Below are 219,622 nucleotides of genomic sequence, written 5' to 3'. Positions count from 1 at the left end.
CATGCCTGATCCGGGCGGTGGTCGCCTGTGGCTGGTTCGGCATCCAGACCATGTTCGGTGGCCTGGCCATCCACCTGTTCCTTGGCTCGGTGTTCGACGGCTGGAAGGCCCTGGGCGGCACCGGCGAGGTGATCGGCTTCATGATCTTCTGGTGCCTGAACCTGTGGGTGGTGCTGCGTGGCGCCGAGTCGATCAAGTGGCTCGAAACGCTGTCGGCACCGCTGCTGGTGGCCGTGGGTGTCGGCCTGCTGTTCTGGGCCTTGCCGCACATGTCGATGACCGAATTGCTGGCCCAGCCGCCCAAGCGCCCGGAAGGGGCGAACATGCTCGGCTACTTCTGCGCCGGGCTTACCGCCATGGTCGGTTTCTGGGCCACGCTATCGCTGAACATCCCCGACTTCAGCCGCTATGCCCGCAGCCAGAAGGACCAGATTCTCGGGCAGATCTTCGGCTTGCCGCTGACCATGTTCCTGTTTGCTGCGCTGGGCGTGGTGCTGACCGCAGCCTCGGCATCGCTGGTTGGCGAGACCGTGTCCGACCCGGTCAGCCTGATCGGCAAGATCCACAGCCCGTTCTGGGTGGCCCTGGCCATGGCGCTGATCGTGATCGCCACGCTGTCGACCAACACCGCGGCGAACATCGTGTCGCCGACCAACGACTTCCAGAACATCGCCCCACGCCTGATCGGGCGCAGCCGCGCGGTGTGGCTGACCGGCTTCATCGGCCTGGCGCTGATGGGCCATGAGCTGCTGAAGAAGCTGGGCTGGATCGTTTCCGACCTGAGCCTGGAGAGCGTGTATTCCAACTGGCTGCTGGGCTATTCGAGCCTGCTGGGGCCGATCGCCGGGATCATGGTGGTGGACTACTTCCTGATCCGCCGGCAGGAGCTGGACCTGGCCGGGCTGTACCGTGACGACGTGTACCCGGCATGGAACTGGGCCGGTTTTGCCGCCTTTGCGTTGCCGGTGGCGCTGACCGTCATGGCGATTGGCAACAGCAGTTTCAGCTGGTTCTACGACTACGGTTGGTTCACCGGTTCGCTGCTGGGTGGGGCGCTGTATTACCTCTTGGCCCGTGTGGTCGCGCGCAGCCCGGCGCGGGTGGCCAAGCCCTTGCCGTGAGACCGCGCTGGCTTCTTCGCGGGCTCGCCCGCTCCCACAGGTACTGCACGGTTTTCCAGACCTGTGGTGATCCTGTGGGAGCGGGCATGCCCGCGAAGAGGCGGCACAGACAACAAAAAGCCTGAAGGAGAAACCCGTGACCCCAGTCAAAGAGATCCTGAAGACCACCGCCCACCACATCGACAGCACCCGCCTGTGGCAGTCCCTGATGGACCTGGCCCGCCTCGGTGCCACCGCCAAGGGCGGCGTGTGCCGCCTGGCCCTGACCGACCTCGACCGTCAGGCCCGCGACCTGTTCGTGCAGTGGTGCGAGGCCGCCGGTTGCACGGTCACCATCGACGCCGTCGGCAACATCTTCGCCCGTCGCCCTGGGCGTAACCCCAAGCTGCCCCCGGTGATGACCGGCAGCCATATCGACACCCAGCCCACCGGTGGCAAGTTCGACGGTTGCTTCGGGGTGATGGCCGGGCTGGAGGTAATTCGTACCCTCAACGATCTCGGCGTGGAAACCGAAGCACCGCTGGAAGTGGTGGTGTGGACCAACGAGGAAGGCTCGCGCTTTGCGCCGTGCATGATGGGCTCCGGGGTGTTCGCCGGCAAGTTCACGCTGGAGGAAACCCTGGCCAAGCGCGACGCCCAGGGTGTCAGTGTTGGTGAGGCGTTGAACGCCATCGGCTACGCCGGCCCGCGCGCCGTATCAGGCCACCCGGTGGGTGCCTACTTCGAAGCGCATATCGAGCAGGGCCCGATCCTCGAAGATCAGGCCAAGACCATCGGCGTGGTGCTGGGTGCGCTGGGCCAGAAGTGGTTCGACCTGACCTTGCGCGGTGTCGAGGCCCACGCCGGCCCTACGCCCATGCACCTGCGCAAGGACGCCCTGGTCGGCGCGGCGGCAGTGGTGGAGGCAGTCAACCGCACCGCCCTCGGCCACCAGCCCCATGCCTGTGGGACGGTGGGGTGCCTGCAGGCCTACCCGGGCTCGCGCAACGTGATCCCGGGCGAAGTGCGCATGACCCTGGATTTCCGCCACCTGGAGGGTGAGCAGCTGAATGCGATGATTGCCGATGTGCGTGCGGTGATCGAGGCGACCTGTGCCAGGCATGGCCTGAGCCACGAATTGGTGCCTACGGCTGATTTCCCGGCGTTGTACTTCGACAATGCCTGTGTCGATGCCGTGCGCAAATCGGCGCAGGCGCTGGGCCTGCCGCACATGGACATCGTCAGCGGCGCGGGGCACGACGCGATCTTCCTGGCCGAACTGGGGCCGGCGGGGATGATATTCGTGCCGTGCGAGAACGGTATCAGCCATAACGAGATCGAGAACGCCACGCCCGAGGACCTGGCTGCGGGCTGCGCAGTGTTGCTGCGCGCGATGCTGGCGGCGTCGGAGGCGATTGCCAGTGGGCGGTTGGCGGCCTAGCGCCGTCAGTATCAGGAGTACGCGCTTTTTGTAGGAGCGGCCTTGTGTCGCGATCGGGCTGCGCAGCAGCCCCAGGATCTTGAAGTAGACGCGGGCATCGCCGGGGCCGCTTTGCGGCCCTTTCGCGACACAAGGCCGCTCCTACAGGGGCCGCGCTGCCGGGGCGGGTTGGGTAAGATCTGCCAGACACGCCGCAATCTGCCGTTCACCTCGCAAATGCACCACCGGCACCTGCGGCCCTGTGGCCTGGCGGCTCGCCTCGATCCCCGGCCGATACCCCCGATCGAACGTCCATACGAACTTCAAAAAGGTCAGAAACGCCCGGTCCAGCCGCTCGGTACATCCCGCCGGCAGGTCCGGTCGGGGCTTGTTCAGCACACTGCGCAGGATCACCCGCTTGAGGCAGGTCAGTCTCGGCGTATCCAGCCAGATGACAAGGTCGGCCCGCGGCAGACGCAGGTCGAACGTGCGGCGGGCATAATTGCCCTCGCATACCCAAGCCTCCCCAGCCACCGCATTGCGCACGCGGGTACGGAAGGTCTCGGCATCCGGCTCGACCCAGCCGGTCTCCCAGAACAACGTATCGAGGTGCACCACCGGCACGCCCAAGCGTGCGCCTATCTGCCGGGCCAGGGTCGATTTGCCACTGCCGGCGTTGCCCAGAATCACGATGCGTTGCATGGCCAAGTCCTTTTGGAAAACCGGCCATGCTAAATCATCCGGCCGGTTCGAGACAGCCATCGCGCCCGATGTGATAGCGCTGCAGGTCCTGCGCCAGGGTAAGCTGCCCGCTGTAGTGGGCGAGGGCTTCGTCGCGCACGTTGTCGATGCTCGGGCTGCGCCGTGGGTCGTTCTGGTAGCGGGCGCTGAAGTGCGTCAGCACCAGGTTGCGCACGCCCGCCGCTTCGGCAAAGCGCGCCACCGCAGCCGCGGTGCTGTGGCCGAAGGTGACTCCCGTGCGCTCAACCACCGCCTGGGTGAACGTGGCTTCGTGCACCAGCACGTCCGCGCCCCTGGCGGCATCGGCCAGTAGCTCGGGGTTGTCGTTGTCGCCGCACACGATCACCCGCCGCGGCGGGCGCGAAGGGCGCAGGTAATCCTTGCCGTGCAGCCGCCGACCGCCATGCTGCACCGTCAAACCCTTGGCCAGCTCGCCCCACAGCGGGCCGCGGGGGATACCTTCGGCTTCCAGGCGCGGGATGTTCAGTCGCGGTTCGGGGTTGAGCTCGGTGAACACGAAGCCGACGCTCGGCACCCGGTGCGACAGCTGCACGCTAGTCACTTCCAGGGCGTCACTGCGCCACTCCACCAGATCTTCCACGGCCAGCAGGCGCAGTTCGAACGGCAGGAAGGTATCGCTGGCCACCAGCCCCTGGCGCACCCAGTCGTGCAGGGCGGCGGGCAGGACAAGGTCCAGCGGCTGGGTGCGCCCGCTCATGCCGGCGCTGGCCAGCAGGCCCGGCAGGCCGAAGCAATGGTCGCCGTGCACGTGGGTAATGAAGATGGCGCGCAGGTCGCGGATCGACAGCGGTGTGTGCAGCAGCCGGTGCTGGGTGCCTTCGCCACAGTCGACCAGGTACCAGTGGCTGCCACTGGCCTCGATTACTGCGGTACCGCTCACATTGCGTGTCTTGGTCGGCACGCCGGCGGAGGTGCCCAGGAACAGCAGGTCCATGGTCTGGCTCCTTGTTTCAGCCCAGCAGCGACAGGTCGCGCAGCAACGTCTGCAGCCCTTGCGGTACCAGCGCGCCGATGCGCGCCAGGTCGGCGCTGTCGCACCAGCGGGCACGGAATGGGCTGCTGTCGGACTCCTGGCCGTCCAGCCAGGCTTGCTGGTACAGGCTGGCGTCGTCGAAGCGTGCATCGTACACCTGCACAATCTCATGCCCTGGCTTGCCGGCATAGGTGAACAGGCTCTCCAGGGTGCCGAGCAGGCGCACGTCGCTGATCGGCTGGCGCAGTTCTTCGTCGATTTCCCGGGCGATGGCATCGCGGCCCAGTTCACCGAACTCTATGCCGCCACCCAGCGGCCGGCACAGGGTCTGGCCGGTGGCCGGGTCGTTGAACACGTTCACCAGGATCTTGCCTTGGTGATGGAACACGCAGAGGGCGAGAAAACGGATACGGTGTGCTGGCAGCGGCTTGGTACTCAACGGGCTCGTTCCTTCGAGGTGACATGGGGCGCACACCTTAGCCGGATTGCCGCATGTCGTCGATGGCCCCCAGGTCTTGCCTACTCGGCCTGCCGCCAGATGAGCTTGCTGGTGTCATAGCCTTGCTCCCGGGCAATTGTCAGCAGTTGCTCGCGTAGCTGGTCGGTGACCGCGGGCGTGCGCGAAAGCAGCCACAGGTATTCGCGATTCGGGTGGCCGACCAAGGCTACGCGGTAGTCCTGGTCGTGGTACAGCACCCAGTACTCGCCTTTGGTCAGGCCGGGCGCGAGGCGGCTGAACCAGTTGTCGAAGCGCACCCAGAGCTTGTCGGTGCTGCCCGGTTGCTGGGCTTCGGCGATGCCCTTGGCCTGGTTCCACTGGCCGTCCTTTTCCTGGCAGCGGTTGGTCACGTCGAGGCGACCATCCTCTCGCAGGCCATACTGCGCCTCGGACTGCACGCAGTTGCGCTGGAAGAACATCGGCAGCCGGGCGAGTTCGTACCAGGTGCCCTGGTAACGTTGCAGGTCGACCTGCTGGGTACGCGGCGGTGCCGGGTGATCGTTGCCGGCGCAGCCGAGCAGGGCCAAGGTCATGCAGGAAAGCAGCAACGTGGTGCGTAGCGCCATGGTGAACCTCCTTGATACGGACGGGGCTTACTTGGGTTTCGATGCGAGCGAGAGGCAAAAGTTGTACAGGATTATGCCTTTCAGAACGAACCGGTCTGCACTTCACCTGCACGCGCGTAACGGGCGATGAGCACGCCCGTGGGCGAAACCTGCGAATGCTGCAGTGTGAAGGCCGCCGCTGCTGCATCATCGCCGAACAGGCGCTTGCCGTGGCCGAGCAGCAGCGGGTGAATCAGCAGTTGCAGTTCATCGACCAGGCCCGTCGCCAGCAGTTGCTGCACCAGCTCGCTGCTGCCCTGGGTCAGCAGGTTGGCGCCGTCCTGTTGTTTCAGCGCGTGGACCGCTGCGGTGATGTCTGCGCCCAGTGCATGGCTGTTGTGCCAGTCGAGGGTTGCGGGGGTGTGGGTGACCACGTGCTTGGGCACGTTGTTGAACAGGTTGGCGATGGAGAAGTCTTCCGAGCTGCCTTTTACCTTTGGCCAGTAGTCGGCGAAGATGTCGTAGGTGCGCCGGCCCAACAGCAGTTCGAAAGGCTGGCTGAACAGGGCTTGCATGGCTTGGCCGAAGACTTCCTCGGCGTAAGGTACGATCCAGCCGCCGTAAGTGAAGCCGCCGCTGGTGTCTTCCTGCGGACCACCTGGGGCCTGCATGACACCGTCGAGGCTGATGAAGGCGGCTACGATGAGTTTGCGCATGGGGACTCTCCTGTTGGCAGCCGGGGTGGCTGGGGGCATGGGATAGTCGAATGGCGGCGGACAGAATCGACAACGCAAACCTGTGCCGGCCCTTTCGCGGGCATGCCCGCTCCCACAGGATCACCACAGCTCCAGAAAGCGGTGCAGTGCCTGTAGGAGCAGCCTTGTGCTGCGAAGAGGCCGGTGCAGGCTACCTCAAAGCCAGTAGGTCACCGCCCACCACCCCAGCCCACCCATCACTACGGTATAGGGCAAGGCCATCCACACCATTCGCCCATACGACAGCCGGATCAGCGGCGCAATCGCCGAAGTCAGCAGGAACAGGAACGCCGCCTGCCCATTCGGCGTCGCCACGCTCGGCAGGTTGGTGCCGGTGTTGATCGCCACCGCCAGCGTCTCGAAATGCTCACGGCTCATGCTGCCATTGAGGAACGCCTGCTTCACCTCGGTGATGTAGATGGTGGCAACGAACACGTTGTCGCTGATCGCCGACAGCAGGCCGTTGGCCAGGTACAGCATGCCCGGTTGCTGCTCGGCCGGCAGCGCCAGCACCCAGGCAATCAACGGGCTGAACAGTTGCTGTTGATGAATCACCGCCACCACCGCGAAGAACACCACCAGCAAAGCGGTGAACGGCATGGCGTCCTGGAAGGCGCGGCCCAGGCGGTGTTCGTCGGTAATGCCGGTGAATGCCGTGATCAGCACGATCACCATCAGGCCGATCAGGCCGACCTCGGCAACGTGCAGCCCCAGGCAGAAGATCAGGATCAGTGCAGCGAACCCTTGCACCCACAGCGCGATGCGCTGGGCAGTCGTGCGTGCAGCATCGTCCTCGGCGGCATAGGCGGCCAACACCTGGCGCACTGGCTCGGGCATCAGCTTGCCATAGCCGAACAGGCGCAGCTTCTCCAGCAGCACGCAGGTCAGCAGGCCGGCGCCCAGCACCGGCAGCGACACCGGTGCCACCTTCAGGAAGAAATCGGCAAAGTGCCAGCCCATTTCGTGGCCGATCAGCAGGTTCTGTGGTTCGCCCACCAGCGTGCACACGCCGCCCAGGGCGGTGCCCACCGCACCATGCATCAGCAGGCTGCGCAGGAATGCGCGGAACTGGTCGAGGTCTTCACGATGCAACTGTGCGACCTGCTGGTCGCTGTCCAGAGCACTGTCTTCGCGCGGATTGGCCCCGGAGGCGACGCGGTGGTACACCGCATAGAAACCGACCGCGGCGCTGATGATCACGGCGGTCACGGTCAGTGCATCGAGAAACGCCGAGAGGAATGCCGACAGCACGCAGAACAGCAACGCCAGGATCGCCTTCGAACGCACCCCCAGCAGGATGCGCGAGAACAGGAACAGCAGCAGTTCCTTCATGAAGTGGATGCCCGCGACCATGAACATCAGCAGCAGGATCACCGGGAAGTTGTGCTGCAGCTCTTCGTACAGGGCTTGCGGGGTGGTCATCTGCAACAGCAGGGCTTCGACCAGCAGCAGGCCGCCAGGCATGAGCGGGTAGCACTTCAGGGCCATGCCCAGGGTGAAGATGAATTCGAGCACCAGTGCCCAGCCGGCAGCGACCGGGCCGACGGCCATCAGCAGCAGTGGGTTGAGCACCAGGAACAGGCAGATGACTGCCTTGTACCAAAGCGGCGATTGGCCCAGAAAGCTGTGGGCGAGGGCGCCGGTCAGGGAGCGCGACATGAATTTGTATCCTTATGATTCGGCGATGGCGCACGGTGCCGGATCAGCGCCTCTTAGGCAAGGCGTATAGTCCCGTTTTTGGCACAAGTGCGGTCATCGGGCTGGGTTAACATCCGTGCCATGAACCCTTTATCCGCAGGAGTGCCGCCCGTGACCGAGTACAGCGCATTCAAGGTCGAACTGACCAACAGCATCGCCCACGTTCAGATCAACCGCCCGGACAAGCGCAATGCGATGAACGCTGCCTTCTGGGAGGAGATCATCGACATCTTCCAGTGGGTCGACGACACCGATGCAGTGCGAGCGGTAGTGATCAGCGGTGCCGGCAAGCATTTTTCCGCCGGTATCGACCTGATGATGCTGGCTTCGCTGGCCGGGCAGATGGGCAAGGACGTGGGTCGTAACGCGCGCTTCCTGCGCAGTACCATCCTGCGCCTGCAGGCGTCGTTCAATGCCGTGGACAAATGCCGCAAGCCGGTACTGGCCGCGGTGCAGGGTTACTGCATTGGCGGCGCCATCGACCTCATCTCGGCTTGCGACATGCGCTACTGCAGCAGCGACGCGCAGTTCTCGATCAAGGAAATCGACATGGGCATGGCCGCCGATGTCGGCACACTGCAACGTTTGCCTCGTATCATCGGTGACGGCATGATGCGTGAGCTGGCTTACACGGGGCGCAATGTCGAGGCAGAAGAGGCGCTGCGCATCGGCTTGGTCAACCGGGTTTATGATGATCAGGCTGCGCTGATGGACGGGGTCTTTGCCATCGCTGGCGAGATTGCCGCAAAATCGCCGATCGCCGTGGCCGGCACCAAGGAAATGCTCAGCTACATGCGTGACCATCGCATCGATGATGGCCTGGAGTACATCGCCACCTGGAACGCCGCGATGCTGCAGTCCGAAGACCTGCGCGTGGCGGTGGCGGCGCACATGAGCAAACAGAAACCGACGTTCGCCGACTGATCAGGCCGGGGGACGCGAAGTAAGGGAACCCCCGACATGTCAGCACGCTGGACTACCGCAGTACTCGACCCGCAGATCACCGGGGGGCTGGCCGTGGCCCGCAGCCCGGAAGGGTTCCTGGTGGACGACAACGGCGCGCTGTTCCCTCGCGACTGGCTCAAGCGCCAGGACCTCGACGTACTGTGCGAGCACGGCATCGGCCACTTCGACGGCCAGCCGGTCTTCCTGCTGGAGCTGCGCAGCGCTACCGAGGTGCCCGGCTGCGCCTGGCGCGGCCTGCGTGCATTCATGCTCGAGGGTGATTTCGACACCTACAAAGTGCTGGGCTATGCCGCGCAGATCGGCACCTGGGCCCGCGAGCACCGCTTCTGCGGCAGCTGCGGCCAGGCAATGACGCAGATTCGCTGGGAGCGGGCGATGTACTGCCAGCCTTGCGACCTGCGCAGCTACCCGCGCATTTCACCGAGCATGATCGTACTGGTGACACGTGGCGACGAAATCCTGCTGGCGCGTTCGCCACGCTTCGTCACCGGGGTGTACAGCACCCTGGCAGGCTTCGCCGAGCCGGGCGAGTCGGCCGAGGACTGCCTGGTGCGCGAAGTGCGTGAGGAGGTAGCGGTGGAAGTAAGGAACATCCAGTACGTCGGCAGCCAGTGCTGGCCGTTCCCGCACTCGATGATGCTGGGCTTCCATGCCGAGTATGCCAGCGGCGATATCGTCATGCAGCCGGACGAGATCGAGGATGCCAAGTGGTTCAGCGTCCACGACCTGCCGCCGCTGCCGGCCGGGCGGTCGATTGCCCGGTATCTGATCGACCTGTATGTTGCGCGCCGTTTAGGCTTGGCCGAACCAGTGCTGCCACGCTAGACGCACGGTCAGTGCCAGCACCACGGTGATGAACACTGGGCGGATGAACTTGCTGCCGCCACTGATCGCCGTGCGTGCGCCGAAGAAGGCGCCAACCATCACCGACATGCCCATGCACAGGCCGACGATGTAGTCCACCTGCCCGGAAATGATGAACACCGTCAGCGCTGCGATGTTGCTGACGAAATTCATGCTGCGCGCCACGCCGCTGGCACGGACCAGGTCGATGGGGTACAGCAGCAGGGTGCTGACCGTCCAGAACGCCCCGGTGCCCGGGCCGGCCACGCCGTCATAGAAACCCAAGGTAAAGCCTTGCGGCATTTGCCATTTCTTCTTGATGGGTGCATCGGCATCGAGCGGCGCCTTGGGCGTGCCACCGAACAGCAGATAGACGCCACAGGCGAAGACAATCACCGGCAGCATCTTGTTCAGCCATTCGGCCGGCATGTAGTGGGCGATCACTGCACCGAGCAAAGCGCCGACCAAGGTGGCGAACAATGCCGGGCGCCACTGCGCCGGGTGGAACAGTTTGCGCCTGTAGTAGGTGAAGCTGGCGGTGGCCGAGCCGAAGGTAGAGCTGAGCTTGTTGGTGCCCAGTACCAGGTGCGGCGGCATGCCCGCGGTGAGTAACGCCGGGGTGGTGAGCAGGCCGCCACCGCCGGCGATGGCATCGATGAAACCGGCGACGAAGGCGACCAGGGCCAGGATCAGCAGGGTGAGGGGTTCTACGGTGAGTTCGAAGTGCATGGGAGGCTTCAGGCTGGAGGGTCGGTTTGCGGCTAATGGAGAAATAAACGGGCATGATAATCCCACGTCCCCAAGGCTGACAGTGTTTCCGGCCGCTTACTTGTTTCAAACCGACCCTGCAGGGGTATCTAGGTACCACGTATCGCTGATCTGGCAGTTGTAGGGCGTGATGCCTCAGGTGACGCAGGTGACAACTGACTGCTCGAATTCATTGTAGTGGTTTCATGTGACGCCAAGTTGCTCAGTAGGGTTCTGTACTCAAGGATTTTTGCCTCTAGGGCTATGTAATTAAGCTGCTCGTCCATGTATAGGTATTTTTCGTAGTTAAAGTCATGAGTGATGGGGCCTTCAATGTTGCCATGCTTTAAGCGCCAGTTGCGGACTGCTGTATCCTTGAGATCGCTGAGCATGGCATCACCCTTCGGAAGCTTGTAAATCGCCTTGAGGGTTTTTATGGTTACGTTCTCGTCATCAATGACAGCGGAATACTTTTCGAGATTCGGATTCTCGGTAATTGCTTCCCTTGCTTTATTGATGTAATGGATTCTGGGTTTTACAAACTTATCCTTTACGTTATTCCACATTGTCCTGGCGCGACGCAACATATGCCCTGAAGGGTCGTGATGGTTCACGGGGTCTCCCAAGCAATAGGCGTAGGCGTTATGTGTGTGTTTCTTAAACGGGCTGAGGCTGTCCGCTGAGTAAAATCGCGCCAGTCTAGTACTAAAGGCACGATAGCCGTTTCCAAGGAGGTAGCAGTTTGTGACGCTATCGTAGCGTTGTCCGGTGAAGCCCATCATATGAGCTGTGGAGCTGTATCCGTAAGCGGTGTAGGCCAGGTTGTGAATGCCTTCGCGATGAGAACGGTTGATTATGGAACTCTGAGAGTCTGCCGCCAGTAGTAGTGTCTCGGTCGAGCGTTGCGCTAGAGAAAGGTTTGAGATTGAAAAGACTGTGACGGAACGATCGCTGCCGATCTCCAAGGACAGTTGGCCATTCTTGTAGAATAAACGCTGCTTCCAGTTCTGTGCCATGGTCAGCCTGCTGGTGCGAGAAGTACTGAATTTAAATTACCTTCATGCAAAATAGACAGGCGCGCAACTGGCAGTTTTGCCAGTTGCATACACTCATGAAATAGGTATGTTGACAGTGCCGGCCCTTTCGCGGGCTCGCCCGCTCCCACAGGTTATATGTATATCTCAAGATGCAGTACCTGTGGGAGCGGGCGTGCCCGCGAAGAGGCCGGTGCAGGCGACTACATCAGCTACGTATGAACGCCAGCAAATCCGCATTGATCACATCGGCATGGGTGGTCGGCATGCCATGCGGGTAGCCTTTGTAAGTCTTCAACGCGCCATTGGGCAGCAGCTTCGCCGACAGCACTCCGGAGTTCTCATACGGCACGATCTGGTCATCATCGCCGTGCATCACCAGCACAGGTTGCTGGATGCCCTTCAGGTCCTCGGTAAAATCGGTCTGGGAAAATGCCACGATGCCATCGTAATGGGCCTTGGCGCTGCCGATCATGCCCTGGCGCCACCAGTTGCCGATGATGCCTTCGCTGGCTTCTGCACCGGGGCGGTTGTAGCCGTAGAACGGCCCGGCCGGCACATCGCGGTAGAACTGCGCACGGTTGCTGGCGACCTGGGCCTGGAAACCGTCGAACACCGATTTGGGCAGGCCACCGGGGTTACCGGGAGTCTGCACCATCAATGGCGGTACGGCGGCAATCAACACGGCCTTGAGCACCTTGTCTTCAGGGTGCCGGGCCATGTAGCGCACCACCTCACCGCCACCGGTCGAGTGGCCGACATGCACGGCGCCCTGGATGCCCAGGTGAGCGACGACCGCCGCCACATCGTCGGCGTAATGGTCCATGTCGTGGCCGTCCCATACCTGGCTGGAGCGGCCATGGCCGCGGCGGTCGTGGGCGACCACGCGATAACCCTGGGCGAGGAAGAACAACATCTGCGCATCCCAGTCGTCGGCGCTGAGAGGCCAGCCGTGATGGAAGTGGATAACCGGTGCATCGCGCGGGCCCCAGTCCTTGTAGAAGATCTGTACGCCGTCCTTTGTAGTTACATAGCTCATGGTCGGGTCTCCTGTGTGCAGGAAGTGAAGGGAGCTATTGAGAATAGGAGAGATTTCTGCGCAGTAAGCGCCGGCCGTCTTCAGATACGATCGCGCATCCTGTACCAGGCCTTGGCGGCGGCTTCCAGCGGTGCGGCCAGCAGGTCGCCGCCGGGGAAGCGGCCGTTGTCGATGCCTTGGTACAGCGTCAGCAGGTCGTCGTCACCGAGGATGGCGTCGCTCACGGCCCGGGCTGCGGCCAGGGTCGGCAGCACGCCATGGCCGGAGAAGCCCTGCAGCCAGTAGCGCTGGCCCTCGCGGCCGACATCCGGGGTGCGCTGGATGCTGCAGTCGATATGGCCGCCCCAGGCATAGTCGATGACCACCCCGGCCAGCTGCGGGAACACCCGCTCCAGGTAGGGGCGGGTGGCGCTGGCGACATCTTTGGGAATACCGCCCAGGTAGGTGCAGCCGCCGCCGAACAGCAGGCGATGGTCCGGGGTAATGCGGAAATAGTCGGGCACGAACTGGTTGTCGATCACGCAGCTATTGCGCGGCAGCAATGATCGGGCGAAATCGGCGTCGAGCGGCGCGGTGGCGACCTGGTAGGAACCGACCGGCAACAGGCGACGCGACAGGTTACGGTCGAGGCGGTCGATGTAGGCGTTGCAGGCTAGCACTAACACCTGGCAGCGTACTTCGCCGCGGTCGGTACGGGCGACATAGCCGTCGCCAGCTCGCTGGTAGCTGAGCACCTGGCTCTGTTCGTAGATACGCCCACCGGCCGCCTCGATGGTATTGGCCAGGCCCTGGGCCAGCTTCAGCGGGTTGAGGTGGGCGCCTTTGGCGTCGTATAGCGCGGCCTGGTAGCGCGGGCTGTCGATCCATTGAGGCAGCTCGTCGCGGCCGATCAGGCGCAGGGCGTCGTAGCCCCATTTGTGTTCGGCCTCATGCAGGGCTTCTTCCAGCATCTTCACCCGGCGCGGCAGCACGGCGGTCCACAGGCTGCCCAGCCGGTAGTCGATGTCGAAGCCATGGCGCTCGGGCAGTTTGCGCATTTCATCGGCGGCCCAGCACATGCTGGCCCACAGGCGTTGGGTGCGTTCGGTGCCCAAGGCCTTTTCCAGCGGCGGCATGTCGCACGACCAGCCGAGCAGTGCCTGGCCGCCGTTGCGGCCGGACGCGGCCCAGGCCACGCGGCTGGCTTCCAGCAGCGTTACACGCTTGCCGGCCTGGGTCAGGCGCAAGGCGGTGTGCAGGCCGCTGAAGCCGGCGCCAATGATCAGGACTTCGGTGTCGTGGCTGCCTTGCAGGGTAGGGTGCAGGGGAATGCTGGCGGGGTAGGTCTGGGCGTAGTAGCTGGCGACGTGCTGGGCGGATTGTTTGAACATGCAGGGGTCTCATGAAATTTGCTTTAATTATTTTCATGAAAATTTAGCATTAAAAATTCATGGCGCCAGTATGTTGGTCAGGTTTTGTGGTTTGTCTGAATTCTCTGTATTCCTGGCCTGGCCCTATCGCCGGCAAGCCAGCTCCCACAAGTCCTACGCAGGTTTTGAAAGCTGTGTGGTACCTGTGGGAGCTGGCTTGCCAGCGATAGGGCTGTAATGACAGTGCAAAAGCCTCAGGTTGAAGCTTTTCTCTTGGGCTGCCGCGGCTTGCTGGCAGCCTTGCTTCCAGCCGCTTTACTCTTCCCACTCCCTCTACGCTTTTTCTTCCACGGCGGCGCAGCCCCGGCTGCCGGCCCGCTGATGGTCATGCGCATGCCGCTGCACCGTTCGACCAGCTTGCCCATCCATGCCGACTGCCGGGCGACGAACTCTTCCAGCGTCATCTCGCCACTCTGCACCATGTCCAGCGCCTGCTCCCAGATAGCTGTGGTACCAGGGTCGGCAATGGCGCGAGGTACGGCGTCGATCAGGCTGAAGGCCGCAGGGGTGGCGGACAGCGCCTTGCCGTTCTTCACCAGGTAGCCGCGGTCAAGCAGGCCCTGGATGATGCTGGCGCGGGTGGCTTCGGTGCCGATACCGGTGGTTTCCTTCAGCTTCTGCTTCAACCGCGGGTCGTCCACCAGCTTGGCCACGTTCTTCATTGCCTTGATCAGGTCGCCTTCGGTAAACGGCTTGGGCGGCTGGGTCCACAGGTCTTTCAGTTGCAGGCCCTGCACCGTGCAGTCCTGGCCTTCGCGCAGCGCCGGCAGCACCTGGGCCGGTGGTGCCTCGCGGCCCTTGGCCGGGGTCAGCGCCTCGGGCAGCGCACGGCGCCAGCCTGGTTCGACTATCTGCTTGCCTACGGCACGCAGGGCATGGCCAGCGCAGTCGAAGTCGGCCTGGGTACGGTCGTACTCGTGATTGGGCAGGAACTGCGCAAGGTAGCGGGCGCGGATCAGGGTGTACACCGCCTTGTGCTTGGCTGGCAGGCGCGACGGGTCGCTGGCAGCGGCAGTGGGGATGATGCCGTGGTGGGCGCTGACCTTGGCGTCGTTCCACGCCCGTGAGCGGCGTTGCGGCTCCAGGTAGGGCTGCAGCGGCGCCAGGCTGGCATCGGAACGTTGCAGGGCGGCGAGGATGGCTGGCGCTTCGGCGTGCTGGCTTTGCGGCAGGTAGCCGCAGTCGCTGCGCGGGTAGGTGATCAGCTTGTGGGTCTCGTACAGGGCCTGGGCGATGTCGAGGGTTTCCTGGGCGCCGAGGCCGAACTTTTTCGAGCACAGCTCCTGCAGGGTGCCAAGGTCGAAGGGCAGGGGTGCCGCTTCACGCACGCGTTCGGTGGTCACCTTCACGGCCCGGGCAGTACCCGCATTGCCGATGTCGGCGGCAGCCTGCTGCGCCAGGGCCTGGTTCAGGCAGCGGCCCTGGTCGTCGCAGGCGTCATCGGGGGCGCGCCACTGGGCGTTGAAGCCAAAGCCTGCGTGTTCGAGCTGCACGTCGATGGCCCAGAACGGTACCGGCACAAAGTCGGCGATGCTGCGGTCGCGGTCGACCACCAGGCGCAGGGTGGGCGTTTGCACCCGGCCCACCGGCAGCACGCCCTGATAGCCCGACTGGCGGCCCAGCAGGGTGAACAGCCGGCTCATGTTCATGCCGATCAGCCAGTCTGCGCGCGAACGGCCCAACGCCGAGTGGTACAGGTTGAAGGTTTCGTGGCCCGGCAGCAGCCGCGCCAGGGCCTTGCGAATGGAGGCGTCGTCCAGTGCCGACAGCCACAGGCGCTGCACCGGGCCGCGGTAGCGGCAATGCTCGACCAGTTCGCGGGCGATCATTTCGCCTTCGCGGTCGGCGTCGGTGGCGATCACCAGTTCGCGTGCTTCGCCGAGCAGGCGCTTGACTGCCTTGAACTGGCTGGCGGTCTTGGGCTTGACCAGCATTTTCCACTTTTCCGGGATGATCGGCAGGTCGGCCAGGTTCCAGCGCTTGTAGCGTTCGTCGTAGCTGTCGGGCGGGGCGGTTTCCAGCAGGTGGCCGATGCACCAAGTCACGCAGACGTCGGTGCCTTGCCAGCAGCCATCGCCCTTGCGGTTGGCGCCGAGCACTTTGGCGATGTCTTTTGCCTGGGAGGGTTTTTCGCAGAGGAACAGGCGCATGGCCGGAGACGCTTCATCGGGGGTGATGGGCGATAGGATGCGCAAGCGAGGGCGCGGAGGCAAGTTTTATCTGGATGGATGTACAGCTTTTTGTCAGGGGAGATGTATTTTGCTGTGCCGGCCTCTTCGCGGGCAAAACCGCGAAGAGGCCGGTACAGGGATCAGGCGCGCGAGTCGCGCACCATGTCCACGTGCGGGATGCCGGCTTCGAGGAACTCTTCGCTGACTACGCGAAAGCCCAGCCGCTCGTAGAACGGCGTGGCGTGCACCTGGGCGCTGAGCATCTGCTGTTTAAGGTCGCGGTTCTGTGCTTCGACAATCACCGCGTTCATCAGCGCGTCACCCACTTTCAGCCCGCGCCAGTCCTTCAGCACCGAGACCCGGCCGATGGTGCCGTCAGGCAGCAGGCGCGCTGTGCCGATCGGGTAGTCGCCTTCCAGGGCCAGGAAGTGCGCGGCGGTCGGGTCATCCGAATCCCACTCCAGTTCTGGTGGAACGTGCTGTTCGGCAATGAACACCGCTTCGCGGATGCGGCGGATGTCGGCGTTGTCCTTGTGCCAGTCGGCGAGGCGCACACGAATCTTATTCATTGGCGAATCCCAGGCTTCCTTGTTTGACCAGCTGCTGTACCAGCATAAGGCCATCTTCATCCTGCAGCCATTCGCCCAGGTTGTCGATGTGCAGGGCGTCGGCCGCGCAAACCAGCTTCAGCAGCTCGCGCAGTTTGCCCGGTAGCGGGCAGCTGCGGCCGCTGGCGAACAGAAGCAGGTCTTCTTCGAATTCCGACCAGGCCAGACGCGCGCTCGGGTTGCGGATCAGGATGGCGCCTTGTTCCAGGGCATCGATCAGTTCTTCCTCGGACAGCTCTTCACCGACGATCTGCTCGGGGTAGCGCGGCTCGGTCATGAACTGGCCGAACCAGGTCAGTAGCAGGTCCTTGTCGCCCATGTGCTTGTCGAGCAGCGCCTTGAGGCGGTCGAGGGCATCGTGCTGGATCTGGTGCGGGTCACTGACCGGCTGGGCGTCGGCGTCGCTGTAGCGTTCTTCATCGGGCAGGAACTGGCCGAGGAAATCGGTGAAGTGGGTCAGCACTTCGGCGGCGCTTGGCGCGCGGAAGCCTACCGAGTAGGTCAGGCAGTCGTCCACGGCCACGCCGTAGTGGGCCAGGCGTGGTGGCAGGTAGAGCATGTCGCCCGGCTCCAGGGTCCACTCATCGCTCTGCTCGAAATCGGCGAGGATGCGCAGGTCGGCGTGCTCCAGCAGCGAGCTGTCGCTGCTGCACATCTGGCCGATTTTCCAGTTGCGCTGGCCGTGGCCCTGCAGCAGGAAAACGTCGTAGTTGTCAAAGTGCGGGCCGACGCTGCCACCAGGGGCGGCGAAGCTGATCATCACGTCATCGATGCGCCAGCTGGGCAGGAAGCGGAAGTTTTCCAGCAGTTCGGCTACTTCCGGGACGAACTGGTCCACGGCCTGCACCAGCAGGGTCCAGTCCTTTTCCGGCAGCTCGGCGAAGGTGTCTTCGGTGAACGGGCCGCGGCGCAGCTCCCACGGGTGCGCGCCGTGCTCGAGCACGATACGCGACTCTACTTCCTCTTCCAGGGCCAGGCCGGCCAGCTCGTCGGGGTCGATCGGGCTGATGAAGTCCGGGAATGCCTGGCGCACCAGCAGCGGCTTCTTCTGCCAGTAGTCGCGCATGAATTCGCGGGCCGAGATGCCGCCGAGCAGCTGCAGTGGAGTATCAGGATTCATGTTCAACCTATTGAAAAAATGTAATTTTCGTCCGGGAATAAAAACGCCCGGCCAGGCCGGGCGTTGAACGCGACGGTCAGCTTAGATGCGTTTGGCCTGTGCTGCCGCGTTGCCGATGTAGGTAGCAGGGGTCAGCTGCTTGAGCTCGGCCTTGGCTTCGGCTGGCATGTCCAGGCTGTCGATGAAGGTCAGCAGCGCTTCCGGGGTGATGCCCTTGCCACGGGTCAGCTCCTTGAGCTTCTCGTAGGGGTTTTCGATGTTGAAGCGGCGCATCACGGTCTGGATCGGCTCGGCCAGCACTTCCCAGCAGGCGTCCAGATCGGCGGCAATGCGGGCTTCGTTGACTTCCAGCTTGCCGATGCCTTTCAGGCTGGCTTCGTAGGCGATGACGCTGTGGGCAAAGCCCACGCCCAGGTTGCGCAGCACGGTAGAGTCGGTCAGGTCACGCTGCCAGCGCGAGATCGGCAGCTTGCTGGCCAGGTGCTGGAACAGCGCGTTGGCGATACCCAGGTTGCCTTCGGAGTTTTCGAAGTCGATCGGGTTGACCTTGTGCGGCATGGTCGACGAGCCGATTTCGCCGGCAACGGTCTTCTGCTTGAAGTAGCCCAGCGAGATGTAGCCCCACACATCGCGATCGAAGTCGATCAGGATGGTGTTGAAGCGGGCGATGGCGTCGAACAGCTCGGCGATGTAGTCGTGCGGCTCGATCTGGGTGGTGTACGGGTTGAACTGCAGGCCCAGCTCGTCTTCGATGAAGGCGCGGGCGTTCTGCTCCCAGTCGATCTGCGAGTAGGCCGACAGGTGGGCGTTGTAGTTGCCCACGGCGCCGTTGATCTTGCCCAGCAACGGCACGGCGGCAACCTGGGCGATCTGGCGCTCCAGGCGGTACACGACGTTGGCCAGTTCTTTACCCAGGGTGGTCGGCGAAGCCGGCTGGCCGTGGGTGCGCGACAGCATGGGCACGTCGGCGTGGGCGTGAGCCAGGGCGCGGATGGCGTCGGCGATCTGGCGCATCAGCGGCAGCAGCACTTCGTCACGGCCGGCGCGCAGCATCAGGGCGTGGGACAGGTTGTTGATGTCCTCGCTGGTGCAGGCGAAGTGGATGAACTCGCTGACCTTGGCCAGCTCAGGCAGCTTGGCGGCCTGCTCCTTGAGGAGGTATTCGATCGCCTTGACGTCGTGGTTGGTGGTGCGCTCGATTTCCTTGACGCGTTCGGCGTGCTCGAGCTTGAAGTCGGTGGCCAGGCTGTCCAGCAGGGCGTTGGCTTCGGCGGAGAACGCCGGCACTTCGCCGATCTGCGGGTGGGCGGCCAGGCGCTGCAGCCAGCGCACTTCGACCAGGGCGCGGAAACGGATCAGGCCGAATTCGCTGAAAATGGGGCGCAAGGCCTGGGTTTTGCCGGCATAACGGCCGTCTACAGGGGAAACCGCAGTGAGCGAAGAAAGCTGCATGGGGTGTTCTCGGACAGTCAGGCTTTTGGAAGGGCGCATATCATACATGAATTTCGCGCCCGAGTCGGGTGGCTGACCAAAGGTCGGGCCATAAATCAGCTGTGGCATTGTGCATTGCCTGTTCTGGCCCTATCGCCGGCAAGCCAGCTCCCACAGGTACTGCACCGGTCTTGAGCACAGTGCATATCCTGTGGGAGCTGGCTGGCCGGCGATGAGGCCGGAACTGTCAAACCCCTGTCAGGAGGGGCTGCGCATCATGTCGTACAGTTCGTTCAACAGCTTGCGCCGGCTGAATACCAGCTGCCAGCGGTGCCCGCCCAGCTGGCGCCACAGGCGTGCGGCGCGGATGCCGGCCAGCAACAGGGCGCGGATTTTCGAGGCATTGCTGGCCTGCTGCAGGAAGCGCATGTCGCCATGCACCTGGATGCGCTGGCGCAAGGTGCTCAGGGTGTCCTGGTACAAGGCTCCGCTGGAAGCGATGACGTTTTCATGAACCAGGCCAAAATGCTCGGCCTGGGACTGGATTTGCGGCAGGCGGTTGCCGATGGTGTCGAGCAGGTCGCCGCGCTTGTTCAACTGGCGTTCAAGGCCCAGCATCGACAGGGCGTAGCGCAGTGGCTCGCGCTGCAGGCTGCTGGGGTCGCGCTCCAGCGCACCGACCAGCGCGCGATAGCCGTCGCGCAGGTTCAGGTCGTCCCCGCCGAACACCTCCAGGGTGTCCTTGGGGTCACGGACCAGCAGGCTGCCCAGCATGCAGCCGATGTTGGCCTCGCTGGCCTGGCCGGTGCGGGCGATGCGGTCGACCAGTACAGCGGCCTGGAACACACCGCCCAACGCAATCAGCTGCTCCTGCAGGTTGCTCATGCGCGCGGGCTCCACGGCTCGGCGGCTTCGATCACGCCGCCGCCCAGGCACACTTCGCCGTCGTAGAACACCACCGACTGGCCCGGGGTAACGGCGCGTTGCGGTTCGTCGAACACTGCGCGGTAGCCGCTTTCGGTCAGCTCCAGGGTGCACTGCTGGTCGCTCTGGCGGTATCGCACCTTGGCGGTGAGCTGGCGCGGGCTGCTGAGGTCGACCGGGTTGACCCAGAAAATTTCCGAAGCGAGCAGGGCGCGGGAGAACAACCACGGGTGTTCATTGCCCTGGCCGACCACCAGCACGTTGCGGGTCAGGTCCTTGTGCAGCACGTACCACGGCTCGTCACCGGCGTCCTTCAGGCCGCCAATGCCCAGGCCCTGGCGCTGGCCGATTGTGTGGTACATCAGGCCGTGGTGGAGGCCGATCACTTCACCGTCGGTTGTCTCGATGTTGCCCGGCTGGGCCGGCAGGTATTGCTTGAGGAAGTCGCTGAAGCGGCGCTCGCCGATGAAGCAGATGCCGGTGGAATCCTTTTTCTTGGCGGTGGCCAGGCCGTGCTTTTCGGCAATGGCGCGTACTTCGGGCTTTTCCAGCTCGCCAACCGGGAACAGGGTGCGGGCGATTTCCTTGCCGCCGACGGCGTGCAGGAAGTAGCTCTGGTCCTTGTTCGGGTCCAGGCCCTTGAGCAGCTCGGTGAGTTCACCGGTGTCGCGGCGGCGCACGTAGTGGCCGGTGGCGATCAGGTCGGCACCCAGCGACAGGGCGTAGTCGAGGAACGCCTTGAACTTGATTTCGCGGTTGCAGAGGATGTCCGGGTTGGGCGTGCGGCCGGCCTTGTACTCTTCGAGGAAGTGCTCGAACACGTTGTCCCAGTATTCGGCGGCGAAGTTGGCGGTGTGCAGCTTGATGCCGATGCGGTCGCACACGGCCTGGGCGTCGGCCAGGTCTTCACGGGCGGTGCAGTATTCGGTGCCGTCGTCTTCTTCCCAGTTCTTCATGAACAGCCCTTCCACCTGGTAGCCCTGCTCCATGAGCAGAAGGGCGGAGACGGAAGAGTCCACGCCGCCGGACATGCCGACGATGACGCGGGTCTTGGCGGGGTCTTTGAGTGCTGGGCTGGTCATGGGTACCGGTGTGTATCAAAGGGGGAAAAACGCCAATTCTATCAAACCTGCGGCGGCGCGTCAGTCGCGCAGCAGGTCGAGGCTGTGCAAGGGGCCTTTGAGGTAATCGTCGAGGCAGCGTGGCACCAGTTCGCTGCGCCAGCGGGCGGGGTTGGCCAGCAGTTCGTCGCGGGTCAGCCACACGGCGCGGACGATGTCGCTGTCCAGCGCCAGGTCGGCGTGATGGCGCACGGGGCGGGCGGCGAAGCAGATGCGCTGGTAGGTCACGCCGTTGCTTGGGGCGGTGTACAGGTAGATGCCGACCAAGCCGGTGAGCTCGACTTCCCAGGCGGTTTCTTCGAGGGTTTCGCGCAGGGCAGCCTGGGGCAGGGTCTCGTTGGGTTCGAGGTGGCCGGCGGGCTGGTTGAAGACGTGCTGGTTGGCTTTGAACTCTTCGACGAAAAGGAACTTGCCTTCGTGTTCGACGATGGTGGCGACGGTGATGTGGGGTTGCCAGGTCATTTGTATGTCCCTTCAGATTGGTGGGGCCGCTTTGCGGCCCATCGCCGGCAAGCCAGCTCCCACAGGTGCAGTGCAAGCTTGAGGCATTCACAATACCTGTGGGAGCTGGCTTGCCGGCGATGGGTTGCAGAGCAACCCCATTTCCCAGAAAGCACAAACCCCGGTGCGTGGCCGGGGTTTGTGCTGTTACTTCAAGCGAACCTTACAGGGCGGCAATGGCGCTGTTCAGGGTCTGGCTTGGGCGCATCACCTTGGCGGTCAGCTCGGCATCCGGAGCGTAGTAGCCACCGATGTCGGCCGGCTTGCCCTGGACGGCGTTGAGCTCGGCGACGATGGTCTCCTCGTTCTCGGTCAGGGTCTTGGCCAGTGGTGCGAAGCGTGCCTGCAGGGCAGCGTCGTCGTTCTGCGCAGCCAGGGCCTGGGCCCAGTACAGGGTCAGGTAGAAGTGGCTGCCGCGGTTGTCGATACCGCCAACTTTGCGCGAAGGCGACTTGTTGGTGTCGAGGAACTTGCCGGTGGCCTGGTCCAGGGTATTGGCCAGCACTTTGGCGCGCGGGTTGTCGTAGGTGTTGCCCAGGTGCTCCAGGGAAGCGGCCAGGGCCAGGAATTCACCCAGCGAGTCCCAACGCAGGAAGTTCTCTTCCACCAGCTGCTGCACGTGCTTCGGTGCCGAACCGCCGGCGCCGGTTTCGAACAGGCCACCGCCGTTCATCAGTGGCACGATCGACAGCATCTTGGCGCTGGTGCCCAGTTCCATGATCGGGAACAGGTCGGTCAGGTAGTCGCGCAGCACGTTGCCGGTCACCGAGATGGTGTCCTTGCCTTCGCGGATGCGGGCCAGGGAGAACTTGATGGCGTCGACCGGTGCCAGGATGCGGATGTCCAGGCCGGTGGTGTCGTGATCCTTCAGGTACTTCTGCACCTTCTCGATCATCACGCCGTCGTGGGCGCGGGCCGGGTCCAGCCAGAACACTGCAGGGGTGTTGCTCAGGCGGGCACGGTTGACGGCCAGCTTGACCCAGTCCTGGATCGGCGCGTCCTTGACCTGGCACATGCGGAAGATGTCACCGACTTCGACGTTCTGCTCGAGAACGACCTGGCCTTTGCTGTCGACCACGCGCACGACGCCGTCAGCCTTGATCTGGAAGGTCTTGTCGTGGGAACCGTATTCTTCGGCCTTCTGCGCCATCAGGCCGACGTTCGGTACGCTGCCCATGGTGGTCGGGTCGAAGGCGCCGTTGGCCTTGCAGTCTTCGATGGTGGCCTGGTAGATGCCGGCGTAGCAGCGGTCCGGGATGATCGCCTTGGCATCCTGCAGTTCGCCGGCGGCGTTCCACATCTTGCCCGAGTCACGGATCATGGCCGGCATCGAGGCGTCGACGATGACGTCGCTCGGCACGTGCAGGTTGGTGATGCCTTTGTCGGAGTTGACCATGGCCAGAGCCGGACGCTGGGCGTACAGGGCCTGGATGTCGGCTTCGATCTCGGCCTGCTTCTCGGCTGGCAGGTCCTTGATGCGGGCATACAGGTCGCCGATGCCGTTGTTGGCGTTGAAGCCAACTTCAGCCAGGGCGGCGGCATGCTTGGCCAGCACGTCGTTGTAGAACTCTTCGACGATGACGCCGAACATGATCGGGTCGGAGACCTTCATCATGGTGGCTTTCAGGTGTACCGACAGCAGCACGCCGGAGGCCTTGGCATCGGCGATCTGCTCGGCAATGAAGGCTTTCAGGGCCTTGCGGCTCATGGTGGCGCAGTCGATGACTTCGGCAGCTTTTACCGCAGTCTTTTCTTTCAGTACGGTGGTGTTGCCGTCTTTGCCGACCAGCTCGATGCGCAGGCTGTCGTCAGCTTCGATCAATGCGGCTTTCTCGCTGCCGTAGAAGTCGCCCTGGGTCATGTGGGCAACGTGCGACTTGGAGTCGGCAGCCCAGGCGCCCATCTTGTGTGGGTGCTTGCGGGCGTAGTTCTTGACCGACAGCGGCGCGCGGCGGTCGGAGTTGCCTTCGCGCAGGACCGGGTTCACGGCGGAACCTTTGATGCGGTCGTAGCGGGCGCGGGATTCTTTCTCTTCCGCGGTGGCCGGCTCGTCGGCGTAGTCAGGGATGTTGAAGCCCTTGCCTTGCAGTTCCTTGATCGCGGCTTTCAGCTGCGGTACCGAGGCGCTGATGTTCGGCAGCTTGATGATGTTGGCTTCAGGGGTGGTAGCCAGCTGGCCCAGTTCCGCCAGGTGATCGCCTACTTGCTTCTCTGCGCCCAGTTGCTCCGGGAAGGCGGCGAGGATGCGGCCAGCCAGGGAGATGTCGCGGGTTTCGACGGCGATGTCAGCCGAAGCGGTGAAGGCTTCGATGATTGGCAGCAGCGAGTAAGTGGCGAGGGCGGGGGCTTCGTCGGTGAAGGTATAGATGATCTTGGAACGGGTGGGCATGCGGGTTAACTCTCTGTGTGCTGAGCGTGCTCGAGTCTCGTGGTGCGCAGGGTAGGCGCATCGCCCTGGCAGCGCCATGAGCGGAAAGTCGAGAGGCTGCGAGCGGTGATGGTGGATGCATCAGTCGAGCGTCAAGTGCTGAGCTGCGGTAACAACCCAGGCTTTATGGCCAGGCTTTGTGTCCATTCATGGCCAAGGGCGGTCCGCATTTTTCCAAGGGATCGCCCCGATGACCCTTCGGTCGCGGCGGAGTATACCAAACCATTCGGGCTAATCAGCAAGGCCAAGTGATATCGGCCCATTTATAAGACCAAAGACTAAGCGGCAATGTGGCGGGTTGTCGCATGCCTTGCAGGTCGGCAGATGTGGTTTAGGCTCAGTGGATCGCATGATGTCCAATCACACCCGACAGCGGAGTAGTGCAAGCATGGGATACCAGAAAATCAAGGTTCCGACCGACGGCGCGAAGATCACCGTCAATGCAGACCATTCGCTCAACGTTCCCGACAACCCGATCATTCCTTATATCGAGGGCGACGGGATTGGCGTCGATGTCTCGCCGGTAATGATCAAGGTGGTCGACGCCGCCGTGCAGAAGGCCTACGGCGGCAAACGCAAGATCGCCTGGATGGAAGTGTACGCCGGCGAGAAAGCCACCCAGGTGTACGACCAGGACACCTGGCTCCCCCAGGAAACCCTCGATGCCGTACGTGATTACGTGGTGTCGATCAAAGGGCCGCTGACCACCCCGGTGGGCGGTGGCATCCGGTCGCTCAACGTGGCCTTGCGCCAGCAGCTGGACTTGTACGTGTGCCTGCGCCCGGTGCTGTGGTTCCAGGGCGTGCCCAGCCCGGTGAAGAAGCCAGGCGATGTGGACATGGTGATCTTCCGTGAGAACTCCGAGGACATCTATGCCGGCATCGAGTGGAAGGCCGGCTCGCCAGAGGCGAACAAGGTGATCAAGTTCCTCAAGGAGGAAATGGGCGTTACCAAGATCCGCTTCGACCAGGACTGCGGCATTGGCGTCAAGCCGGTGTCTCGCGAGGGCACCAAGCGCTTGGTGCGCAAGGCCCTGCAGTACGTGGTGGATAACGACCGCGAGTCGCTGACCCTGGTGCACAAGGGCAACATCATGAAGTTCACCGAGGGTGCCTTCAAGGACTGGGGTTATGAAGTGGCGCGCGACGAGTTCGGGGCCGAGTTGCTCGATGGTGGCCCGTGGATGAAGTTCAAGAACCCCAAGAGTGGGCGCGAGGTCATCGTCAAGGACGCCATCGCCGACGCCATGCTGCAGCAGATCCTGCTGCGCCCGGCCGAGTACGACGTGATCGCCACCCTCAACCTCAACGGTGACTACCTGTCCGATGCCCTGGCGGCGGAAGTGGGTGGTATCGGCATTGCGCCGGGTGCCAACCTGTCCGACACCGTGGCCATGTTCGAGGCCACCCACGGCACCGCGCCCAAGTATGCCGGGCAGGACAAGGTCAACCCGGGTTCGGTGATCCTGTCGGCGGAGATGATGCTGCGGCACATGGGCTGGACCGAGGCGGCAGACCTGATCATCAAGGGTACCAACGGCGCGATTGCCGCCAAGACCGTGACCTATGACTTCGAGCGCCTGATGGACGGCGCCACACTGGTGAGCAGTTCAGGCTTTGGCGATGAAATGATCAAGCATATGTAGGGCAATGGAAAACCGGCCGCTTCCATTAAAGAAGCGGCCGGCTTTGTTCGTATACCGGCAGGCGGCTCAGCAGATCAGGCGTCGGCAGTGCTGCCGGCTGGCCGTGCGCTGGTCGGCGCAGGCGCGGCAGTGGAAGCGCTGCAGATCTTGACTGCGTGCAGGCCTTTGGGGCCTTGGATAATCTCGAAACTCACGGCCTGGCCGGCCTTGAGCGTCTTGTATCCGTCCATCTGGATGGCTGAGTAATGAGCGAACAAGTCTTCATCCTTGCCCTCTTCATTGATGAATCCGTAGCCCTTGGCATTGTTGAACCACTTGACTTTACCGCTTGCCATCCCTATGTCCCTCTGCAAAGGACTCCATCACTGGAGTATCATCCACTCATCCGCATACGAACCATGCGAAAAATCTGGTTGACTGCGCGGATCTTTATCGACCACGGTGGGTTCTTATTGGTTGTAACACCGTTTTGCCGATAGTCAAGGTCGCCCGGCGCCTGCGCTGGCCGTGCCCTTCGCAGTCAACCCACAACCTTAACCTGTCGCTCATGATGAAATTCTTTCCATGCATGCACCTAGTGAGATTCGACTAACATTCAATCAGGATCGCCCGCAATCGAATGAGGACGACGGCTCAGGTCTTGCAGTTCAGGAAGCCAAGCCGATCCTGCAGGCGCCACCTATGTACAAGGTGGTTTTGTTCAACGATGACTACACGCCGATGGATTTCGTCGTCGAAGTGCTCGAGACGTTCTTCAATCTGAACCGCGAGCTGGCGACCAAGATCATGCTGACCGTCCATACCGAAGGGCGGGCAGTGTGCGGATTGTTTACCCGTGACATCGCCGAAACAAAGGCTATGCAGGTCAACCAATACGCCAGGGAAAGCCAGCATCCGCTACTCTGTGAAATCGAGAAGGACGGTTAATCGCCGACCACTTGGGTATGAGGTGAAGCTATGTTAAACCGCGAGCTCGAAGTCACCCTCAATCTTGCCTTCAAGGAGGCTCGTTCGAAGCGTCATGAGTTCATGACCGTCGAACATCTGCTGCTGGCACTCCTTGACAATGAGGCTGCCGCGACCGTTCTGCGCGCCTGTGGCGCCAATCTCGACAAACTCAAGCACGACCTGCAAGAGTTCATCGATTCCACCACACCCCTGATTCCGGTCAACGACGAAGATCGTGAAACCCAGCCGACCCTGGGCTTCCAGCGTGTACTGCAGCGTGCCGTGTTCCACGTGCAAAGCTCCGGCAAGCGTGAAGTCACTGGCGCCAACGTGCTGGTTGCGATCTTCAGCGAACAGGAAAGCCAGGCCGTGTTCCTGCTCAAGCAGCAGAGCGTGGCCCGCATCGACGTGGTCAACTACATCGCCCATGGCATCTCCAAGGTGCCGGGCCATGGTTCGCATTCCGAAAGCGACCAGGAAATGCAGGACGAAGAGGGCGGCGATACCGCCTCTTCGAGCAACCCGCTGGATGCCTATGCCAGCAACCTGAACGAGCTGGCCCGTGCCGGCCGTATCGACCCGCTGGTAGGCCGCGAGCAGGAAGTGGAGCGCGTGGCGCAAATCCTTGCCCGTCGGCGCAAGAACAACCCGCTGCTGGTGGGTGAGGCAGGCGTGGGCAAGACCGCCATCGCCGAAGGCCTGGCCAAGCGCATCGTCGATGGCCAGGTGCCCGACCTGCTGGCGCAGAGCGTGGTGTATTCCCTCGATCTCGGCGCACTGCTGGCTGGTACCAAATACCGTGGCGATTTCGAGAAGCGTTTCAAGGCGCTGCTCGGCGAACTGCGCAAACGCCCGCAGGCGATCCTGTTCATCGATGAAATCCACACCATCATTGGTGCTGGCGCGGCGTCGGGCGGGGTGATGGATGCGTCCAACTTGCTCAAGCCACTGCTGTCGTCGGGTGAAATTCGTTGCATCGGTTCGACCACCTTCCAGGAGTTCCGTGGCATCTTCGAGAAGGACCGTGCCCTGGCACGGCGCTTCCAGAAGGTTGATGTCAGCGAGCCGTCGGTCGAAGACACCGTGGGCATCCTGCGTGGCTTGAAAGGGCGCTTCGAAAGCCACCACAACATCGAGTACAGCGACGAAGCCTTGCGCGCCGCCGCTGAACTGGCCTCGCGCTACATCAATGACCGGCACATGCCGGACAAGGCCATCGACGTGATCGACGAAGCCGGTGCCTACCAGCGCCTGCAGCCGGAGGCCAACCGCGTCAAGCGCATCGACGTGCCGCAGGTCGAAGACATCGTCGCCAAGATTGCGCGCATTCCGCCGAAGCACGTCACCAGTTCCGACAAGGAACTGCTGCGCAACCTCGAGCGTGACCTGAAGTTGACCGTATTTGGTCAGGACCAGGCGATCGATTCGCTGGCCACCGCTATCAAGCTGTCCCGCGCCGGCCTCAAGTCGCCGGACAAGCCTGTCGGTTCGTTCCTGTTCGCCGGCCCGACCGGCGTCGGCAAGACCGAAGCAGCACGGCAGCTGGCCAAGGCGCTGGGGGTTGAGCTGGTGCGCTTCGACATGTCCGAGTACATGGAGCGCCACACCGTGTCGCGCCTGATCGGTGCGCCTCCTGGCTATGTTGGCTTCGATCAGGGTGGTTTGCTGACCGAGGCGATCACCAAGCAACCGCACTGCGTATTGCTGCTCGACGAAATCGAGAAGGCCCACCCGGAAGTCTTCAACCTGCTGCTGCAGGTGATGGACCACGGCACCCTGACCGACAACAACGGGCGCAAGGCCGACTTCCGCAACGTGATCCTGATCATGACCACCAACGCTGGCGCTGAAACCGCCGCGCGGGCCTCGATCGGCTTTACCCATCAGGACCATGCGTCCGATGCCATGGAAGTCATCCGCAAGAGCTTCACGCCGGAGTTCCGCAACCGCCTGGACACCATCATCCAGTTCGGCCGCCTGAGCCACGAGACGATCAAGAGCATCGTCGACAAGTTCCTTATCGAACTGCAGGCGCAGCTGGAAGACAAGCGTGTGTTGCTGGAGGTCAGCGATGATGCGCGCGGTTGGCTGGCGGCCTCGGGTTACGACGTGCAGATGGGTGCGCGGCCGATGGCGCGGTTGATCCAGGACAAGATCAAGCGGCCGCTGGCCGAGGAGATCCTGTTTGGCGAACTGGCCGAGCATGGTGGCGTGGTGCACGTCGACCTGCGCGATGGCGAGCTGGTGTTCGACTTCGAGACCACGGCTGAGGTTGCGTGACAGCGGGGGCCGCCTTGCGGCCCATTCGCAGCACAAGGCTGCTCCTACAGGGAATGCATGCTCCCCTTGTAGGAGCGGCCTTGTGCTGCGAGCGGGCTGCAAAGCAGCCCCCTGCAATCTGACAGGCACAAAAAAGCCCGGCACATGGCCGGGCTTTTTCATGGCTAGAGCTTAGCGCGCACGGTAGGTGATGCGGCCCTTGCTCAGGTCGTAGGGCGTCAGTTCGACGCGGACCTTGTCGCCAGTGAGAATACGGATGTAGTTCTTGCGCATCTTTCCGGAGATGTGCGCGGTTACGACGTGCCCGTTTTCCAACTCCACGCGGAACATGGTGTTGGGCAGGGTGTCGACGACAGTACCTTCCATTTCGAAGCTGTCTTCTTTCGACATGCAGTAGAGCCCTCGGATCCAGTGTTGGCCCGACGCATAACCGCACCGGGCAAAAAAGTGGCGTGGATTATGCCCGAAAACTGTGTGTCAAGCCAATGCCTTTCAGTTGAGGGTGACCCAGCGCTGGTTTATCAGCAATTCGATAGGTCGATACTGTGTCTTGTAGTTCATTTTCTTGCAGTTCTTGATCCAGTAACCCAGGTAAACCGCTTCCAGGTCCTGGCGCAGGGCTTCGGTAATCTGCCAGAGAATGGCAAAGCGGCCCAGGCTCCGGCGCTCTTCGTCCGGCTCGTAGAAGGTGTACACAGCCGACAGGCCGTTGGGCAGCAGGTCGCACACCGCCACCGCCATCAAGCGGCCTTCCAGGCGGAACTCATAGAACCAGCAGAACGGCAGGTCGCGCACCAGGAAGGTGGAGAACTGATCGCGGCTGGGCGGGTACATGTCACCGTCGGCATGGCGCGTTTCGATATAGCGCCGGTACAGCTCGAAGTACTCTTCCTTGAACGCCGGGCGTGCGGCGGTCACGGTCAGGTCGGCGTTGCGCTTGAGGATGCGCCGTTGCTGGCGGTTTGGGATGAAGCGCGCCGCCGGGATGCGTGCCGGCACGCAGGCATTGCAGTTCTGGCAGTGCGGGCGGTACAGGTGGTCGCCACTGCGGCGGAAGCCCATTTCCGACAAATCGGCGTACACGTGCACGTCCATCGGCTGGCTGGGGTCGAGGAACAGCGTGGTTGCCTGTTCGTCGGGCAGGTAGCTGCAGGAGTGGGGTTGAGTGGCATAGAACTTCAACCGCGCCAACTCTGTCATGATCAACCCCCTCGGTGAGACTTTGTTTAAGTGTAAGCCAGCTACGGGAACTCGCCTAGGGAAGCCATGTGGCGCTGTTGGGCTGGTCGAGGTGGCGTGCCAGGTAGTCGGCAAACTCGGCGCGGCTGATGGCGTGGGCTCCCAGGCTGTGCAAATGGTTGGTTGGCATCTGGCAGTCGATGAGGACGAAACCGGCCTGGCGCAGGTGGTTGACCAAAGTCACGAAGCCGACCTTGGAAGCGTTGTCGGCGCGGCTGAACATCGATTCACCGAAGAACAGCTGGCCCATGGCCAAGCCATACAGACCACCGACCAGCTCGCCGTCCTGGCGCACCTCCACCGAATGGGCGATGCCGCGTCGGTGCAGCTCGCAGTAGGCGGCACGCATGGTGTCGGTGATCCAGGTGCCGTCGGCGTAGTCACGTGGCGCGGCGCAGGCGGCGATCACCGCGGGGAAGTCTGTGTCGAAGCTGACCTGGTAACGGCCCTGGCGCATCAGCTTGGCCAGCGAGCGCGACACGTGCAGCTGGTCCGGGAGCAGCACCGTGCGCGGGTCGGGTGACCACCAGAGGATCGGCTGGCCGTCCTGATACCACGGGAAGCAGCCATGGCGGTAGGCCTGCACCAGACGCTCGGGGCTCAGGTCGCCGCCGGCAGCGAGCAGGCCGTTGGGATCATGCAGGGCCTTTTCCAGAGGCGGGAAGGTCAGCGAGTCGCGGGTCAGCCAGGTGAGCATGGTCTATCGTGCGGTGGGGGAGGGGAGAGGGCAGCATGGCGCGGGTGAAAAGCAGGGTCAATCTCTTTGGCTTCTTCGCGGGCGCGCCCGCTCCCACAGGCCATGTGCAGGCTCTGAAGCCTGCGGGGTACCTGTGGGGGCGGGCAAGCCCGCGAAGAGGCCGGCACAGGTGATGAAAATAGGCAATTTCCTACACATTCATGAAACCGCAGGCACCATCCGCTACATTTGCTGTCACACCTGTGCAAAAACACAGCATAAGCCTTTGTCACAAAAGAAAATGCATGCTCAAATTGCAGCTATATGAAAGTCGCCCCCGGCCAAACTCCCATCTGGCGTGCCGCCATGGCGGCTGGCGGGCAGTAATGTTAAAAGTAGTGGTTCATTGGCCGCACCGTCGGCCGATCACTATTGGACGCGCAGCACGCGCAGGAATAGACGCGTTTTGAAGAAATCCACCGCAACTCCAGCTCCCTTGCCCGTCCCTCTGTGGCGGCAGCAGCTGCATTATCGCCTCAAGGAAGGTGCGTTGATCGCTGTCGGCGCCCTGTGCCTGTACCTGTGGATGGCGCTGCTGACCTACGATACGTCGGACCCGGGCTTCAGCCACACCAGCAACGTCGACCAGGTGCAGAACGCCGCCGGGCGTGCCGGTGCCTACTTCGCCGACATCCTGTTCATGGTACTGGGGTACTTCGCCTACATCTTCCCGCTGCTGCTGGCGATAAAGACTTGGCAGATCTTCCGCGAACGCCACCAGCCCTGGGACTGGAGCGGCTGGCTGTTCTCCTGGCGGCTGATCGGCCTGGTGTTTCTGGTGCTGTCTGGTGCGGCGCTGGCCCATATCCATTTCCACCCGCCTGCGAGCATGCCGTTCTCCGCCGGTGGTGCATTGGGCGAGAGCCTCGGCGACCTGGCGCGCAACCTGCTGAACGTGCAGGGCAGCACGCTGATGTTCATTGCCCTGTTCCTGTTCGGCCTGACCGTGTTCACCGACCTGTCGTGGTTCAAGGTGATGGACCTGACCGGCAAGATCACCCTCGACCTGTTCGAGCTGGTGCAGGGCGCCGCCAACCGTTGGTGGGAAGCGCGCAACGAGCGCAAGCGCCTGGAGGCGCAGCTGCGTGAGGATGAACCGGTGGTCAAGGCCGCGCCAATGGCCGCCGACAAGCGCGAACCGGCCAAGCCGGCGCTGCGCGAGCGCATTTTCAAGCGTGAAGAAGCACCTGCCCAGCCGGTCGAACCACGTGAGCCAACCCTGTCGCGCGAGCCTGTGGTGCCACGCGAGTCGCCGGCACCTCGTGAGCCGGTAATCTCTCGCGAACCACCTGCCGCGGCCCCGATGATCGTGCCGCCGACACCCGCCAGGGCGCCGGAGCCGAGCAAGCGGGTGATGAAGGAGAAGCAGGCGCCGCTGTTCGTCGACAGCGCGGTGGAAGGCACCTTGCCGTCGATCTCCATCCTCGACCCGGCCGAACAGAAGAAGATCGAGTACTCGCCGGAATCCCTGGCCGGTGTCGGCCAGCTGCTGGAAATCAAACTCAAGGAATTCGGCGTGGAAGTGGCGGTGGACTCGATCCACCCGGGCCCGGTGATTACCCGTTACGAAATCCAGCCGGCCGCCGGTGTGAAGGTCAGCCGTATCGCCAACCTGGCCAAGGACCTGGCGCGTTCGCTGGCAGTGACCAGTGTGCGTGTGGTCGAGGTCATCCCCGGCAAGACCACCGTGGGTATCGAGATCCCCAACGAGAACCGGCAGATGGTGCGTTTCTCCGAAGTGCTGGCCACGCCGCAGTACGACGAGCAGAAATCGCCGGTCACCCTGGCCCTGGGCCACGACATCGGCGGCAAGCCGGTGATCACCGACCTGGCCAAGATGCCGCACCTGCTGGTGGCCGGTACTACCGGTTCCGGTAAGTCGGTGGGTGTGAACGCGATGATCCTGTCGATCCTGTTCAAGTCCAGCCCGGAAGACGCGCGGCTGATCATGATCGACCCGAAAATGCTCGAACTGTCGATCTACGAGGGCATCCCGCACCTGCTGTGCCCGGTGGTCACCGACATGAAGGACGCCGCCAACGCCTTGCGCTGGAGCGTGGCCGAGATGGAGCGGCGCTACAAGCTGATGGCGGCCATGGGCGTGCGTAACCTGGCCGGCTTCAACCGCAAGATCAAGGACGCCCAGGAAGCCGGCGAGATCATCCATGACCCGCTGTACCGCCGCGAGAGCATGGACGACGAGCCGCCTGCGCTGAAAACCCTGCCGACCATCGTGGTGGTGGTCGACGAATTCGCCGACATGATGATGATCGTCGGCAAGAAGGTCGAAGAGCTGATCGCCCGTATCGCCCAGAAGGCGCGGGCCGCCGGTATCCACCTGATCCTCGCCACCCAGCGCCCGTCGGTGGACGTGATTACCGGCCTGATCAAGGCCAACATCCCGACCCGCATGGCGTTCCAGGTGTCGAGCAAGATCGACTCGCGGACCATCATCGACCAGGGTGGTGCCGAGCAGCTGCTGGGCCACGGTGACATGCTGTACATGCCGCCGGGCACCAGCCTGCCGATTCGCGTGCACGGCGCGTTCGTCTCCGACGACGAGGTGCACCGCGTGGTCGAAGCGTGGAAGCTGCGCGGCGCCCCGGACTACAACGACGACATCCTCAACGGCGTCGAGGAGGCCGGCAGCGGCTTCGAAGGCGGCGGTGGTGGTGGCGATGGCGAAGATTCGGAAAGCGACGCCCTGTATGATGAGGCCGTGCAGTTCGTGCTGGAAAGCCGCCGCGCGTCCATCTCGGCCGTGCAGCGCAAACTGAAGATCGGCTACAACCGCGCCGCCCGCATGATCGAAGCCATGGAAATGGCCGGCGTGGTCACCCCCATGAACAGCAACGGCTCGCGGGAAGTGATAGCCCCGGGCGGCCCGCGCGACTGACGAACACCTTGCCGTGCGCCAACGGTGGCGCCCGGCCTTTTCAATGCTCGATGAGGACTCCCATGCGCGCGATTCGCATGCTGTTGGTTTCTGCCCTGGCCGCGGCTTCTGTGTCGGCCACCGTATCGGCTTATGCCGGTGAGCAAGACGTACAACGCCTGACCCAATTGCTGGAAAAGTCGCAGACCATCGAGGCCAACTTTTCCCAGCTGACCCTGGACGCCGGCGGCACCAGCCTGCAGGAAACCTCCGGCAAGATGACCGTCAAGCGCCCTGGCCTGTTCTACTGGCACACCGATGCGCCGCAGGAGCAGGTGGTGGTATCCGACGGCAAGAACGTCACCCTGTGGGACCCGGACCTGGAGCAGGCAACCATCAAGAAACTCGACCAGCGCCTGAACCAGACCCCGGCGCTGCTGCTGTCCGGTGACGTGTCGAAGATCAGCCAGAGCTTCGACATCAGCTCGAAGGAGCAGGGCGAAGTGATGGACTTCACCCTCAAGCCGAAGACCAAGGACACCCTGTTCGACTCGCTGCGCGTGTCGTTCCGCAAGGGCCTGATCAACGACATGCAACTGATCGACAGTGTCGGCCAGCGCACCAACATCCTGTTCAATGGCGTGAAAGCCAACCAGGCGGTGCCGGACAGCAAGTTCAAGTTCGACATCCCCAAAGGCGCGGACGTCATCAAGGAGTAACCAGAGCTCGCCATGGACCTGTTTCGAAGCGAACCCGTCGCCCAGCCCCTGGCTGCTCGTCTGCGCCCGTCCAACCTGGACGAGTACGTCGGCCAGGAGCACCTGCTGGCGCGCGGCAAACCGCTGCGCGAAGCGCTGGAGCAGGGTGCGCTGCACTCGATGATCTTCTGGGGGCCGCCGGGCGTGGGCAAGACCACCCTCGCGCGGCTGCTGGCGCAGTTCTGCGATGCGCACTTCGAAACGGTGTCGGCGGTATTGGCCGGGGTGAAGGAGATTCGCCAGGCGGTCGAGGTGGCCAAGCAGCAGGCTGGCCAGTACGGCCGCCGAACCATCCTGTTCGTCGACGAAGTGCACCGCTTCAACAAGTCGCAGCAGGATGCCTTCCTGCCCTATGTGGAAGACGGCACCCTGCTGTTCATTGGCGCCACCACCGAAAACCCGTCGTTCGAGCTGAACAACGCATTGTTGTCGCGGGCGCGGGTGTATGTGCTCAAGAGCCTGGACGAGGCGGCGCTGCGCAAGCTGGTCAACCGCGCGTTGACTGAAGAGCGCGGCCTGGGCAAGCGCAACCTGCGGGTTGGCGACGACGCCTTCAAGATGCTGATGGCCGCCGCCGACGGCGATGGCCGGCGCATGCTCAACTTCCTGGAAAACGCCTCGGACCTGGCTGAAGACGGCAGCGAGATCGATGTCGAGATGTTGCAGAGCCTGCTCGGCGACAGCCGCCGCCGCTTCGACAAGGGTGGCGAGGCGTTCTACGACCAGATTTCCGCGCTGCACAAGTCAGTGCGTGGCTCCAACCCCGATGGCGCCCTGTACTGGTTCGCGCGCATGCTCGATGGCGGCTGCGATCCGCTGTACATTGCCCGCCGCGTGGTGCGCATGGCCAGCGAAGACATCGGCAACGCCGACCCGCGCGCGCTCAGCCTGTGCCTGGCGGCTTGGGATGTGCAAGAGCGTCTGGGCAGCCCCGAGGGCGAACTGGCGGTAGCCCAGGCCATCACCTACCTTGCCTGTGCGCCGAAGAGCAACGCGGTGTACATGGGCTTCAAGACCGCCCTGCGCGAGGCCGCCGAGCATGGCTCGCTGGAAGTGCCGTTGCACCTGCGCAACGCCCCGACCAAGCTGATGAAGCAACTGGGCTACGGCGACGAGTACCGCTATGCCCACGATGAACCCGACGCCTATGCCGCCGGCGAAGACTACTTCCCCGAGGAACTCGAGCCGCGCCAGTACTACCAGCCGGTGCCCCGTGGCCTGGAACTGAAGATTGGCGAGAAGCTGCGCCACCTGGCCGACCTTGACCGCAACAGCCCCCGCCAGCGGAGAAAGCCGTGATTGCACTGATTGCCGCCGTCAGCGCTGGCGGTATTGCCGGTACCTTGTTGCGCTTTGCCACCACCAACTGGGTGTCTGCCCACTGGCCACGGCACTTCTATCTCGGTACGCTGGCGGTCAACCTGGTTGGCTGCCTGCTGATCGGCCTGCTTTATGGTCTGTTCTTGCACAAGCCGATCGTGCCGGTCGAGTTGCGCGCCGGGCTGATCGTCGGCTTCCTCGGTGGCCTGACGACTTTTTCCTCCTTTTCGCTGGATACCGTACGCCTGCTGGAAAGCGGGCAAGTGCCCCTGGCTTTGGGCTATACCGGTATCAGCGTGGTGGGCGGGCTGCTCGCGACCTGGGCCGGCCTGTCCCTGACCCGATTCTGAACCAACACCTACACATAACGAGAGAACGATATGCTCGATTCCAAACTGTTACGCGGCCAACTTCAGGAAGTGGCGGATCGCCTGGCCTCCCGTGGCTTCAGCCTGGATGTCGCGCGCATCGAATCACTGGAAGAGCGCCGCAAGGCGGTGCAGACCCGCACCGAGCAGCTGCAGGCCGAGCGTAACGCCCGTTCCAAGTCCATCGGCCAGGCCAAGGCCAAGGGCGAAGATATTGCGCCGCTGATGGCTGACGTCGAGCGCATGGCCAACGAACTGGCTGCCGGCAAGACTGAACTGGACGGCATCCAGGCCGAACTGGATGGCATCCTGCTGACCATCCCCAACCTGCCGGACGCCAGCGTACCGGTTGGTGCCAGCGAAGACGACAACGTCGAGGTGCGCCGTTGGGGTACGCCGAAGGCTTTCGACTTCGAAATCAAGGACCATGTCGCGCTCGGCGAAGTCAGCGGTGGCCTGGACTTCGAAGCTGCCGCCAAGCTGTCTGGCGCGCGTTTTGCCGTGCTGCGTGGTCCAGTTGCCCGCCTGCACCGCGCCCTGGCGCAGTTCATGATCAACCTGCACACCGGCGAGCACGGTTACGAGGAGCACTACACCCCGTACCTGGTCCAGGCCCCGGCCCTGCAGGGTACCGGTCAGCTGCCGAAGTTCGAGGAAGACCTGTTCAAGATCAGCCGCGAAGGCGAGGCCGACTTCTACCTGATCCCGACTGCCGAAGTGTCGCTGACCAACCTGGTGGCCGGTGAAATCCTCGATGCCAAGCAGCTGCCACTGAAGCTGGTTGCCCACACCCCGTGCTTCCGCAGCGAAGCCGGTGCTTCCGGCCGTGACACCCGCGGCATGATCCGCCAGCACCAGTTCGACAAGGTCGAGATGGTGCAGGTGGTCGAGCCGTCCAAGTCGATGGAAGCCCTGGAAGGCCTGACTGCCAACGCCGAGCGCGTGCTGCAGCTGCTGGAGCTGCCGTACCGCGTGCTGGCCCTGTGCACCGGCGACATGGGCTTTGGCGCGGTGAAGACCTACGACCTGGAAGTGTGGGTACCAAGCCAGGACAAGTACCGCGAAATCAGCTCGTGTTCCAACTGCGGCGATTTCCAGGCGCGCCGCATGCAGGCCCGCTGGCGCAACCCGGAAACCGGCAAGCCAGAGCTGGTGCATACCCTCAACGGGTCCGGCCTGGCCGTAGGCCGTACCTTGGTTGCCGTACTGGAAAACTACCAGCAGGCCGACGGTTCCATCCGTGTGCCGGAAGTGCTGAAGCCTTACATGGGCGGCGTCGAGGTCATCCGCTAAATGGATTACCTGCCGCTGTTCCACAAGCTGCAGGGCGGCCGCGTGCTGGTCGTTGGCGGCGGTGAGATCGCTTTGCGCAAAGCGCGCCTGCTGGCCGACGCCGGCGCCGCGCTGCGCGTGGTTGCACCGGATGTCGACGGCCAGTTGGCCGCGCTGGCCCGGGAAGGTGGCGGCGAGGTGCTGGTGCGCGGCTATCAGGCAGCCGACCTGGTCGGTTGCCGGCTGGTGATTGCGGCCACCGACGACCCGGGGCTCAATGCCCAGGTGTCGGCGGATGCGCAGGCACTCAGCCTGCCGGTCAACGTGGTGGATGCGCCGGCCCTGTGCACGGTGATCTTCCCGGCGATCGTCGACCGTTCGCCGTTGGTGGTTGCGGTGTCCAGTGGCGGTGATGCTCCGGTGCTGGCGCGTTTGATTCGCGCCAAGCTGGAGGCCTGGATCCCGTCCGCCTACGGCGAACTGGCCGGCCTGGCCGCACGCTTCCGCGACAAGGTCAAGGCCTTGTACCCGGACGTCAACCAGCGCCGAGGCTTCTGGGAAACCGTGTTCCAAGGGCCTATTGCCGAGCGTCAGCTGGCCGGGCAGGGCGCCGAGGCCGAGCGCCTGTTGCAGGCGATGGTCGACGGTGCACCGGTGCAGCAGGGCGGTGAGGTGTACCTGGTGGGGGCTGGCCCGGGCGATCCGGACTTGCTGACCTTCCGCGCCTTGCGCCTGATGCAGCAGGCCGACGTGGTGCTGTACGACCGCCTGGTGGCACCGGCGATTATCGAGATGTGCCGACGTGATGCCGAGCGTATCTACGTGGGCAAGCGTCGCGCCGACCATGCCGTGCCACAGGACCAGATCAACCGCCTTCTGGTCGACCTGGCCCGGCAGGGCAAGCGTGTGTTGCGCCTGAAGGGCGGCGACCCGTTCATCTTCGGGCGGGGCGGCGAAGAGATCGAAGAGCTGGCCGAGCACGGCATCCCGTTCCAGGTGGTGCCGGGCATTACCGCAGCCAGCGGTTGTTCCGCCTATGGCGGGATTCCGCTGACTCACCGCGACTATGCCCAATCGGTGCGTTTCGTGACCGGGCACCTGAAGGATGGCACCAGCAATCTGCCGTGGCATGACCTGGTAGCGCCGGCGCAGACCCTGGTGTTCTACATGGGCTTGGTGGGGTTGCCGACCATCTGTGCCGAGCTGATTCGCCATGGCCGCGCGGCCAGTACCCCTGCGGCGCTGGTGCAGCAGGGGACTACGCGTAATCAGCGGGTGTTCACCGGCACCCTGGCGGACTTGCCGGACCTGGTGGCGCAGCATGAAGTGCATGCGCCGACCCTGGTGATTGTCGGGGAAGTGGTGCAGTTGCGTGACAAGCTGGCCTGGTTCGAAGGTTCGCAGAATAGCTGAAATCGTTGGGGCCGCTTTGCGGCCCGTTCGCAGCACAAGGCTGCTCCTACAGGGGGCCGCGTTTCCTGTAGGAGCAGCCTTGTGCTGCGAACGGGCTGCAAAGCAGCCCCGACAGCCTCAAACCTGCCAAATCCCCTTGCCTGCCAACTGCTCCCGATCATGCGGCAGGTTGAAGTCCTGCAGCGGCCCCTTGGGCACGATCCCGTTCGGGTTGATGGTCTTGTGGCTCATGTAGTAGTGCTTCTGGATATGCTCCATGTCCACTGTGCCCGCCACCCCCGGCCACTGGTACAGTTCACGCAGCCAGTTCGACAGGTTGTGATAGTCGCTCAGGCGGCGCAGGTTGCACTTGAAGTGCCCGTGGTACACGGCATCGAAGCGCACCAGGGTGGTGAACAGGCGCACATCGGCCTCGGTCAGGTATTCCCCGGCCAGGTAGCGGTTGCGGCTCAGCAAGTCTTCCAGGTAGTCCAGTTCGTTGAACACTTCGTCAAACGCAGCCTCGTAGGCTTCCTGCGTAGTGGCAAAGCCTGCGCGATATACGCCATTGTTCACCGCCGGGTAGATGCGCTCGTTCAGCGCCTCGATGGTCGGGCGCAGCGGCTCTGGGTACAGGTCCAGTGTATTGCCGGTCAGTTCGTTGAACGCGCTGTTGAAGATGCGGATGATCTCCGACGACTCATTGTTGACGATGCGTTTCTCTTTCTTGTCCCACAGCACCGGTACAGTCACGCGGCCAGTGTAGTGCGGGTCATCCTGGGTGTAGCGCTGGTGCAGGTACTGCAGCGCGTCGAGGTGGTCGCCGCTGGAACCTTGCTGCTGGTCGAAAGTCCAGCCATGGTCCTGCATCAGCCAGCTGACCACCGACACGTCGATCAGTGGCTCCAGGCCCTTGAGGGCACGGAAGATCAGGGTGCGGTGTGCCCATGGGCAGGCCAGCGAGACGTACAGGTGGTAACGGCCAGCTTCGGGAGCGGGCAGCTGATTGCGGCGTTGGGCGTTTTCGCGTTTGAACGTGCCGTCCTTGCCGTTTTCATACCACTGGTCATGCCAGCGGCCGTCGATCAAAAGGCCCATGGTGAGCTCCTCGGAACAAAGTTGTTTGTCGTTGGAGCCCAGTCTAGGGAAAAACGTTCGAATAACTAGCGCAAAGACTGCACTCTTACTATCTAGTTATTAGATTGGTTGCGTGCGCCCCAGTAACCGCGTGCCGTGGCGAAAGCCTGCTCACGGTCTTGGCCCAGGCCGCGCAGGGCAAGGGCGATGGTTGCGACCACGGCCATCTCACCGTAGCTGTCCTCGGTCTCGCCGCGCCAGACCGCCAGCAATTGCTCCGGCTGCAGGCTTGGCGGCTTCACGTGGCGGCGTTCGCTCAGCGCTGGCCATTCCTCGTCCCAGGCTTCGCCGGCGGTGGTGCCGTATAGATGGCTGATGACATCGGGGTTGACCTCAATCTCGCCGCCATCACCCTTGATTACCACGGCATGGTCGCCCAGCAGGCGGCTGGCCTCGCGGTGTACTGCCTGGTAGCCGGGGTGGAAGATGCTCTGCAGGCCACAACGCGCAGCCAGCGGGTTGAGCACCCGGGCCAGCGAATGGATGGGCGAACGCAGGCCCAGGGTGTTGCGCAGGTCGATCATGCGCTGCAACTGCGGCGCCCAGTCCTGCAGCGGGAAGAAGGCCAGGCGTTGCTGGTCCAGGGTCCGGCTGACCGCAGCCCAGTCACGGCACAACGGAATTTCCAGCAAGGACAGCAACTGCTCGGTGTACATGCGCCCGGCGGTATGCGCACCGCCACCGTGCATCAGGATGCGCACGCCATTGTTGGCCAGGCATTTGGCAGCCAGCAGGTACCAGGGTAGGTGGCGCTTCTTGCCGGCGTAGGTGGGCCAGTCCAAGTCCACGGCGATGCGCGGCGACTGCAAGTGGGCGCGCAGGGCCTCGGTGAAGCCGGCCAGTTCTTCGGCGCTTTCTTCCTTGTGCCGCAGCAGCATGAGGAAGGCACCGAGCTGGGCATCTTCGACCTTGCCTTCCAGCAGCAGAGTCATGGCCGTGCGGGCTTCTTCACGGGTCAGGCCACGCGCGCCGCGCTTGCCTTTGCCAAGAATGCGCACGAACTCGGCGAACGGGTGTTCGGCAGGGGTTTCCAGGGTAAGCGGGCGAGGTTCTGTCATATGCAGTTGGTCGGCTTGGGCAGGCCCGCCAGCTTGGCGGCCAGTTTGGCGGGAGTGCCGTTGAACAGGCGGTTGAGGTGCGGGCTGTTGCCCTTGTCCGGGCCCAGTTTGAGGGCCGTGTACTTGATCAGCGGGCGCGTGGCCGGGGACAGCTGGTATTCCTGGTAGAACTGGCGCAGCAGTTCTAGGATTTCCCAGTGGTCCTCCGTCAAAGGGATGCCCTCGCGCGCGGCCAAAGCCTCGGCGGCGGCATGCGACCAGTCTTGCAGGTCGACCAGGAAGCCGTCCTTGTCCAGGGCGATCGCCTGATCGCCAACGTTGAGGGTATTCATAGCCAGCTATTGACCTTGTCGTAATGCAGCGATAGTTCGACGAACCCGGCGTAGTCCACGGCCTTGGCCAGTTCGTTGGCGACCGCGCGGGCCTGCACGTCTTCTTCCAGGGCGAACAGGCGCTGGGCCAGGCCGGCGGCTTGCAGCCGGCGGTGCGGTTCGCTGCCGCTGTGCAGGGCATATACAGCATCGCCGCACAGCAGCAGGGCGTCGTCGGCGCCGAGCAGGCGAAGGCAACTGGCCAGGCGTTCGTCGCCAAACGGGGAGTGGGCAATTACATGCAGGGTCGTCATCAGAGCGTTACCACCTGGTCGAAACGGGCGATCAGTGCGGTCAGGGCCGCGTCGTCCAGCACTTGCACCGGCAGCGTCAGGGTGTCGGCTGCCAGGCCGCGGCGAGTGAGGCTGTGGCTACAGGCGAACAGGTCCTCGACGCCGAACATTGGCAGCGCCTGCAAGTTGGCGGCCAGGTTCCTCTGTTGCACGGCGGTGGGCTGCTGCTCCGCAGCGAGCTGGAACACGCCGTCATCGAGGAACAGCATGCCCAGCGGCAGATCGAACGCGCCGCCAGCCAGGGCGATGTCCAGTGCTTCACGGGCCGATGGGCCGTTCCAGGGCGCCTGGCGGCTGATGATCAACAAGGATTTGGCCATTTCAGTCGCCTCCGAAGCAGACAAGGCGATCGGCAACTTGCGCCGCCTCATGCAGCTGGCCAAGCCCCGACAGCTCCCAAGGCTTGGGCAGGTTCACGGCCGGGCGCTGGTAGCGGTTGGCCTCGGCCTCGTCGAGCACGCCACGGCGCAGGGCGGCGGCGATGCACACCACTGCGTCCAGCTGGTTGGCTGCAATGAAGGCGCGCCATTGGCCGGCAACATCCAGCTCGTCCTGGGGGGCGACCACGTTGGCCGAGGCACTGTGTACCCCGTCCTGGTAGAAGAACAGCCGGGCAATCTCATGCCCGCCGGCCAGCACCGCCTCGGCGTAGCGCAGGGCGCGCCGCGAGGAGGGCGCATGGGCCGGGGAGAACACCGCGATAGCGAATTTCATGGATAACTCATGCAAAAGGAATGGTGCCATGATAAAGCAAAAAAGCCCGCGCCCGCTTGTGCATGGCGGGGCGGGCTTTCTGTCTTGCACCAATCTGAAGGCCGGCGCTATCCCGGTAGGGGCAACTGCCTTGTGTTGTCTGTACTGGCCTCATCGCTGGCAAGCCAGGCTCCTACAGGGACTGCGCATGGCTTCAGATCAATGCGGTCGAGGTGGGAGCTGGCTTGCCTGCGATGGGCTGCGCAGCAGCCCCATGGCCCTGACAGTCGAACACCAGGCTCAAGCCTGTTCCTTGCTCTCCGGCAAGAACCAGTTCAACACCAGGGCACAGATACCCCCGGTAGCCACGCCCGACTCCAGCACATTGCGAATCGCCGCCGGCATGTGCGCCAGGAACTCCGGCACCTGCGCCACACCCAGGCCCAGGGCCAGGGATACAGCGATGATCAGCAGGGCACGACGGTCCAGGCGAGTGCTGGCGAGGATATTGATCCCCGAAGCCGCAACCGCCCCGAACATGACCATGGCCGCACCGCCCAGCACCGGCTCCGGCACCGCCTGGATCACCCCGGCAACGCTCGGGAACAGCCCCAGCAGCACCAGCATCACGGCAATCCACATGCCGATATGGCGGCTGGCGATCCCTGTCAGCTGAATCACGCCATTGTTCTGGGCAAAGATCGAGCTCGGGAAGGTGTTGAACAAACCGGCCAGCAGCGAGTTGGCCCCGTTGACCAGCACACCGCCCTTGATCCGCTGCATCCACACCGGCCCTTCGACCGGCTGGCGCGACACCTTGCTGGTGGCGGTGACGTCACCGATGGCTTCCAGCGAAGTTACCAAGTAGATCACCAGCATCGGGATGAACAGTGCCCAGGAGAAGCCCAGGCCGAAGTGCAGCGGCGTCGGCACCTGGAACAGCGCGGCTTCGTGCATGCCGTTGAAATTCAGGCGGCCCAGGTAGCCGGCTAGCGCATAACCGACCGCCAGGGCGATAATGATGGCGCAGCTGCGCATCCACACCACCGGGATGCGGTTGAGGATGACGATGATCGCCAGCACCACGCCTGACAGCAGCAGGTTCTCGCCATTGGCGAAGGTGCCATTGGCCATGGCGCCGAAGCCGCCACCCATGCTGATCAGGCCGACCTTGATCAGGGTCAGGCCGATCATCAACACCACGATGCCGGTTACCAGCGGGGTGATCAGGCGTTTGACGAAGGGCAGGATGCGCGACACGCCCATCTCGACGAACGAGCCGGCGATTACTACGCCAAAGATGGCTGCCATGACGCCTTCCACCGGGGTGCCTTGCTTGACCATGAGCGCTCCGCCGGCGATCAGCGGGCCGACGAAGTTGAAGCTGGTGCCCTGGACGATCAGCAGCCCGGCACCGAATGGCCCGAAGCGCTTGCACTGGACGAAAGTGGCGATACCTGAGATTACCAGTGACATGGAGACGATCAGGTTGGTATCACGTGCCGAAACACCCAGTGCCTGGCAAATCAGCAGGCCAGGGGTGACGATCGGCACGATGATCGCCAATAGGTGCTGCAGTGCTGCCAGCAGGCCGATCAACAGCCGTGGCTTGTCCTCCAGACCAAGCACCAATTCATTGGCAGGCGCCGCCGCGCCTGGGCTGTGTTCGTGTGAGCTCATTGCGAAAAGCTGCCCCGGAAGAAAAAAGGAGCGCATTCTACGAGGTGATGGCGAATTGGGGTAGAGAAAAGCACGATGGCGGCATGATCGACGACCATTCGCCCGGTTATCTGACTTTATGGTCAATTATTGGGCGCTTTTTCCCAGGAGTCGAACCTGTGGGAGCGGGCGTGCCCGCGAAGAATGCGACTCGGTATATGGCACCGGCTTCGCCGGTGTTCGCGGGCTCGCCCGCTCCCACAAGGCTCCAGCTAAATCGATGAGTTGAGCGCCCATAAAAAGCCCGCCGAAGCGGGCTTTCTCTTGCCGATATCCATCAGTCATCACGACCCATGATGCCAAACAGCTGCAGCAGGCTGACAAACAGGTTGTAGATCGACACATACAGGCTGATGGTCGCCATGATGTAGTTACGCTCGCCACCGTGAATGATCGCGCTGGTCTGGAACAGGATGCAGACCGACGAGAACAGCACGAAGCCAGCGCTGATCGCCAGCTGCAGGCCGCTGATCTGGAAGAAGAAGCTGGCCACGACAGCACCCAGCAGGACAAAGAAGCCCGCAGTGATGAAGCCGCTGAGGAAGCTCATGTCCTTGCGGGTAATCAGCACATAAGCCGACAGCCCCCCGAACACCAGCGCAGTCATGGCGAATGCCGAGCTGACCACTTCGGCGCCACCGGCCATGCCCAGGTAGCGGTTGAGGATAGGGCCGAGGATAAAGCCCATGAAGCCGGTGAGCGCGAAGGTGGATACCAGACCCCAGGCCGAATCACGCAGTTTGTTGGTAAGGAAGAACAGCCCGTAGAAGCCGATCAGCACCACGAACACGTTCGGGTAGCCGACGCGCATCTGCTGGGCCACGAAGGCCATGACACCGCTGAAGGCGAGCGTGAGCGCCAGCAGGCTGTACGTGTTGCGCAGGACCTTGCTGATCTCCTGCTGCTCGACCTGCTGGCCGTGGTGTACGGCGTAATCCTGTTCGCGCATGGCGACACTCCTTGGTAAACCTGTGGTTTTCAAACGTTCAGATGCTAGGAGTCTATCAGAGCTCCCGCAACCCGCGACACAGAGAGTTTGACAGCTTGTTTCATTACGGTATTATGGCGGCCGCAAAACGAGCTGGAAGCGTGGCCGAGTGGTTTAAGGCAACGGTCTTGAAAACCGTCGATGGGCAACTATCCTAGAGTTCGAATCTCTACGCTTCCGCCATATTCGAAGCCCTGATTATTCAGGGCTTTTTGCGTTTCTGGGGCATAGGAAACCATCCACGGGACCATCCGTGGGTATCGTTTGTTTCGGCGCTTCCGATACTTCTTGCTTGGTCGGTTTCGCCAAGGCTCCAACTTAACTGGCTTCATCCCATTCTTACAGGCACGAAAAAGCCCGCCGAGGCGGGCTCCTCGCTTGCTACTGAGCGCTAGCCGCAGCCTCTCAAGCCAAATTGCATTACTGACAACTGCGCGGAAATCGGATCCGTAGGCTGGACCCAACCTTGCTCCACATCAGTAGCCTGCAGGCGTTTCATGCAGGCGTGGTCATGCCCGCACCCGCAGGTTTTATTGCAGGGTCACTGGCTTCATGTCATCCGGTAATTGACGAATAGCTGCCTCTATCCGCTCGATCGGTGCCGCAAGTTCGTCCGCCTCCTTGTCCTTGCCCTCCCTTCTCAGGCGGTCACGCTCAAGGCGCAGGTTAAGCAAATTCTTCTGTAGTTTCAGGGCCGAGGTATTGAACGGATCCATGCTTTTCTCATGCTGTAGGCTTCCGTGCCGCTGTAGGAAAACTGGACCGTAGCAGTTCGAATTTGCTGGAGAAACTGATGTTTCATACAGGCAAATCCCACTACATAGATTCTTCCTACATTGCGCGGTAAAAGATCCTACAGTCAGCGTTTCAAATCATGTCTTTCAAACCCTCCTGAGCCCGCATGGTAGGTGGCGATGATAGGTGTTTGGCAATGCAGGCCCTCAAGGCGGATTGATCCAGAGGCTGCAGTGCTTTTCGAAACCTTATGTAGCAATTGCCGCCCCGCGCGCTACAGGTGGTCCGCATCCATCACCGCCTAGGTGAATGTCTGAGGCGCTTCCTGCGGCAAGTTGTTAAGCGGGTCGAAGTCATCCGCCGCTGTAGCGGCTGGCTGGGGCTGCTGTGCTGCAGCCGTGGTGATGTCCGCCGTCAGCAGGCCAGGTGGCAGCAGGGTACAGGCGAGCAGTGTACGGCTGAAACAGTGTGGCAGGGTGGTGGTCGAGTGGCGGGTAGACATCGGGCATCTGCGCCCATCCGCTTCGCCAAGAGCAGGTGTAGATGGTGCGCCCGCTCAATGGCTGGGTCTGGTGTCGCCGCCATGGCAATGACGAGTTGGCTGGTTGCCTGCGCAGAAGCTTCAGCGGTTGACCTGAAGCGAGTCAGCAATCAGAACCTGCTCCGTGCGCAGGATGCGCGCGTAATCCAGAGCCAGGTTGCTCAACGACAGCGCATGTACATCCTCCGCCGGCCAAAGCCGGCCTTGCAGGTCGTGCTGGTCAAAGGTGAAGCAGGCATCTTCCACCACCACCACATCGAAACCGAGATTGCCCGCCGAGCGTGCGCTGGCTTCCACGGAGTTGTTGGTAATCACCCCGGCGATGACCAGTGCGTTGATGCTGCGCGCGTGCAGCCATCGCTCCAGGCCGGAGTTGGCGAAGGCATCGGGCACATGTTTGTCGAACACGGTTTCGCTGGCCAGTGGGGTAAATGCAGGCTGGAATTCGCAACCGGACTGGCCCGGCCAGAACACCGAGTCTACCGAGCGGGACAGGTGGCGCACATGGATCACCGGGCGTCCTGACCGACGCCACGCAGCCAGCAGATCGCCTATACGCAGTTCGGCCTCAGGGTTGTTGCGCCGGCCCAGGCGCGGGTGGTGGATACCAATCTGAAGGTCGATCAACAACAAGGCAGCGTTGGTCGCGAAAGCGGTCATGAAGGGATGGCACTCCTGGCAGGTTCGAGCGCTTGACCCTAGCACAGCGTGGATGACTGCAAAAATTGCTGTCACGCGTAAGGGCCAGATGCGCCGCTCTTGTGGGAGATGGCCCAGCTCTTTGGGCTGCGCTGTCGCGTAGATAACTGAAATTGCAAGCAATCCGCGTACCCGGTGGGAGCGGCTTTAGCCGCGAAGAATCCAACGCGGTGCATGGCACCGGCTGCGCCAGTGTTCGCGGCTGAAGCTGCTCCCACAGGGCCCCTGCTAATTCAATGAGTTATGTGCAGTTCTATGGGAGCGGCGCCTTGTGTCGCGAAAGGGGTGCGCAACGGCCTCAGGTTTTCGATGCATCCCTCAAGATTGCCGGGGCCGCCCTGCGGCCCTTTCGCGACGCAAAGCCGCTCCCACAAAAAAACCGGCGCCTCACATCTGATCCGCTTTTTTTCCATAAAGCTGAATCTGTAACGGTATCAGCCCAAGCCCGACAATATGCCCATTCCCGCATCACACTTGTAGAGGTTCCAATGGGCAAGCTCGCGCTATTCCTGGGTGGTTTTCTGCTGCTGACCATTCTGATCGGTATCCTTGGCACCATTCCGCCAAGCTGACGTTCACCACACCTATCCCTCGCGGCCTGCCTGTCCTTCGGGCGGGCCCATTCCTCTTCATTGTTGGCCGATTCACCCTACCGATTTGTACGATAAGTCATTCTTTGCACTGGGAAAACTGTCCACAAAAAACGTGGGTAGGTCTGTGGATAAAGTTCTGCAAGCCAAGCCCGTGGCGGGCTCTGTCAAATTGAGCAGAAATTGAACAGCCGTTTCAGGGCGTTGTTTCAGTAGGCCAGGCCGGCGCGGCGCAGGGCTGCCAGCAGGTCGCGTACCCGCGTCGGCAGCTCGCCGGCGGGGTACACGGCATGCATCTGCGGGTCCCGGCCGTTGCTGGAGGTCAGGCGGTACTGCGGGCATACCCGCACCAGCCGCCCGGCCTTGACCTGCGCTTCGCCGACCCAGGCGGCCAGGCGGGCGATACCGGCGCCGGCCAAGGTGCTGTGGTACACCGCGTCACCTGAGTCCAGGCGCAGCCTGGGCCTGGGGCGCAGGCTGGTGATCTGGCCGTCGCGGCAGAAGTGCCAGGCCTTGAGGATGCGCGGGGCGGTGTGCAGGATCAGCGCGTGGCCCTCGAGGTCCTCGGGTTGTTGTGGCGTGCTGGCCAGTGCCAGGTATTCAGGGCTTGCATACAGGTGACGCTGGTAATCCCAAAGCGGGTAGCCGATCAGCTCGCTCGACTGTGGGAAGGCACCGCGCACCACGAAGTCGAACTTGCCTTGCAGCGGGTCCAAGGCCCCGTCGCTGTACTGCACGTCCAGGGTTACCTGGGGGTGGCAGCGGGAAAACTCGGCAAGCACCTGGGGCAGGACATGTTCGCCCAGTACCTGCGGCACGGCGAAGCGGATCCAGCCTTGTGCACTGCCGCTGAGCGCGGCCAGTTCGTCGGCGGCATCACGTTGCACATCCAGCAAGCGTTCGGCGTGTGGCAACAGGCGCTCGCCGGCTTCGGTCAGGGTCACGGCATTGGCGTTGCGGTTGAGCAGTTTGCTCCCGGCGTTGTCTTCCAGGGTTTGTACCGCGCGGGTTACCGCGCTGGGGGAGCGCCCCAGGGCGCGGGCGGCGGCGACGAAGCTGCGCTTGTGCGCCACGCTGACGAACGCCTGGATTTCCCGCAGCATGTCCAATGCCATTGCCTGTTCCTCGTTGCAGTTTTCGCAATATGGCATTTCAACACAAGCGCGGCACTTTGATTAGCCTTGCAGGCGTCTTCACTGCCTGAAACCGCGTCATGATGGATATCGCTGTGCTTTCCGTGTTCGCCTTCGCCGCTGGGCTGATCGACGCCGCCGTGGGTGGCGGTGGGCTGATCCAGATTCCGGCCTTGTTCAACGTGCTGCCCACCGCGCAACCGGCGGCATTGCTCGGAAGCAACAAGCTGGCGTCGGTGTGTGGCACGGCCTTCGCTGCGCGTTCGTTCATCCGCAGGGTGACGCTGGACTGGGGGTTGATCGTGCCGGCAGCGCTCAGTGCGTTCGTAATGTCGTTCGCCGGTGCCGCCACGGTGTCGCTGGTGCCGCCCAGCGTGATGCGCCCTGCGGTGCTGGTGCTGATCGTGCTGATGGCCATCTACACCTTCTGCAAGAAGGACTTCGGCACGCTGCACAAACCCACAAGGATCGGCCGCAAGGAGCAGTGCCTGGCGGTGCTGATCGGTGGCGCGATCGGTTTTTACGACGGCCTGTTCGGTCCGGGTACTGGCAGCTTCCTGATCTTCCTGTTCATCCGCTTCTTCGCTTTGGACTTTCTGCACGCCTCGGCGTCGGCCAAGGTGGTGAACATCGCCACCAACCTGGCGGCGCTGGTGTTCTTCGTGCCATCAGGCAATGTGCTGTACGCCATCGCCTTGCCCATGGCGGCTTGCAACATCCTCGGCGCGCTGACCGGTACCTGGCTGGCGGTGCGCAAGGGCGCGGGCTTTGTGCGTGGGTTGTTCCTGGTGCTCTTGTGCGTGCTGATCGCCAAGTTGACGTGGGACCTGCTGGGTGGCTAGTTCACATCGCCTGGCGTTGTGGCTCGGCCTGTTCGACGCGATTGCGGCCATGGGCCTTGGCGCGGTACAGCGCCTGATCGGCGCGTGCCAGCAGTTCATCGAGGGTGGGGGCCGGCATGTCGGCGGCACAACCGGCCAGGCCGATACTGACGGTAATCTGCAGGGACTGGCCGGCCTGCATCACATGCAGGTCCTGCACCGCACGGCGCAGGCGCTCGGCAGTGAACTTGGCCCGATCTGGCGCCAGGCCCGGTAGGACCACGACAAATTCCTCGCCGCCCAGGCGAGCGAACAGTTCACCATCGTGCAACTGGTCCTGCAGGGTGCTGGCGAACTGGCGCAGCACCTGGTCACCGACCGCATGGCCATGGACATCATTGATCGACTTGAAGTGGTCGATGTCCAGCATCATCAGGGTCAGCGGCAGCGCCTGGGCGTGTTGCTGGCGGCTTTCCAGCAGCGCGTTGGCGCGGCGGGTGAAGGCGCTGCGGGTGAGCACACCGGTGAGGTGGTCGATGCTGGCCTGATGCGCCAGGCGGGCCATCAGGCTGCGGTTTGCCTGGCTGACGCAGGCCACCACCAGCGGCCCGAGCACCAGCATGGCGATGCCCAGGCGCGCCGACATCAGTGTGGTCACTCCGGGCTCGCTTTGCGGCACGCTGAAATGCATGAGGTTTTGCGCCACCGCCACGATCAGCGTGCTGCCAGCGGTGAGTGTCAGCAGAGAAACCAGGAACGGTGAGTAAGTCCAGGCGCACCACAGCAGCGCGGCAATCGGGAAGGCAATGGCCCCGGGGCCGCCGAAGGCAATGCTGAACGCCAGCGAGGCCAGCAGCACCAGCAACGGCGCCAGGCGGATGGCCTGGGCGCCACCGCGCACCAGCGCTCGTGCCGTAGGGGCTGTCAGCAGCACTGGCAGCACCAGCACGCTGGTCGAGAACTGTTCACTGAACCAGGCCAGCCAGGTGGCGCGCAACGACTGTTCGAACCACGGCGCGGCCACTGCCGCCGCCATGCTGGCAGCCACTATTGCCCCGGCGGCACTGGCGCCGAACACGCTGAGGACGCCGTGGGGAGTACGCATCCGTCGGTGCAGGCGTGGCAAGCGCGAGAGCATCAGCCAGAGGGTGACCACCACGCCCAGGTTGCACAGGTTGAACCACAGGGCAGGCACCCAGGCGCTGCCGCACAGCAGGTCGGCGCCGACCATGGCCAGCCAGACCAGGGTAAAGCCCGTCAGCGTGGCTTGGCGGGGGTAGCGCAGTAGCACCCCAGCCAGGACCGCATTGACCGGCCAGAACAGCGACAGGGATTCGATCGGGCGGGCCAGGATGCCGCCCAGGGTCAGGGCGAAGGTCAGGCCGAGTAGAACGACGTAGTGCAACAAGCGCGATTGGGCTGGAAAAACCATGGGCTCGACCGGCAAGGCGGGAACGAAATCCAGGACAACGGCTTGAAGCACCTGGGGCAATTGCGCATAAGTGTGTTTCGTCAGGGGACTTGATGTCAATCTGCCGCGATCGGTCGAGATAATGCCAAATTGCCTTCATTCGTAGCCAAACCCTACAGCCCAAAGAACCACGGCACCATCAACACGGTCACCAGCATCACCAGTATGGTGAACGGCACGCCAACTTTGACAAAGTCAGCGAAGCGGTATTGCCCCGGGCCAAGTACCAGGGTGTTCACCGGCGATGACACCGGCGTCATGAAGGCCGCCGAGGCAGCCAGCGCCACGGTCATGGCAAACGGGTAGGGCGACATGCCCAGCTGCGTGGCGGTGCTGACGGCCACGGGTGCCATCAGTACCGCAGTGGCCGTGTTGGAGATGAACAGGCCGATCACCGCCGTGACCGCGAACAGGCAGGCGAGGATGGCGCTGGGGCCGGCACCGCCCAGCACGCTGACCAGGCCGCCCACTGCCAGGTCGATGCCGCCGGTTTTCTGCAGTGCCTGGGCAAAGGGCAGCATACCGACGATCAGCACCAGGCTTTGCCAGTGGATGGCCCGGTAGGCGCTGTTCATGTCGATGCAGCGGCCTGCGCCCATCAGCAGGCAGCCGATCAGCGCGGCAATGACATTGGGGACCGCGCCGCTGACCATCAACCCGACCATCACCGCCAGGCTCAGCAACGCCTGTGGTGCGCGGGTGCGGGCGGGCGCGACCAGGTCGATTTCTGCGGGCAGGCTCAGTACCAGGAAGTCCTTGGGCTTGCTTTGCAACTGGCGCACGGCTTTCCACGGGCCGACTACCAGCAGGGTGTCGCCCAGGCGCAGCTTTTCTTCCACCAGCTGTTCTTCGATCGCCACCTGCTCGCGGCGCAAGCCGACAACGTTGAGGTCGAAGCGAGTGCGAAAGGCCAGTTCGAGGATGCTCTTGCCGAGCAGTTTCGAACCTGGTGGCAGCAATACCTCGGCCATACCCAGCTCCTGGGACTGGTCGATGAAGTAGGCGGCCTTGAAGTGCAGCGGCTCCAGCTGCATGGTCTGGCACAGGCTGCGCAGGTCGTCGCGGTTGGCGAACAGGTCGAGCAGCAGCACATCGCCCTGGTGCAGCACGGTGCTGGAGTCGGCGGCGATCACCCGCGTGGTGAACTTGTGCTGGCGCTCGATACCGATCACGTTGGCGCCATGCCGGGTGCGCAGCTCCAGCTCGCCCAGGGTATGACCGATCAGCGGTGAATGGGGGCGGATGCGCAGGCGCCGTTCACGGCCATTGAGCTTGTAGTCCAGCACCAGGTCCAGCAGGGTGCGGCGGCTTTCCACGCGGCCGTCCTTGCGCACTTCGCCATTCAGCCAGTGCCGGGTCAGCAGCATGTAGCCGATGCCCAGCACCAGCACCACCAGGCCGAACGGGGTGAAGCTGAAGAAGCTGAAGCCCGCTTCGCCATGGCGTACCAGCTCGCTGTGTACCACCACGTTGGGCGGTGTGGCCACCAGGCTGAGCATGCCGCTGATCAGGCCGGCGAAAGCCAGCGGCATCATCAGGCGGGCGGGCGAAAGCTGCAGGCGTGCAGCGATGCTCAGCACCACCGGAATGAAAATGGCCACCACGCCGGTGGAGCTCATCATCGAACCCAGCCCCGCCACGGCTACCATCAGCAACACCAGCAGGCGTGCCTCGCTGTTGCCGGCCCGCTCGCTCATCCATTCGCCGATACGGTAGGCAATGCCGGTGCGCACCAGGCCTTCACCGATCACGAACAAGGCGGCGATCAACACCACGTTGGGGTCACTGAAACCGGCCAGCGCCTGCTCCACGGTGAGGATGCCCGACAGCGGCAGGGCGAGGATCACCAGTAGCGCGACCACGTCCATGCGTGGGCGGTTGATGACGAACAGGGTGATGACGAAGGCCAGCAGGCCGAGGACCCATAGCAGCTCTTGGTTCATGGGGAGGGGGTGTTCCTTCACACGGGGGCACGATAGACAGTAGCAGCCAGTGTGCCGGATTGTGCTGAAGGGGGTGTTGATGTACTGCAGGGTTTGCAAAACAAAAGGGGCCGCATTGCGGCCCCTTTGTCACTGGAATCAGTGACGGTGACGGTGGTGCTTGCCGTTGTTGTCGCCCAGGTGGTTGCCGATGGCACCACCGGCCGCACCACCCAGGCCGGCACCCACGGTGGAGCCGGTCTTGCCGCCCACCGCGCCGCCCAGCAGCGAACCGCCCGCCGAGCCCAGGCCACCGCCAATGGCGGCTTCGGTACGGTTGCCCTTGCGTGCACCTACCGCACTGCCGGCTGCGCCGCCGAGGCCGGCGCCGATGGCCGCCCCCGTTTTGCCGCCGATCTGTTGACCGACAACGTTACCCAGAACACCACCCAGGCCACCGCCAATGGCGGCGGTACCGTCACCGGCGAAAGCGCCCTGGCACAGCAGCAGGCCGAGGGCAAGGGAAGGCAGAGTCAGACGCATGATACGAACCTCAAAGGAATCATCAGGTTAAGGTGCCGCGCAATGGGCGGCGGGCCAGGGTTGAAAAAGACGTTTCAGCGGTAGTAGCGGTCACCACGATATCGACGATAGTCGTCATCATCGTCGTCGCGGTCATGCCGATGGTGGTGGCGATGGTCACGGTCACGGTCACGCCAGCCATCGTCGTCGTCGTCATGGTAGCGATGGCTATGGCACCCGGCAGTCAGCAGGACAACAGCAATCAGCGAAAGGCTTGCAAGACGGGTCATCACGATATAGGTCCTTGATCCGCAATGGTTTACGGCACACCTCCTGAGACTGGAAAGGATCCATTTGGTTTCGCTGGCAGGCAAAAAATTGTCGTGCCAGCGAGAGCGGCGGGAGTGAAGAGTGTTGAATCAGCGGGCTGGCTGGATCGCCAGCACCACACCGTTGGTGATCTGCACCAGCACGTAGCGCCCACCCATGTTTACCCAGTGGCTTTCCTTTTCCGGTGCTGGCAGGCCCTTGGCTTTCCAGTCCTTGATAGCCTGGTCATCGCGTTTGTACTGGTCGGGTGCCTTGTCGCCGACCTTGAGCTCTCGGTTGTGGGTTTCTGGTGTGGTGACGCTTTCTTCGCTGGAGGGGGCTGCGGTGGCAGCCAGGGGCAGGCTGGCAAGGACGGCGAACAGCAGGTGGTGCAGTTTCATGGTTATCTCCTTGTGACGGAATGCCTTATCTGCGACAGCCACCTGAGCGCGACAATTCACTCGCGATGCTTGCCAGTGCTAGAGTCGCCTTCTTTTTTATCCTGAGGATGGAACATGCGTGCGATTCTGCCGATGGCCGCGGCGTTGATGCTGGTCGGTTGTGCTTCTGCGACCATGGAAACGGCCCGAGGCGGCAAGCCGACCGCGCAGCTCGACTCGCACAAGGCGCCAGAGCTGGTGGCCCAGTGCATCCAGTTCAGCTGGCAGGAAGAGAAGGTATTCGGCGACGACGCCAGTGGTTATCTGGAACCACGCAAGCAAGGTGGCTTCACCGTGTATACCCGTGAGGCCGAGGCGTTCGTGGACGTGTACCCGCAGGTGGGTGGGGCGCGGGTGGATTACTACGCGCAGAAGAACGACGGTGTGGCCCTGCAGCGCCGGGCGGCGGCGGCGACCTGCCTGTAACGGCTGGCGACTTCACATGGCTGGTTGACTTGGCAGGGGCTCTGTGGGGTCGGGTGGGAGCGCGCCAGCTTTACAATTTTTAGCAAGGCAGTCCTGTCGCAGGGAGATTGGTGGGGGCTAGCATGAGCCCCCACGAATCAAGGAAGACACCATGGACCGCTCACTGCAACTCAACCGCGCCAGCTGGGATGAACGTGCCCCGCTGCACGCTGCTTCCAACGACTACGAAGTCGAACGGCTCATCCAGCATCCCGAACACCTTTCCGAGACCGTACGCTTCGACCTGCCATTGCTTGGCAATATCGACGGGCTCAACGCCGTCCACCTGCAGTGCCACATCGGTACCGATACCCTCTCGCTGGCGCGCCTTGGTGCCAAGGTCTGTGGCCTGGACTATTCCGCGGCTTCGCTGGCCGAGGCGCGTGCGTTGGCCCAGCGCTGTGCGGCACCCATCGCGTATGTCGAGTCCGACGTCTACGCCGCCGACAAGGTGTTGCCGGCCGGCACGTTCGACCTGGTCTACACCGGCATCGGCGCGCTCTGCTGGCTGCCTCGCATCGAGCCGTGGGCGCGTACTGTCGCGGCCCTGCTGAAGCCGGGTGGTCGGTTGTTCCTGCGCGACGGGCACCCGATGCTGATGGCAGTCAACGAAGACCACCAGGACCGCCTGCAACTCGAATACCCGTATTTCGAACACGAAGAGCCGACGGTGTGGCACAACGACCAAACCTACGTCGAAACCGAGCAGCGCCTTTCCCACACCGAAACCCACGAGTGGAACCACGGCCTGGGCGAGGTGATCAGCGCCTTGCTGGCCCACGGCCTGCAACTGACCGCTCTGGTCGAGCACCAGAGTATCCCCTGGGAGGCGCTGCCGGGGCAGATGGTCAAGGGCGACGACGGTGAATATCGCCTGCGCGAGCAGCCCGCACGCCTGCCCCTGAGCTACACCCTGGTTGCAGTAAAAGCCTGATCAGGACAGGTAGCCACCGTCGACATTGAGTGCGGTACCGGTGGTGTAGCTGGAAGCATCGCTGGCCAAGTATAACACGGCGCCGGCCATTTCCTTGGGGTCGGCCACGCGCTTGAGCGGGATCTGCTGCAGCGCGGCGTTGAGGATGGCGTCGTTCTTCACCAGTGCCGAGGCGAACTTGGTGTCGGTCAGGCCTGGCAGCAGGGCGTTGCAGCGGATCCCGAACTGCGCGCACTCCTTGGCGAAGACCTTGGTCATGTTGATGACTGCCGCCTTGGTCACCGAGTAGATGCCCTGGAACAGGCCGGGTGAAACCCCGTTGATAGACGCCACGTTGATGATGCTGCCGCCACCATGCTCGCGCATCAGCTTGCCGGCCTCGACCGACATGAAGAAGTAGCCCCGGATGTTCACGTCCACGGTCTTCTGGAAAGCACCCGGGTCGGTATCCAGCACGTTGCAGAACTGCGGGTTGGTAGCGGCATTGTTGACCAGGATGTCCAGCCGCCCGAATTGTTCGCGGATGCCGGCAAACACCTGCTGGATCTGCTCCAGTTCACCGATGTGGCAGGCTACCGCCGTTGCCTTGCCACCGGCGGCGATGATGGCGTCAGCCACCTGCTGGCAACCGTCGAGCTTGCGGCTGGACACGATCACATGGGCACCTTGCTGGGCCAACAGGTGGGCGATGGCCTCGCCGATGCCACGGCTGGCGCCGGAAACGAAGGCAATCTTGCCGTCGAGGTCGAACAGGTGGGTCTTGGACATGCTGTTTTCCTTGTTATCCGTCGTCTAGGTCGGGGCTCAGAGGCTGGACTTGGCGATGACCTGCATGGTCATCTGCTCCAGCAAGCGGTTCATGTGGATGAACTGGGCGAAGCGCTTGTCCTGGGTCTGGCCGTGGTAATAGCGGTAGTAGATCTGCTGGACGATGCCGGCCAGGCGGAACAGGCCATAGCAATAGTAGTAATCGAAGTTGTCCAGGCGGATGCCGGCGCGCTCGGCGTAGTAATCGACGAACTGGCGGCGGGTGAGCATGCCCGGCGCGTTGCTCGGCTGGCGGCGCATCAGCTGCACTGGCGCCGGGTCGTCGGCCTCTATCCAGTAGGCCAGGCTGTTGCCCAGGTCCATCAGCGGGTCGCCCAGGGTGGCCATTTCCCAGTCCAGCACACCGATGATGCGCATGGGGTTGTCGGCATCGAGGATCACGTTGTCGAAACGGTAGTCGTTGTGCACGATGCCGGGCCGCGGGTGGTCGGCGGGCATTTTCTCGTGCAGCCAGGCGGTCACCTGTTCCCAGCGCGGGGCGTCAGGGGTCAGGGCCTTTTCATAGCGGCTGGTCCAGCCCTCGATCTGGCGCTGCACATAGCCTTCCGGTTTGCCCAGGTCGGCCAGGCCGCAGGCGTTGTAGTCCACCTGGTGCAGTTCCACCAGGCGGTCGATGAAGCTCTTGCACAGGGCTTCGGTGCGGTTGGCGTCAAGGTCCAGCTCGGCCGGGATGTCCGAGCGCAGGATGATGCCCTTGACCCGTTCCATCACGTAGAACTCGCCGCCGATCAGGCTGCTGTCGGTGCAGTGCACATAGGCCTTGGGGCAGTAGGGGAAGCCGCTGTTGAGCTGGTTGAGGATGCGAAACTCGCGGCCCATGTCGTGGGCCGACTTGGCCTTCTGCCCGAACGGTGGACGGCGCAGCACGAAGTCGCGGCCCGGGTAGCTGACCAGGTAGGTAAGGTTGGAGGCGCCGCCAGGGAACTGGCTGATGCTCGGCAGGCCATCCAGGCCGGGGATGTTGGCTTTGAGGTAAGGGTCGATGACAGCCGCGTCGAGTTCTTCGCCGGGGCGTACCTGGGTGGACTGGTCGGTGAGCGTCATGCGTTTTCCTTATTCTCGATCGCAAGGACTATTGGCTAATCTAATGGTCCGCCGGGGATGGGACAAGCGTGCCAGATGCCATATAGGTGAGGGTGTTGCTGTTTGATCAACTGCCTTGATAGCGCTCACTTGTTTTTGTGGAAGTGCCCACAAGCCAGGCGGCCTTGTGCGGGCTGTTGGGCACGGGCAAAAAAAAACCGAAGCCGGTCAGGCTTCGGTTTTTCGATCATCCGCTATTTCCAGCCCTCAGGACGGGAACAGCTCGCTGAGCTTCATCGACAGCATCATGTCGCCTTCAACGCGCAGCTTGCCGCCCATGAATGCCTGCATGCCGTCGGTTTCGCCGCTGACGATACCCTTCAGGGTTTCGCTATCCATCACCAGGGTGCAGTTGGCATCCGGGTTTTCGCCTTCCTGCAGGTCGCAGGTGCCGTCCTTGACGATCAGCGCGTAGTGCTTGTCTTCGTCGGTGATGTTGAAGCCGAACACCAGGTCCAGGCCGGCGGCAGCGGATGGGTTGAACTTCTCTTGCATCTTTTTGACGGCATCAGCTACGGAGGTCATGGCGCATTCCTTATAGAGTGATTTACACGTCCCCGCAGGGACACAACAAGCCGGGCTCATCGATAGGTGACAAGCTCCGGCGCCCTCAACAGCTGCACATGGGCCTGGCTGTTGAAGGAAGCCAGTGCCACGTCGCGGCCGCGGAACTTCAGCTGGCTGAGCGACGTGTTGATGATCTGCCAGTTCAGCGCGAACGCCTGTCCGGGGGTAATACGGGTAACCAGGTGGAGCAGGGCGGCAATGGTACCGCCCGAGGTGAAGATGGCGATATTGTCGCCGCTACCGGCAGCATCCAGTACGCGCTGCAGGCCGCCTTGCACGCGGGCGGTGAACGCCTGCCAGGTCTCCAGGTCATCGTCGGCATGTTCGCCATCGTGCCAGCGCTGCACCATCAGTGCGAACAGGCGCTGGAACTCGCTGCGGTGCTGCGCGCCATTGCGCAGGATGTGCAGGGCGTCGGGCTCCTGAGGCAGCAGCCCGGGCAACAAGGCGCGGATCACACCATCGGCATCGAACTCATTGAATGCTGTATCGGTCTCAACAGCCGGCACCGGGCAGCCATTGGCGTGCAATGCATCCAGGGCTAGGCGCGCGGTATCCTGCTGGCGGCGCAGGTCGCCTGCCACGCAGCGGTCCAGCCTTACACCGAGCTGGGCCAGGTGCTCACCCAGGGCCTGGCTCTGGCGCACGCCCACGGGCGAGAGGACATCGTAGTCATCGGCGCCGAAGGAGGCTTGGCCATGTCGGATCAGGTAGAGGTTGCCCACGAAAGGTTCCGGCCTGTTGGAGGTTGCTGCGAGGTTAGGATGCGGCACACGGGCTGTCAACGAAAAAACATACAAGCGTTTGAAAAGGTTGTTTGAAAGGTGTTGCCAGCGTTTGCCACGGCTGGCAGCACCTCAGGCGCAACGGTATGCTTGCTACAGTTACGCGCCGTAGTGGCGCAAGTCTTTAAGGAGTCAACGTGGAGTTTCTTGCTGAATACGCAAGCTTTCTCGCCAAAACCGCCACCCTGGTCATCGCCATCCTGATAGTGCTGTCGGCCATCGCCGGGCTGCGCGGCAAGGGGCGGCGCAAATCGGGTGGGCAATTGCAGGTCACCCGCCTGAACGAGTTCTACAAGGACCTGCGCGAGCGCCTGGAATCCGGCTTGCTCGACAAGGCCCAGCTCAAGGCCCTACGCAAGCAGCAGGCCAAGGCGGAAAAGCGGCAGAAGAAGGGCAAGGCCGAGGAAAAGGGCCGGGTCTTCGTGCTGGATTTCGATGGCGACATCAAAGCTTCTGCCACCGAAAGCCTGCGCAACGAAATCACCGCGCTGCTCACCCTCGCCACCCCGCGCGACGAGGTGGTGCTACGCCTTGAAAGCGGTGGTGGCCTGGTGCACAGCTATGGCCTGGCCGCATCGCAGCTGGCGCGCATTCGCCAGGCCGGCATCCCGTTGACCGTGTGCATCGACAAGGTAGCCGCCAGTGGCGGGTACATGATGGCCTGCATTGGCGAGAAGATCGTCAGCGCACCGTTCGCCGTACTGGGTTCCATTGGCGTGGTGGCGCAGCTGCCCAACGTCAACCGCCTGCTGAAGAAGCACGACATCGATTTCGAAGTGCTTACCGCCGGTGAATACAAGCGCACCCTGACCGTGTTCGGCGAGAACACCGAGAAAGGCCGGGAGAAGTTCCAGGAAGACCTGGACATCACCCACCAGCTGTTCAAGGACTTCGTTTCCCGCTATCGCCCGCAGCTGCACATCGACGAAGTGGCCACCGGCGAAGTCTGGCTGGGCGTCGCGGCACTCAACCGCAAGCTGGTGGACGAGTTGCAGACCAGCGACGAGTACCTCAGCGAACGCGCGCGCAACGCCAACCTGTTCCACCTGCACTACGCCGAACGCAAGAGCCTGCAGGAGCGAATCGGCATGGCTGCCAGTGGCACCGTGGAGAACACAGTGGTGGGCTTGTGGAGTAAACTCGGCCGCCTGCGCTAACACCTTGAACCCGTTGAAATTTTTTTTCGTTCAGGGGGTTGCAAGGTTAAAGGAATGAAGACATAATGGCGCCCATCGAAACGCAGCAAACTTTGAAAAAGGTTCAGTGTTTCAAGGAGATAGCGAAGCGCAAGCTGCTAGATCCGACCTTTGAGGCCGAGTAGCAAAGTGGTTATGCTCCGGATTGCAAATCCGTCTACGCCGGTTCGATTCCGACCTCGGCCTCCACCATTCGAAAGCCCCGCAACCATTGAGGTTGCGGGGCTTTTTTAATGCCTGCGGATTTTGTTGACCCCGGCCATTTGGGACAATCCTGGGGCTCACGGCTGATACCTCTCATCAATCCAGCGCCCAGGCGCCAGAGCGGGTGTAGGTTCGGGTTGGGTTTCGTGCGGGGAAAGCTGGAACTGGTTGCCGGCCTGCAGCTGGCTGTCGGGGATGCAACTTATGCCGTCGCGCCAGTCGAAACCGAAGGTCCAGCAGGTTGCGCCGCGCTCGTCGTCGTGGAAGACGTCAACACCTTTGGGCAATTCGCCTGCGCTGGCGCCGGTGGCCAGCAGCAGGAGGCAGAGGGCGAGGCGGGTCATTAATAGTCATCCCAGTTCAGTTCTTTGATGAAGTCGCCACCCGAGCACAGTCGCTCGTCTGCAATCGCGTCCACGCCATTGAGATCTTCCAGATCAGTCTTGGCACGCTCCATGGCGAGCTGGGCATGTCCGAACTGGTGCCGCTTCCTCACTTTGTAGGAATGAAGGGCCTTCGCTTTATCCGGGTACGCAAACCGGCGCTTATCCCGTCAGGGCTAATCTCGTCGATATAGCGGAAGTGGTCCGGCCAAGCCGGTTGCTGTCTTCAGGCATGACTTCGTCCTTGGCCGCCATATCGCGGCAGTTGGCGAAAAAAGTTTAAGTTCTGGTGACTTTAATCTGTGGCGGGGTGTCCACCGGTCACGAGGAGTGCTTCGCTCCTCATCAGCGGTGGATCACATGAGCTCTATTAGCAAGGATCAACAGTTTCATGCGTACGAACTGCTTCGAAAGCTCGATACCTACACGGCTCAAACGATGAGTCAGGTTGTGTATGGTGTGACGTCCTCCTCCAGCTGGCGATCGGATTGCGACCAGCACCGACGCATTTTTGAAGAATGGATGGCTTTTGCTGCAACGATGCACCTGCCTGAGCCGCCGGACGAAGGCTGATCGCCGCTTGTCCGATTCAGTTTTCAGTATCTCCCGCTGCGGTTGATAACCGCTTCGTGTTCGCTATTGTGAACGTTCACCTATCGCATACAACTAAAGTCGTAGGAGATCGACATGAGGATACGCGGTGAAGTTTTCTGGCAATGGGCTGATCCTTCGCTTCACCACCGCACTCATGACGAGACCCTTGGCGATGGAACGCACATAGATGTCCAGGTGCGACTGTCGCGCGCAGGTAACACGCAAATGTTCATTGGAGTCTATGCCTCGACGGGCATGGCCCTTCACGAGGAGGCGTTCGATTCCCGTCCCGGTGAATCAATGACCAGGGCTTTAGCCTGGGGCGTCGGACGGGCTCGCCGCATTGCCACAGAAACTCTCCCAAAATCCGACCAGGTAGCCTGCTCGTGATAGGGGAGAGGGGTTGCTGGTGCGTTTCGCGGTAGCCAGCCAGGAACAGCAGGTAGTCGCTGTGGGTGCGCTGGTCTTCGAAGCCATTACTGTCCTTGCGCAGTTCTTGCTCGCTCAGGCCTAGCGGGTTGAGCCTGATGAGCACATCGCGTGGGTCGGTGTTGCTGGATCGGTTTTCTGTGGGCTGGGAAAGCCTCAATTATAAGATGCGCGCCTGTCGCACGGAGGACGCGCAATGTCGGGAACTGATAGCTTTAAGAATCTGTACAAGAAGATGGATGCCACGTCGAAAACTAGGTTTCATGCCTCTCGGCGCCTGCGCCTGCATGCGAAGCTTTCGACCTATACGGTCGTCATCCTGTCTCTGGTTCTGATCCTGGTATCTCTAATGCAGGCCTACGATCTAGGCGCAAATATCAAAAGGAAGGAGGTAGTCCTTCTTCAGGTTTTTGCATCGATCGCGGTGCTTGTGTATTCGCTGCTGATCGAGAAGAACGACTTTTCCAACAGGTCAGAGAAGATGTATTCCTACGCCTCTAAGCTAGGCGAGCTGAAGCAGGAGGCTCACCCACATAAAACTGCAGGTACCTTCGACCAGAAGAAATATGACGAGAGCTGGAAGGGGTACCACGACGTCCTGAAGCTTTACGAGACCCACTCGAACAACGATTTTCGAGGCGATTACCTCCGGGCAAAGCTTGAAATGCCTGAGGACTACCCTATGGATGGGTGGCAGAAATTTACGATGTCGGCAAAGGTTTGGGGCTCTTACGTCTTGAATTTCGCAACCTACCCCATGGTTGCTGCTGTTTTGGTTCTTGCTCTTTATTGGGTCTGGGTTGGATTTGGGCCTGCAACTGGTGAGTCTGTAGCGACACTTCAGTCCCCACAGAAGCAGTCGATGTCTTCGGCTAAGTAGTCGAAATCAAAATCCGTCTGCCTGGCGCGTTGGTCCGCTGACCAGGCAAGCGACCGGTAATTAGGGCGGTCCTGTCTGAACACCTGGCCGAACCGTTCTTCGGTGCCGGACCACCAGATCACCCGGGAAGGATCTTCCTGGATGGTCCTAATCAGCTTGGCCTCGTTCTTCTTCCAGCAAAGGTCGCAGTTGCCGTAGTCCGAGTCCATGCCAAGGTCAAAAGGTTGCTCGGCCCAGAAAGCTGCCACGTCCACCTTGATGACGCCGGCGACGTAGGATGGGCATACGCATCGGCGCTGAAGCCCAGCATGGACAGGGCTTTCTTGATGGCGTCGGTCAACGACTTCTTCGGCGCCTCACCATCAGAGGTCATGCCGTACTTGGTCTTGTACTGGTGCCGGGTGCACCCGTACTGCTCGACCTCGCCGCGCTGGCCGTCCTGCATGAACCAGAGCTGGATTTTGACGGTGTGGCCGATCTCCCGGCCCAAGCAGATTCGCTTGTCGCCTTCGCCGGAAAACACCTCGTGACCGTCGTCGAATCGCTCCTCAAGCACCTTCCAGCCCCAACCGATACCGACCGGGCCGAACATTTCGGTCGCCTTCATGACCATCGCGGTGCCGTTCAGGTTGGTGATCTTCTGGCCGCCGACCTCGGCGTTCTTGGTGCAGCGGGTATCGGTGGTCTGCACCTGCTCCCAGATGCGCATGTTGGTTGTGGGCATTGGAAAACCTCGCGCCAGGCCGGCGCCGTCAGTTGAAATAGGGGAAATGCCAGGTCAAGCCCTGATGTAGGCCAAGCGGCCTGTGCGTCGGCTATGGTTGTGCGCTATGGCGGGCATTTGCGCCTCACCGGGACGCGAAGAAAAGCGGCGATAAATGCTTGCAGATGCTGCGCTATAGCGGCGGCGGATGGTTTGGTTTACGGATTTCTAAACAAAACTTGCAGGATTTTGCGTTTATTATGTCGGCATTTTTCAGTATCTTGCTCTAATTCCCACGGGTGCTTCAAATTCCCTGTATAGTGACTGCGTAGCCGTTTTCTGCGGCTTCTCACTTAAGAGGTAGCTTTTATGCACCAGGCCATATCCCCAGAGACGCAGCGTGCCCATGAGCGCTTGAATGAACAGACTGACTTGTTCATCAAGCAGGGAGGCCAAATTGAAAGCGTTCCTTCTGGAGTCAGCGGCGTGCTAGCGAGCAAGCCGAAGGTCGTTTGGACGAACCCTCACACGGCCAAGCCGATTCACAAACGATAGCGCGCCCAGATGCACTGCTTGCTCGCTCCATGGTGAACGTGAGGGCACAACCTTGTTTGATGCGCCAAGTGATTCAGATATTGCCGTGCGGATTGGAGTGAGCGAGGCGGATGTAGCTCTTTACCGGGGTGATACATTTCGATTGAAAGATGGTTCGTGGCTCATCCATTTTTCCTTCGCAATGCCCCAAGAGCTACGGCAAAGCCTTACCGGCAGTTTCACCCTCCTTTTCAAAATGAAAGAAACAGGCGACAGGCGTATGAGTGAGCTGGATTGAGCATACGATCTGGATGCCAACTCAGCCCAAGCCCTGTCCCAGTGGTCCGCTTTATCTCTTCTGGAAGAGTGGGAAGCGCATACTCAAATAGCTCAGGACTTCTGAGCATTGAGAGGTGTGTATGTCCAGAGATAGGTATGGCGTAGATAGTGACAGACAGGTCAGTCAGCCAGCCGATAATGAGGGGCGGCTACAGAGATCAGTCGATCAGAGTGAGAGCGCTTTCCAAGAGAACTGTGACGACAATTTCGACAGCCCTCCCTTTCGAAGAGGGCAGAAGCAGGGCCCGCCGGACCCATCGAGGGTATCCCATGCAGAGCGTTATAGTTATCACAAGCGCCCATTGGAATAACGTTCAGCTGTAGATGGGCCTAAATGTAAAAGCCTGGCCCGGTGCCGGGCTCTTTGGGTGTTGATTTCGCGCCAAATGACCAAGTGGCGGGCCCGCTGGTAGGAGTTCACACCCGAACCTCGTAGCCCAAGGTCGACTCTCCGCAGATGCAGGCCCGGCAGTTCCAGGCCTGCGGATTTTCGATACTGGCCAGTTCGGCCTGGTGCATCGCGGCCGCGAAGGTTGGACCCTTGAACAACATCAGCACCCGGTCGCCGGGCATTGCCTGACTCTCGGGCAGTTCAGCGACCTGCTCATCAATGAGCGTGGTGATCAGTGGCGTTGTCATGCAGCCTCCTTGCGCCGAACGGCAATACGCCGAATGCGCTCGCAGTAATGTTTGAACTCGTTGGAGTCGATGACGAGGATCGAGGATGGAGAAGTAGGCGACGACCATCGTCTCCGCCTTCGCATCCTCCACCGGGCCAGACCCGGTAGAAGCATCGTCTCGATTGCTGCCTCGATGGCGCTCACCGCCACGCTGTGGGGATTCATTCCGCGTCCTCGGCCTGGGCCAGCACCGCTTCCTTGGCAAAAGGAGTGCGTAGCTGCCGAGCTATCTCTTCAAGCTGGCCCATCGCGAACTCATCCACCGCTTGGGCGAAGCGCTCGTAGGTCACGCCACGCTGGTGGAAGTTGCGCTGGAAGACTACGTTACGGCGCGCCAACAGCATCCGCGATGCCATCGTCGAACCAGCGCGCCTCAGCTTCCTCAGCCGCGCTCTCGCTCACCGGAGGCGGCAACTGGTTGTCGTACTGCCATTGTGCTGCTCGAAGTGCGCCCATGGCGGTCCTCCTACACAGATGGGGTGGATGGTAGGTTTGTTTGTGGGCGGGGTAAGTCGTGAATAGCGCTCGGATAAAGTCGCGTAGTGCGCTGATGTATGCAATTGCCTTAGAATGCTCGCCTTTCACCCCTCAAAGGAATGAATACGTGGTGAGCAATAACGCAATCTGCTGCCCGCAATGCCAAGGTCAAAACGTCCAGCTTCTGTCTATCATCCATGCTGCTGGCACTTCTCACATACAAGCAACCCACCAAGCGCAGTCCCAATCCGGATTCGGACCAAGCGTGACCGTTGAAACTTCAGGTCGGCATCAGACCAATTTGGCGGCAAGCGTCGGTCCACCTCCAGGTAAGCGCTTGCTTGGCCCGGTCATCCTTACGGGGGTTGGTGCAATCATCTTGTACGATGGCCTCAAGCTTATGAACACCTTCTGGGGCGTTGATTGGTCAAGGTTCTTCATAGGCGCGATATTTATCACCGTCGGTGTAATTGGATTCGTTCGCCACTGGAAATTCAACGTCGCACAGTACGACAAATTGGAAGAGTGGCGCCGCACTTGGATGTGCCACGCTTGTGGCACTCGATTCATTCCGTAAACGGTATTGAGAGGGCACCTGCGGGTGCCTTTTCTTTTGGCAGAGCTGTTCAGTATTGCGCTGGAGGAGAGGAACAATGCCGGACGCTATCGTCCCATGGCATCCGTATCAGCGAACCCTTGATCAGCCTAAATCCCCCTCAACGATAAGCAACTCACGACGATAGGCGCGTAATGCCATCGCCTTTGCTTGCGAATAGGCGGGATCGGCATAGCACGCCTGGGCCTGGGCATAACTGTCGAACTCGACCGCCAGCGCCCGTGTGCTGGTATGCGACTCGACCAGCGCTGTCGAATCGAGAGCCTTGAGCCTGGCGCCATAATGCTCGGCGATTGGCGCCCACAACCGGCCATATTCCTGCTGCGCCTGCGTGTCGGTAACAGCAGTCCCCAGAATGATCCAGTAACCTTTCATCAATTACTCCTGTTTGCATGTTCTGTACGAGAAGCCTGCCTCAGGGAGCCAGCCAGCAGGATTGCCACAATCCTTCATGGCGCAGGAAGCGCGCCCGTTGCTGAACGGGTCGTGTGAGATCCAGCCACTCCAGCGCTCGCGGCTCGATGCATAGGATTGCGAAGTGCTCGAAACCGCCCTGGATGCGTTCGTAGGCGACTTCAGGGCTTTCAATCACCTGCCCCGGCACAGCGCCATGACGGAACAATGCCTGTGTCTTGTCACGCGCCGTCGACCAGCAGCGTCGTCGATACTCGATGTCCTCGACCAGGGTGGCAAGCCCCTCCATGCGCACCTGGGTCAGGCCGCAAGGGCTCAGTGCCGTTAGTGCAACGCGTGGATCAACGGCAATCTGCGTGCATTTTGCCGAGCGCCTGTCCGCGTAAAAGTACAGCGCGCCTGCACGGGCGTCGGCATCTCGCAGTACAACTGTCCTGGAGGCGGGCCATCCTTGCTCGTCCAGGGTGGACAGTTGCATGAGCCGATAAGGGTTGCGCACCGGGCCGACCGGGATCGCCAGTTGCGCCCATATGCTTTGAAACAGATCGTCCAGCATGAAAAAACCAGGCTCCATGAAACGAGGGCCGCAGCAGTGCTGCGGCCACGGACGATCAAATGCTGCGTGTTACGCCGCCATCGACCCTGATGTTCTGCCCAGTGATGTAGGCCGCGCCTTCGCTAGCAAGGAACGCAATGGTCGCAGCGATTTCTTCGCTGGTGCCGTAGCGCTTGAGCGGCACGCTGTCGCGGCGTTGCTCGGTGCTCGGCAAGCTGTCGATCCAGCCGGGGAGGACATTGTTGATGCGCACGTTATCGCCGGCGAAATTGTCGGCGAAGATCTTGGTGAATGCGGCAAGGCCCGAGCGGAATACCGCAGAAGTCGGGAACAGCTCGCTGGGTTCGAACGCCCAGGCAGTGGAGATGTTGATGATCACTCCGCTCTTCTGACGCTGCATGTAAGGCGTCACCAGGCGAGTCGGGCGAATGACATTGAGCAGGTAAGTATCCATGCCCTTGTGCCAATCCTCGTCGCTGATTTCCAGGATTGGCGCGCGTGGACCATGGCCGGCGCTATTGACCAGCACATCGATACGGCCCCACTTCTCCACGACAGCGTCGACCAGGCGTTGCAGGTCTTCAACCGACTGGTTGCTACCGGTTACACCAATACCGCCGAGCTCGGCAGCCAACGCCTCGCCCTTGCCCGAAGAGGAAAGAACCCCAACCTTGAAGCCTTCGGCGGCCAGGCGTCGTGCTGCCGCAGCGCCCATGCCGCTGCCACCTGCCGTGATAATTGCAACTTTTTCTACTGACATGCTGCCTCCAATCTCTCAATGCTGATTTTTCAGGTGCATTCACCTTAGCAGCAGCCCCATTGGTGAGGGAGACAGCTAAACTTCACTATTACGATAGATTAACTATCGGCAGCTTGTTGCTTGAGCCAGCATTGGACCACGCTCAACGAGTCTGGCTGTTTCATCTTGCGTGGCCAGACCAGATAAAACGACTTGTCGATCCTGAGTTGCTGGGTAAAAACCTGCATCAGCCGGCCTGCGGCAATGTCATCACCGACGAACGCAGGGCTGGCCAGGGCAATGCCCTGACCGCTGATTGCCGCTTCAATGGCCAATGAGGTCTGATTGAAACGCAGGTTTCTGGCTGTGGGCTGCATGTGTTGTGGGAACAGCTCTGCAAGGAACTGAGGCCAGAAATTATGGGCATCGTGCAACATGACGAAATCCTGCAATTGCGCAAAGCTTGCAGGTATTTCGCTGCCTTCGAACAGCTTTGGGCTGGCCACCGCAACGATTAGCTGCTCCATCAGCAGTTCGCTATTCAAGCCCGCTCCGAACTCGGGCTTGCCATAACGGACAGCGATATCCACACCATCGGTGCTGAAGTGCGACAGCCGATCGGTTGCCAGCACACGCAAATCGATGTCTGGATGACTCTGCGCAAAATTGCCGAGCCTGGGAATCAGCCATTTTGAGGCGAAGGTAGGTGTAACGCTGACTGTCAGGTGAGAAGTCTGTGGCCGAAGCAGGCGTGTTGCCTCGTCGATCATGGCCAGTGCACTTCGAATGCTCCCGCTATAGCCCAGGCCTGCATCAGTCAACGCCAAACCGCGGGGTAGGCGTTCAAACAAACGCAGATCCAGGCTCGCTTCCAGCCCGCGTATCTGCTGGGCAACTGCCGCCTGGGTCACACCCAGTTCCTCGGCAGCCACACGGAAGTTCAAGCGGCGAGCCACCACTTCAAAAACACGCAACGCGTTCAGTGAGGGCAAATCAGGGAAACCGTCTGGCATGGCAATGAAAATTCTATCGAGTTGTGCAGTTTTTCTGTTTCTCTGATGCCTTCACAAGGTTGATAACCTGATCGGGCTCGAAAGATTCACTGTGCCGAGGCTACTCCCCGAAAATAGCTAAAGAAACCCGTGCCAATCGAAAGCATCGCTTGGCTAGCTTGCTGAAACGTTTCTTCGAGTCTATAAAAGGGAACAACTCCAAGAAAGGCAACCTGCCATGCCCCTCCTCAAACTCTTCGTTGCGCTTGGCGCCCTGACTGCGGCTTCCAACACCCTGGCCTGGGATTACGTTCTGCTCGACACCGACAAAGCCGCCCAGAACTGGCAGATCACCAGCCAGCAACTTGGCGTAAAAACCGACAAGCCCTTCAGCGTTACCTTGCGCACCTTGCACGGCGGTCGGCAAGAGGGTGTCAGCATCGTCGACATCGATAACGGTACGATGAAACTGTCGGTCGTGCCGACTCGTGGAATGAACGTCTTGCAGGCGTCGGTCGGCAATGTGCGCATGGGCTGGGATTCGCCGGTCAAGGAAGTGGTCAACCCGTCCTTCATCGACCTCAACGGGCGCAATGGCCTGGGCTGGCTGGAAGGTTTCAATGAACTGGTCACCCGCTGCGGTTACGAATGGGTCGGCCACCCCGGCGTCGACAACGGCGAACTGCTGACCCTGCACGGTCGGGCTGCCAACACTCCTGCGAACCAAGTCACCCTGCACATTGATGAGAAGCCCCCTTACGCCATTACCTTGCGTGGTGTAGTGAAAGAGCAGGCATTCAAGAAAGTCGACTTCTCCGTCGTGACCGAACTGGTCACCGAACCCGGCAGCGTGAAGTTCGCCCTCAACGACACCTTGACCAACAGCGGTGACTATCCGAAGGAATACCAGGCGCTTTATCACAGTAACTTCAGCACCCCGTTTCTGGAGCAGGGCGCTCGTTTTGCCGCGCCAGTGAAACAGGTGTCGCCATTCAACGACAAGGCAAGGGCAGATCTGCCCGACTGGCAAACCTACCGAGCGCCGACCAAGGACTATGACGAAACGGTTTACAACGTGGTGCCGTATGCCGATGACCAGGGCAATACGTTGACCGTGTTGCATGACAAGGCTGGCAATCTGGGCGTTTCGGTCGGCTTCAATACTCGGACATTGCCTGTATTTTCCCTGTGGAAGAATACCGATACACAAGGCCAGGGTTATGTAACGGGGCTGGAACCAGGGACGAGCTTTTCCTACAATCGCCGTTATCAGCGGCCTCTGAACCTTGTGCCGACAATCGGACCGAAGGAAAACAGGCAGTTCCACATCAGCTACAGCTTGCTGGTGGACAAGGTTGCAGTGGACAAGGCCTTGAAGCAGGTTGGCGAGATACAAGGAGGGCGCGAAACCGAGGTACTGCAGGCGCCATTGGTTGATCTGACCAAGGGTTGACGCCGGTCAGGGCCAAGCAGATAGCTGTGGCTTCAGGTAGTGCTGCCGGGTAGGTGGGTGCCCAGAACACTCTGGCGTGATGCTGGTCATTAAGATCTGAGGAATTGCACATGCCCTACATCATGCAAACGGTCGCCATACTGATTCTAGGCGCGATCGTCGTTCAGTTTCTAAAACCATACCTACTACGCAAGTGGCTGGGTTTGGTTTTACTGGCAGCGGGATTGGTTGGAATCCTCAACGTCGGCCAGCAGCAGGTCCTGGGTTTTGACTTAGAGCTGCTGGCGTTGCTGGCCGTACCGTTGGGCGTGGTACTGTTTCTGACGCGGCGGCGTTTAGACCAATAATGAACCCACTCACAGGCTAGCCTTCAGGCGGGGATATCCCACAAACGAATTCATCCGATCCCAGGCGGTGCGAGCCGAACTCCACAACATAGCCAACCCCGCGGCGCACCGCCTCGGCCCTGGCGGCCCTCTGGTCGGCAAACACATCGACGAAATGCCAGGGATGCCGGTCTCTCAGTACGCCCCATCCAAGTACCCAGCCGTCATTGTCCGGGTCGGGTGGCAGGTTTTTCGCCAAGCTGCGGATGCCCATACGTTCACTCCGATGTGCTAGCCAGTCTTCTGCTTGCGAACCGACTACAAACCACGACTTGGATAAAATCGTGTATCAAGCATAGCGCTTACCTGAAACCAGGACCTAAGGCGCGCCCATTTCAGGGTAGTGTGCGCTGCACCAACAGCCAGCGCACATGGGTCATCACCCCTCGAACTGAATCACCATCCGCCCTTTGATCTTGCCCTCCAGCATCTCATCGAAGATCTGGTTGATATCCTCGATCGGTCGCAGAGTCACCTTCGGCACCACTTTCCCTTCCGCCGCAAACTGGAAAGCTTCCTGCAGGTCCTGGCGGGTACCGACCAGCGAGCCGATCACTTCGATACCGTCCAGCACCAGGCGAGGGATGTTCAGGTTCATGGCTTCCGACGGCAGGCCGACCGCAACCAGGCGGCCACCCGCACGCAGGGCGTCAACGGCCGAGTTGAAGGCAGCCTTGGCAACGGCGGTAACCACGGCGGCATGGGCGCCACCGGTCTTGGCCTGGATGACCTTGGCGGCATCTTCGGCGCGTGAGTTGATGACCAGGTCAGCGCCCATCTCGCTGGCGAAGCGCAGTTGCTCTTCGTTGACGTCGATGGCGATCACTTTGGCGTTGAAGACGTTCTTGGCATATTGCAGGGCAAGGTTGCCCAGGCCGCCGAGGCCGTAGATGGCGATCCATTGGCCGGGGCGGATGTTGGAGATCTTCACCGCCTTGTAGGTGGTGACGCCGGCGCAGGTAATACTGCTGGCGGCAGCGGAGTCGAGCCCGTCGGGCACTTTGACCGAGTAGTCGGCCTTGACGATGCAGGCTTCGGCCATGCCGCCGTCCACGGTGTAGCCGGAGTTCTTCACTTCGCGGCACAGGGTTTCGTTGCCGCTGTTGCAATACTCGCAATGCCCGCAGCCCTGGTAGAACCAGGCCACGCTGGCGCGGTCGCCCGGTTTGAGCGAGGTGACGCCTGGCCCTACTGCCTGGACCACGCCGATGCCTTCGTGACCTAGCACCACACCGGTCTTGTCACCGAAGTCGCCATTTTTCACATGCAGGTCGGTGTGGCACACACCGCAGCATTGCATCTTCAGCAGCGCTTCACCGTGCTCGAGGGGGCGCAGGGTTTTCTCCACCACTTCCACGCGACGGCCTGGTGCAACAACAGCAGCTTTCATACGAGCCTCCGTATCCTGTTCCGAATGGGCTTGCTTATCGCCGGCTAAGCATAGCCCTGGGCCGATACGGTAAAACTGCCTCAGGTCATGGTCAGAGGCACTGTGCATGCCACAAAAAGAAAAGCCCGCGGCAACGATGCGGCGGGCTGTAAGAACATAGGGAGCAGGGTTAGTGTGCCCAGCGGGATGTCAGCATTTTGTGAAGCTCAGGTGATGGACTTGTCATGCATGGCTCAGCTCGAGTGTGGTCAGCATGGGCCGGGTTCCATGTGATTTCACTGCACTGGACGCAGGGGGAGTGGCAGCAATAAAAAAGCCCGCCGGGTATGGCGGGCAAGCAACGTTTGAAGGGAGAGCCTGCAGCTTGGGTCCGGCCGGTTAACCCAGCATTAAGCGGTAATGCATTGACCTGTGCAGGCGATCCGCCTATACAGGCCTGCCACCAGCCCAGGAGTCAGCATGCGCGACGAAGATGACCTGCACGAACCCGAACATGATCACCTGCTTGATCACGAATTCCTCTACGACGACACTGAGGCAGAAGCCGATGCCCGAGGCGTCGAGGATGACATCGAGGAAGACGAAGAAACGCTGGATGACCTTGATGAAGAAGAGCGTGGTCACCCAGCCTGGTTCGACGACTGCGAAGACGACTGACTCAGCGCCCGTCCACCGAAAAACGCCCGGGGCCGCTTACCGCCAGTAACAACATGCCGCCCATGATGCTGAGGTTTTTCAGGAACTGGGTCATGTTGGCGCTGCGCTCAGGGTCGACCATGTTCCAGAACGGGTGGCCCAGCAGCGCCGTGCCCAGCACGAACAACGCAAACAGGAAGGCCAGCGGCCGGGTGTAGAATCCGAGGATCAGCAGGATGCCAACGGCGAATTCCATGAGCACGGCTACTGCCGCTGCCAGCATGGGGGCAGGAGCGCCCAGTGAAGTCATGTAGCCGACCGTGCCTTCGAACCCGGTCAGCTTGCCCCAGCCAGACAAGACGAACAGGATCATCAGCAGCACACGGGCAATCAGGATAATGATGTCGCGTTGACCATCGAACAGGGAGTAGCGCATGGCGGCGTTCCAGTGGACGGGTTCAAGCTCCACTCTAGCAGCTGCGCAACACCTTGCAGGCGGGCAGCAAAAAGGCGCCGCGAGGGCGCCTTTTGCGAAGAAATTTGGTGCGAGTGGCGGGACTCGAACCCGCAAGGCTCACGCCGACAGATTTTAAGTCTGCTGTGTATACCAATTCCACCACACTCGCACGCTTGAAGGGGCCGTAACGACCAGCTCGCTTCTAAGCAGAAGGGCTTCGCAATCAAGCGCGCTTTATAACCCATTGTTATAGTTGAGTCAACCACAGCGCCTATGATCAACAGAATGAAGGTCGATCGAATGGGCAATTGACACCTTGCTATCATTACGCCACTGTTGCCCTTTTATTGGATCCAAAGAGTGTGCGGTGATGACTCTGTCCGATACTCCCGAGCGTATAGTGCACCCACGGCTATTGTGGCGACTTTTGTTCGTGCTGGTCGTCGTGCTGGCGGCATTTCTCTACCTGAGCCTGATCAGCCTGGGCGGTTATCTGCTGATGCTTGGGTTCGATGCCGAACACTCTCAACCGCAGCGGCTGATGGCCCTGGCCGGTGGAGGGCTTATCCTGCTGGTCGGCTTGTGGCTGCTGAAAGTGGCGATGCCTCGGCGCATCAGCCTTGTGCTGGTTGAGCCTGGGCGTTGAACCTCGCAATATTTTCCCTCCTGCTGTGCCGGTGGAGTTCGCATGGTTTCAGCTGACTGTCTCGATCACCCTGTCATGACTGCCCAACGCTATGAACAGCTGGTTCAGTCGGTGGTGGATTACGCCATTTACATGCTTGATCCTTCCGGCCATGTGGTGTCGTGGAACGCAGGCGCGCAACGTATCAAGGGGTACCGTGCCGATGAAGTGATCGGCCAGCATTTCTCGTTGTTCTTCACTCCGCAGGATTGCACCGAGGGCCGCCCGGAGCGCTTGCTGCGCCAGGCGCTGGAGCAGGGCGAGGCGCAGGATGAGGGCTGGCGCGTACGCAAGGATGGCACGCAGTTCTGGGCGCTGGCCGCCCTGGATGTGATTCGCGATGACCAGGGCCAGATTGTCGGCCTGGCCAAGGTGACCCGGGACATCACCGACCGCCGCGAGTCGGCGCTGCAACTGGACGCGGTGCGCGCCCAGCTGTTCCAGGCACAGAAGCTGGAGGCCCTCGGCCAGTTGACCGGTGGCCTGGCGCATGACTTCAACAACATGCTGACCATCATCATCAGCTCGGCGCGCTTGGCGCTGGCCACCCAGGACCCGGCACGCGCCCAGCGCATGTTGCAGCACATTCTCGATGCCGGGCAGCGGGGCACCGAGCTGACCCAGCAGTTGCTCAGCTTTGCCCGCCACCGCAAGCTTGATGTGGCTTGCGTCGCCCCGGCGAACCTTGTTGCCGCCACCCGTGGTCTACTGGAGCATGCGCTGCCTGGATCGATTGACCTGGAGGTGGTGCTGCAACCGGACCTGCCCCTGATCGAGGTGGATGCCGGGCAATTGCAGATGGTACTGCTCAACCTGTTGTTCAATGCCCGCGATGCCATCACGGGGCAGGGCCGGATCGGCTTGACAGTCGAGGTGGTCGAGCTGACCGGTGAGGTGGAGGGCCTGCACGGCGGGTTTGTGCGTTTCGAGGTCGAAGACAGCGGCGAGGGCATCGCGCCAGCGGTACTGCCGCGGATCTTCGAACCGTTTTTCACTACCAAGCCCTTTGGCAAGGGGACTGGCCTGGGCCTCAGCCAGGTGTATGGTTTTGCCAGGCAGAGCGGTGGTGCCATTTGCGTCGACAGCGAGCCCGGCCGGGGAACTTGCATGCAGCTTTACTTGCCAATCTATCAGCACACGGACAGCCAACTCGACAGGTAGAACACCATGGCACAGGCACTCAGGCGGCTGGTGACGGGGATCGATGGGCTCGATGCGTTGCTCCAGGGTGGCCTGGTGGCTGGCGCGTCCTACATCATTCAGGGCCCGCCGGGGGCGGGCAAGACCATCCTCGCCAATCAGCTGGCCTGCGGGCATGTGCGCGGTGGTGGCCGGGTGCTGGTGGCCACCTTGCTCAGCGAGTCGCACGAGCGGCTGTTCCAGTACCTGGCGACCCTGGAGTTCTTCGACCCGGCGCTGGTAGGTGATCCGATCCAGTTCGTCAGTGCCTTCGATACCCTGGAGCAGGAAGGCCTGGACGCCGTGGTACGGCTGCTGCGCCAGGAAATCGCCCGCCAGCAGGCCAGCCTGCTGATCGTCGATGGCGTGCTAAATGCCCGGGTGCGTGCGGAAACCGCGCTGGATACCAAGAAATTCGTCTCTGAACTACAGGGCCATGCGGCCTTTGCGGGCTGCACCGTGCTGCTGCTGACCAGCGCCCGGCTGGACGAGGGCAGCCCGGAGCACACGATGGTCGACGGGGTGATCGAACTGGGCGAGCAACTGTTTGGCAGCCGCGCCGTGCGTCATATCCAGCTGCGCAAGACGCGGGGCAGTGCGGCGTTGTCGGGGCGCCATGAATGCCTCATCGATGAAACCGGCATGCATGTATACCCGCGCCTGGAGTCACTGTTCAGCCACCCCAGCCAGGCGGGCAGCGCCACCTTGGAGCGCATCCGCAGCGGGGTGGCGACCCTGGATGAAATGCTCGGTGGCGGCCTGGCCACGGGCTCGGTCAGCCTGCTGATCGGGCCCTCGGGTATTGGCAAGACGTCATTGGGCCTGGCATTTCTCGGTGCCAGCAGCCCGCAGGCGCCGGGGCTGCATTTCGGCTTTTACGAAACGCCGGAGCGCCTGCGTATCAAGGCCGCGTCGCTGGGTTACGATTTTGCAGCCATGGAGCAGGCAGGCATCCTGCAGCTTTGCTGGCAGCCGACTACCGAGGGCCTGCTGGACCAGGTCGGGGCGCGCCTGCTCGAGCGGGTCGAAGCGCAAGGCAGCAAGCGCGTGCTGATCGACAGCCTGGGGGCGTTCAGCCGCCTGGCCATCGACCCGGCGCGGCTCAATGCGTTTTTCCGCGCCTTGGTCGGCGAACTGCGCGCGCGCGATGTCAGCGTGATGCTGACCTGGGAAATGCGCGACATTTTCGGCGCGGAAATCAGCGCCCCGGCCCCGGACCTGTCAAGCATCGTCGACAACTTGATGCTGATGCGCTTCGTCGAGCTGGATTCGCAGCTGCGGCGCATGCTGTCGATCCTCAAGGTGCGTGACAGCCACCATGACCCTGCCTTGCACGAGCTGCTGATCGGGCCGCAGGGCATTACCCTGCGCAAGGCGTTCGAAGGCGCTTGCGGTGTGCTTTCGGGAACGCCGGTGCCGCAGGGGAGCGGGTGACGAGGCGGGCGATGAACACCATCCTGATCGTCGATGACGAGTACCTGATTGCCGACATCCTCGGTTTTGCCCTGGAGGACGAGGGTTTTCTGGTGGAAAAGGCGAGCAACGGCTACAAGGCGCTGGAGGCACTGAAGGAAAAGCGCGTTCAGCTGGTCATCACCGACTACATGATGCCACTGCTCAACGGTGAGGAGCTTGTGCGCTCGATGCGTGAAGACCCGGCCTTGAGCGAGTTGCCGGTCATCCTCATGAGTGGCGCGCAGGCCAACCAGGGATGCCCGGAACTGTTCGCCGCGGTGTTCGACAAACCGTTCGACATGGACTGTATGATCGCCAAGGTGCGCGAACTGCTGGGCACCTGAGGCGCGGCGCGATCAAGCGCGTCCGTGCGGCTTGAGGCAGGTCGCTCAGTGCGAGTCGTCGTGCTTTTCCGGGGCCGGGCTGCCGGCCTGAATACGCTTGAAGATCTCTTCTCGATGGACCTGGACGTCTTTCGGTGCATCGATACCGATCCTCACCTGCATCCCTTTGACGCCCAGAATGGTGACTTTGATGTCATCGTTGATGACGATGCTTTCGCCAACCTTGCGGGTGAGTATCAGCATGTAGTTCTCCTTGGTGATGTAAAAGTCCGTCGGGCTAGTTGCCACGGCGGCGGGAGCTTGTCCCTCTTCCTTCTCATTAAAGACGCTTTCGGCGGATAGTAATTCCCCGACAGACAAATTCTGTTGCGTGTCTTCAGTCGCAGGTGCCGAAGCAAACCGCCAGCGGTTTGTCGGCCAAGGTGCTCGGTGGCAAGAATAGGGGGCTTGGCGGCCAATGGGAAATTTCTTCGCATCATGGTGTGAATAGACCGGGTTAATGGTCATCCTGTTCCTCGAGTGCCTGAAGAAATAACAGCAAGGCTACTTCTTCACGGTCCAGGCCTTTGCGCACACGGTTCTTCGGCAAGTTGGCCAGGCGCCCCAGGGCATAGTGTTCAAGTACAGCCGGGTGAATGTAACAGCGCCTGCACACTGCCGGTGTATTGCCCAGGCGTGATGCTACCTGACGGACGATGGCGGCGACCTGGCGCTTGGCTTCGCTCTCGGGCTCCCAGGCCAAGGGCCTCAGCAGGTCCAGGGCGAGGCTGCTACCGGCCCAGGTGCGGTAGTCCTTGGCGGTGAAGTCGGCACCGGTCAGCTGCTGCAGAAACTGGTTGACCTCGCTGGAGCCGACGCTATGGCGCTGGCCGTCGTCGTCCAGGTACTGGAACAACGCTTGGCCGGGCAGTTCCATGCAGCGCTTGAGCAGGTTGGCCAGGCGCCGATCGTTGAGGCTGACGTTGTGCTCGACGCCGCGCTTGCCGCGGAACTGGAAGCGGATGCTGCTGCCCTTCACCTCGACATGGCGGTTGCGCAGGGTGGTCAGTCCATAGGACTGGTTGTCACGCAGGTAGCGCTGGTTGCCGATGCGGATCAGGGTGTGGTCCAGCAGGCTGATCACCAGCGCCATCACCTTTTCCCGGTCCAGGCCTGGCCGGGCAAGGTGGTCGTGCAGCTGTGCGCGCAATTTCGGCAGGGCCTGGGCAAACGCCAGCATGCGCCCGTACTTGTGCTGGTCGCGTATTTCGCGCCACTGCGCGTGGTAGCGGTATTGCTTGCGGCCACGGGCATCGCGACCTGTGGCTTGCAGGTGGCCTTGCGGGTCGGCGCAGATCCACACCTCGGTATAGGCCGGTGGGATTGCCAGTGCAGCGATGCGGGCAAGGGTATCGCTGTCGCGCACTCGTTGGCCGTCGGCATCCAGGTAGATGAAGCGCTCTCTCCAGCGCCGCCGGGTCAGGCCCGGCTGGCTGTCGTCGACGTAGTGCAGGGTGCGCGGCAGGGGGCAGTCAAGCATGGTTGGCAGGCCTCGATCAGGTCACTGATCAATGGACACCAGCGACGGGGCCGATGCTCAGCCCAGCAGCGCCACCGACTTGATCTGGGCAAACAGCACCTGGCCCGGGTGCAGGCCGAGCTGGTCTGCCGAGAAGCGGGTGATGCGCGCGAGCAAGGCGTTGCCGCCAGCATCCAGGCTGACCAATACATGGGCCGGGTTGGCGGCCGGGCGGCTTTCGCGCACGCGCACCGGCAAGCGGTTGAGAATGCTCGAAGTGCTGTCAGCTGCCAGGGCCAGGCTGACGTCACGCGCCTGCACCTTGACCCGCAAGGTGCTGCCCATCACCTGGGCAGGGTGGGTGATACGCAACAGCGGCCCGTCGTTGCCGGGCAGGCGCAGGTCGAGCAGGTCGTAGTGCGCGTCATGTGCCACCACCAGGCCTTCAAACACCACGCCGGCATCCTCGCCCTCGGCCAGCGACAGGTCGAGGCGGGCCAGGGTTTCGCCGATCGGGCCGCTGGCCACTGTCTGGCCTTGCTCCAGCAACACCAGGTGGTCGGCCAGCTGCGCCACTTCTTCCTGGGCATGGCTGACATACACCAGCGGGATGTCCAGTTCGTCGTGCAGGCGTTCCAGGTAGGGCAGGATTTCGCGTTTGCGCGGCCCGTCGAGGGCAGCCAGTGGCTCGTCCATCAACAGCAGGCGCGGGCTGCTGAGCAGGGCGCGGGCAATGCCCACCCGCTGCGCCTCGCCACCGGACAAGGTCGCCGGCCGGCGTGCCAGCAAGTGGCCGATACCCAGCAGCTGGCAGGCCAGGTCTAGGCTGACCTTGCGCTCGGCAGCGGCCACCCGGCGCCAGCCGAACTCCAGGTTGCCGCGTACCGACAGGTGCGGGAACAGGCTGGCCTCCTGGAACACGTAGCCTACCGGGCGCAGGTGTGGTGCCAGAAAGAATCCGCGGGCGCTGTCTTCCCAGACTTCGCCGTTGACCTCGATGTAGGCGCTGGCGGCCCGTTCCAGCCCCGCCAGGCAACGCAGGCAGCTGGTCTTGCCAGAACCGGAGTGGCCGAACAACGCACTGATGCCGCGGCCGGGCAGGTGCAGGTCTACGTCCAGGGTGAAGTCGTCGCGTGCCAGTTGCAGGCGCGCCACAATCGATGCGCTCATTTCAGCTCCAGCCAGCCTTGCCGCGGCGTCCTGCGTAAAGCAGGAGCAGCACCAGGAACGAGAACACCAGCATGGCACCGGCCAGCCAGTGCGCTTGCGAATAGGCCATGGCCTCGACATGGTCGAAGATCTGCACCGAGACCACGCGTGTCTTGTCGGGGATGTTGCCGCCAATCATCAACACCACGCCGAACTCGCCCACCGTGTGGGCGAAACCGAGGATGCTGGCGGTGATGAAGCCCGGACGGGCCAACGGCAGCACCACGTGGACGAAGGTGTCCCAGGGGCTGGCGCGCAGCGTCGCGGCCACTTCCAGCGGGCGCTGGCCAATGGCGCCGAAGGCATTCTGCAGCGGCTGGACCACGAACGGCATGGAGTAGATCACCGAGCCTATTACCAGGCCGGTAAAACTGAACACCACGCTGCCCAGGCCCAGCGCCTGGGTCGCCTGGCCCAGCCAGCCATGTGGGCCGAGGGCGATCAGCAGGTAGAAACCGATCACTGTGGGTGGCAGTACCAGCGGCAAGGCCACCACCGCGCCCACCGGCCCGCGCAACCACGAGCGCGTGCGCGCCAGCCACCAGGCGATGGGCGTGCCGACGATCAGCAGGATGAGGGTGGTCATGCTGGCCAGTTTCACGGTCAGCCAGATGGCACCCAGGTCACTGGCATCCAGTGGCATCAGATTTCATAACCGTAGGATTTGATCACTGCCGCGGCTTTCGGGCCTTTCAGGTAGTCGACCAGGGCCTTGGCGGCGGGGTTGTCCTTGCCTTTTTCGAGGATTACCGCGTCCTGGCGGATGGGTTCGTGCAGGGACGAGGGAACGATCCAGGCCGAACCGCTTTCGACCTTGCCGTCCTTGTAGATTTGTGAAAGGGCGACAAAGCCCAGCTCGGCGTTGCCGGTGGATACGAACTGGAACGCCTGGGTAATGTTCTGCCCTTCGACCAGCTTGGGCCGGGTGGCTTCGGTCAGCTTCAGCTTGTCCAGCACCTGTGTGGCGGCCAGGCCGTAGGGCGCGGTTTTCGGGTTGGCAATGGACAGTTGCTTGAACTGGTTGTTCTTCAGCACTTCGCCGTTGGCGTCGACATAGCCGGGCTTGGCCGACCACAGCGCCAGGGTGCCGATGGCGTAGGTGAAGCGTGAGCCCGGGGCAATCGCGTTTTCCTGCTCGAGCTTGGCTGGGGTGCTGTCGTCGGCAGCGAGAAATACCTCGAACGGCGCGCCATTCTTGATTTGTGCGTAGAACTGGCCGGTGGCGCCATAGGCAGCGACCAGCTTGTGGCCAGTGTCTTTCTCGAAGTCCTTGGCAATGGCCTGGATAGGGGCTGTGAAGTTCGCTGCGACCGCGACCTGGACTTCATCGGCCCAGGCAGTGTTGAAGGCAAGCAGGCTGGTCAGGGCGGTGGCAGCCAAGTGGGGTGGGCGGATACGCATGAAGACAGCTCCTTGGGGCTTATCGTTATATCCTTAACTATATAGCGGTAGGCCATGGGCCGGGAAGGGGCCAGACCTGCTTATGCAGACGCCTGGCGGCCGATCATGGCCAGCGCCTTTTCGGCAATCTCCCGGGTCAACTCACCCGCCGGCATATGCCTGCCCAGCCGCAACGCCTGCCCCGACCAGAGGTTGCTGAAATCGCTATTGCCCTGCGGATCCGTAATCGCCCGCAAAGGCATCAAGGCGCCGCCGGCCAGCGGGAAGTGCGGGGCCAAATCGCTCATCGGCCCCAGCTCGCGCATGATGCGGTTGTTGATGCCACGCGCCGGTCGGCCAGTGAACAGGTTGGTCAGCGCCGTGTCGCTGGCCGGGGCGCTGTCCAGGGCCTGGCGATGCGCCGGCGACACCTTGGCCTCGGGGCAGAACAGGTACGCCGTTCCGATCTGCACTGCCGAAGCACCCAAGGCCAATGCCGCCAACAGGCCGCGGTGGTCAGCAATGCCGCCAGCGGCAATCACCGGGACGCTGACCGCATCGGCCACCTGCGGCACCAGCGCGAAGGTGCCGATCTGGCTGGTGATATCGTCGCTGAGGAACATGCCGCGATGGCCGCCCGCCTCATAGCCCATGGCAATGATCGCATCACAGCCGTGATGCTCCAGCCACACGGCTTCCTCTACTGTAGTGGCGCTGGACAGCACCTTGGCACCACTGGCCTTTACCCGTTGCAGCAGGTCGGCATGTGGCAGGCCGAAGTGGAAGCTCACCACCTCCGGGCGCAGTTGCTCGACCAGCTGGCAGCTATGTTCGTCGAAAGGCGCCCGGTTGGACACCGGCGTGGGCGCCGTGAAGTCGGCTCCCACTTCGCTGTAATAGGGCTGTAGCGCCTGCTTCCAGCGTGCATCGCGCTCGGCATCGGGCGCTGGCGGCTGGTGGCAGAAGAAGTTCAGGTTCAACGGGCGGCCCGGGCAGCCGGCGCGGAAGGCAGCGATCTCGGTGCGCACCTGGTCGCCCGTGAGCATGGCGCAGGGCAGGGCGCCCAAACCGCCCGCCAGGCCCACGGCAATGGCCATGCCCGAGCCCGTCGCACCGGCCATGGGGGCCTGCAGAATGGGCAACTCGATGCCCAGCAGGTCGAGGATGCGGCGGTCGGGCCAGTGGCTCATGCGATTCTCCTTGCGCGGGCGGGCGGTACGGTGGGGCGGGTATTTACAAGGCTTTGCTGACCTGGATGTCGCTGATCTTCTCGGCGTCTTCGCCGTGAATCTTGCGCAGGGCTTCCAGGGCTTGTTCGAGGGAGGCGTCGGGCATCAGCGCGAAGTCCCAGCGGCGCTGGCCGTCGAGCTTGTACTTGATGACGTACTTGGTGGTCTGGGTCATGGTGGCCTTATCTGAGTTTCGACGATGAACGACGGACGATCTTGATCTTGTGGGTCAAGGTTGGCTTGCGGGTAACCGAGATCGGGCGGGTGGTCACGGTATCGATGGTGATGTTCCAGAAACCGGTGCTTGGCACGGTGATCTTCGCCGGGAACTTGTCGAAATGGCCACCGTGGTAGGTATGACGGCCGCCGTTCTTGAAGCTGCGGAAGTTGGCGTCGTTCATCAGGCGGATATTGCAGCGCTGGGAGCACTCGATGACGACGATATCGTCCTCGTTCAGGTGCTCGCGCTGGTGTACGAATTTCATGTGATGCTCCGCAAGGATTGGTTCTGCAAAGGCGAAAGATACCACGATGTCGGGTTACACTGCCGCGCTGTTCCGCCAGGCATAGATAAATCTGCCAAAGCAGGGAGCAAAACAGCCTGGCTGTGGTCAAAGCGGATTCTTGAAGGCAGAGGTGCTGCAAATGAAGTGGATGGTGGCGGCGTTGGCGATGACGCTGGGTGGCTGTGTGAGTGTTACGGAACTGGAACAGTCGCATGAAACGCTGGATGTAATCTCGGGCAAGTCCCCACGCGCGTATGCCGATTGCGTCAAGCAGAAGCTGGCCGATACCCGGGACCCGCTTGTGGAAGAGCAGCGTGGCGATGGCCTGCGGCTGATCGTGCCGCAAAAAATCAGCTCGGGCGTGGGCCCGGCGGCGCTGGTGGATATCGACAAGCGTGGCAGCGGCAGCAGCATCAAGCTGCACGAGCGGCTGAACAATTTCCCGCTGCGCCTGGGCGACGTGCGCACCGCAGCCACCCAATGCATTTCCGGTAGTTGATCCAGGGCAACTGATCACGCTCCTTTTACTTATATGTTTTAAGCCTAAGCTTATAACAATAGAAAAGGAGATTCGTGATGACACCGTTGAGTCGCGCCTTGGTCGGCAGCCTGCTGATCCTGGCCTGGCCCACGGCGCATGCCGCCGATGGCCAGAAAGTCTTCACCCAGGGTGGGGCCAACCCCGCCGCCATGGCTTGCCTGGGTTGCCATGGCCCGGACGGCAAAGGCATTGCCGCTGCCGGCTTCCCACGCCTGGCCGGGCTGCCGGCCGCTTACCTCAGCAAGCAATTGCATGATTGGCGCAACGGCAGCCGCAAGCAGCCGGTGATGGAGCCGCTTGCCAATGCCCTGAGCGAGGATGAGATCGAGGCGGTCAGCACCTATCTGGCCAGCCTGCCGGCAGACCCTGCCGGCGACCTGCGTCGCCAGCAGATCGCCGATGACCCCACCACCCGCATGGCCCTGTACGGTGACTGGAGCCGGCAGATTCCTGGTTGCGTGCAATGCCATGGCCCGGGCGGTGGCGGGGTTGGCGAACACTTCCCGCCCTTGGCCGGCCAGCCCGCCAGTTACCTGGTGGCGCAGCTCAATGCCTGGCGTGACGGCACGCGCAGCAATGACCCCAACCAGCTGATGGTCGGCGTGGCCAAGGCCATGACCGATGACGAGATCAAGGCCGTTGCCGAGTTCTTCGCCCGCCCCGCCAGCCAGGAGGTCAAGCCATGAAACCGATGATTCCAGCCCTGCTGCTGCTGGCCATGGGCAGCGCACACGCCGCCCAGATTGCCATGGAAGACCAGTCGCAGTTGAAAGTGCCTGGCGTGCAGGCCGCGCCGCAGTTCGTGCCACCAGCGGAAAGCGAGTTGCCTGACAATGCCTTTGGCAAGATGGTACGCGAGGGGCATGCCTTGTTCGTCGACACCCGCAGGTTGATGCCCCAGGCTGTGGGCAACGGCATGAACTGCAGCAACTGCCACCTTGACCAGGGGCGGCTGGCGCATTCCGCGCCGATGTGGGGGGCGTACCCGATGTACCCCGCCTACCGCAAGAAAAATGACAAGGTCAACACCTATGCCGAGCGCATCCAGGGCTGCTTCCAGTTCAGCATGAACGGCAAGCCGCCTGCGGCCGATAGCCCGCAGATGACGGCGCTGGCGGTGTATTCCTACTGGCTGTCGACCAAGGCGCCGACCGGCGTCGAGATTGCCGGGCGCGGGTACCCGGAGGTGCCGCAGCCAAAGGGCGGATACGACTTCAAGCGCGGTCAGCAGGTTTATCGTGAGCAGTGTGCGATTTGTCACGGCGACAATGGCGAAGGGCAGAAGGTGGCGGGCGAGTACGTGATGCCGCCGTTGTGGGGCAAGGACTCCTACAACTGGGGCGCCGGCATGCACCGGATCAATACCGCGGCGTCGTTCATCAAGTACAACATGCCGCTGGGCAAGCCGGGCAGCCTTAGCGATCAGCAGGCCTGGGATGTGGCGGCCTGGGTCAATCGCCATGAACGGCCGCAGGACCCGCGGCTGGTGGAGGGTTCCATCGAGAAAACGCGGGTGAAGTTCCATGCCAATGACGGGGTGAACCTGTATGGGCAGAAGGTCGATGGTGTGCTCATAGGGCAGGGCACCGGTAGCTGATGTATTGCCTGTACTGGCCTCCTCGCGGGCTTGTCCGCGAAGAGGCCAGTACAGGAAACCCCGATTTCCTGTCATCCATCTGTCATGGATGACAGCAATATTTACGATCCCCCGGAACTATCTACACTGGGTTATCTCTATCTTCCCATCGATCGGCCACAGGTAGGGCATTGTAAGGTGACTGCCGCCTGATTAGACTGCGCCGAATTCCACTGGCCTAGCCTTTTGTAAGGACGTATATGATCAAAAAATGCTTGTTCCCGGCAGCCGGTTACGGCACCCGCTTCCTGCCCGCTACCAAAGCCATGCCCAAGGAAATGCTGCCGGTGGTCAACAAGCCACTGATCCAGTATGGCGTTGAAGAGGCACTGGATGCCGGTCTGAACGAGATCTCCATCGTCACCGGGCGCGGCAAGCGTGCTTTGGAAGACCACTTCGACATCAGCTACGAGCTGGAAAACCAGATCAAGGGCACCGACAAGGAAAAATACCTGGTTGGTATCCGTCGCCTGCTCGACGAGTGCTCGTTCTCCTACACCCGCCAGACCGAAATGAAAGGCCTGGGCCACGCCATCCTGACTGGCCGCCCGCTGATCGGCGACGAGCCGTTCGCCGTGGTGCTGGCGGACGACCTGTGCGTGAACCCGGAAGGTGACGGCGTACTGACCCAGATGGTCAAGCTGTACAACCAGTTCCGTTGCTCGATCGTCGCCATCCAGGAAGTCGATCCGCAGGAAACCAACAAGTACGGCGTGATCGCCGGCGACATGATCCGTGACGACATTTTCCGTGTCACCAACATGGTCGAGAAGCCAAAGCCGGAAGACGCCCCGTCGAACCTGGCGATCATTGGTCGCTACATCCTGACCCCGGACATCTTCGACATCATCGCCAACACCGAGCCGGGCAAAGGTGGCGAGATCCAGATCACCGACGCCCTGATGCAACAGGCGCAGAACGGCTGCGTGATCGCCTACAAGTTCAAAGGCAAGCGTTTCGACTGCGGTGGCGCCGAGGGTTACATCGACGCGACCAACTTCTGCTTCGAGAACTACTACAAGACTGGCAAGGCTTACTGATAAGCCGCTACTTGTATCAAAGCTGATAACTGGGGCTGCTTTGCAGCCCTTCGCGGGCACGCCCGCTCCTACAGGTATTGTGCAGGCCTTCAAGGTTGCGCCGGTACTGTGGGAGCTGGCGGGCCCGCGAAGGGTCGCAAAGCGGCCCCAGTGCGTTATGCTGGGCGCCTGCCTAGGAGAGTGAATACATGGCCTACGATTTTGATCTGTTCGTGATTGGTGCCGGGTCCGGCGGTGTGCGCGCGGCGCGGTTTGCCGCCGGCTTCGGGGCAAAGGTGGCAGTGGCCGAGAGCCGCTACCTGGGCGGCACCTGCGTCAACGTCGGCTGTGTGCCGAAAAAGCTGCTGGTGTACGGCGCACACGTCGCCGACGAACTGGAGCAGGCCGCAGGCTTCGGCTGGACCCTGGAAGAAGGGCACTTCGACTGGGGCACCCTGATTGCCAACAAGAACCGGGAAATCGAGCGCCTCAACGGCATCTACCGCAACCTGCTGGTCAACAGCGGGGTTACCTTGCTGCAGGGGCATGCGCGTCTGACCGGTGCCAATGAAGTGGAAGTGGAAGGCCAGCGCTACACCGCCGAGCACATCCTCATCGCCACCGGTGGCTGGCCACAGGTGCCGGACATTCCGGGCAAGGAACTGGCCATCACCTCCAACGAAGCCTTCTACCTCAAGGACCTGCCACGCCGGGTGCTGGTGGTGGGCGGTGGCTACATTGCCGTCGAGTTCGCCGGCATCTTCCAGGGCCTGGGGTCGGCTACCACGCTGCTGTACCGTGGCGACCTGTTCCTGCGTGGCTTCGACGGTTCGGTGCGCACGCACCTGAAGGAAGAACTGGAAAAGCGCGGCCTCGACCTGCAGTTCAATGCCGACATCCAGCGCATCGACAAGCTAGAGGACGGCAGCCTCAAGGCCACCCTCAAGGATGGCCGCGAGCTGGTCACCGATTGCGTGTTCTATGCCACCGGCCGGCGCCCGATGCTGGACAACCTGGGCCTGGAAAACACCGGCGTCGAGCTGGATGCACGCGGTTACATTCGGGTTGACCAGCAGTACCAGACGACCGCGCCGTCGATCCTGGCCATTGGCGACGTGATTGGCCGCGTGCAACTGACCCCGGTGGCTCTGGCCGAGGGCATGGCCGTGGCCCGGCGCCTGTTCAAGCCTGAGCAATACCGCCCGGTGGACTACCAGAACATCCCCACCGCAGTATTCAGCCAGCCGCCCATCGGCACCGTGGGCCTGACCGAGGAGCAGGCGCTGGAGGCAGGGCACAAGGTGCAGGTATTCGAGAGCCGCTTCCGTGCGATGAAACTGACCCTGACCGACATCCAGGAAAAGACCCTGATGAAGCTGGTGGTCGATGCCGAAACCGACAAGGTGCTGGGCTGCCACATGGTTGGCCCCGACGCCGGCGAGATCATCCAGGGCCTGGGCATTGCCCTGAAGGCTGGTGCGACCAAGCAACAGTTCGATGAAACCATCGGCGTGCACCCGACGGCGGCCGAAGAGTTCGTGACCATGCGCACCGCGACGCGCTGACTCAACGGAACGCATACCGTTGTAGGAGCGGCCTTGTGTCGCGATGGGCTGCGAAGCAGCCCCCAGTATTTCTGCAATCGTGAGATACACAGGGGCTGCTTCGCAGCCCATCGCGACACAAGGCCGCTCCTACAGGAGTGACACGACCATGGAGTCAGGGGCATGACCCCGCAATCCTTTGCTCAGCCCATTCCCTTCTATCAATTATCCTCGGTTATAGCCAAAACCAATCAAAAGCATGAGCTTTGCCAATGAGCCTTTATCGGGACCAGCGGTTAGGATTCTCTCCATCAACTGATTCCAACCCCATGAAGGAGCGTCTCTCATGCCAATCATCAACAGCCAGGTCAAACCGTTCAACGCCACCGCCTACCACAAAGGCGAGTTCGTCCAGGTCAGCGAAGCCGACCTGAAAGGCAAGTGGTCTGTCGTGTTCTTCTACCCGGCCGACTTCACCTTCGTCTGCCCGACCGAGCTGGGTGACCTTGCTGACAACTACGCCGAGTTCCAGAAGCTGGGCGTGGAAATCTACGGTGTGTCCACCGACACCCACTTCACCCACAAAGCCTGGCACGACACTTCGGACACCATCGGCAAGATCCAGTACCCACTGATCGGTGACCCGACCCACGTCATCTCGCGCAACTTCGACGTGCTGATCGAAGAAGCCGGCCTGGCCGATCGCGGTACCTTCGTGATCAACCCGGAAGGTCAGATCAAGATCGTCGAACTGAACGACGGTGGTGTAGGTCGCGATGCTGCCGAACTGCTGCGCAAGGTGAAGGCTGCCCAGTACGTTGCCGCTCACCCAGGCGAAGTTTGCCCGGCCAAGTGGAAAGAAGGCGAAGCCACCCTGGCCCCGTCGCTGGACCTCGTCGGCAAGATCTAAGCCGATGTGTATGTCGCGGGCGGTAGCCAGCCGCCAAAGCTGAACTACCTACCGCCCCGTAAAGCGCCCGGGCGAGTTCGCCTGGGCGTTTTTGTATCCGAGTTTTGAAAAAGGAATCGCCCGTATGTTGGACGCCACGCTTAAATCGCAACTGAAAACCTACCTGGAGCGGGTCACCCAGCCGATCGAGATCGTTGCCTCCCTCGACGACGGCGCGAAATCCCGCGAATTGCACGACCTGCTGGTGGAAATTGCCAGCCTGTCGAACCTTATTACCTTCAGCGCGGACGGCAGCGATGCCCGTCGTCCATCGTTCTCGCTGAACCGCCCGGGAGCCGACATAAACCTGCGCTTCGCCGGCATCCCCATGGGCCACGAATTTACCTCGCTGGTGCTGGCACTGCTGCAGGTCGGGGGCCACCCGTCCAAGGCCAGTGCCGAAGTGATCGAACAGATCCAGGCGCTGGAAGGCGAGTTCACCTTCGAGACCTACTTCTCGCTGTCGTGCCAGAACTGCCCGGACGTGGTCCAGGCGCTGAACCTGATGGCGGTCCTCAACCCCAACGTGCGCCACGTGGCCATCGATGGAGCGCTGTTCCAGGCGGAAGTGGAATCGCGCAAGATCATGGCGGTGCCGAGCATTTACCTGAACGGCGAAGTGTTTGGCCAGGGCCGCATGGGCCTGGAAGAAATCCTCGGCAAGATCGACACCAACGCAGGCAGCCGTCAGGCCGAAAAGATCAACGCCAAGGACGCCTTCGATGTGCTGGTGGTCGGTGGTGGCCCGGCCGGCGCCTCGGCAGCCATCTATGCCGCGCGTAAAGGCATCCGCACCGGTATTGCGGCCGAGCGTTTCGGCGGCCAGGTGCTCGATACCCTGGCCATCGAGAACTTCATCTCGGTACAGGAAACCGAAGGGCCGAAGCTGGCCACGGCGCTGGAAGAGCACGTCAAGCAGTACGACGTGGACATCATGAACCTGCAGCGCGGTGAAGCGCTGATCCCGGCCACCGATGGCGGCCTGCACGAAGTACGTCTGGCCGGCGGTGCCTCGCTCAAGGCCAAGACCGTGATCCTGGCTACCGGTGCCCGCTGGCGTGAGATGAACGTGCCGGGCGAACAGGAATACCGCGCCCGTGGCGTGGCTTACTGCCCGCACTGTGACGGCCCACTGTTCAAGGGCAAGCGCGTGGCGGTGATCGGTGGAGGCAACTCGGGTGTGGAAGCGGCCATCGACCTGGCGGGTATCGTCACCCAGGTAACGCTGATCGAGTTCGACAGCCAGCTGCGTGCCGATGCGGTACTGCAGCGCAAGTTGCACAGCCTGCCGAACGTGAAGGTGATCACCAGTGCGCTGACCACCGAAGTGCTTGGCAATGGCGAAAAGGTGACTGGCCTGCGCTACAAGGACCGCACCACCGACCAGCAGCATGAAGTGGCGCTGGAGGGCATCTTCGTGCAGATCGGCCTGCTGCCGAACACCGACTGGCTGAAAGGCACCGTCGAGCTGTCGCCACGTGGCGAGATCATCGTCGATGCCAAGGGCCAGACCAGCATCCCTGGTGTGTTTGCGGCGGGTGACGTGACGACTGTGCCGTACAAGCAGATCGTGATTGCGGTGGGTGAGGGGGCCAAGGCATCGCTGGCGGCCTTTGACCACCTGATCCGCACTTCGGCACCGGCATAAGCCTGTACCGGCCCTTTCGCGGGCATGCCCGCTCCCACAGGTACTGCACAGGTCTTGAGATTTGTGAGGAACCCTGTAGGAGCGGGCATGCCCGCGAATGCGTCAGAACTGACAAAGCTGAATCTGAGGATGTCTATGATTAATGCAGACACCCTCAGGAATCACATCCATGACCCTGATCAGCCGCGAACCCTGGTGGCTAGTCCCCCCAAAGCCCGGGCAGCAAGAGCAGGACCTGCACTGGGGCTACCTGGAAATCTATGCCGACGGCCGCACCGTGTTCGTCGACCAGCGCCCCAGTGACCGGGAGCTGGCCGAGCGCAAGAGCTGCCGCAACTTCCCCGACCCCGAGCCGTGACGGCTCAGCCTTCCAGTTCGGCCAGGCGTGCTTCCAGCGCCGCGATGCGGGCTTCGAGGGCTTCGATGCGTTCTTCCGACACATTGCCGCCGCTGCTGCGTGCCCCACCTTCTTGTTGCCGGGAAGCCAGGATTGCCTCGATTTCGGCCGGGTCGCCCAAAGCATGGGTGTAACGGTCTTCGCGCTGGCCGGCCTGACGCGGCAGGTGCAAGGCCAGGCCGCGCGAGATCAGGCGCTCCAGCTGGTGCTGGATCTGCTCGGTGTCGTCGAAGTCGTGCAGGCGGTTGCTGCGGGTCAGCAGTTCGTTGAGGGTTTGCGGCCCGCGCAGGAACATCAGGCCCATCAGCACCAGTTGCGCCGGCACCAGCTCAAGCGCCTTGTCCACCCGTTGTTCCCAACGGTCGGCGCGGCTGCCCATCTGCAGGCGGGTCATGTCCTGCCCTTCGAGGGCGCGCAGGGCTTGGCCGACCTGGCCTTGGGTGAGGTTCATGACCGGCTCGCGACTGGTCTTCTGGTTGCAGGCCAGGACCAGGGCGTTGAGGGTCAGCGGGTAGCTTTCCGGGCTGGTGGCCTGCTTCTCGATCAGCGAGCCGAGAATACGGATCTCGATGCTGTTGAAGCGGCCTTCGCCGGCGGTTTCGTGTTCTGACATGGCCCTGTCTCATTGCTGGGGAAAGGCCACTAGCCTAGGTAAAGCGCCAGGCTTAAGCAATCACTGGGATCATCGCCGGCAAGCCAGCTCCCACAGGTACAGCACAAGCCGTAAGGCCGGCACTATCCCTGTGGGGGCTGGCTTGCCTGCGAAAGGGCCGCAAAGCGGCCCCGGCAAACTCAAGCGTTGCGCCGCTCTTCAGCCTGGCACGCCGCCGCGGTAAACAGCACATCGGTCGAAGAATTCAGCGCCGTCTCGGCCGAATCCTGCAGCACGCCGATGATGAAGCCAACCGCCACCACTTGCATGGCAATTTCGCTAGGGATACCAAACAGGCTGCACGCCAGTGGAATCAGCAGGAGCGAGCCACCGGCCACGCCCGAGGCGCCGCAGGCACAGACCGCCGCCACCACGCTGAGCAGCACGGCGGTCGGCAGGTCCACCATAATACCCAGAGTATGCACCGCCGCCAGGGTCAGCACGGTAATGGTGATGGCGGCGCCGGCCATGTTGATGGTCGCACCCAGCGGGATCGACACCGAATAGGTGTCCTCATGCAGGCCAAGGCGCTCCGACAGGGCCAGGTTGACCGGGATGTTGGCTGCCGAGCTGCGAGTGAAGAACGCGGTGATACCGCTTTCGCGCAGGCAGAGCAGGGTCAGCGGGTAGGGGTTGCGGCGGATTTTCCAATATACGATCAGCGGGTTCATCACCAGCGCCACGAACAGCATGCAGCCGATCAGCACCGCCAGCAGGTGCAGGTAGCCGAGCAGGGCGCCCAGGCCCGATTGGGCCAGCGTGGCGCTGACCAGGCCAAAGATGCCCACCGGGGCGAAGCGGATGACCACGCGTACGATCAGGGTCACGCCATTGGACAGGTCCTCTACCACGGTGCGGGTGGTTTCGCCGGCATGGCGCAGGGCTACGCCCAGGCCGATGGCCCAGGTCAGTACGCCGATGAAGTTGGCGTTGAGCAGGGCGTTGATCGGGTTGTCGACCGCACTCAGCAGCAGGTTCTGCAGCACCTCGGTAATGCCCCCCGGCGCGCTCAGCGCAGCGTCGCTGGTAGTCAGCACCAGGTTGGACGGGAACAGCATGCTGGCGACCACGGCGACTACCGCTGCGCTGAAGGTGCCCAGCAGGTACAGCCAGAGGATCGGGCGAATATGGGTTTCCTGGCCGTGACGGTGGTTGGCGATCGATGCCATGACCAGAATGAACACCAGCACGGGCGCCACCGCCTTGAGGGCGCTGACGAAGACTTTCCCGAGGAAGGCCATGTCGCGGGCGATGGCGGGCGCAAGCAGGGCCAGGGCGATGCCGGCGATCAGGCCGATGACGATCTGCGTCACCAGGCTGGTGCGGTTGAGGAAGCGGAGGACGGGGGTCATGTGCAACGATATCCCAGCATGTTCAAAAAGGGCGCGACTTTACCATAGACCTTCGTCGAGCAGGGCGGCCTGAAGAAGTCAGCGCCCGCGCCGCCGCGACACCCGCGCCTCGATGTTCTTGCGTCCGATCAGCAGTGGCGGCTTCTCCACTACCGGCTCGTCCGCCAGCCACTTGTACATCACCAGGCAGTCCACCAGCCCCAGGCGGGCATGGCGATAGGCCTTGGGCAAGCGGCCAACGGTTTCGAAGCCCAGCTTGTGCCACAGCGCCACCGCTACCTCGTTGGTGGCCACCACCGAGTTGAACTGCAGGGCCAGAAAGCCCTCCTGGCGTGCCTGTTTCTGTGAGTGCTCGCACATCAAGCGCGCGACGCCGCGGCCGCGTGCCGTTTCACAGACCATGTAGCCGCAATTGCCCACGTGCCCACCGGGCCCGGCGGCATTGGCCTTGAGGTAATACGACCCCAGCATCGCGCCGTCTTCCTCGGCCACGAATGTGCGCATGGGCAGTTCCAGCCACAGCTGGCGGGCCTGTTCAAAGCTGAGGGCCGGGTCGAATGCGTAGGTTTCACGGGCTTGTACGACGGCCTGGAAGGTGGGCCAGAAGCGCTCGAAGTCTTCCGGCGTCATGGGGCGGATGTGGATCATGCGGGTTCCTGCAAGGGCTGGGCCGCCCAGTCTGGGTGGCGCGGCGCCGTCGCGCAAGGGCGGCGACGCCATTTGCGCTCAGCTGTTGGCCTTGCCCACTGCATCCATGGCACGTGCCGAGTAGACCAGCGCGGCGCCGGCATTCATCGCCACGGCCACGCCCAGGGCCTCGGCGATTTCCTCGCGGCTGGCGCCGTGTTTGACGGCCTGCTGTGAATGCACGGCGATGCAGCCATCGCAGCGGGTGGTCACGGCCACGGCAAGGGAGATCAGCTCGCGGGTCTTGGCGTCCAGGTGGTTGGTCTTGGCCCCTGCGCCGCTGGCGGTCATGTAGCCAGCCACGGTGTCAGGGGATAGCTGCTTGAGATCGCCGATGCCGGCCATCAACTGCTTACGGTAGGCGTCCCAGTCCATCATGCTCATCGTCTTCACCTTGGGGAGGTTGCGAGTGGAGCTTTCAGGCTAGTCGAAGAGTGGAAAGTGTGAGGCTTGTACTTTGGTTGGTTGCGCGCAGGCCTTTGGACTGCGCGCAACCATATCGATCAGATATAGATGAACACCAGCACCAACGCCGCGACGAACGCCCACTTCTCCAGATAGTAGCGCGTGCGGTTGCGCTTCTTCAGCGCCTTGCCACGTTCGCGGATCTTGTAGATGCGGGTGAACAGCCGGTTGATGCCACCGGTCTTGTCGCCGGCATCGTTGGGGGCGGCGGCAGCGGCCATGACGTTGCGGCTGAACCAGCGGTTGAACGCGGTTGCCCAGCGGTACTTGAGCGGGCGTTCCACGTCGCAGAACAGGATGATGCGGTTGTGCTCGGTGGTATTGGCCGCGTAGTGGATGTAGGTCTCGTCGAAGACCACGCCCTCGCCATCGCGCCAGGAATATTTCTCACCGTCCACATCGATGTAGCAGCCATCGTCGTTCGGCGTGTCCAGGCCCAGGTGGTAGCGGTACGAGCCGGCATACGGGTCGCGGTGGCGCACCAGCTTGGCGCCCGGTGGCAGGGTGGCGAACATGGCGGCCTTGACCGTGCCGATGCCTTTGAGCAACTCGGTGGTGCGTGGGCACAGGGTCATCGCCGACGGGTGGCTTTCGCCGTACCACTTCAGGTAGAAGCGCTTCCAGCCGGTCTTGAAGAATGAGTTGAAACCGACATCATCGTAATTGTCGGACTTCTTGATTTCACCCACATGCAGCAGTTGCTGGGCTTCCTGGCGGATTTCCTGCCAATGGTCCTGCAGCGTCTGCAGTTCGGGGAAGGCCTCCACCGGCAGGTACGGCTTTGCAGGGTGCCGGGAAAACAGGTACAGGAAGCTGTTGATCGGCGCCAGGAAGCTGGAGTGGTCGCCCAGCTGACGGGTCAGCTTGTGGCGGACGCGACCGCGCAGGTGAACATAGGCGATCGAGAGGATGAAGATGAGGACTAAGGCGATTTTCATGGGCGGATACGTCAAGTAATGGCCATGCGTGATGGCTAAGCCCGCCAGCATAAACAATCGAGCCGATGCTTTGTAGGAGAATGTTACGCAGCGATGGCAGACCTTGGTACAAGCGTCACCGCTGTACCAAGGTCTGCATGGCGATGCATCAGGCCAGAGTGACCTCGATGCGGCCATCCGTGATGCGATGGTCCCTGCCTTGGTAACTGACTACATAATCAGTAAAGTCGGCGGTCAGGGTCTTTTTATCCACGTTCCACTCATGCTGCAGGCGGCCCCCGCTCAAGAGATAGTGCATACCGCCAATCGAGAAGAACAGGCGTGCATGTTGTTCACTGAACAGCATCATGATGCCTTGGATTGCGTTGTCCACTTGCTGTCTGGCGATGAGTTGGATGCGGCCGTCCTGAAGTATCTTGGATTCGATGGTTTGAGCGTCAAGGTTACCCAGCGAGGGGAAAATGGCGGGGTCGAGGTTGGCGGTGACCTGGCCGGTGCCGTTGGTCCTTGCATCGTCGGCCAGTGACAAGGACAACGAGCCATCCACGATCTCGACCATGCCCATGGTGTGTTCAATGGTGTAGTGGAACGTTGCGGCAAATGCCTTGGAAGCCTCATCCATCTCGGTAATATCGATTGAGCCCCCGGTCGCCCAACCTGAGCGACCAATCGAAGTCGAACCGAAATAGGCGTTGATCTCGGCTTTCTCGCCTGCACCGATCTTGAGGGATGCGCCCGCCACCAGGTAACGTTCCGGGATATTCAGGAATATATAGCTATAAGCGGTATCTGATCCCTCCGTGTACTGAATGGCGAAAAATGAGCGGTTGCCATTACTGACATCTGTATCTATGACATCAGTCGTGAACTCGCGCTCACGCTGGTTGCCCCACTTCAGTTTCGCTTGCATGGCAGGCTGGGTATTCCGTGTTTGCTGTTGCTGTTTCATGGCCGTATCTATGTGATTGAATTGAGGCCTCAGCGTATGGTTTGGGTGCCTGCCCGCGAAACTGACAGACCTGCGGGTTTCCCAACGCATCAGTACGTGCTTTGCCATCTTGAGGAGCGGCACGATGACACCGGTCAGCGGACGTATCGAAAAACCATTCAAGCGCCTGTTCTTCGCCTTGCCGGTCAGCGATGCCCAGCGCCGCGCCCTGGCCCAGTGGCGACGTGGCCTGAACCTGCGCAGCGGCAAGCCGGTGCCGGCCGCCAACTTCCATGTGACACTGCTGTTTCTCGGCGATGTGGATACCGCCCATGTGCCTGCTATTTGCGCGGTGGTCGACCAGCTGGCGCTACCGGCCACGGCACCACGGTTGTTGCTGGACCGCCTGCAGGTGTGGCAGCGGGCCAGTGCACTGGTGCTGGAGGCGCAGCAGACCCCACCGGCCCTGTTGCAACTGGTGTACAGCTTGCAGCAGGCGCTGCTGCCGTTGGGGGTGGAAGCGGCCGACCGCGAGTATCGCCCGCACCTGACGCTGGCCAGGGATTACCGCGGCCAGCCGCCAGAGGCCAGCAGCGCGCCGGATTTCTACCTCGCCGCCCGCCATTTCACACTGTACGAGTCGCGCAAGGGCGCTTACTGGCCATTGGCGCAATGGCCGCTTTCAGGCTGATTCAGGCCATGGCCTCGCAGTCTGCGAACATCTGCTCGCCCAGCGTGCGTGCAGTGTGCAGGTGCAGTGCCGGGGCTGCGCCTTCGCTGTCGTCCAGCAGGGTGGAGCTGAGCACCTCGGCGCCGCAGTAGTCGAAGATGCCGTGCTCGATCTGCACGCGCATCGCCTCGCCATAGCCGTGACGTTCGAAAGTGCCGCTGTCGGCACCGGCGACACCGACCAGGTGCACCTTCATGCCGCGCAACTTCTTGACGGTGATGCCCCCTTCATAATCGAAGGCCCAGCCATTGCTGAACACCCGCTCGACCCAGCCTTTGAGCAAGGCCGGCAGCGACCACCAATAGATGGGGTAGACCAGCACCAGCGCATCGGCGCGTTCAATACGCGCCTGCTCCCTGAGTACATCCGCTGGCGGGGCTGCCAGCCTGCGGTGCACCGCATGGTCGGCCAGGCCGAAACGCGTGTCGCAACCTTCACTGGCCAGGTCGGCGATTTCGCTGCCGTGGCCGGCGTTGGCCAGGCCGGCGGCGATCTGTCGGGCCAGGGCATGGGTGAGGGATTGCGGGTCGTGATGACCGACGACGATCAGGGCATGCATGGTGGGCTCTCCAAGATTGGGATGCAGGGTTACCCAGAGCGCTATATACTCAAGGTAAGTTACGTTTAGTAAGTTACTTTTGGTAGGTAAACGATGTCAAGCGATGATCAAGGCCGCTCGCGCAAGCGACTGAGCCGCGAAGAGCGCCGTCTGCAGTTGCTCGATGTGGCCTGGCAGCTGGTACGGGAGGAGGGCACCGATGCCTTGAGCCTGGGGCGTTTGGCCGAGCAGGCGGGGGTGACCAAGCCGGTGGTCTATGACCATTTCGAGACCCGGACCGGGTTGTTGGTGGCGCTGTACCAGCAATACGATGCACGGCAGTCGCGGATGCTGGAGCAGGCGCTGGCGCGTTGTGACGCTAGCCTGGCCAGCCGCGCCGGGGTGATTGCCGAGGCGTATGTGGACTGTGTGATGAGCCAGGGGCTGGAGATACCCGGAGTGTCGGCGGCATTGGCCGGCTCGCCGGAAATGGAAGCGCTGAAGCGGGCCTATGAACAGCCGTTTCTGGACAAATGCCGTGAGGCGTTGGCCAGGTTTTCGCCCAGTGGCAACATCGGGGTGGCGGGCATGCGCTTGCTGGTGGGGGCGGCGGATGCCTTGTCGCAGGCGGCTGCTGCGGGGGAACTGGAGGTGGGGCAGGCCAAGGCCGAATTGCGGGCAGCAATAGTGGCGATGGTCGAGCGGCAATGAAGCCTTGAGAGTGCCGGGGCTGCTCTGCAGCCCATCGCCGGCAAGCCGGCTCCCACATCAACCGCATCGGTTTCAAGCCATGTGTAGTCCCTGTGGGAGCCGGCTTGCCGGCGATGGGGCCAGGGCAGGCGATTACACCGGCAGGCTCTGGTACGGCAATTCATCCCCCGGGCTGCGGGCGAACTGGCGCTTGTACTCGCGGCTGAACTGCGAGGTGCTCTGGTACCCCACCCGGTGCGCGGTCTGCGCCACCCCCAGGCCTTCGCCGATCAGCATCTGCTGCGCCTTCAGCAGCCGCAGGCGCTTGAGGTACTGCATCGGCGCCATGTCGGTGCAGCGCTTGAAGTGCTCGTGGAAGGTCGAAACGCTCATGTTGGCGCGTGCGGCCAGCGCTTCAACGCTCAGCGGCTCGGTGTAGTGTTCGCGCAGGTGGGTAAGGGCGGCGCCGATGCGGGCGAAGTGCCCTTGTTGCTCCACCAGCGCCCGCAACACGCCCGCTTGTGGGCCGCGCAAGGCGGTGTACAGCACCTCGCGTACCCGCGCCGGGCCCAGCACCTTGGCGTCCACCGGGTCCTGCAGGCAGCGCAGCAGCCGTTCCACGCATTCGCGCATCGGCGCATCGAGTGCAGCCGAGGTCATTGAATGCGGGGTTTGCGCCTGCACCGCGGCATCCGGCGCCAGGGCCATGCTTTGCACCAGTTCACCCAGCACGCCGCGGTCGATGTCCACCGCCACGCCCAGCAACGGTGCTTCGGGGGTGGCAAAGGTTTCGCACATGAACGGCACCGACAATGCCTGCACCAGATAATGCCCGGCGCCATATTCCAGGGTACGCGGCCCCAGGCGCGCCAGCTTGCTGCCCTGGGCCAGGATCATCAGGCTGGGTTCGTAGATCTGTGGGCTGCTGGCCACATAGTGGTCCCAGCTCAGCACCTGCACCTGGGGCAGGTGCGTGGGCACGAAGCCCGGGCGCGTGGCAAGGCTGCGGATCAGTGTGCAAAGCGGCGCATTGGCGTCGACGTGGCGGGTCAGTTGCATGATGGACCTGGGCAGAGAATCAGACAGTTTGATCATCGCAGAATGAACGCTCGGCGCCAGATGCTGCATGGCATCTTCGGAGAATCAGGCATCGATACCGGAGAATCAGTCGTGGGCGAAGCGACGCATGGCGCGCAGAATGCGCAGCCTGAATCGTTTCACTTCATAGCGAGGCCCTGCATGTATACCGCCATCGGTTACGCCGCCCAGACCCCCACCAGCCCTCTGGCTCCCATGACCTTCGAGCGTCGCAGCCCGCGCCCTGACGACGTCGCCATCGACATCCTTTACTGCGGCGTATGCCACTCCGACATCCACCAGGCGCGCAACGAATGGGGCATTGCCGTGTACCCGCTGATGCCTGGCCACGAGATCATCGGCCGCGTCACCGCCGTGGGCGACAAAGTGACCACGCACAAGGTCGGCGACCTGGTCGGCGTTGGCTGCATGGTCGACTCGTGCCGACACTGCGAAGCTTGTGCCAAGGACCTGGAGCAATATTGCCTGGAAGGCCCGACCATGACCTATGCCACCCCGGACCGAGTCGACGGTAGCAACACCATGGGCGGTTACTCCAGCAGCATCGTGGTCAGCGAGCACTTCGTGGTGCGCATCCCGGCCGGCATGGACCTGCCCAGCGCCGCGCCAATCCTCTGCGCCGGCATCACAACCTATTCGCCACTCAAGCACCACGGCGTCGGCCCTGGTCACAAGATCGGCATCCTCGGCATGGGCGGCCTGGGCCACATGGCCATCAAGCTGGCCAAGGCGCTGGGCGCCGAAGTGACCCTGTTCACCCGTTCCCAGGCCAAGGCCGACGAAGCCCGCCGCCAGGGTGCCGACCATGTGATCGTGTCCACTGATGCCGAGCAGATGCGCGCAGCAGCAGGCCGTTTCGACTTCCTGCTCGACACCATCCCGGTGCAGCACGACCTCAACCCGTACCTGGAAACCCTGAAATTCGATGGCGTGCACATCCTGGTCGGCCTGATCGAGCCAATCGACCCGGCGGTTCATGCGGCCAATCTGGTGATGAAGCGCCGGGTGCTGGCGGGGTCGTTGATCGGTGGTATTGCCGAGACACAGGAAGTGCTGGATTTCTGCGCCGAGCACGCGATTCGTTGTGATATCGAGTTGCTGGATATCCGCAACATCAACCAGGCGTATGAGCGGATGATTGCCGGGGATGTGAAGTACCGGTTCGTGATCGATATGGCGACTTTGCAGAGCTGATTGGTTGCCTGTACCGGCCTGTTCGCGGGCGAGCCCGCGAACAGGCCGGTACAGGCAATGAAGATGCTGGATGTGTTACCAGGCCAATGCCCTGTCCCAGCCTTTCCAGAACAACCACCGCCGTACCTCGCCATGCGCCCCGGTACCGATCTGCCAGGCCGGGCGCCCGTTGTCCAGGGCAATCACCGAAACGAACCCGGCATGGCTCGCCGCTACCAGAGTACGCCCGTCGGCACTGATATCCAGCGCACTGATGGTCGACCCCAGGTAATGCTGCCAATGCTCCGTGCCATCTTCGCCAAATGCCCGCAGGTAACCATAGGCATCCCCCACGATATATTCGCCCTCGCGCGCCACGCCGGCATACACCCGTGCGCCATCCTGTACCAGCGGGGTACGCGGGTCCTGGCTGTAGTAGTCGGTATCCAGCCCCGGCAAGTCGGCCACCCTGACGGCCAGCGTGGCACCGCTATAGAAATGGCAGGCATTGACTATCAACTGGTCACCTGCACGATTGAACAGCGCAAAGTGCGGATACTCGCTGGCCGGGCCGATGGCCGCCACGGGCCGGAGCTGGTCATCCAGCACCAGGTGGCGGCTGCCTTGCTCGCCAACCACGATCAACCGACCATCCGCCGATACCGCACCGTGCTCCATGCTCAGCCCCAGGCTGATGTCGTCCGGGTCGGTGCCTTCGTCCAGTTCGTCGAGCACCCGCGCCTGGTGCGGCAGCAGGCGGGTCGCGCCTTGGCGGGTCAGCAGGAAGATACCCTCGGCGCTCACCAGCAGCACCCGCTGGCCATCCGGGAAGGGGATCAGCGTGGTCGGCGTGGGCGGCAGGTCGAAGGGCTCGAACGGGTAACCCGGCGGCAACCCCTCCAACCCCGTGGGCCAGGCCAGGCGCAGCACCTGCGGGCCGCCCCAGCCGTCTGTCACGCGTATGCCCTCGGCATTGGCCAGGGCGAAATAGCGGCGGGCCGGGCAGCGGCCGAAGTGATCGACGCCGATCACCGGGGTCACCCCGAGAGGGTCAATGCGCACCACCTGGCCTTTGTCATGCGGCATGCCGATACGTGCCAGCAGGCTGCCATCCTCCAGCAGCAGGACGTTGCCGATACCTTGCCCGTGCTCCTTGATCAGCGGCAGCAAGGGGTGGTGGGCGGGCGGCCAGGCTTCGCGGAAGGCTTGCTGCTCAAAGGCTTCGACGCCGGGCCGGTTGGCTGCTTGCAGGGCCTGCAGCCAGGTATCGAGCAAATGCTCGGTGGCCTGCGGCAGGGGCTCTTCGAGGTCATCCCAGCCTTGCGCGCGGCCCTGCGCGACATAGTCGTTGACGGCCTGGGCATAGGCGGTGACCGCCTGCTGCCACTGTTGCTGCTGGGAGTGCTGCTGGTCCATGAGCGGATCGGGCTCCTTGTTGCATACGCGTTCGCACAAAGCGCGCATGTTACTCCTTCTGCCCGCCTCGCGGTTGTGAGCCCCCGGCTTGACGCGTACCATGCCGGGCATTCCTTCCAATAACAAAGCGTGCGTCGACACCCCGGCAAGTGGGTGGCTGACGTGCGTCCTGTTGCCTTGCCTGCGGAGAAGCGGTTTGTACCCATGAATGGACCCATACCCACCAACATGCCACCCACGGCGGGTAGCGGCAGCTGGCTGAGCGTCATTGCCCTGGCCCTGGCGGCCTTCATCTTCAACACCACCGAGTTCGTCCCGGTGGCGCTGCTCAGCGACATTGGCCGCAGCTTCGACATGAGCACCGCGCAAGTCGGCCTGATGCTGACCATCTACGCCTGGGTAGTGGCGCTGGCCTCGCTGCCGATGATGCTGCTGACGCGCAACATCGAGCGGCGGCGGCTGTTGCTGTTCGTGTTCCTGGTGTTCATCGTCAGCCACTTGCTGTCGTGGATGTCACAGAGCTTTGCCATGTTGCTGGTCAGCCGTATCAGTATAGCCCTGGCGCATGCGGTGTTCTGGGCCATCACGGCTTCCCTGGCGGTGCGCGTGGCGCCGCCCGGGCAGCAGGCCAAGGCGCTGGGCCTTTTGGCCACTGGCACCACCCTGGCCATGGTCCTGGGTATCCCGCTGGGCCGCGTAGTGGGTGAAGCGCTGGGCTGGCGCATCACCTTCCTGAGCATTGCCGGGGTGGCGCTGGCGACCATGCTGTGCCTGATGAAGTCGTTGCCGCTGCTGCCCAGCCAGAACTCGGGCTCGCTGCGCAGCCTGCCGATACTGTTCAAGCGCCCGGCGCTGGTGATCACCTATGTGCTGGTGACGCTGGTGATTACCGCGCAGTTCACTGCCTACAGCTACATCGAACCGTTTGCCCTGCACGTGGCGCAGATAGGCGGAGAGCGCACCACGCTATTGCTGGTGCTGTTCGGCGGCGCCGGGGTGTTCGGCTCGGTGCTGTTCAGCCGTTACAGCGACCGCTTCCCGCATGGCTTCCTGGTAGGTTCGATCGGCCTGCTGGCGGCGTGCCTGTTGCTGCTGTTGCCGCTGTCGGGCAACTTCTATGTTTTCGCCGCGTTGAGCATGTTCTGGGGTGTGGCGATCCTCAGCTTCAGCCTGTCGCTGCAATCCAAGACCCTGAAACTGGCGTCCGATGCCACCGATGTGGCCATGGCGCTGTTCTCGGGTATCTACAACATCGGTATTGGCGGTGGCGCGTTGCTGGGCAGTATCGTCAGCAGCCAGCTGGATGTGGCGGATATCGGCCTGGTGGGCGGTAGCGTGGCAGTGGCCGGGTTGCTGCTGGCTGTGGCCAGCACCCGGCAGTTCCGCGAGGCGCTGACGCACTGACCTGGCGCTGGCGCGTTCTTTGTAGGAGCGGCCTTGTGTCGCGATGGGGCGCGCAGCGGCCCCGGATTTCAGCGTCACAGCGAATATCGCCGGGGGCTGCTGCGCAGCCCTATCGCGACACAAGGCCGCTCCTACAGGCTCAAGCCATTACGGCAGCCCATGCAGAAATCAACAGCAGCCCCGCCAACACCTGGTTGAACACCCGCAACCGCCGCGGTGCCTGCAACCATCGCGCGCTGCCCACCCCCAGCAGCGCCCACGCCGCCATGCATGGCAGGGCAATCAGCCAGAACACCAGCGCCAGCTGCCATACCGGCAACGACGGCGAGGCAAACACCCCGACCACCGCCACGGCCATCAACCACACCTTGGGGTTGACCACCTGCAACGAGGCTGCGCTGAGTGCGCTGAAGCCTTGCGCCGTGGTCGCCTGCAGCGGGGCGGCGGCACTGCGCAGCATCTTCCACGCCAGCCAGCTCAACCACAAAACCCCGGTCCAGCTCATCAACTGCTGGGCCAGCGGGTGGCGCAGCAGCAGTTCACCCAGCCCCAGGCCCACCATCAGCACGATCGCCGCTGCGGCACCGCAGGCCGCAACGACCTGCGCCAGGCTCGCGCACAGGCCAAAGCGTGCCCCATGGGCAAGAATCAACAGGTTGGTCGGCCCGGGGCTGATGCTGGATACCAACGCAAACAGGATGAAGGGCAACAACGACTGCGACATGATCAAGGGCTCCGGATAAACGAAGCACCATGCTCGCTGCCCGCCGCCTTTCAGTCTGGAAGGTTTGAGCAGCGCCTGCGGTAGTCGGCCGGGGTCAGCTGGTAGGCACGGCGGAACCAGCGCCCCAGGTGGCTCTGGTCGGCAAAGCCCAGGGCCATGGCCACTTCGGTGGGAGTCTGGCCCTGGGCGAGCAGGCGCCGCGCCCGGGCCAGGCGCAGCTGGATCAGATAGGCATGCGGCGCCAGGCCGAATGCGGCCTTGAATGCGCGGGTGAGGCGGAAGCGGTCGATGCCACAGGCTTGGGCCAGGTCTTCCAGGCCGATGTCGCGCTCCAGGTTGGCGTGCAGGTAATCCCGCGCGCGCTGCGCGGTCAGCGGCAGGCGCGGGTCCGGGTTCAGGCGCCGGCGCCAGTGCAGGTGGCGGGTCAGGCAGGCCAGCAGGTCGTCCATGGCCGTCTGCCGGACAATGCGCAAGTCCTGGGTATGCACGGCCTGGAAGGCGAGGGCAGTGGCACGCGCCAGGCGCTCATCGTGGCACAAGGTATCGGCGAAGCTGGGCAGGCTGTCGCCCGGCGCGTGTTCGAAAAGTGCCCGCAGTTGGCTGTCCACCCAGGTGGGTTCCAGGTACAGGGTCGAATAGGTGAAGCCGTCCTCGGTGGGCGCATGGCCGTTATGGATTTCACCGGGCTCCAGCAGGAATACGTTCCCCGGCGTGCTGCGATGGCGCACTCGCCGGCAATCGAATTGCTGCACGCCCTGCTCGGTAACGCCAACCAGGAAGCTGTCGTGCCAGTGCGGGTCGTAGGCATGCCCGACGAAATGCGCGCGGACCGACTCGATGCCGGTGTCGGCGTCTTGCTTGAGGTCGATCCAGTTGCTCATGGGGGCGTGCCGTGGCAGAAATCGCTACCTTAGCGCAACGGCCAGGCTCAGTCTGGAACGATTGTGCAGCCGTTGGCCAGCGCCCGGTTGCGCAAGGCCTCGAAGCGTTCGCGCAGCCACAGATGCAGTTGCGCCACTGCGGGCGTGAGCTGCTTTCGGTGCGGGCACACCAGGGTGACCGGGGCGGGTTCACCAAAGTGCTCGGGCAGGATGATTTCCAGTTCGCCGGCCGCGATGTTGGCGCTTACGTCCAGCCACGACTTGTAGACGATGCCTTCGCCCTGCAAGGCCAGGCGGCGGATCACGTCGGCATCGTCGCTGACCAGCGGCCCACGCACCTGCACGGTGCGGTTGCCCACCCGCCACTTGTCGTAGACCCGGTTGTGCTGCATGTACAGCAGGCAGGCATGCTGCTGCAGGGCGTCGGGCGTGAGGGGGCGGCCGTGACGGGCCAGGTAGTCGGGCGCCGCCACCAGCACCCGGCGGTTCCAGTCTGCCAGCGGCAGGGCAATGTAGTTGGCGTCCTGGTTGAGGCCGTAGCGGATCGCCACATCTACCGGGTCGCGGTTGAGGTCGGCAATCTGGTCAGACAGGAAGAAGCGAAGGTGCAGGGCCGGGTGCTCGCGGCGGAAGGCGCTCAGCCACGGCAGCAACATGTTGCGGCCCAGGTCTGACGGTGCCGAAACCTGCAGGGTACCGCGCAGGGTGTTGGCGTTGCCATGCAGGTCTTCACGCCCCTGGCGCAGGCTCTCCAGCACATTCAGGGCAGTCGGCAGGTACAACTCGCCTTCGGCGGTCAGGCGCAGGCTGCGGGTAGTGCGGGCGAACAGGCGCACATCCAGGTCGCGCTCCAGGCGCTTGATCGCGGCGGCCACCTGCCCCGGCAGCAGTTCGGCCTCATGGGCGGCGGCGGTAAAGCTGCCCAGCACGCTGCTGCGGACGAACAGTTCGAGGTCGGCGATGCGCAGCATTTTCACTCCAGGGATGAAAGTGTTGCTGCATTGTGCCGGTTTTTCTTTTCTGCAGGAAAGATAAGATGCCCGGCAAATCCTCTGTTCATTCCCGGAGTTGTTGCATGGATACCGTCTCGCTGGCCAAGCGCCGCTACACCACCAAAGCCTACGATGCCTCGCGCCGCATTCCCCAGGTGACTGTCGATGCCTTGCTCGAACAACTGCGCCACAGCCCGTCTTCGGTCAACTCGCAGCCGTGGCATTTCATCGTTGCCGATAGCGCCGAAGGCAAGGCTCGCCTGGCCAAGAGCACCACAGAGCGCTATGCCTACAATTCGCCGAAGATCCTCGATGCCTCGCATGTGATCGTGTTCTGCACCCGAACCGAGATGACCGAAGCGCACCTGGATGCCGTGCTCCACCAGGAAGGCGCCGATGGCCGCTTCCGCGATGAGCAGGCGCGTGCCGGGCAGAACCAGAGCCGCCGGCATTACGTCGACCTGCACCGCTTCGATCAGAAGGACCTGCAGCACTGGATGGAAAAGCAGACCTACCTGGCGTTGGGTACTGCCTTGCTGGGGGCTGCGGCACATGGGCTGGATGCCACCCCGATCGAAGGCTTCGACAGCAAGATTCTCGATGCCGAGCTGGGCTTGCGTGAGCGTGGGTTCACCAGTGTGGTCATTCTCAGCCTGGGCTATCGCAGCGAGGCGGACTTCAATGCCGGGCTGAACAAGTCGCGGTTGCCGGCTTCGCAGGTGTTCACCTTCCTGTGAGGTTGCCGGGGCCGCTCTGCGGCCCCGTCTTTCCGGTCGGCTTGCAAAATCCGGCATATGCCGCATACTTGTCGGCAAACGCCGGAAAGGAGAGCGCCATGCTTGCCGAAGTGCTTCGCGACAATGGTTACCACGAGTACCGGGCGCGCCTGCATGCACTGCTGGAAATCCCCGAACTCGCCAGTGACTTCGAAATCCACACCCGTATCACCCATGGCTTCGCTGCCACCTGGCTGGTGAAACTGACCGAACTCGGCGTGTTCACCCCTGTGGAGCGTGACCAGATCATTCCCCTGCGCACGCTGAAAACCCGCATCGAACGTGACCAGCCGCTGACCGTGGAAGAAAGTGACCGGCTGTTCCGCTCGGCCCATATCACCGCCATGGCCGAAGCCGTGTTCGGTGAAGCGGGCAAGGCAAAACGCTGGCTGTCCAAGCCCAAGGAGCGCTTCTCGGGGCTGACGCCGATGCAGATGCTCACCACCCAGCAGGGCACCACCCAGGTCGAGGAGATGTTGCTGCAGATCGCCGAGGGCTTCGGCCTGTGATTCTGTGGCGTATCAGCGCCTATGCAGACTTGAGCGGAACGGGCGGCTTGCGTGTCAGCGGCCGCTGGCACCAGGCGGGCCGGCCAGTGGTATATGCCGCCACCAGCCCGGCCGGGGCAATGCTGGAGGTGCTGGTGCACCTGGAGATCGACCCTGAGGATTTCCCCACCACCATGCGGCTGCTGCGTATCGAGTTGCCCGACACCGTTTCGCAAGCGCAGTTGCCCGCCTTGCAGCCTGGCTGGTCGAGCCAGACCGAACTGACCCGGGGCCTGGGCAACCGTTTTCTGGATGAGTGTTCGGCGTTGCTGCTGCCGGTGCCGAGCGCGATCATGCCCAGCACCACCAATTACCTGTTCAACCCGCGCCATCCGCAGGCAAACAGCGCCAGGCTCGAGGTCGAGGACTTCACCCCGGACAGCCGGCTGTTTTAGGGAAGTTTCACCAAAGTGCCGCTGACGCCGCTGTCAGCACCCGGGCAAACACTTCGAGGGCCTTGTCCACTTCGGCCTCGTTGCTGAAACGCCCGATGCTCAGGCGCACGCTGTTACGTGCCTGGCGTTCATCCAGCCCCAACGCGAGCAGCACATGCGAGGCTGCATTGCTCGCCGAATTGCAGGCCGAGGTGGTCGACAACGCCAGCTCGCTGGCCAGCGCCGCGCTGTTGAAGCCCTTGCTGTCGATACACAGGTTCAGCGTATGGGGAATGCGTTGTTTGGCGCAGCCGTTGAGGGTGACGCCGGGCAGGGCCAGCAGGCCTTCACGCAGGCGCCTGGCCAGTTGTTCGAGGCGCAGGTGTTCGCTGTCGCCGGGCTGGCCGGCCAGGGCAAAGGCACTGCCCATGCCGGCAATCTGGTGGGTCGCCAGGGTGCCGGAACGCAGGCCTTGCTCATGGCCGCCACCGTGCATCTGCGCACGCATCAGCGTGCGGGCGCGTGGCCCCACGTAGAGCGCACCGATGCCCTTGGGCCCATACACCTTGTGCGCCGAGAACGACATCAGGTCCACGGCCATGGCGTTCAGGTCGATGGCCAGTTTGCCCACCGCCTGCGCCGCATCCACGTGCAGCAGGGCACCGTGGGCACGTACCTGTTCGCCAATCGCGGCAAAGTCGGTGATCGTGCCCAGTTCATTGTTCACCGCCATCAGCGATACCAGGCGGGTGTCGGCGCGCAACGCTGCCTGCACCGCCGCAGGCTGAATCAGGCCGGCGGCATCCGGTGCCAGGCGGGTAACGGCCCAACCCTGGCGCTCCAGTTCGGCCACCGTATCGAGCACGGCCTTGTGTTCCAGTTGGCTGGTGATCAGGTGCCCGGGCTGGCCGAGGCCCTGGGCAATGCCCTTGAGCGCCAGGTTGTTGGACTCGGTCGCACCTGAGGTCCAGACCAGTGCATCGGCCTGCGCGCCGACGCGTTCGGCCACTTGCTGACGGGCCTGCTCCACGGCGTGGCGGGCTGCCTGGCCGAAGGCATGGCCACTGGACGCCGGGTTGCCGAAGTTGCCCTGGCTGCCAAGGCAGGCGAGCATGGTTTCGATGACCCGGTCGTCGACCGGAGTGGTGGCGGCGTAATCGAAATAGAGCGGGGCGCTGGGCATGAGGGCGGGTCCGTGTCTGTCGCCGTGAAATCGGCAATCGTTGGAGCAAGCGTACCCGCTACTTCGGAGATATTTTTCACTTCCAGCGGCTCTATTCTGGAAATGATCAAGAAAAATTTCTACCTATCAAGTTTTTCTTGGAATTTTTTTCTCCGCATCCCGCCATTCTGTTCAGGCTGGTTCCGAGGCCCTCTCTTCCTCGGCCACCACACGTTCGCACAACTCGGTGATCTGCTCGCGCATCCAGCGGTTGGCCGGGTCCTGATCGGTGCTTTCATGCCAGTACAGGTGCGTTTCCAGCGCAGGCACCTCGACCGGCAGTGGCTGGTAACGCAACTGATGGCGGCGGGCGAAGCGCTCGGGGACGGTCATCGCCATGTCGGTCTGCTGCAACACCTGCGAGGCCATAAGGTAATGCTGCGAGCGCAAGGCAACCTTGCGCTGCACGCCCATCTTGCCCAGGGCCAGGTCGACATAGCCCAGGCCGTTGCGGCGGCTGGAAATATGGATGTGGGTCATGCCCAGGTAGTTGTCGAGGGTCAGCTTGCTGTCGGCCAGCGGGTGGCCCTGGCGCAGGGCGCAGACATAGCGGTCTTGCATCAGTTTGACGTGGCGTACCTGCGGGTCGGTGTTCAACGGTGCGTCGATGGCGAAGTCCAGGCGGCCGGCGGCAAGTTCCTTGGTGGTCTCGCGGCGCTTGCACAAAAAGCTTTCGATCAGCACCGCCGGCGCCAGGCGGCGCAAGCGCTGGAACAGCGGCGGCAGGATGACCGCTTCGGTCAGGTCGGTCATGCTGATGCGGAAAGTCTTGTTGGCCTGTTGCGGGTTGAAAATGCGGCTTTCCTGCACCGAGGTGCGCAACAGTGCCAAGGCATTGCGCACCGGGCCGATGATGTTCTGCGCCATGGGCGTTGGCACCATGCCTTGCGCGGTGCGCACGAACAGCGGGTCATTGAAGGTTTCGCGCAGCCGCGAAAGGGCGTTGGACACTGCCGGCTGGGTGATGCCCACGATCTGCCCGGCGCGGGTCAGGTTGGCTTCGGTGTAGATCGCATCGAACACGATGAACAGGTTGAGGTCGACCTTGCTGAGGTTCATGGGCGCCGCTCTTTGTTGGAATTATTGGCCGATCATATATCGGTTATGAATGTTTATACACGCGGAAAATAGGCTAGGTGGATGAGGCCATGCTGCTCTAGGCTCTGGCCCATGTACTCCGAACCGTGAAGGTAGCCCCGATGGATTTCGCCTATTCGCCCAAGGTCCAGGCACTGCGTGAGCGCGTCAGCGCGTTCATGGAGGCCTATGTCTACCCCGCCGAGGCGGTGTTCGAGCGCCAGGTCGCCGAGGGTGACCGCTGGCAGCCCACCGCGATCATGGAAGAACTCAAGGCCAAGGCCCGCGCTGAAGGGCTGTGGAACCTGTTCCTGCCCGAATCGGAATACGGTGCCGGCCTGAGCAACCTGGAATACGCCCCGCTGGCGGAAATCATGGGTCGTTCGTTGCTCGGCCCGGAGCCGTTCAACTGCTCGGCGCCGGACACCGGCAACATGGAAGTGCTGGTGCGCTATGGCAGTGAAGCGCAGAAGCGCCAGTGGCTGGAGCCGCTGCTGCGTGGCGAGATCCGTTCGGCGTTCGCCATGACCGAACCGGACGTGGCCTCCTCGGATGCCACCAACATGGCCGCCACCGCCGTGCGTGACGGTGACCAATGGGTAATCAACGGCCGCAAGTGGTGGACCTCCGGCGCTTGCGACCCGCGCTGCAAGGTAATGATCTTCATGGGCCTGTCCGACCCTGAAGGGCCACGCCACCAGCAGCACTCGATGGTGCTGGTGCCCACCGATGCGCCTGGGGTGAAGATCGTCCGCCCGCTGCCGGTGTTCGGCTATGACGATGCTCCCCATGGCCACGCCGAGGTGCTCTTCGAGAATGTGCGGGTACCGTATGAGAACGTGATCCTGGGTGAAGGCCGTGGCTTCGAAATTGCCCAGGGGCGCCTTGGCCCCGGCCGTATCCACCACTGCATGCGCTCGATCGGCATGGCCGAGCGCGCGCTGGAACTGATGTGCAAGCGCTCGGTGGAGCGTACCGCCTTCGGCCGGCCACTGGCGCGTCTGGGCGGCAACGTCGACAAGATTGCCGACTCGCGCATGGAGATCGACATGGCCCGGCTGCTGACGTTGAAAGCGGCCTACATGATGGACACGGTCGGCAACAAGGTGGCCCGCAGCGAGATTGCGCAAATCAAGGTAGTGGCGCCGAACGTGGCATTGAAGGTGATCGACCGGGCGATCCAGATTCATGGGGGGGCAGGGGTGAGTGGCGATTTCCCGCTGGCTTACATGTACGCCATGCAGCGCACCTTGCGCCTGGCCGACGGGCCAGATGAAGTGCACCGGGCGGCGATTGGCAAGTATGAGATCGGCAAGTACGTGCCGGCGGAGATGATGCGTAGCGGGCGGTGATTTACCGGCTTGTTCCGGGCTCTTCGCGGGCTTGCCCGCGAAGACGCCCTTGAAGGCTCACTGGTTCCTCTGGATGGTCAGACCCGCATCTGCGGGTCTTCCTCCTTCTCGCTGACTGTACGATCGGCATTTGAAGGCTGCTTGGATTGACCATTCTTGATTTCCGGCTTTTCCCCCCGCGTCTTGACCAACGAAACCACCACCCCACCCAGCAACAACCCGAACGTCACCCCCAGCGACAGCAATGCCGGCACCTTGCCCACCATGCCGTGGTAGAAGATCTTGCAGCCAATGAAGATCAGCACCAGCGCGAGCGCGTACTTGAGGTAAACGAACCGGTGCATCAGCGCCGCCAGCGCAAAATACAACGAGCGCAAGCCGAGGATGGCGAAGATGTTGGAGGTGTAGACGATGAACGGGTCCTGGGTGATGGCGAAGATTGCCGGGACGCTGTCGACGGCGAACACCAGGTCGGCCAGTTCGATCAGCACCAGCGCCATGAACAGCGGGGTGGCATGGCGTAGCGCCTTGTGCTGCCCGGGCGGGGTCTGCTGCACGAAGAAGTGCGAGCCGTGGATCTGCTCGGTGACCCGCATGTGCCGACGCACGAACTTGAGGATCGGGTTGTTGGCCAGGTCGGGGCGGCTATCTTCCTTCGACAGCGCCATCTTCACCCCGGTAAACAGCAGGAAGGCACCGAAGATATACAGTACCCAGGCGAAGTTCTGCACCAGCGCCGCGCCCACGCCGATCATGATCGCCCGCAGGAACACCACCCCGAGGATGCCCCAGAACAGCACGCGGTGCTGGTAGCGGCGGGGGATGGCGAAATAGCTGAAGATCATCGCCATGACGAACACGTTGTCCATCGACAGCGACTGCTCGACCAGGAACCCGGTGTAGAACTCCAGCGCCGACTGCGCGCCCAACTGGTACCAGACACCGACGCCGAACAGCACGCCGACGCTGAAATAGCCCGAATACAGCAGCAGGCTCTCGCGCATTTCGATTTCCCGGTCGTGGCGGTGCAGCACGCCGAGATCGAGTACCAGCAAACCGATGACGATGGCCATGAACACCAGCCACAACCAGGTGCTGGTGCCGAGGAACGGGGTGGTGAGGAATGTGTGTAGAGCTGTCATGAGCCCCTCCTTGAATGTCGACGTTGCATGGCAACAGTGATCCGACATGGCGGCCTGGCAGCCGTCAGAGGGGCCCGGTATCACATGGGCTTGAGCCTAGACCCGTTTGCCGGTGATGCCGAATGGGGAGCTGTTACATTTCTTTGCCAAGCACGGCACACACTTAAGCACGCTTCTTGTAGGAGCAGCCTTGTGCTGCGAAGAGGCCGGTCAACCTTGCACAAATGTGTTGGCCATACTGGCCTCTTCGCAGCACAAGGCTGCTCCTACAGGGATGTGTGCTGCTTTCAGATCAATGCACCCACACTTCCACCCGGCGATTGCGCAGTCGCCCTTGCTCCAGTTCGTTCCCTGCCACTGGCAATTCATCTCCCATCCCGGTCACCTCCAGCACCTCCACGCCATCGCGCGCCAGCTCGCGGCGCACCGCCTGGGCCCTTAGGCGGGACAGTAGGGCGGCGCGACCGGGTGTTTCCTTGGGGTCGCCAAAGCCCACCAGCACCGCCTTGCGCTGCAACTTGCCCGCTTGGCGCAGGTAGTCGGCAACGCGCTGGACATCGCGCAGGGCCTTGTTGTCGAGGCTGGCGCTGCCTTCCTGAAAGCGGAAGTTAACGCTCAACCGCTGTGCCTGCTGGGCCAGGGTGCGATAGCGCGGCGGCATGTCGGCCTGGGGTGCTACAGATTGGGCCTTGATCTGCTGCGAAACGAAACCCTGCTGGGCGACGATCGCCTGGCCCGCCGGGCTCTGAGCGAAATCGGCCAGGGCCTTGGCCTGGGGCTTGGGGTTGGCCGGCAGATAGAAATACAGGCGCCGCGATAGCGGGTAGTCCTCGCTGGCCACCAGTGCACGCTCCGGTAGCATGGCCGGCGCGTCACCTTCGGCCACCGCCAGCACCTTGGCCCCATGCACCGCCGCCAGGCTGCTGAAACCGATGGCCTGGCGGTCGGTGCTCACTCGCGCGGCCAGCTCGTCGCTGGACTCGAAACGTTGGGCCTGGGCTGAAAGTTCGCTTTGCTGGGGTTCCAGCACGAGGGCCTTGAAGGTCTCAAAGGTGCCGGAGCGGTCGTCACGGGCGTACAGGTGGATGGCCCCGCCGGCAACACCCAATTGCTCCCAGCGCTGGATCTGCCCGGCAAAGATCTGTGCCAGTTGCCCCGTGGTGAGCTGTGGCAGCGGGTTGTCGGGGTGAACGATGACCGCGACGCCATCCAGGCCGATGACTTGTTCGGCGGCAGCGGCGCGCAGGTCGCCCAAAGCCTGCAGTTGGCTTGCTTCGTTGTCGTTGACAGGTCGCGACGCGGCGGCCAGGTCGGCCTCGCCATGGCCCAGGGCGACGAAGCCGGTGCTGGAACCGTGTGCGGCGATGTCGATGCGCAAAGGCTGGCCACGCGTATCGCGAGCGGTGATGACAGTCTCGTTGGCCAGCTTGCCCGGGTATTGTTCGATGGCGGTAGCTTGCTGCGCGCGCAATTGCCCTTGCACCAGCGCCGGCAGCAAGGCCGCGCCGATGGTGTTGGAGCCTTGGACGCGCAGGTGAGCGGGCTCGGCCAGGGTCGCCAGCGGTAGCAGGGTGAGCAGCAAGACAAGCAGGCGGGGCATGCCGGAAGGCCTATGGCATAGAGATGGCCGGCAGATTACGACAGTGGCGTGATGATAATGTGACAGTCCATGGGGCAGTGGGCTTTGCCTGATGCTTGTAAGTTCGCGTTAATGGGGCTGCTGTGCAGCCCATCGCCGGCAAGCCAGCTCCCACAGGGGCCGTGCCAATCCTGAAATCTGCGCTGTACCTGTGGGAGCTGGCTTGCCGGCGAAAGGGCCGCAAAGCGGCCCCAGCGGTATCAATGCGCCCCGGCAGACTTGCTCAGGTCACTTTCTGCCCACTCGGTATAGATGCACGCATCCGCCACCGCCCAGCGCACCTTCACGGTATCCCCCGGCTGCATCGGCATGCCCGCCGCCGACAACGCCTTTACCGTCAGCTCGGTACCGCCCGCTGTCACCACATGGCAGGTCTGGCTCTCGCCCAGGAACAGCACTTCACCAACCTTGGCACTGACCTCGTTCCAGCCCGCCGGCAGCGGCTCGCGCGCGGCTTGTTCGGCGGTCAGGGCCAGGGCCTTTTCCGGGCGCACCATGATCAGTGCATCCTGCGAGGCGGCCAGGCCCGGGGTCAGGCGGATGGCCACCGGCTGGCCCTCGAAGCTGCCCGCGCCATTGCTGCTGGCCTTGATCCGCAGGAAGTTGGAGTTGCCCAGGAACGAGGCGACGAAGGCATTCGGCGGGTTCTGGTACAGGTCGTAACCGGTGCCCAGGCCGACGATCTTGCCATGGCTGAAGATGGCGATGCGCTGGGACAGGCGCATGGCTTCTTCCTGGTCGTGGGTGACGTAGACGATGGTGATGCCCAGGCGCCGGTGCAACTGGCGCAGTTCGTCCTGCAGGTCTTCGCGCAGCTTCTTGTCCAGCGCGCCGAGCGGTTCGTCCATCAGCAGGATGCGCGGTTCGTACACCAGCGCCCGGGCGATAGCCACGCGCTGCTGCTGGCCACCGGACATCTGCGACGGCTTGCGGTGGGCGAACTTCTCCAGCTGCACCAGCTTGAGCATGGCATCGACGCGCTTGCTGGTTTCGCTGGCACTAAGCTTGCGAATGGCCAGCGGAAAGCCGATGTTGTCGCGCACGTTCAGGTGCGGGAACAGCGAATAGCGCTGGAACACCATGCCGATGTCACGCTTGTGCGGCGGCACGTTGACCAGTGACTGGCCATCGACCAGGATCTCGCCGCTGCTCGGCGTTTCGAAGCCTGCCAGCATCGACAGGGTGGTGGACTTGCCCGAGCCGCTGGAACCGAGGAAGGTCAGGAACTCGCCGTCCTGGATTTCCAGGTCGAGGTTGTCCACGGCGGTGAAGTCGCCGTAGTGCTTGTTCAGGCCGCGCAGGCTGACCAGGGTCTTGCCGTGCGCGTTGTCTTTGATCACTGCACTCATTGTTGTTTTCTCCGCGCGCTCAGGCGTTGGCTTCGGTGCGCCGGCGCAAGGCGGCGGCAATGAACATGACAAGCAGCGACAGGCCGATCAGCAGGGTCGAGGCCACGGCGATGACCGGGCTGAGGTCCTGGCGCAGGGTGGTCCACATCTTCACCGGCAAGGTCTGCAGGTCGGGGCTGGCCATCATCACGCTCAGCACCACTTCATCCCACGACACCAGGAAGGCGAACAGGCCGCCGGCGATCATCCCCGGGCGAATCGCCGGGAAGGTCACCTTGAAGATCGCCTGCAGGCGCGAGGCGCCGCAGATCACCGCGGCATCCTCGATGGATTGGTCGAACAGCTTCAGCGAATTGATGATCGAGATAATGGTGAAGGGCAGGGCGACGATCACGTGGCTGACCACGAAGGCGAACAGCGTGCCGGTGTAGCCGAGCTTGAGGAACAGCGCGTACACCGCCACGGCAATGATCACCAGTGGCACGATCATCGGCATGGTGAACAGCCCGTACAGCAGCTCGCGGCCCGGGAAGCGGCCACGCACCAGGGCAAACGCGGTGGGCAGGCCGAGCAGCACGGCGGCGATGGTGGTCAGCACGGCCACCTTCAGGCTGGCCAGCGCGGCGTCCATCCACTCCGGGTTGGAGAAGAACTGGCCGTACCACTTGAAGGTCCAGCCCGGCGGCGGGAACACCAGCCACTGCGACGAGCCGAACGACAGCAACACGATGAACACCACCGGCAGCAGCAGGAAGGCCGCGATGACCCCGGTGGTCAGGTACAGGCCCGTACGCAGCGGGCGGCCCATGGCATTGGGAGACAGGAGCATGGCGGTTTACCTCGCGTTGCCAACCGGGGATTCCGGCTGCAGCTTCAGGTACAGGTAGAAGAGCACCAGGGTGATCACCACCAGCAGTGCGGCGGCGGCGCTGGCCAGGCCCCAGTTGAGGAACGACTGCACCTGCTGGATGATGAACTCGGGCAGCATCATGTTCTGTGCACCGCCCAGCAGGGCCGGGGTGACGTAGTAACCGAGCGACATCACGAACACCATCAGTGCCCCGGAGAACAGCCCCGAGCGGCACAGCGGCAGGAACACTTTCCAGAAATTGGTCCACGGGCTGGCGCCACAGATCGAGCCGGCCTGCAGCACCATCGGGTCGATGGCGTGCATGGTCGCCTGCAGCGGCAGCACGATGAACGGGATCATGATGTAGCTCATGCCGATCACCACGCCGGTCAGGTTGTGCACCATTTCCAGCGGGGCATCGATGATACCCATGGCCATCAACGCCTTGTTGATCACCCCCGAGCTCTGCAGCAGCACCAGCCACGAGTAGGTGCGCGCCAGCAGGCTGGTCCACATCGACAGCAGCACGATGTTCAGCAACCAGCGGCCCCAGCCCTTGGGCACCAGGGTAATTGCCCAGGCCAGCGGGAAGCCCAGCAGCACGCTGATCAGGGTGACCACGCCGGCCACCGAGAAGGTGTTGAAAAGCACCCGCGCATAGGCCGAGTTGGCGAACAGCTGCTCGTAGTTGCCCAGGCCCGGCGTCGGCTCCAGCACACCGCGCAGCAACAGGCCGGCGAGCGGGGCGAAGAAGAACAGGCCAAGGAACAGTAGCGCCGGCAGCAGATTGCGGCTGCCTTTCCAGCGCTGGCTCAGGCTGACGCGGCGGGGGGCCGTTCCCGGGGCGCCGGTGCCCGTGGGGGCACCTTGCGCGTTATGCAGGGCGTTGATGGCGACTTTCATTTGACCAACCACTCATTCCAGCGGGCTGCGATGGCCTGGCCGTTCTTGGCCCAGTAGGCGAAGTCGAGGGTGACCTGGTCCTGGGCGTAGGCGGTCGGCAGGTTCTGCGCAAGGTCTTTGTCCAGCTTGGCCACGCTGTCGACGTTCACCGGCGCGTAGGCGGTCTTGTTGGCGAACTCGGCCTGGCCTTCGGCGCTGCTGGCGTTGGCCAGGAACTTCATGGCCGCGTCCTTGTTCTTGGCACCTTTGGGGATGACCAGGAAGTCGGCCATGACCAGGTTCTGCTTCCAGCTCACGCCCACCGGTGCACCGTCTTGCTGCAGGGCATAGACGCGGCCGTTCCAGAACTGGCCGAGCGAGGCTTCACCCGAGGCCAGCAGTTGCTGCGACTGGGCGCCACCGCCCCACCAGACGATGTCTTTCTTGATGGTGTCGAGCTTCTTGAAGGCGCGGTCCAGGTCCAGCGGGTACAGCTTGTCGGGGGCTACGCCGTCAGCCAGCAGGGCCAGTTCCAGTACGCCTGGGCTGGGCCATTTGTACAGGGCGCGCTTGCCGGGGTAGGTCTTGGTATCGAACAGGGCGGTCCAGTCCACCGGTTTGTTGGCACCTAGCTTGCCTTCGTTGTAGCCGAGCACGAAGGAGAAGAAGAACGAGCCGACGCCATGGTCGGAGACGAAGCGCGGGTCGATCTTGTCGCGCTTGATCTGGGTGAAATCGAGGGGTTCGAGCAGGCCTTCGCTGGCGGCACGCAGGGCGAAGTCGGCTTCGACGTCGACCACGTCCCACTGCACGTTGCCGCTTTCGACCATGGCCTTGAGCTTGCCATAGTCGGTGGGGCCGTCCTGGACGACTTTGATGTCGGTGGCTTTGGTGAAAGGTACGGCCCACGCTTCTTTCTGGGCGTCCTGGGTGGTACCGCCCCAGCTGACGAAGTTCAGGCTGTCGGCGGCCTGGGCAGCCTGACATGCCAGGGTCAGCAGGCTGGCGGACAGCACTGCGGTTACACGTTTGCTCAACAGCATGGTTACGCCCTCGTTGCTTTTGTTATTCGAGGCGGGGCTTGTGGTGCGCCCGCCAATAGTGTTCGGGGAGCAGCTAAAACAAAGTGTTTTTTGGCCGTTTTTGATTGTAGGTGCCGGCCTGCAGATTCAAGGTCTACGGGATATCATATTATGGTATTCCAAACTTTTGGCAAGAGGTATGAGGCTACCGGCCATCACTCCGTCCTCTGCAAGTTGCCGCGAACCTTTGTAGGAGCGGCCTTGTGTCGCGAAAGGGCCGCAAAGCGGCCCCCGGATTTCAGCGTCGACACATGAATTGTCGGGGCCGCTTCGCGGCCCTTTCGCGACACAAGGCCGCTCCTACACGGGCCTGTATCAGCTCACCAGTCCGGGCTCGAAGGGGATGCTTTGCACGACCTCCAGCTCATACCCCGCCAGCCCCGCGTATTTCAGCGGCGGGCCCAGGTGGCGCAGCTTGCCCACGCCCAGATCCTGCAGAATCTGCGCGCCTGTACCCACCTCCGAGTACACCTTCGATTGCCCACGCTGGTAAGGCCGCACCGGCTGGGTCAGCTGCGGCACGCGCTCCAGCAGCGCCTGCGAGGACTCATGGTTGGCCAGGATCACCACCACGCCGGCGCCTTCCTCGGCCACCTTCTGCAGCGCCGCCCAAAGCGTCCAGTTGGCGGGGCCGGCGTATTCGGCGCCGACCAGGTCGCGCAGCGGGTCGATCACATGCACTCGCACCAGGGTCGGCTGCTCGCGGCGGATATCGCCCATGACCATGGCCATGTGTACGCCACCTTCGATGCGGTCTTCGTAGGTGACCAGGCGGAAGGTGCCATGCACGGTCGGCAGTTCGCGTTCGCCGATGCGCTTGATGGTCTGCTCGGTGCTCAGGCGGTAGTGGATGAGGTCGGCGATGGTGCCTATCTTGATGCCGTGCCGGGCAGCGAACACCTCCAGGTCCGGGCGGCGGGCCATGGTGCCGTCATCGTTGAGTACTTCGACGATAACCGACGCCGGGGTGAACCCGGCCAGGCGCGCCAGGTCGCAGCCGGCTTCGGTGTGGCCGGCGCGCGTCAGTACACCGCCTTCACGGGCGCGCAGGGGGAAGATGTGGCCGGGTTGCACCAGGTCTTCCGGGCGGGCATTGGGGGCCATCGCCGCTGCCACCGTACGTGCCCGATCAGCAGCGGAAATACCGGTGGTAACGCCCGTGGCAGCCTCGATCGACACGGTGAAGGCGGTGCTGAAAACGCTGCCGTTGGCCGGCACCATCTGCTCCAGGCCCAGACGTTGACAGTGATCGTCGGTCAGCGTCAGGCAGATCAGCCCGCGCGCTTCACGGGCCATGAAGTTGATGGCCTGGGCGTCGCAACGCTCGGCGGCGATCAGCAGATCGCCTTCGTTTTCCCGGTCCTCGTCATCCACCAGCAGGACCATCTTGCCTTGCCGGTAGTCCTCGAGAAGTTCTTCGATGGTGTTGAAAGCCATGTTGCACGCTCACTGTGGTGGGATGATTATTATGGTATACCATCATACACAAATATCGCCGTAACAGGAGAGCAGCGCATGAAGGCCTATTGGATCGCCCATGTGGACGTGAACGACCCCGAGCAATACCAGCAGTACACCCAGCGCGCCCCGGCTGCCTTCAAGGCATTCGGCGGCCGTTTCCTGGCCCGTGGCGGGCGTAGCGAGGCAATGGAAGGGCGGCCTACCCCTCAGCGTAGCGTGGTGATCGAGTTCGATTCGTACGAGCAGGCGCTGGCGTGTTACCGGTCCGAGCTGTACCAGGAGGCTTGCAGCCATCGCCAGGGGGTGGCGAAGGCTGAGGTGATCATCGTCGAAGGGTTCGAGCCCTGAGTGATGGCTGTTGGCCCTATCGCCGGCAAGCCAGCTCCCACAGGTTAAACACTGCCTTGAAGACCTGTGCAGTACCTGTGGGAGCTGGCTTGCCGGCGATAGGGCCATTACTGTCGAAGCAGAAACTCAAGGCATGCCCGGCAATTCATGCGGCCGCAGGTCGAACACCAGCACCTCGGCATCCACCCCGTTGCCCAGCTCCAGCACCTGTTCCTGCCTCATTCGCACCCCATCCCCTTCATTCAGCACTTGCCCATTGAGCTCGATGCTGCCCCGGGCCACATGCACATAGGCATGGCGGTTTTCCGGCAAGTTCAGGGTGGCACGCTCGTCACCGTCGAACAGGCCGGCATACACCCGCGCATTCTGCCGTACCTGCAATGACCCCTCGGCGCCATCCGGCGAGATGATCAGGCGCAGCTTGCCGCGCTTTTCCTCGGCACTGAAATGCTGTTGCTGGTAACGCGGCGTTGCCCCCTGCACGTTCGGTACGATCCAGATCTGCAGGAAGTGCACCGGCTGCACCTGGCTGTGGTTGAACTCGCTGTGGGCCACGCCGTGGCCAGCGCTCATCAGCTGCACATCGCCCGAGCGGATCACCGAGCCGGTGCCCAGCGTGTCCTTGTGCTCCAGCGCGCCTTCCAGCACGTAGGAGAAAATCTCCATGTCGCGGTGCGGGTGCTGGCCAAAGCCCTTGCCGGGGATGACGCGGTCGTCGTTGATCACCAGCAGGTCCGAGAACCCTTGCTCGTCCGGGTTGCGGTAGTGGCCGAAGGAGAAGGTGTGGAACGATTTCAGCCAGCCATGAAAGGCCAGGCCGCGGTCTTTGGCGTTGCGAACGGTGAGCATGACGGACCTCCTGAACCGGCAGGGCACCAGGCCCTGCCGCATGCGTGGATAAGGTTACTGCAGGTGCACTTTCAGCTCGCCGGCGGCCTGGCGCATGGCCGCTTGCACGGCCGGCACCTGATGCAGCGGGTTGAGCAGCCCGTAGTCATGGATCATGCCGTTGTAGCGCACCGAGGTCACAGTCACGCCAGCGGCATTCAGCTTGCGGGCATACGCCTCACCTTCATCGCGCAGCACGTCGAACTCGGCCGTCTGCACCAGTGCCGGCGGCAGGCCCTTGAGCTGTTCACTGCTGGCCCGCAGCGGCGAGGCGTAGATCTGTTCCCGGGCCTTGGCGTCGGTGGTGTAGTTGTCCCAGAACCATTTCATCATCCCGGTGGTAAGGAAGTGCCCCTCGGCAAACTGCTTGTACGACGCAGTCTCGAAGCTGGCATCGGTCACCGGCCACAGCAGCAGTTGGAAGCGCAGGGCCGGGGTACCGGCCTCTTTGGCTTTCAAGGCCACTACTGCCGCCATGTTGCCGCCGACGCTGTTGCCGGCCACGGCCAGGCGCTTGCCGTCCACGCCAATTTCCTTGCCGTGCTCGGCCACCCAGCGGGTGGCGGCGTAAGCCTGGTTGATCGCCGTCGGATAGTGCGCTTCCGGCGACGGGGTGTAGTCGACGTAGACCGCCACTGCGCCAGAGCCAACCACCAGGTCGCGGATCAGCCGCTGGTGGGTCGGGAAATCGCCGAGCACCCAGCCGCCACCGTGGAAGAACATGAACACCGGCAGGTCACCCTTCACGTTGGCCGGGCGCACCACTTGCAGTTTGATCGACTCGCCGTTGGCCTGGATGGCGCGTTCCTTCACCTCGATACCCGAGAGATCGACCTTGACCGAGGCCTGGGCACCGGTCAGCACCGCGCGGGCGTCTTTCGGGCTGAGCTGCTCCAGTGGCTTGCCGCCGCCTTGTTCCAGGGCTTCGAGGAAGGCCTGGGTGTGCTGTTCGATACCCGGGCTGCCAGCGGCGAAGGCGCTGGAAACGGACAGGGCCAGAAGGGAAGCGGTAAGGGTTTTGTGGACAATGTTCATGAGCGAATCCTTTTCTGTTGAATGTTGGTAGTGGGCGTCTTGCCTGGCCTTCAGGGCCATCGCTGCGACTTGTGCGTAGATTAGGGAGATGCGTTGATGGGAAAAAGCCGCTATAAAGCGTTTGACTGTCACCAAGAGCGAGACAATGAACCCTTACGAAGACATGCGGATCTTTGCCCAGGTCATGGAAGCTGGCAGTTTCACTGCGGCTGCCGACCGCCTGGGAATGTCCAAACAATCGGTCAGCCGGCGCCTGATGCAGCTTGAGGAGCGCCTGGGCGTGCGCCTGCTCAACCGCTCCACGCGGCGCCTGGATGCCACGCCGCTGGGCCAGCACTACTACCAGTCGGCGCTGCGCCTGCTCGGCGAAGTGCAACAGGTGGAGCACGACATCAGCGGCCAGGCCCAGGCCTTGCGTGGCACCTTGCGTCTGAGTGCGCCGCTGTCGTTCGCCATGGCGCACCTGGGGTGCCTGCTGACCGAGTTCCTGCAGTTGCACCCGCAGGTGGATGTGGAGGTGGATTTGAGCGACCGCGCAGTGGACCTGATCGGCGAGGGCTATGACCTGGCGCTACGGATTGGTGCGCTGGAGGATTCCAGCCTGATTGCGCGGCGCATTGCCAGTGTCGAGCGGGTGTATTGCGCTAGCCCGGCGTACCTGGAAGCGCGGGGCGTGCCGGCCAGGCCGGAGCAGTTGGCTGGGCATGATTGCCTGCCATATGGGCATTCGCGGCAGGTGCAGTGGCAGTTCGGCCAAGGAGGCAAGACCCAGGCGATCCAGGTGGCCGGGCGGATGCGGGCGAACAATGGCGAGCTGCTCAGGGATGCCGCGATAGCCGGGATGGGCGTAACTTATCTGCCAACCTTCATCGTGGGCCAGGCACTGGCGGATGGGCGGCTGGTGACGGTGCTGGATGAGTGGCGGCCTCCGGCGCTGCAGCTGTCGGCGGTGTACCCGCAGCACCGACAGGTGGCGCGGCCGGTGCAGGGTTTTGTGAACTTCCTGCGTGAGCGGTTGGTGCAGCTCTGACCTTCGGGAGATTGCCCAGCCCTTTGGGCTGCGCTGTCGCGCAGAGAACCAATATCGCTCGTCTGACGCGTCCTTTGTAGGAGCAGCCTTGTGCTGCGAAGAGGCCGGTACAGCCAATAGACAGGCTTTGTCAGCCCCGGCCTCTTCGCAGCACAAGGCTGCTCCTACAGGACCTCGCCGAACCAATGAGTCATGTGTTGTTCTATGAGAGCGGGTTTACCCGCGAAGAGGCCGGTGCAGGTCAACGCATCAGTTCATCTACCCCGACCCACCCACCATCGAACTCATCCATGGCATCCAGCACCGCTTCACGGAAATACGCCAGCGACGCCCGATCAAACAGCAACTGCAGCGCCGGCCTCTCATCGCTCCCCACATTCAGCACGATCACGTTGATCCGCGCCGCCGAGGTCTGCGCCACCGCCCCAACGGGAAACGCCCGGGCGCGCAAGTCCACCCCGCACAACTTGGCCATCACCGCGCTGCAATGCACTCCCGAGAGCTGCAGCCAGGCATGGCTATCCTGGCGCGGCAGCAGGTAGTTGCGCCGAGCATCCTGCACCCACCCAGCCTCTTCGGCAGCCACCCGTGCACCGCCGTCGGCCAGGCTGCCCAGCAGCAGGTACTCGGTCTGCGACAAGCGTGCTACCCAGCCACTGTCTTCCTGGCGCACGGCCTGGTTGGGTAGCGACGGCAAGCGGTAGCCACGCGCCTGCAGGCAAGCGGCACTGTCGCCCCCTCGAAACCCGACCCGTGCCAGATCGGTCAGGTCAGTCAACGCGCAGGTATGCAGCAGTTCGGCCCGCGGGCCGGGTGAAATAAAAGCTTTGGCTTGCAAACTGGTCATGGCTCAGAGCTCCTGGCGCAGGTTGTCGGGATCGTGAAACGGCAGTGGCACCACCTTGGCATTGACCATCACACCGCCCTCCACGCGGATCGGGATGTGCATGCCAGGCGTGGCCTGATGGGCACCGGCGTAAGCCAGGCCGATGATCTGCCCCAGGGTTTGCGAGTATTCGCAGGATGTGACGTTGCCGCTGATGTCCGCCCCGTCCAGCACCAGATGCCCCTCCAGCGGCTGCGGGCTGCCCTTGGGCAGGGTGAAGCCGACCAGTTTGCGCTTGAGCGGCTGCGCTTCGAGGATCTCGATCGAGCGTTTGCCGACGAAGAATGGCTTCTTGCGGCCGATGGCCCACTGCATGTCGATCTCCGCCGGGTGGGTCATGCCGTCGGTGTCCTGGCTGATGATCACGTGGCCCTTTTCCAGGCGCAGCAGGCGTTGGGTCTCGACGCCGAACGGGCGAATGCCCAACCCCGCGCCGGCCTGCATCAAGGTATCCCACAGGCGCTCGGCGTGGCGCGCCGGCACGTGCACTTCGTAGCCCAGTTCACCCACAAAGCCCACCCGCAGGATGCGCGCGGCAATGCCGGCCACTGTGCCCTGGCGTACGCCGAGATAAGGGAAGGCCTCGGCCGACAGGTCCACATCGTCACACACCTTGGCCAGCACCTGGCGTGACAGCGGCCCGGCCAGGTTGACCGCGGCCAGGGCGGCGGTGACGTTGGTGACGTCCACATCCAGGCGCCATTGCGCATTCCACTTCAGCATCTGCTGGTAGATGCGGTCGACACCGCTGGTGGTGGCGGTGACGTAGAAGTGCTGCTCGCCCAGCCGGGCGCACACGCCGTCATCGATCACCACGCCATGCTCGTTGGTCATCAGCGCGTAGCGGGTGCGGCCGATGGCCAGCTTGGCGAAGCCGAAGGTGTAAAGGCGCTCCAGCAGTTCGGCGGCGTCGGGGCCGCGCACATCCAGGCCACCGAGGGTGGAAACGTCGATCAGGCCGACCTTCTCGCGCACATGGCGGGCTTCCTCCTGCATGCAGCGTTCGCGGTCCTCGGGCTTGCCATAATAGGCAGGGCGCTGCCAGATGCCGGCCGGCATCATCTTCGCCCCGGCTTCCAGGTGGCGGCGGTGCATTGGCGTTTGCCGGTACGGGTCGAAGGCGCGGCCGGCGACGTGGGCCAGTTTTTCCGCCTGGAACGGTGGACGGGCGGTGGTCACCCCGGTTTCGCTGATGCTGCGCCCGGTGGCGTGGGCCACCAGGCGGGCGGTTGGCAGCGCCGAGTGGCGGCCCTGGGACGGGCCCATGCCGACCGTGGAGAAGCGCTTGACCAGTTGCACATCGCGGTAGCCGCTGCGCGTGGCGTTGACGATGTCGCGCACTTGCAGGTCTTCGTCGAAGTCGACGAAATCCTTGCCCTTGGGGTGGGGGAAGATCGGCCAGGGGAAGTTGACCTTGGCTTCGGCACTGAACACGGGCTGCACCGGCGCTTCCAGGCCCAGCGCTGCCAGCGCATCGGCAGCCCCGCGAGTGGCGTCGGCCAGCACATTGCCCAGTGCGTGACGGCCGTTCACCGAGCCGGCGATGTCCAGCCCGGCCGGCAGGTTGCTGATGGCGAACTCGTCGCGGTTGACGTCGTAGGCCAGCTTGCCGCCAGCCTGGCACGGCAACTGGTACACCGGCATGTAGCCTGCCGACATGCACAGCAGGTCGCAGGCCAGGCGCAGGCCATGCGGGCCGACCTTGCCCTGGCCGGTGATCGGGCGAATATCCACGCCACTCACGTGGCGCATGCCCGCTTCGTGCAGGGCTTCGTACACGGTGCTGCCCAGGTGCACGGGTATATCGCGGCGCTTCAGTTCTGCGGCCAGTGCGGCATCGGCTGGCGCAGCGCGCATGTCGACCACCGCGGCCACGGCCACGCCTTGGTCCTGCAGGTCGAGGGCGGCCAGGTAGCCGTCATCGTGGCCGGTGAGGATTACCGCGCGCTGGCCGGGTTTTACCGCGTACAGCTTCATCAGCCGCTGCACGGCGCTGGTCAGCATGACCCCCGGCAGGTCGTTGTTGCGGAACACAACTGGCTGGTCGAACGAACCGGCCGCCACCAGGCAGCGGCTGGCGCGCACCTTGTACAGGCGCTTGTGCTGGATCACCGGCAGGTAGTTGTCGGTGAACCAGCCGTTGCAGGTGGCGTCCAGCAGCACCTGGATGTTCGGGTGGCCCTCGACGGCAGCCAGCAGTTCCTGGCGCAGGCTGGTAGCGCGGGTGCCTGCAATGTCGAAGCGGGCGTAGGTGAGCGAGCCGCCAAGTACCGGCTGTTGCTCGATCAGCAACACCTTGGCCCCGGCATTGGCCGCGTCCAGTGCCGCACGCAGGCCAGCCGGGCCAGCGCCGATGACGGCCAGATCGACGAACAGATAGGCCTTGTCGTAGTACTGCGGCCTGAAGCCTAGGTCGAGCACGCCCAGGCCGGCCTTCTTGCGGATCAGCGGCTCCCACACCTTCCACATGCCCTTGGGCTTGTAAAAGGAGCGGTAATAGAAGCCCACCGGCATGAAGCGCGAAAACTTGCCCAGGTAGGCGTCGCGATCATGCGTCAGGCTACCGTTGAAGTTCTGCCCTTCGACTACCTGGCCATCGCGGGCGGCTTCCAGGTCGGCCAGCACATTGGGCTCGTCCGGCAGCTGCACCAGGGTGTTGGCATCCTGCCCGGCCATGCTCAGCGGGCCGCGCGGGCGGTGGTACTTGAACGAGCGCGACAGCAGCCAGCGGCCACTGCCGAGCAGGGCGCTGGCGATGCTGTCACCGGCAAAGCCCTGGCAGGCCTGGCCGTCGAACTGGAAGTGCAGGGGCTGCTCGCGGTCGATCAGCAGGCCCATGGGCGCGGGGAGGCGAGTGTGGCTGTTCATCCGACAATCTCCGGGGTGGCGGCGGGGGTGAAGTCGACGCGGCGGTCGAACAGTTCTTTCGGGTCGAAGGTGCGCAGCACCTGGTCGCTCACCGTGTGGCGTTCGGCCAGGAACCAGTAGCTGGAGGCGTTGTGCAGCCACCATTCGATCACCACGCCGGCAAGGTTGTCGCTGTTGAACACATAGTCGGCCCATTCCGCATCGCTGCAGCTGGCCGGGTCGGGCATATGCCTGAATTCGCCGCCGTAGGTGAACTCGCTGATATTGCGCGGGCCGTTCAAGGGGCAGGTCAGGATCTTCATCGTCGTCGCTCCTTAGTGGCTGGCCGCGGTGGCGCCCATTTCGTTGACTTGCTGGAAGCGGCTGAAGCGCTCCAGGGCAAAGGGTGCGATCAGTTCCGGCACCTTGCCGCCACTGGCGACCAGCTCGGCCATGGTCTTGCCGCAGATCGGCGTGGCCTTGAAACCCCAGGTGCCCCAGCCGGCGTCCAGGTAATAGTTGTGCACCGGCGACAGGCCCATGATCGGGCTGTAGTCCGGGGTCATGTCGGTGATCCCGGCCCACTGGCGCATCAGCTTGGCGTTGGCCATGAACGGGAACATCTCGATGGCGTGTGCCAGCAGGCTCTCCTTGAGGTCGAGGGTGGAGCGGGTGTTGTACAGCGGGTATGGGTCGGAGCCGCCGCCAAAGACGATCTCGCCGCGGCTGGTCTGCTGCACGTAGCAGTGCAGCGCCGAGGAGCTCACCAGTGGGTCGAGAAACGGCTTGAACGGCTGGGTGACCATGGCCTGCAGCGGGTAGGTGTGGATCGGCGCACGAATGCCGGCCTTGGCCATCAGCAGCGAACTGACCCCGGCCACGGCCTGCACCACGCAACCGCACTGCACGGTGCCACGGTTGGTCTTCACCGCCTCGATGCGCCCGTTGCGGATCAGCAAGTCCTGCACTTCGGTCAGCTGGTGGATCTCGACGCCGCGCTTGGCCGCCTGCCTGGCGTAGCCCCAGGCCACTGCGTCGTGGCGCGCGGTGGCGCCGTCGATGTGCCACAGGCCGGCCAGCACCGGCAGGTGGCCTGGGTTCAGGTTCAGGCTTGGCACCAGTTCGTGGATCTGCTGGCGGTCGATCATCTCCGTGCGGCCACCGAAATGCTTGTTGACCTCGGCGCGCTGGCGGAAGGCGCGCACGGTGGCGTCGGTGTGCGCGAGGGTGAGCTGACCGCGCTCGGAATACATGATGTTGAAGTCGAACTCGTTCGACAGGTTCTGGAACATGCGCACCGATTCTGCGTAAAAGCGCACACCCTCACTGGTGAGGTAGTTGGAGCGGATCACCGCTGTGTTGCGCGCAGTATTGCCGCCGCCCAGGTAGGCCTTTTCCAGCACGGCGACATTGGTGATGCCGTGGTACTTGGCCAGGTAGTAGGCGATGGCCACGCCGTGGCCGCCGCCGCCGATGATCACCACGTCATAGCGTGGCTTGAGTTCGCACGGTGGTGGCAGGTCGACCTCCACCGGGTAATCGGCGCTCAGGCCGTATTTCAGCAGGGCGAAAGGCATGCGGTGCGCTCCTGGTGGGCGGCCTGTTGTTGCAGGTCGAGGGCGAGCAGGGTGTTTTTCATCAGGTAGGCGATGGTCATCGGGCCGACGCCGCCGGGCACCGGGGTGATGCCGGCCACCTGGGGCAGGGCGGCGGCGAAGTCGACATCGCCGACCAGGCGGCTGTGGCCGCCTTCGTCGATGCGGTTGATACCGACATCGATCACCACCGCGCCGGGCTTTAGCCAGTCGGCACCGATCAGCCGCGGCTTGCCCACTGCGGCCACCAGGATGTCGGCCTGGCGGCACAAGGCCGGCAGGTCGCGGCTGCGCGAGTGCACCACGGTCACCGTGCAGTCGGCCTGCAGCAGCAGGGCGGCCATGGGCTTGCCGACGATGTTCGAGCGGCCGACCACCACCGCATGCTTGCCACGCAGTTCGCCACAGGCATCGCGCAGCAGGCGCATGCAGCCGCTGGGCGTGCACGGGGTGAGCACATCGCGGCCCTGGGCCAGGCCGCCGACGTTCTCGCTGTGGAAGCCGTCCACATCCTTCAGTGGGCTGATCGCCTGGAGAATGCGGTGTTCGTCGATATGGGCCGGCAACGGCAATTGCACGAGAATGCCGTTGACCTCGGTGTCGCGGTTGAGGCGGTCGATCAGGGTCAGCAGCTCGGCCTGGCTGGTGTCTGCGGGCAGGCGATGCTCCAGCGAGCGGATGCCCACCTCTTCGGCACGCAGCACCTTGTTGCGCACGTACACCTGGCTGGCAGCGTCGGCACCGACCAGCACCACCGCCAGGCCCGGTTGCACGCCGCCCTGGCGCAGCTCCTGCACCTGCTCGCGTACCTCGGCCAGCACCCGCGTCGCGGTAGCCTTGCCGTCGATCAGCTTGATACTGGGAATGGCGTTCATTTGAAGATCACCGTGCGGTCGTGGTTCAGGAACACCCGATGCTCCAGGTGGTATTTCACGGCGCGGGACAGGGCGATGGTCTCGGTGTCGCGGCCGATGGCCACCAGGTCATCCGGTGTGTAGGCATGGTCCACGCGCTGCACTTCCTGCTCGATGATCGGGCCTTCGTCCAGGTCGCTGGTGACGTAGTGGGCGGTGGCACCGATCAGCTTCACCCCGCGCTGGTAGGCCTGGTGATAAGGCTTGGCGCCTTTGAAACCGGGCAGGAACGAATGGTGGATGTTGATCGCCCGGCCTGACAGCTGGCGGCACAGGTCGTCGGAGAGGATCTGCATGTAGCGCGCCAGCACCACCAGTTCGGTGCCGGTGTCCTCGACGATGCGCAGCAGCGCGGCTTCCTGTTCGGATTTGGTGTCCTTGCTGACCGGCAGGTAGACGAAACGGATGCCCTGGCGCTCGGCCATCGGGCGCAGGTCCAGGTGGTTGGAGACCACGGCGGTGATCTGCATGTCCAGCTCGCCCTTGGCATGGCGGTACAGCAGGTCGGACAGGCAGTGGTCGAACTTGCTCACCATCAGCAGCACGCGCATCGGCCGGGCACTGCTGTGCAGGCTCCACTGCATGTCGAAGCGCTGGGCGACATCGGCGAAGCCGGCTTCCAGCTGCGGTGTGTCACCCGTGACACCGGTGTTGTAGCGGAACACCGCGCGCATGAAAAAGCGCCCGTTGTCCTCGTCGTCGAACTGCGCCATCTCGCTGATGTAGCAACCGTGCTCGGCCAGGTAGGTGGTCACCGCGGCGACGATGCCGGACACGGCCGGGCAACTGACGCGCAGGATGAAGTGATCGGGAGCGGGATGCATGTCGGATAGGCCTCGTGATGGAGTGGGGCAGGTCGGGCACAAGGGCAAAGAGACTTCGCGTGGAGGCGAAGAAATATTTCTTGGTAGGAATATAAATTCCTTTAGGCGATTTATAGGCGAAGAGGCGGGTGACGGTCTAGAGTTTTGTGAATTTTTTTTGCCTGACAGGAAAGTTTTAGCCGGAACCTGTAGGAGCGGGTTCACCCGCGAATAGGCCGGTACAGGCTATGATTGCTCCATGAGCACTACACCGCCTCTGCGCCAACCTTGCCCCCCTGGCGCCTGCGACTGCGGCCGCGAACACCTGGTCGATCACCCGCAGGCCGCTCAGCGCATCCTCCTGCTGACCCGCCAGGAAGAGAAACGCCTGCTCGACCGCCTGGAAAACCTCAAGGACCTGGAAGACCTGCAACGCCTGCAGCAGCGGATGTATGAAAACCTCGGCATTCGCGTGCACATTGCCCCCGGTTTCAACGAAGTGCGAACCATGCGCGGCATCGTCATCGAACTGGACGACCAGCCCGGCCTATGCCGCAAGACCCGGCAGTCGATCCCGGCGGCGATCCGCCGTGGGCTGGAGCGCAACCCGCAGGTGGCCTTCCGCTTGCTCGATACCCACGACCTGTTGCGGGATACCTGAAGACCGCGTCAGCCCCACTAATTTTTTCGCCGCACGCCACGTCTACTTGAAAGCCCCCCTGCGCCAGGCGCGCAGCGGCACCCATCACTCAAGGAGACAGGCAATGACTTCCGTTTTCGACCGCGACGATATCCAGTTCCAGGTAGTGGTCAACCACGAAGAGCAATACTCGATCTGGCCCGACTACAAAGCCATCCCCAACGGCTGGCGTGCCGTAGGCAAGAGCGGCCTGAAAAAGGACTGCCTGGCCTACATCGATGAAGTCTGGACCGACATGCGCCCGCTGAGCCTGCGCCAGAAAATGGCCGAAGCCGCCGCCCAGTGACTGCATTGAACCTGCTGTGCCTGCCGTATTCCGGGGCCAGCGCCATGGTCTACAGCCGCTGGCGGCGCAAGCTGCCGACGTGGCTGCAGGTGCGCCCGGTGGAACTGCCCGGGCGTGGTGCGCGCATTGCCGAGCCACTGCACACCGACATGCAGGCCCTGGCCCGGCAACTGGCTGCCGAACAGCGCCTGGCGGCCAGCACCCCCTACGCGCTGCTCGGCCATAGCCTTGGCGCCTTGCTGGCCTTCGAGCTGGCCCATGAGCTGCAAGCGCTGGGCTGCCCGGCGCCACTGGCCCTGTTTGCCTGCGGTACCGCAGCGCCGACCCGCCGCGAGGACTACGATGGCAAGAACTGGCGCGAGCCCAAGAGCGACGCCGAGTTGATCGGCGAGTTGCGCGAGCTTCAGGGCACGCCCGAGGAAGTGCTGGCCAACGCCGAGCTGATGAGCCTGACCTTGCCCACCCTGCGCGCCGACTTCCTGCTGTGTGGTACCTACGCCTACCGCCAGCGGCCGGCTTTGCAGTGCCCACTGTACGTGTTGGGCGGCATGCAGGACCGCGCCAGTGACGAGCAATTGCAGGCCTGGCGCAAGGAAACCCTCGGGGCGTTCTCGCTGCAGATGTTCCCAGGCGGCCACTTCTTCATCCATGAGCATGAAGACCGGGTGCTCGCTGCACTCACCGCGTCGCTGCAGCCGCTTCGGCTGTCCGCCTGATTGACGTCACCGCTTGCCTGGGGGAGGCTAGGCCTTTTCCCAGGCAAGAGGCAGACAATGCTGATCGATCCCCACAAGGCCACGCTGCTGGTCGTCGACATCCAGGAAAAACTCATCGGCGCCATGAGCGACCCTGAAGGCACCCGCGCGCGGGCCCGATGGCTGCTGGCAGCGACGAACGAGCTGGAACTGCCGACGGTGATTTCCGAGCAGTACCCCAAGGGCCTGGGCCATACCTTGGCCGAACTGCTGGCCGCAGCGCCGGCCGCCGAGGTGGTGGAGAAAAGCCATTTTTCCTGCGTGGCCGCCGAGTGCCTGCCAGCAAGTCTGATGGCGCGCGAGCAAGTGATTGTCTGTGGCATGGAAACCCACGTCTGTGTGTTGCAGACCGTGCTTGGCCTGCTGGCACTGGGCAAGCAGGTGTTCGTGGTCGAGGATGCCTGTGATAGCCGTACGCCGGCGAGCAAGGCCGCAGGGCTGGCGCGCATGCGGGCCGCGGGGGCGCAGGTGGTGACCCGCGAAATGGTTCTGTTCGAGCTCATGGGCAGTGCCAGCCACCCGCTGTTCCGGCACATCAGCAAGACCTACCTGGTCGGTGAACAGCCCTGAACGGCCGGTTACTGGCTGCCGGGTTGATGGCCCTGGCGCTGCTGCAAGGCTGCGCCGGGCGTCGTGAGGAAGCGCCCGAGACGGACCCGGCCAAGGTCCGCGCCCAACTGCTGCGGCTGTTACCCGCCCAGGCCAAGGACCGCGATGGCTGGGCCCGGGACATTCAGGTGGCGTTCGAGGCCCAGCGAATTGCCCCCAGCAAGAGCAACCTGTGCGCGGTGCTGGCGGTGACCGAGCAGGAATCGACCTTCAATGCCGACCCGCAAGTGCCCAACCTGGGGCGTATCGCCCGAGAGGAAATCGACCGCCGCGCTGCGCGCCTGCACATCCCCAAGCTGCTGGTCGACGGTGCACTGAAGGCGCCGTCGGGTAATGGCAAGAGCTACCAGCAACGTTTGCAGGCGGTGCGCAGCGAGAAGCAGCTGAGCGAACTGTACGACGAAGTCATCGCTCGCGTACCGCTGGGCAAGACCTTGCTGGGCGGGCTGAACCCGGTGCATACCGGAGGGCCGATGCAGGTCAGCATCGACTTTGCCGAAAAGCATGCGCGGGATTACCCCTACAGCCACGACGGCAGCATTCGCCAGGAAGTGTTCACCCGGCGCGGCGGCATGTATTTCGGTATCGCCCACTTGCTGGGCTATTCGGCCAACTACGATCGCCAGCTGTACCGCTTTGCCGATTTCAACGCGGGCTGGTACGCAAGCCGCAATGCGGCATTTCAGGCGGCACTGAGCAAGGTGACGGGGGTAACGCTGGCGCTGGATGGCGACCTGGTGGCGCCGGGCTCGATCATGCCCGGGACCACTGAAAAGGCGGCACGCAAACTGGGAGGAAAGCTGGGCCTGCGCAACCCGCAGATTCGCAGCCAGCTGGAGCAGGGCGATAGTCTGGCCTTCGAGGACAGCAAGCTGTACAGCGGGGTGTTCGCCCTTGCTGATGCTGCGGCCGGCAAGCCGGTGCCACGGGCGGTGCTGCCGGGGATCCAGCTGAAAAGCCCGAAGATCACCCGCAAGCTGACCACGGCGTGGTTTGCCGGGCGGGTGGATGAGCGTTATCAGCGGTGCATGAAGCGTTAATGGTGGCCTGGCTGGCGAGCGCGGTCCTGTAGGAGCGGCCTTGTGTCGCGATGGGCTGCGCAGCAGCCCCAAGATTGTGCAGCACCGCTGAACCCTTGGGGCTGCTGCGCAGCCCATCGCGACACAAGGCCGCTCCTACACAGGGACCGTGCAGGCCTGTGGGACTGCGAGGAGAACATCAGCTTTCGCCCAATGCCCCAACCACACGGTCGACGCTGGCTTTCAGCCCCGCAAACGCATCCTCAGGGTCACTTTCCACCACCACCAGCTTCGCCCCGGACGCCTTGATCACCTCGGCCACAGCCGCTTCCGGCTGCCGATGGTCCAGCACCAGCGCCACATCCTGCGCTTTCAGGTTGTCCCCTAGCGCCTTCAGCGCAGTCGCATCCCACTCGGCTGGCAGCGGCTGCTCGACCACGTCCAGGTTCAACCCGCTGGCCAGATAACCCAGCCGTTCCGACAGGCTCACCACCGTCAGGTTGTCGACCTTGGCCAAGCGTGTCTGGCTGCTGGCCGAAAGCTCCAGCAACTGGCGTTTGAGCCCGGCCAGGTTGCCCTGGATCTGCGCCTTGTCGCCCGGCGCCAACCGCTCCAGGTCATTGGCTACCACGTCGGCCATGCGCCCGAAGTTGGTCGGGTTGAGCCAGGGGTAGGCGCCATAGGCCTCGTCGCCGCTCACCGCTATGCCCGGCAGCGCGCCATCCACTGGCCGTGCGGCGTCGATTTCGACGATCCGGATATTGCTACGCCGGGCCATCGGGTACAGCGGGTCGTCACGCCAGATCGAGCGCACGCCGATCACCGCGTCGGCCTGCTGCGCGGCCTTGTGCAGGCTGGCGCCACCGCGACCGCTGAAATAGGAAGGCTGGCGGCTGGCAGGCAGGTTGGCGGGTGCTGCACGCTTGAGCTGCACCTTGGTGCCCTCGAGCAAGGCGCTGGCCAGGCTGTGGGTGACGGGCAGGGTGGTCAGCACTTGGGTGGCGAAAGACAGCGACGGCAGGCCGGCCAGTGCCAGGGCCAAGGTCAGGCGTTTCAGGTTCATGCCGGGTTTCCTTGCAGGCGGGGGACGAGGGCGCGGGCCAGCGCCGCCAGGGCGAAGCAGATGCCGGCGACCAGGATGATCGCGGCGCCGGACGGCACCGGCAGGTCGAAAACGATCGGCAGCAGGATGCCCAGCAGCGTGCTCAGCGTGGCGATCAGCACCGACAGGAAGAAAAAGCCCTTCAGCGACTGGCTGACCAGGCGTGCGGCGGCAGCGGGGATCACCAGCAACGCCCCGACCAGGATCGCCCCGATCACCTTCACCGAGGCCACGGTGACCAGGGTCACCAGCACCACGAACAGGTAGTCCAGGGTTTTCACCGCCACCCCGCGCACGGCTGCCAGCTGTGGGTTGAAACTGGCCAGCATGATGCGGTTGTACAGCGGCACTGCCAATGCCAGCACCAGCACCGCGACGATGCCCAGCACCACCAGGTCCTGGCTGCTGACGGTCAGCACCGAGCCGAACAGCACGTTCTCGAGGATGTGCACGTTGATCTTGCCTGCCAGCATCAGCAGCAGGCTGGCACCCAGCGCCAGCGACACCGACAGGAACACGCCGATCAGCGTGTCCGGCGACAGCCCGGTGCGGTTGCGCAGGAAGTTGAGCAAGATGCCGAACAGCAGGCAGTAGCCGAACAGGCTGCCGAAGGGGCCGGTGTAGGGCTCGCCCAGCAGGATGCCGATGGCCACGCCGGTCAGCGCGGCATGGCCGACCGCCTCGGAGAAGAAGGCAAAGCGCTTGACCACCACCAGGGTGCCCAGGCCGCCCAGCACCGGGCCGATCATCAAACCGGCCAGCAAAGCGTTGACCACGAAGCCGTAGGCCAGCGCCTCGGGCAGGTAGCCGGCAGTGGCCCAGTCCTGGACCGTTTGCCGAAAGATTTCAAAACTCATCAGGCAAGGCTCTCGCTACGCGGGTGAACGGAGAACAGGCCGAGCAGGCGCTCTGGGGTAAGGGCCTGGGCGGGCGGGGCGTCGAACAGTACCTGGCGGCTCAGGCCGGTAACCCGGTCGGCCAGGCGCAGCACGGCTTCCAGGTCGTGTTCGATCCACAGCACGGTGGTGCCGGCCTGGCGCCAGCCCTGCAGCAGTTGTTCGAACACCTGGATGCCGGCTTCATCCAGGGCCGACATCGGCTCGTCCAGCACCAGCAGTTGCGGCTCGGGAATCAGGCCCTGGGCCAGTAGCACGCGTTGGCGTTCGCCACCGGAAAGCGCGCCCATGCGCCGTTTGCGCTTGTCGAGCATGCCGACCCGCGCCAAGGCTGCGTCGATGGCCGGCTGCACACGGCGCGACAGGCCGAGGAAGGCGGGGCGGCGCTGGCACATGGCAGCCATGAAATCGTCCACGGTCATCGGCAGGCCACGGTCGAACTCCAGCGCCTGCGGCACATAGCCGATCACTTCGCGTTCGCCGGGCCAGTGCAGGGTCAGCTGGCCCTGGTGCGGCATCTGCCCGAGCAGGGTCTTGATCAGCGAACTCTTGCCGCCGCCGTTGGGGCCGACGATGGCATGCACGCTGCCGGCGGCGACGTTGAAGCTGACCTGTTCGAGGATGCGGGTGCGGCCCAGGGTGAGGTCGATGCCGGCAAACTCGATGCGCGGCCCGCAGGCTGTCACCAGGTTGGCGGCGGCGGTCATGCGCGGTTCTCCTGGATGGCGCGGACCACGGTGTCGAGGTTGCGCTTCATCTCCACTTCGTACTTGTCCTTGGTGTATTCGCCGTAGGAAATGTGCGTCAGCGGGTACAGGCGCACGCCGGATTCACGCTGGATGGTTTCGACATAGGCCGACGGGAAGTCCATTTCCGAGAAGATCACCCGCACGTCCAGCGCCTTGAGCTGGTCGATGGTCTTCTTCAGCTGGGCCGGGCTGGGTTCGATGCCATGGGCTGGCTCGACCACCGCAGTCACCTCCAGGCCGAAGTCACGTACCAGGTAGTCGTAGGCGGCATGGATAGTGGCGACCCGGAAGGTGGCGCTGGGCGCCTCGGTGACCTTGGCCAGTGCTTCGGCGCGCAGTGCGCGCAGGCGCTTGGCATAGGCGCGGGCGTTTTGCGTGTACAGCTTGGCGTTGTCCGGGTCGAGCTTGCCCAGTTCGCGGGCGATGTTGTTGACCTGGGCGATGGTGGTGCTGATCGACAGGAAGGTGTGCGGGTTGACCACCTTGCCGGCGCCGCGGGCGGCAATGCCGGTGGCCGCCAGCAAGGGTACGTTCTGGTTGGCCTCGATGGTGTTTATGTCGGGCTTCTCGCTGGCGGCGATCATGCGGTCGGCGAAATCGTCATGGCCGACGCCGTTCAGTACCACCACGTCCAGGGTACCGATGCGCTTGATGTCCTCGGCCCGTGGCTCGTAGGCATGGGGGTTGAACCCTGCCGGAATCAGCGGCACCACTTCGGCCTTGTCGCCGACGATGTTGCTCACATAGCTGTAGTAGGGGTGCAGGGTAATGCCGATACGCAGGGGCTTGCCGTTATCGGCCAGGGCCTGTGCCGGCAGGGCAATGGCCAGGAGCAGGGCGAGGGCGGAGCGGAGCATGGGGAAGTCCTTGGGTTCAATGACGGTGTTCGCGGGTGACCCCGGCGTCGTAATGGCTGACCACCTGCTGCCAGCCGGCGGCGATCAGGGCGGCCTGGCCAAGGTCGTCCGGGGTCACGGCGGCGCTGTCGCGGCGCAGCCAGACATCGGCCTGGCCGGTGCTGTCGGCCGGCAGGATCAGCAGCAGGCTGCCGGCCACTTCCGGGGCCTGGCTGCGGCCAAGGTAGGCCCCGGTCTCCAGCCACGACCATTGGTGGCTGCCGCGGCTCTGGCTGCCGGCATCGACCACGAACGGTGGCAGGCCTTCCTCGGCAAGTGCCTGTACGCTGGGCGCAGCGGTGTTCTCTTCACGCAGCAGCTGGATTTCGTCGAAGGCCACCCGCAAGTCGGTGTACAGGCCTTGCTCGGCGGCGGTCAGGTCGCGACGGGCGTCTATCTGGTGGCTGGCGATGGCCTGTTCATCCTCGCGTTCGCCGCGCAGCAGCACCACACCGATGGCGAGTACCACGATCAGCAGGCTGACCAGCAGCACGTACAGGGTTTCGTGCCCGGCGCCGGCCGGGCGAATCACTTGGGCGCGGCTCATGGCTGGGCTATATCGGCGTAGTCGACTTCCACCACGTGCCCGGGGCCGGCATCGAACAGCACGTAGAACTCGCCGTCCGGGCGCTTGAAGGTCAGGGTCGAGTCATCACCGAGCTTGCCGCCGACCAGCACCTGTTCGTCGTAGCCGATCACATCCAGGGTAACTCCGGGGGCGCCGCTGCCGTCCGAGAAGCCGCCGGTGCACTTGACCTGGCCGCCGGCCAGCTCTTCACACTCGCACATCGGGTTGTGCGCCAGGGCCGGGCAGGCGGCCAGCACCAGCAAGGGCAGGGCGAGGGTGCGTATCAGGTGTTTCATTTCTTGCCTCCTTGTTTCTCGAGCCAGGCCACGGTGGCTGGCGATGCCTTGGCCAGAGGGACCGACGCCTGGTGCATGCTGCCGTCCCAGCCTTCCAGGGTGATCCAGATCTGCGCGTCGGGCTTGGTGCGTGGCGGGATTGGCAACGAGGTGCCCATGTTGTACGGCGCACCGAAGAAAATCGTGCCGGCGGCGCGCAGGCTGCGTGGTTTGCCGATGCGCAGGTAGGCCGCCTTGACGCCGTTGACGCAGGCCTTGCACAGCGATGCATTGAAGACCTTGAAGTGGCCGGCCGGGCCATCGGCGCGGGGAGCCTCGTCACGCATCTCGGCCAGGTCCAGGGTATAGGGGCCGACCTGGATGTCGTGGATCACATTGGCGCCAAGCCCCGCTTCGCCGCGAAACAGCTTGGCCTCGGCGAAGTACTTGGGCATGAAGCCCAGCGGGATGAGGATCAGCAGGATGTTCAGGTGAAAACGCCACTTCAGCCACAGTTGCTTCAGCGGGCTGGCTGGCACGGCTTGGGCCTGGCTCATGGGCGGATCTCCACGGTGGGTTCATGGCGCGCCATGCGCGGTGCGCGCTCGCTGCGCTTGAGGGCGGCGGCGGTGGCCTGGGCGGTGCGTTTGGTCCAGATCAGCAAACCGCTGAACACCATCAGGGTGAGGACCAGGCCGAAGAAGAACCACACCAGCTTGATCGGCAGGCCGCCGAAATCGCCGGTGTGCAGCGGGCGCATCGACTCGGTGACGAACTCCAGGGCGGAGCGGTCGCTGATCAGGAACTGACTGTCGACATTACGCGTGTACGGGTTCACCGAGGCGCTCTGGAACATCAGCGGGTACCAGCCTGGTCCGGCCAGGGTGATGTGGCTGTAGGCGGTAGCCGGCAGCGAGATGAAGCTGATCTCCAGCCCCGGGACCGCCAGGCCGGCGATGCGTGCCGCTTCATCCAGGTCGATGCGCGCTGCCGGGCTGCCATTCGGGGTTTGCGGCACGTCCTCACGGGCGATCACCGGCACGATGGGCCGGCTGGAAATGGTGATGTGGTTGTCGGCCAGGATTGCCTGGATCAGGAACCAGGTGCCGGTGATGGAAATGACCGCAATGAACCAGATCGACCAGACCCCGGCCAGGCGGTGCAGGTCGCCCCAGAAAATTCGCGAACCATGGCCGGTGCGCACTGGCTTGAAGAAGCCCCTCCAGAACTTCTTGTACACCACCAGGCCGGTTACCAGCGAAGCCAGCATGGGCAGCCCGAGCAACGACACCAGGTACCAGCCCCAGCTGAAACCGCTGGTGAACGGCACCAGCCACCAGCCGTGCAAGGCGCGGGTGAAGGCTTCGAAGTTGAAGTCCGGGGTCTTGCCCTGGATGGCCCCGGTGTAGGGGTTTACATACAGCGTCGGGCTGGTGCCGTCAGGCAGGGTGACATTGGCCTTGACCGCGAAGTGCGAACCGTCGGGCTGGATCAGCCGCTCCACCACCATGTCCGGCTCGGCCTTGTGCAGGGCGTCCAGTACCTGCTGGAAGCTCAGGCGCTCGGCGTCGGCGTCGGGCTTGTTGGCGCGCACGGCGGGGTCGGCCAGCCAGACGATTTCCTGGCTGACCACCGCGAGCATGCCGGTGAAGCAGACGATCAGGACAAAGAACCAGATCGGCAAGGCGAGCCAGCTGTGGACCAGGAACCACAGCCTGGATTTGGATTTTTTCGGTGATTTGGCCATCTGACGGTTTTCTGCAATGGGGAGTCGAGCGTGTGCCCAGCCAAAGAGGGGCTGTATTGATAAGGACGAATGAGAATCGAAAACCTGCCGTTTTAAATGCAAGCAAATGTTTCGGGCAAAGAAACCTGAAAGCTGGCGCGACCCTGTAGGAGCAGCCTTGTGCTGCGAAGAGGCCGGTACTGACAACAGAGATGCACTGTCAGTACCGGCCTCTTCGCAGCACAAGGCTGCTCCTACAGATGCTGTTAAATGCCTAGAGGATCAGGCGCGGGTCAGAGCCACTGCCGGTTGCGGCTTGCCGTGCAGCTGCGCCAGGTCCTGGTACAGCGCGCGGCCAATTTCCGCAGCGCGCGCCGGCAGCACCGAGAGCAGGGTGTCACTCAGGCCGTGGCTGTTTTCGCAGAAGCCCTGCAGGTACACCGAGGCCTGCAGGTCGGGGCTGGTCAGCACGCGGTAGTTGCGGTCGACGTTGAAATCGTCCAGGTAGCCGGCCAGGGGCGCCAGCAGGTCACGGTGCGAGCGGCGCTCGTAACCGGTGGCGAGTATCACCGCATCGTAGCGGTGGGTCTGCTGCTGGCCGGTGGCGAGGTCGCGCAGTGTCAGCTCCAGGCCTTCGCGGGTGGCCACCACGGCTTCGACCTGGCGCCGGCACAGCACATTGTGGCGGTACTGGTGGGCGACCTTCTGCCGGTAGAGGATGCCGTAGATGCGTTCGATCAGGTTGAGGTCGACCACCGAATAGTTGGTGTTGTGGTATTCGCCCAGCAGCTTGCTGCGCTGGTCGGCCGGTTCGTTGTAGACCAGGTCGGTGTAGTCCGGCGAGAAGATCTCGTTGACGAACGGGCTGTCATCGGCGGGCTTGAGCGCCGAACCGCGCAGGATCATGTCGACCTTGACCGACGGATAGCTGTCGTTGAGGTCGATGAACGCCTCGGCGGCGCTCTGGCCCGAGCCGATCACGGCAATGCGCATCGGCTTGCCGGCGGTGCATGGCAGCTTGTTCAGGCTGCTCAGGTACTGGGAGTGGTGGAATACCCGCGGGTCGTCCTTGAAGGCACCGAACTTTTCCGGGATTTTTGGCGTACCGCCGCTGCCGACCACTACCGAACGGGTGCGGCGGCTATATTCGCGGCCTTGGGCGTCGCGCGAGACCAGGCGCAGGTGCTCGACTCGGCCCGCCTGCACGTCCGGCTCGATGCGCAGCACTTCCTCGCCATATACCGCCTGGGTGGCGAAGTGCTCGGCGGCCCAGCGCAGGTAGTCGTTGTACTCGAGGCGGCAGGGGTAGAAGGTGCCGAGGTTGATGAAGTCGGCCAGGCGCTGCTTCTGGTGCAGGTAGTTGACGAAGCTGTAGGGGCTGGTGGGGTTGCGCAGCGACACCAGGTCCTTGAGGAACGAGATCTGCAGCTCGCTCTGGGTGGCCAGGGTTTCGCCATGCCAGCGATAGTCCTGCTGCTTGTCGATGAACAGCGCGTCGAGGGCATGGCCGTGGGACTCGGCGAGTTCTTCCAGGGCGATGGCCAGGGCCAGGTTGGAAGGGCCGAAGCCCACGCCGATCAGGTCCTTGATGGTTTCCGGTTTTGCAGACTGGCTCATGGCTGCGGTTCCATAATGGTCGAATGTTGACGCTCGCCGGGAGAGACCGGCGCCTGCGTTTGTACATTGGGTGGAACGAGCCAAACGATGGGGAGTTTACTGGCGGCCGATCGGCCACTTGCAGCAGGGGGCTAAAGGCCTGCGCCTGTCGGCCGATAGGCAGAACAACCCAAGGACCCATTTGCAACGCAGGGAGAAAGACATGACAGGTATTGCAGCAGTCAGCATCAGCACCACGAGCCAGGCGCTGAGCACAACCCAGGCCGCCGACAGCCAGGATGCGCAAAAGACTGAAGAGAATGGGGCCGGCACTCAGGCCGACACGTCGAAGGTGAACGGTGGTGGCCAGACTCAAGGTGCCCAGAGCAGCAGTGAAAGTTCGGAGCCTGCGCACATCAGGCAATTGCGCGAGATGATCAAGAAGCTGCAGAAGCAGTTGGCCGAGGAGCAGAAGCAACTGGCCCAGTTGATGGCGCAGAAGATGGACGAAACCACCAAGCTGGCAGCTGTGTCCGCCAAGCAAGCGAGCATCGCCACCATCAATGGTGAAATCCTGCAGGCCACCGCGCAGTTGCTCGAAGCATTACAGAAAACGGGTGGCAGCAGCGCGGGCGGGATGGTCAGCACCACGGCCTGACGAACTTGGGGCTGCTGTGCAGCCCATCGCCGGCAAGCCGGCTCCCACATGGACTGCGCATGGCAGTTGCTCTCGCAGGCCTGGTGCTGTCACTGTGGGCGCTGGCTTGCCGGCGATAGGGCCGGTGCAGGCCCCATCATTCCGGCTTCGGTCATTCGGCCGCCAGGCGCCCCTTGTTCTGCCGCTCTGCCTTGTACTGCATGGCCACCGCCGGCGCCGGCTTGGCAGCACCGGTTTCCAGCCACTGACGCATGCGGCTGGCATCGGCGAAGTGGGTGTACTTGCCAAAGGCGTCGAGGATCACCATGGCCACCGGGCGGTTGTCCATGCGGGTCAGCAGCACCAGGCAGTGCCCGGCTTCATTGGTGAAGCCGGTCTTGGTCAGCTTGATGTCCCAGTTGCTCTTGTTCACCAGGTGGTCGGTGTTGCGGAAGCCCAGGGTGTAGTTGGGCTTGCGGAAGGCCACGGTCTTCTCGCGGGTGGTCGACAGCTCGCTCAGCATCGGGTACTTGCGCGACGCCATCAGCAGCTTGGCCAGGTCACGGGCCGTGGACACGTTCTGCGTCGACAGGCCCGTTGGCTCGACGTAGCGGGTGTGCGCCATGCCCAGGCTGCGGGCCTTGGCGTTCATCGCCTTGATGAACGCCGGGTAGCCGCCAGGGTAATGGTTGGCCAGGGTGTTGGCCGCACGGTTTTCCGATGACATCAGGGTAATCAGCAAGGTTTCGCGGCGGTCGAGCTGGCTGCCTAGGCGCACACGCGAATACACGCCTTTCATTTCCGGGTTGTTGGCAATGGTCATGGTGAGCATTTCATCCATGGGCTGCTTGGCATCCAGCACTACCATCGCCGTCATCAGTTTGGTCACCGAGGCAATCGGCACCACGCGGTCGGCGTGGCTCGAATACAGCTCCTGGTTGGTGTTCAGGTCTATCAGCAGGGCGCTGCCCGAGGCGAGGTGCAGCTTGGATGGGTCACGTTGAACCTGGGCCGGGGGTTGTGCAGCAGCGGTCGACGGAAGGGTCGCAGTACCTGTGAGCAACAGCAGCAGGCTGAGGATGGACAGGGATGTTTTCACGTTGAGGCTCACTAAAAGTTGGTATGTCGTTGGCTGTGCAAGGGTTTTCCCCCAAAAAACCGCTGCATTCTGGAGTATGGCTGATTTGCTGTCGAATGCCTTATGACTAAAGGGCGCAACGTGAACGAAATTTAATCCTGTACCAATTACGTTTGTCTCCAGTTTCGCCAGTTCGCCATGTCGCAGCAGTGAATTGAGGGGGGAATTCTGGGAGCAAACAGCCAATTGTCGGGTTGGCTTTCAAACCTGTTGGACAGCCTTGATCACCGCTTCGTCTTGGCTATTTTTTGGATTAATGACCATCCACCAAACGGTTGCAGGAGGGCTGTATGCGCGTGCGCGGCGATGTGTACTGGGCCTGGGCTGACCCTACGCTCCACCACCGATCTCACGAGGAAACCCTTGTTGACGGCACTTTTATCGATGTGCGGGTGAGGCTTTCGCGCACCGGCAGCACGCAGGTGTTCATCGGTATCTATGCGCGGTCCGGCATGGCACTCCACGAAGAGGCCTTCGACTCCCGGCCAAATGAGTCTATGGCCCGAGCGCTTGCTTGGGGAGTTGGCCGCGCGCGTCGAGTCGCCGATGAGGTCGCTCCCGCTGCAGACCCTGTCACCGCCTCGAGATAGGGGGCAAAACCTATAAGGAAATGCCCGGCTATATGCTGGGCACTACCAGGAAATGCTGAGAGCTAACCTGGGTTCACAAGAAAATCAAATCAACCCGTCAAGTGTAATAGTGAGGGTAGAGTTGCTTGTCTTGTTCCAGTTTTTCAGCATCAGTCACCCGTTTGCGAACCTCTGCATAAAATTGCTGGCTGTGATTCTGAAACCTTTTATAGTCTTGCGCACTAGCTTTCAGGGCAGCCTTGAGTTCGGATCCGCTTAGGCCTTCAGTATTTTTTTGGGAAATTACATACTTTTGCCAGCTGCTTTCTACTTGCGAGAGACCTTGCGCAAGAGCTTGAGTCTCGATTGTCGCCATGGGTGCATCCTCTTCAAGGCCAAATCTGGCCAGGTGGTATGGATCGCGAGAGCGACGATGTAGATGCATGGTGCCGGGGCCATCGAAAAAGCGCCCGAAGGTGGAGCTTAGCTTGTATGTAGCGCTTGGGGGCGGCTCAACGCCAATCGGCATCCCGATGCAACCTGCGCTGGGATGCAGGGCATCGGGATGTCTTGCCAGTTGCCTGGGCTCAGGCATGGATCAACGATAGGTCGCTGATGATGCAGATCGAGCCGTCATCGGCGGGCGTGGTATCGGTGTAGTCCACCTGGTTGTAGACCCCGCCGTGGAACTCTAATAGCTGTGTAGCCCAGGTGCTGTCGAACTGCAGATCGCCGGACGATCCGGTCATCCCGTTGCACTTGGCTGTAACGGTAACCACGCCTGCCGACGTGGCATGGATGCTCACCTCGAACTTTGCCCCCAGCGGTACCCCCTTGAGCACCGTCGAGTTGATCGGGTCAGTCTGGTTGTAGGTCCGCCGAAAACCCAGGGTGATGTCGCCCTTTTTCCAGAACACCTTCACGGGCGGGCTGTCGTCCCCGTAGACGTGCATCTGCGCGATGACCACCTTCTGCGCCCAGTTGACCTTGGTCAGTGTCATTTCCTGGCGATTCCAGTGATCCAAGGCGCCGCCCAGGGTCCAGTATTCCGGCTCCGACCACTCGCAGCGGGTCCTGCGGGTGCTTTTGCTCGAAGCGCCTTTGGTGGGGGCAGACAACTGGACCGAACCATCGCTGAGCACTTTCACGTAGTTCGGGTACAGGGCAATCGCTTCGCTGCCGGTGAGTTCGACCGCTACGGTGCTGATCGACGATTCGGCCACCGGAACGGCGATGGTGAGGTTGCTGATATCTACGCTCATGGGGGGAACTCCTGAATGGAAATGTCGGTTGGTGCCGCAGCAGCACGGTGGCGGCTGCTGGAGTGAAAATTAGCCTTGCGCTAAATCATCGTCAATAGCTTATGGCTAAAATTATTTCGCCGAGCGACAAATTACCTGTTGGCGAAAATTTTCCGCAGCGGGGCTTTACGCTTGATTTGGCGGTGAGATAAGCTTCCCTTGAATACTGTACGAATATACAGCTATCAGGATAAGAATATGTCTAAGCACTTGAAGTCGACGCCCCATCAGCGCCAGGAAATGACCGGAATGGAGCGGCTGAGCTTGCGCGTGTCAGCAATGATCAACCACCCGCTCGCGCAGACGCAGCGCTGGGTGACGGTGCATCGCCTGGATACCGACGGTGATGCCGAGTGGGAGGAGGTGATGGGCCTGCTGGCCGAGACGCCCGAGTTGGAACTGACCTTCAACGACGACGAGAGCGTGACGGTACGTTGGGAGCGCGGCAGCGTGGAGGAGCGCGACGACTTTATCGTCGAGCAGGACAGCGAGCAGCAGGCCGAGGAGGCGGCACCTTTCTGAACATCGGAAAATGCCCACTTTGCAGGAGCAGCCTTGTGCTGCGAAGAGGCCGGAACAGGCAACAGATATGCATTGTCAGTACTGGCCTCTTCGCAGCACCAGGCTGCTCCTACAGTGCCCTGCCAGATCAATGAGGCTTACACAAGGTGCGCATTCCACACCAGTAGTACCCTGGCCTGGATGTAGGTCTCTTCCCGGCGAATCATGCGGTCCTTGTGTCGCGAGTTGTCGGAAATCATCTCGAAATGCTCTTCGTCGGCAATTTGCAGCCGCTTGATGTAGATGTGGTCGCCCCAGGAGAAGAAGTAGATTCCATCGCCGACGAACTCGCGGATGCTGACGTCCACGATCAGCGGGTCGCGGTGCTTGATGGTCGGCTCCATCGACTGGCCCCAACCGGTCACCATCTTCAGGTGGTGGTGCTCGCTGAACTCCACGCCCAGCTCGCGCAGGTGGCTTGGGCTGACGCGAACATCCTTGAACATCTCGGGGTAGTCGTGGGGGATCTGCCCGCCACCCATGGCTGCGCGGACGTCGTAGTGGGCAATCCACACTTCGTCGCCCACCAGGCCTGGCCGAGCAGGTTCAGCGGCCACCAGTGTCGAATCTGCCGGCTCCTCGGCGGCGGCCAGCAGCCTTTGCCGGGTTTCTTCGGGGATGCCTCTGCCGCTTCTGGCAAGCATCTGCTTGACCAGGTCAGCTGCGGAAAGCTTGCTGTCACCCGCCTCGGCCGGCGCCTGCGTCTGGTCGCCCACTGCCATCGCGTCGAACCACCCCCGCGGCAAGCCTTCGATGCCCTCGATTCGGCGGGCCACGTCATCGCCCAGGTTCTTCGCTGTCTTGTCCGAAAGGATCTGGCTCAGGTGTGCAGGCGCCATCCCCCAGCGCTCCGCGCAGGATCCCTTTCTCTGGTTGCCGATCAGCTTGACCAGGTTGTGCTTGCGAATTTCGTAGATGTCCATGGGGCGAAGCATGCCAGTGTTTAGCTTGCTGCTAAATATGCTCAAGGCTAAATTTCCCTTGTCATGATATTAGCCGTAGGCTAAATTAAATATGCAAGCAAGGAAAGCCACCGAGAAGCTGTTCTCCAGGCTTACGACATCACCATTGGTAATGAGGTTTTCATGGATCCGACTGACCTCGGCCCAGGCACCATCACCTGGCTGGGCGGAACAGGCACCGTGTTGCTGGGTGCATTCCTCTGGCTGCGCAAGTGGCTGTCCAGGGATGCGGCTGACCGTGCCATGGACAACGCTGATATTGGCGTGGTCCGGCGCCTGAACGAGTTGCTCGATATCGAGCGTGATGCCCGAAGGGAAGCGCAGGCCAGGGCCGATCAGTTTGCAAAGGAACGCAATGAACTGGTGATCACTGTAGGGCGCCTGGAAGGCAAGATCGAAGCGCTGACCATTCGGGGCGGCCATCCTCCCCGGCAGGTCACCGTCCAGGGCGAGGGCGTCGCCCGCCTGCGCGGGAAGCAGGGTGAGTGAGGCGGCCCGCAAGACAAATTCTGTTCACGCCCATGCGTATGGGCTTCTTCTGTATGGAGACAACATGGCTCGATTGGATTCTGCCGCTGTCGGCGGTGCGAACGTGCTCGCGTTCCTGGACATGCTGGCCTGGTCCGAAGGTACCTCGACCATCGCTGCCAGCGACGATGGCTACAACGTCCTGGTAGGCGGCCAACTGTTCAATGACTACAGCGGGCACCCGAAGCAGAAGGTGTGGTTGCCCAGCTACGGCATCCACAGTTCTGCGGCTGGGCGGTACCAGATTCTGGCCGGTACCTGGGATGCCATCGTGAGCACCTATGGCTTCAATGGCCGCTTTACCCCTGAGGCCCAGGACCTGGCGGCAATCAAGTTGCTGAGCGAGTGCGGCGCACTGGCACTGATCAAGGCTGGCCGCATTGCCCAGGCGATCGCCAAGGCCGCGCCTATCTGGGCCAGCTTGCCTGGCGCGGGCTACGGTCAGCGTGAGCACCAGTTGGCCGCGTTGTTGGCAATGTTCATAGCCTGCAGTGGGGAGGTGCAGGCGTAACGCCCAGGCAAAAAAAGACCCGCCAGGTAGGCGGGCCAGAAGGGCGTAGGGAGCAACGCACAACAAATACGGGTCAGGCGACCAAAGTGCCTGGTTGCAACTGTTCGACCAGGGCCTGGGCCGAGGCGCGGGTCGGCATCGGGCCGCTTACGGCTTCGCCGTTGCGCACCAGGTACCAGCATGCGAGCAGGCCCTGCTCACGCAGCGAAGCGGGGACGGCACTGCCAACAACGGACATGATCTGGATAGTGGCCATGTGGACCTCCTGTAAACATGGCCCTACCTTACGCAGCAGCCGGTGCGGTTTGAAATTAACTTCCTCGATAGTGGTCATTGGTTCCATCAACATTTACCAGCGCGGCGGGCCGTAATACACCGGTGGCGGGCCGTAGTAGGTGCGGTAGCCCGGGGGCGGTGGTGCTGGCACGTAGTACGGCTGGTAGTACACCGGCGGTGGCGGTGGTTGCATGTACACCGGCGGAGGCCCGTAGTAGACCGGCTGGCGCTCGACGTACACGGTACGGTCACGCCCGCCATAAACCGTCGCCCCGACCACGGCGCCAACCACAGCCGCACCCAGCAGCGGGCCGGGGCCATACCAACCGCCATGGCCATGGCCGCCGTGGGCGACAGCGGGCGCGCTGATGGCCAGGGCACCGACCAGCAGGGCGATTCCGGGAATGTGACGGTTCATGAAGAAACCCTCGCAAGGACACCCCAAGTGTGGGGTCCTATTACTATGACTCCACTCTTCGTCAGCTGAGCACGGGGGAACGGTAAAGGTTGTGTAAGGGACGACCAGCGGTTACCTCTGTTACGCTGAACAAACGTTTCAGTTATGACAAAGGAGCAGGTTATGTCGGCAACTCCAAGCAGAGACACCGTGCTGTGCATCTCCCTGGCCGGCCGCCCCGGCACCTTCGGTGTACGGTTCCACAACCACCTTTACCAGCAGCTGGGCCTGGACTTCTACTACAAGGCCATGCGCACCGATGACCTGCCGGCGGCGGTGGCGGGCATTCGCGCTTTGGGCATCCGCGGTTGCGGGGTATCGATGCCGTACAAGGAGGCCTGCATGGCCCTGGTCGACGAGATCGACCCATCGGCTGCGGCCATCGAGTCGGTCAATACCCTGGTCAATACCAATGGCCACCTGAAGGCCTACAACACCGATTACCTGGCCGTTCGCCAATTGCTGGCGCAGCACAAGGTCGACCCGTCCACGGCGTTTGCCCTGCGCGGCAGTGGCGGCATGGCCAAGGCGGTAGCCAGTGCCTTGCGCGATGCCGGGTTCGCCGAAGGCATCATCGTTGCGCGCAACGAGCAGGCGGGGCGGCAGCTGGCGGATGTGTGTGGTTATCGCTGGGTGGCGGAGCTGGGCGATCTGTGCCCACCCATGCTGGTGAACGTGACGCCGATCGGCATGGCGGGCGGGCCCGAGGCCGAGGAGCTGGCGTTTTCCGAGAACGCCATCGCCGCGGCGGCGCGGGTGTTCGATGTTGTGGCGATGCCGGAGAGCACTCCGTTGATCCGACGGGCGCGGGCGTTGGATAAGCCGGTGATCACCGGGCTGGAGGTGATTGCGCTGCAGGCGCTGGAGCAGTTCGTGCTTTACACCGGGGTGCGACCCACCCTGGCGCAGGTGGAGGCGGCGGTGGCGTACGCCCGGGATATCTGATTACTCCTGTGCCGGCCCTTTCGCGGGCTTGCCCGCTCCCACTGGGACCTCACAGGATCTGAAATCTGTGCAGTACCTGTGGGAGCGGGCAAGCCCGCGAAGAGGCCGGAACAGGCATAAACAAGGTCAAAATACCTTGTGCCCCTCATCCAGCTGCTGGTCGACCAGTGCCCGGCCATGGGCCAGCGATACATGCTGTGCATTCTCGAGGTCGGAGAAGAACTTCATCGGCATCGACATGCGCCTGCTGGTGTGCCCGTCGGGGTCGGTAATCAGGCACCCGGCGGCATAGGGCAGGGGGGAATCGGGGTGGGGCATCACGCTGGCGGTGATGGTGTGCTTGCGATATTCACAGTGAAGAGATTGCATCGTCCTTACCTCGCTGTGGCATGTGAAGCAGTTACCTTCATATACCACAGCAAAGGGCCGGGAGTTCCCGGCCCGACGAGCGAACAGCGATGAATGCTCAGCCTTTGAGTTCGGTCGGCTGGATGACTTCGACCCAGTAACCGTCCGGGTCCTTGACGAAGGCCAGGTGGTTCATGCGCCCGTCCTGCAGGCGTTTCTGGAACGGTACACCCAGTGCCTCGAAGCGTGCGCAGGCGGCGCGTACGTCCGGTACCGAGACGCAGATGTGGCCAAAGCCGCGCGGGTCGGTGTTGCCGTTGTGGTAGGCGAAATTGGCATCGTTTTCGGTGCCGTGGTTGTGGGTCAGTTCCAGCACGCCCGGAATAGACTTCATCCACTGGTGGCGTTCGTTGTCATCGGCCGGGATCTGCGCCGGGTCGACCAGGGCCAGGAAGTACAGGCTGAAGGCAGCTTCGGGGAAGTCGCGCTTGTCCACCAGGCGGAAGCCCAGCACGCGGGTGTAGAAGTCCAGGGACTTCTCGATGTCCTTGACCCGCAGCATGGTGTGGTTGAAGACGAACTGGGCGGTGGCGGCATCCGGTTGGGCGGTGACGCCAGGCAGGGTTTGCAGATCGTGCAGGCTCATGGGAACTCCTGAGACGGGGCCGGGCGCAGGGCACCGGCAAAACAGACAGGCTGGCCATGATACGGCAGTGTGCCGATTGCGCAAATGAAAGCGCCCTGCACAAGGCAGGGCGCTGGAATTAGAGGCCCGCATGTGCGGGCGCGTGATGGGGTCGCTAGTCCTTTAGCTGTCTCGATACTGAGCCAGCCCTTGTGAAAAAAGTGTGAAGTGCGTGTGGACGTTTCATCAGCGTACCCAGCTTTCTACCGTGGCGGCGCCGTATTGTTCTTTCCAGGCCTTGAGCCCACGGTGGTTGCCGCCTTTGGTCTCGATTCGCTCGCCGGTATGCGGATTGGTGTAAACCTTCACCACGCGCGCGCGGCGCTGTTGCTTGGGTGCTGCACTGGAAACCCGGGCCACTGCCTTCGGGTCGAGGATGGCGATGATATCGCGCAGGCTCTTGTCGTAGCTTTTCATCAGGCCGACTAGTTTCTGCTCGAATTCGATTTCGCGTTTGAGGCCGGCATCCTTTTTCAACGCTTCCAGTTGCGCCATCTGTTCCTGGAGCGCTTTTTCGGCAGCACGAAACTCTGCAAGTCTGGACACTGTAATCACTCCTGTACGTCGGTCGTGGCAGGGCGTGACGAACATTGAAGAAGAATAAAAACGCCGGCCACGCGGGTGGGTTCCGCTGTTCGCTGATATCGAGTGTAGTCATTCATGGGCACTGGGTAAACTGCAAACTTTTTGTAAGTAAGCAAGGAACTTTCCTAGTTTTGCGTGCGGTATTGTCCGGATTTTCCGCGGTTGTCTTGTGGCGCGCTTAGACCATGGTCCAATGGCCCGTGCCAGAGCCTTCGCGCGATAATTTCAGATGATGGCCGGCTATTGTTCGGCCCCCTCGCAGTACCGTGGCCAGCACGTGCCACAGGTTGTTTACTCGCCTTGATTCTGGATGTTTTCTCCCATGTTTGCCCCTTTCCCCCTCGCCCCCGGGCGTCGTGTTGCCGGCTTGTTCCTGTTGTGTGCCGGCGTCAATGCCCAGGCCGCCGGTTTTCTTGAAGACAGCAGTGCAAAGGTCGAAGCACGCAATGTCTATTTCAACCGGGATTTTCGTGACGGCCACAGCAGTTCCAGCCAGGGTGCGTCCAAACGCGAAGAATGGGCACAAGGTTTCATCCTCAATGTGCAGTCGGGTTATACCCAGGGCCCGGTAGGTTTTGGCGTGGATGCGCTGGGCATGTTCGGCTTCAAACTTGACTCCAGCCCGGCGGACAGTAACAGCGGCCTGTTGCCGTCTTCCGGTCACGACCCGCGCCACTCGGCCGACCAGTACGCGAAGATGGGCCTGGCGGCCAAGGTCAAGGTTTCCAGTACCGTGCTTAAATACGGTTCGATGATGCCGGATGTACCGCTGCTCAAGTACAACGATGGCCGCCTGCTGCCGACCATGTTCCATGGCGCCATGCTCACTTCCGAAGAAGTGCGCGACCTGAAGTTCACCCTGGCCCGCCTGGACAAGTACACCGCACGGGATTCCACCGACCGCCAGGACATTCGCGTGCATTGCAAGAACAAGCGCTATGCCTGCGATATCGAGGCTGATCACTTTGACCTGGCTGGTGTCGATTACCGTTTCAACGAACGCTTCAGCGCCCAGTACCAGGTGGCCAAGCTGGAGAACATCTACCGCCAGCACTTCCTCGGCCTGGTGGCCAGCCAGCCATTGGCGGTGGGCAGCCTGTCGGCAGACCTGCGCTTGATCAAGAGTGATGACATCGGCAATGCCCGCGCCGGCGAAATCGACCATCGCGCGTTCAGCGGCATGCTCGGCTACAGCCTGGGTGGCCACAAGCTCAGTGCCGGTTGGCAGCGCATGTATGGCGACAGTGCCATGCCATACCTGGATGGCACCAACCCGTACCTGGTCAACTATGCCCAGGTCAACGACTTCGCCGCCGCCCAGGAGCGTTCCTGGCAGGTGCGTTATGATTATGACTTCAAGGCCCTGGGCGTGCCTGGCCTGACCTTCTTCACCCGTTACATCAACGGTGACAATATCAAGGTGCCGGGCAGTACGGCCGAAGGCAAAGAATGGGAACGCGACACCGAGTTCAAGTACCAGGTGCAAAGTGGCACGTTCAAGGACGTAAGCGTGCGCCTGCGTAATTCCACTTACCGCAGCAATTATGAAAAATGGGCGCGTGACATGGACGAGACACGAGTCATCGTCAGCTACAACTTCTCCATCTTCTGACGGGGCGCTTTGCCAAATACCGGCAGCCACCTGACAATGGCTGCTGGTTCCCGCAAAGGGCAGGGCAATGAAAGACCTGTTGTTGATCGGCATCGGCCCGGGTGACCCGCGCCAGGTCACCTACGAGGCGGTCGATGCACTGCGCCAGACCAGTGTGTTCTTCGTGCTCGACAAAGGCGGCGACAAGGACGAACTGCTGCGCCTGCGCAAGGCCATCCTGCAACGCTACCGGCCCGAGGGCGGCTATCGCCTGGTGCAGGTGGCTGACCCTGAACGCGACGGCCACGCGGAAGACTACCTGGGCGCGGTGCAGGACTGGCACCGGCAGCGTGCGGCGCTGTATGCCCAACTGATCGAACAGGAGATAGGCGACGGTGAAACCGGCGCCTTTCTGCTGTGGGGCGAGCCGACGCTGTACGACAGCACCCTGCGCATCCTTGGCCTGGTCCGCGAGCGTGGTGTGGCGCTGCGCCTGCAGGTCATTCCGGGCATCAGCAGCGTGCAGGCGTTGGCAGCGCGCCATCAGGTGCCGCTCAACCGCATCGGTGAGCCGTTGACCGTATTGCCAGGGCGGCGCCTGGCCGGGCAGGGGCAGATCGACAATGTGCTGGTGATGCTCGACGGGCAGTGCGCGTTTGCCCGGCTCGATGCCCCGGCGTTGATGATCTACTGGGGCGCGTACCTTGGGACTGCTGATGAGGTGCTGATTGCCGGGCCGTTGCAAACGGTGAAGGCACAGATACTGGAGGTGCGTGAGCGGGAGCGGGCGCGCAAGGGGTGGATCATGGATAGCTACCTGTTGCGCAGGGAGCTGTAGTCAGCATTCCGCGAACCAGGCGACACCGATTTCAAGGGTTACCCAGAATGGCCTGTACCTTGTCGCGCAACTGGTCGATGCTGAACGGCTTGCCGATCAGATGCATGCCCTCCGGTACATTGACGTTCTCGGCATAGCCACTGGCGAACAGCACCGGCAACAGCGGCCGCAGCTCGCGCGCCTTGCCGGCCAGCTCTTCGCCACCCATGTCCGGCAACCCCACGTCGGTCAGCATCAGCGCCAACTCCTGGCCCGGGTCCTCGATAATGCGCAGCGCCGCGCCGGCACTGTCCGCCTCGATGACCGTGTAGCCCAGTTCGTCGAGCACTTCGACCATCAGCATGCGTACGATGTCGTCGTCTTCGACTACCAGAAGGTGCATGGTTCGGATCCTGTGCTAATGAATGTCTTTAATCTGTGCTCCAGATGGCACCAGAAGTTCCCGAGGATACCGGGCACTGCAATCAGATGGAACGTTTGGCGCACGCTGCCTTCAAATACTGGCTAAATGCCCTGCCAGACCCGGCAAAGCTGGTTAGACTCGCTTAACAGGACGGCGCAGTGGCAGATAATGACAACGACAGATCCGCCACACCTTTCAATGGATTTTTAGCTCGGGCGTTTTCACATGATTCAAGCAGCCTCGATGGACCAGCGAAGCTTCCGCAAGCTGTTGAGCCGCAACGTCGGCCTACCCCTGGGGGTTGGCCTGCTGGGGGCCGTGGCCTTCGTTGCGGTGATCAACTACCTGCTTTCGGCCTTGCAGTGGGTCGAGCACACCGACCGCGTAATCGGCAATGCCAACGAAGCGGTCAAACTGTCGATCGACATGGAAACCGGCATGCGTGGCTTCCTGATCACCGGCGATGAGCGTTTCCTCGACCCCTACGAGGTGGCCAAGCCGCGCATTTTCGGCAGCCTGCAGAGCCTGCGCGGCATGGTCGAGGACAACCCGCAACAGGTCGAACGCATCGACCGGCTGATCGCCCTGCAGCAAGCGTGGAACACCTTCGGCAGCGAGATGATCAACTTGCGCCGCAGCCAGGGTGATTACCGCGCCTTGATCGGCAACGGCCGCGGCAAGCGCCTGACCGACGAGATCCGCAAGGAGTTCGACAACCTCATCGGCAGCGAACAACAATTGCGCATGGCGCGCAACGAGCGGGTCAACAGTGTGACCGTCACGGTCATGTCGTCCTTCGTGCTGTTCATCGTCGGCCTCAGCGCCTTGCTGGCCTACCTCGGGCGGCGCGATCTGCTGGCGCTGTCCGCTACCTATGACGAAAACTTCCAGGCCCAGCAGCGCGCCGCCGAACGCCTGGAGCATCAGGCCTGGCTGCGCAACGGGCAGACGCAACTGTCCGAACAGGTGCTTGGCCAGCTGACCCTGCCCATGCTCGGTGACAACATCCTGCGTTTCTTCGCCAGCTACCTGGGCAGCGTGGTAGGCGCGTTGTACGTGCGTGACGAACATGGCCGCCTGGTGCGTGTTGCCAGCTATGGCCTGGATGCCGAGGAGCAGGCGCGCGAGCAGGTACTGGGTGACCACGAGGGGCTGCTGGCCCAGGCCGTGCGCGAAGCGAGGCTGCTGCGTCTGGACGACTTGCCTGAAGACTATTTCCACCTCAGTTCCGGCCTTGGCAGGGGCCTGCCGCGCAGTGCCATGCTGATGCCCTCCAGCGACGACGGGCAGATCAACGGCGTGCTGGAGCTGGGCTTCCTGCGGCCGTTGCAGGAGCGTGACGAAGAGATGCTGCAGCGGGTCCGTGGCAACGTCGGTATTTCCATCGAAAGCGCCCGTTACCGGCAGCGCCTGCAGGAGGTGCTGGCCGAAACCCAGCAACTGAACGAAGAGCTGCAAGTGCAGCAGGAAGAACTTAAAACCGCCAACGAAGAGCTCGAAGAGCAATCCCGCGTGCTCAAGGAGTCCCAGGCCCACCTGGAAACCCAGCAGGCGGAGCTTGAGCAGACCAACGAGCAGCTGTCGGAGCGCACCGAGGCGCTGGACCGCAAGAACGACGAACTGCTCCAGGCCCAGGACGAGCTGCAGGCGCGCGCCGAGGAACTGCAGCGTTCGAGCAAGTACAAGTCCGAATTCCTCGCCAACATGTCCCACGAGTTGCGCACGCCGCTGAACAGCTCGCTGATCCTGGCCAAGCTGCTGGCGGAAAACGGCGAGGGCAACCTCAGCGACGAGCAGGTCAAGTTCGCCGAATCCATCTATTCGGCCGGCAACGACCTGCTCAACCTGATCAACGACATTCTCGACATCGCCAAGGTGGAAGCAGGCAAGCTCGAAGTGCGCCCCGAAAGCACCCAGTTGGAACGCCTGGTCGAAGGCCTGCGTGGCATGTTCGAGCCGTTGGCCGGGCACAAGGGCCTGGCCTTCGAGGTGACCACCGAGGCGCAGGTGCCGGCCACGCTGTTCACCGACCGCCAGCGCCTGGAGCAGATTCTCAAGAACCTGCTGTCCAACGCCATCAAGTTCACCGAGCGCGGCCAGGTCAGCCTGAACATCGGTTACCAGCCTGGCACCGGCATCGTCTTTGCCGTGCGCGATACCGGCATCGGCATCGCCGCCGACCAGCAGCAGGCGATCTTCGGCGCATTCCACCAGGTGGATGGCACCAGCAACCGCCGTTATGGCGGCACCGGCCTGGGCCTGTCGATTTCCCGCGACCTGGCGCACCTGCTGGGTGGGCAGATCAGCGTCGACAGCAGCCCCGGCCAGGGCAGTGTATTCAGCCTGATCCTGCCGGAGCGCTATGAGCGCTTGGAGCAGGATATCGAGCCGCTCAGCCTGCGCCCTGCGGTCGATAGCCTGCCACCCGCGCCGCAGGCACTAGTGGTGGCGGCACCGAAACGCCCGACACCAGTGTTTGCCGATGACCGTGAGCGCGCGCCGTTCGGCAACCGCTGCATCCTGGTGATCGAAGACGAACCGAACTTCGCCCGCATCCTCTTCGACCTGGCCCACGAGCTGGGTTACAGCTGCCTGGTGGCGCAGGGCGCCGACGAGGGCTTCGAACTGGCCGTGCAGTACATCCCCGATGCCATCCTGCTGGACATGCGCCTGCCCGACCATTCCGGCCTGACCGTGCTGCAACGCCTGAAGGAGCAAGCGAGCACCCGGCACATCCCGGTGCATATCATTTCCGTTGAGGACCGCGTCGAGGCCGCCATGCACATGGGTGCCGTCGGCTACGCGGTCAAGCCCACCAGCCGTGAACAACTCAAGGAAGTTTTCGCCCGGCTGGAGGCCAAGCTGACCCAGAAGCTCAAGCACATCCTGCTGGTGGAAGACGACGACCTGCAGCGCGAGAGCATTGCCCGCCTGATCGGCGACGACGATGTCGAGATCACCGCTGTGGCCATGGCCCAGGATGCCCTGGCGTTGCTGCGCGAGAATATCTACGACTGCATGATCATCGACCTCAAGCTGCCGGACATGCTTGGCAACGAGTTGCTCAAGCGCATGACCGCCGAAGACATCCGTGCCTTCCCTCCGGTGATCGTGTATACCGGGCGCAACCTTACCCGCGAAGAAGAAGCCGACCTGCTCAAGTATTCGCGCTCGATCATCATCAAGGGCGCCCGCTCGCCGGAGCGCCTGCTCGACGAAGTGACGCTGTTCCTGCACAAGGTCGAGTCGCAGCTGTCCAACGAACGCCAGCGCATGCTCAAGACCGCGCGCAGCCGCGACAAGGTTTTCGAAGGCCGCAAGGTGCTGCTGGTGGACGACGACGTGCGCAACATCTTTGCCCTGACCAGCGCGCTGGAGCACAAGGGCGCGATCGTCGAAATCGGCCGCAACGGCCGCGAGGCCATCGAGCGCCTGGAGCAGCATGACGACATCGACCTGGTGTTGATGGATGTGATGATGCCGGAGATGGACGGCTTCGAGGCCACCCGGCTGATCCGCCAGCAACAACGCTGGCGCAAGCTGCCGATCATTGCCGTGACCGCCAAGGCGATGAAGGATGACCAGCAGCGTTGCCTGCAGGCCGGCGCCAACGACTACCTGGCCAAACCGATCGACCTGGACCGCTTGTTCTCGCTGATCCGTGTGTGGCTGCCGCAACTGGAGCGAATTTGACTAGCGAACGTAACACCGATATCGAAATCCGCTTGCTGATCGAGGCCATCTACCTCAAGTACAGCTACGATTTCCGCAACTATTCCGGCGCGTCGATCAAGCGCCGGATCCTGCATGCGCTGCGCCAGTTCGACTGCCTGACGGTGTCGGCGCTGCAGGAGCGCGTGCTGCACGACCCAGGCATGTTCATGCAGTTGCTGCAGTACCTGACGATCCCGGTCAGCGAGATGTTCCGCGACCCGGGGCACTACCTGGCGCTGCGCAACGAAGTGGTGCCGCTGCTGCGCACCTGGCCGTCGATCAAGGTGTGGATTGCCGGCTGCAGCACGGGTGAGGAGGTGTATTCGATGGCCATCCTGCTACGCGAGGAGGGCCTGCTGGAGCGCACCATCATCTACGCCACCGACATCAACCCGCATTCGCTGGACAAGGCCAAGCAGGGTATCTACTCGATGCAGAGCATGCGCGAGTACGCCGAAAACTATCGCATCGCCGGTGGCCGACGGGACTTTGCCGAGTACTACACGGCAGCCTACGGCAACGCCATCATGGACAGCACCCTGCGGGACAACGTGACTTTCGCCGACCACAGCCTGGCCACCGACAGCGTGTTTTCCGAAACCCAGCTGGTGTCGTGCCGCAACGTGCTCATCTACTTCAACAAGGAACTGCAGGACCGCGCCCTGGGCCTGTTCCACGAGTCCCTGTGCCACCGCGGCTTCCTGGTGCTGGGCAGCAAGGAATCGGTGGATTTTTCCGCCTACAGCGAGCGCTTCGAGCCGCTGGTCAAGCCCGAACGGATCTACCGCAAGTCATGAAAGGCGTACGCGCGATGGTGATCGGCGCCTCGGCCGGCGGCGTTACAGCGCTATTCAGTGTGCTGGGCGCGTTGCCGGCCGGCTTCGCCATTCCGGTGATATGCGTGCTGCACCTGCCGGATGACCGCCACAGCCAGCTGGCCGAGGTGCTGCAACGTCGCCTGCGGCGGCCAGTGTGCGAGGCCTGTGACAAACAGCCGCTGCGCCCCGGGCAGATCTACGTGGCCGGGCCGGGTTATCACCTGTCGGTGGAGCGTGACCTGACCCTGTCGCTGAGCCAGGAGCCGCCGGTGCATTTTTCCCGGCCGGCGATCGACTACCTGTTCATGTCGGCGGCCGATGCCTATGGTGCCGGCCTGCTAGGCATGTTGCTCACCGGGGCCAACGAGGATGGCGCAGAAGGCCTTGCCTATATCAAGCGCAAGGGGGGCCGGACCGTGGTCCAGGACCCTTGCGACGCACAAGTGGCGTTGATGCCGGAGGCCGCACTGGCCCTGCACCAGCCCGACCATATTCTTTCTCTGAGTGGCATCGAGCGATTGCTCGCCGCCCTGGAACCCAGCGCATGCTAAGCCACACCATCGCCAAACTGCTGATCGTCGACGACCTGCCAGAAAACCTGCTGGCCCTCGACGCCCTGCTCCAGGGCCAAGACCGCGAGGTGCACCAGGCCCAGTCGGCCGAGGCAGCGTTGTCACTGTTGCTCGAGCACGAGTTCGCCCTGGCCATTCTCGACGTGCAGATGCCGGGCATGAACGGTTTCGAGCTGGCCGAGCTGATGCGCGGCACGGAAAAGACCCGCAACATCCCCATCGTGTTCGTCACTGCCGCCGGGCGCGAGATGAACTACGCGTTCAAAGGCTATGAAAGCGGCGCGGTGGACTTTCTGCACAAGCCGCTCGACACCTTGGCGGTGAAGAGCAAGGTGTCGGTGTTCGTCGACCTGTACCGCCAGCGCAAGGTGCTCGACCGCCAATTGCAGGCCCTGGAACGCAGCCGCCAGGAGCAGGAGCTGCTGCTGGCCCAGCTGCAGACGGCGCGGGGTGAACTGGAGCATGCCGTGCGCATGCGCGATGACTTCATGTCGATCGTGTCCCACGAGGTGCGCACCCCGCTCAATGGCCTGATCCTGGAAACCCAGCTGCGCAAGCTGCACCTGGCACGCGGCAACCTTGCCGCCTTCAGCGTCGACAAGCTGCAGGCCATGGTCGAGCGCGACGAGCGGCAGATCAACAGCCTTATCCGCCTGGTCGAAGACATGCTCGATGTATCGCGCATCCGCACCGGCAAACTGTCGCTGCGGCCCAAGGCGTTCGACCTGGGCCTGCTGGTGCGCGGCCTGGTGGAGAACTTTGCCGCCCAGGCCAGCGCACTGGACACCCATATCGAGTTGCAACGCTGCGAGCCGCTGCTGGGCGAGTGGGACGAGTTTCGCATCGAGCAGGTGCTGGCCAACCTGTTGTCCAATGCCTTGCGTTATGGTGAGCGCAAACCGGTACAGGTGCGGGTGTTCGAGCAGGACGGCCAGGCCTGCGTGCAGGTGCAGGACCATGGCATAGGCATCTGCGTGGCCAACCAGCAGCGCATATTCCAGCAGTTCGAGCGGGTCGCCACCCAGCAGGCCAGTGGTGGGTTGGGCCTGGGGCTGTACATATCGGAGCAGATCGTCCAGGCCCATGGCGGGCGCATATTGGTGGAGAGTGAAGAGGGCAAAGGCGCCACCTTCACCTTGCAATTGCCACTGGCAACCTGCGAACAACAAAACGACCAGGCAAGGGCAACCTCTGCGTGAGCCTGGGGTCTGATGGCCAGTTGTAAGTATTTCAAGGCGTTGACATGAGTGAAGATGCACAAGATGTAGTACTGGTGGTCGAGGACGAACCGGCGATTCGCATGATCCTGCGTGATTACCTGGCAGGCGAGGGCTACCACGTGCTGGTGGCCGAGGATGGCGAGCAGGCGTTCGCGATCCTGGCGAGCAAGCCGCACCTCGACCTGATGGTGACGGACTTCCGCTTGCCGGGCGGGATTTCCGGGGTGGACATTGCCGAGCCGGCGGTGAAGTTGCGGCCGGACCTGAAGGTGATCTTCATCAGCGGCTACCCGGCGGAGATTCTCGAGTCCGGCAGCCCGATCACCCGCAAGGCACCGATCCTGGCCAAGCCGTTCGACCTGGATACCTTGCACGAGCAGATCCAGTCGCTCCTGCGCTGACTGTGTTTGCCTCTTCGCGGGCGCGCCCGCTCCCACAGGTTCTGTGCAAACCTTGAAGCCTGCGGGTTTCCTGTGGGAGCGGGCAAGCCCGCGAAGAGGCCGCAACAGGCTAGCGCAGTGTCCGCTCCAGCCCACCCACCAGCATGCTTTCCATCAACCCCAGCCCCTGTTCTTCGGGCAAGGCCTTCAACAGCCCCGGCAACTGGTTCAGCAGTGTCGCCACCACATGCGCCGTGGCCATCAAGGCCTCCCCCTGCAACTTCGCCTGCGGTGCGATCAACCTCAGCAACCCCGCCTCATAGCGCTTGCGCAACAAGGCCAGGCGCGCCTGCTGGTCGTCGCTCAGGCAACAGAAGTCGCGCTCCGCCAGGCGAAACTGCATGGGCCGCTCGGCATGCAGCTGCCAGTGCGCGGCAATCAGGCAGCTCAGCGCCGACGCCCCGCGCGCCATTGCCCGGCGCCCCTGGTCCAGGGTGGCCTGCAATTCCTCGTACAACTCCTCGATCAGGTCGTACAGCAGGTCCTGCTTGCTGGGGAAGTGGTGATACAGCGAGCCTGCGGTAAGCCCCACATGGGCCGCCAGCTCGCGCATGCTGACCTGGCCGAAGCCCTTTTCGGCAAACAGCGCCATGGCCCGGTCACGTCGCTCTTCAAAGTTGGCACAGCGCATCGCGGCATTGACCGGGGGCATGGCGTTCGCTCCTCAGTAGGTGAAGAAACCGCGGCCGCTCTTGCGCCCCAGCCAACCGGCCGCGACCATTTCCTTGAGCAGCGGGGCAGGGCGGTACTTGCTGTCGTTGAAGCCTTCATGGAAGGCCTCCATGATCGCCAGCAGGGTGTCCAGGCCGATCAGGTCGGCCAGGGCCAGCGGGCCGATCGGCTGGTTGCAGCCCAGGCGCATGCCGGTGTCGATGTCCTCGGCACTGGCCAGGCCTTCCTGGCGCACGAAGATCGCTTCGTTGATCATCGGCACCAGGATGCGGTTGACCACGAACCCTGGGCGGTTGCCGGCGGTGATCGGGGTCTTGCCGACCTTTTCGGTCACCACCAGCGCCTGGGCGTAGGTGCTGTCGCTGGTCTGCAGGCCGCGAATGATCTCGACCAGCGCCATCATCGGCACCGGGTTGAAGAAATGCACGCCGATGAAGCGTTCTGGGTGCTCGATGCCGGCCGCCAGCTGGGTGACCGACAGCGACGAGGTGTTGGTGGCGATCAGGCAGTCGGCGGCGACGTTGGCGGCCACCTGCTGCAGGATGCGCTGCTTGAGCTGCAGGTTCTCGGTGGCGGCTTCGATCACCATTTGCGCGCTGCTGAGCTGGGTGTAGTCGGTGCTGGTGCGAATGCGGGGGCGGGCAGCGGCCGCCTTGTCGGCGTCGAGGGTACCCTTGGCGACCTGGCGCTCGAGGTTCTTGCTCAAGGTGGCCACGCCGCGCTCCAGCGCAGCGTCGGAAACGTCCACCAGCAGCACCTGGTAGCCGGCCACCGCGCACACCTGGGCAATGCCGTTGCCCATGGTGCCTGCGCCGATCACGGCAATCTGTTCAATGCTCATGTGTCAGGCTCCCTCAGACGCGCTCGAAGACCAAGGCGATGCCTTGGCCACCACCGATGCACATGGTGGCCAGGGCATAGCGGCCCTGGATGCGCTGTAGCTCATGGATGGCCTTGGTGGCGATGATCGCGCCGGTGGCGCCCACCGGGTGACCCAGGGAAATGCCCGAACCGTTGGGGTTGACCTTTTCCGGGTCGAAGCCCAGTTCGCGAGCGACGGCGCAAGCCTGGGCAGCGAAGGCTTCGTTGGACTCGATCACGTCCAGGTCCTGCACACTCAGGCCGGTCTTCTCCAGCACCTTGCGGGTGGCCGGGATCGGGCCAAGGCCCATCAGTTCAGGCTCGACGCCGGCATGGGCATAGCCCACCAGGCGGGCCAGGGGCTTCAAGCCCAGGCGGCGCACCGCATCACCAGTGGCCAGTACCAGGCCGCCAGCGCCGTCGTTGATGCCACTGGCGTTGCCGGCGGTAACGGTACCGTCTTTCTTGAACACCGCCTTCATCCCTGCCAGTTGCTCGGCGGTCACCTCGCCACGCACATGCTCGTCAGTACTGAACTGCACGCTGCCCTTGCGGGTTTTCAGTTCCAGCGGAACGATCTGGCTGGCGAAGCGGCCTTCGGCAATGGCGCGAGCGGCGCGGTGCTGGCTGGTCAGGGCCAGTTCATCCTGCATTTCGCGGGTAATGCCGTGCTTGGCCGCAACGTTCTCGGCGGTGATGCCCATATGGAAGTGTTCGAACGGGTCCTGCAGCACGCCGACGGTGTAGTCGATGCCTTGCAGGTCACCCATGCGAGCACCCCAGCGTGCCTGCGGCAGCAGGTACGGGCCACGGCTCATGGATTCGGCGCCCGCCGCCACGGCCACGTCGGTGTCGCCGAGCAGCAGGCATTGGGCTGCCGAGACGATGGCCTGCAGGCCCGAGCCGCACAGGCGGTTGACGTTGAATGCCGGGGTTTCCTTGGGGATGCCGGCGTTCATTGCTGCTACGCGGGCCAGGTAGGCGTCACGCGGTTCGGTGGGGATCACCGTGCCCATCACCAGGTGGCCGACTTGCTCGGCGGCCACGCCCGAGCGCTCGATGGCGGCGCGGGTGATGGCGCTGGCCAGGTCGGCCAGCGGCAGGTCCTTGAGGGAACCGCCAAAGCCACCAATGGCTGAACGGACGGCACTGACGACGTAGATTTCTGCGCTGCTCATAGGGGCTCCGATTGCGAAGGCATGGCGGGACCGGGCCAGGCTCTGCGAGAATGGCCGACGATCCCGGAGTGGGACCGAGTCTAGGCAAAGGCTCTGTTGCAGCCTATGCCGGAACTGTTCAGACAACCTGGCACTTTTTGCCACTCAGCATAGACAGCGAAAACCGCCATGCGCGATAGCGATTCGGTCGCCGTGTACTTCCTCAATGCCATGCTCCATGCCCTGCGCGACTGCCCCGCCGAACGCGATGCGCAGCTGCGTGCGGTGGGCATCGACCCACAACTGCTCGAGCAGCCCCAGGCGCGCGTACCGGCCAAGGCCTTCGCCCAGCTGTGGCTGGCGCTGATCCAGCGCCTGGACGATGAGTTCTTCCGCCTCGACAGCCACGGCATGCCGCCGGGCAGTTTCGCCCTGATCTGCCGGGGCCTGATCCTGGAGCCGAACCTGGAGAAGGCCTTGCGCCAGTGCATGGGCGGTTTTGGCCTGTTCCTGCGCGATCTGCGCGGCAGCCTGACGGTGCGTGGCGGGCGGGCGCTGATCAGCGTGCAGTCGAGCATCGCCGACCCGCTGACCCGGGTATATGCCGAGGAAACCTACCTGGTGCTGATGATCGGCATGCTGTGCTGGCTGGCCGGGCGGCGGATCGCCATCGACCGCACCGAGCTGGCGGTGTCGCGCCCGGCCCAGGAAGACGACCTGCTGCTGTGGGGGCCGGACCTGCGCCTGGGCAGCGGGCGCACCGAGGTGGAGTTCGACAGCGCCTACCTGCGCCTGCCGGTGGTGCAGGACCTGGCGGCCCTGAAAACCTTCCTGCGCAGTGCGCCGCAGGGGCTGGTGATTCGCTTTCGCAACCAGAACGGGCTGGTGGCCGAAGTGTACCGGCACCTGCGGGCGCGGCGTTATGGGCAGTGGCCGACGCTGGCGGCGCTGGCGCAGCAGCAGGGGGTCAGTGCCAGTACTTTCCGTCGGCAGCTGGAGCGGGAAGGGCGTTCGTACCAGCAGATCAAGGATGAGGTGCGTCGGGCAATGGCCTTCGAGCGGTTGCGCGAAGGGGAGTTGAGCATTGCCGAGATTGCCGAGCAGACCGGGTTCCAGGAGCCCAGTGCGTTTCACCGGGCGTTCAAGAAGTGGACCGGGCAGAGCCCCGGCAGCTACCGGGCGCGGTTGGCCGGGCGGTAGTGTTCACCTGCACCGGCCCTTTCGCGGGCTTGCCCGCTCCCACAGGTGCAGCACAGCTTTCAGGCCCTGTGCGATCCCTGTGGGAGCGGGCAAGCCCGCGAAGAGGCCGGTACAGGCTACCGCTCAATGATCAGGCCGGCACCATGGCAAACCCGACCCCGAAGCGGTTCCAGGCATTGATGGCGGCAATTGCCAGGGTCAGGTTGGCCACCTCGGCCGGCTCGAAGTGTTCCTGCAAGGCTTCATATTCCGCCTGCGGCGCGCCATGCTCGGGCAGCCTGGTCAGGCTCTCCACCCAGGCCAGCGCAGCACGTTCGCGCGGGGTGAAGTAGGCGGTTTCCTGCCAGACGCACAAGGTCTGCAGGCGTGCCTCGGTCTCACCGGCCTTGCGCGCATCGTTGGCGTGCAGGTTGACGCAGTAGGCGCAGCCGTTGATCTGCGAAGCCCGCAGGCGCACCAGTTCCAGCAGGGAATTCTCCAGGCCGCTCTTGGCCAGGGCCTGCTCCAGGCCGACCATGGCTTTGTAGGCCTCGGGGGCGTGCTTGGCCCATTCGATACGGTTGTGCATGGCTGTCTCCAAAGGGTGTGGGGGGGATGGCGCTACTGTAGCGCCGCACGTTGGCCTCCCCGATAGCCAATCACGCGCATAAGCGGGAGGCCAATCGGCCATTTGGGAGGCCACTGACAGGCATCCAATCTCTTCATTTCTGCCAGGCCGCCGAAGCCCGGATAATGATCAGGTCTTGCAACAGGGGAACCGATTCATGTCCGAAGAACACATGCGCGAAGCGCTCGACCTGGCCCGCGCCAACATTCAGGCCGGTGGCCGGCCCTTCGGCGCCGTGCTGGTGTACCAGGGGCAGGTGCTGGCGCGTGCGGTCAACGAGATCCACAGCACCCAGGACCCGACCGCCCACGCCGAGATGCAGGCCATCCGCAAGGCCAGCCATGCCCTGGGTCAGGCACGCCTGGACGGCGCCGAAGTCTACGCCAGCGGCCACCCATGCCCGATGTGCCTGGCGGCCATGCACCTGTGCGGCATCGAGCGGGCCTGGTTTGCCTACGACAACGCCGAGGGCGAACCCTACGGCTTGTCCACCGCGGCGGTATACGCGCAGATGGCTCGCCCGCCCCAGCAACAGAGCCTGCCGCTGCGCGCCCTGAAGCCCAGCGGCGAAGCCGGTCTTTACCTTGAGTGGAAACAGGCCAACGCACAATGAGAGCGGCATTGAACCTGCTGCTGGTCATCCTGCTGGCACTGAACCTGCGGCCGATCCTGACCAGCATCGGCCCGTTGCTCGAACCCATGCGCGCAAGTACTGGCCTGGGTTACCAGCAGGCGGCCTTGCTGACGGCGTTGCCGGTGCTGTGCATGGGCCTGGTGCCCTTGCTGCAACCCTGGTTGCGGCGCTGGATCAGCGAACATGGCGGCATGCTCGCTGGCCTGTCTGCCATCGCCCTGGCCTGCCTGTGGCGCCTGCAACTGGGCAGCGCCTGGGCGCTGATTGCCAGTGCGGTGGTCGCCGGCCTGGGGGTGGCGGTAGTGCAGGGCATGATGCCGGGGCTGGTCAACCGCTGGTTTCCCGGCCGCCTGGCGGGGGCGATGGGCCTGTATTCGGCAGCGCTGATGAGCGGCGGCGGCCTGGCCGCCGTGCTTGGGCCGCACATCAGTGGCTACTTCGGCCATTGGCAGGTCGGCCTGGGCGTGTGGGCGATCCCGGCTGTGCTGGCGGTGCTGGCCTGGGCCGTGCTGCGGCCGCGCCAGGAGGCGCCGAAACTGGCCGGTGCCGCCGGCGGTCATTGGTTCGGTACGCGTCGGGCCTGGTTGCTGGCGCTGTACTTTGGCTTGATCAACGGTGGCTACACCAGCATGGTGGCCTGGTTGCCGGCCTATCACATCGAGCATGGTGGCAGCGCCCAGGGCGGTGCCGACCTGGTTGGCCTGATGACCATCTTTCAGGTGGCCGGTGCATTGGGCTTGCCGCTGTTGCTGCGGCGCTGGGCAGACCGACGCCCGGGCCTGTGGCTGGCCTTGGCGATCCAGCTGGTGGGTTTTCTCGGCCTGCTGCTGGCACCCACGCTGGCCTCGGGGCTGTGGGTGGCGATGATCGGTTTCGGTCTGGGCGCCTGCTTCAGCCAGAGCCTGACGCTGACCCTGGAGCACCTGAAGACACCTGCCGAGGCTGGCAGCCTGGCGGCGTTCGTGCAGGGCATCGGCTTCATCATCACCGGCATCGTGCCTTACGTCACCGGCTGGTTGCGCGACATGAGCGGTGATTTCCAGGCCTCGTGGACGCTGCTGACCGTGACCGTGGTGGCGATGCTGCTGGTTACCACGTGGTTCAACCCTCGCGGTTATGCCGCGGCGATTGCCCGCCCGGTAGTGGCGGGCAAGGCCGCGCCGGTCAACTGAGGCGCTGCAGGGTGTCGCGCACCCGGTCCAGCGCCGGGTCGATGTCCAGCAGCTCGATGGCGCCGAAGCCCAGCAACAGCCCCGGGCGCACTGGCGCTTCGCTGAAGAACGGCGCGAGCGAATACAGGCCGACCTCCACCTTGCGTGCGAGGTTGGCCAGCAGCTCGACATCGACCCCAGGTTTAGCCAGGGCGCTGAGGTGGAACCCGGCGCTGGCGGGGATGGCGCTGAACCACGGTGCCAAGTCGCCGCCCAGCCGCGCGAGGATGCGTTCGCGACGGGCGCTGTAGACCTCGTGGCAACGGCGGATGTGCTTGTTCAGGTGGCCTTCGCCGAGAAAGCGCGCCAGTGCCCACTGCAACAGGGTCGGGCTGTGCCAGTCGCTGAGGTGCTTGGCCACGCAGGCCGCCTTCAGCACGTCGGGCGGCAGTACGGCGTAGCCCAGGCGCAACTCGGGCAGCAAGGTCTTGGAAAAGGTCCCCACATAGGCCACCAGGCCATGGCGGTCGAGGCGCTGTAGAGCGTCTGCGGCTGGGCCGTGGTAGCGGAACTCGCAGTCGTAGTCGTCTTCGATGATCAACGCACCCAGCTCGGCGGCCCGTGCCAGCAGGGCGTGCCGGCGTGGCTCGCTCATCGGCATGCCCAGCGGGAACTGGTGCGAGGGCGTCACATAGATCAGCCGGGTGCCGTCGGCGATCTGCTCCACGCACAGCCCTTCATCGTCCACCGGTACCGATTGCAGGCGCGCACCCAGGGCCAGGAACAGTTGCCGCGCTGGCGGGTAGCCCGGGTCTTCCATGGCTACCTGGCAACCCGGCTCGACCAGTACCCGTGCGATCAGGTCCAGTGCCTGCTGGGCGCCGTTGCACACCAGCAGGTCAGCGGCGCTGCAGTGCACGCCGCGGGCATAGGCGACATGATGGGCAATGGCCTCGCGCAGCTCCGGCAGGCCCTGGGCAGGGAACTGCCGCTCGGGATGGCGCTGGCTGCGGCGCAGGGCATAGTTCAGGCAACTGCGCCACTGGTCGAACGGGAACTGCGCCTTGCTCGAGGCCCCGCCGATGAAGTCGTAACGCGACGGAGCCTCCAGCTGGCGTCGGCTCAGCACGGTGGCGCGCTGCTGCCAGCGCTCGAGCGACGCGGCACCAGCCAGGGGAATGGCGGGCGATTCGCTGCTGCGCAGCGGCTGGCGCGGGGTGACGAAGGTGCCCCGGCCGACCACGCCGCTCAGCAGGTTGTCGTAGGTCAGCCGGGAATAGGCCTCGGCCACGGTCTTGCGCGACACGCCCAGCTGCTCTGCCAGCAGGCGGCTTGGCGGCAGTTGGGTGCCGGCGGCCAGGTGGCCGCTGTCGATGCCGGCGCGCAATTGCTGGTAAAGCTGGTCGGCCAGGCCTTTGCGGCCTTCCAGGCGAATGTGCAGTTCCATGGAGCGGTCCGGAGCGGGGAAGTGCTCAGGATAGCGGATTGGTCGGGGAAGGGCATGGGGCCGCTTTGCGGCCCATCGCCGGCAAGCCAGCTCTCATAGAACAACACATGACTCATTGGTTCGGCGAGGTTCTGTAGGAGCAGCCTTGTGCTGCGAAGAGGCCGGGGCTGACAAAGCCTGTCTATTGGCTGTACCGGCCTCTTCGCAGCACAAGGCTGCTCCTACACAGGCCGCGTCAAACGAGCGATATTTGTTCTCTGCGCGAAAGCGCAGCCCAAAGGGCTGGGCAATCTCCCACAGGAACTGCACAATGCTTGAGGTCGGTGCAGTCGAGGTGGGAGCTGGCTTGCCGGCGATGGGCCGCAATGCGGCCCCCAGGCAAGCGGTAGGTAATCAGAAGCGTGCCGTACTCACCGTGATGTAGCCCTTGTCTGCCAGCGCGATACGTATCACCGTCTCGTCCGCCGGCGCCTTGCGGTTGCGCTTGATGCGAACGCCTTCCACCGCCGCCGCTTTCATATGCTCGGAGATGGCCCGCCCGTTCGGGTCGAAGAACAACTCGCTGGCCAGCAACTCGATACGCTCGATCAGTTGGCGGGAGCGTTCATCGGTAGCGCAGAAGAACATCACCCCCGACAGGTGCGGGTCGTCATCGGGGTTGTTCATGTCATGGGCCAGCAGTTCGCGCAGGGTGCTGCGCAATTCGGCAGTGGGGCGGGCGTACAGGTGCATGCGGAACCTCCTCTGGATCGCTACCTTGCGTCATCCAGTGCCGATCATGTTTTCAGAGGGCAGAGGCAACAAGTAGGACGCTTCCGAGCGCCGAATAGGAAACTTCTGAAAGTGCCGGAATACCACTTGTTTTCATGCAGTGGGGCCGCATAGCGGCCCCTGTCAGCATCAGCGCCCAACCTCCTGCTTGAAAAGCAAGCGCCAGCCATGCAGTAACGGTTCGGTATAGCCACTGGGCTGCTGCCGCCCCTTGAACACCAGCTCCCTCGCAGCGCGGAAGGCATGCGATGCCTCGAAACCGGCGGCCATCGGCCGGTACGCCGGGTCCCCGGCATTCTGCTGGTCGACCACGCCGGCCATGCGTTGCAAGGTCGCCTCGACCTGCTCGGCATCGACCACCCCGTGGTGCAGCCAGTTGGCAATGTGCTGCGCGGAAATCCGCAGGGTCGCGCGGTCTTCCATCAAGCCCACATCATGGATATCCGGCACCTTGGAACAGCCTACCCCTTGCTCGACCCAGCGCACCACGTAACCGAGGATACCCTGGCAGTTGTTGTCCAGCTCGGCCTGGATTTCGGCTGCGCTCCAGGGCCGCTCGGGGCTGACCGGGACACTGAGCAAGTCATGCAGCAACTCGGCGCGCTGGGCATTCAGGTCAACCTGTTCCAGCGTTTGCTGCACGGCCGCCACATCCACCTGGTGGTAGTGCAGCGCATGCAGTGTCGCGGCTGTGGGCGAGGGCACCCAGGCCGTGTTGGCGCCGGCCCTGGGCTGGGCGACTTTCTGTTCCAGCATGGCCGCCATCAGGTCGGGCATGGCCCACATGCCCTTGCCGATTTGCGCCTTGCCGCGCAGGCCACAGGCCAGCCCCACCAGTACGTTGCTGCGCTCGTAGGCCTGGATCCAGGCACTGCCTTTCATGTCGCCCTTGCGCAGCATGGCGCCGGCTTCCATGGCCGTGTGCATCTCGTCACCGGTGCGGTCGAGGAAGCCGGTATTGATGAACACCACCCGTGACGCGGCGCTGGCGATGCAGGCTTTGAGGTTGACGCTGGTACGCCGCTCCTCGTCCATGATGCCCATCTTCAGCGTGTGTGCGGGCAGGCCCAACAGGGCTTCGACACGGCCGAACAGCTGGTCGGCAAAGGCCACCTCGGCCGGCCCGTGCATCTTCGGCTTGACGATGTACAGGCTGCCCTCGCGGGAATTGCCACGGCGCTTGAGGTCATGCAGGCCGATCAGGCTGGTGACCACAGCATCGAGGATGCCTTCCGGGATTTCCCGGCCATCGCGGTCGTGGATGGCCGGGTTGGTCATCAGGTGGCCGACGTTGCGGATGAACAGCAGCGAGCGGCCTGGCAGGGTCAGTGGCTGGTCGTCTGCGCCGTGGTAGTGGCGGTCTTTGGCCAGGGTGCGTTCGAAGGTCTTGCCGCCCTTGCTGACCTGTTCGCTGAGGTCGCCCTTCATCAGGCCGAGCCAGTTGCGGTAGACGTTGACCTTGTCGTCGGCATCCACGGCGGCTACCGAGTCTTCGCAGTCGATGATGGTGGTGAGCGCGGCCTCCAGCAGGATGTCCTTGACCCCGGCCGGGTCCTGCCGGCCGATGGCGTTGGCCGGGTCGACCTGGATTTCGAAATGCAGCTGGTGATGCTGCAACAGGATCGCTGTTGGCGTGTTCGGCTCACCTTGGTAACCACGCAGTTGCGCGGGGTGCCTGAGGCCGACCTGGCGGCCATCGGCCAGGGTTACCTGCAGCGTGCCCTGGCTGATCGCGTAGGCCTTGGCGTCGTTGTGCGACGCACCGTCGAGGGGGGCCGCGGTGTCGAGGAACTGCCGGCCATAGGCGATCACCTTGGCGCCGCGTTGCGGGTTGTAGCCCTGGCCACGTTCGGTGCCCTCGGTTTCGGCGATGGCATCGGTGCCGTACAGGGCATCGTACAGCGAGCCCCAGCGGGCGTTGGCGGCGTTGAGGGCGTAGCGGGCGTTGCTCAGTGGCACTACCAGTTGCGGGCCGGCCTGCACGGCGATCTCGCGGTCGACGTTGCGGGTGCTGACCTGCACGCTTGCCGGGGGCTCTACAAGGTAGCCGATGCCTTGCAGGAAATGCTGGTAGGCGGCCATGTCACGGATCGGGCCGGGGTGCTGGCGGTGCCAGTTGTCGAGTTCTGTCTGCAGGTGCTCGCGTTCGGCGAGCAGGGCGCGGTTTTGTGGTGCGAGGTCGTGGATCAGGGTGCTGAAGCCTTGCCAGAAGGTGCGGGCTTCGATGCCGGTGCCGGGGAGGACCTCATCTTCGATGAAGCGCTGCAGGGTGGGGGCGATCTGGAGTGGATGGTTTGGCATTGTCTGTTCGCTCGAAGTTCAGGCTTCTGGATAAATGTTGCTTTTGCCGGCCTCTTCGCGGGTAAACCCGCTCCTACAGGTGCTGCACCCGTCTCAGGCCTTGTGAAAGCCCTGTGGGAGCGGGCAAGCCCGCGAAGAGGCCGGCACAGGATTCAGAGGGCAGCCGCCCCGGCCTTGGCCACCTGGGCATCCTGCTCGGCCTTGACCCCGGACACGCCAATCGCCCCCACCACCTGGCCATCCACCCGCAGCGGTACGCCACCTTCCAGGCTGGTCAGCAGCGGCGCGGTAACGAAAGCAGTACGGCCACCATTGACCATTTCCTCGTAATCTCGCGTCTCCTTGCGCCCCAGTGCGGCAGTGCGGGCCTTTTCCATCGCGATGTAGGCGCTGGCCGGCGCGCAGCCGTCCAGGCGCTCCAGGGCCAGCGGGTGGCCGCCGTCGTCGACCACGGCAATGGTCACGTTCCATTGTTGTGCCTGGGCTTCCTGGCGGGCGGCGGTCAGCACTTTGGCGACTTCGGCCTGGCCGATAACGGACTTGCTATGCATGGTGGTTCTCCGGGTTCAAGGCTGCTTCGACGATTTCGATCCAGTGCCGCACCGGTGTGCGCCCGGCCCCGTCGAGGTGGGCCTGGCAGCCGATGTTGGCGGTGGCGATGACTTGCGGTTTGCCGCTTTCCAGGGCGTTGAGGCGGTTGTCGCGCAGTTGTAGCGACAGCTCGGGTTGGGTCAGCGAATAGGTGCCGGCCGAGCCGCAGCACAGGTGGCCGTCCGGTACCGGGGTCAAGGTGAAGCCAAGGCGTGTCAGCAATGCCTCCACCGCACCCCCCAGCTTCAGCGCGTGCTGCAGGGTGCATGGGCAATGGAAGGCCAGGCGCTGTTCGACGCACACGCCCAGTTGCTCGACCGGCTCGTCGCGCAGCACCTCCACCAGGTCGCGGGACAGAGCGCTGACCCGTGCGGCCTTGGCGGCGTAGCGCGGGTCCTTTTCCAGCAGGTGGCCGTAATCGCGCACGAACGCGCCGCAGCCGCTGGCGGTTTGCACGATGGCCTCGGCGCCGGCTTCGATGGCAGGCCACCAGGCATCGATATTGCGCCGCGCCCGTTGCAGGCCTTGTTCCTGGGCATTGAGGTGGTAGTCCACCGCGCCACAGCAGCCCGCCTGCTGGATTGGCACCACGCTGATGCCCAGGCGGTCCAGCAGGCGTGCGGCGGCTGCGTTGGTGTTGGGCGACAGGGCCGGTTGCACACAGCCTTCCAGCATCAGCACCCGCCGCGCATGGCGCGGTGCGGGGCGTTGGCCGGGGGCGGTGACCCGCGCCGGCAGCTTGCGCTTGAGCGTGGCCGGCAGCAGCGGGCGCAGGGCCTGGCCACTGCGGGTCAGGGCCTTGAACAGCGCCGGGCGTGGCACCACTGCACGCAGGCCCTGGCGCAGCAGGCGCTGGCCGAGCGGGCGTGGCACCTGCTGTTCGACCACGGCGCGGCCAATGTCCAGCAGGTCGTGGTACTTCACCCCGGAAGGGCAGGTGGTTTCACAGTTGCGGCAGGTCAGGCAGCGATCCAGGTGCAACTGGGTGCTGGCGGTGATCGGCGCGCCTTCGAGCATCTGCTTGATCAGGTAGATGCGCCCGCGTGGGCCGTCCAGTTCATCGCCCAGCAGCTGGTAGGTGGGGCACGTGGCGGTACAGAAGCCACAGTGCACGCAGGAGCGCAGGATGCTTTCGGCCTCGTCGGCGCGGGCCAGGTGCCGGGCGGTTTCGCTCAGGTTGGTTTGCATGGTCTGGCCTCACAGGTCCGGGTACAGGCGGCCAGGGTTGAACACACCCTGGGGGTCGAGTTGCTGCTTGAGCGCTCGGTGGTAGCGCATCAGCGCGGCAGGCAGCGGTGGGCTGCTGGCAGCGCCAGGGGCATGGCAGGTGGCGTGGCCACCAACCTTGGCGACCTGCTCGCGGATGTGTTGCGCCGGTGCCGTGGACTTGAGCCAGCGCTGCGCGCCACCCCAGTCGATCAGCTGCTGGCCGGGCAAATCCAGCTCGCCGGTGGTGTTGGGCACGGACAAGCGCCACAGCGGCGCGGGGCCGGCAAAGAACGCCAGGCGCTGCTCGCGCAGGTCGCTCCAGAAGCTGCTGTCCAGTGCCTCGCCGCCCAGACGCTGGCGTGCCGACTGCACCGAGCCTTCGCCGCCTTCAAGGCGCAGGTACAGCGCGTCACTGTCATGGCAGGCCGCACTGATCGGCAGCGGCTGCTGGCCCCATTCGGCCAGCTCCGCCAGCGCCTGGTGGCGGCCCATCGGCAGGCGCAGGCTGAGGCACTGGCGCGGGCGGGGCAGCACTTTCAGCGACACCTCGGTCAGCAGCCCGAGGCAGCCGAAGCTGCCCGCCATCAGCCGCGACACGTCGTAGCCGGCAACGTTCTTCATCACTTCGCCACCAAAGCGCAACAGCTTGCCGTGGCCGGTGATCACCCGCGTGCCCAGCACATAGTCGCGCACCGACCCGGCCCACGGCCGCCTTGGGCCGGACAGCCCGGCCGCGACCATGCCACCCAGGGTGGCGTCGGGGCCCAGGTGCGGTGGTTCGCAGGGCAGCATCTGGCCAGCCTCGTGCAGCGCTGCCTCGATCTCGCGCAGCGGCGTGCCGGCGCGGGCAGTCAGCACCAGCTCGGTCGGGTCGTAGCTGACGATGCCGCGGTGGCTGCGGGTGTCGAGTACCTCGCCGGCCACCGGGCAGCCGAGCATGGCCTTGCTGTTGCCACCCTGGATACGCAGCGGCGTGGCCTGGTTCAGCGCCTGGTTGACCTGCTCCAGCAGGGCCTGGCTGATGTCGCGGTCCATGCTCATCAGAAACGCTCCAGTTCGGGAAAGGGCAGTTGCCCATGGTGCACGTGCATGGCGCCAAATTCGGCGCAGCGGTGCAGGGTGGGGATGTTCTTGCCGGGGTTGAGCAGGCCTTGCGGGTCGAAGGCGGCCTTGATCGCATGGAACAGGGTGATTTCGTCGCTGTTGAACTGTGCGCACATCTGGTTGATCTTCTCGCGCCCCACGCCGTGTTCGCCGGTGATGCTGCCGCCTACGGCCACGCACAGCTCGAGGATCTTGCCGCCGATGGCTTCGGCACGTTCCAGCTCGCCTGGCAGGTTGGCATCGAACAGGATCAGCGGGTGCATGTTGCCGTCGCCGGCATGGAACACGTTGGCCACGCGCAGGCCGTATTCGGCGGACAGGTCGCTGATGCCCTTGAGCACCCGTGGCAGTTCGCGGCGCGGGATGGTGCCGTCCATGCAGTAGTAGTCCGGGGAGATGCGCCCCACCGCCGGGAAGGCGTTCTTGCGCCCGGCCCAGAAGCGCACGCGCTCGGCCTCGTCGCAGGCCAGCCGCACATCACGCGCACCGGCCTGGGCCAGCACGGCGGCGACCCGTTCGCAGTCATCGTGCACATCGGCTTCGACGCCATCCAGTTCGCACAGCAGGATGGCCGCAGCGTCAACCGGGTAGCCGGCGTGGATGAAGTCCTCGGCAGCGCGGATCGCCAGGTTGTCCATCATCTCCAGGCCGCCGGGGATGATCCCGGCAGCGATGATCTCGGCCACTGCCCGGCCGGCGTCCTCGACGCTGTCGAAGCTGGCCAGCAGCACCCGTGCCACCTGGGGCTTGGGCAGCAGCTTGACGGTGACTTCGGTGACGATGCCGAGCATGCCTTCGGAGCCGGTGAACAGTGCCAGCAGGTCGAAACCGGGGCTGTCCAGGGCATCGCTGCCAAGGGTCAGGCGTTCGCCCTCGACCGTGAGGATTTCCACCTTGAGCAGGTTGTGCACGGTCAGGCCGTACTTCAGGCAGTGCACGCCACCGGCATTCTCCGCGACATTGCCGCCGATGGAGCAGGCTATCTGCGAGGACGGGTCCGGCGCATAGTACAGGCCGTAGGGCGCGGCCGCCTGGGAGATGGCCAGGTTGCGCACGCCGGGCTGCACACGGGCGAAGCGGCCCTGCGGGTTGACTTCGAGAATGCGGTTGAACCGCGCCATCACCAGCAGGATGCCTTTGGCCAGTGGCAGGGCGCCGCCCGACAGGCCGGTACCGGCGCCGCGTGCCACCACCGGCATGCCACGCTGGTGGCAAAGCCTGAGCAGCGCCTGCACCTGCTCCAGGCGCTCGGGCAGCACCACCAGCAGCGGCACCGTGCGGTAGGCTGAGAGGCCGTCGCATTCATAGGGCTTGAGGTCTTCCTCGCGGTGCAGGATCTCGAGGTCCGGCAGGGCAGCGCGCAGCGCTTGCAGCAGCGCCCCCTGGTCCACGTCGGGCAGCGCGCCATCGACGCGTTCGTCATACAGGATATTCATCGGCTCACTCGGCAACGGTTTTTGTTGTTGTTGGCAAAGCGCTCACCCTTGCAGCCTGCGCGTGGCAGCCGCCGCGGTCGAGCACGGGGTGAACTGGTCCTACCAGTTTTTGCGACGGGTACTGGTTATTGACGGCTTTGCCCGGCTAGATTGAAGCAGGTGGTCGAAGTGGTCCTACCAGCAGGAGGGTACGCAGTGGGTACTGAAGGCAAGGCCAAGGTCGCCGACCAGGTGGCCGAACGGGTCGAGCGGCTGATCGTCGAAGGCGTGCTCAAGGTGGGCCAGGCCCTGCCGTCGGAGCGGCGCCTGGTGGACAAGCTGGGCTGCTCGCGCTCGGCGCTGCGTGAGGGCCTGCGCATCCTGCGCGGGCGCGGCATCATCGACACCGAGCAGGGGCGCGGCTCGTTCGTCGCCGACCTGACGGGCCATGCGGGTGCCACGCCGTTGATGCACCTGTTCGGCTCGCAGCCGCGCACGCTGTTCGACCTGCTGGAAGTGCGGGCGTTGCTGGAAGCCGAGTCGGCGCGCCTGGCGGCACTGCGGGCCACCGAGGTCGACCGTTTGTTGATCCGCCGGCGTTATGAAGAAATGCTGGCTGCGCACGAAGCCCCAGAAGCGATGGATGCCCGTGAACATGCCCGCCGCGACCATGCCTTTCACAGGGCGATCAGCGAGGCTTCGCACAACCCGGTGCTGGTGCATACCTTGCAATCGCTCAGTGACCTGACCTTGAGCACGGTGTTCGCCTCGGTCAACAACTTGTATTGCCGGCCGGCGCAGAAGCGCCAGATCGACCGCCAGCATGCGCGGTTGTATCACGCGGTGATGGAGCAGTTGCCCGAGCAGGCGCAGCGCGCGGCGCGCGAGCATATCAACGGGATCCGCGACAGTTTGCGGGAGATCGAGCAGGAAGAGCAGCGGCTGGTAAGGGCTACCATGCGCATGGATGGCTGGGGGTGAATGTATGCCTGCACAGGCCTCTTCGCGGGCTTGCCCGCTCCTACAGGGACGGCACCGGGTCTGATGCCTGTGCAGTACTTGTGGGAGCGGGCAAGCCCGCGAAGAGGCCTGTGCAGGATTAGCTCAATCAATCAATGATCGGCTATGCGGTCATCCTGCGAGAGGAGGGCCCGGGCCAGCTCTTCATCATTGGCCTGCAGGCCTGGGTTGTCCTTGCGGGCCTGTTCCAGCGCCGACTCCACATAGGCGCCACGGATTGCACCACCGCTGGCGACGAAGGCCGAAAGCTCGTCACGCGCCGGGATGATCCGTTTGTCGTCCTTGAAGGTCGAGTAAAGCGAAGCGGAAACACCGGCCGAGGTTGCGACGTCGCCTGCGTCGACGTCAGCCAGGGCAGCACCGGCAGGCAGCAGGAGCAGCAGCGCAGGGGCGAGGAGTAGGTGGCGCATGGTGTGTTCTCCAGTAGCGTGAAGCCCAAGTAATTGAACCACTCAGTGATTAAGAAAGCGCAGGTGGGGTGGTAGTTCCCTTCGTATCGGAAACAGGCATTGACCCTGTCCAGCCAGGCGTGATCTGCTCGGGCTGCTGGCCCAATCATTTCAATGGATGAAGGTTCTCCCCATGCCCGACTACAAGCTGCATTGCTTCGCCGAATCCGGTAACGCCTACAAGGCCGCCCTGATGCTTGAACTCACAGGCCAGGACTGGCAGCCGGTGTTCGTCGATTTCTTCAATGGCCAGACTCGCGAACAAGCCTGGCGCGACGACGTGAACGAACAGGGCGAGGTGCCGGTGCTGGAACACGCCGGCAAATCCTTTACCCAGTCTGCGCTGATCCTCGACTACCTCGCGGAGAAAACCGGGCAGTTCGGCCCCCGCGACGAAGACGAAAAGCGCGAGATCTGGCGCTGGATGCTGTTCGATAACCATAAGTTCACCAGCTACTACGCGGCGCTGCGTTTTCTTTTCTGCCTGAAGAAAACCGGTGAAACGGATGTGACCCGGTTCCTGCGTGAACGTGCCATGGCGGCTTACCGTATCGTCGACGCGCACCTGGCGAAGACACCGTTCATGGTCGGTGGCCGGCTGACGATCGCTGACCTGTCGCTGGCCGGGTATGTGTTCATGCCGGAGGACACTGGCATTGCGTTGGCGCAGTTCACCCACATCGAGGCATGGAAAGCGCGAATCCAGGCGTTGCCAGGGTGGAAGCACCCGTATGAACTGATGCCTCGCGCGGCATCCTGAGCAATCCGGCTCGCCGGGCCATGGTGCAGTGGGCCTTTGGCGAGCCAGCCATTCTGATGGCCGGTCGGTGACAAGCGCAGCGGCGTGGCTACGCTCAAAAATCAAGAAACATCCCGAAATATTTGGCCGGCAGGCCCTGAAGGATCTCGTTCAACCGCTGCAGATGGAAGGCCGCGCTGGTTAGCAAGTCGCCCCATGGGGGGCCGGAAATCACAGGGTTCATCGTGCAACCCGGTGCTACTCCAAGCGGAGACATCATGATGCTCAGGAAATGCTTGTTGGCTTTGGCTATCGGTGCAGTGTTGTCGGCTTCGGCCGTGTTGGTGCCGGACTCCATTGGCGGTACCTCCAGCGCGTATGCGAAGGATGGTGGCGGCGGCGGTAGTGGTGGTGGCGGTGGCCATGGCGGCGGAGGTGGTGGTAGTGGTGGTGGCCATGGTGGCGGCGGTGGTAGTGGCGGCGGCGGTGGCCATGGCGGTGGAGGTGGCGGTAGCGGCGGTGGTGGCTCGGGTGGTGGCCACGGCGGCAGTGGCAGCGGGCACAGTGGCGATGGTGGTGGGCATGATGGCAGCGGGCGCAATGGTGCAGATGATGGTGCCGACCACGAGGCCAACCACGAAGCCAATCATGAGGCGAATCACGATGTGGGCGAGCCCCACGGTGTAGGGCATGGCGCCGACGATGGGGCTGAGCATGACGTTGGGGACGATCGCGGAGGCGACCGGAACTAGCAATTTGGGTGTCTGTGTCGGCCTCTTCGCGGGCACGCCCGCTCCCACAGGTATCGCGCCGCTTTCAAGGTTGGCGCAGCACCTGTGGGAGCGGGCGTGCCCGCGAAGAGGCCCGAACAGGCCATAGAGCGGCTTCCAGCGGTCTCAAGCATGCGGCACGCTCCGAGGCACTACCCCACCCGCATACTCCGGCTTCAGATGCCCCTGCTCATCCAGCAGATAGGCATCCATCACCTCCCGCACCACCGGCCCTGCCACCCGGCCGCCGGCTTCACCGTTCTCGATCATCACCGCCACCACCACACTCGGGTGATCAGCCGGGGCAAAGCCGACGAACAGGGCATTGTCGCGGTGCCGCTCCAGGGTCTTGTCGCGGTTGTAGCGTTCGCCCTGCTTAATCGCCACCACCTGCGCGGTGCCGCTCTTGCCGGCAATCCGGTATTGCGCACCGGCCGCGGCAGCGCGGGCGATGCCGCGCGGGTCGTGCATGACCATCTGCATGCCCTGGCTGACCTGGTCCCAGGCGTGCCTGTCGTGCAGCACGATATTGGGCATCGGGTTGGGGTCCACCGGCGCATCGCCACCCACGGTCATGGCCAGGTGCGGGCGGTGCCACACGCCCTTGCTCGCCAGCAGGCTGGTGGCCTGGGCCAGCTGCAGCGGGGTGACCTGCATGTAGCCCTGGCCGATGCCCAGGATCAGCGTCTCGCCCGGGAACCAGGCCTGGCGCCGGGTGGCGCGCTTCCACTCGGCCGACGGCATCAGCCCGGACGCTTCCTCGAACATGTCCAGCGACACCTTCTGGCCCAGGCCGAACTCGGCCATGTAGTCGTGCAGGCGGTCGATGCCCAGCTTGTGCGCCAGGTCATAGAAGTAGGTGTCGTTGGAACGCATGATGGCGGTGTACATATCCACCCAGCCATCGCCGCTGCGGTTCCAGTTGCGGTACTTGTGGTCGTAGTTGGGCAGCTCGTAGTAGCCCGGGTCGAACACCCGGCTGCCCGGGGTGATCACGCCGCTGTCGAGGCCGGCGATGGCCACCTCCGGCTTCACCGTCGAACCGGGGGCATACAGGCCGCGCAGCACGCGGTTGAACAGCGGGCGGTCGATGGAATCGCGCAGGGCGGCGTATTGTTTGAAGCTGATGCCCTTGACGAACAGGTTGGGGTCGAAGCTGGGGTTGCTGACCATCGCCAGCACGTCGCCATTGGCCGGGTCGAGCACCACCACCGAGCCGCGGCGGTCGCCCAGGGCCTTTTCCGCGGCCAGTTGCAGGTGGGCGTCCAGGGTCAGGACGATGTCCTGGCCCGGGGTCGGGGCCTTGTGGTTGAGCACACGCATCACCCGGCCCTGGGCGTTGGTCTCGACCTCCTCGTAGCCCACGTGGCCATGCAGCTGGCTTTCGTAGAAGTGCTCGATGCCGGTCTTGCCGATCGACTGGGTGCCCCGGTATTCGGTGCTGTCGAGGGTCTTGGCCTCTTTCTCGTTGATGCGCCCCACATAGCCCACCGAGTGGGCGAAATGCTCGGCCAGCGGGTACTCGCGGATGAACTGTGGTTCCACCTCCAGGCCTGGCAGGCGGAACTGGTTCACCGCCACCAGGGCGATCTGCTCTTCGCTCAGGCCGACCATCAGGGTCACCGGCTCGAACGGCTTGCGGCCACGGCGCAGGTCCTTGTCGAACTGCTTGCGGTCGTCGTCGGTCAGGCTCAGCACCTGGGCCAGGGTATCGAGCACCTTGGCCGTGTCTCCGCCGGCCCGCTCGCGGGTCATGGTCAGGTCGAAGCTGGGCTTGTTGTCGGCCAGCACCACGCCGTTGCGGTCGTAGATCAGCCCGCGCTCGGGGGCGATGGGCAGCACGTGCACGCGGTTGTTTTCCGATACGGCGGTCTGCTGGTCGTGTTGCAGCACCTGCAGCACATAGAGCCGGCCCACCAGGACGGCGACCAGGCTGAAGACCAGGGCGGCGCAGGCCAGAAGCCGGCGGTTGACCAGGTGCTTTTCCTTTTCGTGGTCCTTGAGGGGTATGGGTTGCGGCATCGGGGTTCTGTCTGCTGATGGTGTGGCTGGGTGAGGTGTGAGCGCTTTGGGCTCGCGCCTGTGGGAGCGGGCGTGCCCGCGAATGGGCCGCGCAGCGGCCCCGGGGGGCGGTGATGCTACGCAAGGTAGTGAGCCCCCTCAAGGTGAAGGCCTGCGGCTGCAGAGGCGAAGAGGGCTGCCACGCCCGCAATCAGGGCGCTCGCCAGCAAAATGAAGATTTGTTCATGGCGGCAGTGCGTTGGTGGGGTTGGCTGAAAGCCGGACGTGATGGAGCGGAGGTATTGGTCAAGCGCTAGGCTCTGTACGAAATCCCGAGAAACCCGATCGCTGCCCCTTGAACGCTGAGATTTTGTAGAGTCATCCGCCATCTACGGAAAGGAATTCTGTGATGGCTAAGCGTTACGAACTCTCGGATGAGGCTTGGGCTTTGGTTGCCGATCTCTTCACTGAAACCCATGGTCGGGGGCGGCCCCGCCTGAGTGATCGGCTGATGCTCGATGGCGTGCTCTGGGTGCTCTGCTCGGGTGCTGCGTGGCGAGATATGCCGGAGCGATTTGGCCCGTGGTCAACGGTGTATCAACGGTTCCGGGACTGGCGAAACCAGGGGACGTTCGATCAGATGCTCAAACGCTTGCACCTGAAATTGAATGAGCAAGGCTTGATCGATTTGCAAACCTGGATGATCGACTCAACTGCTGTACGCGCAACCCGAGCCTCTTCTGGCGCCGGGAAAAAAGGGGGCCTGACGAGCCTGCCGATCACGCTCTAGGCCGCAGTCGCGGCGGCCTGACAACCAAGATCCACATGCTCTGCGACGCCAACGGAACACCGTTGCGCTTCCTTCTCTCTGGCGGTCAAGCCAGTGACATCAGCTACGCCCAGCCACTGCTGGACGAAGTCAGCATTCCATCAAGCCAACGAGGTCGTCCGCGCAAGCGCTGCAAATGGCTGCTTGCTGACAAAGGCTACGATGCCGAAGCGCTGCGCCGCTACTGCGACCAGTACCGCATGCAACCCGTCATCCCGATGCGCTCAATGAAGCGCAAACCCAAGCCTGGCTTACCCAGATTGTTTGATCGGCCCAAATATCGACAGCGCAACATCATCGAGCGCATGTTTGGCTGGCTGAAAGAGAACCGCCGCATCGTGACGCGCTTCGACAAGCTCGCGAAAAGCTATGCCGCCATGGTCTCACTGGCTTGTTCCATGCGGTGTCTGCGACATCTCTTTTCGTACAGAGCCTAGAAAGCTTGTGCGTGCCTCTGCGGGAGAAACTGTCGGGCGCAATGAGGGAGATTGCCCAGCCCATTTGGGCTGCGCTGTCGCGCAGAGCACAAGGCTGCTCCTACAGGCCGGTGGTCTTAGGTCATCGAACTAAGAAAAATTCAGCGTATTGAATGGCTTCGGCGTCCTCTGTATAGGTAATGGTGAATACTATTTGATTTTCCATTATTTGCAGGTTTTCAATGCTGATTTTTCTGTTGCTCAAGGTTGCTGCGTAGAATGCGAGTGCTTGTATTTGCCGCTCTAATTGATCTGCGTGTGTAAGCAATAGTTTATTTGCAGTCTGTTCTAGGTCGGAAAAATATTTTTCATATTTTTTATAGTGCTGAGTTGGGAGAAATGTCCCGGAAATGACTTTCTCGGCTATAGCAGGGTTCTCAGCGCTACCAATGCACATGTTCTGAGTGTCCATGATTTTAATAGCATTCGGCTTCGTTATGGGCATTTCGTAGTTTCTCCTAATGCGCTCGCTAGTTTTTCTAGGTTTCTATCGCTGAAAATATTTACTCCGTCAGGATGAATTTGGCACCTGCTGAAGAGTGTTTCAGGTTATTTTTTAATGAGCAAAAAAATATCGGTGTAGTTGTCGTTGGTTAGGTTTTTAGTTTTTTGAGGTTGTCATTCTTTTTGTTCGGCGATCCATGAGGAAATGTCCTGCTGCGCTAGGCTGATATCTGAAATCTTCATGACCAAACAAAGCTCTTCGAAATCGTCAATTGAGTTGTGGTTTATAGCGTATTCGCTGACATCTTCAGTGATGACAACTATCAAGATGTTTCCTGTTCTTGTGTTCTTTGCTGAAAATATCGGATTTGCATCCATGAATGGAGTGCCGTCGGCAAAATGAGCGCTGTAATGAGGGCTCGTAAAGTCTTTGGCTATAGAGCGCCGCTTCTGAAGTTCGTTGTTGAAAATTTCAAAAAAATACTCTTCTAGTTGCTTGTAGCTTTCTGGGTTTGTTAGATAGTCTGTGTACATTTCATTGCTCCGTGTAAGCCTTGTCTGATCTAATCTCGATGTCGACACGGTCGTAAGATTTTTGAGCGGTTGATTTGGATGTACAACTCTCTTGCAATTTCGGAGATAAAGATGTAGAGGCAGTTACTTCTGGCAGAGTAGAGTGTTGCCGTAGCAATCCTTTGTATTACTTAGTCAGTGCTGGCAAAGAAATTGCGTTTTGTTCCAATATCTGCATTGCCTTATCTAGAAGTATCAATGGTAGACCTGTCTGGGCACCGTACAGGTCAACGAGGATGATTTGTTTTCTAGCGTGGCAAGAATTTCAGCTCTATTCATGATGGTTGCACCATCAGGTCGGATTATTTCTTGATCTAATTTCCTTCAAGTGTTTTTGCAGTGCTCTTAAGTCTGGCGGGTTTTTTCTTGCGCTCTGTGAACTCACCCAAGAAGAAACTTTTGACTTTATGAGTTCTATCCCTTCTTGCGTGAAGTCACTCATTCGAAGTTCGGTGTCGATAAATTTGTTTTCCTGGTCGAGTATGGTTTTAGTTAGTAGGCCTTCCTCTAGAAAGAAGAGCCGCAGGGTCGTTAAAAGTCGTATGGCTATTTCTTGGCTTGGCAGGTCCGGGACAAGCTCATTGTGTTCATTGAAGGTCTGATACCGTTGAACTTCAGATTTGATGGTGCCCCAAATTAGTGGATCTTTCGTCATTTTATGGTTCTCTGATAATTTTTAGAGGGCCCTGTTTAGGTACTAGGTTTTCGAATGCCGGCGTGTCGCCTTCCCACACATATCAGGTGAGCCACCGTTGGCATCGATGATAGCGATGGGCAGGTTATCGCTGTTGTAGGTGTAATGTGCCTTGTTTTTCAAACTTTATTAGCCAATGTGTGAGTTTTTAAAGATCAGTACTATCTCGTATTCTCTAAGTACTATCCGGCGATCGCGAGAAGCAAAGCCGTTTGATGCTTGTCAAAGTACATGTATATTGTCGAGCTCTACGGTCAACTCTCCGGATGGAGTAGCGATCATTGTGAGCTCTAACGTAAGGTCCGATTTGCCTTCGGCTTTAGACCATAGAGGGCAGGTGACGGACCATGCCTTAGGTATTGAGTTTATAATTTCTATAATAATTGCAGATGTTAATTCGCTCCAGGGTACTGGTATCAGTGTTTCTCCGTATTCTTCAATGGCATGTTCTATTTCTTCAGCATTGAGTCTGACTCCATTGCACATGTTTGATAATGACTCATAGTCCGCCGATGCAAGCAGGTCGGTGATATCGTGTAATTTTTTAATGATTAGTTTGTGTTCTACGTGCATTTTGAATATTCATCTGTGCGTGTAAATTCGAATGCAATCATGGTTGCTCGCTTCTGAAGTTTCCGCCTCAGGTAATTTCTTCAAAGTCGTGTGTGACCTCTATCGGTGTCGTCAACTGATCTACCTTAGCGCCGTTTAATTAAATACTCATAGTGGGGGGTAGTGGTTATGTATGTAGTCTATTGAGGCAAAGATGGAGAGATCAGCAGAGATAAATCTAATTTCATCACTGTGGTTCTCGTCAAAGCTGTATTTTATATTTAATTCACAATTGTTTTTTGTAAGTATTGCTCCGCAATATCTCCAGTCGTCATCAATTAGTATGTAGCATTCTTGTTGGAGTAATTCATTTTTGATGTGGTTAAAGAAATCGGCGGTGGAGGAGAAGTCTTCATTGGTAGATGAAGGCCAGTGTGTTGCCCCGATTGCTCGGATCAACTTGTCAGTTTCTTGTAGATCTAGTTGCGTGGTGCAATTTTTTGCGTTTGAGATCAGGTTCTCCATTTTTGACCTGAACTTATCTAGGTGCTTACTTTTCTGTGCTTTTCTGTAAAGCAATTCTTTTTTATAGTTATCGACTTTCATTGGTGGCACTCCTTTGCATAAAGTGCTTTGCCTTTTCATGCTGAATACGTGGGTGCTCGTGCTTACCCGTTCCTGCCTACCAGTGAGCTTTATCTAGGTGGCAACTCGATTGTTCGCGAATTTAACTGAATATTTTATTTATGAGTTCCGGGTTGCCCAAGGCGATTGCACCTCCTTCAGGGTCATCAAACTCTCCGACAGGAAGTATAAGAATATTTGTGCTATTCTCGCTTGTAGGCAATAATTCAAGTGGGTTCCTATGGCTATTGTATTTCCATCCACGTTCAAGAAGATTTTTTATGGTTTCTCTGTTGTCTGATATTAATAGGTGGAACTTTGGTCTAAGTTGTAATATGTGTGCGATTTTAGAAAAGTCAGGATTGAAGATTTGTACAGATCCAAAAAATTGGACGTTATCATCTTCGCGTAATTGAAACTCCTCGGAGCGTATTCCCGATGGGATACTGACTCCGTTTTTTTGCAACCCTTTCCAAAGTCCATAGTATTCAATTATTTTGTTGGACTTCACCATTCCTCCGTTACTTGCTAACAACCAAGCTTCGTGTGCGGGGCATGTCTCAATTATCCGCTTGTAAAGTTTTTTCATTGCTGTGGCGTGAGCCAGCGTTAGAGGTGTTAGATGATGGAGTGAGAGTGCCCCGGACAATACAATGTTGGAGCGTGTTTGGTCTGCTTTTAAATTGAAAATTTCATTTTCAAGAAAAACATTTGTAGCGATGTCAAATTCTTTTTTAGTTGTCATGGTGGTGTTTCCATCGTCGAAGTGAGGTGAGGCCTGTTTAAGGTGTTAATTTAGAATCGCATAAACTCTGACAATGTCCTCATTGCAGGTAGGATCAAAAAAACGGCTTTCATAAAATGTGAATAACGGGCTAAGTCCACATGACTCGAACTGCCCTTGAACCAATTTTGTTTCCAATGATGCGTCTGATTTTTGTTTTGACTTAAATTTATTTGAAAAGTCATCCATTGTGGAGTTTGAGTTAACAAAAAAATTAGGTATTGGAGGTTCGGTTCTGCTTGAAAAGTCAAAGTTCGTGTAGGAGATAGCCAGAAAGCGCTCCCTGAGGTCGTAGCCTTTGTTTCGCATATGTAGTAATGCAGAGTTGAGTACAAAGAATGCTGTGCTTATAAGGATGTTTGAGGCTTCGATTTCCTTTAAGTCAGCCCCTAGCTTTACTAGTTTTATGTATCTTGAGATCAGTGGGAATTCTTCGAATGTTTCGTAAGTATCCAGAAATACATCGAGATCAATGTAAGGCTCATTCTCTACTAAAGTATCAAACGTTTTTCGTATGTTCATTTTTAATGCTCCATCCGTGATCGTTTAACTGGTCGCCATGGCTTTTCACCAGGCAACCCATGGCGTCGAATTCGAAGCGGGTGATGCGGTCGCCATCGATACGAAGGGTGGGCTGGTTGCTGCTTTGATCGTAGAGGATCGGTGACCTGCTTGTCGAAGCCGGTTCCCATAATCAATCGCCCGGCTTTGAAAGGAAACGCTCTACGTATTCATCAGATGTTTCTTACGCGAAAGGCCTGTTTCAACGAGACTTCATCGTCTTCGTCTCCATCCTCAAGGCACCTAAATTTCGCATCGGACAAAAATGTTGAAAATAAGCCATATAAATAGGGGGTGGGGAACAAAATCTCTAACCATGCACGTGTGTCGTCGCATTTTTGGAGTCTCGCATCATAGCTGCCAATCGAGTTGAATTTAGGGTCTTTTATATGAATCTCGTAATCGCTTCTTTTGGTGCATGCTCCGCTCTCTAACAGTTTGTCAAATAAATTCTGCAATGTTTTAGGTTCTTCAAAAACAAGTTTGTATTCGTAGCTCATGATCCGTGTGGCCTTCCTCGTACAATTGGTAGGTCTGCTGGGTTGCATATGCCGAAATAGGGCTGATTCGGGTCTGGGGAGGTGAACCCATGGTCATTAAGTTGGTTGCCCCCAAGATCTTCTTTGTGAATGTGTGCGTTATTTCCAGATTCATAAGCGCATGGACATTTGTTTTCATATTTATGGATTCTAACTTCCGAGCCGTCAAGGTGTCTCCAGGTCTCATTAATGCCATTATCTTTCGTCCTCAAGAAGCTAGCTTGAGTTAGTTTTGAACCGGCTTTGACTACACTGTGCCCTTTCATTTTTGGTAGGTCGGATACAGCGGAAAGGCCTAGAGGGTCTACCCATAGTGCAGCGCGGTCCCAATATCAAAATACTGCCCTTGAAAGCGTAGCGGATTACGAATCTCCGCCCACTTCGCCCCGTCACTCCGCTGCTCCACCGCCAAACCAGTCCACCCGCCGCATCGATGGCGACCGCAATTTCAAACTGCTAGTGATTGTTTATATGAACGAGTGATAGGCCTCTATTCGTTCGTATTCAAGCCTTGAGGTGGTATTTGTTGCGAGATCGTTATGCTTCTACCTTTTTGGAATGATGGTGTGCGCTGGAAAAGCGCAAAAAATAGCTCGTTTATGTATTCCTCCTTGTTGTCTACTTCATCTAAAGGTATTTCGTGCGGTATTAGATCTCGCCAGTAATCTTCGTAGCTCCGCATAGAGATTACGTGCTCGAGGCAATCTGAAATATTTTTAGCGGCATTTGGTCCAAATGTTTTCAATAGTGTACTCATTAGTTGAAAGAGTCTAGTCCTGTCTTTCTTGTTATTTATTTCGAAGTTGCTAATTTCCTCGTCTGTCATCGAGATTAGTGGATAATACAAATAGTGAATGTAGTTTATGTTTGCGATTTTCATTAGAGTTTTGGGTACGCTGTTAGTAGTTGGTTGTTTTTGCGAACTATGACGGCTCTTGAGGTCTCTTCACGATTACCGCCACCCGCACGGTAACCCTCGCCAATAATGCGATTCATATTTAGCATGGTGCTGTTGCTTCCAGTAGAATTCATCTTGGCGTTGCCGCGTTGTATTGCATCCAGTTGATCAATGTTGCTCAAGAAACGTGTCGAGTCTGTCGGTTTTGGGTTTTTGATACAGGGGCAATCAGGTGGTATGCCTGTGAGCGCTCGATGCTCTTGTTGAGCCAATGTAGTTCCTGCGCCGTGTCGAGAATTAGCGTGTCCTCCTCCTTTACTATCAATCTCTTGAAGTATAGCTCCAGCGCGTCTGTTTGCTCTGTTGCCTGCCAAGCCAAACGGATCTATCCATTCGATAGGGTTTGAGGCATATGCGTAAGTGTTTAGTCCGCCAATAAAACTAATGGGATCTCTAACAATAAAACGACCAATTTCAGGTGCGTAATACCGATACCGGTTATAATGCAGCCCCGTCTCAACATCCCAATACTGCCCCTGAAAGCGTAGCGGATTACGAATCTCCGCCCACTTCGCCCCGTCACTCCGCTGCTCCTCCGCCAAACCCCAGGCCTTGTACCTCCCGCTCCAGGCAATCTCCCCATCTTCACCGGTCAACTCCATCGGCGTCCCTAGCTGATCGCACTGGTACCAAGCCATTGCATCAAACGCTTTCGGCATCGGCTTATGCAGCCACACCGGATCCTTGTCGATGTCATACGGGAACACATACACCGGCTGGCGCAACAACTCGACGACATGGTTGGACACCGCCTGTGCCACCGGCACAAAGGTCCCGGGCTCGAAAACATAGTGAGTGGTGTGGCCTTTGCCTTCCCGGTCCCGGCACTCGAATGCCAGCGTGTCGCCTTCCCACACATACCAGGTGTACCCACAACCCAACTCTTCATCCCGCTGCGAAGTGGAAGACCCGTGCCTGGTGTACCTGCAGGCCCAGCAGCGCTCCCTCGACAGCAGCCTGGCCCGCTTGCGCGACAGCCAAGGTGGCCGCGGGCACCGTTACGATGTGCCGTGGTACCTCATCCTTGGCGAACAGAATGCGGGCAAGTCGAGTTTCGTCAGCCGTTCGGATCAGCGTTTTGCACTCGCCCGCACCGATGGCGCCACCCAGCGGGCCAGTACGGATCCGGACCTGGCTTTTGGCATCGACTGGTGGGTAGGTGACGACGCGGTGCTGATCGATCCGCCGGGCGAGTTCATCAGCCAGCCTGAGCGCCCGGCGTATGTGGTCAAGCCCATCAAGGAGGAGGGGGGCGAAAACAACACCCTGCCAGTTGTGCAGGAGGCGGCACTGAAAGGGAGAGAGCTGGCCGAGCCCACAGGCCTGCCGGCGGGCGTCGAGCGACGCCTGTGGCGGCACATGATTGGCTGGCTTGCCCAGAACCGCAGCCGACGGCCACTCAATGGCGTGGTCTTGCTGGTGGATATGGTCAACCTGTTCGGGCGATCGGCGAAGGCGCGACGTGACCTGGCATTGATGCTGCGCGCGCGCTTGACGGAGCTGGGCGGTGAGTTGGGTACGCGCTTGCCGCTGTACGTGGTGATGAGCAAGTTCGACTTGCTGGACGGTTTCGAGGAACTGTTCGCCGCGCTCCCGGCCCGTGAGCGGGAAGAGGTGCAGGGCTTTACCTTCACGCTGGGTTCGGTAAAGGACTTCGATGCCTGGCTGCAGGAGCTGGAGGGAGCCTATCAGGGCTTCCTGGGGCGCCTCGCCAGGCAACTGATGAGCGCTACCGTGGGCGCGCCTGGCACCACGGGCAAGAGCGCCTGCTCGCTGCTTCGGGAGCTGAGCGGGGCGCAGGAGATGTTGCTGAATTTCCTTGGTGATGTACTGGTCAGTGACCGCTACAGCACCCCACCCCTGGTGCGTGGCCTGTACTTTTCCTCGGTCTACCAGCGAGGCGAAGTGCGCAACCTGCTTGCGGATGCTTCTGCCCGCGCCTTTGCCTTCGCTACCCCGGCTTTGTCGACCAAGCCGCAAGGCACCTCCGTGGTGTATTTCGCGCAGCGGCTGTTGCAACGCGTGGTCTACCCCGAGGCCGGCCTGGCGGGCGACAACCGCAAGGTCGCCCGGCGCAAGGGCCGCCTGTTGAAGGGCGGCGCCGTGGCGGCGAGTGTGTGCGGGTTGGCCATGGCCGGTGGTTGGGCGTACTTCTACAGCGTCAACCGCGACAAGGCGGAGCAGGTGCTGGAGAAAAGCCTTGCGTTCAGCGACACCAGCACGGACGCCAAGGATGATTTGACCGGGCGCAGCCTGCTGCTGCCCTTGAATGAGATCCGTGATGCCGTGAGCCTGTACGGCGATTATCGCTCTGGTTGGAGCGTGTTCACGGATATGGGGCTGTACCAGGGCAAAGCCATTGGCCCGCAAGTGGACCAGGCGTACCTGAATGCCCTGGCCCAGCGCTTTCTACCGGTGATTGCGGGCGGCGTGGCAGCGTCTGTCAAGCAAGCCGCCCCCGGTAGCGACGAGCAGTTGGCGGCATTGCGCGTGTATCGCATGATCGAGGATCGCGGTAATCGTCGGGCGGAGATGGTCGAGCAATGGATGGCTCGCGAGTGGCAAAGAGCGTATCCGGGCCAGGGCCAGCTGCAGGCCGCGCTGATGCGCCACCTCAGGTACGCTTTGGCCTACGCAGATGTCGAGCTGCCGGAGTATCGGAAGGTCGTTGCCCAAGCGCAGCAGCAGTTGCGCAAGTTGCCGCTGGCCGAGCGTGTCTACATCGGCTTGAGGCAGCAGGCTCGGGAGCAATTGCACGGTGAGCTGGATTTGCGCAACGAGATCGGCCCAGCGTTCGATATCGTCTACAGGCCACTGGCCGAGCGCGATCACCAGGCGGCCGTCGACGGCAATTTGTCCCTGCCACCTTTACTGACGGCGACGGGCTTTCGCGACTATTTCGACCAGCATAGCCAGAACGTGGCCGACCTCGCCCTGGTCGATCAGTGGGTGCTAGGGGAGCGGCGTAGCCTCGACTACTCCGACATGGACCGCCAGGCCCTGGCGGAGCGTCTGCGAGCCCTGTACAGCGCCGACTACATCGACAGTTGGCGGCGTGTGCTGAACCAGTTTTCGGTTGCCGAATTCAGCGATCTTGCGCATGCCTTGGGTGTTCTGGAACAAGTCAGCGGCCCGGCAGCGCCGATACGCCGGCTGCTGGAAACCGTGCGCAGCAATACGCTGATCTATCCGCAGGCCGCGGACAGCGAGAAGGATTCGAAAGCCGATCCGCAGGTTCGCATGCAGGCCATGGGCATCTATCGGTCTTTCGCGGGGCTTTCGGGGATGCTCGACGTGCGGGGTGACAAACCGTCCTACCATGACGAAACACTCCAGGCGATCAGCGCTGTACACGACTACCTGAAGGCGGTGCAGGACAGCCCTGACCGGGGCAAGGCCGCCCTGGCGCTAGTGTTGAGCCGTTTTTCGGAAACGGCGCCCGACCCCATTCGCAACCTTCAGCGCATTGCCACGGGCCTGCCGGAACCCCTCAATCGGCATGTTCGCCAGCTGGCGGAGCAGACTTCGCAGGTGCTGATGGTCATGGCGTTGCGGGAGCTGGAGCAGCGTTGGGATGCCGAGGTTTACAGCGTCTACCAGGAACGACTGGCCTCACGCTATCCCATCGACCCGGCCGGGCCGGATGTGTCGCTCAAGGATTTTGAAGCCTTCTTTGGCCCGCAAGGCCAGCTCAAGCGCTTCCAGGACCAGTACCTTGCGGTGTTTCTCGAAGACAACCTCGATGCGCTGTACTCCCGTGCGGATGAAGGTTACCTGGTCCGCCCCGAAGTCATGGTGCAGCTCAAGCAGGCTGAAGCCATACGCAACGCGTTTTTCGACAATCGCGGGGAGCTGAACGTGAGCTTTGGCCTGGAGCCTCTGGCGATCAGCGGTGGCTTGCGCGGCAGCGTCTTCGACCTGGATGGGCAGCTGCATGCGTTTGCGGACCGGGGCAAGGAGCCGATCGGCATGACCTGGCCGGGCCCTGCCGGGGAGAGTGGGCATAGCCGTGTCACCCTGGTGCAGGTTGCGGGTACCACTGTCAGCCTGGGCTATCACGGCCCCTGGTCGCTCTACCGCCTGCTCAGCCGCGGTGGGCTGAATGCCCGTACATCCACCAGTATCGATCTCGGTTTCATGATTGCCGGCGATACGGCGCGCTACAAGGTTCACACCACGGGCGCAAACAACCCCTTCAGGTGTATGGCAATCTGATAGTCACCCATCTGCAGTCTGTCGTTGTGCCTGAGGCGGACAGGCGTACCCGAAAGCAACTGGGTGTCACTGCCATTCATGAAACTCTTGCCGCTGTGGTCAATGATGCAGAAATGGCCTTCATGCCAGCCGATTTCGCAGTGCACCGGCAGGATGCGAACGCCCCGATCATGCAGGCGCCAAGCACCTTGACTGCCGATGGAGCCGCCAGCCCGATCGAAGCGATGCCGCGGTTCGCTGCCGTGCAAGAGTTTTTCCGGGTTGAGGACGGTGAGCGTGACGCTGGGGGAGAGAACATTTGTACTCATGTGCGTACCGTGATGCGAACAGGGGGAGGCGTGGGGTCATTGCGGTTGGCGATGAAGCTTGTCCAACCGAGGTGGGTGCCATGCTCGGCCCGTAGGCTGAAGGGTGGGGCTTGCTTGGCACACATGCGTAACTCCAGGTCATAGGCCCCGACATCACGGAGCAGGAATTCCACCAGCCGCGCCAGCCTCTGGTAGTTGTCACCGCTGGGCAGGAATTCGCGGAACTGCTGCTGATTCAGGCCTGCGATCACAATGGTGAACTTGCTGCTGCGTGACTCGATGCTGTCGCCAACCAGGAAGTTGTTGCCGAGTTGGTAGTTTCTGGCCCCCAGGCAGTTGCGTTGGGAAGTGGGAATCGAGACGGTGCGCTTTTCGAATTCGCGGATGGCAACCTGCTGGAGGTCGAAGCAATGCGCGATCATGCCGGCTACCATGCCGGGGGAGCGGCTGCGGCTGGCGATCATTCCCACGAAACTGAGCAAGCGGCTCCAGGGTAGCGGCGTAGCGCCGCGTAGTGCTGAGTCGTCCAGGCCGATCAGGGCGAAGACATAGCGGGAGAAACCGTCCTTCGCGTCCGCTTGGAAGCGTACGTAGTAGCGGTACTTGCGCCATCCTTGATGGAGCAGGGTATGAAGGCGATGGTTGAAGAAATTGAGGAAAGCCGGGCGTAAACCGATGCCGTGTGCGTTTTCGTAGGCGATCTCGTCAAGGTAGTAAGTGGGCAGTGGCGAGTCTGTGCCATGCAGGCCCAGAAAACTTGCCTGGATGCGGTAGCGGTCGTCCTTCAAGCGATCGGCGCGCAACACGTCGGCAACAGGGAAAGACAGGCTGGGGGACACTTCCAGCCGTAATCGGCGTCTCGTCTCTCGAGCAAGTGGGCGTTGTTCCAGATCGTCGTCGTGTACGTGATACAGCAATTCCAGTAGCTGGAAATAGGCGTACTGGTGGGCGCTTTCCAAAGCGATATCGACCTGGCCAGCGGCGTGCAGAACTACTGGTTTTTCCATGGTTGAGTCTCTTGCCGTAACTAACGGGTGCGAAGTGAATGCTGATCGTAGTCGATGGTTTCTGATTCAGGTCATTGTTTTCTCTTCAGAAAGTGAATATCGGCCAATAAAAAGAACTTTCTGTAGGAAGTGTCTTTTTTTATTGGTGCAAGGCTGTTTATGTTGACTTTTCGGTAAGGCATTCAGGGGCGTGGAATTAATAAGTTCATCGAGGGTTGAAGTTGGAAACCGCTTTTCGAATTGAGCCGGAAATTGCTTTATCGGGGAAAACGACGAGTGTTCGTTCACGCCGCGATGAACCTGCTATTCCTAAGAAGACCCCTGAACTCACCAAGGCCCGTCGATGCTGGTCATCGAGCAACTGCACAAATCATTCCCCACCCCCCTGGGCCCGCTCCCCGTGCTGCTGGGCGTCGACCTGCGCCTGGCGCGCGGCAGCAGCCTGGCGCTGATGGGCGAGTCGGGCAGCGGCAAGAGCACCTTGCTGCACCTGGTGGCCGGCCTGGACCGTGCCGACAGTGGCCGCATCCTGATCGACGATACCCCGCTCGACAGCCGTTCCGAGGCGTCGCTGGCGTTGTGGCGGCGGGAGGGCATAGGCCTGGTGTTCCAGCAGTACAACCTGATCAGCAGCCTGGACGTGGGGGCCAATCTCGCGTTCCAGGCGCGGCTGGCCGGTCGGCATGATCCCGATTGGCTGGCCTATCTGGCGCAGCGCCTGGGTTTGGCGGATTTGCTGGCGCGTTACCCGGAGCAATTGTCTGGTGGCCAGCAACAGCGGGTTGCCATCGGCCGCGCCCTGGCCGGGCGCCCGGCCTGGTTGCTGGCCGACGAACCCACCGGCAGCCTCGATGAAACCAGCAGCGATGAGGTGTTGAGCCTGCTGTTGCAGCTGGTCGCCGAGGCTGGCAGTGGGGTGCTGATGGTGACCCACAGCCCGCGGTTGGCGGCGCGCTTGCAACAGCGTTGTTACCTGCAGGCCGGCCGTGTGCGGCCCGAGCAGGGCGGATGAGGCTTCTATCGCTGGCCCTGCTGGCGCTGCTCAGCCACTGGCGGCGCCATCGCGTGCAGTTTTTCAGCATCTTCACCGGCCTGTGGCTGGCAACGGCGCTGTGGACCGGCGTGCAGGCGCTGAACAGCCAGGCACGCAGCGACTATGCCCGCGCCAGCGCGGTGCTGGCCGGGCCGTTGCAGGCGCAACTGGTGCCGCGCCGTGGCGAGCGCTTCGACCAGGCACTGTACGTGCAGTTGCGCAGACTGGGCTGGGCGGTGACGCCGGTACTGGAAGGGCGCTTGCGTTTTGCTGGTGAGCCGGCGCGCAGCGTGCGGTTGATCGGCATCGAGCCGTTGAGCCTGCCGCCGGCCAGCAGCATCGCCGGTGTGCAGCCCGGGGCGTTCGATCTGCAAGCCTTTATCGGCATGCCCGGGCAAGCCTGGGTCGGGCCGGACACCTTGCGCCAGCTGCATGCCGGCCCCGGGGCCTCAGCACGCGACAGCGAAGGGCAGCTGCTGCCGCCGTTGGTTCTACAGCCAGCGCTGGCCCCAGGGGTGATCGTGGTCGATATCGGCCACGCCCAGGCGTTGCTGCATGCACCCGGGCAGTTGTCGCGCTTGCTGGTGGCTGCCATGCCGGGGCCGCTGCCGGCGGATATCGCGCCTTACCTTGAGCTGCAACCCCGGCAGGACGATGGCGGCTTGCAGCGGCTGACCGACAGTTTCCACCTCAACCTGACCGCCCTTGGCCTGCTGGCGTTCGTCGTCGGCCTGTTCATTGCCCATGCCGCAATCGGTTTGGCACTGGAACAGCGGCGCGGCCTGATTCGCAACCTGCGCGCCTGTGGCATCGGCCTGCAAACCTTGCTGTGCGCCTTGGTGCTGGAGCTGGGGCTGTTCGCGGTGCTGGGCGGTCTTGCCGGCGTGGCCAGTGGTTACGGGCTGGCCGCGTGGTTGCTGCCCGATGTGGCCGCCAGCTTGCGCGGCCTGTATGGCGCCCAGGTCGCCGGGGCGCTGAGCCTGCCCGCAGGGTGGTGGCTGATGGGCGTGCTGGTGAGTGTGCTGGGGGCGCTGCTGGCGGGTTTGGGCAGTGTACTGCGTGCGGCGCGGTTGCCGTTGCTGGCGCTGGCGCAACCTCAGGCATGGCGGTTGGCCCAGGGGCCTTGGTTGCGGCGCCAGGCCCGGGTGGCCGGCCTGTTGCTTTTGCTGGCCCTGGGCTGTGGCGTGCTGGGCGACAGCCTGCCCAGCGCGTTCGGCCTGCTGGCAGGCTTGCTGCTGGCGGCGGCGCTGCTGCTGCCGGCCTTGCTCGACCGGGTGCTGGCCTGGCTGGCGCGGCATTGCCGGCGGCCTTTGGCGCAATGGTTCGTCGCCGACAGCCGCCAGCAATTGCCTGCCCTGAGCCTGGCGTTGATGGCACTGTTGCTGGCGCTGGCGGCCAGTGTCGGGGTGGGCAGCATGACCGAGGGCTTTCGCAAGACCTTTGTCAGCTGGCTTGACCTGCGCCTGTCCGCCGACCTGTATGTCACGCCAAGGGACACCGCCCAGGGCTTGCAGATAGCCGAGTGGCTCGGGCAGCAACCTTCGGTGGAGGTGGTATTGCCCGGCTGGCGTGTGGAAACACAGCTGCAGGGCTGGCCGGTGCAGGTCCAGGGCATCGTCGATCATCCCGTCTATCGCAGACGCTGGCCATTGCTGGCGCAGCAAAAGCAGGCCTGGCAGCAACTGGCCGCCGGGCAGGCCGTGATGCTCAGTGAACAGCTGGCCAGGCGACTGAAGCTGCAGCTGGGCGATCGCCTGAGGCTGCCCGCAGACACTTCGCCAGCCCTGAGCGTTGTGGGCATCTATGCCGATTACGGCAACCCCAAGGGGCACATGCTGGTCAATGCCGGCTGGCTGCGCGGGCATTGGCCACAGGCAACCCTGACCGGGTTGAGTGTCGATCTGGTGGGCGACCAGGTGTCGGCGCTCGAGGCTGCATTGCAGCAGCGCTTCGCCCTGGACGACAGCCGCTTGGTCGAGCAGGCGCGTCTCAAACGTTGGTCGACCGACGTGTTCAACCGCACCTTCGCCGCCACCGCCGCGCTCAACAGCCTCACTCTTGGCGTGGCAGGCGTGGCGCTGTTCATCAACCTGCTGACCCTGGGCCAGACCCGCCTGGGCCAGCTGGCGCCGCTGTGGGCACTGGGTGTGCGGCGCACGCACCTGGTGTGGCTGAGCCTCGGGCAGACACTGTTGCTGAGCAGCCTTACCGTGCTGCTGGCGATTCCGCTGGGCATCCTGCTGGCCTGGTGCCTGGTCGCGGTGGTGAACGTGCAGGCATTCGGCTGGCGTTTGCCGCTCTACGTGTTCCCTGCGCGACTTCTGCACCTGGCCGTGCTGGGCATGCTCACCAGCCTGTTGGCCAGCGCCTGGCCACTGTGGCAGCTGGCGCGTCGCCAGCCGCGCGAACTGTTGAGGCCGTTTGCCGATGAAGCGTAGCGCCTGGCTGTTGCTGTGTGGGTTGCTGGGCGGCTGTGACCAGCCCGCCGAGCAAAGCTATGCCGGGCTCGGGCAGCAGGCGGGCGAGTTCAGCCAGGTAAGCCGCGGCCATCGCCTGGAATTTCCGCGTGACCACGGGGCCCACGATGGTTTTCGCATCGAATGGTGGTATGTCACCGCCAACCTTCAGGACCTCCAGGGGCGGGACTGGGGCGCGCAGTGGACGCTGTTTCGCTCGGCCCTGCGCCCAGGCCCCGAAGCTGCTGGCTGGAACAGCCCGAACCTGTGGATGGGGCACGCGGCGTTGACCGGCCCCGGGAGGCATCGGTCTGGCGAAACCTTGGCGCGCGGGGGTATCGGCCAGGCTGGCGTGCAGGCCCAGCCGTTCCGGGCGTGGATCAATGACTGGTCGTTGCAGGGCAGCAATGGCATCGAAAATCTGCAAATGGTCGCCGGTGGTGACGGCTTTCGCTATGACCTGCAACTGCACAGCGATCGGCCCTTGGTGCTGCACGGGGACCAGGGCTACAGCGAGAAGTCCGGCAAGGGGCAGGCTTCGTACTATTACAGTCAGCCGTTCTATCGGGTGAGTGGGGAAGTGCAGCGTGACGGCCAGTGCATTGCCGTCACCGGCCAGGCCTGGCTGGACCGGGAATGGAGCAGCCAGCCGCTGGCTGCCGGGCAGACGGGTTGGGACTGGTTTTCCCTGCACCTGGACAGTGGCGCCAGGCTGATGCTGTTTCAGGTGCGCGAGGTGCAGGGGGAGGCGTATCGCGCCGGGACCTGGGTCGGCCCGCAGGGTGAAGTGGTGGTGCTGCAGGGGGCGCAGATCCAGCTGCAGGCGCTGGCCTGGGCCCGGCAGAAGAACGGCAAGCAGGTGCCGACGCGATGGCGGGTGCAGGTGCCGGAGCATGGCGTGGATGTGCGGGTCGAGGCTGTGGAATCGCAGGCCTGGATGGAGACACGGTTCCCGTACTGGGAGGGGGCGGTGCGCTTGACCGGGAGTGCGGGTGGGCGTGGGTATCTGGAGATGACCGGCTATTAGCAATCCTGGGGTTTCTGAGTTTTTCTGGGGCTGCTTTGCAGCCCTTTCGCGACACAAGGCCGCTCCTACAGGGAATCGCGCCAACTTTTAGAATTTGAGCGAGACAGTTGCTCGCACAGGTACTGCATAAGGCTTGAGGTCGATGCAGTCGAGGTGGGAGCTGGCTTGCCGGCGATGGGCCGCAACGCGGCCCCTGGGTTTCAATCTTTGATCAACCCTCGCAACACCGCTCGCGCTTCTTCAGTGCGCAAGCATTCGATGAACAACCGGGCCTCCCGCGCCACTGTCGCCTCGAGCTCGGCCCGCTGGCCGTCCTTGAGCAGCCGCTTGCTGATGCGCAGCGCCGCCTGCGGGTAACCTTGCAGCTGTCGCGCCAGGCGCCGGGCAGCTGCAAGGCACTGTTCACCGTCTTCATGCAGTTCATTGGCCAGCCCCCAGGCCACCATCCGTTCACCGTCGAGCAACTCGTTTGCCAGCAGCAGGCGAGCCGCCCGGGCATGGCCAAGCAAACGCGGCAGCAGCAGGCTGGAACCAAACTCCGGGCACACGCCCAACGGCGCGAAAGGGATGCGCAACTTGGTCGTACGGCTGACCAGCACCTGGTCGCAATGCAACAGCAAGGTGGCACCGATGCCGATCGCCGCGCCACTGACCGCGGCAATCAGCGGTTTGTCCAGGCCCATCACCACCCGCATCAGGCGGAACACCGGGCTGTCCAGGTCGGCAGGCGGGTTGTCGAGGAAGTCGCGCAAGTCATTGCCGGCGGTAAAGCACTGCGGCCCACCGGTGATGATGATGGCTTCTACATCAGGGTCTTCACCTGCCGCCAGCAGCAGGTCGCCCAGCTGTTGGTACATGGCGGTGTTCAAGGCATTGAGCTTGTCGGGGCGGTTGAAGGCCAGGGTCAGCAGGCCCTGGTCCAGGTCACGTGTGATCAGGTCGTTCATGGCAGCCGCTTTTGTTGTTATGGGCATGGGTGCCAAGGGTTTATCACGCAGTCCGGCTTGTTGTACAGTCGTTCAGTCCAGCCCCTAGCCCGAGAGCCGCCGATGAACCAGGAAGCCCGCTACCACCGCATGCTGCCGGAATTGCGCAAAGCCAACCTGGTCGAGGCGACCTTGGTATGCCTCAAGCGCCATGGCTTTCAGGGTGCGTCGATCCGCAAGATTTCAGCAGAAGCCGGGGTTTCGGTCGGATTGATCAGCCATCACTATGCCGGCAAGGATGAGCTGGTGGCCGAAGCCTACATGGCAGTCACCGGTCGGGTGATGGGCCTGCTGCGCGAGGCCATGGCCCAGGCCGCGCCCAATGCTCGCGAGCGGCTGTCGGCGTTCTTCCGTGCCTCGTTTTGCGCCGAGCTGCTCGACCCGCAGTTGCTCGACGCCTGGCTGGCGTTCTGGGGCGCGGTGAAGACCGCCGATGCGATCAATCAGGTGCATGACCATTCCTATGGCGAATACCGCAATGAGCTGAGCGGGCTGCTGGCCACGCTGGCCGGGGAGGAGGGCTGGCAGGGCTTCGATGCCGACCTGGCGGCCATCAGCCTGAGCGCCTTGCTCGATGGCCTGTGGCTGGAGTCGGGGCTCAACCCCGGTACCTTCACCCCCGAGCAGGGCGTGCTGATCTGCGAGGCCTGGGTCGATGGCCTGCAGGCCGGTGGCCGGCGCCGCTTCAGCCTGCCGGAGGGCTGTTGATCGCCTGTTCAGTAACGAGTAGGCTGCTGTCGCGAGTGTGTAGAACAAACCAATAAAAAAAAGAGACGACACGCAATGACGCCTCGGGTATTGATCGTCGATGACGATCCGCTTATTCGTGACTTGCTGCAGGCCTATCTGTCCCAGGAAGGCTATGACGTGCACTGCGCCGACACCGCGGAAAAGGCCGAAGCACTGCTCGGCAGCCAGGATGTCGACCTGGTGCTGCTGGACATCCGCCTGCCCGGCAAGGACGGCCTCACCCTGACCCGTGAGCTGCGGGTACGTTCGGAGGTCGGCATCATCCTCATCACCGGCCGCAACGACGACATCGACCGTATCGTCGGCCTGGAATGCGGCGCCGACGACTACGTGATCAAGCCGCTCAATCCCCGCGAACTGGTATCCCGCGCCAAGAACCTGATCCGCCGCGTGCGCCATGCCCGCGAGGTGCACCCGACGCCGGCCTGCGCGCAATCGCTGAAGCAGTTCGCCGACTGGGCGCTGGACACCGACCGCCGGCGCCTGATCGACGCCCGTGGCGGGCAAACCCTGCTGACCCATGGCGAGTTCCAGTTGCTCAGCGTGTTCCTGCGCAACAGCGGCCACACCCTCAGCCGCGACCAGTTGATGGACCAGATCCGCAACCGCGAGTGGGTGCCCAACGACCGCTCCATCGACGTGCTGGTCGGCCGCCTGCGGCGCAAGCTGCACGACGACCCGGCCGAGCCCCAACTGATCATCACCATCCACGGCACCGGCTACCTGTTCACCGCCAGCGTGGCGGCATGACACGCAGCGCCTGGGTGCTGGCCTTGGCATTGTTCGCCGTGCAAGCCAGTGCAAAGCAGCCGGTGCGCTATTGCGATTACCCGGTGTACCCGCCGATTTCCTGGAGTGACGGCCACCAGGTGCGTGGCCTGGCCCCCACCGTGGTACGAGAGCTGTTCGCGCGCATGGGCTACGAAGTGCAGACCGTGGTGCTGGGCAACTGGAAGCGCTGCCTGATGGACGCCGCCGCTGGGCGGGTGGATGTGGTGCTGGCCTACAACAGCGACCAGCGTGACCAACGCATGCGCTTTTCCACGGTGCCGGTGGTGCGCGAGGAAGTGGCGGTGTTCTACAACCGCCTGCGGCCGGTGCAGTTCCAGCGCCTGGAAGACCTGGCCAGTTACCGCGGCGGCCTGCTGTACGGCGAAAGCTACGGCGCTGACTTCGACCGCTTCGTCGCCCGCCACCAGAACATCGAACGGGTTTCGTCCAGCCAGCAGAACTTCGGCAAGCTGATCCGTGGGCGCATCGACTACGTGATCCAGGAGCGGCGCACCGGCCAGCTGTTCATCGAACACCTGCCCGGGGCGCAGGACATCCGCGTATTGCCCACGGCCCTGAGCGTGGACTACCTGCGCGTCGCGATATCACGGCAATCGCCCTTGAGCCAGCATATGGACGAAATAGACGCGCAGTTGCTGCGCATGAACCAGGCGGGCGAGATCGAGCGCTGGCTGGAGCAGAGCGAAGTTATCTACCGCGACATGGTCAACCTGCCGGCGGACTCCCGATGATCCGCCTGCGCACCGATGGCTTGCTGCGCCGCCTGCTGCTGTTCATCCTGCTGTTCAGCCTGTGCTTTACCGTGCTGGCCAGCTCGGTGCAGCTGTATTTCGAGTACCGCCGCGAGATGCGCGATATCGAGGCGCGCATGGCGCTGATCCGCGCCGGTTACCTGGCCAGCCTGGAGCGCAGCCTGTGGGACCTGGACGAGGCACAGCTGGATACACAACTGCGCGGCCTGGTGGACTTTTCCGATGTCGCCCGAGTGCGTCTGGTCAGTGACGATTTCCAGATGCTGCGCGGCGTCGCCGAGCCCAAGGGGCCGCTGCGCATCGAACGCTTCGCCCTTGATTACCAGCCGCCCTCGGGGCCGGCCAGGCACCTGGGCGAGCTGGAAGTGAGCATCGACTTGGGCGCGGTGCACCGGCGGCTGTATGCCACGGGCCTTGCCAGCCTGCTGTGGATGGGCGTGTTCCTGTGTGGCCTGGCGGTGGCGTTGTCGGGGCTGTTCTACCGCCTGGTCACCCGCCACCTGCAAGTGATGGCCGAGTTCGCCCGGCGTATTGGCGCCGGCCAATGGCAGGAACCGTTGCGCCTGGGGCGCCGCCCGTCGACGCGCCCGGACGAAATCGACACCGTGGCCAATGCCCTGGATGACATGCGCCGCGCCATCCTCAGCGACATCGAACGCCGCGAGCGCGACCGCCTGGCGCTGCAGGACAAGCGCGACGAACTGCAGGCCATGGTCGAGCGGCGTACCGCCAGCCTGGCCCGGGCCAAGGACGAGGCCGAAGCCGCCAACCTGGCCAAGTCACGCTTCCTGGCGACCATGAGCCATGAGCTGCGTACACCACTCAACGGCATTCTCGGCATGGCCGAGCTGCTGCGCGGCGGCCGGCTGGAGGCGGCCGACCGCCAGCGCGTCGAGGCCTTGTACAAGGCCGGCGAGGGGTTGCTGGCGATTCTCAACGAGGTGCTGTATTTCGCCCGGCTCGAGGAGGGCGAAAGCCGCGCCGAGCTGGTCGGTTTTTCGCTACGCCAGTTGTGCCAGGAAGTGCTGGCGCTGCTCGAACCCATGGCCCGGGACAATGGCGACACCCTGCAGCTGGATATCGACGAGCAATTGGCCGATTACCAGCACGGTGCCGAACAGTACCTGCGCCAGGTGCTCAGCAACCTGCTGGCCAATGCCATCAAGTTCACCGAACAGGGGCAAGTGCGGCTTGCAGTGCAGGTACTGGCCAGTGACCAGGGCTCGCAGCGCCTGCGGGTGTCGGTCAGCGACAATGGCATCGGCATCGAGCCGGCTGTGCAGGCCAGGGTCTTCGACCGCTTCGTCCAGGCCAGCGAGGCGGTGGCCCGGCGCTACGGCGGCACCGGCCTGGGCCTGGCGATCTGCAAGCACCTGGTGGAAAAACTGGGGGGCTGCATTGGCCTGGACAGCGTGCAAGGGCAGGGTAGTTGCTTCTGGTTCGAACTCGACATGGCTCGCGGGCAGCCAGTGCAGGCCAACTCACCAGCCCCTTCGCCCCTGGCCAGCCTGGATATCCTGGTAGTCGAGGACGTGGCATTGAACCGCGAGGTGGCCGGTGGGTTGCTGCTGCGCGATGGCCACCGGGTGAGCTTTGCCGAGGACGCCGGGCAGGCCCTGCTGGCCTGCGCACAGCGGCGCTTCGACCTGATCCTGCTAGACGTGCATCTGCCCGGCATGAGCGGGGTGGAGCTGTGCCGACAACTGCGTGCCACGCCCGGGCCGAACCGCCATAGCCGGGTCCTGGCACTGACGGCTGGCGTGCAGCCGGGGCAAGTCCCAGGCTACCTGGCTGCCGGCATGCAGGGAGTGCTGGCCAAGCCCCTGCGGCTGGACAACCTGCGCCAGGCGCTGGCCGAAGCGGCGCCCGCTGAACTGGCTGGCGTCGACGCGACAATGGACTGGTCATTGCTGGACACCCACCGCTCGCTGCTGGGTGAACAGAAGCTGCAAGGCCTGTTGAAGGTGCTGCGCCAGTCGCTGGAGCAGCACGCCACCGCGTTGGCCGAGGCGCTGCCGGCCCAGGACTTTACCGAAGTGCTGCATCTGGCCCACCGCCTGGCCGGCAGTTGCGATTCCCTGGGCTTTTCTGGGCTGGCTGCGCTGTTGCGTCGCCTTGAGGACGCTGCCCGGCAGCATGACGAACAGGCATTGAAAGCGCTCGGCGAGCCGCTGGCCACCGAGCTTGCCCAGGCCCGCGCCACCCTGGAACAGCTGATCCAGAGCTGACGTACAAAAAACTTACGACTTTTTACATCTTCGATCCGTTCGTACAACGGCACCTTACATCCGTTTCCAATAATCCAAGGCAACCGTGTTGCACGCGGTCCATGAGGCTTATTGGAGACAAGAATAATGACATGCCGTAGCGCTCAGCCCCTCCTTCCCAACACACCGCGCGGCACCCCCGGGCGGCCTGGCACCGGCCGCAAAGGCGAGGTGCGCCATGACTGACAACCGCGAAAAGATCCAGCTCACCCGCGCGCTGAAAAGCCGGCACATCTTCATGCTGTCGCTGGGCGGGGTGATCGGCACCGGGCTGTTCATGGGCTCGGGCGTAACCATCAACCAGGGTGGCCCGATAGGCGCGATCCTGGCCTACCTGGTCGCGGGTTTGCTGATGTACCTGGTGATGGTCTGCCTGGGCGAGCTGTCGGTGCAGATGCCGGTGTCCGGTTCGTTCCAGGCCCACGCCACCAAGTTCATCGGCCCGGCCACCGGCTTCATGATCGGCTGGGTGTACTGGATGAGCTGGGCCACCACCGTGGGCCTGGAGTTCACCGCCGCCGGCATGCTGATGACCCGCTGGTTCCCGGAGGTGCCGATCTGGTATTGGTCGGCGCTGTTCGTGGTCGTGCTGTTCGGCCTCAACGCCCTGGCCACCCGTGCCTTCGGCGAGGCGGAGTACTGGTTCTCGGGGATCAAGGTGGCGACCATCCTCGGCTTCATCATCATCGGCCTGCTGGTGATCTTCGGCGCCATCCCGCTGAGCAGCGGGGCGCCGGCACCGATGCTGGACAACCTGGTGGGCGAGTCGCTGTTCCCCCATGGCCTGTCGGCGGTGTTCGCGGTGATGATGACCGTGGTCTATGCCTTCCAGGGCTGTGAAATCATGGGGGTGGCAGCCGGCGAGACCGAGCACCCGGAAAAGAGCATCCCGCGGGCCGTGCGCAACGTGGTGTTCCGCGTGCTGATCTTCTACGTGCTGGCGATTGCCGTGCTCTCGGCCATCGTGCCGTTCGAGCAGGCCGGGCTGATGGAAAGCCCGTTCGTGCAGGTGTTCGACATGGTGGGTATTCCCTTTGCCGCCGACCTGATGAACTTCGTCATCCTCACCGCCATCCTCTCGGTGGGCAACTCCGGGCTGTATGCCTCCACGCGCATCCTCTGGGCCATGTCGAAGAGCGGCATGGCGCCGAAAAGCCTGTCGCCGCTGAGTAAGCGTGGCGTGCCGTTGCGGGCGCTGAGCATCACCCTGTGCTTCGCGCTGATCTCGCTGATGACCAGTTTCATTGCCGCCGACACCCTGTTCATGGTGTTGATGGCGGTGAGTGGCATGTCCGGCACCGTGACCTGGATCGTCATCGCCCTGGCGCAATACCGCTTCCGCAAGGCCTACCTGCGAGATGGTGGGCAACTGCAGGACCTGAAGTACAAGGCGCCGCTGTACCCGCTGGTGCCGCTGCTGTGCATCACCCTGTGCAGCTCGCTATTCGTGTTCCTGGCGCTGGATGAAACCCAGCGGCCGTCGTTGTACTGGGGCTTTGGCTTCATTGCCCTGTGCTACGCGGCGTACTTCTTCGTCAACCGCCGTCGGCAGGGGGCCTTCGAGCCGAGCGTGCCAGGGGTTTGATGCCGTGGGTCGTTGGTTGTAAGTGTTCGTCGAAGCATTTTTATTGCCTGTGAGATCGAGCGCCGCCCGCGCGGCGCTTCGCGGGACAAGCCCGCTCCCACATTTGTTGCAACGTGCCGAACCTGACAGGCCATGGTTGTCAGCCTTGTTGCCTTGACGCGGTTTTCCGGCTGGCGCTACCGCCACCTCACCGGCCTCAAACAATACACCAAGGCGGACAACGCCTCTCCCACAGGCATGGCCACGTTGCAACAAATGTGGGAGCGGGCTTGTCCCGCGAAGCGCCGCGCGGGCGGCGCTCGATCTCACAGGCGCAGAAAGTGTCAAGGCGTATACCCGCGAAGCGCCGCGCGGGCGGCGCTCGATCTCCCAGGCAACGAAAATGCAATGCCAAAAGAAAACCGCGTAACAGCAAAAACCGAGTTGTGCGAAGTTGTAACAGCCCATCCCGCCTTGTTGAACACTCGTTTAGTATCTCCCTCATCAAGCCCTCTCAAACCATCACAACAACACCGAGGCCCCCCCATGACCACCCCGTCGTCGTCACTGTTGAGCAAGGTCGAAGCCGGCGTTGCCTGGATCACCCTCAACCGCCCCGAGCAGCGCAACGCGCTGGACATCCCCACCCTCAAGCAACTGCACGCCCTGCTGGAAACCTGCAACAGCGACCCGGCCGTGCGCGTGGTGGTGCTGACCGGCAGCGGCCGCAGCTTCTGCGCTGGTGCCGACCTGGCCGAATGGGCTGCGGCCGAGGCCCAGGGCACCCTGGAAAGCTACGGCTGGACCGAAACCGCCCACGCCCTGATGTTGCGCCTGCACAGCCTCGACAAGCCCACCATCGCTGCCATCAACGGCACCGCCGTGGGCGGTGGCATGGACCTCAGCCTGTGCTGCGACTTGCGCATCGCCGCGGCCTCGGCGCGCTTCAAGGCCGGCTACACCAGCATGGGCTACAGCCCCGATGCCGGTGCCAGCTGGCACTTGCCACGGCTGATCGGCAGCGAGCAGGCCAAGCGCCTGTTGTTCCTCGATGAACTGTGGGGTGCCGAACGTGCCCTGGCGGCCGGGCTGGTCAGCGAAGTCTGTGCCGACGAGCAACTGCCCGCCGTGGCCGCCGAGCTGGCCGGGCGCCTGGCCAACGGCCCCACCTTCGCCTACGCGCAGACCAAGCGGCTGATCCGCGATGGCGCCCGGCGCACCCTGGCCGAGCAGCTGGAGGCCGAGCGCCAGGCCGGCCTGCTGTGCGGCCGCAGCCAGGACGGTGCCGAGGCGCTGCAAGCCTCGGTGGAACGCCGCGCCCCCCGTTTCACCGGCCAGTAACCCGATAACCGACCCTCACCAGGACCTTCGCAGATGAATTTCCAACTGACCCAAGAACAAGAAATGTTGGTGGAAGCGGTACGCAGTTTTGTCGCCAAGGAGTTGCTGCCCCATGAGGAGGCAGTGGACCGTGCCGATGCCGTATCGCCCGAGCTGGCTGCGCAGATCCGCGGCAAGGCCATCGCCGCCGGGTTCTATGCCTTCAACATGCCCGAGGAGGTCGGCGGCGGTGGCCTGGACTATCTGTCCCAGGCGCTTATCGAGCGCGAACTGTCCAAGGTGTCCTGGGCCCTGCACGTGTTCGTCGCGCGGCCATCGAAAATCCTCATGGCCTGCAAGGACGAGCAGATCAACGACTACCTGTTGCCCTGCGTGCAGGGCGAGAAGATCGACTGCTTTGCCCTCACCGAGCCGGGCGCCGGCTCCGATGCCAACGCCATCAAGACCCGTGCCGTGCGCCAGGGTGACGACTTCGTCATCAACGGCAGCAAGCACTTCATCAGCCATGCCGGCCACGCCGATTTCGCCATCGTCTTCGCCGTCACCGACACCTACGAGCACAATGGGCGCAAGCGAAATGCGGTAACGGCCTTCCTGGTCGACCGTGGCACGCCGGGCATGACCATCCGCCGTGGCCCCAAGTGCGTGAGCAACCGTGGCTACCACACCTACGAGCTGTTCTTCGACGACTGCCGGGTGCCGGCCAGCAAGGTGCTGGGCGAGGTCGGCAAGGGCTGGGAGGTGGCCAACGCCTGGCTCACCGCCGGCCGGGTGATGGTCGCCGCCAACTGCGTGGGCCAGGCCCAACGAGCCCTCGACCTGTCGCTGCAATGGGCCGCCGACCGCAAGCAGTTCGGCCAGGCCATCGGCAGCTACCAGGGCGTGTCGTTCAAGCTCGCCGACATGGCCACGCAGATTCGCGCTGCGGAAATGCTCACCCTGCACACCGCCTGGAAGATGGACCAGGGCAGCATGACCGACGGCGAGGCCGGCATGGCCAAGCTGTTCGCCAGCGAGGTGCTGGGCAAGGTTGCCGACGAAGCCGTGCAGATCTTCGGTGGCATGGGCCTGATGGATGAAGGGCCGGTCGAGCGCATCTGGCGCAACGCACGCATCGAGCGCATCTGGGAAGGTACCTCGGAAATCCAGCGGCACATCATCGCCCGCGAACTGCTGCGCCCGCTGCTGCGCTGAGCGCGAGGAGAACACCCATGTCGCATTCGATTCGTGACAACCTCAAGCGCCTGCTGGCCCCCCGGCACCTGGCCTTCGTCGGCGGGCGCAGCATGGCGCGGGCGCTCAAGCGCTGCGCCGAAGGTGGCTTTGGCGGCGAGCTGTGGCTGGTCAACCCGCAGCATGACAGCCTCGAAGGTATCCCCTGTGTGGCGCGTGTGGCCGACTTGCCCCATGCCCCGGACGCGGTGTTCATCGCCACCAACCGCGAACTGACCCTGCAGTGCGTTGCCGAGCTGGCCGCACGCGGTGCCGGTGGCGCCATCTGCTATGCCTCGGGCTTTGCCGAAAGCGGCGAAGAGGGCCGCCAGCTGCAGCAGCGCCTGCTCGCCGCCGCCGGCAACATGGCCTTGCTCGGCCCCAACTGCTACGGCCTGCTCGACTACCTGCACGGCGCTGCCCTGTGGCCGGTGGCCTATGGTGGCCAGCAGGTGGAGAAGGGCGTGGCGATCCTCACCCAGAGCGGCAACTTCGCCTACAACCTGTCGATGAGCGACCGCTCGCTGCCGGTGGCCTACATGGCCTCGGTCGGCAACCAGGCGCAACTGGGCGTGGCCGAGCTGATGGACGTACTGCTCGACGACCCACGGGTAACCGCCATCGGCCTGCACCTGGAAGGCCTGAAGAACGTGCCGGGCTTCGCCCGTGCTGCCTGCAAGGCATTGCAACAGGGCACGCCGATCATTGCGCTGAAGACCGGCGTGTCGCAGATTGGCGCCGAACTGGCGCTCAGCCACACCAGCTCGCTGTCCGGCTCCGATGCCTTGTACGACAGCCTGTTCCAGCGCCTGGGCGTGATCCGCGTCAGTGGCCCGGTGAGCTTCGTTGAAACCCTCAAGGCCGCCGCCTGTGGGCGCCTGCCGGTGAATGGCGAGCTGATCGCCCTGGCTTGTTCCGGTGGCGATGCCGGCTTGATCGCCGACTATGCCGAGCGCAACCAGCTGGTCCTGCCGAAGCTCGCACAAGGGCAGGTGGCGCAGTTGGCCGAGGTGCTGCCGGCCTATGCCAACCTGGTCAACCCGCTGGACTTCACCACGGCCATCTGGGGTGATGCAGCGGCCCTGCAACGCATGCTCGACAGCACCCTGAGCGGCGCAGCCGACGCGGCCATGCTGGTGCTGGACTACCCGGCGGCGTTCACCGGCGAACGCAAGGAATGCGACCTGCTGCTGGCGCTGTACTGCGATGCGCTGGAGCGCCACGGCAAGATCGGCTTCGTCACCTCGGCATTCCCGGAGCTGTTGCCCGCCTGCGCGCGCGAGCGTTTGCACGCGCGTGGCATCGCCGCCCTGCAGGGTGTGGAGGATGGCCTGGCAGCCTGGGGCCGCATCGTCGCCTACCAGCGCAACCGCCAGCGGCTGCTGGAACAGGGTGAGGCCACGCGGGTGCCGCTGTGCCCGCAGGCCCTTGGCGGCGAGAGCCACCTGCTGGACGAATGGCAATCCAAGCAAGCCCTGCGTGCCTTCGGCCTGCCGGTACCGGCTGGGGTGCTGAGCACACCCGAGCGCGCCGTGGCAGATGCCGCCCGCGTCGGCTACCCGCTGGTATTGAAGGCGGTCAGCGCGCAACTGCCGCACAAGACCGAGGCCGGTGCAGTGGCGCTGAACCTGCGCGATGCCGCCGCCCTCGAGGTTGCGCTGGTGCAGATGCGCCAGCGCATCGCCGCCTACGCCCCGCAGGTAGCGTTCGACCAGGTGCTGCTCGAACCGATGGCCGAGCCGCCGCTGGCCGAACTGATCGTCGGCATCAAGCGCGAGCACGACTTCGCCCTGGCCCTGGTGATCGGTGCCGGTGGCGTGCTGGTCGAGTTGCTAAAGGACAGCGTCAGCCTGTTGCTGCCGACCACCGACGATGCCATCCGCAGCGCGCTGCTCGGCCTGCGCAGCGCCAGCCTGCTGCAAGGCTTCCGTGGCCGCCCGGCCGCCGACCTCGACGCACTGGTTGCGGCTATCCGCGCGGTGGCCGACTACGCCTGCGAAAACGCCGGGCAACTGCTGGAGCTGGATGTGAACCCATTGATGGTCGGTGCCCACGGCACCACCGCGGTCGACGCGCTGATCCGCCTCGGCCAGGCGCAAGGAGAACGACATGAATAAGCACACCCCGACCGCCGGCCAGGCGTTGGTGCGCCTGCTGGCCAACTACGGCGTGGAGACGGTATTCGGCATCCCCGGCGTGCACACCCTGGAGCTGTACCGCGGCCTGCCGGGCAGCGGCATCCGCCACGTGCTGACCCGCCACGAGCAGGGCGCCGGCTTCATGGCCGACGGCTATGCACGGGTAAGCGGCAAACCGGGGGTGTGCTTCGTCATCACCGGCCCGGGCGTGACCAATGCCGCCACCGCCATCGGCCAGGCCTACGCCGACTCCATCCCGATGCTGGTGATTTCCAGCGTCAACCACACTGCCAGCCTGGGCAAGGGCTGGGGCTGCCTGCACGAAACCCAGGACCAGCGCGCCATGACCGCGCCGATTACCGCGTTCTCCGCCGTGGCCCTGCGCGGCGACGACCTGCCCGAGCTGATCGCCCGCGCATGGGCTGTGTTCGACAGCGAACGGCCGCGCCCGGTGCACATCTCGGTGCCGCTGGACGTACTGGCCGCGCCGGTCAGCCGTGACTGGAGCAATGAGGTGGTGCACCGCCCCGGGCGCGGCCAGCCTTGCCGCGACATCCTTGACCAGGCCGCCGTGAAGCTGGTCGCCGCCAAGCGGCCGATGATCATTGCCGGCGGTGGGGCACTGCACGCGGCCGAGCAGTTGCAGCAGCTGAGCACCCGACTGGCAGCGCCATTGTTCACCAGCGTGGCCGGCAAGGGCCTGCTGCCAGCGGACGCACCACTGAATGCCGGCGCCAGCCTGTGCGTCGAGCCCGGCTGGCAGCTGATCAGCCAGGCCGACGTGGTGCTGGCAGTGGGTACCGAAATGGCCGACACCGACTTCTGGCGCGAGCGCCTGCCGATCAGCGGCGAGCTGCTGCGCGTGGACATCGACCCGCGCAAGTTCAACGACTTCTACCCCTGTGCCATTGCCCTGCACGGCGATGCCCGGCAAACCCTGGCCGGCCTGCTCGAGCACCTGCCAGCGCTGGACCGTGACCCGGCCCAGTCCAGCGAAGCCGTGGCCAACCTGCGCCAGGCCATTCGCAGCGGGCATGCGCCGCTGCAGGCCGTGCACCAGGCAATCCTCGACCGCATTGCCGCCGTGCTGCCCGACGATGCCTTCGTCAGCAGCGACATGACCCAACTGGCCTATACCGGCAACTACGCCTTCGCCAGCCGGGCGCCGCGCAGCTGGCTGCACCCCACCGGCTACGGCACCCTCGGCTATGGCCTGCCGGCCGGCATCGGCGGCATGTTCGCCAGCGACCACCAGCCAGGCCTGGTGCTGGTGGGCGACGGCGGCTTCCTCTACACCGCCCAGGAACTGGCCACGGCAGTCGAAGAACTGGACCGGCCACTGGTCGTGTTGTTATGGAACAATGACGCCCTTGGCCAGATCCGCGACGACATGCTCGGCCTGGACATCGAGCCGGTCGGCGTACTGCCACGCAACCCGGACTTCGTCGGCCTGGCCCGCGCCTTTGGTTGCACGGTGCGCCAGCCGCGTGATCTGGACGCGCTGCAGGCCGATCTGGCCAGCGGTTTCGCCACCCCCGGCGTCACCTTCATCGAACTCAAACACACCTGCGTCTGCTAAGCGGCAGACACAACGAACAACAAGAGAAATCACCATGCAATTCAGCCGTACCCTCCTGGCTGCATCCCTCGCTCTGCTGATCACTGGCCAGGCCCCGCTGTACGCCGCACCGCCCCTGTCGATGGACAACGGCACCGCCGCCCTGACCGCGCAGAACAGCAACGCCTGGGTCGAAATCAGTGCCGGCGCACTGCAACACAACATCCGTACCTTGCAGGCCGAGCTGGGCGGCAAGTCCAAGCTGTGCGCCGTGCTCAAGGCCGACGCCTATGGCCACGGTATCGGCCTGGTCATGCCGTCGATCATCGCCCAGGGCGTGCCTTGCGTGGCGGTAGCCAGCAACGAGGAGGCCCGCGTGGTCCGCGCCAGCGGCTTCACCGGGCAACTGGTGCGGGTACGCCTGGCCAGCCTCGGCGAAGTGGAAGATGCCTTGCAGTACGACATGGAAGAGCTGGTTGGCAGCGCCGAGTTCGCCCGCCAGCTCGATACCATCGCCGAACGCCACGGCAAGACCCTGCGCATTCACATGGCGCTCAATTCCAGCGGCATGAGCCGCAACGGCGTGGAAATGACCACCTGGTCCGGCCGGGGTGAAGCGCTGCAGATCACTGACCAGAAGCACCTCCAGCTGGTCGCGCTGATGACTCACTTCGCCGTGGAAGACAAGGACGATGTGCGCAAAGGCCTGGCAGCGTTCAACGAACAGACCGACTGGCTGATCAAGCACGCGAAACTTGATCGCAGCAAGCTCACCCTGCATGCCGCCAACTCCTTCGCTACGCTGGAAGTGCCGGAAGCGCACCTGGACATGGTGCGTACCGGTGGCGCGCTGTTCGGCGACACCGTGCCGACGCGCACCGAATACCAACGTGTCATGCAGTTCAAGTCGCACGTGGCGGCGGTGCACAGCTACCCGGCAGGCAACACCGTCGGCTACGACCGCACCTTCACCCTGGCGCGTGATTCGCGCCTGGCCAACATCACCGTGGGTTACTCCGATGGCTACCGCCGGGTGTTCACCAACAAGGGCCATGTGCTGATCAACGGCCACCGAGTGCCCGTGGTGGGCAAGGTGTCGATGAACACCTTGATGGTCGATGTCACCGACTTCCCCGATGTGAAGGGGGGCAACGAAGTGGTGCTGTTCGGCAAACAGGCCGGGGGGGAGATCACCCAGGCCGAGATAGAAGAAATCAACGGCGCGTTGCTCGCCGACCTCTACACCGTATGGGGCAGTTCCAACCCGAAGATTCTCGTCGACTGAACTGCCAATGAAGGGAGATTGCCATGCGCTACGCCAAGCTCACTCAACGCATCGCCGGCGACGGGGCTGCGGCCTGGGACATCCACTATCGCGCCCTGGCGCTGCAGGCCGAGGGTAGGGATATCCTGCTGCTTTCGGTGGGTGACCCGGACTTCGACACCCCCGCGCCGATCGTCGAGGCGGCCATCGACAGCCTGCGTTCGGGCCACACCCATTACGCCGATGTGCGCGGCAAGCTGGCGCTGCGCCAGGCCATCGCCAACCGCCACCGCCAGCGCAGCGGCCAGGCCGTCGATGCCGACCAGGTGACGGTGCTGGCGGGGGCCCAGTGCGCGTTGTACTGCGTGGCCCAGTGCGTGCTCGACCCGGGTGACGAGGTAATTGTCGCCGAGCCCATGTACGTGACCTACGAGGCGGTGTTCGGGGCTTGTGGCGCCAAGGTGGTGCCGGTGCCGGTCAAGCCGGAGAACGGCTTTCGCGTGTGCCCGCGTGACGTGGCCGCGCGCATCACCCCGCGCACCCGCGCCCTGGCCCTGAACAGCCCGCACAACCCCTCGGGGGCGAGCCTGCCGCGCGCCACCTGGGAGGCGCTGGCCGAGCTGTGCATCGCCCACGATCTGTGGTTGATCTCTGACGAGGTGTATAGCGAGCTGTTGTACGACGGCGAGCATGTCAGCCCTGGCAGCCTGCCGGGCATGGCCGAGCGCACCGCCACCCTCAACAGCCTGTCGAAGTCGCATGCCATGACCGGTTGGCGGGTGGGCTGGGTGGTCGGTTCGACCGAACTTGCCACCCATCTGGAAAACCTCGCCCTGTGCATGCTGTACGGTTCGCCGGACTTCATCCAGGACGCCGCCGTGGTGGCACTGGAGCAGCAGCTGCCGGAACTGGATGTCATGCGCGAAGCCTATCGCCAGCGTCGCGACCTGGTGTGCGAGCAGTTGGCCGACTGCCCGGGCATCAAGGTGCTCAAGCCCGATGGCGGCATGTTCGTGATGGTCGACATCCGCGAGACCGGCCTCAGCGCCCAGGCCTTCGCCGATCGCCTGCTCGACAGCCAGGGTGTGTCGGTGCTCGCTGGCGAAGCCTTCGGCCCCAGCGCTGCCGGGCATATCCGCCTGGGCCTGGTATTGGGTGACGAGGCCTTGGCCGACGCTTGCCGGCGCATCGCCCGCTGCGCCGCCGCACTGATGCAGGGGCAGGCCCATGCGTGAATATGCGCGGCTGTACATCGACGGCGCCTGGCAGGTACCGAGCGGGCAGGGCATGGCCGAGGTGATCGACCCGGCCACCGAACAGGCCATCGGCCGGGTGCCGCTGGGCGCCGAGGCCGATGTCGAACGGGCGGTGATGGCTGCGCGGCGGGCCTTCGATGGCTGGTCGCGCACGCCGTCCAGCGTGCGTGCCGGGTTCATAACGGCGCTGGCCGCACAGCTGAAGAGCCGCGCGGCGGAAATGGCCTCGGTCATCACCGACGAGTTGGGCATGCCGGTGCAGTGGTGCCAGGCGGTACAGGTGGAGGGCCCGATTGCCGGGCTGGAGCAGTACGCCGAACTGGCCGGGCTGATGGATGAGGTGCGCGAAGTCGGCAACTCGCTGGTGTACCGCGAGGCCGTTGGCGTGTGCGCGTTCATCAACCCGTGGAACTACCCGCTGCACCAGATGATCGGCAAGCTGGCGCCGGCCCTGGCCGCCGGCTGCACGGTGGTGGTCAAGCCCAGCCAGGAAACACCGCTGCATGCATTCCTGCTGGCCGAGATGATCGAGGCCATCGGCCTGCCGGCCGGGGTGTTCAACCTGGTCAGCGGGCCGGGGGCCAAGGTTGGCGAGGCCCTGGCCCGGCACCCGCAGGTGGACATGGTGTCGTTTACCGGCTCCACCGGCGCCGGGGTGCGCGTGGCCCAGGCGGCCGCGCCGACGGTGAAGCGGGTGTGCCTGGAGCTGGGCGGCAAGTCGCCGCTGCTGATCACCGCCGACGCCGACCTGCACGCGGCGGTGCGCCATGGCGTGCAGGACGTGATGATCAACTCAGGGCAGACCTGCACGGCCCTGACCCGCATGCTGCTGCCGGCCAGCCGCTACGCCGAGGCGCTGGAGATTGCCGAGGCCGAGACCCGTTCGCTGGTCATGGGCGACCCGCGTGACCCGGCCAGCTTCCTCGGGCCGATGTGTTCGGCAGGCCAGCGGCGCACCGTGCTCGACTACATTCGCCTGGGCCAGGAAGAGGGCGCGCGCCTGCTGTGCGGCGGTGATACGCCGGCCGGCTTCGAGCGCGGCTTCTACGTGGCGCCGACCTTGTTCGCCGATGTCGACAACCACATGCGCATCGCCCAGGAGGAAATCTTCGGCCCGGTGCTGTGCCTGATCCCCTATGCCGACGAGGCCCAGGCGCTGGCCCTGGCCAACGATTCGCCGTTCGGCCTGTCCAGTGCGGTGTGGGCCGGTAGCCGTGAGCACGGCCTGGCCCTGGCGCGGCAGATACGCGCCGGGCAGTGCTTCATCAACGGTGGCGGGTTCAACTACCAGGCACCGTTTGGTGGCTACAAGCAGTCGGGCAACGGGCGTGAGTGGGGTGAGGAGGGCCTGGCGGAGTTCGTCGAGGTGAAAGCGGTGCAGTGCTGAGCCACAGCTGGAAGACAACCCGTTTTGTGTGAGGAGAATGTTTGTGAATGTACTGATCGTCCACGCTCACCCCGAGCCGCAATCGTTCACTGCTGCCCTGCGTGACCAGGCCGTGGAAACCTTCCGCGCCCAGGGCCACCAGGTGCAGGTCAGCGACCTGTACGCCATGGGCTGGAACCCGGTGGCCAGCGCCGATGACTTCAGCCAGCGCGAGAACCCCGAGTACCTGGTGTATGCCCTGGAGCAGCGCCAAGGGGTCAAGCGTGGCGCCATTGCCGCGGATATCCGGCAGGAGCTGGACAAGCTGCTGTGGGCCGATTTGCTGGTGCTGAACTTCCCGATCTTCTGGTTCTCGGCGCCGGCCATGCTCAAGGGCTGGATCGACCGGGTGCTGGTGTCGGGGGTGTGCTATGGCGGCAAGCGCTTCTACGACCAGGGCGGTTTGGCGGGCAAGAAAGCGCTGGTGACCGTGACCCTGGGCGGGCGCGAGCACATGTTTGGCGACGGGGCGATTCATGGGCCGCTGGAAGACATGCTGCGGCCGATCTTGCGCGGCACGCTGGCCTACGTGGGGTTCGAGGTGTTACCGCCGTTCGTGGCCTGGCATGTGCCGTACATCAGTGACGAGGCGCGGCAGGCGTTCTTGCAGCAGTACCGGCAGCGCCTGGAGCAGCTCTCGGACGACCAGCCACTGGTGTTCCCGCGCCTGGAGCAGTTTGATGAGGCGCTTTACCCGCTGGCGTGATTGACTGTTCTGGCCCAATCGCCGGCAAGCCAGCTCTCATAGAACAACACATGACTCATTGGTTCGGCGAGGTTCTGTAGGAGCAGCCTTGTGCTGCGAAGAGGCCGGGGCTGACAAAGCCTGTCTATTGGCTGTACCGGCCTCTTCGCAGCACAAGGCTGCTCCTACAAAGGACGCGTCAGACGAGCGATATTGGTTCTCTGCGCGAAAGCGCAGCCCAAAGGGCTGGGCAATCTCCCACAGGGAAATCACAGGGCTTCAGGACTGTGGAGGACCTGTGGGAGCTGGCTTGCCGGCGATTGAGCCTGTGGCCTTCATACAAAATTCACCGGCAAAAAAAGCGACCACCCACACATTCGGGGTATGTCCCCCTTCGGCAAATCCCTCGATAGTGCCCCCATCGGCTCGATCCCGAGCACTCACACGATGGAGTTGCCATGCGCAAGGTACTGAAGGTGATTGGCGGTCTGCTGCTGGCGTCTGGCGCCAGCCTGGCCCAGGCGGCAGAGGTGGACAGCGGTAACACGTTGCGGTTGTACAACTGGACCGACTATATCGGCGAAACCACCCTGGCCGACTTCGAGAAGGCCACCGGCATCAAGGTCATCTACGACACCTTCGACGGCTACGAAACGGTGCAGACCAAACTGCTCACCGGCCGCTCCGGCTACGACCTGGTCATGCTCAACGCTTCCCTGGTCCCCCCGCTGATCAGCGCCGGGGTGTTCCAGGCGCTGGACAAGCGGCAACTGCCCAGTTGGCACAACCTCGACCAGCAGGTGGTGAACAACCTGCAAGGCTACGACCCCGGCCTGAAATACTCGGCGCCCTATACCTGGGGCAGCTCGGGGGTGACCTACAACGTCGACAAGATCACCGCGCGCATGCCCGATGCCCCCATCGGCTCGCTGGCCATGCTGTTCGACCCCAGGATCGTCTCGCGCTTCGCCGACTGTGGCGTCACCCTGATGGACGCGCCGACCGAAGTCATCCCGCTGGCCCTGCAGTACCTGGGCAAGGACCCACGCAGCGCATCACCGGCCGACCTCAAGGCGGCCGAACAACTGCTGCTGGGCATTCGCCCGTACATTCGCAAGTTCGATTCGGTCAACTACCTCACCAGCCTGCCCAACGGCGATGTCTGCCTGGCCCTGACCTGGTCCGGCGACTACGCCACCGCCCAGGCCCGCGCGGTGGAAGCGAAGAAGGACATCAAGCTGTCGTTCTTCATCCCCCAGGAAAGCTCGCTGATCTGGTTCGACAACCTGTACATCCCCAAGGATGCGCCGCACGCGGCCAATGCCCACCGCTTCATCGAGTTCCTGCTGCAGCCGCAGACCATGGCCAAGGTCACCGACTACATCCACTACGCCAACAGCAACGCCGCCGCCACGGCGCTGGTGCGCGACGAGATCCGCCAGGACCCGGCCATCTACCCCGACGCGCAAACCCGCGAGCGCCTGTTCGCGCAGAAAACCCAGAGCCCGAAGGACATGCGCGCCATCACCCGGGTCTGGAGCACGGTCAAGACCGGTTTCTGAACACTGCCCAACGATCACTGCCAAGGAGCTGCCCATGGCCACCCCAAGCAAAGCATTCGCCATTGCCCACGACCCGCTGGTGGAAGCCGACAAGGCCCACTACATGCACGGCTACCACGTGTTCGACGAGCACCGCGAGCAAGGCGCGCTGAACATCGTTGCCGGCGAGGGCGCCTACATCCGCGATACCCACGGCAACCGCTTCCTCGATGCAGTCGGCGGCATGTGGTGCACCAACATTGGCCTGGGCCGCGAGGAAATGGCCCTGGCCATCGCCGACCAGGTACGCCAGCTGGCCTATTCCAACCCGTTCTCCGACATGGCCAACGGCGTGGCCATCGAGCTGTGCCAGAAGCTTGCGCAGCTGGCGCCGGGTGACCTGAACCATGTGTTACTCACCACTGGCGGCTCGACCGCGGTCGACACTGCCTACCGGCTGATCCAGTACTACCAGAACTGCCGTGGCAAGCCGCACAAGAAGCACATCATCGCCCGCTACAACGCCTACCACGGCTCCACCACGCTGACCATGTCGATCGGCAACAAGGCCGCTGACCGGGTGCCGGAGTTCGATTATCACCACGACCTGATCCACCATGTGTCCAACCCCAACCCGTACCGCGCCCCGCACGACATGGACGAGGCCGAGTTCCTCGACTTCCTGGTGGCCGAGTTCGAGGACAAGATCCTTTCGCTGGGGGCCGACAACGTGGCGGCGTTCTTCGCCGAGCCGATCATGGGCTCGGGCGGGGTGATCATTCCGCCCACGGGCTACTTCCAGCGCATGTGGCAGCTGTGCCAGACCTACGACATCCTGTTCGTCGCCGACGAAGTGGTGACCTCGTTCGGGCGCCTGGGCACCTTCTTCGCCAGCGAGGAACTGTTCGGCGTAACCCCCGACATCATCACTACCGCCAAGGGCCTGACCTCGGCCTACCTGCCGCTGGGGGCGTGCATCTTCTCCGAGCGCATCTGGCAGGTGATCGCCGAGCCGGGCAAGGGCCGCTGCTTCACCCACGGCTTCACCTACAGCGGCCACCCGGTGTGCTGCACTGCGGCGCTGAAGAACATCGAGATCATCGAGCGCGAGCATTTGCTGGAGCACGTCAAGGACGTTGGCGGCTACCTGGAACAGCGCCTGCAAAGCCTGCGCGAGCTGCCGCTGGTGGGGGATGTGCGCTGCATGAAGCTGATGGCCTGTGTCGAGTTCGTTGCCGACAAGGCCAGCAAGGCCCTGTTCGCCGACGAGGTGAACATCGGCGAACGCATCCACAGCAAGGCCCAGGCCAAAGGGCTGCTGGTGCGGCCGATCATGCACCTGAACGTGATGTCGCCGCCGTTGATCATTACCCATGCGCAAGTGGACGAGATTGTCGAAACCCTGCGCCAGTGCATCATCGAAACCGCGCGCGAACTCACGGCGCTTGGCCTGTACCACGGCCGATGAACCTGGCGCAAAGGGCTGTGCGCGGGCGTGCCTGGCAGGCTAGACTGCCGGGCATGACCCAGGCCTCTCCCGACACCCCGCTTACCCTTTCACTGGGCGCGCTGCAGCAATGGCATGCGGCGCTGCAGCGCGCACTGGCCCACAGCGAAACGCCCGAGGCGCTGGCGCATGTGGCGGCCGCCATCGGCCAGTTGGTGCAGGTGGAATCGATGATGATCAGCCTCGAGTGCCAGGGGCGGGCACCGCAATTGCTGTACCAGCAAGGCATCCCCGACCTGCACCGCGCCGCCGTGCTGGAGCGCTACTTCACTGCCGGCTACCTGCTCGACCCGTTCTGCCTGGCCGTGCAGAGCGGCCTGGCCGAGGGCTTCTACCATCTGCAGGAAATCGCCCCGGACAATTTCTTCGACAGCGACTACTACAAGGCCTATTACCTGGGTACCGGTTGCAGTGAAGACAGCTACTACATCGCCGACCTCAGCGCTGGGCGCAAATTGTCACTGAGCCTGTTCCAGGGTTGCAGCGGTACGCGGCTGAGTACGGGGCAGATCGACCTGCTGCGTGCGCTGGAGCCGATGGTACGTGAACTGCTGGGGCGCTACGCCCGGCACCATCTGGAGCCCGGCCCCGCTTCGGCGGAGCGTGGTAGCCTGCAGGCGGCGTTCGACAGTTTCGGCTGCCAGGTGCTGACCGACCGTGAGCGGGAGGTGGCGCACATGATCTTGCGTGGGCATTCGGTGAAGTCCACCGCGCTGGAGCTGGGCATCTCGCCGGAAACCGTGCGCATGCACCGCAAGAACCTGTACCTGAAGCTGGAGATCAACTCGCAGTCGGAGTTGTTTGCGCGGTTTATCGACTGGCTGCGCGGTGATCGCCTTGCGATCTAGCAGCAAAGGAGCAACTGCCTTGCTCAATATCTGAAAGCTGGCGGGGTCCCTGTGGGAGCGGGTTCACCCGCGAAGGAAGCGACGCGGTGCAGGGCACCGGCTTCGCCGGTGTTCGCGGGTAAACCCGCTCCCACAGGTACAGCGCTGCCCCCCCCCCAATAATCCTCAGCCCCTCCCTTTGGCCAGATAGGCCGCAAACTCTGCCTCCGGCACCATGCTGCCACCGGTCCCCCAGACCAAATGCGTGGCCCTTTGCATGCGCCCGGCCGACAGGCCCATGCGCGCCAGGTACTCAGGCGCTTCAAGCACCCTGACCATGCCCGGCATCCCCGCCAGCGCCGAAGGCTCCAGCCGCGCATTCTCCTGGTCATGGGCCAATACCAACAGCCGGTACAGCGCCTCGTCGTTGACTGTGTAATAGCCATCGAGCAAACGCTGCATCGCCTTGCCGACAAAGCCGGAAGGGCGGCCCACCGCCAGGCCGTCGGCGGCGGTCAGGTTGTCGATGCCGAAATCCTGCACGCTGGTGGCGTCATGCAAACCGCTATACACCCCCAGGAACATGCACGGTGAGTGGGTGGGCTCGGCGAAGATGCAGTGCACATGGTCGCCCCAGATCAGTTTCAGGCCGAACGCCACGCCACCGGGGCCACCGCCGACCCCACAGGGCAGGTAGACGAACAAGGGGTGCTCGGCATCTACCTTGATGCCCGCGGCTTCGAACTGGGCGGCCAGCCGCTCGGCCGCCACTGCATAGCCGAGGAACAGGTGTGGCGAGTTCTCGTCGTCGACGAAGTAGCAGCCCGGGTCCGCCGCCGCCTGCTGGCGCCCTTGCTCCACCGCCACGCTGTAGTCGCTTTCGTACTCGACCACGTTCACGCCATGGGCGCGCAGCTTGTCCTTCTTCCACTGGCGGGCATCGGCCGACATGTGCACGGTGGCCTGGAAGCCAAGCCTGGCGCTCATGATGCCGATCGACAGGCCGAGGTTGCCGGTCGAGCCGACCGCAACCTTGTACTGGCTGAAGAATTGCCGGGCCTGGTCGCTGGCCAGTTCCCGGTAATCGCTGTCGAGGCTGATCAGGCCGGCCTCCAGGGCCAGGTCTTCGGCATGCTTGAGCACTTCATGAATACCGCCGCGGGCCTTGATCGAGCCAGAGATCGGCAGCTCGCTGTCGGCCTTGAGCCAGAGTGAGCCGCTGGCA

At 62.9% G+C, this 219,622-nt stretch carries 228 protein-coding genes, 3 tRNA genes and 2 pseudogenes (2 of these 233 only partly in view); 95 read left to right on the top strand and 138 right to left on the bottom strand.

What is annotated here, in order from left to right:
• Together GYA95_RS13460 and GYA95_RS13455 are read left to right on the top strand one after the other, a co-directional pair.
• Positions 1-1,121 carry the 3' portion of an NCS1 family nucleobase:cation symporter-1 gene (locus GYA95_RS13460; protein ID WP_015270989.1) on the top strand. 370 nt of this gene lie to the left of the window's left edge, so the window shows 1,121 of its 1,491 coding nt (coding positions 371-1,491); its start codon lies beyond the left edge, outside the window; its stop codon occupies positions 1,119-1,121.
• A 136-nt stretch (positions 1,122-1,257) separates the two neighbouring features.
• Positions 1,258-2,541, top strand: coding sequence for a Zn-dependent hydrolase (locus GYA95_RS13455; RefSeq protein ID WP_015270988.1), 1,284 nt, complete (start codon positions 1,258-1,260; stop codon positions 2,539-2,541).
• Positions 2,542-2,682: 141 nt separating this feature from the next.
• Here the strand turns inward: GYA95_RS13455 and GYA95_RS13450 are convergent, their stop codons facing one another.
• The 6 genes from GYA95_RS13450 to nhaB all read right to left on the bottom strand — a co-directional run bounded on the left by GYA95_RS13450 (position 2,683) and on the right by nhaB (position 7,713).
• Entirely contained in the window at positions 2,683-3,222 is a 540-nt protein-coding gene (locus GYA95_RS13450) for a P-loop NTPase family protein (protein ID WP_015270987.1), read from the bottom strand.
• Positions 3,223-3,256: 34 nt separating this feature from the next.
• A complete protein-coding gene (locus tag GYA95_RS13445; protein ID WP_015270986.1) occupies positions 3,257-4,216 on the bottom strand; it encodes a ribonuclease Z in 960 nt (319 codons plus the stop codon).
• Positions 4,217-4,232: 16 nt separating this feature from the next.
• Positions 4,233-4,694, bottom strand: coding sequence for an NUDIX hydrolase (locus GYA95_RS13440; protein ID WP_015270985.1), 462 nt, complete (start codon positions 4,692-4,694; stop codon positions 4,233-4,235).
• An 80-nt stretch (positions 4,695-4,774) separates the two neighbouring features.
• On the bottom strand, positions 4,775-5,320 hold the full coding sequence (locus GYA95_RS13435; RefSeq protein ID WP_015270984.1) for a lipocalin family protein: 546 nt from the start codon (positions 5,318-5,320) through the stop codon (positions 4,775-4,777).
• A gap of 80 nt (positions 5,321-5,400) precedes the next feature.
• Positions 5,401-6,015: a dihydrofolate reductase family protein gene (locus tag GYA95_RS13430; protein ID WP_161551407.1), complete on the bottom strand. Its 615-nt coding sequence runs from the start codon at positions 6,013-6,015 to the stop codon at positions 5,401-5,403.
• A 195-nt stretch (positions 6,016-6,210) separates the two neighbouring features.
• The gene (gene nhaB, locus GYA95_RS13425) at positions 6,211-7,713 is read right to left on the bottom strand and encodes a sodium/proton antiporter NhaB (protein ID WP_015270982.1); all 1,503 of its coding nucleotides are present in this window, start codon (positions 7,711-7,713) and stop codon (positions 6,211-6,213) included.
• A gap of 150 nt (positions 7,714-7,863) precedes the next feature.
• On the opposite strand from nhaB, the gene GYA95_RS13420 reads away from it, so the two are divergent.
• Both GYA95_RS13420 and nudC read left to right on the top strand, forming a co-directional pair.
• The gene (locus GYA95_RS13420) at positions 7,864-8,676 is read left to right on the top strand and encodes a crotonase/enoyl-CoA hydratase family protein (protein WP_015270981.1); all 813 of its coding nucleotides are present in this window, start codon (positions 7,864-7,866) and stop codon (positions 8,674-8,676) included.
• A gap of 36 nt (positions 8,677-8,712) precedes the next feature.
• Positions 8,713-9,543, top strand: coding sequence for an NAD(+) diphosphatase (gene nudC, locus GYA95_RS13415; protein ID WP_015270980.1), 831 nt, complete (start codon positions 8,713-8,715; stop codon positions 9,541-9,543).
• Here nudC and GYA95_RS13410 read toward each other — a convergent pair.
• From GYA95_RS13410 to GYA95_RS13355, 12 genes are all read right to left on the bottom strand, one after another.
• Positions 9,511-10,290, bottom strand: coding sequence for a TSUP family transporter (locus GYA95_RS13410; protein ID WP_015270979.1), 780 nt, complete (start codon positions 10,288-10,290; stop codon positions 9,511-9,513). The two genes, nudC and GYA95_RS13410, sit on opposite strands and share 33 nt — an antisense overlap.
• Before the next feature lie 128 nt (positions 10,291-10,418).
• Entirely contained in the window at positions 10,419-11,324 is a 906-nt protein-coding gene (locus GYA95_RS13405) for an RHS repeat-associated core domain-containing protein (RefSeq protein WP_015270978.1), read from the bottom strand.
• A 226-nt stretch (positions 11,325-11,550) separates the two neighbouring features.
• Positions 11,551-12,381, bottom strand: a complete 831-nt coding sequence (locus GYA95_RS13400; RefSeq protein ID WP_015270977.1) for an alpha/beta fold hydrolase — start codon at positions 12,379-12,381, stop codon at positions 11,551-11,553.
• An 80-nt stretch (positions 12,382-12,461) separates the two neighbouring features.
• The gene (locus GYA95_RS13395) at positions 12,462-13,751 is read right to left on the bottom strand and encodes an NAD(P)/FAD-dependent oxidoreductase (protein ID WP_161551406.1); all 1,290 of its coding nucleotides are present in this window, start codon (positions 13,749-13,751) and stop codon (positions 12,462-12,464) included.
• A gap of 233 nt (positions 13,752-13,984) precedes the next feature.
• Positions 13,985-15,940 (bottom strand): DNA topoisomerase III, encoded by a 1,956-nt coding sequence (locus GYA95_RS13390; protein ID WP_015270975.1) that lies wholly within the window; start codon positions 15,938-15,940, stop codon positions 13,985-13,987.
• 161 nt (positions 15,941-16,101) lie between these two features.
• On the bottom strand, positions 16,102-16,530 hold the full coding sequence (locus GYA95_RS13385; RefSeq protein WP_003258855.1) for a GNAT family N-acetyltransferase: 429 nt from the start codon (positions 16,528-16,530) through the stop codon (positions 16,102-16,104).
• Positions 16,523-17,689, bottom strand: a complete 1,167-nt coding sequence (locus GYA95_RS13380; RefSeq protein ID WP_013973298.1) for a ribosomal protein uL16 3-hydroxylase — start codon at positions 17,687-17,689, stop codon at positions 16,523-16,525. The genes GYA95_RS13385 and GYA95_RS13380 overlap by 8 nt, the downstream gene beginning before the upstream one ends.
• 81 nt (positions 17,690-17,770) lie before the next feature.
• A complete protein-coding gene (gene purB / locus GYA95_RS13375; RefSeq protein ID WP_015270974.1) occupies positions 17,771-19,141 on the bottom strand; it encodes an adenylosuccinate lyase in 1,371 nt (456 codons plus the stop codon).
• Positions 19,142-19,378: 237 nt separating this feature from the next.
• Complete coding sequence (gene hflD, locus GYA95_RS13370) at positions 19,379-20,005, bottom strand: high frequency lysogenization protein HflD (protein WP_015270973.1); 627 nt, start codon at positions 20,003-20,005, stop codon at positions 19,379-19,381.
• Positions 20,002-21,126 carry a tRNA 2-thiouridine(34) synthase MnmA gene (mnmA, locus tag GYA95_RS13365; RefSeq protein ID WP_015270972.1) on the bottom strand — a complete coding sequence of 375 codons (1,125 nt, stop codon included), beginning with the start codon at positions 21,124-21,126 and terminating at the stop codon, positions 20,002-20,004. Before mnmA ends, hflD begins: the two co-directional genes overlap by 4 nt.
• Positions 21,127-21,186: 60 nt before the next feature.
• Positions 21,187-21,627: an NUDIX hydrolase gene (locus GYA95_RS13360; protein WP_015270971.1), complete on the bottom strand. Its 441-nt coding sequence runs from the start codon at positions 21,625-21,627 to the stop codon at positions 21,187-21,189.
• Between the two features lie 202 nt (positions 21,628-21,829).
• On the bottom strand, positions 21,830-24,055 hold the full coding sequence (locus tag GYA95_RS13355; protein ID WP_161551405.1) for an NADP-dependent isocitrate dehydrogenase: 2,226 nt from the start codon (positions 24,053-24,055) through the stop codon (positions 21,830-21,832).
• 427 nt (positions 24,056-24,482) lie between these two features.
• On the opposite strand from GYA95_RS13355, the gene icd reads away from it, so the two are divergent.
• Entirely contained in the window at positions 24,483-25,739 is a 1,257-nt protein-coding gene (gene icd, locus GYA95_RS13350) for an NADP-dependent isocitrate dehydrogenase (protein WP_015270970.1), read from the top strand.
• 74 nt (positions 25,740-25,813) lie between these two features.
• Here icd and cspD read toward each other — a convergent pair whose 3' ends face one another.
• On the bottom strand, positions 25,814-26,074 hold the full coding sequence (cspD, locus tag GYA95_RS13345; protein ID WP_013973291.1) for a cold shock domain-containing protein CspD: 261 nt from the start codon (positions 26,072-26,074) through the stop codon (positions 25,814-25,816).
• Positions 26,075-26,303: 229 nt separating this feature from the next.
• Between cspD and clpS the strand changes: the two genes are divergently transcribed.
• Positions 26,304-26,666, top strand: a complete 363-nt coding sequence (gene clpS, locus GYA95_RS13340) for an ATP-dependent Clp protease adapter ClpS (RefSeq protein WP_013973290.1) — start codon at positions 26,304-26,306, stop codon at positions 26,664-26,666.
• A 30-nt stretch (positions 26,667-26,696) separates the two neighbouring features.
• Positions 26,697-28,967: an ATP-dependent Clp protease ATP-binding subunit ClpA gene (clpA, locus tag GYA95_RS13335; protein ID WP_013973289.1), complete on the top strand. Its 2,271-nt coding sequence runs from the start codon at positions 26,697-26,699 to the stop codon at positions 28,965-28,967.
• A 171-nt stretch (positions 28,968-29,138) separates the two neighbouring features.
• On the opposite strand, the gene infA is transcribed toward clpA, so the two are convergent.
• From infA to aat, 3 genes are all read right to left on the bottom strand, one after another.
• Entirely contained in the window at positions 29,139-29,357 is a 219-nt protein-coding gene (gene infA / locus GYA95_RS13330) for a translation initiation factor IF-1 (protein ID WP_002553999.1), read from the bottom strand.
• 102 nt (positions 29,358-29,459) lie between these two features.
• On the bottom strand, positions 29,460-30,167 hold the full coding sequence (locus tag GYA95_RS13325) for an arginyltransferase (protein ID WP_013973288.1): 708 nt from the start codon (positions 30,165-30,167) through the stop codon (positions 29,460-29,462).
• Between the two features lie 55 nt (positions 30,168-30,222).
• The gene (gene aat, locus GYA95_RS13320) at positions 30,223-30,903 is read right to left on the bottom strand and encodes a leucyl/phenylalanyl-tRNA--protein transferase (RefSeq protein ID WP_015270969.1); all 681 of its coding nucleotides are present in this window, start codon (positions 30,901-30,903) and stop codon (positions 30,223-30,225) included.
• 385 nt (positions 30,904-31,288) lie between these two features.
• Here aat and GYA95_RS13315 point away from each other — a divergent pair, with 385 nt between their 5' ends.
• From GYA95_RS13315 to cysG, 6 genes are all read left to right on the top strand, one after another.
• Positions 31,289-33,838, top strand: a complete 2,550-nt coding sequence (locus tag GYA95_RS13315; RefSeq protein WP_371034493.1) for a DNA translocase FtsK — start codon at positions 31,289-31,291, stop codon at positions 33,836-33,838.
• A 62-nt stretch (positions 33,839-33,900) separates the two neighbouring features.
• The gene (lolA, locus tag GYA95_RS13310) at positions 33,901-34,536 is read left to right on the top strand and encodes an outer membrane lipoprotein chaperone LolA (RefSeq protein ID WP_015270967.1); all 636 of its coding nucleotides are present in this window, start codon (positions 33,901-33,903) and stop codon (positions 34,534-34,536) included.
• Between the two features lie 12 nt (positions 34,537-34,548).
• Positions 34,549-35,874, top strand: coding sequence for a replication-associated recombination protein A (locus GYA95_RS13305; RefSeq protein WP_013973284.1), 1,326 nt, complete (start codon positions 34,549-34,551; stop codon positions 35,872-35,874).
• Positions 35,871-36,245 (top strand): fluoride efflux transporter CrcB, encoded by a 375-nt coding sequence (gene crcB / locus GYA95_RS13300; protein WP_015270966.1) that lies wholly within the window; start codon positions 35,871-35,873, stop codon positions 36,243-36,245. Before GYA95_RS13305 ends, crcB begins: the two co-directional genes overlap by 4 nt.
• Before the next feature lie 30 nt (positions 36,246-36,275).
• Complete coding sequence (serS, locus tag GYA95_RS13295) at positions 36,276-37,556, top strand: serine--tRNA ligase (RefSeq protein WP_003258877.1); 1,281 nt, start codon at positions 36,276-36,278, stop codon at positions 37,554-37,556.
• A complete protein-coding gene (cysG, locus tag GYA95_RS13290) occupies positions 37,557-38,948 on the top strand; it encodes a siroheme synthase CysG (protein WP_013973282.1) in 1,392 nt (463 codons plus the stop codon). It abuts the gene before it with no gap.
• A 117-nt stretch (positions 38,949-39,065) separates the two neighbouring features.
• Here the strand turns inward: cysG and GYA95_RS13285 are convergent, their stop codons facing one another.
• The 8 genes from GYA95_RS13285 to GYA95_RS13250 all read right to left on the bottom strand — a co-directional run bounded on the left by GYA95_RS13285 (position 39,066) and on the right by GYA95_RS13250 (position 45,147).
• On the bottom strand, positions 39,066-40,025 hold the full coding sequence (locus tag GYA95_RS13285) for a glutathione S-transferase family protein (RefSeq protein ID WP_015270965.1): 960 nt from the start codon (positions 40,023-40,025) through the stop codon (positions 39,066-39,068).
• A 92-nt stretch (positions 40,026-40,117) separates the two neighbouring features.
• Positions 40,118-41,122 (bottom strand): glycosyl transferase family protein, encoded by a 1,005-nt coding sequence (locus GYA95_RS13280; RefSeq protein ID WP_015270964.1) that lies wholly within the window; start codon positions 41,120-41,122, stop codon positions 40,118-40,120.
• On the bottom strand, positions 41,119-41,454 hold the full coding sequence (locus GYA95_RS13275; protein WP_015270963.1) for a TusE/DsrC/DsvC family sulfur relay protein: 336 nt from the start codon (positions 41,452-41,454) through the stop codon (positions 41,119-41,121). The genes GYA95_RS13280 and GYA95_RS13275 overlap by 4 nt, the downstream gene beginning before the upstream one ends.
• Complete coding sequence (gene tusB / locus GYA95_RS13270; RefSeq protein WP_015270962.1) at positions 41,451-41,747, bottom strand: sulfurtransferase complex subunit TusB; 297 nt, start codon at positions 41,745-41,747, stop codon at positions 41,451-41,453. Before tusB ends, GYA95_RS13275 begins: the two co-directional genes overlap by 4 nt.
• Positions 41,747-42,106 (bottom strand): sulfurtransferase complex subunit TusC, encoded by a 360-nt coding sequence (gene tusC, locus GYA95_RS13265; protein WP_015270961.1) that lies wholly within the window; start codon positions 42,104-42,106, stop codon positions 41,747-41,749. The genes tusB and tusC overlap by 1 nt, the downstream gene beginning before the upstream one ends.
• Before the next feature lies 1 nt (position 42,107).
• A complete protein-coding gene (gene tusD / locus GYA95_RS13260; RefSeq protein WP_013973276.1) occupies positions 42,108-42,500 on the bottom strand; it encodes a sulfurtransferase complex subunit TusD in 393 nt (130 codons plus the stop codon).
• Between the two features lie 279 nt (positions 42,501-42,779).
• Complete coding sequence (locus GYA95_RS13255; RefSeq protein ID WP_015270960.1) at positions 42,780-44,159, bottom strand: nucleobase:cation symporter-2 family protein; 1,380 nt, start codon at positions 44,157-44,159, stop codon at positions 42,780-42,782.
• Positions 44,160-44,475: 316 nt separating this feature from the next.
• Complete coding sequence (locus GYA95_RS13250) at positions 44,476-45,147, bottom strand: Bax inhibitor-1/YccA family protein (RefSeq protein ID WP_003251184.1); 672 nt, start codon at positions 45,145-45,147, stop codon at positions 44,476-44,478.
• 134 nt (positions 45,148-45,281) lie between these two features.
• On the opposite strand from GYA95_RS13250, the gene GYA95_RS13245 reads away from it, so the two are divergent.
• A tRNA-Ser gene (locus tag GYA95_RS13245) sits at positions 45,282-45,369 on the top strand.
• Between the two features lie 347 nt (positions 45,370-45,716).
• Here GYA95_RS13245 and GYA95_RS13240 read toward each other — a convergent pair.
• The 3 genes from GYA95_RS13240 to GYA95_RS13230 form a co-directional block, all read right to left on the bottom strand.
• Positions 45,717-45,902 carry a hypothetical protein gene (locus GYA95_RS13240; RefSeq protein ID WP_015270917.1) on the bottom strand — a complete coding sequence of 62 codons (186 nt, stop codon included), beginning with the start codon at positions 45,900-45,902 and terminating at the stop codon, positions 45,717-45,719.
• A gap of 320 nt (positions 45,903-46,222) precedes the next feature.
• Entirely contained in the window at positions 46,223-46,423 is a 201-nt protein-coding gene (locus GYA95_RS13235; RefSeq protein WP_015270916.1) for a hypothetical protein, read from the bottom strand.
• A gap of 120 nt (positions 46,424-46,543) precedes the next feature.
• Positions 46,544-47,122, bottom strand: a complete 579-nt coding sequence (locus GYA95_RS13230; RefSeq protein WP_015270915.1) for a cysteine hydrolase family protein — start codon at positions 47,120-47,122, stop codon at positions 46,544-46,546.
• A gap of 275 nt (positions 47,123-47,397) precedes the next feature.
• On the opposite strand from GYA95_RS13230, the gene GYA95_RS27660 reads away from it, so the two are divergent.
• Positions 47,398-47,733: a hypothetical protein gene (locus tag GYA95_RS27660; protein WP_137188568.1), complete on the top strand. Its 336-nt coding sequence runs from the start codon at positions 47,398-47,400 to the stop codon at positions 47,731-47,733.
• A 227-nt stretch (positions 47,734-47,960) separates the two neighbouring features.
• Here GYA95_RS27660 and GYA95_RS13225 read toward each other — a convergent pair whose 3' ends face one another.
• Entirely contained in the window at positions 47,961-48,866 is a 906-nt protein-coding gene (locus GYA95_RS13225) for a LysR family transcriptional regulator (RefSeq protein WP_161551403.1), read from the bottom strand.
• Positions 48,867-48,964: 98 nt separating this feature from the next.
• Here GYA95_RS13225 and GYA95_RS13220 point away from each other — a divergent pair, with 98 nt between their 5' ends.
• Entirely contained in the window at positions 48,965-49,726 is a 762-nt protein-coding gene (locus GYA95_RS13220) for a sulfite exporter TauE/SafE family protein (protein WP_015270913.1), read from the top strand.
• A gap of 1 nt (position 49,727) precedes the next feature.
• On the opposite strand, the gene GYA95_RS13215 is transcribed toward GYA95_RS13220, so the two are convergent.
• The 5 genes from GYA95_RS13215 to GYA95_RS13195 all read right to left on the bottom strand — a co-directional run bounded on the left by GYA95_RS13215 (position 49,728) and on the right by GYA95_RS13195 (position 54,330).
• Positions 49,728-51,152, bottom strand: a complete 1,425-nt coding sequence (locus GYA95_RS13215) for a GGDEF domain-containing protein (protein WP_015270912.1) — start codon at positions 51,150-51,152, stop codon at positions 49,728-49,730.
• A 137-nt stretch (positions 51,153-51,289) separates the two neighbouring features.
• Positions 51,290-53,119 (bottom strand): SLC13 family permease, encoded by a 1,830-nt coding sequence (locus GYA95_RS13210; RefSeq protein ID WP_015270911.1) that lies wholly within the window; start codon positions 53,117-53,119, stop codon positions 51,290-51,292.
• 138 nt (positions 53,120-53,257) lie between these two features.
• Entirely contained in the window at positions 53,258-53,641 is a 384-nt protein-coding gene (locus tag GYA95_RS13205; protein WP_013973215.1) for a glycine zipper domain-containing protein, read from the bottom strand.
• A 74-nt stretch (positions 53,642-53,715) separates the two neighbouring features.
• Positions 53,716-53,910: a hypothetical protein gene (locus tag GYA95_RS13200; RefSeq protein ID WP_080604890.1), complete on the bottom strand. Its 195-nt coding sequence runs from the start codon at positions 53,908-53,910 to the stop codon at positions 53,716-53,718.
• Positions 53,911-54,039: 129 nt separating this feature from the next.
• On the bottom strand, positions 54,040-54,330 hold the full coding sequence (locus GYA95_RS13195) for an RcnB family protein (RefSeq protein WP_015270908.1): 291 nt from the start codon (positions 54,328-54,330) through the stop codon (positions 54,040-54,042).
• A 114-nt stretch (positions 54,331-54,444) separates the two neighbouring features.
• On the opposite strand from GYA95_RS13195, the gene GYA95_RS13190 reads away from it, so the two are divergent.
• The gene (locus GYA95_RS13190; RefSeq protein ID WP_015270907.1) at positions 54,445-54,795 is read left to right on the top strand and encodes a hypothetical protein; all 351 of its coding nucleotides are present in this window, start codon (positions 54,445-54,447) and stop codon (positions 54,793-54,795) included.
• A 151-nt stretch (positions 54,796-54,946) separates the two neighbouring features.
• Entirely contained in the window at positions 54,947-55,768 is an 822-nt protein-coding gene (locus tag GYA95_RS13185; protein ID WP_015270906.1) for a class I SAM-dependent methyltransferase, read from the top strand.
• On the opposite strand, the gene GYA95_RS13180 is transcribed toward GYA95_RS13185, so the two are convergent.
• The 4 genes from GYA95_RS13180 to GYA95_RS13165 form a co-directional block, all read right to left on the bottom strand.
• The gene (locus GYA95_RS13180; protein ID WP_015270905.1) at positions 55,769-56,536 is read right to left on the bottom strand and encodes an SDR family oxidoreductase; all 768 of its coding nucleotides are present in this window, start codon (positions 56,534-56,536) and stop codon (positions 55,769-55,771) included.
• A gap of 36 nt (positions 56,537-56,572) precedes the next feature.
• Positions 56,573-57,640, bottom strand: coding sequence for a phosphotransferase family protein (locus tag GYA95_RS13175; RefSeq protein WP_015270904.1), 1,068 nt, complete (start codon positions 57,638-57,640; stop codon positions 56,573-56,575).
• A gap of 246 nt (positions 57,641-57,886) precedes the next feature.
• Positions 57,887-58,204, bottom strand: a complete 318-nt coding sequence (locus GYA95_RS13170) for an SCP2 sterol-binding domain-containing protein (RefSeq protein WP_003257405.1) — start codon at positions 58,202-58,204, stop codon at positions 57,887-57,889.
• A gap of 56 nt (positions 58,205-58,260) precedes the next feature.
• The gene (locus GYA95_RS13165) at positions 58,261-58,971 is read right to left on the bottom strand and encodes a histidine phosphatase family protein (RefSeq protein WP_015270903.1); all 711 of its coding nucleotides are present in this window, start codon (positions 58,969-58,971) and stop codon (positions 58,261-58,263) included.
• 197 nt (positions 58,972-59,168) lie between these two features.
• Between GYA95_RS13165 and sohB the strand changes: the two genes are divergently transcribed.
• Entirely contained in the window at positions 59,169-60,188 is a 1,020-nt protein-coding gene (sohB, locus tag GYA95_RS13160) for a protease SohB (RefSeq protein ID WP_015270902.1), read from the top strand.
• Between the two features lie 154 nt (positions 60,189-60,342).
• Positions 60,343-60,416: transfer RNA gene (locus tag GYA95_RS13155), tRNA-Cys, on the top strand.
• Positions 60,417-60,508: 92 nt separating this feature from the next.
• On the opposite strand, the gene GYA95_RS13150 is transcribed toward GYA95_RS13155, so the two are convergent.
• On the bottom strand, positions 60,509-60,775 hold the full coding sequence (locus tag GYA95_RS13150) for a hypothetical protein (RefSeq protein ID WP_015270900.1): 267 nt from the start codon (positions 60,773-60,775) through the stop codon (positions 60,509-60,511).
• Positions 60,776-61,174: 399 nt separating this feature from the next.
• On the opposite strand from GYA95_RS13150, the gene GYA95_RS13145 reads away from it, so the two are divergent.
• From GYA95_RS13145 to GYA95_RS13140, 3 genes are all read left to right on the top strand, one after another.
• Positions 61,175-61,387 (top strand): hypothetical protein, encoded by a 213-nt coding sequence (locus GYA95_RS13145; RefSeq protein WP_043935721.1) that lies wholly within the window; start codon positions 61,175-61,177, stop codon positions 61,385-61,387.
• A gap of 114 nt (positions 61,388-61,501) precedes the next feature.
• Positions 61,502-61,798 carry a hypothetical protein gene (locus tag GYA95_RS27920; RefSeq protein ID WP_043935719.1) on the top strand — a complete coding sequence of 99 codons (297 nt, stop codon included), beginning with the start codon at positions 61,502-61,504 and terminating at the stop codon, positions 61,796-61,798.
• A 235-nt stretch (positions 61,799-62,033) separates the two neighbouring features.
• Positions 62,034-62,717, top strand: a complete 684-nt coding sequence (locus tag GYA95_RS13140; RefSeq protein WP_015270898.1) for an SLATT domain-containing protein — start codon at positions 62,034-62,036, stop codon at positions 62,715-62,717.
• A gap of 283 nt (positions 62,718-63,000) precedes the next feature.
• Here the strand turns inward: GYA95_RS13140 and GYA95_RS13135 are convergent.
• A pseudogene (locus tag GYA95_RS13135) lies at positions 63,001-63,441 on the bottom strand (Rad52/Rad22 family DNA repair protein); the annotation flags it as partial.
• 348 nt (positions 63,442-63,789) lie between these two features.
• Between GYA95_RS13135 and GYA95_RS28320 the strand changes: the two are divergent.
• Entirely contained in the window at positions 63,790-63,975 is a 186-nt protein-coding gene (locus tag GYA95_RS28320) for a hypothetical protein (RefSeq protein WP_015270896.1), read from the top strand.
• 735 nt (positions 63,976-64,710) lie between these two features.
• Here GYA95_RS28320 and GYA95_RS13130 read toward each other — a convergent pair.
• Together GYA95_RS13130 and GYA95_RS13125 are read right to left on the bottom strand one after the other, a co-directional pair.
• On the bottom strand, positions 64,711-64,932 hold the full coding sequence (locus GYA95_RS13130) for a hypothetical protein (RefSeq protein ID WP_015270895.1): 222 nt from the start codon (positions 64,930-64,932) through the stop codon (positions 64,711-64,713).
• 202 nt (positions 64,933-65,134) lie between these two features.
• Positions 65,135-65,429 (bottom strand): annotated as a pseudogene (locus GYA95_RS13125) (hypothetical protein).
• Between the two features lie 151 nt (positions 65,430-65,580).
• Between GYA95_RS13125 and GYA95_RS13120 the strand changes: the two are divergent.
• Positions 65,581-66,027, top strand: a complete 447-nt coding sequence (locus tag GYA95_RS13120; protein WP_137137585.1) for a hypothetical protein — start codon at positions 65,581-65,583, stop codon at positions 66,025-66,027.
• Positions 66,028-66,150: 123 nt separating this feature from the next.
• Here the strand turns inward: GYA95_RS13120 and GYA95_RS13115 are convergent, their stop codons facing one another.
• From GYA95_RS13115 to GYA95_RS13100, 4 genes are all read right to left on the bottom strand, one after another.
• A complete protein-coding gene (locus tag GYA95_RS13115; protein WP_015270891.1) occupies positions 66,151-66,441 on the bottom strand; it encodes a DUF1330 domain-containing protein in 291 nt (96 codons plus the stop codon).
• A 40-nt stretch (positions 66,442-66,481) separates the two neighbouring features.
• Entirely contained in the window at positions 66,482-67,036 is a 555-nt protein-coding gene (locus GYA95_RS13110) for a pyridoxamine 5'-phosphate oxidase family protein (protein WP_015270890.1), read from the bottom strand.
• A 55-nt stretch (positions 67,037-67,091) separates the two neighbouring features.
• On the bottom strand, positions 67,092-67,796 hold the full coding sequence (locus GYA95_RS13105) for an SDR family oxidoreductase (RefSeq protein ID WP_015270889.1): 705 nt from the start codon (positions 67,794-67,796) through the stop codon (positions 67,092-67,094).
• A 98-nt stretch (positions 67,797-67,894) separates the two neighbouring features.
• Complete coding sequence (locus GYA95_RS13100) at positions 67,895-68,788, bottom strand: LysR substrate-binding domain-containing protein (protein WP_015270888.1); 894 nt, start codon at positions 68,786-68,788, stop codon at positions 67,895-67,897.
• A 217-nt stretch (positions 68,789-69,005) separates the two neighbouring features.
• Between GYA95_RS13100 and GYA95_RS13095 the strand changes: the two genes are divergently transcribed.
• Both GYA95_RS13095 and GYA95_RS13090 read left to right on the top strand, forming a co-directional pair.
• Positions 69,006-70,220 carry an aldose 1-epimerase family protein gene (locus tag GYA95_RS13095; protein ID WP_015270887.1) on the top strand — a complete coding sequence of 405 codons (1,215 nt, stop codon included), beginning with the start codon at positions 69,006-69,008 and terminating at the stop codon, positions 70,218-70,220.
• Positions 70,221-70,330: 110 nt separating this feature from the next.
• Positions 70,331-70,567 carry a hypothetical protein gene (locus GYA95_RS13090; RefSeq protein WP_015270886.1) on the top strand — a complete coding sequence of 79 codons (237 nt, stop codon included), beginning with the start codon at positions 70,331-70,333 and terminating at the stop codon, positions 70,565-70,567.
• 16 nt (positions 70,568-70,583) lie between these two features.
• On the opposite strand, the gene GYA95_RS13085 is transcribed toward GYA95_RS13090, so the two are convergent.
• Positions 70,584-70,820 carry a hypothetical protein gene (locus GYA95_RS13085; protein ID WP_015270885.1) on the bottom strand — a complete coding sequence of 79 codons (237 nt, stop codon included), beginning with the start codon at positions 70,818-70,820 and terminating at the stop codon, positions 70,584-70,586.
• Between the two features lie 165 nt (positions 70,821-70,985).
• Positions 70,986-71,996 (bottom strand): alcohol dehydrogenase AdhP, encoded by a 1,011-nt coding sequence (adhP, locus tag GYA95_RS13080; protein ID WP_015270884.1) that lies wholly within the window; start codon positions 71,994-71,996, stop codon positions 70,986-70,988.
• Between the two features lie 459 nt (positions 71,997-72,455).
• On the opposite strand from adhP, the gene GYA95_RS13075 reads away from it, so the two are divergent.
• Positions 72,456-72,653 (top strand): hypothetical protein, encoded by a 198-nt coding sequence (locus GYA95_RS13075; RefSeq protein ID WP_015270883.1) that lies wholly within the window; start codon positions 72,456-72,458, stop codon positions 72,651-72,653.
• A gap of 1 nt (position 72,654) precedes the next feature.
• Here the strand turns inward: GYA95_RS13075 and GYA95_RS13070 are convergent, their stop codons facing one another.
• On the bottom strand, positions 72,655-73,068 hold the full coding sequence (locus GYA95_RS13070; protein WP_015270882.1) for a DoxX family protein: 414 nt from the start codon (positions 73,066-73,068) through the stop codon (positions 72,655-72,657).
• Between the two features lie 105 nt (positions 73,069-73,173).
• Positions 73,174-73,258: transfer RNA gene (locus GYA95_RS13065), tRNA-Leu, on the bottom strand.
• A gap of 201 nt (positions 73,259-73,459) precedes the next feature.
• Between GYA95_RS13065 and GYA95_RS13060 the strand changes: the two genes are divergently transcribed.
• From GYA95_RS13060 to GYA95_RS13045, 4 genes are read left to right on the top strand one after another with little or no spacing between them, the layout of a single operon-like run.
• Positions 73,460-73,735, top strand: coding sequence for a hypothetical protein (locus tag GYA95_RS13060; protein ID WP_043935716.1), 276 nt, complete (start codon positions 73,460-73,462; stop codon positions 73,733-73,735).
• Positions 73,736-73,777: 42 nt separating this feature from the next.
• A complete protein-coding gene (locus GYA95_RS13055; protein WP_043935714.1) occupies positions 73,778-74,935 on the top strand; it encodes a two-component system sensor histidine kinase NtrB in 1,158 nt (385 codons plus the stop codon).
• Between the two features lie 6 nt (positions 74,936-74,941).
• Positions 74,942-76,387, top strand: coding sequence for an ATPase domain-containing protein (locus tag GYA95_RS13050; protein WP_015270879.1), 1,446 nt, complete (start codon positions 74,942-74,944; stop codon positions 76,385-76,387).
• A gap of 11 nt (positions 76,388-76,398) precedes the next feature.
• Positions 76,399-76,752, top strand: a complete 354-nt coding sequence (locus GYA95_RS13045; protein WP_015270878.1) for a response regulator — start codon at positions 76,399-76,401, stop codon at positions 76,750-76,752.
• A 45-nt stretch (positions 76,753-76,797) separates the two neighbouring features.
• On the opposite strand, the gene csrA is transcribed toward GYA95_RS13045, so the two are convergent.
• The 8 genes from csrA to GYA95_RS13010 form a co-directional block, all read right to left on the bottom strand.
• The gene (gene csrA / locus GYA95_RS13040; RefSeq protein WP_004375914.1) at positions 76,798-76,995 is read right to left on the bottom strand and encodes a carbon storage regulator CsrA; all 198 of its coding nucleotides are present in this window, start codon (positions 76,993-76,995) and stop codon (positions 76,798-76,800) included.
• Positions 76,996-77,248: 253 nt separating this feature from the next.
• The gene (locus GYA95_RS13035) at positions 77,249-78,271 is read right to left on the bottom strand and encodes a DNA topoisomerase IB (RefSeq protein ID WP_015270877.1); all 1,023 of its coding nucleotides are present in this window, start codon (positions 78,269-78,271) and stop codon (positions 77,249-77,251) included.
• Positions 78,272-78,328: 57 nt separating this feature from the next.
• Positions 78,329-79,420, bottom strand: a complete 1,092-nt coding sequence (gene modC, locus GYA95_RS13030; RefSeq protein ID WP_015270876.1) for a molybdenum ABC transporter ATP-binding protein — start codon at positions 79,418-79,420, stop codon at positions 78,329-78,331.
• A gap of 1 nt (position 79,421) precedes the next feature.
• Positions 79,422-80,102 (bottom strand): molybdate ABC transporter permease subunit, encoded by a 681-nt coding sequence (modB, locus tag GYA95_RS13025; protein ID WP_015270875.1) that lies wholly within the window; start codon positions 80,100-80,102, stop codon positions 79,422-79,424.
• A complete protein-coding gene (gene modA, locus GYA95_RS13020; RefSeq protein WP_015270874.1) occupies positions 80,102-80,860 on the bottom strand; it encodes a molybdate ABC transporter substrate-binding protein in 759 nt (252 codons plus the stop codon). The genes modB and modA overlap by 1 nt, the downstream gene beginning before the upstream one ends.
• 80 nt (positions 80,861-80,940) lie before the next feature.
• Positions 80,941-82,029: an NAD(P)H-dependent flavin oxidoreductase gene (locus tag GYA95_RS13015; RefSeq protein WP_015270873.1), complete on the bottom strand. Its 1,089-nt coding sequence runs from the start codon at positions 82,027-82,029 to the stop codon at positions 80,941-80,943.
• A 43-nt stretch (positions 82,030-82,072) separates the two neighbouring features.
• A complete protein-coding gene (locus GYA95_RS27650; protein ID WP_013973186.1) occupies positions 82,073-82,243 on the bottom strand; it encodes a hypothetical protein in 171 nt (56 codons plus the stop codon).
• A 7-nt stretch (positions 82,244-82,250) separates the two neighbouring features.
• Entirely contained in the window at positions 82,251-82,553 is a 303-nt protein-coding gene (locus GYA95_RS13010) for a DUF1883 domain-containing protein (protein WP_004375922.1), read from the bottom strand.
• A 160-nt stretch (positions 82,554-82,713) separates the two neighbouring features.
• On the opposite strand from GYA95_RS13010, the gene GYA95_RS13005 reads away from it, so the two are divergent.
• From GYA95_RS13005 to GYA95_RS12970, 8 genes are all read left to right on the top strand, one after another.
• Positions 82,714-83,073 (top strand): hypothetical protein, encoded by a 360-nt coding sequence (locus GYA95_RS13005; protein ID WP_015270872.1) that lies wholly within the window; start codon positions 82,714-82,716, stop codon positions 83,071-83,073.
• Positions 83,074-83,150: 77 nt separating this feature from the next.
• Entirely contained in the window at positions 83,151-83,801 is a 651-nt protein-coding gene (locus GYA95_RS13000) for a c-type cytochrome (RefSeq protein ID WP_015270871.1), read from the top strand.
• Positions 83,798-84,712 (top strand): c-type cytochrome, encoded by a 915-nt coding sequence (locus tag GYA95_RS12995; protein WP_015270870.1) that lies wholly within the window; start codon positions 83,798-83,800, stop codon positions 84,710-84,712. Before GYA95_RS13000 ends, GYA95_RS12995 begins: the two co-directional genes overlap by 4 nt.
• 239 nt (positions 84,713-84,951) lie before the next feature.
• On the top strand, positions 84,952-85,791 hold the full coding sequence (gene galU, locus GYA95_RS12990; protein WP_013973181.1) for a UTP--glucose-1-phosphate uridylyltransferase GalU: 840 nt from the start codon (positions 84,952-84,954) through the stop codon (positions 85,789-85,791).
• Positions 85,792-85,979: 188 nt separating this feature from the next.
• A complete protein-coding gene (gene gorA / locus GYA95_RS12985) occupies positions 85,980-87,335 on the top strand; it encodes a glutathione-disulfide reductase (RefSeq protein WP_015270869.1) in 1,356 nt (451 codons plus the stop codon).
• A gap of 325 nt (positions 87,336-87,660) precedes the next feature.
• Complete coding sequence (ahpC, locus tag GYA95_RS12980; RefSeq protein ID WP_004375926.1) at positions 87,661-88,224, top strand: alkyl hydroperoxide reductase subunit C; 564 nt, start codon at positions 87,661-87,663, stop codon at positions 88,222-88,224.
• A gap of 124 nt (positions 88,225-88,348) precedes the next feature.
• Positions 88,349-89,911 (top strand): alkyl hydroperoxide reductase subunit F, encoded by a 1,563-nt coding sequence (gene ahpF / locus GYA95_RS12975; RefSeq protein WP_161551402.1) that lies wholly within the window; start codon positions 88,349-88,351, stop codon positions 89,909-89,911.
• A 169-nt stretch (positions 89,912-90,080) separates the two neighbouring features.
• Entirely contained in the window at positions 90,081-90,269 is a 189-nt protein-coding gene (locus GYA95_RS12970) for a hypothetical protein (protein WP_013973178.1), read from the top strand.
• A gap of 4 nt (positions 90,270-90,273) precedes the next feature.
• Here GYA95_RS12970 and GYA95_RS12965 read toward each other — a convergent pair whose 3' ends face one another.
• From GYA95_RS12965 to GYA95_RS12940, 6 genes are all read right to left on the bottom strand, one after another.
• Positions 90,274-90,921 carry a YceH family protein gene (locus GYA95_RS12965; RefSeq protein ID WP_015270867.1) on the bottom strand — a complete coding sequence of 216 codons (648 nt, stop codon included), beginning with the start codon at positions 90,919-90,921 and terminating at the stop codon, positions 90,274-90,276.
• Positions 90,922-91,100: 179 nt separating this feature from the next.
• Complete coding sequence (sstT, locus tag GYA95_RS12960) at positions 91,101-92,312, bottom strand: serine/threonine transporter SstT (protein WP_015270866.1); 1,212 nt, start codon at positions 92,310-92,312, stop codon at positions 91,101-91,103.
• 78 nt (positions 92,313-92,390) lie between these two features.
• On the bottom strand, positions 92,391-92,960 hold the full coding sequence (locus GYA95_RS12955; protein ID WP_015270865.1) for a GNAT family N-acetyltransferase: 570 nt from the start codon (positions 92,958-92,960) through the stop codon (positions 92,391-92,393).
• Positions 92,961-93,038: 78 nt separating this feature from the next.
• A complete protein-coding gene (locus GYA95_RS12950; protein WP_039614473.1) occupies positions 93,039-93,383 on the bottom strand; it encodes a carboxymuconolactone decarboxylase family protein in 345 nt (114 codons plus the stop codon).
• Between the two features lie 119 nt (positions 93,384-93,502).
• Positions 93,503-94,402 carry a lipid A hydroxylase LpxO gene (gene lpxO, locus GYA95_RS12945; protein ID WP_015270864.1) on the bottom strand — a complete coding sequence of 300 codons (900 nt, stop codon included), beginning with the start codon at positions 94,400-94,402 and terminating at the stop codon, positions 93,503-93,505.
• 148 nt (positions 94,403-94,550) lie between these two features.
• Positions 94,551-95,351, bottom strand: a complete 801-nt coding sequence (locus GYA95_RS12940; RefSeq protein ID WP_015270863.1) for a hypothetical protein — start codon at positions 95,349-95,351, stop codon at positions 94,551-94,553.
• A gap of 124 nt (positions 95,352-95,475) precedes the next feature.
• On the opposite strand from GYA95_RS12940, the gene thpR reads away from it, so the two are divergent.
• Positions 95,476-96,021, top strand: a complete 546-nt coding sequence (gene thpR, locus GYA95_RS12935; RefSeq protein ID WP_015270862.1) for an RNA 2',3'-cyclic phosphodiesterase — start codon at positions 95,476-95,478, stop codon at positions 96,019-96,021.
• Between the two features lies 1 nt (position 96,022).
• Here the strand turns inward: thpR and GYA95_RS12930 are convergent, their stop codons facing one another.
• Positions 96,023-96,619, bottom strand: a complete 597-nt coding sequence (locus GYA95_RS12930) for an NAD(P)H-dependent oxidoreductase (RefSeq protein WP_015270861.1) — start codon at positions 96,617-96,619, stop codon at positions 96,023-96,025.
• Between the two features lie 93 nt (positions 96,620-96,712).
• Here GYA95_RS12930 and GYA95_RS12925 point away from each other — a divergent pair, with 93 nt between their 5' ends.
• A complete protein-coding gene (locus tag GYA95_RS12925; protein WP_015270860.1) occupies positions 96,713-97,309 on the top strand; it encodes a TetR/AcrR family transcriptional regulator in 597 nt (198 codons plus the stop codon).
• Between the two features lie 132 nt (positions 97,310-97,441).
• Here the strand turns inward: GYA95_RS12925 and GYA95_RS12920 are convergent, their stop codons facing one another.
• Positions 97,442-98,347: an AraC family transcriptional regulator gene (locus tag GYA95_RS12920; protein WP_015270859.1), complete on the bottom strand. Its 906-nt coding sequence runs from the start codon at positions 98,345-98,347 to the stop codon at positions 97,442-97,444.
• A gap of 180 nt (positions 98,348-98,527) precedes the next feature.
• On the opposite strand from GYA95_RS12920, the gene calA reads away from it, so the two are divergent.
• Positions 98,528-99,580 (top strand): vanillin reductase, encoded by a 1,053-nt coding sequence (calA, locus tag GYA95_RS12915; RefSeq protein ID WP_015270858.1) that lies wholly within the window; start codon positions 98,528-98,530, stop codon positions 99,578-99,580.
• A 75-nt stretch (positions 99,581-99,655) separates the two neighbouring features.
• Here the strand turns inward: calA and GYA95_RS12910 are convergent, their stop codons facing one another.
• Positions 99,656-100,975, bottom strand: coding sequence for a PQQ-binding-like beta-propeller repeat protein (locus GYA95_RS12910; protein WP_043936198.1), 1,320 nt, complete (start codon positions 100,973-100,975; stop codon positions 99,656-99,658).
• 204 nt (positions 100,976-101,179) lie between these two features.
• Between GYA95_RS12910 and GYA95_RS12905 the strand changes: the two genes are divergently transcribed.
• Positions 101,180-102,379: a sugar transporter gene (locus GYA95_RS12905; protein ID WP_043935712.1), complete on the top strand. Its 1,200-nt coding sequence runs from the start codon at positions 101,180-101,182 to the stop codon at positions 102,377-102,379.
• 139 nt (positions 102,380-102,518) lie between these two features.
• Here GYA95_RS12905 and GYA95_RS12900 read toward each other — a convergent pair whose 3' ends face one another.
• Genes GYA95_RS12900 through GYA95_RS12890 form a run of 3 tightly spaced genes read right to left on the bottom strand, consistent with a single transcriptional unit; the run spans position 102,519 to position 104,955 of the window.
• Positions 102,519-103,103, bottom strand: coding sequence for a LysE family translocator (locus GYA95_RS12900; protein WP_015270855.1), 585 nt, complete (start codon positions 103,101-103,103; stop codon positions 102,519-102,521).
• 50 nt (positions 103,104-103,153) lie between these two features.
• Positions 103,154-103,984, bottom strand: a complete 831-nt coding sequence (locus tag GYA95_RS12895; protein WP_015270854.1) for an AraC family transcriptional regulator — start codon at positions 103,982-103,984, stop codon at positions 103,154-103,156.
• Positions 103,985-104,031: 47 nt separating this feature from the next.
• Complete coding sequence (locus tag GYA95_RS12890) at positions 104,032-104,955, bottom strand: LysR family transcriptional regulator (RefSeq protein ID WP_015270853.1); 924 nt, start codon at positions 104,953-104,955, stop codon at positions 104,032-104,034.
• Between the two features lie 104 nt (positions 104,956-105,059).
• Here GYA95_RS12890 and GYA95_RS12885 point away from each other — a divergent pair, with 104 nt between their 5' ends.
• From GYA95_RS12885 to GYA95_RS12875, 3 genes are all read left to right on the top strand, one after another.
• Entirely contained in the window at positions 105,060-105,713 is a 654-nt protein-coding gene (locus GYA95_RS12885) for an oxygen-insensitive NAD(P)H-dependent nitroreductase NfsB (RefSeq protein ID WP_015270852.1), read from the top strand.
• Positions 105,714-105,811: 98 nt separating this feature from the next.
• The gene (locus GYA95_RS12880; protein WP_013973163.1) at positions 105,812-106,261 is read left to right on the top strand and encodes an antitoxin Xre/MbcA/ParS toxin-binding domain-containing protein; all 450 of its coding nucleotides are present in this window, start codon (positions 105,812-105,814) and stop codon (positions 106,259-106,261) included.
• Positions 106,258-106,695 (top strand): RES family NAD+ phosphorylase, encoded by a 438-nt coding sequence (locus GYA95_RS12875; protein ID WP_015270851.1) that lies wholly within the window; start codon positions 106,258-106,260, stop codon positions 106,693-106,695. Before GYA95_RS12880 ends, GYA95_RS12875 begins: the two co-directional genes overlap by 4 nt.
• A 7-nt stretch (positions 106,696-106,702) precedes the next feature.
• Here the strand turns inward: GYA95_RS12875 and GYA95_RS12870 are convergent, their stop codons facing one another.
• Both GYA95_RS12870 and GYA95_RS12865 read right to left on the bottom strand, forming a co-directional pair.
• Positions 106,703-107,857, bottom strand: a complete 1,155-nt coding sequence (locus GYA95_RS12870; protein WP_015270850.1) for a cysteine desulfurase family protein — start codon at positions 107,855-107,857, stop codon at positions 106,703-106,705.
• A gap of 171 nt (positions 107,858-108,028) precedes the next feature.
• Entirely contained in the window at positions 108,029-108,955 is a 927-nt protein-coding gene (locus tag GYA95_RS12865) for a LysR family transcriptional regulator (RefSeq protein WP_015270849.1), read from the bottom strand.
• Between the two features lie 140 nt (positions 108,956-109,095).
• On the opposite strand from GYA95_RS12865, the gene GYA95_RS12860 reads away from it, so the two are divergent.
• The gene (locus GYA95_RS12860) at positions 109,096-110,325 is read left to right on the top strand and encodes an acyl-CoA dehydrogenase (protein WP_015270848.1); all 1,230 of its coding nucleotides are present in this window, start codon (positions 109,096-109,098) and stop codon (positions 110,323-110,325) included.
• A 77-nt stretch (positions 110,326-110,402) separates the two neighbouring features.
• Here the strand turns inward: GYA95_RS12860 and GYA95_RS12855 are convergent, their stop codons facing one another.
• The 7 genes from GYA95_RS12855 to ribBA form a co-directional block, all read right to left on the bottom strand.
• Entirely contained in the window at positions 110,403-111,467 is a 1,065-nt protein-coding gene (locus GYA95_RS12855; protein WP_015270847.1) for a TerC family protein, read from the bottom strand.
• Positions 111,468-111,759: 292 nt separating this feature from the next.
• Positions 111,760-113,067, bottom strand: a complete 1,308-nt coding sequence (locus tag GYA95_RS12850; RefSeq protein WP_015270846.1) for a substrate-binding domain-containing protein — start codon at positions 113,065-113,067, stop codon at positions 111,760-111,762.
• A gap of 239 nt (positions 113,068-113,306) precedes the next feature.
• On the bottom strand, positions 113,307-114,455 hold the full coding sequence (locus tag GYA95_RS12845; protein WP_013973156.1) for an ABC transporter ATP-binding protein: 1,149 nt from the start codon (positions 114,453-114,455) through the stop codon (positions 113,307-113,309).
• 19 nt (positions 114,456-114,474) lie between these two features.
• Positions 114,475-115,284 (bottom strand): ABC transporter permease, encoded by an 810-nt coding sequence (locus GYA95_RS12840; RefSeq protein WP_015270845.1) that lies wholly within the window; start codon positions 115,282-115,284, stop codon positions 114,475-114,477.
• Between the two features lie 6 nt (positions 115,285-115,290).
• Entirely contained in the window at positions 115,291-116,208 is a 918-nt protein-coding gene (locus GYA95_RS12835) for an ABC transporter permease (protein WP_015270844.1), read from the bottom strand.
• Entirely contained in the window at positions 116,205-117,230 is a 1,026-nt protein-coding gene (locus tag GYA95_RS12830) for an ABC transporter substrate-binding protein (protein WP_013973153.1), read from the bottom strand. The genes GYA95_RS12835 and GYA95_RS12830 overlap by 4 nt, the downstream gene beginning before the upstream one ends.
• 354 nt (positions 117,231-117,584) lie before the next feature.
• The gene (gene ribBA / locus GYA95_RS12825) at positions 117,585-118,706 is read right to left on the bottom strand and encodes a bifunctional 3,4-dihydroxy-2-butanone-4-phosphate synthase/GTP cyclohydrolase II (protein ID WP_015270843.1); all 1,122 of its coding nucleotides are present in this window, start codon (positions 118,704-118,706) and stop codon (positions 117,585-117,587) included.
• 78 nt (positions 118,707-118,784) lie between these two features.
• Here ribBA and GYA95_RS12820 point away from each other — a divergent pair, with 78 nt between their 5' ends.
• A complete protein-coding gene (locus GYA95_RS12820) occupies positions 118,785-119,078 on the top strand; it encodes a DUF1330 domain-containing protein (protein WP_015270842.1) in 294 nt (97 codons plus the stop codon).
• Positions 119,079-119,204: 126 nt separating this feature from the next.
• Here the strand turns inward: GYA95_RS12820 and GYA95_RS12815 are convergent, their stop codons facing one another.
• Positions 119,205-119,927 (bottom strand): pirin family protein, encoded by a 723-nt coding sequence (locus tag GYA95_RS12815; RefSeq protein WP_015270841.1) that lies wholly within the window; start codon positions 119,925-119,927, stop codon positions 119,205-119,207.
• Between the two features lie 54 nt (positions 119,928-119,981).
• Positions 119,982-121,001, bottom strand: coding sequence for an alpha/beta hydrolase (locus GYA95_RS12810; protein WP_015270840.1), 1,020 nt, complete (start codon positions 120,999-121,001; stop codon positions 119,982-119,984).
• A gap of 145 nt (positions 121,002-121,146) precedes the next feature.
• Here GYA95_RS12810 and GYA95_RS12805 point away from each other — a divergent pair, with 145 nt between their 5' ends.
• Positions 121,147-122,031, top strand: a complete 885-nt coding sequence (locus GYA95_RS12805) for a LysR family transcriptional regulator (protein WP_015270839.1) — start codon at positions 121,147-121,149, stop codon at positions 122,029-122,031.
• Positions 122,032-122,272: 241 nt separating this feature from the next.
• Here the strand turns inward: GYA95_RS12805 and GYA95_RS12800 are convergent, their stop codons facing one another.
• Genes GYA95_RS12800 through purU form a run of 6 tightly spaced genes read right to left on the bottom strand, consistent with a single transcriptional unit; the run spans position 122,273 to position 129,097 of the window.
• Positions 122,273-122,878, bottom strand: a complete 606-nt coding sequence (locus GYA95_RS12800) for an aminomethyltransferase family protein (protein ID WP_015270838.1) — start codon at positions 122,876-122,878, stop codon at positions 122,273-122,275.
• A gap of 3 nt (positions 122,879-122,881) precedes the next feature.
• Positions 122,882-125,785, bottom strand: a complete 2,904-nt coding sequence (locus tag GYA95_RS12795; RefSeq protein WP_015270837.1) for a 2Fe-2S iron-sulfur cluster-binding protein — start codon at positions 125,783-125,785, stop codon at positions 122,882-122,884.
• Entirely contained in the window at positions 125,782-126,087 is a 306-nt protein-coding gene (locus tag GYA95_RS12790; protein WP_015270836.1) for a sarcosine oxidase subunit delta, read from the bottom strand. Before GYA95_RS12790 ends, GYA95_RS12795 begins: the two co-directional genes overlap by 4 nt.
• A gap of 12 nt (positions 126,088-126,099) precedes the next feature.
• Positions 126,100-127,341: an FAD-dependent oxidoreductase gene (locus GYA95_RS12785; protein ID WP_015270835.1), complete on the bottom strand. Its 1,242-nt coding sequence runs from the start codon at positions 127,339-127,341 to the stop codon at positions 126,100-126,102.
• A complete protein-coding gene (folD, locus tag GYA95_RS12780; protein WP_015270834.1) occupies positions 127,323-128,234 on the bottom strand; it encodes a bifunctional methylenetetrahydrofolate dehydrogenase/methenyltetrahydrofolate cyclohydrolase FolD in 912 nt (303 codons plus the stop codon). Before folD ends, GYA95_RS12785 begins: the two co-directional genes overlap by 19 nt.
• Entirely contained in the window at positions 128,231-129,097 is an 867-nt protein-coding gene (gene purU, locus GYA95_RS12775) for a formyltetrahydrofolate deformylase (RefSeq protein WP_015270833.1), read from the bottom strand. The genes folD and purU overlap by 4 nt, the downstream gene beginning before the upstream one ends.
• 238 nt (positions 129,098-129,335) lie before the next feature.
• On the opposite strand from purU, the gene GYA95_RS12770 reads away from it, so the two are divergent.
• From GYA95_RS12770 to GYA95_RS12750, 5 genes are all read left to right on the top strand, one after another.
• Positions 129,336-129,737 (top strand): hypothetical protein, encoded by a 402-nt coding sequence (locus tag GYA95_RS12770; RefSeq protein ID WP_015270832.1) that lies wholly within the window; start codon positions 129,336-129,338, stop codon positions 129,735-129,737.
• Positions 129,738-129,840: 103 nt separating this feature from the next.
• Complete coding sequence (locus GYA95_RS12765; protein ID WP_003256222.1) at positions 129,841-130,062, top strand: MbtH family protein; 222 nt, start codon at positions 129,841-129,843, stop codon at positions 130,060-130,062.
• A complete protein-coding gene (locus GYA95_RS12760) occupies positions 130,059-130,778 on the top strand; it encodes a thioesterase II family protein (protein WP_015270831.1) in 720 nt (239 codons plus the stop codon). Before GYA95_RS12765 ends, GYA95_RS12760 begins: the two co-directional genes overlap by 4 nt.
• Before the next feature lie 57 nt (positions 130,779-130,835).
• Positions 130,836-131,387, top strand: a complete 552-nt coding sequence (locus GYA95_RS12755; protein WP_015270830.1) for a hydrolase — start codon at positions 130,836-130,838, stop codon at positions 131,385-131,387.
• A 26-nt stretch (positions 131,388-131,413) separates the two neighbouring features.
• A complete protein-coding gene (locus GYA95_RS12750; protein WP_015270829.1) occupies positions 131,414-132,466 on the top strand; it encodes a DUF1615 domain-containing protein in 1,053 nt (350 codons plus the stop codon).
• A gap of 178 nt (positions 132,467-132,644) precedes the next feature.
• Here the strand turns inward: GYA95_RS12750 and GYA95_RS12745 are convergent, their stop codons facing one another.
• The 9 genes from GYA95_RS12745 to GYA95_RS12705 form a co-directional block, all read right to left on the bottom strand.
• On the bottom strand, positions 132,645-133,508 hold the full coding sequence (locus GYA95_RS12745; protein ID WP_015270828.1) for a metal ABC transporter substrate-binding protein: 864 nt from the start codon (positions 133,506-133,508) through the stop codon (positions 132,645-132,647).
• On the bottom strand, positions 133,505-134,404 hold the full coding sequence (locus GYA95_RS12740) for a metal ABC transporter permease (RefSeq protein WP_015270827.1): 900 nt from the start codon (positions 134,402-134,404) through the stop codon (positions 133,505-133,507). The genes GYA95_RS12745 and GYA95_RS12740 overlap by 4 nt, the downstream gene beginning before the upstream one ends.
• Positions 134,404-135,150, bottom strand: coding sequence for a metal ABC transporter ATP-binding protein (locus GYA95_RS12735; RefSeq protein WP_015270826.1), 747 nt, complete (start codon positions 135,148-135,150; stop codon positions 134,404-134,406). The genes GYA95_RS12740 and GYA95_RS12735 overlap by 1 nt, the downstream gene beginning before the upstream one ends.
• Positions 135,147-136,049 carry a metal ABC transporter substrate-binding protein gene (locus GYA95_RS12730; RefSeq protein ID WP_015270825.1) on the bottom strand — a complete coding sequence of 301 codons (903 nt, stop codon included), beginning with the start codon at positions 136,047-136,049 and terminating at the stop codon, positions 135,147-135,149. The genes GYA95_RS12735 and GYA95_RS12730 overlap by 4 nt, the downstream gene beginning before the upstream one ends.
• A gap of 16 nt (positions 136,050-136,065) precedes the next feature.
• A complete protein-coding gene (locus GYA95_RS12725) occupies positions 136,066-136,635 on the bottom strand; it encodes a DUF6162 family protein (RefSeq protein WP_015270824.1) in 570 nt (189 codons plus the stop codon).
• Positions 136,632-136,952 (bottom strand): hypothetical protein, encoded by a 321-nt coding sequence (locus GYA95_RS12720; RefSeq protein WP_013973133.1) that lies wholly within the window; start codon positions 136,950-136,952, stop codon positions 136,632-136,634. The genes GYA95_RS12725 and GYA95_RS12720 overlap by 4 nt, the downstream gene beginning before the upstream one ends.
• Positions 136,949-137,488, bottom strand: a complete 540-nt coding sequence (locus tag GYA95_RS12715) for a hypothetical protein (protein ID WP_015270823.1) — start codon at positions 137,486-137,488, stop codon at positions 136,949-136,951. Before GYA95_RS12715 ends, GYA95_RS12720 begins: the two co-directional genes overlap by 4 nt.
• Complete coding sequence (locus GYA95_RS12710) at positions 137,485-138,678, bottom strand: PepSY-associated TM helix domain-containing protein (RefSeq protein ID WP_015270822.1); 1,194 nt, start codon at positions 138,676-138,678, stop codon at positions 137,485-137,487. Before GYA95_RS12710 ends, GYA95_RS12715 begins: the two co-directional genes overlap by 4 nt.
• A 261-nt stretch (positions 138,679-138,939) precedes the next feature.
• Entirely contained in the window at positions 138,940-140,274 is a 1,335-nt protein-coding gene (locus GYA95_RS12705) for a lysine N(6)-hydroxylase/L-ornithine N(5)-oxygenase family protein (protein WP_015270821.1), read from the bottom strand.
• Between the two features lie 202 nt (positions 140,275-140,476).
• Between GYA95_RS12705 and GYA95_RS12700 the strand changes: the two genes are divergently transcribed.
• On the top strand, positions 140,477-140,911 hold the full coding sequence (locus GYA95_RS12700; RefSeq protein ID WP_015270820.1) for a kinetochore Spc7 family protein: 435 nt from the start codon (positions 140,477-140,479) through the stop codon (positions 140,909-140,911).
• Between the two features lie 151 nt (positions 140,912-141,062).
• Here GYA95_RS12700 and pbpG read toward each other — a convergent pair whose 3' ends face one another.
• A complete protein-coding gene (gene pbpG, locus GYA95_RS12695; protein WP_023662495.1) occupies positions 141,063-141,989 on the bottom strand; it encodes a D-alanyl-D-alanine endopeptidase in 927 nt (308 codons plus the stop codon).
• 329 nt (positions 141,990-142,318) lie between these two features.
• Here pbpG and GYA95_RS27915 point away from each other — a divergent pair, with 329 nt between their 5' ends.
• Positions 142,319-142,618, top strand: coding sequence for a hypothetical protein (locus tag GYA95_RS27915; protein WP_015270819.1), 300 nt, complete (start codon positions 142,319-142,321; stop codon positions 142,616-142,618).
• Between the two features lie 97 nt (positions 142,619-142,715).
• Here GYA95_RS27915 and GYA95_RS12690 read toward each other — a convergent pair whose 3' ends face one another.
• Positions 142,716-142,973 (bottom strand): hypothetical protein, encoded by a 258-nt coding sequence (locus GYA95_RS12690; RefSeq protein ID WP_015270818.1) that lies wholly within the window; start codon positions 142,971-142,973, stop codon positions 142,716-142,718.
• Between the two features lie 211 nt (positions 142,974-143,184).
• The gene (locus tag GYA95_RS12685) at positions 143,185-143,859 is read right to left on the bottom strand and encodes a polysaccharide lyase family 7 protein (protein ID WP_015270817.1); all 675 of its coding nucleotides are present in this window, start codon (positions 143,857-143,859) and stop codon (positions 143,185-143,187) included.
• A 237-nt stretch (positions 143,860-144,096) separates the two neighbouring features.
• On the opposite strand from GYA95_RS12685, the gene GYA95_RS12680 reads away from it, so the two are divergent.
• Positions 144,097-144,420: a DUF1654 domain-containing protein gene (locus GYA95_RS12680; protein WP_043935705.1), complete on the top strand. Its 324-nt coding sequence runs from the start codon at positions 144,097-144,099 to the stop codon at positions 144,418-144,420.
• A 137-nt stretch (positions 144,421-144,557) separates the two neighbouring features.
• On the opposite strand, the gene GYA95_RS12675 is transcribed toward GYA95_RS12680, so the two are convergent.
• Positions 144,558-145,382: a S24 family peptidase gene (locus GYA95_RS12675; RefSeq protein ID WP_015270816.1), complete on the bottom strand. Its 825-nt coding sequence runs from the start codon at positions 145,380-145,382 to the stop codon at positions 144,558-144,560.
• A 162-nt stretch (positions 145,383-145,544) separates the two neighbouring features.
• Between GYA95_RS12675 and GYA95_RS12670 the strand changes: the two genes are divergently transcribed.
• Positions 145,545-145,910: a hypothetical protein gene (locus GYA95_RS12670; protein ID WP_015270815.1), complete on the top strand. Its 366-nt coding sequence runs from the start codon at positions 145,545-145,547 to the stop codon at positions 145,908-145,910.
• A 64-nt stretch (positions 145,911-145,974) separates the two neighbouring features.
• Entirely contained in the window at positions 145,975-146,460 is a 486-nt protein-coding gene (locus GYA95_RS12665) for a glycoside hydrolase family 24 protein (protein ID WP_015270814.1), read from the top strand.
• A gap of 73 nt (positions 146,461-146,533) precedes the next feature.
• Here the strand turns inward: GYA95_RS12665 and GYA95_RS12660 are convergent, their stop codons facing one another.
• Entirely contained in the window at positions 146,534-146,716 is a 183-nt protein-coding gene (locus GYA95_RS12660) for a hypothetical protein (RefSeq protein ID WP_014590513.1), read from the bottom strand.
• 93 nt (positions 146,717-146,809) lie between these two features.
• The gene (locus tag GYA95_RS12655) at positions 146,810-147,154 is read right to left on the bottom strand and encodes a hypothetical protein (RefSeq protein WP_015270813.1); all 345 of its coding nucleotides are present in this window, start codon (positions 147,152-147,154) and stop codon (positions 146,810-146,812) included.
• A gap of 162 nt (positions 147,155-147,316) precedes the next feature.
• Here GYA95_RS12655 and GYA95_RS12650 point away from each other — a divergent pair, with 162 nt between their 5' ends.
• Positions 147,317-148,138 carry a shikimate 5-dehydrogenase gene (locus GYA95_RS12650; protein ID WP_015270812.1) on the top strand — a complete coding sequence of 274 codons (822 nt, stop codon included), beginning with the start codon at positions 147,317-147,319 and terminating at the stop codon, positions 148,136-148,138.
• A 126-nt stretch (positions 148,139-148,264) separates the two neighbouring features.
• On the opposite strand, the gene GYA95_RS12645 is transcribed toward GYA95_RS12650, so the two are convergent.
• The 3 genes from GYA95_RS12645 to GYA95_RS12635 all read right to left on the bottom strand — a co-directional run bounded on the left by GYA95_RS12645 (position 148,265) and on the right by GYA95_RS12635 (position 149,717).
• Positions 148,265-148,507 (bottom strand): hypothetical protein, encoded by a 243-nt coding sequence (locus GYA95_RS12645; RefSeq protein ID WP_013973119.1) that lies wholly within the window; start codon positions 148,505-148,507, stop codon positions 148,265-148,267.
• A 97-nt stretch (positions 148,508-148,604) separates the two neighbouring features.
• Positions 148,605-149,132, bottom strand: a complete 528-nt coding sequence (gene gloA / locus GYA95_RS12640; RefSeq protein ID WP_015270811.1) for a lactoylglutathione lyase — start codon at positions 149,130-149,132, stop codon at positions 148,605-148,607.
• A 225-nt stretch (positions 149,133-149,357) separates the two neighbouring features.
• Positions 149,358-149,717 (bottom strand): histone-like nucleoid-structuring protein, MvaT/MvaU family, encoded by a 360-nt coding sequence (locus GYA95_RS12635; RefSeq protein WP_015270810.1) that lies wholly within the window; start codon positions 149,715-149,717, stop codon positions 149,358-149,360.
• A 361-nt stretch (positions 149,718-150,078) separates the two neighbouring features.
• Between GYA95_RS12635 and GYA95_RS12630 the strand changes: the two genes are divergently transcribed.
• Together GYA95_RS12630 and cobF are read left to right on the top strand one after the other, a co-directional pair.
• Positions 150,079-151,368 (top strand): OprD family porin, encoded by a 1,290-nt coding sequence (locus GYA95_RS12630; RefSeq protein ID WP_015270809.1) that lies wholly within the window; start codon positions 150,079-150,081, stop codon positions 151,366-151,368.
• 67 nt (positions 151,369-151,435) lie between these two features.
• Positions 151,436-152,185 (top strand): precorrin-6A synthase (deacetylating), encoded by a 750-nt coding sequence (gene cobF, locus GYA95_RS12625; RefSeq protein ID WP_015270808.1) that lies wholly within the window; start codon positions 151,436-151,438, stop codon positions 152,183-152,185.
• A gap of 31 nt (positions 152,186-152,216) precedes the next feature.
• On the opposite strand, the gene GYA95_RS12620 is transcribed toward cobF, so the two are convergent.
• Positions 152,217-152,567: a response regulator gene (locus tag GYA95_RS12620; RefSeq protein WP_015270807.1), complete on the bottom strand. Its 351-nt coding sequence runs from the start codon at positions 152,565-152,567 to the stop codon at positions 152,217-152,219.
• A gap of 246 nt (positions 152,568-152,813) precedes the next feature.
• Between GYA95_RS12620 and GYA95_RS12615 the strand changes: the two genes are divergently transcribed.
• From GYA95_RS12615 to GYA95_RS12595, 5 genes are read left to right on the top strand one after another with little or no spacing between them, the layout of a single operon-like run.
• Positions 152,814-156,281: a response regulator gene (locus tag GYA95_RS12615; protein WP_015270806.1), complete on the top strand. Its 3,468-nt coding sequence runs from the start codon at positions 152,814-152,816 to the stop codon at positions 156,279-156,281.
• Positions 156,278-157,099: a CheR family methyltransferase gene (locus tag GYA95_RS12610; RefSeq protein ID WP_003259474.1), complete on the top strand. Its 822-nt coding sequence runs from the start codon at positions 156,278-156,280 to the stop codon at positions 157,097-157,099. Before GYA95_RS12615 ends, GYA95_RS12610 begins: the two co-directional genes overlap by 4 nt.
• The gene (locus GYA95_RS12605) at positions 157,096-157,671 is read left to right on the top strand and encodes a chemotaxis protein CheB (protein WP_015270805.1); all 576 of its coding nucleotides are present in this window, start codon (positions 157,096-157,098) and stop codon (positions 157,669-157,671) included. The genes GYA95_RS12610 and GYA95_RS12605 overlap by 4 nt, the downstream gene beginning before the upstream one ends.
• On the top strand, positions 157,665-158,891 hold the full coding sequence (locus GYA95_RS12600) for a hybrid sensor histidine kinase/response regulator (protein ID WP_015270804.1): 1,227 nt from the start codon (positions 157,665-157,667) through the stop codon (positions 158,889-158,891). Before GYA95_RS12605 ends, GYA95_RS12600 begins: the two co-directional genes overlap by 7 nt.
• 44 nt (positions 158,892-158,935) lie before the next feature.
• Positions 158,936-159,313: a response regulator gene (locus GYA95_RS12595; protein WP_003256176.1), complete on the top strand. Its 378-nt coding sequence runs from the start codon at positions 158,936-158,938 to the stop codon at positions 159,311-159,313.
• Between the two features lie 109 nt (positions 159,314-159,422).
• On the opposite strand, the gene GYA95_RS12590 is transcribed toward GYA95_RS12595, so the two are convergent.
• Genes GYA95_RS12590 through GYA95_RS12580 form a run of 3 tightly spaced genes read right to left on the bottom strand, consistent with a single transcriptional unit; the run spans position 159,423 to position 162,063 of the window.
• Positions 159,423-160,004 carry a TetR/AcrR family transcriptional regulator gene (locus GYA95_RS12590; protein ID WP_015270803.1) on the bottom strand — a complete coding sequence of 194 codons (582 nt, stop codon included), beginning with the start codon at positions 160,002-160,004 and terminating at the stop codon, positions 159,423-159,425.
• A 12-nt stretch (positions 160,005-160,016) separates the two neighbouring features.
• Positions 160,017-160,865 carry a 3-hydroxybutyryl-CoA dehydrogenase gene (locus GYA95_RS12585; protein WP_015270802.1) on the bottom strand — a complete coding sequence of 283 codons (849 nt, stop codon included), beginning with the start codon at positions 160,863-160,865 and terminating at the stop codon, positions 160,017-160,019.
• Between the two features lie 13 nt (positions 160,866-160,878).
• Complete coding sequence (locus GYA95_RS12580; RefSeq protein ID WP_015270801.1) at positions 160,879-162,063, bottom strand: acetyl-CoA C-acyltransferase family protein; 1,185 nt, start codon at positions 162,061-162,063, stop codon at positions 160,879-160,881.
• A 168-nt stretch (positions 162,064-162,231) separates the two neighbouring features.
• Here GYA95_RS12580 and GYA95_RS12575 point away from each other — a divergent pair, with 168 nt between their 5' ends.
• Positions 162,232-163,242 carry an AraC family transcriptional regulator gene (locus GYA95_RS12575; RefSeq protein WP_003259468.1) on the top strand — a complete coding sequence of 337 codons (1,011 nt, stop codon included), beginning with the start codon at positions 162,232-162,234 and terminating at the stop codon, positions 163,240-163,242.
• 130 nt (positions 163,243-163,372) lie between these two features.
• On the opposite strand, the gene GYA95_RS12570 is transcribed toward GYA95_RS12575, so the two are convergent.
• Positions 163,373-163,810 carry a carboxymuconolactone decarboxylase family protein gene (locus GYA95_RS12570; protein WP_015270800.1) on the bottom strand — a complete coding sequence of 146 codons (438 nt, stop codon included), beginning with the start codon at positions 163,808-163,810 and terminating at the stop codon, positions 163,373-163,375.
• Between the two features lie 196 nt (positions 163,811-164,006).
• On the opposite strand from GYA95_RS12570, the gene GYA95_RS12565 reads away from it, so the two are divergent.
• On the top strand, positions 164,007-164,462 hold the full coding sequence (locus GYA95_RS12565) for a nucleoside deaminase (RefSeq protein ID WP_015270799.1): 456 nt from the start codon (positions 164,007-164,009) through the stop codon (positions 164,460-164,462).
• Entirely contained in the window at positions 164,459-165,655 is a 1,197-nt protein-coding gene (locus GYA95_RS12560; protein ID WP_043935700.1) for a CynX/NimT family MFS transporter, read from the top strand. The genes GYA95_RS12565 and GYA95_RS12560 overlap by 4 nt, the downstream gene beginning before the upstream one ends.
• Here the strand turns inward: GYA95_RS12560 and pdxR are convergent.
• The 7 genes from pdxR to glcD all read right to left on the bottom strand — a co-directional run bounded on the left by pdxR (position 165,648) and on the right by glcD (position 174,493).
• On the bottom strand, positions 165,648-167,081 hold the full coding sequence (gene pdxR, locus GYA95_RS12555; protein ID WP_015270797.1) for a MocR-like pyridoxine biosynthesis transcription factor PdxR: 1,434 nt from the start codon (positions 167,079-167,081) through the stop codon (positions 165,648-165,650). The two genes, GYA95_RS12560 and pdxR, sit on opposite strands and share 8 nt — an antisense overlap.
• A 393-nt stretch (positions 167,082-167,474) precedes the next feature.
• On the bottom strand, positions 167,475-167,813 hold the full coding sequence (locus tag GYA95_RS12550) for a hypothetical protein (RefSeq protein ID WP_015270796.1): 339 nt from the start codon (positions 167,811-167,813) through the stop codon (positions 167,475-167,477).
• Between the two features lie 168 nt (positions 167,814-167,981).
• The gene (locus GYA95_RS12545; protein ID WP_015270795.1) at positions 167,982-170,153 is read right to left on the bottom strand and encodes a malate synthase G; all 2,172 of its coding nucleotides are present in this window, start codon (positions 170,151-170,153) and stop codon (positions 167,982-167,984) included.
• Positions 170,154-170,305: 152 nt separating this feature from the next.
• Positions 170,306-170,704, bottom strand: coding sequence for a heme-binding protein (locus GYA95_RS12540; RefSeq protein ID WP_003260918.1), 399 nt, complete (start codon positions 170,702-170,704; stop codon positions 170,306-170,308).
• Positions 170,697-171,932 carry a glycolate oxidase subunit GlcF gene (gene glcF / locus GYA95_RS12535; RefSeq protein WP_015270794.1) on the bottom strand — a complete coding sequence of 412 codons (1,236 nt, stop codon included), beginning with the start codon at positions 171,930-171,932 and terminating at the stop codon, positions 170,697-170,699. The genes GYA95_RS12540 and glcF overlap by 8 nt, the downstream gene beginning before the upstream one ends.
• A 9-nt stretch (positions 171,933-171,941) precedes the next feature.
• On the bottom strand, positions 171,942-172,994 hold the full coding sequence (glcE, locus tag GYA95_RS12530) for a glycolate oxidase subunit GlcE (protein ID WP_015270793.1): 1,053 nt from the start codon (positions 172,992-172,994) through the stop codon (positions 171,942-171,944).
• Positions 172,994-174,493, bottom strand: coding sequence for a glycolate oxidase subunit GlcD (glcD, locus tag GYA95_RS12525; RefSeq protein ID WP_015270792.1), 1,500 nt, complete (start codon positions 174,491-174,493; stop codon positions 172,994-172,996). The genes glcE and glcD overlap by 1 nt, the downstream gene beginning before the upstream one ends.
• Positions 174,494-174,688: 195 nt before the next feature.
• Between glcD and glcC the strand changes: the two genes are divergently transcribed.
• On the top strand, positions 174,689-175,453 hold the full coding sequence (gene glcC / locus GYA95_RS12520; RefSeq protein WP_015270791.1) for a transcriptional regulator GlcC: 765 nt from the start codon (positions 174,689-174,691) through the stop codon (positions 175,451-175,453).
• A gap of 131 nt (positions 175,454-175,584) precedes the next feature.
• Here glcC and GYA95_RS12515 read toward each other — a convergent pair whose 3' ends face one another.
• Positions 175,585-175,902: a DUF2388 domain-containing protein gene (locus GYA95_RS12515; protein WP_015270790.1), complete on the bottom strand. Its 318-nt coding sequence runs from the start codon at positions 175,900-175,902 to the stop codon at positions 175,585-175,587.
• A 172-nt stretch (positions 175,903-176,074) separates the two neighbouring features.
• On the opposite strand from GYA95_RS12515, the gene GYA95_RS12510 reads away from it, so the two are divergent.
• Positions 176,075-176,701: a glutathione S-transferase family protein gene (locus tag GYA95_RS12510; RefSeq protein ID WP_015270789.1), complete on the top strand. Its 627-nt coding sequence runs from the start codon at positions 176,075-176,077 to the stop codon at positions 176,699-176,701.
• A gap of 94 nt (positions 176,702-176,795) precedes the next feature.
• Here GYA95_RS12510 and GYA95_RS12505 read toward each other — a convergent pair whose 3' ends face one another.
• Positions 176,796-177,038, bottom strand: a complete 243-nt coding sequence (locus tag GYA95_RS12505) for a hypothetical protein (protein ID WP_015270788.1) — start codon at positions 177,036-177,038, stop codon at positions 176,796-176,798.
• 20 nt (positions 177,039-177,058) lie between these two features.
• On the opposite strand from GYA95_RS12505, the gene GYA95_RS12500 reads away from it, so the two are divergent.
• Positions 177,059-177,367, top strand: coding sequence for a hypothetical protein (locus GYA95_RS12500; protein ID WP_015270787.1), 309 nt, complete (start codon positions 177,059-177,061; stop codon positions 177,365-177,367).
• Between the two features lie 209 nt (positions 177,368-177,576).
• Here GYA95_RS12500 and mrdA read toward each other — a convergent pair whose 3' ends face one another.
• Positions 177,577-179,472, bottom strand: a complete 1,896-nt coding sequence (gene mrdA, locus GYA95_RS12495; RefSeq protein WP_015270786.1) for a penicillin-binding protein 2 — start codon at positions 179,470-179,472, stop codon at positions 177,577-177,579.
• Between the two features lie 388 nt (positions 179,473-179,860).
• Here mrdA and GYA95_RS12490 point away from each other — a divergent pair.
• Positions 179,861-180,717 (top strand): IS5 family transposase gene (locus tag GYA95_RS12490; RefSeq protein WP_085986357.1). Its coding sequence is split into 2 segments (ribosomal slippage): positions 179,861-180,202 and positions 180,205-180,717, totalling 855 coding nucleotides; the frame shifts between segments, so codons are not numbered across the junction.
• 121 nt (positions 180,718-180,838) lie between these two features.
• Here the strand turns inward: GYA95_RS12490 and GYA95_RS12485 are convergent.
• From GYA95_RS12485 to GYA95_RS28315, 9 genes are all read right to left on the bottom strand, one after another.
• Positions 180,839-181,201, bottom strand: a complete 363-nt coding sequence (locus GYA95_RS12485) for a hypothetical protein (protein WP_015270785.1) — start codon at positions 181,199-181,201, stop codon at positions 180,839-180,841.
• 173 nt (positions 181,202-181,374) lie between these two features.
• Positions 181,375-181,734 (bottom strand): hypothetical protein, encoded by a 360-nt coding sequence (locus tag GYA95_RS12480; protein WP_015270784.1) that lies wholly within the window; start codon positions 181,732-181,734, stop codon positions 181,375-181,377.
• Positions 181,735-182,065: 331 nt separating this feature from the next.
• Entirely contained in the window at positions 182,066-182,428 is a 363-nt protein-coding gene (locus tag GYA95_RS12475; RefSeq protein WP_137188576.1) for a hypothetical protein, read from the bottom strand.
• 261 nt (positions 182,429-182,689) lie between these two features.
• Complete coding sequence (locus GYA95_RS12470) at positions 182,690-183,040, bottom strand: DUF7668 domain-containing protein (RefSeq protein ID WP_137188577.1); 351 nt, start codon at positions 183,038-183,040, stop codon at positions 182,690-182,692.
• Between the two features lie 147 nt (positions 183,041-183,187).
• On the bottom strand, positions 183,188-183,625 hold the full coding sequence (locus GYA95_RS12465; RefSeq protein ID WP_015270783.1) for a hypothetical protein: 438 nt from the start codon (positions 183,623-183,625) through the stop codon (positions 183,188-183,190).
• A gap of 121 nt (positions 183,626-183,746) precedes the next feature.
• Positions 183,747-184,388 carry a hypothetical protein gene (locus GYA95_RS12460; protein ID WP_144050976.1) on the bottom strand — a complete coding sequence of 214 codons (642 nt, stop codon included), beginning with the start codon at positions 184,386-184,388 and terminating at the stop codon, positions 183,747-183,749.
• Between the two features lie 45 nt (positions 184,389-184,433).
• On the bottom strand, positions 184,434-184,949 hold the full coding sequence (locus GYA95_RS12455) for an Imm15 family immunity protein (RefSeq protein ID WP_080604887.1): 516 nt from the start codon (positions 184,947-184,949) through the stop codon (positions 184,434-184,436).
• Positions 184,950-185,161: 212 nt separating this feature from the next.
• Complete coding sequence (locus tag GYA95_RS12450; protein WP_015270782.1) at positions 185,162-185,488, bottom strand: hypothetical protein; 327 nt, start codon at positions 185,486-185,488, stop codon at positions 185,162-185,164.
• Positions 185,489-186,406: 918 nt separating this feature from the next.
• The gene (locus GYA95_RS28315) at positions 186,407-187,234 is read right to left on the bottom strand and encodes an RHS repeat domain-containing protein (protein WP_371035278.1); all 828 of its coding nucleotides are present in this window, start codon (positions 187,232-187,234) and stop codon (positions 186,407-186,409) included.
• 91 nt (positions 187,235-187,325) lie between these two features.
• On the opposite strand from GYA95_RS28315, the gene tssM reads away from it, so the two are divergent.
• The gene (tssM, locus tag GYA95_RS12440; RefSeq protein WP_226989586.1) at positions 187,326-190,700 is read left to right on the top strand and encodes a type VI secretion system membrane subunit TssM; all 3,375 of its coding nucleotides are present in this window, start codon (positions 187,326-187,328) and stop codon (positions 190,698-190,700) included.
• Here the strand turns inward: tssM and GYA95_RS12435 are convergent.
• On the bottom strand, positions 190,655-191,008 hold the full coding sequence (locus GYA95_RS12435) for an FHA domain-containing protein (protein WP_080604886.1): 354 nt from the start codon (positions 191,006-191,008) through the stop codon (positions 190,655-190,657). The two genes, tssM and GYA95_RS12435, sit on opposite strands and share 46 nt — an antisense overlap.
• Positions 191,005-192,015, bottom strand: a complete 1,011-nt coding sequence (gene tssG, locus GYA95_RS12430; protein ID WP_015270779.1) for a type VI secretion system baseplate subunit TssG — start codon at positions 192,013-192,015, stop codon at positions 191,005-191,007. The genes GYA95_RS12435 and tssG overlap by 4 nt, the downstream gene beginning before the upstream one ends.
• A gap of 343 nt (positions 192,016-192,358) precedes the next feature.
• On the opposite strand from tssG, the gene GYA95_RS12425 reads away from it, so the two are divergent.
• The 3 genes from GYA95_RS12425 to GYA95_RS12415 are packed head-to-tail and all read left to right on the top strand — an operon-like array spanning position 192,359 to position 196,531.
• Positions 192,359-193,027, top strand: coding sequence for an ABC transporter ATP-binding protein (locus tag GYA95_RS12425; RefSeq protein WP_015270778.1), 669 nt, complete (start codon positions 192,359-192,361; stop codon positions 193,025-193,027).
• Entirely contained in the window at positions 193,024-195,486 is a 2,463-nt protein-coding gene (locus GYA95_RS12420) for an ABC transporter permease (protein ID WP_015270777.1), read from the top strand. Before GYA95_RS12425 ends, GYA95_RS12420 begins: the two co-directional genes overlap by 4 nt.
• Positions 195,476-196,531, top strand: coding sequence for a lipocalin-like domain-containing protein (locus tag GYA95_RS12415; RefSeq protein ID WP_015270776.1), 1,056 nt, complete (start codon positions 195,476-195,478; stop codon positions 196,529-196,531). The genes GYA95_RS12420 and GYA95_RS12415 overlap by 11 nt, the downstream gene beginning before the upstream one ends.
• A 200-nt stretch (positions 196,532-196,731) precedes the next feature.
• On the opposite strand, the gene GYA95_RS12410 is transcribed toward GYA95_RS12415, so the two are convergent.
• Positions 196,732-197,478 (bottom strand): enoyl-CoA hydratase, encoded by a 747-nt coding sequence (locus GYA95_RS12410; protein ID WP_015270775.1) that lies wholly within the window; start codon positions 197,476-197,478, stop codon positions 196,732-196,734.
• A 102-nt stretch (positions 197,479-197,580) separates the two neighbouring features.
• Between GYA95_RS12410 and GYA95_RS12405 the strand changes: the two genes are divergently transcribed.
• From GYA95_RS12405 to GYA95_RS12330, 16 genes are all read left to right on the top strand, one after another.
• Positions 197,581-198,225, top strand: coding sequence for a TetR family transcriptional regulator C-terminal domain-containing protein (locus tag GYA95_RS12405; RefSeq protein ID WP_015270774.1), 645 nt, complete (start codon positions 197,581-197,583; stop codon positions 198,223-198,225).
• Between the two features lie 75 nt (positions 198,226-198,300).
• Positions 198,301-199,017, top strand: coding sequence for a response regulator (locus GYA95_RS12400; RefSeq protein WP_015270773.1), 717 nt, complete (start codon positions 198,301-198,303; stop codon positions 199,015-199,017).
• Entirely contained in the window at positions 199,014-199,790 is a 777-nt protein-coding gene (locus GYA95_RS12395) for a substrate-binding periplasmic protein (RefSeq protein WP_015270772.1), read from the top strand. Before GYA95_RS12400 ends, GYA95_RS12395 begins: the two co-directional genes overlap by 4 nt.
• Positions 199,787-202,039 carry an ATP-binding protein gene (locus GYA95_RS12390; protein ID WP_015270771.1) on the top strand — a complete coding sequence of 751 codons (2,253 nt, stop codon included), beginning with the start codon at positions 199,787-199,789 and terminating at the stop codon, positions 202,037-202,039. Before GYA95_RS12395 ends, GYA95_RS12390 begins: the two co-directional genes overlap by 4 nt.
• A gap of 217 nt (positions 202,040-202,256) precedes the next feature.
• Positions 202,257-203,663, top strand: coding sequence for an amino acid permease (locus tag GYA95_RS12385; protein WP_013973081.1), 1,407 nt, complete (start codon positions 202,257-202,259; stop codon positions 203,661-203,663).
• A 525-nt stretch (positions 203,664-204,188) separates the two neighbouring features.
• On the top strand, positions 204,189-204,983 hold the full coding sequence (locus tag GYA95_RS12380) for an enoyl-CoA hydratase/isomerase family protein (protein WP_015270770.1): 795 nt from the start codon (positions 204,189-204,191) through the stop codon (positions 204,981-204,983).
• 33 nt (positions 204,984-205,016) lie between these two features.
• Entirely contained in the window at positions 205,017-206,177 is a 1,161-nt protein-coding gene (locus GYA95_RS12375; RefSeq protein WP_015270769.1) for an acyl-CoA dehydrogenase family protein, read from the top strand.
• A 17-nt stretch (positions 206,178-206,194) separates the two neighbouring features.
• The gene (locus GYA95_RS12370; protein WP_015270768.1) at positions 206,195-208,312 is read left to right on the top strand and encodes an acetate--CoA ligase family protein; all 2,118 of its coding nucleotides are present in this window, start codon (positions 206,195-206,197) and stop codon (positions 208,310-208,312) included.
• Positions 208,305-209,912 carry a 5-guanidino-2-oxopentanoate decarboxylase gene (locus tag GYA95_RS12365; protein ID WP_015270767.1) on the top strand — a complete coding sequence of 536 codons (1,608 nt, stop codon included), beginning with the start codon at positions 208,305-208,307 and terminating at the stop codon, positions 209,910-209,912. Before GYA95_RS12370 ends, GYA95_RS12365 begins: the two co-directional genes overlap by 8 nt.
• A 34-nt stretch (positions 209,913-209,946) precedes the next feature.
• The gene (alr, locus tag GYA95_RS12360) at positions 209,947-211,176 is read left to right on the top strand and encodes an alanine racemase (RefSeq protein WP_015270766.1); all 1,230 of its coding nucleotides are present in this window, start codon (positions 209,947-209,949) and stop codon (positions 211,174-211,176) included.
• Positions 211,177-211,199: 23 nt separating this feature from the next.
• Positions 211,200-212,390 (top strand): pyridoxal phosphate-dependent aminotransferase, encoded by a 1,191-nt coding sequence (locus tag GYA95_RS12355; RefSeq protein ID WP_015270765.1) that lies wholly within the window; start codon positions 211,200-211,202, stop codon positions 212,388-212,390.
• On the top strand, positions 212,383-213,798 hold the full coding sequence (locus GYA95_RS12350) for an aldehyde dehydrogenase family protein (RefSeq protein WP_015270764.1): 1,416 nt from the start codon (positions 212,383-212,385) through the stop codon (positions 213,796-213,798). Before GYA95_RS12355 ends, GYA95_RS12350 begins: the two co-directional genes overlap by 8 nt.
• A 43-nt stretch (positions 213,799-213,841) precedes the next feature.
• Positions 213,842-214,543, top strand: coding sequence for an NAD(P)H-dependent oxidoreductase (locus GYA95_RS12345; protein WP_015270763.1), 702 nt, complete (start codon positions 213,842-213,844; stop codon positions 214,541-214,543).
• Positions 214,544-214,980: 437 nt separating this feature from the next.
• Positions 214,981-216,084, top strand: a complete 1,104-nt coding sequence (locus GYA95_RS12340; protein WP_161551401.1) for a polyamine ABC transporter substrate-binding protein — start codon at positions 214,981-214,983, stop codon at positions 216,082-216,084.
• A gap of 34 nt (positions 216,085-216,118) precedes the next feature.
• Positions 216,119-217,531 carry an aminotransferase gene (locus GYA95_RS12335; RefSeq protein WP_015270761.1) on the top strand — a complete coding sequence of 471 codons (1,413 nt, stop codon included), beginning with the start codon at positions 216,119-216,121 and terminating at the stop codon, positions 217,529-217,531.
• 53 nt (positions 217,532-217,584) lie between these two features.
• Positions 217,585-218,418 (top strand): helix-turn-helix transcriptional regulator, encoded by an 834-nt coding sequence (locus GYA95_RS12330; protein ID WP_015270760.1) that lies wholly within the window; start codon positions 217,585-217,587, stop codon positions 218,416-218,418.
• A gap of 165 nt (positions 218,419-218,583) precedes the next feature.
• Here the strand turns inward: GYA95_RS12330 and GYA95_RS12325 are convergent, their stop codons facing one another.
• Positions 218,584-219,622, bottom strand: the 3' portion of a protein-coding gene (locus GYA95_RS12325; RefSeq protein WP_015270759.1) for a D-serine ammonia-lyase. The gene runs 296 nt beyond the window's last position; 1,039 of the gene's 1,335 nt are visible here — the last part of the coding sequence; its start codon lies off the right edge, out of view — the gene reads right to left on this strand; it ends in the stop codon at positions 218,584-218,586.

Origin of the sequence: Pseudomonas asiatica, assembly GCF_009932335.1 — a bacterium.
Taxonomy (GTDB): Bacteria; Pseudomonadota; Gammaproteobacteria; order Pseudomonadales; family Pseudomonadaceae; genus Aquipseudomonas; species Aquipseudomonas asiatica.
This window is presented reverse-complemented; position numbering and strand designations above follow the sequence as displayed.

What these genes read in the sequence shown, in the direction of transcription:
- GYA95_RS13240 (WP_015270917.1), bottom strand. Translation starts at nt 45,902, where the DNA reads ATGGATCCGTTCAATACCTCGGCCCTGAAACTACAGAAGAATTTGCTT.
- alr (WP_015270766.1), top strand. Translation starts at nt 209,947, where the DNA reads ATGCAATTCAGCCGTACCCTCCTGGCTGCATCCCTCGCTCTGCTGATC.
- GYA95_RS13205 (WP_013973215.1), bottom strand. Translation starts at nt 53,641, where the DNA reads ATGCGTCTGACTCTGCCTTCCCTTGCCCTCGGCCTGCTGCTGTGCCAG.
- cysG (WP_013973282.1), top strand. Translation starts at nt 37,557, where the DNA reads ATGGATTACCTGCCGCTGTTCCACAAGCTGCAGGGCGGCCGCGTGCTG.
- GYA95_RS13280 (WP_015270964.1), bottom strand. Translation starts at nt 41,122, where the DNA reads ATGACAGAACCTCGCCCGCTTACCCTGGAAACCCCTGCCGAACACCCG.
- GYA95_RS12725 (WP_015270824.1), bottom strand. Translation starts at nt 136,635, where the DNA reads ATGAGCCGCGCCCAAGTGATTCGCCCGGCCGGCGCCGGGCACGAAACC.
- mrdA (WP_015270786.1), bottom strand. Translation starts at nt 179,472, where the DNA reads ATGCCGCAACCCATACCCCTCAAGGACCACGAAAAGGAAAAGCACCTG.
- GYA95_RS13190 (WP_015270907.1), top strand. Translation starts at nt 54,445, where the DNA reads ATGCGTGCGATTCTGCCGATGGCCGCGGCGTTGATGCTGGTCGGTTGT.
- GYA95_RS13140 (WP_015270898.1), top strand. Translation starts at nt 62,034, where the DNA reads ATGTCGGGAACTGATAGCTTTAAGAATCTGTACAAGAAGATGGATGCC.
- gorA (WP_015270869.1), top strand. Translation starts at nt 85,980, where the DNA reads ATGGCCTACGATTTTGATCTGTTCGTGATTGGTGCCGGGTCCGGCGGT.
- glcE (WP_015270793.1), bottom strand. Translation starts at nt 172,994, where the DNA reads ATGAGCATGGACCGCGACATCAGCCAGGCCCTGCTGGAGCAGGTCAAC.
- GYA95_RS12645 (WP_013973119.1), bottom strand. Translation starts at nt 148,507, where the DNA reads ATGCAATCTCTTCACTGTGAATATCGCAAGCACACCATCACCGCCAGC.
- GYA95_RS13380 (WP_013973298.1), bottom strand. Translation starts at nt 17,689, where the DNA reads ATGAATCCTGATACTCCACTGCAGCTGCTCGGCGGCATCTCGGCCCGC.
- GYA95_RS12575 (WP_003259468.1), top strand. Translation starts at nt 162,232, where the DNA reads ATGCGCGATAGCGATTCGGTCGCCGTGTACTTCCTCAATGCCATGCTC.
- GYA95_RS13145 (WP_043935721.1), top strand. Translation starts at nt 61,175, where the DNA reads ATGAGCTCTATTAGCAAGGATCAACAGTTTCATGCGTACGAACTGCTT.
- GYA95_RS12680 (WP_043935705.1), top strand. Translation starts at nt 144,097, where the DNA reads ATGTCTAAGCACTTGAAGTCGACGCCCCATCAGCGCCAGGAAATGACC.
- GYA95_RS13435 (WP_015270984.1), bottom strand. Translation starts at nt 5,320, where the DNA reads ATGGCGCTACGCACCACGTTGCTGCTTTCCTGCATGACCTTGGCCCTG.
- GYA95_RS13035 (WP_015270877.1), bottom strand. Translation starts at nt 78,271, where the DNA reads ATGCTTGACTGCCCCCTGCCGCGCACCCTGCACTACGTCGACGACAGC.
- GYA95_RS12395 (WP_015270772.1), top strand. Translation starts at nt 199,014, where the DNA reads ATGACACGCAGCGCCTGGGTGCTGGCCTTGGCATTGTTCGCCGTGCAA.
- hflD (WP_015270973.1), bottom strand. Translation starts at nt 20,005, where the DNA reads ATGAGCAACCTGCAGGAGCAGCTGATTGCGTTGGGCGGTGTGTTCCAG.
- GYA95_RS12850 (WP_015270846.1), bottom strand. Translation starts at nt 113,067, where the DNA reads ATGCCCCGCCTGCTTGTCTTGCTGCTCACCCTGCTACCGCTGGCGACC.
- GYA95_RS12900 (WP_015270855.1), bottom strand. Translation starts at nt 103,103, where the DNA reads ATGTCGCAGTCGTTGTTGCCCTTCATCCTGTTTGCGTTGGTATCCAGC.
- GYA95_RS12675 (WP_015270816.1), bottom strand. Translation starts at nt 145,382, where the DNA reads ATGGACATCTACGAAATTCGCAAGCACAACCTGGTCAAGCTGATCGGC.
- GYA95_RS12465 (WP_015270783.1), bottom strand. Translation starts at nt 183,625, where the DNA reads ATGAAAGTCGATAACTATAAAAAAGAATTGCTTTACAGAAAAGCACAG.
- GYA95_RS12925 (WP_015270860.1), top strand. Translation starts at nt 96,713, where the DNA reads ATGTCAAGCGATGATCAAGGCCGCTCGCGCAAGCGACTGAGCCGCGAA.
- GYA95_RS12630 (WP_015270809.1), top strand. Translation starts at nt 150,079, where the DNA reads ATGTTTGCCCCTTTCCCCCTCGCCCCCGGGCGTCGTGTTGCCGGCTTG.
- GYA95_RS12865 (WP_015270849.1), bottom strand. Translation starts at nt 108,955, where the DNA reads ATGAACCTCAGCAAGGTCGACCTCAACCTGTTCATCGTGTTCGATGCG.
- GYA95_RS12950 (WP_039614473.1), bottom strand. Translation starts at nt 93,383, where the DNA reads ATGAGCATGATGGACTGGGACGCCTACCGTAAGCAGTTGATGGCCGGC.
- calA (WP_015270858.1), top strand. Translation starts at nt 98,528, where the DNA reads ATGTATACCGCCATCGGTTACGCCGCCCAGACCCCCACCAGCCCTCTG.
- GYA95_RS12415 (WP_015270776.1), top strand. Translation starts at nt 195,476, where the DNA reads ATGAAGCGTAGCGCCTGGCTGTTGCTGTGTGGGTTGCTGGGCGGCTGT.
- GYA95_RS12565 (WP_015270799.1), top strand. Translation starts at nt 164,007, where the DNA reads ATGTCCGAAGAACACATGCGCGAAGCGCTCGACCTGGCCCGCGCCAAC.
- pdxR (WP_015270797.1), bottom strand. Translation starts at nt 167,081, where the DNA reads ATGGAACTGCACATTCGCCTGGAAGGCCGCAAAGGCCTGGCCGACCAG.
- GYA95_RS13050 (WP_015270879.1), top strand. Translation starts at nt 74,942, where the DNA reads ATGGCACAGGCACTCAGGCGGCTGGTGACGGGGATCGATGGGCTCGAT.
- GYA95_RS12755 (WP_015270830.1), top strand. Translation starts at nt 130,836, where the DNA reads ATGCTGATCGATCCCCACAAGGCCACGCTGCTGGTCGTCGACATCCAG.
- GYA95_RS12390 (WP_015270771.1), top strand. Translation starts at nt 199,787, where the DNA reads ATGATCCGCCTGCGCACCGATGGCTTGCTGCGCCGCCTGCTGCTGTTC.
- folD (WP_015270834.1), bottom strand. Translation starts at nt 128,234, where the DNA reads ATGAACGCCATTCCCAGTATCAAGCTGATCGACGGCAAGGCTACCGCG.
- GYA95_RS12485 (WP_015270785.1), bottom strand. Translation starts at nt 181,201, where the DNA reads ATGCCCATAACGAAGCCGAATGCTATTAAAATCATGGACACTCAGAAC.
- GYA95_RS12940 (WP_015270863.1), bottom strand. Translation starts at nt 95,351, where the DNA reads ATGAAACAGCAACAGCAAACACGGAATACCCAGCCTGCCATGCAAGCG.
- GYA95_RS12425 (WP_015270778.1), top strand. Translation starts at nt 192,359, where the DNA reads ATGCTGGTCATCGAGCAACTGCACAAATCATTCCCCACCCCCCTGGGC.
- ribBA (WP_015270843.1), bottom strand. Translation starts at nt 118,706, where the DNA reads ATGGCTTTCAACACCATCGAAGAACTTCTCGAGGACTACCGGCAAGGC.
- aat (WP_015270969.1), bottom strand. Translation starts at nt 30,903, where the DNA reads ATGCTCACCTGGCTGACCCGCGACTCGCTGACCTTCCCGCCTCTGGAA.
- GYA95_RS13150 (WP_015270900.1), bottom strand. Translation starts at nt 60,775, where the DNA reads ATGACCCGCCTCGCCCTCTGCCTCCTGCTGCTGGCCACCGGCGCCAGC.
- GYA95_RS13220 (WP_015270913.1), top strand. Translation starts at nt 48,965, where the DNA reads ATGATGGATATCGCTGTGCTTTCCGTGTTCGCCTTCGCCGCTGGGCTG.
- nudC (WP_015270980.1), top strand. Translation starts at nt 8,713, where the DNA reads ATGTCAGCACGCTGGACTACCGCAGTACTCGACCCGCAGATCACCGGG.
- GYA95_RS13005 (WP_015270872.1), top strand. Translation starts at nt 82,714, where the DNA reads ATGAAGTGGATGGTGGCGGCGTTGGCGATGACGCTGGGTGGCTGTGTG.
- GYA95_RS12715 (WP_015270823.1), bottom strand. Translation starts at nt 137,488, where the DNA reads ATGAGCCAGGCCCAAGCCGTGCCAGCCAGCCCGCTGAAGCAACTGTGG.
- GYA95_RS12570 (WP_015270800.1), bottom strand. Translation starts at nt 163,810, where the DNA reads ATGCACAACCGTATCGAATGGGCCAAGCACGCCCCCGAGGCCTACAAA.
- GYA95_RS12910 (WP_043936198.1), bottom strand. Translation starts at nt 100,975, where the DNA reads ATGGACCAGCAGCACTCCCAGCAGCAACAGTGGCAGCAGGCGGTCACC.
- GYA95_RS12550 (WP_015270796.1), bottom strand. Translation starts at nt 167,813, where the DNA reads ATGCACCTGTACGCCCGCCCCACTGCCGAATTGCGCAGCACCCTGCGC.
- lpxO (WP_015270864.1), bottom strand. Translation starts at nt 94,402, where the DNA reads ATGAAAATCGCCTTAGTCCTCATCTTCATCCTCTCGATCGCCTATGTT.
- GYA95_RS13285 (WP_015270965.1), bottom strand. Translation starts at nt 40,025, where the DNA reads ATGGGCCTTTTGATCGACGGCCGCTGGCATGACCAGTGGTATGAAAAC.
- GYA95_RS13010 (WP_004375922.1), bottom strand. Translation starts at nt 82,553, where the DNA reads ATGAAATTCGTACACCAGCGCGAGCACCTGAACGAGGACGATATCGTC.
- GYA95_RS13195 (WP_015270908.1), bottom strand. Translation starts at nt 54,330, where the DNA reads ATGAAACTGCACCACCTGCTGTTCGCCGTCCTTGCCAGCCTGCCCCTG.
- GYA95_RS12400 (WP_015270773.1), top strand. Translation starts at nt 198,301, where the DNA reads ATGACGCCTCGGGTATTGATCGTCGATGACGATCCGCTTATTCGTGAC.
- GYA95_RS12500 (WP_015270787.1), top strand. Translation starts at nt 177,059, where the DNA reads ATGCGAAGGATGGTGGCGGCGGCGGTAGTGGTGGTGGCGGTGGCCATG.
- modA (WP_015270874.1), bottom strand. Translation starts at nt 80,860, where the DNA reads ATGCGTATCCGCCCACCCCACTTGGCTGCCACCGCCCTGACCAGCCTG.
- GYA95_RS12510 (WP_015270789.1), top strand. Translation starts at nt 176,075, where the DNA reads ATGCCCGACTACAAGCTGCATTGCTTCGCCGAATCCGGTAACGCCTAC.
- GYA95_RS12435 (WP_080604886.1), bottom strand. Translation starts at nt 191,008, where the DNA reads ATGAGTACAAATGTTCTCTCCCCCAGCGTCACGCTCACCGTCCTCAAC.
- GYA95_RS12420 (WP_015270777.1), top strand. Translation starts at nt 193,024, where the DNA reads ATGAGGCTTCTATCGCTGGCCCTGCTGGCGCTGCTCAGCCACTGGCGG.
- nhaB (WP_015270982.1), bottom strand. Translation starts at nt 7,713, where the DNA reads ATGTCGCGCTCCCTGACCGGCGCCCTCGCCCACAGCTTTCTGGGCCAA.
- GYA95_RS13060 (WP_043935716.1), top strand. Translation starts at nt 73,460, where the DNA reads ATGACTCTGTCCGATACTCCCGAGCGTATAGTGCACCCACGGCTATTG.
- GYA95_RS13275 (WP_015270963.1), bottom strand. Translation starts at nt 41,454, where the DNA reads ATGAATACCCTCAACGTTGGCGATCAGGCGATCGCCCTGGACAAGGAC.
- purB (WP_015270974.1), bottom strand. Translation starts at nt 19,141, where the DNA reads ATGCAGCTTTCTTCGCTCACTGCGGTTTCCCCTGTAGACGGCCGTTAT.
- purU (WP_015270833.1), bottom strand. Translation starts at nt 129,097, where the DNA reads ATGCATCCCGCTCCCGATCACTTCATCCTGCGCGTCAGTTGCCCGGCC.
- tusD (WP_013973276.1), bottom strand. Translation starts at nt 42,500, where the DNA reads ATGAAATTCGCTATCGCGGTGTTCTCCCCGGCCCATGCGCCCTCCTCG.
- GYA95_RS12365 (WP_015270767.1), top strand. Translation starts at nt 208,305, where the DNA reads ATGAATAAGCACACCCCGACCGCCGGCCAGGCGTTGGTGCGCCTGCTG.
- GYA95_RS12745 (WP_015270828.1), bottom strand. Translation starts at nt 133,508, where the DNA reads ATGAACCTGAAACGCCTGACCTTGGCCCTGGCACTGGCCGGCCTGCCG.
- GYA95_RS13405 (WP_015270978.1), bottom strand. Translation starts at nt 11,324, where the DNA reads ATGGCACAGAACTGGAAGCAGCGTTTATTCTACAAGAATGGCCAACTG.
- GYA95_RS28320 (WP_015270896.1), top strand. Translation starts at nt 63,790, where the DNA reads ATGCACCAGGCCATATCCCCAGAGACGCAGCGTGCCCATGAGCGCTTG.
- GYA95_RS12830 (WP_013973153.1), bottom strand. Translation starts at nt 117,230, where the DNA reads ATGCTGTTGAGCAAACGTGTAACCGCAGTGCTGTCCGCCAGCCTGCTG.
- GYA95_RS12410 (WP_015270775.1), bottom strand. Translation starts at nt 197,478, where the DNA reads ATGAACGACCTGATCACACGTGACCTGGACCAGGGCCTGCTGACCCTG.
- GYA95_RS12340 (WP_161551401.1), top strand. Translation starts at nt 214,981, where the DNA reads ATGCGCAAGGTACTGAAGGTGATTGGCGGTCTGCTGCTGGCGTCTGGC.
- GYA95_RS13200 (WP_080604890.1), bottom strand. Translation starts at nt 53,910, where the DNA reads ATGACCCGTCTTGCAAGCCTTTCGCTGATTGCTGTTGTCCTGCTGACT.
- GYA95_RS13225 (WP_161551403.1), bottom strand. Translation starts at nt 48,866, where the DNA reads ATGGCATTGGACATGCTGCGGGAAATCCAGGCGTTCGTCAGCGTGGCG.
- GYA95_RS13410 (WP_015270979.1), bottom strand. Translation starts at nt 10,290, where the DNA reads ATGCACTTCGAACTCACCGTAGAACCCCTCACCCTGCTGATCCTGGCC.
- GYA95_RS12545 (WP_015270795.1), bottom strand. Translation starts at nt 170,153, where the DNA reads ATGCCAAACCATCCACTCCAGATCGCCCCCACCCTGCAGCGCTTCATC.
- GYA95_RS12770 (WP_015270832.1), top strand. Translation starts at nt 129,336, where the DNA reads ATGAGCACTACACCGCCTCTGCGCCAACCTTGCCCCCCTGGCGCCTGC.
- GYA95_RS12955 (WP_015270865.1), bottom strand. Translation starts at nt 92,960, where the DNA reads ATGATCCACATCCGCCCCATGACGCCGGAAGACTTCGAGCGCTTCTGG.
- GYA95_RS13400 (WP_015270977.1), bottom strand. Translation starts at nt 12,381, where the DNA reads ATGAGCTATGTAACTACAAAGGACGGCGTACAGATCTTCTACAAGGAC.
- GYA95_RS12475 (WP_137188576.1), bottom strand. Translation starts at nt 182,428, where the DNA reads ATGACGAAAGATCCACTAATTTGGGGCACCATCAAATCTGAAGTTCAA.
- GYA95_RS12765 (WP_003256222.1), top strand. Translation starts at nt 129,841, where the DNA reads ATGACTTCCGTTTTCGACCGCGACGATATCCAGTTCCAGGTAGTGGTC.
- GYA95_RS12860 (WP_015270848.1), top strand. Translation starts at nt 109,096, where the DNA reads ATGGATTTCGCCTATTCGCCCAAGGTCCAGGCACTGCGTGAGCGCGTC.
- GYA95_RS12750 (WP_015270829.1), top strand. Translation starts at nt 131,414, where the DNA reads ATGGCCCTGGCGCTGCTGCAAGGCTGCGCCGGGCGTCGTGAGGAAGCG.
- clpS (WP_013973290.1), top strand. Translation starts at nt 26,304, where the DNA reads ATGCATGCACCTAGTGAGATTCGACTAACATTCAATCAGGATCGCCCG.
- GYA95_RS13100 (WP_015270888.1), bottom strand. Translation starts at nt 68,788, where the DNA reads ATGCCAGACGGTTTCCCTGATTTGCCCTCACTGAACGCGTTGCGTGTT.
- GYA95_RS12855 (WP_015270847.1), bottom strand. Translation starts at nt 111,467, where the DNA reads ATGACAGCTCTACACACATTCCTCACCACCCCGTTCCTCGGCACCAGC.
- modC (WP_015270876.1), bottom strand. Translation starts at nt 79,420, where the DNA reads ATGAGCGCATCGATTGTGGCGCGCCTGCAACTGGCACGCGACGACTTC.
- GYA95_RS12895 (WP_015270854.1), bottom strand. Translation starts at nt 103,984, where the DNA reads ATGAGCAACTGGATCGACCTCAAGCAAGACGCCGACACCGGCATCGAG.
- GYA95_RS12885 (WP_015270852.1), top strand. Translation starts at nt 105,060, where the DNA reads ATGGATACCGTCTCGCTGGCCAAGCGCCGCTACACCACCAAAGCCTAC.
- adhP (WP_015270884.1), bottom strand. Translation starts at nt 71,996, where the DNA reads ATGAAAGCTGCTGTTGTTGCACCAGGCCGTCGCGTGGAAGTGGTGGAG.
- GYA95_RS12385 (WP_013973081.1), top strand. Translation starts at nt 202,257, where the DNA reads ATGACTGACAACCGCGAAAAGATCCAGCTCACCCGCGCGCTGAAAAGC.
- GYA95_RS12595 (WP_003256176.1), top strand. Translation starts at nt 158,936, where the DNA reads ATGAGTGAAGATGCACAAGATGTAGTACTGGTGGTCGAGGACGAACCG.
- GYA95_RS13170 (WP_003257405.1), bottom strand. Translation starts at nt 58,204, where the DNA reads ATGACCTCCGTAGCTGATGCCGTCAAAAAGATGCAAGAGAAGTTCAAC.
- GYA95_RS13095 (WP_015270887.1), top strand. Translation starts at nt 69,006, where the DNA reads ATGCCCCTCCTCAAACTCTTCGTTGCGCTTGGCGCCCTGACTGCGGCT.
- tusB (WP_015270962.1), bottom strand. Translation starts at nt 41,747, where the DNA reads ATGACGACCCTGCATGTAATTGCCCACTCCCCGTTTGGCGACGAACGC.
- GYA95_RS13385 (WP_003258855.1), bottom strand. Translation starts at nt 16,530, where the DNA reads ATGAATAAGATTCGTGTGCGCCTCGCCGACTGGCACAAGGACAACGCC.
- GYA95_RS12710 (WP_015270822.1), bottom strand. Translation starts at nt 138,678, where the DNA reads ATGGCCAAATCACCGAAAAAATCCAAATCCAGGCTGTGGTTCCTGGTC.
- GYA95_RS12660 (WP_014590513.1), bottom strand. Translation starts at nt 146,716, where the DNA reads ATGGCCACTATCCAGATCATGTCCGTTGTTGGCAGTGCCGTCCCCGCT.
- gloA (WP_015270811.1), bottom strand. Translation starts at nt 149,132, where the DNA reads ATGAGCCTGCACGATCTGCAAACCCTGCCTGGCGTCACCGCCCAACCG.
- thpR (WP_015270862.1), top strand. Translation starts at nt 95,476, where the DNA reads ATGACACCGGTCAGCGGACGTATCGAAAAACCATTCAAGCGCCTGTTC.
- glcF (WP_015270794.1), bottom strand. Translation starts at nt 171,932, where the DNA reads ATGCAAACCAACCTGAGCGAAACCGCCCGGCACCTGGCCCGCGCCGAC.
- GYA95_RS12920 (WP_015270859.1), bottom strand. Translation starts at nt 98,347, where the DNA reads ATGCAACTGACCCGCCACGTCGACGCCAATGCGCCGCTTTGCACACTG.
- GYA95_RS13085 (WP_015270885.1), bottom strand. Translation starts at nt 70,820, where the DNA reads ATGGGCATCCGCAGCTTGGCGAAAAACCTGCCACCCGACCCGGACAAT.
- GYA95_RS13325 (WP_013973288.1), bottom strand. Translation starts at nt 30,167, where the DNA reads ATGACAGAGTTGGCGCGGTTGAAGTTCTATGCCACTCAACCCCACTCC.
- GYA95_RS12835 (WP_015270844.1), bottom strand. Translation starts at nt 116,208, where the DNA reads ATGAAAGTCGCCATCAACGCCCTGCATAACGCGCAAGGTGCCCCCACG.
- GYA95_RS12455 (WP_080604887.1), bottom strand. Translation starts at nt 184,949, where the DNA reads ATGAACATACGAAAAACGTTTGATACTTTAGTAGAGAATGAGCCTTAC.
- GYA95_RS27915 (WP_015270819.1), top strand. Translation starts at nt 142,319, where the DNA reads ATGCGCGTGCGCGGCGATGTGTACTGGGCCTGGGCTGACCCTACGCTC.
- GYA95_RS13105 (WP_015270889.1), bottom strand. Translation starts at nt 67,796, where the DNA reads ATGTCAGTAGAAAAAGTTGCAATTATCACGGCAGGTGGCAGCGGCATG.
- ahpC (WP_004375926.1), top strand. Translation starts at nt 87,661, where the DNA reads ATGCCAATCATCAACAGCCAGGTCAAACCGTTCAACGCCACCGCCTAC.
- GYA95_RS12670 (WP_015270815.1), top strand. Translation starts at nt 145,545, where the DNA reads ATGGATCCGACTGACCTCGGCCCAGGCACCATCACCTGGCTGGGCGGA.
- GYA95_RS12605 (WP_015270805.1), top strand. Translation starts at nt 157,096, where the DNA reads ATGAAAGGCGTACGCGCGATGGTGATCGGCGCCTCGGCCGGCGGCGTT.
- GYA95_RS12405 (WP_015270774.1), top strand. Translation starts at nt 197,581, where the DNA reads ATGAACCAGGAAGCCCGCTACCACCGCATGCTGCCGGAATTGCGCAAA.
- GYA95_RS12735 (WP_015270826.1), bottom strand. Translation starts at nt 135,150, where the DNA reads ATGACCGCCGCCGCCAACCTGGTGACAGCCTGCGGGCCGCGCATCGAG.
- GYA95_RS12880 (WP_013973163.1), top strand. Translation starts at nt 105,812, where the DNA reads ATGCTTGCCGAAGTGCTTCGCGACAATGGTTACCACGAGTACCGGGCG.
- GYA95_RS13210 (WP_015270911.1), bottom strand. Translation starts at nt 53,119, where the DNA reads ATGAACCAAGAGCTGCTATGGGTCCTCGGCCTGCTGGCCTTCGTCATC.
- GYA95_RS12890 (WP_015270853.1), bottom strand. Translation starts at nt 104,955, where the DNA reads ATGCTGCGCATCGCCGACCTCGAACTGTTCGTCCGCAGCAGCGTGCTG.
- GYA95_RS12515 (WP_015270790.1), bottom strand. Translation starts at nt 175,902, where the DNA reads ATGCGCCACCTACTCCTCGCCCCTGCGCTGCTGCTCCTGCTGCCTGCC.
- GYA95_RS13115 (WP_015270891.1), bottom strand. Translation starts at nt 66,441, where the DNA reads ATGAAAGGTTACTGGATCATTCTGGGGACTGCTGTTACCGACACGCAG.
- GYA95_RS13235 (WP_015270916.1), bottom strand. Translation starts at nt 46,423, where the DNA reads ATGTCTACCCGCCACTCGACCACCACCCTGCCACACTGTTTCAGCCGT.
- GYA95_RS27650 (WP_013973186.1), bottom strand. Translation starts at nt 82,243, where the DNA reads ATGACCCAGACCACCAAGTACGTCATCAAGTACAAGCTCGACGGCCAG.
- GYA95_RS12540 (WP_003260918.1), bottom strand. Translation starts at nt 170,704, where the DNA reads ATGCATAGCAAGTCCGTTATCGGCCAGGCCGAAGTCGCCAAAGTGCTG.
- icd (WP_015270970.1), top strand. Translation starts at nt 24,483, where the DNA reads ATGGGATACCAGAAAATCAAGGTTCCGACCGACGGCGCGAAGATCACC.
- GYA95_RS12685 (WP_015270817.1), bottom strand. Translation starts at nt 143,859, where the DNA reads ATGAGCGTAGATATCAGCAACCTCACCATCGCCGTTCCGGTGGCCGAA.
- GYA95_RS13070 (WP_015270882.1), bottom strand. Translation starts at nt 73,068, where the DNA reads ATGCGCTACTCCCTGTTCGATGGTCAACGCGACATCATTATCCTGATT.
- GYA95_RS13360 (WP_015270971.1), bottom strand. Translation starts at nt 21,627, where the DNA reads ATGACCTGGCAACCCCACATCACCGTCGCCACCATCGTCGAACACGAA.
- GYA95_RS12470 (WP_137188577.1), bottom strand. Translation starts at nt 183,040, where the DNA reads ATGCACGTAGAACACAAACTAATCATTAAAAAATTACACGATATCACC.
- GYA95_RS13110 (WP_015270890.1), bottom strand. Translation starts at nt 67,036, where the DNA reads ATGCTGGACGATCTGTTTCAAAGCATATGGGCGCAACTGGCGATCCCG.
- GYA95_RS12480 (WP_015270784.1), bottom strand. Translation starts at nt 181,734, where the DNA reads ATGTACACAGACTATCTAACAAACCCAGAAAGCTACAAGCAACTAGAA.
- glcD (WP_015270792.1), bottom strand. Translation starts at nt 174,493, where the DNA reads ATGAATATCCTGTATGACGAACGCGTCGATGGCGCGCTGCCCGACGTG.
- GYA95_RS12730 (WP_015270825.1), bottom strand. Translation starts at nt 136,049, where the DNA reads ATGCTCCGCTCCGCCCTCGCCCTGCTCCTGGCCATTGCCCTGCCGGCA.
- GYA95_RS12840 (WP_015270845.1), bottom strand. Translation starts at nt 115,284, where the DNA reads ATGCTCCTGTCTCCCAATGCCATGGGCCGCCCGCTGCGTACGGGCCTG.
- GYA95_RS12650 (WP_015270812.1), top strand. Translation starts at nt 147,317, where the DNA reads ATGTCGGCAACTCCAAGCAGAGACACCGTGCTGTGCATCTCCCTGGCC.
- GYA95_RS12370 (WP_015270768.1), top strand. Translation starts at nt 206,195, where the DNA reads ATGTCGCATTCGATTCGTGACAACCTCAAGCGCCTGCTGGCCCCCCGG.
- modB (WP_015270875.1), bottom strand. Translation starts at nt 80,102, where the DNA reads ATGCCACTGGATGCCAGTGACCTGGGTGCCATCTGGCTGACCGTGAAA.
- GYA95_RS13090 (WP_015270886.1), top strand. Translation starts at nt 70,331, where the DNA reads ATGCCCTACATCATGCAAACGGTCGCCATACTGATTCTAGGCGCGATC.
- cspD (WP_013973291.1), bottom strand. Translation starts at nt 26,074, where the DNA reads ATGGCAAGCGGTAAAGTCAAGTGGTTCAACAATGCCAAGGGCTACGGA.
- GYA95_RS12375 (WP_015270769.1), top strand. Translation starts at nt 205,017, where the DNA reads ATGAATTTCCAACTGACCCAAGAACAAGAAATGTTGGTGGAAGCGGTA.
- GYA95_RS12785 (WP_015270835.1), bottom strand. Translation starts at nt 127,341, where the DNA reads ATGCCTTTCGCCCTGCTGAAATACGGCCTGAGCGCCGATTACCCGGTG.
- GYA95_RS12800 (WP_015270838.1), bottom strand. Translation starts at nt 122,878, where the DNA reads ATGACCAGTTTGCAAGCCAAAGCTTTTATTTCACCCGGCCCGCGGGCC.
- GYA95_RS12615 (WP_015270806.1), top strand. Translation starts at nt 152,814, where the DNA reads ATGATTCAAGCAGCCTCGATGGACCAGCGAAGCTTCCGCAAGCTGTTG.
- GYA95_RS12705 (WP_015270821.1), bottom strand. Translation starts at nt 140,274, where the DNA reads ATGAGCCAGTCTGCAAAACCGGAAACCATCAAGGACCTGATCGGCGTG.
- GYA95_RS12740 (WP_015270827.1), bottom strand. Translation starts at nt 134,404, where the DNA reads ATGAGTTTTGAAATCTTTCGGCAAACGGTCCAGGACTGGGCCACTGCC.
- GYA95_RS13015 (WP_015270873.1), bottom strand. Translation starts at nt 82,029, where the DNA reads ATGAGCCACTGGCCCGACCGCCGCATCCTCGACCTGCTGGGCATCGAG.
- GYA95_RS12690 (WP_015270818.1), bottom strand. Translation starts at nt 142,973, where the DNA reads ATGGCGACAATCGAGACTCAAGCTCTTGCGCAAGGTCTCTCGCAAGTA.
- GYA95_RS12380 (WP_015270770.1), top strand. Translation starts at nt 204,189, where the DNA reads ATGACCACCCCGTCGTCGTCACTGTTGAGCAAGGTCGAAGCCGGCGTT.
- GYA95_RS13450 (WP_015270987.1), bottom strand. Translation starts at nt 3,222, where the DNA reads ATGCAACGCATCGTGATTCTGGGCAACGCCGGCAGTGGCAAATCGACC.
- GYA95_RS12330 (WP_015270760.1), top strand. Translation starts at nt 217,585, where the DNA reads ATGACCCAGGCCTCTCCCGACACCCCGCTTACCCTTTCACTGGGCGCG.
- GYA95_RS12720 (WP_013973133.1), bottom strand. Translation starts at nt 136,952, where the DNA reads ATGAAACACCTGATACGCACCCTCGCCCTGCCCTTGCTGGTGCTGGCC.
- GYA95_RS13185 (WP_015270906.1), top strand. Translation starts at nt 54,947, where the DNA reads ATGGACCGCTCACTGCAACTCAACCGCGCCAGCTGGGATGAACGTGCC.
- GYA95_RS12460 (WP_144050976.1), bottom strand. Translation starts at nt 184,388, where the DNA reads ATGACAACTAAAAAAGAATTTGACATCGCTACAAATGTTTTTCTTGAA.
- serS (WP_003258877.1), top strand. Translation starts at nt 36,276, where the DNA reads ATGCTCGATTCCAAACTGTTACGCGGCCAACTTCAGGAAGTGGCGGAT.
- GYA95_RS13180 (WP_015270905.1), bottom strand. Translation starts at nt 56,536, where the DNA reads ATGTCCAAGACCCACCTGTTCGACCTCGACGGCAAGATTGCCTTCGTT.
- GYA95_RS12995 (WP_015270870.1), top strand. Translation starts at nt 83,798, where the DNA reads ATGAAACCGATGATTCCAGCCCTGCTGCTGCTGGCCATGGGCAGCGCA.
- GYA95_RS12355 (WP_015270765.1), top strand. Translation starts at nt 211,200, where the DNA reads ATGCGCTACGCCAAGCTCACTCAACGCATCGCCGGCGACGGGGCTGCG.
- ahpF (WP_161551402.1), top strand. Translation starts at nt 88,349, where the DNA reads ATGTTGGACGCCACGCTTAAATCGCAACTGAAAACCTACCTGGAGCGG.
- infA (WP_002553999.1), bottom strand. Translation starts at nt 29,357, where the DNA reads ATGTCGAAAGAAGACAGCTTCGAAATGGAAGGTACTGTCGTCGACACC.
- GYA95_RS12600 (WP_015270804.1), top strand. Translation starts at nt 157,665, where the DNA reads ATGCTAAGCCACACCATCGCCAAACTGCTGATCGTCGACGACCTGCCA.
- GYA95_RS12665 (WP_015270814.1), top strand. Translation starts at nt 145,975, where the DNA reads ATGGCTCGATTGGATTCTGCCGCTGTCGGCGGTGCGAACGTGCTCGCG.
- GYA95_RS12820 (WP_015270842.1), top strand. Translation starts at nt 118,785, where the DNA reads ATGAAGGCCTATTGGATCGCCCATGTGGACGTGAACGACCCCGAGCAA.
- GYA95_RS12580 (WP_015270801.1), bottom strand. Translation starts at nt 162,063, where the DNA reads ATGAGCAGCGCAGAAATCTACGTCGTCAGTGCCGTCCGTTCAGCCATT.
- GYA95_RS12620 (WP_015270807.1), bottom strand. Translation starts at nt 152,567, where the DNA reads ATGCACCTTCTGGTAGTCGAAGACGACGACATCGTACGCATGCTGATG.
- GYA95_RS12335 (WP_015270761.1), top strand. Translation starts at nt 216,119, where the DNA reads ATGGCCACCCCAAGCAAAGCATTCGCCATTGCCCACGACCCGCTGGTG.
- tssG (WP_015270779.1), bottom strand. Translation starts at nt 192,015, where the DNA reads ATGGAAAAACCAGTAGTTCTGCACGCCGCTGGCCAGGTCGATATCGCT.
- GYA95_RS13230 (WP_015270915.1), bottom strand. Translation starts at nt 47,122, where the DNA reads ATGACCGCTTTCGCGACCAACGCTGCCTTGTTGTTGATCGACCTTCAG.
- GYA95_RS12870 (WP_015270850.1), bottom strand. Translation starts at nt 107,857, where the DNA reads ATGCCCAGCGCCCCGCTCTATTTCGATTACGCCGCCACCACTCCGGTC.
- GYA95_RS12700 (WP_015270820.1), top strand. Translation starts at nt 140,477, where the DNA reads ATGACAGGTATTGCAGCAGTCAGCATCAGCACCACGAGCCAGGCGCTG.
- GYA95_RS12930 (WP_015270861.1), bottom strand. Translation starts at nt 96,619, where the DNA reads ATGCATGCCCTGATCGTCGTCGGTCATCACGACCCGCAATCCCTCACC.
- GYA95_RS12810 (WP_015270840.1), bottom strand. Translation starts at nt 121,001, where the DNA reads ATGAACATTGTCCACAAAACCCTTACCGCTTCCCTTCTGGCCCTGTCC.
- GYA95_RS13395 (WP_161551406.1), bottom strand. Translation starts at nt 13,751, where the DNA reads ATGTTCAAACAATCCGCCCAGCACGTCGCCAGCTACTACGCCCAGACC.
- GYA95_RS13255 (WP_015270960.1), bottom strand. Translation starts at nt 44,159, where the DNA reads ATGAGCTCACACGAACACAGCCCAGGCGCGGCGGCGCCTGCCAATGAA.
- GYA95_RS13130 (WP_015270895.1), bottom strand. Translation starts at nt 64,932, where the DNA reads ATGACAACGCCACTGATCACCACGCTCATTGATGAGCAGGTCGCTGAA.
- GYA95_RS13305 (WP_013973284.1), top strand. Translation starts at nt 34,549, where the DNA reads ATGGACCTGTTTCGAAGCGAACCCGTCGCCCAGCCCCTGGCTGCTCGT.
- GYA95_RS12970 (WP_013973178.1), top strand. Translation starts at nt 90,081, where the DNA reads ATGACCCTGATCAGCCGCGAACCCTGGTGGCTAGTCCCCCCAAAGCCC.
- GYA95_RS12845 (WP_013973156.1), bottom strand. Translation starts at nt 114,455, where the DNA reads ATGAGTGCAGTGATCAAAGACAACGCGCACGGCAAGACCCTGGTCAGC.
- GYA95_RS13055 (WP_043935714.1), top strand. Translation starts at nt 73,778, where the DNA reads ATGGTTTCAGCTGACTGTCTCGATCACCCTGTCATGACTGCCCAACGC.
- GYA95_RS12805 (WP_015270839.1), top strand. Translation starts at nt 121,147, where the DNA reads ATGAACCCTTACGAAGACATGCGGATCTTTGCCCAGGTCATGGAAGCT.
- GYA95_RS12590 (WP_015270803.1), bottom strand. Translation starts at nt 160,004, where the DNA reads ATGCCCCCGGTCAATGCCGCGATGCGCTGTGCCAACTTTGAAGAGCGA.
- mnmA (WP_015270972.1), bottom strand. Translation starts at nt 21,126, where the DNA reads ATGACCAGCCCAGCACTCAAAGACCCCGCCAAGACCCGCGTCATCGTC.
- csrA (WP_004375914.1), bottom strand. Translation starts at nt 76,995, where the DNA reads ATGCTGATACTCACCCGCAAGGTTGGCGAAAGCATCGTCATCAACGAT.
- GYA95_RS12560 (WP_043935700.1), top strand. Translation starts at nt 164,459, where the DNA reads ATGAGAGCGGCATTGAACCTGCTGCTGGTCATCCTGCTGGCACTGAAC.
- GYA95_RS12790 (WP_015270836.1), bottom strand. Translation starts at nt 126,087, where the DNA reads ATGAAGATCCTGACCTGCCCCTTGAACGGCCCGCGCAATATCAGCGAG.
- GYA95_RS13075 (WP_015270883.1), top strand. Translation starts at nt 72,456, where the DNA reads ATGCGCGACGAAGATGACCTGCACGAACCCGAACATGATCACCTGCTT.
- GYA95_RS12815 (WP_015270841.1), bottom strand. Translation starts at nt 119,927, where the DNA reads ATGCTCACCGTTCGCAACGCCAAAGACCGCGGCCTGGCCTTTCATGGC.
- lolA (WP_015270967.1), top strand. Translation starts at nt 33,901, where the DNA reads ATGCGCGCGATTCGCATGCTGTTGGTTTCTGCCCTGGCCGCGGCTTCT.
- GYA95_RS13045 (WP_015270878.1), top strand. Translation starts at nt 76,399, where the DNA reads ATGAACACCATCCTGATCGTCGATGACGAGTACCTGATTGCCGACATC.
- GYA95_RS27660 (WP_137188568.1), top strand. Translation starts at nt 47,398, where the DNA reads ATGAGTTATGTGCAGTTCTATGGGAGCGGCGCCTTGTGTCGCGAAAGG.
- galU (WP_013973181.1), top strand. Translation starts at nt 84,952, where the DNA reads ATGATCAAAAAATGCTTGTTCCCGGCAGCCGGTTACGGCACCCGCTTC.
- tusC (WP_015270961.1), bottom strand. Translation starts at nt 42,106, where the DNA reads ATGGCCAAATCCTTGTTGATCATCAGCCGCCAGGCGCCCTGGAACGGC.
- GYA95_RS13250 (WP_003251184.1), bottom strand. Translation starts at nt 45,147, where the DNA reads ATGCGCGAACAGGATTACGCCGTACACCACGGCCAGCAGGTCGAGCAG.
- GYA95_RS13355 (WP_161551405.1), bottom strand. Translation starts at nt 24,055, where the DNA reads ATGCCCACCCGTTCCAAGATCATCTATACCTTCACCGACGAAGCCCCC.
- GYA95_RS13430 (WP_161551407.1), bottom strand. Translation starts at nt 6,015, where the DNA reads ATGCGCAAACTCATCGTAGCCGCCTTCATCAGCCTCGACGGTGTCATG.
- GYA95_RS12905 (WP_043935712.1), top strand. Translation starts at nt 101,180, where the DNA reads ATGAATGGACCCATACCCACCAACATGCCACCCACGGCGGGTAGCGGC.
- cobF (WP_015270808.1), top strand. Translation starts at nt 151,436, where the DNA reads ATGAAAGACCTGTTGTTGATCGGCATCGGCCCGGGTGACCCGCGCCAG.
- clpA (WP_013973289.1), top strand. Translation starts at nt 26,697, where the DNA reads ATGTTAAACCGCGAGCTCGAAGTCACCCTCAATCTTGCCTTCAAGGAG.
- sstT (WP_015270866.1), bottom strand. Translation starts at nt 92,312, where the DNA reads ATGACCCCCGTCCTCCGCTTCCTCAACCGCACCAGCCTGGTGACGCAG.
- GYA95_RS12585 (WP_015270802.1), bottom strand. Translation starts at nt 160,865, where the DNA reads ATGAGCATTGAACAGATTGCCGTGATCGGCGCAGGCACCATGGGCAAC.
- GYA95_RS12655 (WP_015270813.1), bottom strand. Translation starts at nt 147,154, where the DNA reads ATGAACCGTCACATTCCCGGAATCGCCCTGCTGGTCGGTGCCCTGGCC.
- GYA95_RS13390 (WP_015270975.1), bottom strand. Translation starts at nt 15,940, where the DNA reads ATGCGCCTGTTCCTCTGCGAAAAACCCTCCCAGGCAAAAGACATCGCC.
- GYA95_RS12965 (WP_015270867.1), bottom strand. Translation starts at nt 90,921, where the DNA reads ATGTCAGAACACGAAACCGCCGGCGAAGGCCGCTTCAACAGCATCGAG.
- GYA95_RS13445 (WP_015270986.1), bottom strand. Translation starts at nt 4,216, where the DNA reads ATGGACCTGCTGTTCCTGGGCACCTCCGCCGGCGTGCCGACCAAGACA.
- GYA95_RS13000 (WP_015270871.1), top strand. Translation starts at nt 83,151, where the DNA reads ATGACACCGTTGAGTCGCGCCTTGGTCGGCAGCCTGCTGATCCTGGCC.
- GYA95_RS12350 (WP_015270764.1), top strand. Translation starts at nt 212,383, where the DNA reads ATGCGTGAATATGCGCGGCTGTACATCGACGGCGCCTGGCAGGTACCG.
- GYA95_RS12795 (WP_015270837.1), bottom strand. Translation starts at nt 125,785, where the DNA reads ATGAACAGCCACACTCGCCTCCCCGCGCCCATGGGCCTGCTGATCGAC.
- GYA95_RS27920 (WP_043935719.1), top strand. Translation starts at nt 61,502, where the DNA reads ATGAGGATACGCGGTGAAGTTTTCTGGCAATGGGCTGATCCTTCGCTT.
- GYA95_RS13175 (WP_015270904.1), bottom strand. Translation starts at nt 57,640, where the DNA reads ATGACGCTCACCGACCAGTCCACCCAGGTACGCCCCGGCGAAGAACTC.
- GYA95_RS12450 (WP_015270782.1), bottom strand. Translation starts at nt 185,488, where the DNA reads ATGAGCTACGAATACAAACTTGTTTTTGAAGAACCTAAAACATTGCAG.
- GYA95_RS12505 (WP_015270788.1), bottom strand. Translation starts at nt 177,038, where the DNA reads ATGGAGTCCGGCACCAACACGGCCGAAGCCGACAACACTGCACCGATA.